The 224225-nt window shown below is 65.3% G+C and carries 227 protein-coding genes, 4 tRNA genes and 7 pseudogenes (2 of these 238 only partly in view); 107 read left to right on the top strand and 131 right to left on the bottom strand.

Features of this window, described 5'->3' with window-relative positions; translation table 11 throughout:
- From G6N15_RS17880 to G6N15_RS17850, 7 genes are all read right to left on the bottom strand, one after another.
- A protein-coding gene (locus G6N15_RS17880; protein ID WP_083085637.1) for a glycosyltransferase family 4 protein crosses the window boundary here: on the bottom strand, positions 1–1027 show its 5' portion. 98 nt of this gene lie to the left of the window's left edge; only the first 1027 of its 1125 coding nucleotides appear in the window; the start codon lies at positions 1025–1027; its stop codon lies off the left edge, out of view.
- The gene (locus tag G6N15_RS17875) at positions 1027–1914 is read right to left on the bottom strand and encodes a phosphatidylinositol mannoside acyltransferase (protein ID WP_139797724.1); all 888 of its coding nucleotides are present in this window, start codon (positions 1912–1914) and stop codon (positions 1027–1029) included. Before G6N15_RS17875 ends, G6N15_RS17880 begins: the two co-directional genes overlap by 1 nt.
- 59 nt (positions 1915–1973) lie before the next feature.
- Positions 1974–2639 (bottom strand): phosphatidylinositol phosphate synthase, encoded by a 666-nt coding sequence (gene pgsA / locus G6N15_RS17870; RefSeq protein WP_083085635.1) that lies wholly within the window; start codon positions 2637–2639, stop codon positions 1974–1976.
- Positions 2636–3208, bottom strand: a complete 573-nt coding sequence (locus tag G6N15_RS17865; RefSeq protein ID WP_083085634.1) for an HIT family protein — start codon at positions 3206–3208, stop codon at positions 2636–2638. Before G6N15_RS17865 ends, pgsA (G6N15_RS17870) begins: the two co-directional genes overlap by 4 nt.
- Complete coding sequence (gene thrS / locus G6N15_RS17860; protein WP_083085633.1) at positions 3201–5264, bottom strand: threonine--tRNA ligase; 2064 nt, start codon at positions 5262–5264, stop codon at positions 3201–3203. The genes G6N15_RS17865 and thrS overlap by 8 nt, the downstream gene beginning before the upstream one ends.
- Positions 5265–5345: 81 nt before the next feature.
- Entirely contained in the window at positions 5346–5960 is a 615-nt protein-coding gene (locus G6N15_RS17855; RefSeq protein WP_083085631.1) for a PaaI family thioesterase, read from the bottom strand.
- Positions 5961–5974: 14 nt separating this feature from the next.
- Complete coding sequence (locus G6N15_RS17850) at positions 5975–6856, bottom strand: aldo/keto reductase (RefSeq protein WP_083085629.1); 882 nt, start codon at positions 6854–6856, stop codon at positions 5975–5977.
- Between the two features lie 58 nt (positions 6857–6914).
- Here G6N15_RS17850 and G6N15_RS17845 point away from each other — a divergent pair, with 58 nt between their 5' ends.
- A complete protein-coding gene (locus G6N15_RS17845; protein WP_083085627.1) occupies positions 6915–7412 on the top strand; it encodes a DUF1990 domain-containing protein in 498 nt (165 codons plus the stop codon).
- 17 nt (positions 7413–7429) lie between these two features.
- Here G6N15_RS17845 and G6N15_RS17840 read toward each other — a convergent pair whose 3' ends face one another.
- Positions 7430–8206, bottom strand: a complete 777-nt coding sequence (locus G6N15_RS17840; RefSeq protein ID WP_163748138.1) for a TetR/AcrR family transcriptional regulator — start codon at positions 8204–8206, stop codon at positions 7430–7432.
- 136 nt (positions 8207–8342) lie between these two features.
- On the opposite strand from G6N15_RS17840, the gene G6N15_RS17835 reads away from it, so the two are divergent.
- Positions 8343–10187 carry a hypothetical protein gene (locus G6N15_RS17835; RefSeq protein WP_083085625.1) on the top strand — a complete coding sequence of 615 codons (1845 nt, stop codon included), beginning with the start codon at positions 8343–8345 and terminating at the stop codon, positions 10185–10187.
- Positions 10188–10212: 25 nt separating this feature from the next.
- Complete coding sequence (locus tag G6N15_RS17830; protein ID WP_083085623.1) at positions 10213–11817, top strand: adenylate/guanylate cyclase domain-containing protein; 1605 nt, start codon at positions 10213–10215, stop codon at positions 11815–11817.
- Here G6N15_RS17830 and G6N15_RS17825 read toward each other — a convergent pair.
- Positions 11801–12088: pseudogene (locus tag G6N15_RS17825) on the bottom strand (hypothetical protein); the annotation flags it as partial. The gene G6N15_RS17830 and the pseudogene G6N15_RS17825 sit on opposite strands and share 17 nt — an antisense overlap.
- A 171-nt stretch (positions 12089–12259) precedes the next feature.
- Here G6N15_RS17825 and G6N15_RS17820 point away from each other — a divergent pair.
- Positions 12260–12868, top strand: coding sequence for a helix-turn-helix transcriptional regulator (locus G6N15_RS17820; protein ID WP_372506504.1), 609 nt, complete (start codon positions 12260–12262; stop codon positions 12866–12868).
- Here G6N15_RS17820 and G6N15_RS17815 read toward each other — a convergent pair.
- Positions 12841–13954: pseudogene (locus tag G6N15_RS17815) on the bottom strand (IS3 family transposase). The gene G6N15_RS17820 and the pseudogene G6N15_RS17815 overlap by 28 nt on opposite strands.
- 82 nt (positions 13955–14036) lie before the next feature.
- On the opposite strand from G6N15_RS17815, the pseudogene G6N15_RS17810 reads away from it, so the two are divergent.
- A pseudogene (locus tag G6N15_RS17810) lies at positions 14037–14225 on the top strand (transcriptional regulator); the annotation flags it as partial.
- Positions 14226–14229: 4 nt separating this feature from the next.
- Here G6N15_RS17810 and G6N15_RS17805 read toward each other — a convergent pair.
- Genes G6N15_RS17805 through fdxA (G6N15_RS23330) form a run of 5 tightly spaced genes read right to left on the bottom strand, consistent with a single transcriptional unit; the run spans position 14230 to position 17004 of the window.
- Positions 14230–15171, bottom strand: a complete 942-nt coding sequence (locus G6N15_RS17805; RefSeq protein WP_083089704.1) for an NAD(P)H-dependent flavin oxidoreductase — start codon at positions 15169–15171, stop codon at positions 14230–14232.
- A gap of 3 nt (positions 15172–15174) precedes the next feature.
- Entirely contained in the window at positions 15175–15519 is a 345-nt protein-coding gene (locus tag G6N15_RS17800; protein ID WP_083089705.1) for a cupin domain-containing protein, read from the bottom strand.
- A gap of 35 nt (positions 15520–15554) precedes the next feature.
- On the bottom strand, positions 15555–15980 hold the full coding sequence (locus G6N15_RS17795; protein ID WP_083089706.1) for a hypothetical protein: 426 nt from the start codon (positions 15978–15980) through the stop codon (positions 15555–15557).
- Entirely contained in the window at positions 15977–16651 is a 675-nt protein-coding gene (locus G6N15_RS17790) for a helix-turn-helix transcriptional regulator (RefSeq protein WP_083089707.1), read from the bottom strand. Before G6N15_RS17790 ends, G6N15_RS17795 begins: the two co-directional genes overlap by 4 nt.
- Complete coding sequence (gene fdxA / locus G6N15_RS23330; protein WP_083089708.1) at positions 16648–17004, bottom strand: ferredoxin; 357 nt, start codon at positions 17002–17004, stop codon at positions 16648–16650. Before fdxA (G6N15_RS23330) ends, G6N15_RS17790 begins: the two co-directional genes overlap by 4 nt.
- Positions 17005–17060: 56 nt before the next feature.
- Here fdxA (G6N15_RS23330) and G6N15_RS17785 point away from each other — a divergent pair, with 56 nt between their 5' ends.
- From G6N15_RS17785 to G6N15_RS17775, 3 genes are read left to right on the top strand one after another with little or no spacing between them, the layout of a single operon-like run.
- A complete protein-coding gene (locus G6N15_RS17785) occupies positions 17061–17657 on the top strand; it encodes a DUF2249 domain-containing protein (protein ID WP_083089709.1) in 597 nt (198 codons plus the stop codon).
- Positions 17657–18541, top strand: a complete 885-nt coding sequence (locus G6N15_RS17780) for a class I SAM-dependent methyltransferase (protein WP_083089710.1) — start codon at positions 17657–17659, stop codon at positions 18539–18541. Before G6N15_RS17785 ends, G6N15_RS17780 begins: the two co-directional genes overlap by 1 nt.
- Positions 18538–18987 carry a group III truncated hemoglobin gene (locus tag G6N15_RS17775; protein ID WP_083089711.1) on the top strand — a complete coding sequence of 150 codons (450 nt, stop codon included), beginning with the start codon at positions 18538–18540 and terminating at the stop codon, positions 18985–18987. The genes G6N15_RS17780 and G6N15_RS17775 overlap by 4 nt, the downstream gene beginning before the upstream one ends.
- A 47-nt stretch (positions 18988–19034) precedes the next feature.
- Here G6N15_RS17775 and ppsA read toward each other — a convergent pair whose 3' ends face one another.
- Together ppsA and G6N15_RS17765 are read right to left on the bottom strand one after the other, a co-directional pair.
- Positions 19035–21422 carry a phosphoenolpyruvate synthase gene (ppsA, locus tag G6N15_RS17770; protein ID WP_083089712.1) on the bottom strand — a complete coding sequence of 796 codons (2388 nt, stop codon included), beginning with the start codon at positions 21420–21422 and terminating at the stop codon, positions 19035–19037.
- Positions 21419–22327, bottom strand: coding sequence for a hypothetical protein (locus tag G6N15_RS17765; protein ID WP_139798011.1), 909 nt, complete (start codon positions 22325–22327; stop codon positions 21419–21421). Before G6N15_RS17765 ends, ppsA begins: the two co-directional genes overlap by 4 nt.
- Positions 22328–22587: 260 nt before the next feature.
- Between G6N15_RS17765 and G6N15_RS17760 the strand changes: the two genes are divergently transcribed.
- Complete coding sequence (locus G6N15_RS17760) at positions 22588–22872, top strand: DUF1876 domain-containing protein (RefSeq protein ID WP_083089714.1); 285 nt, start codon at positions 22588–22590, stop codon at positions 22870–22872.
- Positions 22873–22945: 73 nt separating this feature from the next.
- Positions 22946–23794 (top strand): universal stress protein, encoded by an 849-nt coding sequence (locus G6N15_RS17755; RefSeq protein ID WP_163748135.1) that lies wholly within the window; start codon positions 22946–22948, stop codon positions 23792–23794.
- Between the two features lie 22 nt (positions 23795–23816).
- On the opposite strand, the gene G6N15_RS17750 is transcribed toward G6N15_RS17755, so the two are convergent.
- Entirely contained in the window at positions 23817–24707 is an 891-nt protein-coding gene (locus tag G6N15_RS17750; RefSeq protein WP_083089716.1) for a universal stress protein, read from the bottom strand.
- A 241-nt stretch (positions 24708–24948) separates the two neighbouring features.
- Between G6N15_RS17750 and G6N15_RS23325 the strand changes: the two genes are divergently transcribed.
- Positions 24949–25359: a universal stress protein gene (locus G6N15_RS23325; protein ID WP_232070272.1), complete on the top strand. Its 411-nt coding sequence runs from the start codon at positions 24949–24951 to the stop codon at positions 25357–25359.
- Positions 25360–25803: 444 nt separating this feature from the next.
- On the opposite strand, the gene G6N15_RS17740 is transcribed toward G6N15_RS23325, so the two are convergent.
- From G6N15_RS17740 to G6N15_RS17730, 3 genes are all read right to left on the bottom strand, one after another.
- A complete protein-coding gene (locus G6N15_RS17740) occupies positions 25804–26256 on the bottom strand; it encodes a hypothetical protein (RefSeq protein WP_083089717.1) in 453 nt (150 codons plus the stop codon).
- An 82-nt stretch (positions 26257–26338) separates the two neighbouring features.
- Complete coding sequence (locus G6N15_RS17735; protein WP_083089718.1) at positions 26339–27043, bottom strand: DUF1772 domain-containing protein; 705 nt, start codon at positions 27041–27043, stop codon at positions 26339–26341.
- A 506-nt stretch (positions 27044–27549) separates the two neighbouring features.
- Positions 27550–29049 carry a bifunctional aminoglycoside phosphotransferase/ATP-binding protein gene (locus G6N15_RS17730; protein ID WP_232070271.1) on the bottom strand — a complete coding sequence of 500 codons (1500 nt, stop codon included), beginning with the start codon at positions 29047–29049 and terminating at the stop codon, positions 27550–27552.
- A 214-nt stretch (positions 29050–29263) separates the two neighbouring features.
- Between G6N15_RS17730 and G6N15_RS17725 the strand changes: the two genes are divergently transcribed.
- Positions 29264–30229: an Acg family FMN-binding oxidoreductase gene (locus G6N15_RS17725; protein WP_139798014.1), complete on the top strand. Its 966-nt coding sequence runs from the start codon at positions 29264–29266 to the stop codon at positions 30227–30229.
- 24 nt (positions 30230–30253) lie between these two features.
- Complete coding sequence (gene otsB, locus G6N15_RS17720; protein ID WP_083089719.1) at positions 30254–33937, top strand: trehalose-phosphatase; 3684 nt, start codon at positions 30254–30256, stop codon at positions 33935–33937.
- Between the two features lies 1 nt (position 33938).
- Here the strand turns inward: otsB and G6N15_RS17715 are convergent, their stop codons facing one another.
- Complete coding sequence (locus G6N15_RS17715; RefSeq protein WP_083089723.1) at positions 33939–35345, bottom strand: WS/DGAT/MGAT family O-acyltransferase; 1407 nt, start codon at positions 35343–35345, stop codon at positions 33939–33941.
- 108 nt (positions 35346–35453) lie between these two features.
- Between G6N15_RS17715 and G6N15_RS17710 the strand changes: the two genes are divergently transcribed.
- On the top strand, positions 35454–36920 hold the full coding sequence (locus tag G6N15_RS17710; RefSeq protein WP_083089720.1) for an NAD(P)-binding protein: 1467 nt from the start codon (positions 35454–35456) through the stop codon (positions 36918–36920).
- Positions 36921–36956: 36 nt separating this feature from the next.
- A complete protein-coding gene (locus G6N15_RS17705) occupies positions 36957–37391 on the top strand; it encodes a pyridoxamine 5'-phosphate oxidase family protein (RefSeq protein ID WP_083089724.1) in 435 nt (144 codons plus the stop codon).
- A gap of 219 nt (positions 37392–37610) precedes the next feature.
- On the opposite strand, the gene G6N15_RS17700 is transcribed toward G6N15_RS17705, so the two are convergent.
- The 6 genes from G6N15_RS17700 to G6N15_RS17675 all read right to left on the bottom strand — a co-directional run bounded on the left by G6N15_RS17700 (position 37611) and on the right by G6N15_RS17675 (position 43054).
- Positions 37611–40448, bottom strand: coding sequence for an MMPL/RND family transporter (locus G6N15_RS17700; protein WP_269473747.1), 2838 nt, complete (start codon positions 40446–40448; stop codon positions 37611–37613).
- A gap of 29 nt (positions 40449–40477) precedes the next feature.
- Positions 40478–40909 (bottom strand): MmpS family transport accessory protein, encoded by a 432-nt coding sequence (locus tag G6N15_RS17695; RefSeq protein WP_083089765.1) that lies wholly within the window; start codon positions 40907–40909, stop codon positions 40478–40480.
- 164 nt (positions 40910–41073) lie between these two features.
- Entirely contained in the window at positions 41074–41688 is a 615-nt protein-coding gene (locus tag G6N15_RS17690) for a mycothiol-dependent nitroreductase Rv2466c family protein (protein ID WP_083089764.1), read from the bottom strand.
- Complete coding sequence (locus tag G6N15_RS17685) at positions 41685–41879, bottom strand: hypothetical protein (RefSeq protein ID WP_083089763.1); 195 nt, start codon at positions 41877–41879, stop codon at positions 41685–41687. Before G6N15_RS17685 ends, G6N15_RS17690 begins: the two co-directional genes overlap by 4 nt.
- A 433-nt stretch (positions 41880–42312) precedes the next feature.
- Positions 42313–42726, bottom strand: a complete 414-nt coding sequence (locus G6N15_RS17680) for a DUF302 domain-containing protein (RefSeq protein WP_083089762.1) — start codon at positions 42724–42726, stop codon at positions 42313–42315.
- Positions 42727–42781: 55 nt separating this feature from the next.
- A complete protein-coding gene (locus G6N15_RS17675; protein ID WP_083089770.1) occupies positions 42782–43054 on the bottom strand; it encodes a metal-sensitive transcriptional regulator in 273 nt (90 codons plus the stop codon).
- Positions 43055–43176: 122 nt separating this feature from the next.
- Between G6N15_RS17675 and G6N15_RS17670 the strand changes: the two genes are divergently transcribed.
- Positions 43177–43551 carry a carboxymuconolactone decarboxylase family protein gene (locus G6N15_RS17670; RefSeq protein WP_083089761.1) on the top strand — a complete coding sequence of 125 codons (375 nt, stop codon included), beginning with the start codon at positions 43177–43179 and terminating at the stop codon, positions 43549–43551.
- 6 nt (positions 43552–43557) lie between these two features.
- Here G6N15_RS17670 and G6N15_RS17665 read toward each other — a convergent pair whose 3' ends face one another.
- A complete protein-coding gene (locus tag G6N15_RS17665) occupies positions 43558–45969 on the bottom strand; it encodes a cation-translocating P-type ATPase (RefSeq protein ID WP_083089760.1) in 2412 nt (803 codons plus the stop codon).
- Positions 45970–46086: 117 nt separating this feature from the next.
- Between G6N15_RS17665 and G6N15_RS17660 the strand changes: the two genes are divergently transcribed.
- A complete protein-coding gene (locus G6N15_RS17660; RefSeq protein ID WP_083089759.1) occupies positions 46087–48882 on the top strand; it encodes a cation-translocating P-type ATPase in 2796 nt (931 codons plus the stop codon).
- A gap of 29 nt (positions 48883–48911) precedes the next feature.
- On the opposite strand, the gene G6N15_RS17655 is transcribed toward G6N15_RS17660, so the two are convergent.
- The 4 genes and pseudogenes from G6N15_RS17655 to G6N15_RS17640 all read right to left on the bottom strand — a co-directional run bounded on the left by G6N15_RS17655 (position 48912) and on the right by G6N15_RS17640 (position 52680).
- Positions 48912–49379 carry a hypothetical protein gene (locus G6N15_RS17655; protein WP_083089758.1) on the bottom strand — a complete coding sequence of 156 codons (468 nt, stop codon included), beginning with the start codon at positions 49377–49379 and terminating at the stop codon, positions 48912–48914.
- A 271-nt stretch (positions 49380–49650) separates the two neighbouring features.
- A complete protein-coding gene (locus tag G6N15_RS17650) occupies positions 49651–50568 on the bottom strand; it encodes a beta-ketoacyl-[acyl-carrier-protein] synthase family protein (RefSeq protein ID WP_083089757.1) in 918 nt (305 codons plus the stop codon).
- A pseudogene (locus G6N15_RS17645) lies at positions 50552–51655 on the bottom strand (3-oxoacyl-ACP synthase III family protein). Before G6N15_RS17645 ends, G6N15_RS17650 begins: the two are co-directional and overlap by 17 nt.
- A gap of 44 nt (positions 51656–51699) precedes the next feature.
- Positions 51700–52680, bottom strand: coding sequence for an Acg family FMN-binding oxidoreductase (locus G6N15_RS17640; protein ID WP_083089756.1), 981 nt, complete (start codon positions 52678–52680; stop codon positions 51700–51702).
- Between the two features lie 119 nt (positions 52681–52799).
- On the opposite strand from G6N15_RS17640, the gene fdxA (G6N15_RS17635) reads away from it, so the two are divergent.
- From fdxA (G6N15_RS17635) to G6N15_RS17625, 3 genes are read left to right on the top strand one after another with little or no spacing between them, the layout of a single operon-like run.
- Complete coding sequence (gene fdxA / locus G6N15_RS17635) at positions 52800–53168, top strand: ferredoxin (RefSeq protein WP_083089769.1); 369 nt, start codon at positions 52800–52802, stop codon at positions 53166–53168.
- An 11-nt stretch (positions 53169–53179) separates the two neighbouring features.
- Positions 53180–54073 (top strand): universal stress protein, encoded by an 894-nt coding sequence (locus tag G6N15_RS17630; protein ID WP_083089755.1) that lies wholly within the window; start codon positions 53180–53182, stop codon positions 54071–54073.
- A 1-nt stretch (position 54074) separates the two neighbouring features.
- Positions 54075–54962: a universal stress protein gene (locus G6N15_RS17625; protein ID WP_083089754.1), complete on the top strand. Its 888-nt coding sequence runs from the start codon at positions 54075–54077 to the stop codon at positions 54960–54962.
- A gap of 32 nt (positions 54963–54994) precedes the next feature.
- Here G6N15_RS17625 and G6N15_RS17620 read toward each other — a convergent pair whose 3' ends face one another.
- The gene (locus G6N15_RS17620) at positions 54995–56257 is read right to left on the bottom strand and encodes a S1C family serine protease (RefSeq protein WP_232070270.1); all 1263 of its coding nucleotides are present in this window, start codon (positions 56255–56257) and stop codon (positions 54995–54997) included.
- Positions 56258–56487: 230 nt separating this feature from the next.
- Between G6N15_RS17620 and G6N15_RS17615 the strand changes: the two genes are divergently transcribed.
- The gene (locus G6N15_RS17615; protein WP_083089753.1) at positions 56488–57456 is read left to right on the top strand and encodes a 1-phosphofructokinase family hexose kinase; all 969 of its coding nucleotides are present in this window, start codon (positions 56488–56490) and stop codon (positions 57454–57456) included.
- Positions 57457–57518: 62 nt separating this feature from the next.
- Positions 57519–57887, top strand: a complete 369-nt coding sequence (locus G6N15_RS17610) for a SpoIIAA family protein (protein ID WP_083089767.1) — start codon at positions 57519–57521, stop codon at positions 57885–57887.
- A gap of 12 nt (positions 57888–57899) precedes the next feature.
- Here G6N15_RS17610 and G6N15_RS17605 read toward each other — a convergent pair whose 3' ends face one another.
- The 5 genes from G6N15_RS17605 to G6N15_RS17585 are packed head-to-tail and all read right to left on the bottom strand — an operon-like array spanning position 57900 to position 62422.
- Positions 57900–58391 carry a hydrogenase maturation protease gene (locus tag G6N15_RS17605; RefSeq protein ID WP_083089752.1) on the bottom strand — a complete coding sequence of 164 codons (492 nt, stop codon included), beginning with the start codon at positions 58389–58391 and terminating at the stop codon, positions 57900–57902.
- Entirely contained in the window at positions 58388–59680 is a 1293-nt protein-coding gene (locus tag G6N15_RS17600) for a Ni/Fe hydrogenase subunit alpha (protein ID WP_083089751.1), read from the bottom strand. The genes G6N15_RS17605 and G6N15_RS17600 overlap by 4 nt, the downstream gene beginning before the upstream one ends.
- Complete coding sequence (locus tag G6N15_RS17595; protein ID WP_083089750.1) at positions 59677–60435, bottom strand: NADH-quinone oxidoreductase subunit B family protein; 759 nt, start codon at positions 60433–60435, stop codon at positions 59677–59679. The genes G6N15_RS17600 and G6N15_RS17595 overlap by 4 nt, the downstream gene beginning before the upstream one ends.
- Entirely contained in the window at positions 60436–61296 is an 861-nt protein-coding gene (locus G6N15_RS17590; RefSeq protein WP_083089749.1) for an FAD/NAD(P)-binding protein, read from the bottom strand.
- On the bottom strand, positions 61289–62422 hold the full coding sequence (locus G6N15_RS17585) for a 4Fe-4S dicluster domain-containing protein (protein ID WP_083089748.1): 1134 nt from the start codon (positions 62420–62422) through the stop codon (positions 61289–61291). Before G6N15_RS17585 ends, G6N15_RS17590 begins: the two co-directional genes overlap by 8 nt.
- 227 nt (positions 62423–62649) lie before the next feature.
- On the opposite strand from G6N15_RS17585, the gene G6N15_RS17580 reads away from it, so the two are divergent.
- From G6N15_RS17580 to G6N15_RS17570, 3 genes are all read left to right on the top strand, one after another.
- Positions 62650–63498 carry a universal stress protein gene (locus G6N15_RS17580; protein ID WP_083089766.1) on the top strand — a complete coding sequence of 283 codons (849 nt, stop codon included), beginning with the start codon at positions 62650–62652 and terminating at the stop codon, positions 63496–63498.
- Positions 63499–63571: 73 nt separating this feature from the next.
- Positions 63572–64243, top strand: a complete 672-nt coding sequence (dosR, locus tag G6N15_RS17575; RefSeq protein WP_083089747.1) for a hypoxia response regulator transcription factor DosR/DevR — start codon at positions 63572–63574, stop codon at positions 64241–64243.
- A 12-nt stretch (positions 64244–64255) separates the two neighbouring features.
- Positions 64256–65974 carry a sensor histidine kinase gene (locus G6N15_RS17570; protein WP_163748126.1) on the top strand — a complete coding sequence of 573 codons (1719 nt, stop codon included), beginning with the start codon at positions 64256–64258 and terminating at the stop codon, positions 65972–65974.
- Between the two features lie 21 nt (positions 65975–65995).
- Here G6N15_RS17570 and G6N15_RS17565 read toward each other — a convergent pair whose 3' ends face one another.
- Positions 65996–66889, bottom strand: a complete 894-nt coding sequence (locus G6N15_RS17565) for a universal stress protein (RefSeq protein ID WP_083086737.1) — start codon at positions 66887–66889, stop codon at positions 65996–65998.
- 257 nt (positions 66890–67146) lie between these two features.
- Here G6N15_RS17565 and G6N15_RS17560 point away from each other — a divergent pair, with 257 nt between their 5' ends.
- Positions 67147–68139 carry an Acg family FMN-binding oxidoreductase gene (locus G6N15_RS17560; RefSeq protein WP_083086734.1) on the top strand — a complete coding sequence of 331 codons (993 nt, stop codon included), beginning with the start codon at positions 67147–67149 and terminating at the stop codon, positions 68137–68139.
- Here the strand turns inward: G6N15_RS17560 and G6N15_RS17555 are convergent.
- Together G6N15_RS17555 and G6N15_RS17550 are read right to left on the bottom strand one after the other, a co-directional pair.
- The gene (locus G6N15_RS17555; RefSeq protein WP_232070269.1) at positions 68132–68665 is read right to left on the bottom strand and encodes a GNAT family N-acetyltransferase; all 534 of its coding nucleotides are present in this window, start codon (positions 68663–68665) and stop codon (positions 68132–68134) included. The two genes, G6N15_RS17560 and G6N15_RS17555, sit on opposite strands and share 8 nt — an antisense overlap.
- 21 nt (positions 68666–68686) lie before the next feature.
- The gene (locus G6N15_RS17550) at positions 68687–69484 is read right to left on the bottom strand and encodes a universal stress protein (protein ID WP_232070268.1); all 798 of its coding nucleotides are present in this window, start codon (positions 69482–69484) and stop codon (positions 68687–68689) included.
- Between the two features lie 249 nt (positions 69485–69733).
- Here G6N15_RS17550 and G6N15_RS17545 point away from each other — a divergent pair, with 249 nt between their 5' ends.
- The 4 genes from G6N15_RS17545 (at position 69734) to G6N15_RS17530 (ending at position 74598) form a co-directional block, all read left to right on the top strand.
- Positions 69734–72073 (top strand): nitric-oxide reductase large subunit, encoded by a 2340-nt coding sequence (locus G6N15_RS17545; protein ID WP_083086729.1) that lies wholly within the window; start codon positions 69734–69736, stop codon positions 72071–72073.
- 1 nt (position 72074) lies between these two features.
- Complete coding sequence (locus tag G6N15_RS17540) at positions 72075–72704, top strand: hypothetical protein (protein WP_083086727.1); 630 nt, start codon at positions 72075–72077, stop codon at positions 72702–72704.
- Positions 72701–73498 carry a slipin family protein gene (locus G6N15_RS17535; RefSeq protein ID WP_083086767.1) on the top strand — a complete coding sequence of 266 codons (798 nt, stop codon included), beginning with the start codon at positions 72701–72703 and terminating at the stop codon, positions 73496–73498. The genes G6N15_RS17540 and G6N15_RS17535 overlap by 4 nt, the downstream gene beginning before the upstream one ends.
- Before the next feature lie 110 nt (positions 73499–73608).
- A complete protein-coding gene (locus G6N15_RS17530; RefSeq protein WP_083086725.1) occupies positions 73609–74598 on the top strand; it encodes an Acg family FMN-binding oxidoreductase in 990 nt (329 codons plus the stop codon).
- Positions 74599–74626: 28 nt separating this feature from the next.
- Here the strand turns inward: G6N15_RS17530 and G6N15_RS17525 are convergent, their stop codons facing one another.
- The 6 genes from G6N15_RS17525 to pcaH are packed head-to-tail and all read right to left on the bottom strand — an operon-like array spanning position 74627 to position 79249.
- Positions 74627–75277 (bottom strand): 3-oxoacid CoA-transferase subunit B, encoded by a 651-nt coding sequence (locus tag G6N15_RS17525; protein WP_083086722.1) that lies wholly within the window; start codon positions 75275–75277, stop codon positions 74627–74629.
- A complete protein-coding gene (locus tag G6N15_RS17520; RefSeq protein WP_083086720.1) occupies positions 75274–75945 on the bottom strand; it encodes a 3-oxoacid CoA-transferase subunit A in 672 nt (223 codons plus the stop codon). The genes G6N15_RS17525 and G6N15_RS17520 overlap by 4 nt, the downstream gene beginning before the upstream one ends.
- Positions 75942–76724: an alpha/beta fold hydrolase gene (locus G6N15_RS17515; RefSeq protein ID WP_083086718.1), complete on the bottom strand. Its 783-nt coding sequence runs from the start codon at positions 76722–76724 to the stop codon at positions 75942–75944. Before G6N15_RS17515 ends, G6N15_RS17520 begins: the two co-directional genes overlap by 4 nt.
- Positions 76721–77950, bottom strand: coding sequence for a lyase family protein (locus G6N15_RS17510; RefSeq protein ID WP_083086717.1), 1230 nt, complete (start codon positions 77948–77950; stop codon positions 76721–76723). Before G6N15_RS17510 ends, G6N15_RS17515 begins: the two co-directional genes overlap by 4 nt.
- Positions 77947–78507, bottom strand: a complete 561-nt coding sequence (gene pcaG, locus G6N15_RS17505; protein ID WP_083086716.1) for a protocatechuate 3,4-dioxygenase subunit alpha — start codon at positions 78505–78507, stop codon at positions 77947–77949. The genes G6N15_RS17510 and pcaG overlap by 4 nt, the downstream gene beginning before the upstream one ends.
- Complete coding sequence (gene pcaH / locus G6N15_RS17500) at positions 78500–79249, bottom strand: protocatechuate 3,4-dioxygenase subunit beta (protein ID WP_083086715.1); 750 nt, start codon at positions 79247–79249, stop codon at positions 78500–78502. Before pcaH ends, pcaG begins: the two co-directional genes overlap by 8 nt.
- 64 nt (positions 79250–79313) lie before the next feature.
- On the opposite strand from pcaH, the gene G6N15_RS17495 reads away from it, so the two are divergent.
- Positions 79314–80075: a class I SAM-dependent methyltransferase gene (locus tag G6N15_RS17495; protein WP_232070267.1), complete on the top strand. Its 762-nt coding sequence runs from the start codon at positions 79314–79316 to the stop codon at positions 80073–80075.
- 12 nt (positions 80076–80087) lie between these two features.
- On the opposite strand, the gene G6N15_RS17490 is transcribed toward G6N15_RS17495, so the two are convergent.
- Positions 80088–80573, bottom strand: coding sequence for a hemerythrin domain-containing protein (locus G6N15_RS17490; RefSeq protein ID WP_083086714.1), 486 nt, complete (start codon positions 80571–80573; stop codon positions 80088–80090).
- Positions 80570–81532, bottom strand: coding sequence for a Rieske 2Fe-2S domain-containing protein (locus G6N15_RS17485; RefSeq protein ID WP_083086713.1), 963 nt, complete (start codon positions 81530–81532; stop codon positions 80570–80572). Before G6N15_RS17485 ends, G6N15_RS17490 begins: the two co-directional genes overlap by 4 nt.
- A 278-nt stretch (positions 81533–81810) precedes the next feature.
- Between G6N15_RS17485 and G6N15_RS17480 the strand changes: the two genes are divergently transcribed.
- From G6N15_RS17480 to G6N15_RS17460, 5 genes are read left to right on the top strand one after another with little or no spacing between them, the layout of a single operon-like run.
- A complete protein-coding gene (locus G6N15_RS17480) occupies positions 81811–83151 on the top strand; it encodes a Rieske 2Fe-2S domain-containing protein (RefSeq protein WP_083086711.1) in 1341 nt (446 codons plus the stop codon).
- Positions 83148–83672: a 3-phenylpropionate/cinnamic acid dioxygenase subunit beta gene (locus G6N15_RS17475; RefSeq protein ID WP_083086709.1), complete on the top strand. Its 525-nt coding sequence runs from the start codon at positions 83148–83150 to the stop codon at positions 83670–83672. Before G6N15_RS17480 ends, G6N15_RS17475 begins: the two co-directional genes overlap by 4 nt.
- Positions 83669–83899 (top strand): dihydrodiol dehydrogenase, encoded by a 231-nt coding sequence (locus tag G6N15_RS17470; protein ID WP_083086707.1) that lies wholly within the window; start codon positions 83669–83671, stop codon positions 83897–83899. Before G6N15_RS17475 ends, G6N15_RS17470 begins: the two co-directional genes overlap by 4 nt.
- On the top strand, positions 83896–84690 hold the full coding sequence (gene hcaB, locus G6N15_RS17465) for a 3-(cis-5,6-dihydroxycyclohexa-1,3-dien-1-yl)propanoate dehydrogenase (RefSeq protein ID WP_083086705.1): 795 nt from the start codon (positions 83896–83898) through the stop codon (positions 84688–84690). The genes G6N15_RS17470 and hcaB overlap by 4 nt, the downstream gene beginning before the upstream one ends.
- Positions 84687–85403: a class II aldolase/adducin family protein gene (locus tag G6N15_RS17460; RefSeq protein ID WP_083086703.1), complete on the top strand. Its 717-nt coding sequence runs from the start codon at positions 84687–84689 to the stop codon at positions 85401–85403. The genes hcaB and G6N15_RS17460 overlap by 4 nt, the downstream gene beginning before the upstream one ends.
- Before the next feature lie 4 nt (positions 85404–85407).
- Here G6N15_RS17460 and G6N15_RS17455 read toward each other — a convergent pair whose 3' ends face one another.
- The gene (locus G6N15_RS17455) at positions 85408–86196 is read right to left on the bottom strand and encodes an IclR family transcriptional regulator (RefSeq protein ID WP_083086701.1); all 789 of its coding nucleotides are present in this window, start codon (positions 86194–86196) and stop codon (positions 85408–85410) included.
- A 78-nt stretch (positions 86197–86274) separates the two neighbouring features.
- Here G6N15_RS17455 and G6N15_RS17450 point away from each other — a divergent pair, with 78 nt between their 5' ends.
- Together G6N15_RS17450 and G6N15_RS17445 are read left to right on the top strand one after the other, a co-directional pair.
- Entirely contained in the window at positions 86275–87063 is a 789-nt protein-coding gene (locus G6N15_RS17450; protein WP_083086698.1) for an SGNH/GDSL hydrolase family protein, read from the top strand.
- A gap of 50 nt (positions 87064–87113) precedes the next feature.
- The gene (locus tag G6N15_RS17445) at positions 87114–87770 is read left to right on the top strand and encodes a DedA family protein (protein WP_083086696.1); all 657 of its coding nucleotides are present in this window, start codon (positions 87114–87116) and stop codon (positions 87768–87770) included.
- Here G6N15_RS17445 and G6N15_RS17440 read toward each other — a convergent pair.
- Positions 87760–88362: a TetR/AcrR family transcriptional regulator gene (locus G6N15_RS17440; RefSeq protein WP_083086693.1), complete on the bottom strand. Its 603-nt coding sequence runs from the start codon at positions 88360–88362 to the stop codon at positions 87760–87762. The genes G6N15_RS17445 and G6N15_RS17440 overlap by 11 nt on opposite strands.
- A 153-nt stretch (positions 88363–88515) precedes the next feature.
- Here G6N15_RS17440 and G6N15_RS17435 point away from each other — a divergent pair, with 153 nt between their 5' ends.
- Entirely contained in the window at positions 88516–88962 is a 447-nt protein-coding gene (locus G6N15_RS17435; protein WP_083086690.1) for an anti-sigma factor antagonist, read from the top strand.
- Here G6N15_RS17435 and G6N15_RS17430 read toward each other — a convergent pair whose 3' ends face one another.
- From G6N15_RS17430 to G6N15_RS17420, 3 genes are read right to left on the bottom strand one after another with little or no spacing between them, the layout of a single operon-like run.
- Positions 88963–89577, bottom strand: a complete 615-nt coding sequence (locus G6N15_RS17430) for a maleylpyruvate isomerase family mycothiol-dependent enzyme (protein WP_083086762.1) — start codon at positions 89575–89577, stop codon at positions 88963–88965.
- Between the two features lie 17 nt (positions 89578–89594).
- A complete protein-coding gene (locus tag G6N15_RS17425) occupies positions 89595–90032 on the bottom strand; it encodes an SRPBCC family protein (RefSeq protein ID WP_083086687.1) in 438 nt (145 codons plus the stop codon).
- A gap of 9 nt (positions 90033–90041) precedes the next feature.
- Positions 90042–90413, bottom strand: a complete 372-nt coding sequence (locus G6N15_RS17420; protein ID WP_232070266.1) for an ArsR/SmtB family transcription factor — start codon at positions 90411–90413, stop codon at positions 90042–90044.
- A gap of 104 nt (positions 90414–90517) precedes the next feature.
- Here G6N15_RS17420 and G6N15_RS17415 point away from each other — a divergent pair, with 104 nt between their 5' ends.
- Together G6N15_RS17415 and G6N15_RS17410 are read left to right on the top strand one after the other, a co-directional pair.
- Positions 90518–91561, top strand: coding sequence for an SDR family oxidoreductase (locus G6N15_RS17415; RefSeq protein WP_083086682.1), 1044 nt, complete (start codon positions 90518–90520; stop codon positions 91559–91561).
- A gap of 113 nt (positions 91562–91674) precedes the next feature.
- On the top strand, positions 91675–93111 hold the full coding sequence (locus tag G6N15_RS17410) for an HNH endonuclease signature motif containing protein (RefSeq protein ID WP_083086680.1): 1437 nt from the start codon (positions 91675–91677) through the stop codon (positions 93109–93111).
- A 7-nt stretch (positions 93112–93118) separates the two neighbouring features.
- Here the strand turns inward: G6N15_RS17410 and G6N15_RS17405 are convergent, their stop codons facing one another.
- The 5 genes from G6N15_RS17405 to G6N15_RS17385 all read right to left on the bottom strand — a co-directional run bounded on the left by G6N15_RS17405 (position 93119) and on the right by G6N15_RS17385 (position 100459).
- Positions 93119–96259 carry an FAD-binding and (Fe-S)-binding domain-containing protein gene (locus tag G6N15_RS17405; RefSeq protein WP_083086677.1) on the bottom strand — a complete coding sequence of 1047 codons (3141 nt, stop codon included), beginning with the start codon at positions 96257–96259 and terminating at the stop codon, positions 93119–93121.
- Complete coding sequence (locus tag G6N15_RS17400; protein ID WP_083086676.1) at positions 96256–98064, bottom strand: thiamine pyrophosphate-requiring protein; 1809 nt, start codon at positions 98062–98064, stop codon at positions 96256–96258. Before G6N15_RS17400 ends, G6N15_RS17405 begins: the two co-directional genes overlap by 4 nt.
- A gap of 188 nt (positions 98065–98252) precedes the next feature.
- Complete coding sequence (locus tag G6N15_RS17395) at positions 98253–98924, bottom strand: UdgX family uracil-DNA binding protein (protein ID WP_083086674.1); 672 nt, start codon at positions 98922–98924, stop codon at positions 98253–98255.
- A 9-nt stretch (positions 98925–98933) separates the two neighbouring features.
- A complete protein-coding gene (locus G6N15_RS17390; RefSeq protein ID WP_083086672.1) occupies positions 98934–99893 on the bottom strand; it encodes a TIGR03557 family F420-dependent LLM class oxidoreductase in 960 nt (319 codons plus the stop codon).
- Between the two features lie 11 nt (positions 99894–99904).
- On the bottom strand, positions 99905–100459 hold the full coding sequence (locus G6N15_RS17385; protein WP_083086670.1) for a hemerythrin domain-containing protein: 555 nt from the start codon (positions 100457–100459) through the stop codon (positions 99905–99907).
- A 191-nt stretch (positions 100460–100650) separates the two neighbouring features.
- Here G6N15_RS17385 and G6N15_RS17380 point away from each other — a divergent pair, with 191 nt between their 5' ends.
- The 3 genes from G6N15_RS17380 to G6N15_RS17370 are packed head-to-tail and all read left to right on the top strand — an operon-like array spanning position 100651 to position 103366.
- The gene (locus tag G6N15_RS17380; RefSeq protein WP_083086668.1) at positions 100651–101874 is read left to right on the top strand and encodes a L,D-transpeptidase; all 1224 of its coding nucleotides are present in this window, start codon (positions 100651–100653) and stop codon (positions 101872–101874) included.
- Positions 101875–101926: 52 nt separating this feature from the next.
- Positions 101927–102961 carry a YncE family protein gene (locus G6N15_RS17375; protein WP_083086665.1) on the top strand — a complete coding sequence of 345 codons (1035 nt, stop codon included), beginning with the start codon at positions 101927–101929 and terminating at the stop codon, positions 102959–102961.
- 18 nt (positions 102962–102979) lie between these two features.
- Entirely contained in the window at positions 102980–103366 is a 387-nt protein-coding gene (locus G6N15_RS17370) for a hypothetical protein (RefSeq protein ID WP_083086663.1), read from the top strand.
- Here the strand turns inward: G6N15_RS17370 and G6N15_RS17365 are convergent.
- The 4 genes from G6N15_RS17365 to G6N15_RS17350 all read right to left on the bottom strand — a co-directional run bounded on the left by G6N15_RS17365 (position 103302) and on the right by G6N15_RS17350 (position 107468).
- Positions 103302–103619, bottom strand: coding sequence for a hypothetical protein (locus G6N15_RS17365; protein ID WP_083086661.1), 318 nt, complete (start codon positions 103617–103619; stop codon positions 103302–103304). The two genes, G6N15_RS17370 and G6N15_RS17365, sit on opposite strands and share 65 nt — an antisense overlap.
- Entirely contained in the window at positions 103619–105106 is a 1488-nt protein-coding gene (locus tag G6N15_RS17360; protein ID WP_083086658.1) for a molybdopterin-dependent oxidoreductase, read from the bottom strand. The genes G6N15_RS17365 and G6N15_RS17360 overlap by 1 nt, the downstream gene beginning before the upstream one ends.
- An 18-nt stretch (positions 105107–105124) precedes the next feature.
- Entirely contained in the window at positions 105125–105574 is a 450-nt protein-coding gene (locus G6N15_RS17355) for an oxidoreductase (RefSeq protein WP_083086760.1), read from the bottom strand.
- 109 nt (positions 105575–105683) lie between these two features.
- Positions 105684–107468 carry a glycoside hydrolase family 15 protein gene (locus G6N15_RS17350; RefSeq protein ID WP_083086655.1) on the bottom strand — a complete coding sequence of 595 codons (1785 nt, stop codon included), beginning with the start codon at positions 107466–107468 and terminating at the stop codon, positions 105684–105686.
- A 75-nt stretch (positions 107469–107543) separates the two neighbouring features.
- Here G6N15_RS17350 and G6N15_RS17345 point away from each other — a divergent pair, with 75 nt between their 5' ends.
- Both G6N15_RS17345 and G6N15_RS17340 read left to right on the top strand, forming a co-directional pair.
- Positions 107544–108653: an enolase C-terminal domain-like protein gene (locus G6N15_RS17345; protein ID WP_083086653.1), complete on the top strand. Its 1110-nt coding sequence runs from the start codon at positions 107544–107546 to the stop codon at positions 108651–108653.
- A 153-nt stretch (positions 108654–108806) separates the two neighbouring features.
- On the top strand, positions 108807–110645 hold the full coding sequence (locus G6N15_RS17340; RefSeq protein ID WP_139797754.1) for a DUF7159 family protein: 1839 nt from the start codon (positions 108807–108809) through the stop codon (positions 110643–110645).
- 52 nt (positions 110646–110697) lie between these two features.
- Here the strand turns inward: G6N15_RS17340 and G6N15_RS17335 are convergent.
- Positions 110698–110769 (bottom strand) — tRNA-Val (locus G6N15_RS17335).
- A 170-nt stretch (positions 110770–110939) separates the two neighbouring features.
- Between G6N15_RS17335 and G6N15_RS17330 the strand changes: the two genes are divergently transcribed.
- The 3 genes from G6N15_RS17330 to G6N15_RS17320 all read left to right on the top strand — a co-directional run bounded on the left by G6N15_RS17330 (position 110940) and on the right by G6N15_RS17320 (position 111200).
- A tRNA-Gly gene (locus G6N15_RS17330) sits at positions 110940–111012 on the top strand.
- Positions 111013–111041: 29 nt separating this feature from the next.
- Positions 111042–111112 (top strand) — tRNA-Cys (locus G6N15_RS17325).
- A 16-nt stretch (positions 111113–111128) separates the two neighbouring features.
- Positions 111129–111200 (top strand) — tRNA-Val (locus G6N15_RS17320).
- Positions 111201–111383: 183 nt separating this feature from the next.
- On the opposite strand, the gene G6N15_RS17315 is transcribed toward G6N15_RS17320, so the two are convergent.
- The gene (locus G6N15_RS17315; protein WP_139797753.1) at positions 111384–112208 is read right to left on the bottom strand and encodes a DUF4352 domain-containing protein; all 825 of its coding nucleotides are present in this window, start codon (positions 112206–112208) and stop codon (positions 111384–111386) included.
- 813 nt (positions 112209–113021) lie between these two features.
- Between G6N15_RS17315 and G6N15_RS17310 the strand changes: the two genes are divergently transcribed.
- Complete coding sequence (locus G6N15_RS17310; RefSeq protein WP_083086643.1) at positions 113022–113411, top strand: hypothetical protein; 390 nt, start codon at positions 113022–113024, stop codon at positions 113409–113411.
- Between the two features lie 657 nt (positions 113412–114068).
- Here the strand turns inward: G6N15_RS17310 and G6N15_RS17305 are convergent.
- The 10 genes from G6N15_RS17305 to G6N15_RS17260 all read right to left on the bottom strand — a co-directional run bounded on the left by G6N15_RS17305 (position 114069) and on the right by G6N15_RS17260 (position 120812).
- Positions 114069–114335, bottom strand: coding sequence for a hypothetical protein (locus tag G6N15_RS17305; protein ID WP_083086640.1), 267 nt, complete (start codon positions 114333–114335; stop codon positions 114069–114071).
- Positions 114336–114340: 5 nt separating this feature from the next.
- Entirely contained in the window at positions 114341–114661 is a 321-nt protein-coding gene (locus G6N15_RS17300) for a hypothetical protein (RefSeq protein WP_083086637.1), read from the bottom strand.
- On the bottom strand, positions 114658–116040 hold the full coding sequence (locus tag G6N15_RS17295) for a phage major capsid protein (RefSeq protein ID WP_083086634.1): 1383 nt from the start codon (positions 116038–116040) through the stop codon (positions 114658–114660). Before G6N15_RS17295 ends, G6N15_RS17300 begins: the two co-directional genes overlap by 4 nt.
- Positions 116041–116267: 227 nt before the next feature.
- On the bottom strand, positions 116268–116612 hold the full coding sequence (locus tag G6N15_RS17290; protein ID WP_139797752.1) for a hypothetical protein: 345 nt from the start codon (positions 116610–116612) through the stop codon (positions 116268–116270).
- A gap of 336 nt (positions 116613–116948) precedes the next feature.
- The gene (locus tag G6N15_RS23850; RefSeq protein ID WP_083086629.1) at positions 116949–117215 is read right to left on the bottom strand and encodes an NUMOD4 domain-containing protein; all 267 of its coding nucleotides are present in this window, start codon (positions 117213–117215) and stop codon (positions 116949–116951) included.
- Positions 117212–118297: an AAA family ATPase gene (locus G6N15_RS17280; protein ID WP_232070264.1), complete on the bottom strand. Its 1086-nt coding sequence runs from the start codon at positions 118295–118297 to the stop codon at positions 117212–117214. Before G6N15_RS17280 ends, G6N15_RS23850 begins: the two co-directional genes overlap by 4 nt.
- A complete protein-coding gene (locus tag G6N15_RS17275) occupies positions 118294–118464 on the bottom strand; it encodes a hypothetical protein (RefSeq protein WP_232070263.1) in 171 nt (56 codons plus the stop codon). The genes G6N15_RS17280 and G6N15_RS17275 overlap by 4 nt, the downstream gene beginning before the upstream one ends.
- A gap of 179 nt (positions 118465–118643) precedes the next feature.
- Positions 118644–118829 carry an excisionase family DNA-binding protein gene (locus tag G6N15_RS17270; protein ID WP_083086624.1) on the bottom strand — a complete coding sequence of 62 codons (186 nt, stop codon included), beginning with the start codon at positions 118827–118829 and terminating at the stop codon, positions 118644–118646.
- Between the two features lie 114 nt (positions 118830–118943).
- Complete coding sequence (locus G6N15_RS17265) at positions 118944–120071, bottom strand: tyrosine-type recombinase/integrase (protein ID WP_083086621.1); 1128 nt, start codon at positions 120069–120071, stop codon at positions 118944–118946.
- Positions 120072–120494: 423 nt separating this feature from the next.
- A complete protein-coding gene (locus tag G6N15_RS17260) occupies positions 120495–120812 on the bottom strand; it encodes a DUF732 domain-containing protein (protein WP_163748123.1) in 318 nt (105 codons plus the stop codon).
- 324 nt (positions 120813–121136) lie between these two features.
- On the opposite strand from G6N15_RS17260, the gene G6N15_RS17255 reads away from it, so the two are divergent.
- Positions 121137–121913, top strand: a complete 777-nt coding sequence (locus tag G6N15_RS17255) for a cutinase family protein (RefSeq protein ID WP_083086616.1) — start codon at positions 121137–121139, stop codon at positions 121911–121913.
- 454 nt (positions 121914–122367) lie between these two features.
- On the opposite strand, the gene G6N15_RS17250 is transcribed toward G6N15_RS17255, so the two are convergent.
- Entirely contained in the window at positions 122368–123375 is a 1008-nt protein-coding gene (locus G6N15_RS17250; protein ID WP_083086611.1) for an FkbM family methyltransferase, read from the bottom strand.
- A 751-nt stretch (positions 123376–124126) separates the two neighbouring features.
- On the opposite strand from G6N15_RS17250, the gene G6N15_RS17245 reads away from it, so the two are divergent.
- Positions 124127–125137, top strand: coding sequence for an alpha/beta hydrolase (locus G6N15_RS17245; RefSeq protein WP_083086606.1), 1011 nt, complete (start codon positions 124127–124129; stop codon positions 125135–125137).
- Between the two features lie 52 nt (positions 125138–125189).
- Positions 125190–125684 (top strand): hypothetical protein, encoded by a 495-nt coding sequence (locus tag G6N15_RS17240; protein ID WP_083086604.1) that lies wholly within the window; start codon positions 125190–125192, stop codon positions 125682–125684.
- 18 nt (positions 125685–125702) lie between these two features.
- Here the strand turns inward: G6N15_RS17240 and G6N15_RS17235 are convergent, their stop codons facing one another.
- Positions 125703–125981, bottom strand: coding sequence for a hypothetical protein (locus tag G6N15_RS17235; RefSeq protein ID WP_083086601.1), 279 nt, complete (start codon positions 125979–125981; stop codon positions 125703–125705).
- Between the two features lie 163 nt (positions 125982–126144).
- On the opposite strand from G6N15_RS17235, the gene G6N15_RS17230 reads away from it, so the two are divergent.
- Together G6N15_RS17230 and G6N15_RS17225 are read left to right on the top strand one after the other, a co-directional pair.
- Positions 126145–126372 (top strand): hypothetical protein, encoded by a 228-nt coding sequence (locus G6N15_RS17230; protein WP_083086598.1) that lies wholly within the window; start codon positions 126145–126147, stop codon positions 126370–126372.
- Positions 126369–126611 carry a hypothetical protein gene (locus G6N15_RS17225; RefSeq protein ID WP_232070262.1) on the top strand — a complete coding sequence of 81 codons (243 nt, stop codon included), beginning with the start codon at positions 126369–126371 and terminating at the stop codon, positions 126609–126611. The genes G6N15_RS17230 and G6N15_RS17225 overlap by 4 nt, the downstream gene beginning before the upstream one ends.
- 51 nt (positions 126612–126662) lie before the next feature.
- Here G6N15_RS17225 and G6N15_RS17220 read toward each other — a convergent pair whose 3' ends face one another.
- Positions 126663–126992, bottom strand: coding sequence for a DUF732 domain-containing protein (locus G6N15_RS17220; protein ID WP_083086596.1), 330 nt, complete (start codon positions 126990–126992; stop codon positions 126663–126665).
- Positions 126993–127140: 148 nt separating this feature from the next.
- Between G6N15_RS17220 and G6N15_RS17215 the strand changes: the two genes are divergently transcribed.
- The 5 genes and pseudogenes from G6N15_RS17215 to G6N15_RS17195 all read left to right on the top strand — a co-directional run.
- Entirely contained in the window at positions 127141–127884 is a 744-nt protein-coding gene (locus tag G6N15_RS17215; protein ID WP_083086594.1) for a Clp protease N-terminal domain-containing protein, read from the top strand.
- Positions 127885–127933: 49 nt separating this feature from the next.
- A complete protein-coding gene (locus G6N15_RS17210) occupies positions 127934–128410 on the top strand; it encodes an RNA polymerase sigma factor (protein ID WP_083086592.1) in 477 nt (158 codons plus the stop codon).
- Positions 128407–129000: a methylated-DNA--[protein]-cysteine S-methyltransferase gene (locus G6N15_RS17205; protein ID WP_083086590.1), complete on the top strand. Its 594-nt coding sequence runs from the start codon at positions 128407–128409 to the stop codon at positions 128998–129000. Before G6N15_RS17210 ends, G6N15_RS17205 begins: the two co-directional genes overlap by 4 nt.
- Before the next feature lie 78 nt (positions 129001–129078).
- A complete protein-coding gene (locus G6N15_RS17200; RefSeq protein ID WP_083086588.1) occupies positions 129079–129477 on the top strand; it encodes a hypothetical protein in 399 nt (132 codons plus the stop codon).
- Positions 129465–129995: pseudogene (locus tag G6N15_RS17195) on the top strand (N-acetyltransferase family protein); the annotation flags it as partial. The gene G6N15_RS17200 and the pseudogene G6N15_RS17195, both read left to right, overlap by 13 nt.
- Here the strand turns inward: G6N15_RS17195 and zapE are convergent.
- Positions 129985–131064 carry a cell division protein ZapE gene (gene zapE, locus G6N15_RS17190; RefSeq protein WP_083086584.1) on the bottom strand — a complete coding sequence of 360 codons (1080 nt, stop codon included), beginning with the start codon at positions 131062–131064 and terminating at the stop codon, positions 129985–129987. The pseudogene G6N15_RS17195 and the gene zapE overlap by 11 nt on opposite strands.
- On the opposite strand from zapE, the gene G6N15_RS17185 reads away from it, so the two are divergent.
- The 4 genes from G6N15_RS17185 to msrB all read left to right on the top strand — a co-directional run bounded on the left by G6N15_RS17185 (position 131063) and on the right by msrB (position 135311).
- Positions 131063–131857, top strand: coding sequence for a pyrimidine reductase family protein (locus tag G6N15_RS17185; protein ID WP_163748120.1), 795 nt, complete (start codon positions 131063–131065; stop codon positions 131855–131857). The two genes, zapE and G6N15_RS17185, sit on opposite strands and share 2 nt — an antisense overlap.
- Before the next feature lie 10 nt (positions 131858–131867).
- A complete protein-coding gene (locus tag G6N15_RS17180; RefSeq protein WP_083086753.1) occupies positions 131868–133457 on the top strand; it encodes an alpha/beta hydrolase in 1590 nt (529 codons plus the stop codon).
- Between the two features lie 23 nt (positions 133458–133480).
- Complete coding sequence (gene aftC, locus G6N15_RS17175; RefSeq protein ID WP_083086579.1) at positions 133481–134833, top strand: arabinofuranan 3-O-arabinosyltransferase; 1353 nt, start codon at positions 133481–133483, stop codon at positions 134831–134833.
- A 64-nt stretch (positions 134834–134897) separates the two neighbouring features.
- A complete protein-coding gene (msrB, locus tag G6N15_RS17170) occupies positions 134898–135311 on the top strand; it encodes a peptide-methionine (R)-S-oxide reductase MsrB (RefSeq protein WP_083086576.1) in 414 nt (137 codons plus the stop codon).
- A gap of 67 nt (positions 135312–135378) precedes the next feature.
- On the opposite strand, the gene G6N15_RS17165 is transcribed toward msrB, so the two are convergent.
- Genes G6N15_RS17165 through hemE form a run of 4 tightly spaced genes read right to left on the bottom strand, consistent with a single transcriptional unit; the run spans position 135379 to position 139246 of the window.
- Positions 135379–136086 carry a class I SAM-dependent methyltransferase gene (locus tag G6N15_RS17165; RefSeq protein ID WP_083086573.1) on the bottom strand — a complete coding sequence of 236 codons (708 nt, stop codon included), beginning with the start codon at positions 136084–136086 and terminating at the stop codon, positions 135379–135381.
- A gap of 46 nt (positions 136087–136132) precedes the next feature.
- Complete coding sequence (gene hemQ, locus G6N15_RS17160; protein ID WP_083086570.1) at positions 136133–136828, bottom strand: hydrogen peroxide-dependent heme synthase; 696 nt, start codon at positions 136826–136828, stop codon at positions 136133–136135.
- 4 nt (positions 136829–136832) lie between these two features.
- Positions 136833–138200, bottom strand: coding sequence for a protoporphyrinogen oxidase (locus G6N15_RS17155; RefSeq protein ID WP_083086568.1), 1368 nt, complete (start codon positions 138198–138200; stop codon positions 136833–136835).
- A complete protein-coding gene (gene hemE, locus G6N15_RS17150) occupies positions 138197–139246 on the bottom strand; it encodes a uroporphyrinogen decarboxylase (protein WP_083086565.1) in 1050 nt (349 codons plus the stop codon). The genes G6N15_RS17155 and hemE overlap by 4 nt, the downstream gene beginning before the upstream one ends.
- Positions 139247–139379: 133 nt before the next feature.
- Here hemE and G6N15_RS17145 point away from each other — a divergent pair, with 133 nt between their 5' ends.
- From G6N15_RS17145 to G6N15_RS17120, 6 genes are all read left to right on the top strand, one after another.
- Positions 139380–139859, top strand: coding sequence for a hypothetical protein (locus G6N15_RS17145; RefSeq protein ID WP_083086562.1), 480 nt, complete (start codon positions 139380–139382; stop codon positions 139857–139859).
- 6 nt (positions 139860–139865) lie between these two features.
- A complete protein-coding gene (locus G6N15_RS17140) occupies positions 139866–140612 on the top strand; it encodes a gluconate 2-dehydrogenase subunit 3 family protein (RefSeq protein WP_083086559.1) in 747 nt (248 codons plus the stop codon).
- Positions 140605–142311, top strand: coding sequence for a GMC family oxidoreductase (locus tag G6N15_RS17135; RefSeq protein ID WP_083086557.1), 1707 nt, complete (start codon positions 140605–140607; stop codon positions 142309–142311). Before G6N15_RS17140 ends, G6N15_RS17135 begins: the two co-directional genes overlap by 8 nt.
- 10 nt (positions 142312–142321) lie before the next feature.
- On the top strand, positions 142322–143158 hold the full coding sequence (locus G6N15_RS17130; RefSeq protein WP_083086554.1) for an enoyl-CoA hydratase/isomerase family protein: 837 nt from the start codon (positions 142322–142324) through the stop codon (positions 143156–143158).
- A 135-nt stretch (positions 143159–143293) separates the two neighbouring features.
- Complete coding sequence (locus G6N15_RS17125) at positions 143294–143830, top strand: DUF3000 domain-containing protein (protein ID WP_232070481.1); 537 nt, start codon at positions 143294–143296, stop codon at positions 143828–143830.
- A gap of 1 nt (position 143831) precedes the next feature.
- Positions 143832–145073, top strand: a complete 1242-nt coding sequence (locus G6N15_RS17120) for an HRDC domain-containing protein (protein ID WP_083086550.1) — start codon at positions 143832–143834, stop codon at positions 145071–145073.
- Positions 145074–145098: 25 nt separating this feature from the next.
- Here G6N15_RS17120 and dxs read toward each other — a convergent pair whose 3' ends face one another.
- Positions 145099–147030, bottom strand: coding sequence for a 1-deoxy-D-xylulose-5-phosphate synthase (gene dxs / locus G6N15_RS17115; RefSeq protein WP_083086548.1), 1932 nt, complete (start codon positions 147028–147030; stop codon positions 145099–145101).
- Between the two features lie 80 nt (positions 147031–147110).
- On the opposite strand from dxs, the gene G6N15_RS17110 reads away from it, so the two are divergent.
- Positions 147111–147554 carry a CBS domain-containing protein gene (locus G6N15_RS17110; RefSeq protein ID WP_083086546.1) on the top strand — a complete coding sequence of 148 codons (444 nt, stop codon included), beginning with the start codon at positions 147111–147113 and terminating at the stop codon, positions 147552–147554.
- Positions 147555–147570: 16 nt separating this feature from the next.
- Positions 147571–148860, top strand: a complete 1290-nt coding sequence (locus tag G6N15_RS17105) for an ArsB/NhaD family transporter (protein ID WP_083086544.1) — start codon at positions 147571–147573, stop codon at positions 148858–148860.
- Here the strand turns inward: G6N15_RS17105 and G6N15_RS17100 are convergent.
- Entirely contained in the window at positions 148857–150056 is a 1200-nt protein-coding gene (locus G6N15_RS17100) for a class I SAM-dependent RNA methyltransferase (protein ID WP_083086541.1), read from the bottom strand. The genes G6N15_RS17105 and G6N15_RS17100 overlap by 4 nt on opposite strands.
- On the bottom strand, positions 150053–152047 hold the full coding sequence (locus G6N15_RS17095) for an APC family permease (protein WP_083086539.1): 1995 nt from the start codon (positions 152045–152047) through the stop codon (positions 150053–150055). The genes G6N15_RS17100 and G6N15_RS17095 overlap by 4 nt, the downstream gene beginning before the upstream one ends.
- 131 nt (positions 152048–152178) lie before the next feature.
- Between G6N15_RS17095 and G6N15_RS17090 the strand changes: the two genes are divergently transcribed.
- Complete coding sequence (locus G6N15_RS17090) at positions 152179–152850, top strand: potassium channel family protein (RefSeq protein ID WP_163748117.1); 672 nt, start codon at positions 152179–152181, stop codon at positions 152848–152850.
- A gap of 1 nt (position 152851) precedes the next feature.
- On the top strand, positions 152852–153550 hold the full coding sequence (locus G6N15_RS17085) for a potassium channel family protein (RefSeq protein WP_083086534.1): 699 nt from the start codon (positions 152852–152854) through the stop codon (positions 153548–153550).
- On the opposite strand, the gene G6N15_RS17080 is transcribed toward G6N15_RS17085, so the two are convergent.
- Both G6N15_RS17080 and G6N15_RS17075 read right to left on the bottom strand, forming a co-directional pair.
- Positions 153465–154130: a DUF3159 domain-containing protein gene (locus tag G6N15_RS17080; RefSeq protein ID WP_083086532.1), complete on the bottom strand. Its 666-nt coding sequence runs from the start codon at positions 154128–154130 to the stop codon at positions 153465–153467. The genes G6N15_RS17085 and G6N15_RS17080 overlap by 86 nt on opposite strands.
- Positions 154131–154172: 42 nt before the next feature.
- Entirely contained in the window at positions 154173–154541 is a 369-nt protein-coding gene (locus G6N15_RS17075) for an OB-fold nucleic acid binding domain-containing protein (protein WP_083086530.1), read from the bottom strand.
- A gap of 143 nt (positions 154542–154684) precedes the next feature.
- On the opposite strand from G6N15_RS17075, the gene G6N15_RS17070 reads away from it, so the two are divergent.
- On the top strand, positions 154685–155383 hold the full coding sequence (locus tag G6N15_RS17070; RefSeq protein WP_083086528.1) for an alpha/beta fold hydrolase: 699 nt from the start codon (positions 154685–154687) through the stop codon (positions 155381–155383).
- 2 nt (positions 155384–155385) lie between these two features.
- Here G6N15_RS17070 and G6N15_RS17065 read toward each other — a convergent pair whose 3' ends face one another.
- Together G6N15_RS17065 and dut are read right to left on the bottom strand one after the other, a co-directional pair.
- Complete coding sequence (locus G6N15_RS17065; protein ID WP_083086526.1) at positions 155386–156135, bottom strand: DUF3710 domain-containing protein; 750 nt, start codon at positions 156133–156135, stop codon at positions 155386–155388.
- A gap of 54 nt (positions 156136–156189) precedes the next feature.
- Positions 156190–156654: a dUTP diphosphatase gene (gene dut, locus G6N15_RS17060; RefSeq protein ID WP_083086524.1), complete on the bottom strand. Its 465-nt coding sequence runs from the start codon at positions 156652–156654 to the stop codon at positions 156190–156192.
- A gap of 25 nt (positions 156655–156679) precedes the next feature.
- Between dut and G6N15_RS17055 the strand changes: the two genes are divergently transcribed.
- Complete coding sequence (locus tag G6N15_RS17055; protein WP_083086522.1) at positions 156680–157156, top strand: DUF3093 domain-containing protein; 477 nt, start codon at positions 156680–156682, stop codon at positions 157154–157156.
- Between the two features lie 12 nt (positions 157157–157168).
- Here the strand turns inward: G6N15_RS17055 and G6N15_RS17050 are convergent, their stop codons facing one another.
- The gene (locus G6N15_RS17050) at positions 157169–157471 is read right to left on the bottom strand and encodes a DUF4193 domain-containing protein (RefSeq protein ID WP_007774871.1); all 303 of its coding nucleotides are present in this window, start codon (positions 157469–157471) and stop codon (positions 157169–157171) included.
- A gap of 162 nt (positions 157472–157633) precedes the next feature.
- On the opposite strand from G6N15_RS17050, the gene cei reads away from it, so the two are divergent.
- Positions 157634–158284 carry an envelope integrity protein Cei gene (gene cei / locus G6N15_RS17045; RefSeq protein ID WP_083086520.1) on the top strand — a complete coding sequence of 217 codons (651 nt, stop codon included), beginning with the start codon at positions 157634–157636 and terminating at the stop codon, positions 158282–158284.
- A 5-nt stretch (positions 158285–158289) separates the two neighbouring features.
- Here cei and G6N15_RS17040 read toward each other — a convergent pair whose 3' ends face one another.
- Entirely contained in the window at positions 158290–159162 is an 873-nt protein-coding gene (locus tag G6N15_RS17040) for an inositol monophosphatase family protein (RefSeq protein ID WP_083086518.1), read from the bottom strand.
- Positions 159163–159285: 123 nt separating this feature from the next.
- Here G6N15_RS17040 and ppgK point away from each other — a divergent pair, with 123 nt between their 5' ends.
- The 4 genes from ppgK (at position 159286) to G6N15_RS17020 (ending at position 163233) form a co-directional block, all read left to right on the top strand.
- On the top strand, positions 159286–160095 hold the full coding sequence (ppgK, locus tag G6N15_RS17035) for a polyphosphate--glucose phosphotransferase (protein ID WP_083086515.1): 810 nt from the start codon (positions 159286–159288) through the stop codon (positions 160093–160095).
- Positions 160096–160260: 165 nt separating this feature from the next.
- A complete protein-coding gene (locus tag G6N15_RS17030; protein WP_083086751.1) occupies positions 160261–161823 on the top strand; it encodes an RNA polymerase sigma factor in 1563 nt (520 codons plus the stop codon).
- Between the two features lie 82 nt (positions 161824–161905).
- Positions 161906–162397: a tyrosine-type recombinase/integrase gene (locus tag G6N15_RS17025; RefSeq protein WP_083086513.1), complete on the top strand. Its 492-nt coding sequence runs from the start codon at positions 161906–161908 to the stop codon at positions 162395–162397.
- A 305-nt stretch (positions 162398–162702) separates the two neighbouring features.
- A complete protein-coding gene (locus tag G6N15_RS17020; protein ID WP_139797750.1) occupies positions 162703–163233 on the top strand; it encodes a hypothetical protein in 531 nt (176 codons plus the stop codon).
- A gap of 15 nt (positions 163234–163248) precedes the next feature.
- Here G6N15_RS17020 and G6N15_RS17015 read toward each other — a convergent pair whose 3' ends face one another.
- The 4 genes from G6N15_RS17015 to G6N15_RS17000 form a co-directional block, all read right to left on the bottom strand.
- Positions 163249–164073, bottom strand: coding sequence for a hypothetical protein (locus G6N15_RS17015; RefSeq protein ID WP_083086507.1), 825 nt, complete (start codon positions 164071–164073; stop codon positions 163249–163251).
- 124 nt (positions 164074–164197) lie between these two features.
- Positions 164198–164794, bottom strand: a complete 597-nt coding sequence (locus G6N15_RS17010) for a M50 family metallopeptidase (RefSeq protein WP_083086504.1) — start codon at positions 164792–164794, stop codon at positions 164198–164200.
- 6 nt (positions 164795–164800) lie between these two features.
- Entirely contained in the window at positions 164801–165103 is a 303-nt protein-coding gene (locus G6N15_RS17005; RefSeq protein WP_083086502.1) for a hypothetical protein, read from the bottom strand.
- A gap of 44 nt (positions 165104–165147) precedes the next feature.
- On the bottom strand, positions 165148–165639 hold the full coding sequence (locus tag G6N15_RS17000) for a hypothetical protein (RefSeq protein WP_139797749.1): 492 nt from the start codon (positions 165637–165639) through the stop codon (positions 165148–165150).
- Between the two features lie 190 nt (positions 165640–165829).
- On the opposite strand from G6N15_RS17000, the pseudogene G6N15_RS16995 reads away from it, so the two are divergent.
- Positions 165830–166252: pseudogene (locus tag G6N15_RS16995) on the top strand (RidA family protein).
- Here the strand turns inward: G6N15_RS16995 and G6N15_RS16990 are convergent.
- Entirely contained in the window at positions 166201–166566 is a 366-nt protein-coding gene (locus G6N15_RS16990) for a DUF952 domain-containing protein (RefSeq protein WP_083086497.1), read from the bottom strand. The pseudogene G6N15_RS16995 and the gene G6N15_RS16990 overlap by 52 nt on opposite strands.
- 126 nt (positions 166567–166692) lie before the next feature.
- Here G6N15_RS16990 and G6N15_RS16985 point away from each other — a divergent pair, with 126 nt between their 5' ends.
- Entirely contained in the window at positions 166693–166890 is a 198-nt protein-coding gene (locus tag G6N15_RS16985) for a DUF7455 domain-containing protein (RefSeq protein ID WP_083086495.1), read from the top strand.
- A gap of 13 nt (positions 166891–166903) precedes the next feature.
- Here G6N15_RS16985 and G6N15_RS16980 read toward each other — a convergent pair whose 3' ends face one another.
- A complete protein-coding gene (locus G6N15_RS16980) occupies positions 166904–167143 on the bottom strand; it encodes a DUF3039 domain-containing protein (RefSeq protein ID WP_083086493.1) in 240 nt (79 codons plus the stop codon).
- Positions 167144–167200: 57 nt separating this feature from the next.
- On the opposite strand from G6N15_RS16980, the gene G6N15_RS16975 reads away from it, so the two are divergent.
- From G6N15_RS16975 to ideR, 3 genes are all read left to right on the top strand, one after another.
- Complete coding sequence (locus tag G6N15_RS16975) at positions 167201–167623, top strand: DUF3099 domain-containing protein (protein WP_083086491.1); 423 nt, start codon at positions 167201–167203, stop codon at positions 167621–167623.
- Positions 167624–167741: 118 nt separating this feature from the next.
- On the top strand, positions 167742–168731 hold the full coding sequence (sigB, locus tag G6N15_RS16970) for a sigma-70 family RNA polymerase sigma factor SigB (protein ID WP_083086488.1): 990 nt from the start codon (positions 167742–167744) through the stop codon (positions 168729–168731).
- Positions 168732–168857: 126 nt separating this feature from the next.
- A complete protein-coding gene (gene ideR, locus G6N15_RS16965; RefSeq protein ID WP_083086486.1) occupies positions 168858–169550 on the top strand; it encodes an iron-dependent transcriptional regulator IdeR in 693 nt (230 codons plus the stop codon).
- Positions 169551–169552: 2 nt separating this feature from the next.
- Here ideR and G6N15_RS16960 read toward each other — a convergent pair whose 3' ends face one another.
- On the bottom strand, positions 169553–170611 hold the full coding sequence (locus tag G6N15_RS16960; RefSeq protein ID WP_083086484.1) for a DUF4192 domain-containing protein: 1059 nt from the start codon (positions 170609–170611) through the stop codon (positions 169553–169555).
- A 167-nt stretch (positions 170612–170778) separates the two neighbouring features.
- Here G6N15_RS16960 and G6N15_RS16955 point away from each other — a divergent pair.
- Positions 170779–171713: pseudogene (locus G6N15_RS16955) on the top strand (FAD-dependent oxidoreductase); the annotation flags it as partial.
- An 81-nt stretch (positions 171714–171794) separates the two neighbouring features.
- Here G6N15_RS16955 and G6N15_RS16950 read toward each other — a convergent pair.
- Entirely contained in the window at positions 171795–172592 is a 798-nt protein-coding gene (locus G6N15_RS16950) for a trypsin-like serine peptidase (protein WP_083086749.1), read from the bottom strand.
- Between the two features lie 214 nt (positions 172593–172806).
- On the opposite strand from G6N15_RS16950, the gene G6N15_RS16945 reads away from it, so the two are divergent.
- The 3 genes from G6N15_RS16945 to G6N15_RS16935 are packed head-to-tail and all read left to right on the top strand — an operon-like array spanning position 172807 to position 175551.
- Positions 172807–173772 (top strand): proteasome assembly chaperone family protein, encoded by a 966-nt coding sequence (locus tag G6N15_RS16945; protein ID WP_083086482.1) that lies wholly within the window; start codon positions 172807–172809, stop codon positions 173770–173772.
- 35 nt (positions 173773–173807) lie between these two features.
- Complete coding sequence (locus tag G6N15_RS16940; RefSeq protein WP_083086480.1) at positions 173808–174830, top strand: alpha/beta fold hydrolase; 1023 nt, start codon at positions 173808–173810, stop codon at positions 174828–174830.
- Between the two features lie 34 nt (positions 174831–174864).
- Complete coding sequence (locus G6N15_RS16935) at positions 174865–175551, top strand: PhzF family phenazine biosynthesis protein (RefSeq protein ID WP_083086478.1); 687 nt, start codon at positions 174865–174867, stop codon at positions 175549–175551.
- Between the two features lie 13 nt (positions 175552–175564).
- Here the strand turns inward: G6N15_RS16935 and G6N15_RS16930 are convergent, their stop codons facing one another.
- The 3 genes from G6N15_RS16930 to G6N15_RS16920 form a co-directional block, all read right to left on the bottom strand.
- Positions 175565–176050: a peroxynitrite isomerase gene (locus G6N15_RS16930; RefSeq protein WP_083086476.1), complete on the bottom strand. Its 486-nt coding sequence runs from the start codon at positions 176048–176050 to the stop codon at positions 175565–175567.
- Between the two features lie 46 nt (positions 176051–176096).
- Entirely contained in the window at positions 176097–176561 is a 465-nt protein-coding gene (gene nrdR / locus G6N15_RS16925) for a transcriptional regulator NrdR (protein ID WP_083086746.1), read from the bottom strand.
- A 154-nt stretch (positions 176562–176715) separates the two neighbouring features.
- Positions 176716–177180: a LysM peptidoglycan-binding domain-containing protein gene (locus G6N15_RS16920; protein WP_083086474.1), complete on the bottom strand. Its 465-nt coding sequence runs from the start codon at positions 177178–177180 to the stop codon at positions 176716–176718.
- A gap of 220 nt (positions 177181–177400) precedes the next feature.
- Here G6N15_RS16920 and lexA point away from each other — a divergent pair, with 220 nt between their 5' ends.
- Positions 177401–178096 (top strand): transcriptional repressor LexA, encoded by a 696-nt coding sequence (gene lexA / locus G6N15_RS16915; RefSeq protein WP_083086472.1) that lies wholly within the window; start codon positions 177401–177403, stop codon positions 178094–178096.
- A gap of 31 nt (positions 178097–178127) precedes the next feature.
- On the opposite strand, the gene G6N15_RS16910 is transcribed toward lexA, so the two are convergent.
- On the bottom strand, positions 178128–180182 hold the full coding sequence (locus tag G6N15_RS16910) for an LGFP repeat-containing protein (RefSeq protein ID WP_083086470.1): 2055 nt from the start codon (positions 180180–180182) through the stop codon (positions 178128–178130).
- A 351-nt stretch (positions 180183–180533) separates the two neighbouring features.
- On the opposite strand from G6N15_RS16910, the gene G6N15_RS16905 reads away from it, so the two are divergent.
- Positions 180534–181721: a TerC/Alx family metal homeostasis membrane protein gene (locus G6N15_RS16905; RefSeq protein WP_083086468.1), complete on the top strand. Its 1188-nt coding sequence runs from the start codon at positions 180534–180536 to the stop codon at positions 181719–181721.
- 6 nt (positions 181722–181727) lie between these two features.
- Here the strand turns inward: G6N15_RS16905 and G6N15_RS16900 are convergent, their stop codons facing one another.
- Positions 181728–182888, bottom strand: a complete 1161-nt coding sequence (locus G6N15_RS16900; protein WP_083086466.1) for an acyl-CoA dehydrogenase family protein — start codon at positions 182886–182888, stop codon at positions 181728–181730.
- An 89-nt stretch (positions 182889–182977) separates the two neighbouring features.
- Between G6N15_RS16900 and G6N15_RS16895 the strand changes: the two genes are divergently transcribed.
- Positions 182978–183481, top strand: a complete 504-nt coding sequence (locus tag G6N15_RS16895; protein WP_083086465.1) for a hypothetical protein — start codon at positions 182978–182980, stop codon at positions 183479–183481.
- On the opposite strand, the gene hflX is transcribed toward G6N15_RS16895, so the two are convergent.
- From hflX to G6N15_RS16860, 7 genes are all read right to left on the bottom strand, one after another.
- Positions 183466–184905 (bottom strand): GTPase HflX, encoded by a 1440-nt coding sequence (gene hflX / locus G6N15_RS16890; RefSeq protein ID WP_083086463.1) that lies wholly within the window; start codon positions 184903–184905, stop codon positions 183466–183468. The genes G6N15_RS16895 and hflX overlap by 16 nt on opposite strands.
- Positions 184906–184951: 46 nt before the next feature.
- Positions 184952–185824, bottom strand: a complete 873-nt coding sequence (gene dapF / locus G6N15_RS16885) for a diaminopimelate epimerase (RefSeq protein WP_083086462.1) — start codon at positions 185822–185824, stop codon at positions 184952–184954.
- A 4-nt stretch (positions 185825–185828) separates the two neighbouring features.
- Complete coding sequence (gene miaA / locus G6N15_RS16880) at positions 185829–186755, bottom strand: tRNA (adenosine(37)-N6)-dimethylallyltransferase MiaA (RefSeq protein ID WP_083086461.1); 927 nt, start codon at positions 186753–186755, stop codon at positions 185829–185831.
- The gene (locus G6N15_RS16875) at positions 186743–187429 is read right to left on the bottom strand and encodes a class III extradiol ring-cleavage dioxygenase family protein (RefSeq protein ID WP_083086460.1); all 687 of its coding nucleotides are present in this window, start codon (positions 187427–187429) and stop codon (positions 186743–186745) included. The genes miaA and G6N15_RS16875 overlap by 13 nt, the downstream gene beginning before the upstream one ends.
- 10 nt (positions 187430–187439) lie before the next feature.
- Positions 187440–188354 (bottom strand): DMT family transporter, encoded by a 915-nt coding sequence (locus tag G6N15_RS16870; protein WP_083086744.1) that lies wholly within the window; start codon positions 188352–188354, stop codon positions 187440–187442.
- 93 nt (positions 188355–188447) lie between these two features.
- Entirely contained in the window at positions 188448–189374 is a 927-nt protein-coding gene (locus G6N15_RS16865) for a DMT family transporter (RefSeq protein WP_083086459.1), read from the bottom strand.
- 53 nt (positions 189375–189427) lie between these two features.
- Complete coding sequence (locus G6N15_RS16860; RefSeq protein WP_139797756.1) at positions 189428–190417, bottom strand: DMT family transporter; 990 nt, start codon at positions 190415–190417, stop codon at positions 189428–189430.
- Between the two features lie 327 nt (positions 190418–190744).
- On the opposite strand from G6N15_RS16860, the gene G6N15_RS16855 reads away from it, so the two are divergent.
- Positions 190745–192073 carry a DUF349 domain-containing protein gene (locus G6N15_RS16855; protein ID WP_163748115.1) on the top strand — a complete coding sequence of 443 codons (1329 nt, stop codon included), beginning with the start codon at positions 190745–190747 and terminating at the stop codon, positions 192071–192073.
- On the opposite strand, the gene G6N15_RS16850 is transcribed toward G6N15_RS16855, so the two are convergent.
- The 6 genes from G6N15_RS16850 to G6N15_RS16825 form a co-directional block, all read right to left on the bottom strand.
- A complete protein-coding gene (locus G6N15_RS16850; protein ID WP_083090103.1) occupies positions 192070–192681 on the bottom strand; it encodes an Rv2732c family membrane protein in 612 nt (203 codons plus the stop codon). The genes G6N15_RS16855 and G6N15_RS16850 overlap by 4 nt on opposite strands.
- A complete protein-coding gene (miaB, locus tag G6N15_RS16845; protein WP_083090102.1) occupies positions 192678–194198 on the bottom strand; it encodes a tRNA (N6-isopentenyl adenosine(37)-C2)-methylthiotransferase MiaB in 1521 nt (506 codons plus the stop codon). Before miaB ends, G6N15_RS16850 begins: the two co-directional genes overlap by 4 nt.
- Before the next feature lie 35 nt (positions 194199–194233).
- Positions 194234–194755 (bottom strand): recombination regulator RecX, encoded by a 522-nt coding sequence (gene recX, locus G6N15_RS16840; protein ID WP_083090101.1) that lies wholly within the window; start codon positions 194753–194755, stop codon positions 194234–194236.
- Positions 194721–195761 carry a recombinase RecA gene (gene recA, locus G6N15_RS16835; RefSeq protein ID WP_083090100.1) on the bottom strand — a complete coding sequence of 347 codons (1041 nt, stop codon included), beginning with the start codon at positions 195759–195761 and terminating at the stop codon, positions 194721–194723. The genes recX and recA overlap by 35 nt, the downstream gene beginning before the upstream one ends.
- A gap of 295 nt (positions 195762–196056) precedes the next feature.
- Positions 196057–196251 (bottom strand): DUF3046 domain-containing protein, encoded by a 195-nt coding sequence (locus G6N15_RS16830; protein ID WP_083090099.1) that lies wholly within the window; start codon positions 196249–196251, stop codon positions 196057–196059.
- Positions 196252–196261: 10 nt separating this feature from the next.
- Positions 196262–197428 carry a glycosyltransferase gene (locus tag G6N15_RS16825; RefSeq protein ID WP_083090098.1) on the bottom strand — a complete coding sequence of 389 codons (1167 nt, stop codon included), beginning with the start codon at positions 197426–197428 and terminating at the stop codon, positions 196262–196264.
- Positions 197429–197470: 42 nt separating this feature from the next.
- Between G6N15_RS16825 and G6N15_RS16820 the strand changes: the two genes are divergently transcribed.
- The gene (locus G6N15_RS16820; protein WP_083090097.1) at positions 197471–197896 is read left to right on the top strand and encodes a limonene-1,2-epoxide hydrolase; all 426 of its coding nucleotides are present in this window, start codon (positions 197471–197473) and stop codon (positions 197894–197896) included.
- Between the two features lie 42 nt (positions 197897–197938).
- Complete coding sequence (locus tag G6N15_RS16815) at positions 197939–199024, top strand: IS630 family transposase (RefSeq protein ID WP_083090144.1); 1086 nt, start codon at positions 197939–197941, stop codon at positions 199022–199024.
- Between the two features lie 13 nt (positions 199025–199037).
- Here G6N15_RS16815 and pspM read toward each other — a convergent pair whose 3' ends face one another.
- The 4 genes from pspM to pgsA (G6N15_RS16795) all read right to left on the bottom strand — a co-directional run bounded on the left by pspM (position 199038) and on the right by pgsA (G6N15_RS16795) (position 201845).
- Entirely contained in the window at positions 199038–199868 is an 831-nt protein-coding gene (gene pspM / locus G6N15_RS16810; RefSeq protein WP_083087738.1) for a phage shock envelope stress response protein PspM, read from the bottom strand.
- Positions 199869–199884: 16 nt separating this feature from the next.
- The gene (pspA, locus tag G6N15_RS16805; protein WP_083087737.1) at positions 199885–200712 is read right to left on the bottom strand and encodes a phage shock protein PspA; all 828 of its coding nucleotides are present in this window, start codon (positions 200710–200712) and stop codon (positions 199885–199887) included.
- A gap of 119 nt (positions 200713–200831) precedes the next feature.
- A complete protein-coding gene (gene clgR / locus G6N15_RS16800; RefSeq protein ID WP_083087736.1) occupies positions 200832–201158 on the bottom strand; it encodes a transcriptional regulator ClgR in 327 nt (108 codons plus the stop codon).
- A 96-nt stretch (positions 201159–201254) separates the two neighbouring features.
- Positions 201255–201845: a CDP-diacylglycerol--glycerol-3-phosphate 3-phosphatidyltransferase gene (gene pgsA / locus G6N15_RS16795; RefSeq protein ID WP_197910670.1), complete on the bottom strand. Its 591-nt coding sequence runs from the start codon at positions 201843–201845 to the stop codon at positions 201255–201257.
- 57 nt (positions 201846–201902) lie between these two features.
- On the opposite strand from pgsA (G6N15_RS16795), the gene G6N15_RS16790 reads away from it, so the two are divergent.
- On the top strand, positions 201903–202424 hold the full coding sequence (locus tag G6N15_RS16790; RefSeq protein ID WP_139797837.1) for an amino-acid N-acetyltransferase: 522 nt from the start codon (positions 201903–201905) through the stop codon (positions 202422–202424).
- Between the two features lie 4 nt (positions 202425–202428).
- On the opposite strand, the gene G6N15_RS16785 is transcribed toward G6N15_RS16790, so the two are convergent.
- Positions 202429–203307, bottom strand: coding sequence for an oxidoreductase (locus tag G6N15_RS16785; protein WP_083087733.1), 879 nt, complete (start codon positions 203305–203307; stop codon positions 202429–202431).
- Positions 203308–203431: 124 nt separating this feature from the next.
- On the opposite strand from G6N15_RS16785, the gene G6N15_RS16780 reads away from it, so the two are divergent.
- Positions 203432–204478, top strand: a complete 1047-nt coding sequence (locus G6N15_RS16780; protein WP_083087732.1) for a diacylglycerol/lipid kinase family protein — start codon at positions 203432–203434, stop codon at positions 204476–204478.
- A 15-nt stretch (positions 204479–204493) separates the two neighbouring features.
- Here the strand turns inward: G6N15_RS16780 and G6N15_RS16775 are convergent, their stop codons facing one another.
- A complete protein-coding gene (locus G6N15_RS16775; RefSeq protein WP_083087731.1) occupies positions 204494–204793 on the bottom strand; it encodes a hypothetical protein in 300 nt (99 codons plus the stop codon).
- A 734-nt stretch (positions 204794–205527) separates the two neighbouring features.
- Between G6N15_RS16775 and G6N15_RS16770 the strand changes: the two genes are divergently transcribed.
- From G6N15_RS16770 to G6N15_RS16755, 4 genes are read left to right on the top strand one after another with little or no spacing between them, the layout of a single operon-like run.
- Positions 205528–208776: a thioester reductase domain-containing protein gene (locus G6N15_RS16770; RefSeq protein ID WP_083087750.1), complete on the top strand. Its 3249-nt coding sequence runs from the start codon at positions 205528–205530 to the stop codon at positions 208774–208776.
- A gap of 17 nt (positions 208777–208793) precedes the next feature.
- Positions 208794–209705 (top strand): metal-dependent hydrolase, encoded by a 912-nt coding sequence (locus G6N15_RS16765; protein WP_372506488.1) that lies wholly within the window; start codon positions 208794–208796, stop codon positions 209703–209705.
- A 6-nt stretch (positions 209706–209711) separates the two neighbouring features.
- Positions 209712–211520 (top strand): SDR family oxidoreductase, encoded by a 1809-nt coding sequence (locus tag G6N15_RS16760; protein WP_083087730.1) that lies wholly within the window; start codon positions 209712–209714, stop codon positions 211518–211520.
- Between the two features lie 13 nt (positions 211521–211533).
- On the top strand, positions 211534–212610 hold the full coding sequence (locus tag G6N15_RS16755; protein ID WP_083087729.1) for a PDR/VanB family oxidoreductase: 1077 nt from the start codon (positions 211534–211536) through the stop codon (positions 212608–212610).
- A 5-nt stretch (positions 212611–212615) separates the two neighbouring features.
- Here G6N15_RS16755 and G6N15_RS16750 read toward each other — a convergent pair whose 3' ends face one another.
- On the bottom strand, positions 212616–215108 hold the full coding sequence (locus G6N15_RS16750; RefSeq protein ID WP_083087728.1) for an FtsK/SpoIIIE family DNA translocase: 2493 nt from the start codon (positions 215106–215108) through the stop codon (positions 212616–212618).
- 86 nt (positions 215109–215194) lie between these two features.
- Here G6N15_RS16750 and G6N15_RS16745 point away from each other — a divergent pair, with 86 nt between their 5' ends.
- Genes G6N15_RS16745 through G6N15_RS16735 form a run of 3 tightly spaced genes read left to right on the top strand, consistent with a single transcriptional unit; the run spans position 215195 to position 217208 of the window.
- Positions 215195–215509, top strand: a complete 315-nt coding sequence (locus G6N15_RS16745) for a putative quinol monooxygenase (protein ID WP_083087727.1) — start codon at positions 215195–215197, stop codon at positions 215507–215509.
- Complete coding sequence (locus G6N15_RS16740; protein ID WP_083087726.1) at positions 215509–216333, top strand: mycofactocin-coupled SDR family oxidoreductase; 825 nt, start codon at positions 215509–215511, stop codon at positions 216331–216333. The genes G6N15_RS16745 and G6N15_RS16740 overlap by 1 nt, the downstream gene beginning before the upstream one ends.
- 2 nt (positions 216334–216335) lie before the next feature.
- Entirely contained in the window at positions 216336–217208 is an 873-nt protein-coding gene (locus tag G6N15_RS16735) for an SAM-dependent methyltransferase (protein ID WP_083087725.1), read from the top strand.
- Between the two features lie 50 nt (positions 217209–217258).
- Here G6N15_RS16735 and G6N15_RS16730 read toward each other — a convergent pair whose 3' ends face one another.
- Genes G6N15_RS16730 through G6N15_RS16710 form a run of 5 tightly spaced genes read right to left on the bottom strand, consistent with a single transcriptional unit; the run spans position 217259 to position 222402 of the window.
- Positions 217259–218935, bottom strand: a complete 1677-nt coding sequence (locus tag G6N15_RS16730; protein ID WP_083087724.1) for a ribonuclease J — start codon at positions 218933–218935, stop codon at positions 217259–217261.
- Between the two features lie 18 nt (positions 218936–218953).
- Complete coding sequence (gene dapA / locus G6N15_RS16725; protein ID WP_083087723.1) at positions 218954–219856, bottom strand: 4-hydroxy-tetrahydrodipicolinate synthase; 903 nt, start codon at positions 219854–219856, stop codon at positions 218954–218956.
- A 24-nt stretch (positions 219857–219880) separates the two neighbouring features.
- Positions 219881–220633, bottom strand: coding sequence for an FAD-dependent thymidylate synthase (gene thyX / locus G6N15_RS16720; protein WP_083087722.1), 753 nt, complete (start codon positions 220631–220633; stop codon positions 219881–219883).
- A 30-nt stretch (positions 220634–220663) separates the two neighbouring features.
- Positions 220664–221716: a polyprenyl synthetase family protein gene (locus tag G6N15_RS16715; protein WP_083087721.1), complete on the bottom strand. Its 1053-nt coding sequence runs from the start codon at positions 221714–221716 to the stop codon at positions 220664–220666.
- Positions 221713–222402, bottom strand: a complete 690-nt coding sequence (locus G6N15_RS16710) for a hypothetical protein (RefSeq protein ID WP_232070260.1) — start codon at positions 222400–222402, stop codon at positions 221713–221715. Before G6N15_RS16710 ends, G6N15_RS16715 begins: the two co-directional genes overlap by 4 nt.
- Positions 222403–222484: 82 nt before the next feature.
- On the opposite strand from G6N15_RS16710, the gene G6N15_RS16705 reads away from it, so the two are divergent.
- On the top strand, positions 222485–223840 hold the full coding sequence (locus G6N15_RS16705) for a hypothetical protein (protein ID WP_139797836.1): 1356 nt from the start codon (positions 222485–222487) through the stop codon (positions 223838–223840).
- On the top strand, positions 223837–224225 hold the 5' portion of the coding sequence (locus G6N15_RS16700; RefSeq protein ID WP_083087719.1) for a hypothetical protein. Its footprint extends 130 nt past the window's final position; the window shows 389 of its 519 coding nt (coding positions 1–389); it begins with the start codon at positions 223837–223839; its stop codon lies beyond the right edge, outside the window. The genes G6N15_RS16705 and G6N15_RS16700 overlap by 4 nt, the downstream gene beginning before the upstream one ends.

Here is a 224225-nt window from a genome sequence, read left to right as displayed (position 1 = left end):
CCTCTGCGCCGGCCGCGACGTAGCGTTCCCGCAAGACATCGTTGTGCAGCACCTGGGCCAGCGCGTCGGCCAGCGCGCCCGGATCGTCGACCGGCACCAGGCAGCCGGCCTCGCCATCGCGCAGCACCCTTCGGAACGCGTGCAGGTCACTGGCCACCACCGCGGTGCCGGCGGCCATCGCTTCGACCAAGACGATGCCGAAGCTCTCACCGCCGGTGTTGGGCGCGCAGTAGACGTCGGCGCTGCGCAACGCCGACGCCTTGTCGGCATCGTCGACCTGACCCAGGAAACGCAGGTATCCGGCGAATTCGCCTGCCTGGCTGCGTAATTCATCTTCGTCGCCGCGGCCGACGACTAGCAGCTGCACGTCCGGGAACTGCTGCACCAGCATCGGCAGTGCGCCGAGCAGCACGCTCATGCCCTTGCGGGGCTCGTCGTAGCGGCCCAAGAACAGCACGGTCTTGCCGGCCCGCGGATACCCGTCGAGCCGCGGCGCCGACGCGAAGGACGCCACGTCGACACCGTTGGGAATCTCCACCGCGTCAGAGCCGAGGGCTTCCATCTGCCAGCGCCGCGCCAGATCAGACACCGCGATGCGGCCCACGATCTTTTCATGCCAGGGCCGCAGCACCCCTTGGAACACCGACAGCGTCAGCGACTTGGTGGTCGAGGTGTGAAACGTCGCCACGATCGGGCCCTCGGCGACTCGCAGCGCCCACATCGACAGGCTGGGCGCGTTGGGCTCATGCAAGTGCAGCACGTCGAAGTTGCCGTCCGTCAGCCAGCGCCTGACCCTGCGGTGTACCGCCGGACTGAACTGCAGCCGGGCCACCGACCCGTTGTACGGAATCGGCACCGCCCTGCCCGCCGAGATCACGTAGTCGGGCAGCTTGACGTGCGATGACGACGGTGCCAGCACGCTCACCATGTGCCCGCGGGCGCGCATCACCTCGGCCAACTGCAACACATGCGACTGCACCCCGCCGGGAACGTCGAACGAGTACGGGCAAACCATGCCGATCCGCATCAGGCCGCCCCCAAACTGGCCCGACGCTCGTCGGACAGGTCGGCCAGCCACTGCGGCTGCAGCATGTGCCAGTCGGCGGGGTGGGCGGCGATGTTGTCCGCGAACCGGTCGGCCAGCGCCTGGGTGATGAGGTTGACGTCGCCGCCGGTGCAATCCAGCGCCGGATATATGTGGAAACCCCAGCCGTCGCGTTCGAACCAGCAGTGCACTGGCAGCAGGGCCGCACCGGTCTCGATCGCGAGCTTGGCCGGGCCCGCCGGCATCCGGGTCGGTTCGCCGAAGAAATCCACCTGGACCCCGGTGCGGGTGAGGTCGCGCTCGGCCATCAGGCACACCACCCTGTTGTCGGCCAGCCGTTCACAGAGCAGCTCGAATGGCGGGCGCCGGCCGCCGGACAAGGGCAGCACCTCGAAGCCGAGGCCTTCGCGGTAGTCGATGAACCGCCGGTACAGCGACTCGGGTTTGAGCCGCTCGGCGACGGTGGTGAAGGTGCCGTGGGTCTGCGCCAGCCACACCCCGGCCATATCCCAGTTCCCGCTGTGCGGCAGGGCGAGCACCGCTCCGCGGCCGGCAGCCAGCGCGGCACACAGATGCTCCTGGCCGCCGACCAATTCGTGAAGTTGGCCGGCCAGCGTGCGGTGGTCCATCGTCGGCAACCGAAACACCTCCCGCCAGTACCGGGCGTAGGAGGCCAGCGAGGCACGCATTAGCGTACCGGGCACGTCGGCCGGGGGCACCCCGATAACGCGGGCCAGGTTCTTGCGCAGCTGCTCCGGCCCGCCGTTGCGGGCCGCAACCAGCGCACCGGCGTCGAAGACGTTACGGGCGGCCAGTTCCGGCATGGCGCGCACCAGCCCCCAGCCCGCCGCATATCCCAGGTCCTTCATCCGGCCACCCAGCGGCAAGCGGCTGACGTCAGGCACTCTCAGACCCGCCGGGAGCGAGATCACGGTTCGCTCTTTTCCGGCTTCCCGTGCTCGTCCGGCGCGCCAAAGGGTTCCGCTGCGCCAGCGGAGTGCCGCACGGTGTGCAGCCGCTGGGCGCAGGTGATCATGCTGGCCACCGCCAGCACCCACATCGCCACCGGCAGGGCCCAATGCAGCGGGAACACAGGCAGATCCGACAGGCCGGCACCGACGAGCACAATGATCAGCCGCTCGGGTCGTTCGATGAAGCCGCCGTCACCGCGCAGCCCGCTGGCTTCGGCGCGGGCCTTGATGTAGGAGATCACCTGGGAGGTCACCAGGCAGATCATCGTGGCCACCACCAGCGACGGGCTCCGCATACCGAACGCCGCCCACCACAACAGCCCGCAGAACACCGCGCCGTCGCTGATGCGGTCGCAGGTGGCGTCCAGCACCGCGCCGAAGCGGCTGCCGCCGCCGCTTTCCCGGGCCATCGCCCCGTCGAGCATGTCGAACATGACGAAGAACCAGATCACGAGTGTGCCGACGAACAGCCGGCCGGTCGGAAACAGCGTCAGCGCGGCCAGCACCGCCGCTGCGGTGGCCATGATCGTGACGCTGTCCGCGGTGAGGCCGGCCCGCAGCATTGCCCGCGCCAGCGGTGTGGTGACGCGTGCGACGCCTTCCCGGGACAGCAGTTTGCTCACGGTTGTTTCGCCCACTCGGTGGCCAGCAGCCGGCGGGTGTCGCGCAACAGCTGCGGGATGACCTTGGAGTCGCCGATGATCGTGATGAAGTTCGCGTCGCCGCCCCAGCGCGGGACCACGTGCACGTGCAGGTGCTCGGCCAGCGACCCGCCCGCCGACGTCCCGAGGTTCACGCCGACGTTGAAGCCGTGCGGCCGCGACACCCCCTTGATGACGCGAATCGCCTTCTGGATGAAGGCCATCAGTTCAGCGCTTTCCTGCTCGGTGAGATCCTCCAGTTCGGATACCTGTCGATACGGCACCACCATCAAATGGCCGGGGTTGTACGGGTAGAGGTTCAACACCGCGTAGACCAGTTCGCCGCGCGCCACCACCAGCCCGTCTTCGTCGGGGAGCTGGGGGATGTCGGTGAACGGCTGGGCCGCGCTGGAATTGTCGCGCCGCAGCGGCGCCTCGGCCAGGTAGCTCATCCGGTAGGGGGTCCACAGTCGCTGCAGATGGTCGGCCTCGCCGACGCCCCGGTCGACGATCATGCGTTCCTCAGCAGCCGTGCGCTCCTCATCACTCACGGCCGCCCACTTTCACCAGATCAGCTGTGGGAGAAGCGTTCTCGCGGCTGGCGATCCATTCAACGATCGCGGCGACGGCCTCGTCGCGGGACACGCCGTTGATCTGGGTGCGGTCACCGAACCGGAAGCTCACCGCGCCGGCCTCGATGTCGCGGTCGCCCGCCAGCAACATGAACGGCGCCTTCTGGTTGGTGTGGTGGACGATCTTCTTGGCCATCCGGTCATCGCTGGTGTCGAGCTCGACCCGCACTCCGTGCGCCTTCAGTTGCGCGGCAACGTCTTCCAAGTAGGGCACATGGTGGTCGGCCACCGGGATGCCCACTACCTGCACCGGCGCCAGCCAAGCCGGGAACGCGCCGGCGTAGTGCTCGGTGAGGATTCCGAAGAACCGCTCGATCGACCCGAACAACGCACGGTGGATCATCACCGGCCGCTGCCGGGTGCCGTCGGCGGCGGTGTACTCCAGCTCGAAACGCTCCGGAAAGTTGAAGTCCAGCTGGATGGTCGACATCTGCCAACTGCGGCCCAGCGCGTCGCGGGCCTGCACCGAGATTTTCGGGCCGTAGAACGCCGCCCCGCCCGGGTCCGGCACCAGCTGCAGCTCCGACTCCCGGGCCACCTCGGCCAGCGTGGCGGTGGCTTCGTCCCAGACTTCCTCAGAGCCGACGAACTTCTCCGGGTCCTTCGTCGACAGCTCCAGGTAAAAGTCTTCTAGCCCATAGTCACCGAGCAGGTCGAGCACAAACCGCAACAGCGACGCCAGCTCGGCGCGCAGCTGCTCGCGGGTACAAAAGATGTGCGCGTCGTCCATGGTGAACCCGCGCGCCCTGGTCAACCCGTGCACGACCCCTGACTTCTCGTAGCGGTACACGGTGCCGAATTCGAAGAGCCGCAACGGAAGTTCGCGATAGGACCGCCCGCGCGACCGGTAGATCAGGCAGTGCATCGGGCAGTTCATCGGCTTGAGGTAGTAGTCCTGACCGGGCTTGCGCAGGCTGCCGTCGTCGTTGTATTCCGCGTCGAGCTGCATGGGCGGGAACATGCCGTCGGCGTACCAGTCCAGGTGACCTGAGGTGTGGAACAGCTGGGCCTTGGTGATGTGCGGGGTGTTGACGAATTCGTAGCCCGCCTCGATGTGTTTGCGCCGCGAATACTCCTCCAGCTCGCGCCGGATGATGCCCCCCTTGGGGTGGAAAACCACGAGGCCCGAACCGATTTCGTCGGGGAAGCTGAACAGGTCCAGCTCGGCGCCCAGCTTGCGGTGGTCGCGGCGTTGGGCCTCCTCGATGAGCTGCAGGTGACGGTCGAGCGCCTCCTGCGATTCCCACGCCGTGCCGTAGATGCGTTGCAGGCTGGGGTTGCTTTGATCGCCGCGCCAGTAGGCGGCCGAGCTGCGGGTGAGCTTGAACGCGGGGATGTACCGGGTGGTGGGAATGTGCGGGCCGCGACACAGGTCGCTCCAAACCTGTTCCCGGGTACGAGGATTGAGGTTGTCATAGGCGGTCAGCTCGTCGCCGCCCACTTCCATCACCGCCGGGTCGCCCGACTTGTCGTCGACGAGTTCCAGCTTGTACGGCTCGCCGGCTAGTTCGGCGCGGGCTTCTTCTTTGGATCGGTACACGCGCCGGGAAAACAGCTGCCCTTCCTTGACGATCTGGCGCATCCGCTTTTCCAGCGCCTCGAGGTCTTCCGGGGTGAACGGCTCCGGCACGTCGAAGTCGTAGTAGAAGCCGTCGGTGATCGGCGGCCCGATACCGAGTTTGGCTTGCGGGAACATGTCTTGCACGGCCTGGGCCAGCACGTGCGCACACGAGTGCCGGATGACGCTGCGCCCTTCGTCGGTGTTGGCCGCTATCGGGACGACGTCGGCGTCCTCGCCGGGCACCCAGCTCAAGTCGCGCAGCTTGCCGTCGGCGTCGCGCACCACCACGATTGCGTCGGGCGCACCGCGGCTCGGCAGCCCCGCGTCTCGGACCGCGGCGGCTGCACTGGTCCCAGCCGGAACCCGGATAGAGGCGCCATCGGCTCCCGGGGCGGGCTGTGCAGGGGCGCTCACGGCGTGTTCTCCAGAGGTTTTAGGGGTGTCGCAACGGTAGCGACCATGCTATCGGGGCGGCCGGCAGCGACGGCTCCAGCCTCACGGCTGGCCGGGCCTCAACAAGACGAACAATGCCTGCGCTTCGGTGAGTAATGTGTCGCCGTCGCGCAGGTTGCCCGACACAAAGATCTTGCGGCCGTCCACACGATCGATTCCGGCGTCGACCTGCAGCTGCTTCTCGATCGGCACGATGTTGCGGTAATCGATGTGCAGGTAGGCAGTGCGCTGATAGGGACCGCCGGTGAGCACCGCCGACGTCATACCCAGCACCGAGTCGAACAACAAGCCGAGGGCTCCACCGTGCACCGCGCCGTTGCGTCCCAAGTGGAATCGGCGAAACCGGGCCCAGCCGTGCAGCCTTCCGTCGTCGGTCTTGCTCATCGACAGCGGGACCGCCAACACGTTGCCGCGGTTGGGCAGATCCATCCGGCGGCCCGATGTCGATTGCCATTCGTCGGTGTCGAACGGGGCCAGCAGTTCGGACACCTTCTCGATCAGATCCGCGGCCTCGGTGATCACTTCGTCGGGTGCGTCGACCGCGCGGGCATGATCTTGCAGCGCGCGCACGGCGTCGATGAACCGGCCGTAGTCGGGCCCGCCCTTGGTCGTCGGTTCAGGCGGGTTGAATCCGCCGCCGGGATGGCGTGCCACCAGGACACCGTATTTCGTTACGCGTTCTGCTCGCCGATCGCGCCCAAAAACTCGACTTCCTCTTCGCTCAGCGAGATTTCGGCGGCGCGGACGTTCTCCTCCAGGTGCGCCACACTCGACGTCCCCGGAATCGGCAGCATCACCGGCGAGCGGTGCAGCAGCCAGGCCAACGCCATCTGCGCGGGCGTCGCGTCATGCTCGCCCGCCATCCGCGCCAGCGGGCCGTCGGGTGCGGCCAGCGGTCCAGCGGCCAGCGGGAACCACGGGATGAAGGCGATTCCCTGGTTGGTCGCCTCCTCCAGGACCGGTTCGGCGGCGCGGGCGGTGAGGTTGTACATGTTCTGCACCGACACGATCGGCATGACCTGTTGCGCGGCCGCCAGTTGGTCGACGGTGACCTCCGACAGGCCGACATGACGGATCTTGCCTTCCGTCTGCAGCTTGTTCAGCTCCACGATCTGGTCTTCGAGCGGAAACTTGTCGTCGATGCGGTGCAGCTGGAACAGGTCGATGGTTTCCACGCCGAGCCGTCGCAAGCTCATCTCACATTCCTGGCGCAGGTAAGCCGGAAATCCCATCGGGATCCACTCGTCGGGGCCGGTGCGCAGCAGGCCGGCCTTGGTGGCGATGACGAGACCGTCGTAGGGGTGCAGCGCCTCGCGGATGATCTCCTCGGAAAAGTAAGGGCCGTAGGAGTCGGCGGTGTCGATGAAGTTGACGCCGAGCTCCACGGCGCGACGCAGTACGCGGATGCATTCGTCGCGGTCGGCGGGCGGGCCCCACACGCCGGGACCAGTGAGGCGCATCGCGCCGAAACCGAGCCGGTTGACGGTTAACTCATCGCCCAAAGTGAGCGTGCCGGATGCTGCCGCCGGGTTTTTCGAGGTTTCTGTACTCACCTGGCCGACCGTACGCCTCCGCCGTTTGACCGCCAGCGCGGCATGGCAAGCTAGCGACGTGGACTTGCAAGCGCTGGCCGGCCTGCCGTTCACCTACCCCGAAGTGGGCGCGACGGCGGGCCCCATTCCCCCGGGATACGACCACCTCGGATTCGTCAGCCACATCGGCGCCGGCCAACAGCGGTTCGAGCAGGCCGCCGACGCTGTCATGCATTGGGGGATGCAGCGCGGTGCTGGTCTGCGGGTGCAAGCCAGCAGCGACGTGGTCACGGTCGGCGCCGTGGTCGTCGTCAAGCTCGCTTTACTGTCCGCGCCGTGCCGGGTTGTGTACGTGATCGAGGAACCGAACCTGCGCGGATTCGCATACGGCACGCTGCCCGGGCATCCCGAGTCGGGCGAGGAGCGGTTCGCCGTGCGCTACGACCCGGTGACCGCTGCGGTGTTCGCCGAGGTGTCGTCGTTCTCCCGGCCGGCGACGCAGTGGGGCAGAGCCCTCAAGCCATTGCTGGCGGTGGGCCAGCGGGTGATCGCCAAACGGTACCTGCGTGCGGTGTGACGAGCGGTCGAGCCCGCTCACGGTGCGACGGCGCGAACGAAAGCATCGGCGAAGATGTCGCAGCATTCCTCGACAGCGGGCAACGCGACCTGCGGCACGTTGGTCAGCCCTGGGCGCATCATGCAGTGCACCGAGATCGGACTGATCAGCTGTTGCACAAGCAGCGTGCGGGGCAGATCGCGAATGCGACCGGCGGCGACCTCGTCGTCGAGCCACCGGCCCAGATCGGCCAGCCTGCGCAGCGCACCGTGTTCAACCAGGACTTGTCCAGCCGATCCCGCTGGGCGGGCCAGTGCTTCGGCGAGCACCGCCGACAGCACCCGCGGTTCGCGAAGATAGACCGCTGCCAGCGAGCGGTAGACCCGGCGCACCCTGTCGTTCAGATCGGACGAGTCTCCCGAGATGACGTCGTCGAGATCAAGACTCGGGATGTAGCGCTCGTAGACGGCGTCCAGCAACGCGTCACGTCCTCCGAAAACGGCGTACAGACTGTGCACCGAGCAGTCGGCCTGTGCCGCTACCGCCTCGAACGTCGCGGCACTCACTCCCCGGGAACTGATGAGTGCGGCCGCGGCCTCGACGGCGCGCTGCCGTACTGGGGGCCGGCCGCCGGGATCCACGCCGAAGTCGCGCACCGCGTTGTCCAGTGCTCGCCGAGAACCGCCGAGCTGGCGCAGCAGCGTGCTGCGCGACACCCCGAGCGCATGCGCGATCACGGCAATCGGCACGTCGGCGACGTCTCTGCCGAGACGCTCGGCCGACGCGAGCGTGGCCTGGATGACGTCGGCCGGCACGGGCTGGCGATACCTACGGCGTGACACAGATATAGACCTACTTTGCAAACACGTTTCAAAAGTCACTAGACCGGTGACTCATTACTCCGTAAGGTTACCGCTGACCACGTTCACCGGCTCGCCATACGGGAGGCAAATGATGGCGTTGTCAATCGCCGCCGAAGCGCCCGCGCGCGGCGCCGGACTGGCTCAGGTCATCGGTCTGTCGATCGCCGCCATGGTGGTCGCCGCGGCGATGTTGTGGATCGGTTACGCGCACCGCAATCATCGGATCAGCTGGCTGACCCGCATCACCGACGCGTTCAGCCGCTGGTTCAAACGACCGCCGTGGGCCGCTGTGCAGATTCTGGTGTTCGTCAGCTCCATCATCTGCGCGCTGTTCGGATTTATCTGGGATGTCAGCTGGCACATCGGCAATGGCCGTGATCCCGGCCCCCTGGCCAACCCCGCGCACTACTTCATCGTCATCGGGTTGTTCGGCATTTTCCTGGCAGGCGTGTTGGCGATCGTGGTGCCGTTCGAAAAGCCCGGCCCGGCCGCCGTGCGCATCACGCGCACCTGGTACGCGCCTGTCGGCGGACTGCTTGTCGCCGGCTGCGGGCTCTACGCGCTGAGCGGTTTCCCGCTCGACGACATCTGGCACCGCATCTTCGGTCAAGACGTAACTCTTTGGGGCCCAACCCATTTAATGATGATCGGCGGTGCCTGCTTTTCGCTCTTCGCGTTGCTCCTGCTGGAGTACGAAGCTCGGCGAACCAGGCCCGACGACGCGCCAGCCGACGGGAAAGCGATCAAGTTCTGGCGGTACATGTCCTTCGCCGGATTGCTGATCGGGTTGTCGGTCTATCAGATTGAATACGACTTCGGCGTCGAGCAGTTCCGGCTGGTGCTGCAGCCCATGATGATCGCCGGGGCAGCAGCGCTGGCCCTGGTCGCCGCCCGCATCACGATGGGCCGCGGGGCGGCGATCGCCGCGGCCCTGTTGGCGGCCGCATTGCGGGGCGCCGTCGCCTTGCTTGTCGGTCCGATCTTCGGGCTGGTGGCACCCAAGTTCGGGGCGCCCACCAGCTGGTTCGCGCTGTATCTGGGCCCGGCGGTGGTGGTGGAGTTACTGGCTCTCACGTCGTTTTTCCGGCGTCCAATCCTGTTCGGCGCGATCGCCGGCCTCGGGGTGGGCACCGTCGGGCTGTGGCTGGAGTCGCTGTGGATCGACGCGGTGTACCACTACCCGTGGCCGGTGAGCATGTGGGGCGAAGCCCTGGCGATGGCGGTGCCGACGGCGGTGCTGACCGGCATCTGCGGGGCGCTGTTCGCCATGGTGCTCACCGGTCAGCGCCTGCCCGGCCGCGCGATCGGTATCGGTGTCGTGGCGGCCACGGTGCTGGTGATCGGCGCCGGCGTGGCGAACGGACTGCACATCCGGGTGCCGAGTCGAGACACCGCCACGATCAGTTTGACCGACTTGCCGAGCCCGCCCGGGCAGCGGCTGGTATCGGCCGACGTGCGGCTGAATCCCCGCAACATGATGAGCGGCGATCCAGAATGGGTGTCGATTCTGTCCTGGCAGGGCCGGATGGAGCATCATCGCGGGCTGGTGATCGATCGGCTCAAGCAGACCGGACCGGGGCACTATGTGTCGACGCAGCCTGTTCCGGTGTGGGGCTCGTGGAAAACCGTGCTGCGTGTCCAGGACGGCAGGACCATGACCGGGGTACCGATCTGGGCGCCTGCCGACGACGCGATTCCCGCGCCGGAGATTCCCGCCCAAGCGTCTAGCACCCGCCCCTTCGTGCTCGAGGTCAGCATCCTGCAGCGCGAACGCGACCCCAACGTGCCCGCCTGGTTGTTCACCGCCGGCAGCATCGTCGTGCTCACCTTCACCCTGATCGTCATCTCCGCACTTACCTGGGGCGCCGGCCGGATCAACGCCACCGAGAGCGCACCCACCCGGCCGGACCAGGTCGATGTACTGTCGAACTGATTGCTGATTCTCATGAGATGTCGTTTTGGTGACGCGTAAGACGCTCGCGCAGCGGTTGGGCCGCGTCCTGGAGATTGTCACCCGCCAAAGCGGCCACCTGTCCGAAAGACCCTACGGTTCTTGGATTTTGGGCAGCCCATCGGAGAGCCAACAACGCCGACGGGTGCGCCTCCAGGTGCTTTTGACCGTATTTGTGGTGTGCGCGAACCTGATTGGGATCGGCGTGGTGCTGCTGCTGGTCACCGTAGCCATCCCGGAGCCAGACGTGTTCGCGGCCCCGGTGCGCCGGATTTCTCTGGTGATCGCACCCAGCTATATCGCCGCAGCGATCGTGGTCGGGTGGGTTTGGGCTACCAAACGCATCATCGGTGATCTGCGCTGGGCCATCGAGGAACAGCCTCCGACTGCTGACGATCAGCGCAACACCTTCCTGGCGCCGTGGCGGCTGACCGTCATTCCCGTTGTGCTGTGGACGATCGGCACCGTCCTGTTCGCGACGCTGTACGGCCGGGTCAACACCGACTACATCCCGAAGTTCCTCTTTGGCATCAGCTTCAGCGGCATTGTCGTGTCGGCAAGCTGTTACTTCGCAGCGGAATTCGCGTTGCGGCCGGTGGCCGCTCAAGCCCTGGAAGCCGGACGGCCACCACGACGGCTGGCGCCGGGCGTCATGGGCCGCACTGTGGCGTCGTGGCTGTTGGGATCTGGCGTGCCGGTGATCGGCATCGCGCTGGCCGCGGTGGTCACCCTGTCTATGCGCAACATAACGCTGGCCCAGTTCGGCTTCGCCGTCTTGCTTTTGGCGGTTGCGGCGTTCGTGTTCGGGTTCTTCTTGATACTGGTCGCCGCGTGGCTGACGGCCACCGCGGTGCGGGTGGTTCGTGCGGCGCTGGAGCGCGTGGAGGGCGGCGACCTGGACTGTAAGTTGCAGGTCTTCGACGGCACCGAACTCGGCGAACTGCAGCGGGGCTTCAACGCCATGGTCGAGGGACTGCGCCAGCGTGAACGCATCCGCGACCTGTTCGGTCGCCACGTCGGACGCGATGTCGCCGCCGCTGCCGAAGAGCAGCAAATCGAGTTGGGTGGCGAAGAGCGCCATGTCGCAGTCCTTTTCGTCGATATCATGGGATCCACTGAACTGGTGTCGGACCGGCCCCCGGCCGAGGTGGTGGAGCTGCTCAACCGGTTCTTCACGGTCATCGTCGACGAGGTCAACGCCCGCAAGGGACTGGTGAACAAGTTCGAAGGCGACGCGCTGCTGGCGATTTTCGGCGCGCCTGTGCGGGCTCGTTCCCCGGAGACCGATGCTCTTGGGGCCGCACGTGCGATCGCGAAGCGACTCAGCGAGGAAGTGCCCGAATGCCCGGCCGGCATCGGCGTGGCCGCAGGAACCGTGGTGGCCGGCAACGTCGGTGCGTACGAACGGTTCGAATACACCGTCATCGGCGATCCGGTCAACGAAGCCGCCCGACTGTGTGAGTTGGCCAAGTCGACCCCGCAGCGCGTGCTGGCCTCGGCGCCGACGGTAGAAGCCAGCGATGCAAAAGAACAGTGCTGCTGGGAGCTCGGTGAGGACACGGTGTTGCGCGGGCGCAAAGAGCCGACGCGACTGGCTAACCCGAAGACTTAAGCGGTTCCCCCGTCCGCTCAGTGCGGGCACGGTGCACACCTTCAGCCAGCCGCGCGAGTGCGACGGCGGAGACCAGCAGACCGAAGTCACGCAGCGCGATGTCGTAGAAACCGGAAAGGGTGAGCAGGTCGACGATGATGCCGGCCAGCCATGCCGCCACCACCCATGCGCCGATGCGCGGAGCGATCGCGACCAGCACACCGGCGGCGATTTCGCTGACACCGACGACGTACATGCACTGGTCGGCGTTGCCCGGGACGATGCCGTCGATCCGCGTACGCCTGAAACGATGGATCTTTCAACTGACCGGCAGCAGCAGAGGTGGGGGCGGTTATGCGAGCGGTACTCAAGGCGGCTCCTCCTTCTAAGAGATCGTAAATTGAACGTTAGAACTTCACCTGAATGTATCGTCAAGGGTTTTGTCTGTTAGAAATGGACGGTGATGGATTCCTCGCGGGACCCCTTGCAACGCGATGCCGCCGGGATCGGCGCCCTCGCCGACCCGGTGCGCCACCAGCTCTACCGGTTCGTCTGCTCGCAACCGGAACCGGTGAGCCGTGACCAAGCGGCCGACGCGGTAGGCGTCGCACGCCACCAGGCGAAGTTCCACCTCGACCGGCTGCAGGACGAGGCGCTGCTGGAATGCGACTATGTGCGGCTGACGGGACGGTCCGGGCCGGGTGCGGGACGCCCGTCGAAGCTGTATCGGCGAGCCGACCGGGATATCGCGGTCAGCCTTCCCCCGCGCGACTACGAGTTGGCCGGCCGCCTGATGGCCAAGGCCATCGCCCAGTCGGCAGCCAGCGGTGCGTCGGTCGTGGACGTGCTCAATCAGGTTGCTCGGGACTTCGGCCGCGGCATCGGAACGTCCGCCGTAACCGACCGCGGGCGCGCACCCGCCAACGCGAAGTCAGCGCTCGAGGTGGCTGTGGCGATACTGCGCGAACACGGCTACGAGCCGCGGTATGGCGCCGGTGAGGTTGACCGGACCCCATGGATTGGTCCATGTTGGGTGAGAGTCGTTCATCGGTGGGTACAGCTGGCAGCGTAGCGAGCCGGGGGTTGGTAGCCGAGGGCGGAGTGGCGCCGGTGGTGGTTGTATTCGTGTTTCCAGTCGCTGATGACCACGCGGGCATGCGCCAGTGACCAGAAGCTGTTGATGTTGAGGCATTCGTCGCGGATCCGGGAGTGGAAGGATTCGACGTAGCCGTTGCGCCATGGTTCGCCGGGTGGGATGAAGTACAGGCCGATGTGGTTTGCGGCCCAGTTAGCCATTGCCGCGCAGGCGAATTCGGGTCCGTTGTCGCAGCGCAGGACTGCCGGATAGGTGCCTCGGTGGGCGGCGATCCGTTCGAGCTCGCAGATCAGGTCTTCGCCGGTGATGTTGCGTTCGACCATGTCGCCGAGGCATTCGCGGGTGTGTTCGTCGATGATCGACACGGTCTTGATTGGGCGCCCGTCGGTGGTGACGTCGAACTGGAAATCGGCGGCCCACACCTGATCGGGCGCATCTGCGCTGACTTGCGGGGCCGTTGAGGTGCCGTGGCGTTTGCGGCGTCGCCGCTGCGGCACCCGCAGCCCTCCTCGCGCCACAGGCGTTGGAATTTCTTGTGATTGACCGGCCAGCCTTCGTCGCGCGCATCGTGGTAGGCGGGCCGAAAGCCCCGGCGCGGATGCTCCTTGGCCCAAGCGCGCATCCAGGCCCGCAACGCGGCATCCGGATCAGCCGGCGTGGTCGACGCTGGTTCGTGTCGTTGAGTGGAGCGGTGTTGCCCGGCCACGCGGCAGGCGAAGCGCTCACTGACTCCCAGCACGTGCTGGAGATGGTCAACGGCCGCCCGCCGGCGTTCCGGGCCTAGAAGTTTCCCTTGGCGATCTCCTTGAGTGCGGCCTTCTCCAATTCGGCGTCGGCCAGCAGCCGTTTGAGGGTGGTGTTCTCGCGTTCGAGGTCCTTGAGCCGCTTGGCGTCCTCAGCCTTGAGCCCGCCGAATTGATTGCGCCAGCGGTGATACGTGGCCTCGGAGACACCCAGGTCGCGGCACACCGCCGCGGTGTCCTTGCCCTCGGCCAACAGCCGATCGGCCGTCATCAGCTTGCGCACAATCTGCTCGGGAGTGTGCCGCTTTCTTGTCGCCATGATCTTGTCGAGCCTTCCTGCCCAAAACCTGGGCCGCCAGACTCTCACACACCGTGGACCAACCAACCGGGGTCAGGCCAAGGTGTATCTCGCCAACTGCCCGTTTCACGCGCTGGCCGAGGAGCAGCGCGAGCTTGCCTGCACGATGAACCACGCGTTGATCAGCGGCATCGCCGATGCGCTGCGGCCGCATCGCCCGCACGCGCGGCTGGATCCGCGCCCTCCGGGCTGTTGCGTGGTGCTCACCGCAGGCCGCAAATCGTCAAAGTAACCGTCTACCACTGCGCCAGCAGGCGTTCCGCACCAGCGCACAGCCGCTCGATGACAACGCCCGCCGGTTCCACCGACGTGACCATCCCGACGCCCTGACCGGCGTCGACCGGAGCGATTCGCGGGTCGTCGGCCGCGGTCGCGGCGGCCAGCTCGGCGCGCGCGTCGGGATCGGCGGCCAGCTCATCCTCCCGGCCCGCCCACCGCGCAACGAAGTCGTTGGCCAGTACGCGCGACGGGAACCGGTCCGGCCAGGGCAATCCGCGGCCGACATCGAATACCCGGGTGGTCGTGGTGTCGGTCTCGCGCGCAGCGATGAGGGCCTGGCGGGCACCGTCGGTGGTCAGCGCCTCCGAGCAGGCCGTCAAGCATGTTCCCAACCACGCTCCGCTGGCACCGGCAGCCAATACGGCGGCGAGGCTTCGCGGTGACGCAATTCCACCGGCCGCCAGCACCGGCACCGAGACGACGGTCAAGACGGCGTCGAGCAGCGGCAGCGTGGCGATCTTGGCCTCTCCGTGGCCGCCGCCTTCTGCTCCCCGCGCCACCAGGACATCGACACCGGCGTCTTGCGCCCGGACAGCGCCAAGACTGTCGTATACCTGTGTGGCAGTTGCGACTCCCGCATAATGGGCGCGCTCAACCCACGACCATTCGTCGGCGAAGCTGACCGACAGCAGCGCCGGCCGGGCAGCAAGCGCAGCGTCGAGCAGCCCAGGTTCGTTGCGAATTACCCAGTGCACCAAGCCAATTCCGAAAGTGCCTCGCACGTGCGGCAACTCGGCGTGGAGCAGCTTCGTGGACCCGGTACTGCCCATCCCTAGCATGCCCAAGCCACCGGCCGCACTCACGGCGGCAGCGAGCCGGCCACCGGCCGCACCACCCATCGGCGCGTTGACGATCGGTACCCGCAGGCCGAAGCCGCGCGACCACGGTGTCGAGAGCACCCGCTATGTCGCCGAAGAAAGGCTCTTGAAGACGGTCAGCATGATCACCGAGTCCTCGATGGCCTGCAGGGAATGCCGCTGCGGCGGGATCACGACGTAGTCGCCGGCCGTGCCCTCCCACGAGTCGTCGCCCGCGGTCAGGTGCACATGGCCCTGCAGCACCTGCAGTGACGCCTGGCCGGGGCTGTCGTGCTCAGCCAGCTCACGTCCGGCAAGCAACGCCATCACGGTCTGCCGCAGTTCATGGGTGTGCCCGCCGTGAAGGGTATGGGCGGCTCGCCCACTTTTCGTCTCGCGCGCCTCGGCCAGCTTTTCGGCAGCGAGGTTGGTCAGCGAAATGGTCTCCATGATGTCCTTCGGTCGAGGGGTCGGTGATCTGGGCCTCAGCTGGATAGTAGAAGACCGCCCGCCGTCACCAATGCGATCACCTTGACCACCTCCAAACCGACATAGGCGTAATGACCGCGAGACCGGGGCGCGTCGAGGCCGGCCAGCACCTTGTCCGATCGCCGGTTCAGGAAGGGCCGCACCGCGCCCAGTTGCGCTACCAGCGTTGCCCACGCGACCACGAACGCCACGATCACCCCGAGCGGCGGCCGGCTCACGACGACCACGGCCAACGTGACGATCGCGAAAACCACTTCGACGGCGTTGAGTGCCCGGAAGACCAGCCGGCCGATGCCGAGCCCGATCTGCGTCGTCACGTTGGGCGCCCGGAATTTGAGCGGCGCTTCCAGAAACGAGATGGCCAGCACCATGCCGAGCCACACAAACGCGACGCCGACGGCGATCGCCGACCCGACGCTCACTTGGCCGCCCCGTCGAGACTGAGGTGGGCCACGCACAGGTCGGGTTCGACGAAGGCGTCCAGCCGGTCCACGGTCACCGGCGCGTCCACGGTTTCCATTGCTCCTTGCATGATTCCGAGGTGTATCGGGCAGACCACGCTGCGTCGGGCTTCGGCCAGTTCGAGAAACGGGCAGTGGCGCAGGCCGATCTGGTGTTGACCGTCGGACTGGCGGTGCTCAGGTGCAAAGCCGAGCTCATCGAGCAGACCGACCAGGTGGTCGATCGATTCCTGCGTCCCCGCACTGCCCGTGCCAGCCGAATTCGACTCCAGCCGCTGGCCCCACGCGCGACCAGCAGCCAGCGCCTTGGCGCTGGGATCGCGCTCGTCGTCGCCGAAACCCAGGGTGAGGATCTCGGCCAGCAACTCATAGCGGCGCTCGCCGCCGCGATCCATCTGCCGGACGGCCCGGAACATCAGCGGAGGCCGCCCCGGCCTTCGGTGGTCTGGTGCAACGCGTTCGACACGACCGTCACGGACCAGGCCGTCCAGATGGAAGCGGACCGTGTTGGGGTGCACCTCGAGTTGCTCGGCGATCGCGACGATGCTCATCGGAGCCTTCGCCGCCTTCAGCACCTGCAGCACGGCGCGGCGGCGATCGGCGGACTCCCCGGCTGGCCTGGCGATGCTCACTCTCCCTCGGAGTCTTCTGCTCTGGGCAGGCGAGCCACCAGCGGGGTGTCGATGCCGAGTGGGCCTACCTTGGCGGCTCCACCGGGTGAGCCGAGCGGCTGGTCGCGGCCCGGCAGGACTTCGGTGAAGAACGCCGCGTTGTCCGCAAGATAGGGCTGCAGTTCGTCTGGAAGGTCGTCCTCGTAGTAAATCGCCTCGACCGGGCAGACGGGCTCGCAGGCTCCGCAGTCCACGCATTCGTCGGGATGGATGTACAGCGCCCGCCCGCCTTCGTAGATGCAGTCGACAGGGCACTCGTCCACGCATGAGCGGTCCATCACATCGACACATGGCTTCCCGATTACGTACGTCATGCGCTAGAGTTTACACAAGCTGTGTTGTAAAAACTAGTGCGAGGTATGCAAACTCCATGGCCGACAAGGAACTTGACGTCCGGCAGCTGCGTAAGCCCGACAAGCACCCGACGATTTTCGCCACCTACGCCAAGCTGGCCGTCGGCGAGTCGTTCGTGCTAGTCAACAACCACGACCCCAAGCATCTGCGCCAAGAGTTCGAGGCCGACCACGCGGGCAGCTACGGCTGGGAGTACCTCGAGAAGGGCCCTGCCGTCTGGCATATCCGGATCACCAAACTGGCCACTACCCCACTGCCCCGGGTTCTGGCCAACACCGCAGAGTTGGCCGCCGAGCCCGACCACACCGGAGCGGTGTGGAAACTGGAAGTCGGCGAGCGCGACCTGGATTCGAACGTCATCGCGCTGGCGCCGGGCGGCGGCATCGACGCGCACGCCGGAGCCGACGTCGACGTCCTGATTCATGTGCTGGCCGGCAGCGGACGGCTCACCACCGAGCAGGGCGAGATCGAGCTGGCGCCCGGCGCGCTGCTGTGGCTGCCGAAGCGTTCCCGACGCCAATTCAGCGCCGGCCCGAACGGGTTGCGCTACCTGACCGTTCACAAGAAGCGGGAAATCCTGCCGCTGACACCCACTGTGCGACAGGCAGTTTGATGCCCGGCATCCGGCGCACAACGCTGCCGAAAGCCAACCGCGGCGACGACACGGCGGCGGGCCACTGGCTGCTGGCACGCCTGGGCAAGCGGGTGCTCCGCCCAGGGGGTGCGGAGCTCACCCGCGAGCTATTGGACCGCGCCGCGGTGACCGACGCCGATGTGCTGGAGTTGGCACCAGGGTTGGGCCGCACCGCAATTGAGATCCTTGCGCGGCGTCCGCGCTCGTATCTCGGTGCCGAGCAAGATCCCGACGCGGCCGCGCTGGTTCGCGACATCGTGCACAAAAGTGGCGCCGGGCGCGGCGACGTCCGGGTCGCCGACGCCGCCGATACGGGGTTGCCCGATGCCAGCAGCGACGTCGTGGTCGGTGAGGCGATGCTGACCATGCAGGGCAAGGCGACCAAGCATGCCATCGTCGCCGAGGCAGCCCGGCTGCTGCGACCGGGTGGGCGCTACGCGATCCACGAACTCGCGCTGACGCCGGACACCATCGCCGATGACGTCAAGACCGACGTCCGCCAATCCCTGGCCCGCGCAATCAAAGTCAACGCCCGCCCGCTCACCGTCGCCGAATGGCGGGACCTACTTGCTGAACACGGGTTGGTCGTCGATCACGTCGCGACCGCGCCCATGGCGCTGCTGCAGCCGCGACGTTTGATCGCTGACGAGGGGCTGCTCCGAGCGCTGAGGTTCACCATGAACGTGCTCACCCATCGCGACGCCCGCCGGCGCGTTCTTCAGATGCGGCGGACCTTTCGCCGGCACCGCGATCGGTTGACCGCCGTCGCGATCGTCGCTCGCAAATCGCCAACGGAACACGCGGATCAAAGCCATGTCTCCGCGCCGGGCGTTGTCGAGGCCCGACAGGGTGATCGGTCATGACTGATGTGCGGGGACCGCTCGAGGACACCGTCGTGGATTTGGCAAGCCGCGCAGACGTGGAGGCGCTGCTGCGCCGCTTCTACCGTCGAGTGCTCAACGACGATGTCCTCGGCGACCCGTTCACCGAGCTACGGGCGCGGGGCTTGGATTCACACATCCCAGTGATGTGCGACTTCTGGGAGACAGTGCTCTTTCGCGCCGGCCGCTACCGCGGCAGCGCGCTGAACGCTCACCGACCCGTCCACTGCCGAACTCTACTGTCCGCCCACCACTTCGTCCGCTGGCTGACCACATGGAACAACACCGTGGACCAAACGTATTGCGGACCAGTCGCTGAAGCCGCGAAAGTACAAGCCGCCCGAATCGCCTGGGCGATGCACCGCCGGCTCACCGGCGGCGACGCCTCTGAACTCGACGCGTTTGTCGGGCGCGCCAATGAAAACTGACCGCGAGATCGGATCTGCCCTAAACCTGCAAGCCCCTCACCAAATCGCTACCGATGGTGTCGCTCTAGTTCCAGCACCTGCTTTAGCGTCTTGAGCACAGTGTCCGGATTGAGGCTCATCGAGTCGATGCCGATCTCGACGAGGAACTTGGCCATATCCGGATAATCCGAAGGTGCCTGGCCACACAGCCCGGAATGAAGGCCGTTGCGGCGGCACCCGTCGACTGCCAATCGGATCATCTCCTTGACTCCGTCGTCGCGCTCGTCGAAGTCGAAAGCGACGATCTCACTGTCCCGATCTACACCCAGAGTGAGCTGAGTCAGATCGTTGGAGCCAATGGAAAAGCCGTCGAAGTGCTTGGAGAACTTGTCAATCAACACAACGTTATTCGGAATCTCACACATTGCATAGATCTTCAGGCCGTTCTCCCCGCGGCGCAGGCCGAGTTCGGACATCCGGTCCAGCACCAGCTCGGCCTCCGCGACTCGGCGGACGAATGGCAGCATCAGCACGACGTTGGTTAGCCCCATCTCCTCGCGCACCCGCTTCATCGCAGCACATTCCAGCGCGAAGCCCTCGGCATAGGCCGGATGGGCGTACCGGGACGCTCCCCGGAAGCCGAGCATCGGATTGTTCTCGCGCGGTTCGAAGTCCGAGCCGCCGATGAGACTGGCGTACTCGTTGGTCTTGAAGTCGGACATCCGCACCACGACAGGTTTGGGCCAGAAGGCCGCGGCGATGGTGCCGATCCCCTCGGAGAGCCGCTGCACGAAGAAGCTTGCCCCGTCGGGGTAACCGTGGGTGAGATGTGCCAGCTGCACGCGTATCTCGGGGTTGGTGACCCGGTCGGGATGCAGGAGAGCGAGTGGGTGGCACTTGATCGATTCGCTGATGATGAACTCCATGCGGGCCAGGCCCACGCCGTCATTCGGCAGAAACGAGGTCTTAAACGCCAGGTCAGGATTTCCCAGGTTGACCATGATTTGGGTGGCCGGCCGTGGCAGATCTGTCATTTGCGTGCACTCGACCGAAAACGGAACTTCTCCGCGATAGACGCGCCCGGTGTCACCTTCCGCGCACGATACGGTGACGGTCTGGCCGTCGGTGAGCCGAGTGGTCGCATTGCCCGAACCCACCACGGCGGGAATTCCGAGCTCGCGGGCAACGATTGCCGCATGGCACGTGCGCCCACCGCGATTCGTGACGAGCGCGGCCGCGATTTTCATCACCGGTTCCCAGTCCGGGGTGGTGGTATCGGCCACCAGCACCTCGCCGGGCCTGAATTCCTCGAGGTGGGTGAGATTTTCGATCAGATGGGCGTTGCCTGACGTGATTTTCTCGCCCACCGCACGGCCCTCGACGAGCACATCGCCAGCTCCGGCGAGCACGTAGCTCTCCAGCACGCTCACCCGGCGCTGGGAGGCCACGGTCTCCGGCCGGGCCTGCACGACGTAAATCCGCCCGTCGCTACCGTCTTTCGCCCACTCCATGTCCATCGGCCGGCCGTAGTGGCGCTCGATCTTGATGGCGTAGTCAGCAAGTTGGAGGACATCATCGTCACTGAGACAGAAGTGCCCTCGATCGGCCTTCGGTGTGGGGATATTGCGTGTGGTGTGTTTGGTCTCGCCCTCGACGAAGACCATCTTTACCGCCTTGTCTCCCAGCAGGCGGCGCAGCACGGCACGGTGACCCGCCGCGAAAGTCGGTTTGTGGACATAGAATTCGTCCGGGTCGACGGCGCCCTGTACAACGTTCTCCCCGAGGCCGTAGGCCCCGGAGATGAATACGACGTCGCGGAAACCCGATTCGGTGTCGAGCGAGAACATCACACCCGCCGAAGCGAGGTCTGAGCGCACCATCTTCTGCACACCGATCGACAGCGCAACGCGGAAGTGGTCGAACCCATTGTCGATGCGGTAGTGGATGGCCCGGTCGGTGAACAGGCTCGCGAAGCAGCGCTGGCACGCATCGAGCAGGCTTTCCTCACCTCGGATGTTCAGATAGGTGTCCTGCTGACCGGCGAAGCTCGCTGTGGGTAGGTCCTCCGCTGTCGCCGAACTGCGGACCGCCAGGCTCACTTCCTCCCCGTACTCCTCCTGCAGCCGCCGATAGCCGGCGAGGACTTCTGCGGTGACGTCTTCGGGCAGTGCGGCACCGTATACCACCTCCCGTGCGCGCTTGCCCCGGCGTGCCAGGTCGGTTACGTCACTTGGATCGAGCCCGTCGAGGGTGGCGCGCAGGCGCTCCCAGGCTCCCGCCGATTCAAGCGCGTGGCGGTAGGCGTCAGCGGTGATTGCGAACCCGTTCGGTATGAGCACTCCCTCGCTCGACAGCTTGCGATACATCTCACCGAGCGAGGCGTTCTTACCGCCGACGAGCGGGACATCCTCGATGCCGAACTCTTCGAAAAACCGTACGTACTTTGGATCGTTCATGATGGTCCCTTCTCTTCCGGCCCGTCGAGCAACCGTGCGGCCTGGAGCCCCCGCCAGGTGGCTTGCAGTGTCGAAATCGCGTGGTGGCGCGCGCCCAAACCGCCATCTGGGCGCTGCAGCAATGCAAGCTGCTGGCCGACAGCATCTGGGTAACGCACGCGCTGACCGAGCACCCGGCTAATCACGAGCCCGCCCCACAGCGCCCCAACGGACGTCGCTCGTGAGTTGGGCGCCAGCCCAAAGCCGAGCTGCTGATCCTCACACCGAGACACAAAGGACGTCAGCTGGGGATCGGGATGCCAGCGCTGGTTCAGCAGTTGGGCTAGCCGCACTGCGGTCGCCGTCGTCTCGAGATCCGCACCGGGGCGCGCCCACCCCTCGTTGGGCGCGCCGGCCGTATGCAGGAGCGCGGTCATGCTGGCGTGCTCCGGTCCGCTCAGCGTGCCGTGCCGCAGATGTAGCAGCTCAAGCACGTGCGACGCGTCGACGATGGCGGCGCGCCAGTCGCGGGATCGCCCTCGGCTACCGAGCACATGCACCCAGCCCCGCAGCCAGCGCTCGGACGAGCAGACCGGCTCAACGGCGAGCACATAGAGCGAGCGAAGGGTTGCCCAGCCGATGGTCAACGTGGGGTAGCCGCCGTCGTCTTCCTGCAGGCATCGCAGCCAGTCGCCGGTCTGCGCAGGCGCGGGAATGTCGATACCTAGAAGTCTGAGCGACTCCAGGGCTGCCAACGTGTCCGGCGCGTTAGGCTCCTCCACCGCCCACTCTGGTGTGCGGTAAAAGCTATAGCCGCCTTCAAGGGTGCGCCGCCCCAGCACGTACCACCCGACCGCCGCCCAATCCAGCCGGTCCGATCGCGTCCCGTCGCGGTGATCCATCAGCAGCGCTTCGGCGTTAGTCATCACCACCTCCACCGCCACAAAACTGCAAGGCCACCTCGTGCAGTAGGGTCGAAAGGCCTTAACGGATGGCCTAATTGGTAACAGTTGGCGTGCGAGCTTTCCGCGACATTGTGACTTTTGGCCATACAGGTCGTGACTTGATCCTCTGATCGGCCGCGACGTGGGCACGCATCATCGAGACGTGAATCGGCGAATGCAATTCGCAACGGTTCCGGGTTACGCACTCCGGACCGCGTCGCGACTACTCCGGAGGCCGGCAGATGCAACACAGCGACTCGACATCTCACACCAAGAACTGGACGGTCGAGGTTACGATCGATGAGCATCGCCAGCGCACCCGCGCCAGGGCCGGGCTACGCTGGCGCGGCAAGCGCCTCACCGGACTTGGTATCGCTCGTGTCAATCCCAGTGACCCCAACATCCCCGAGATCGGCGACGAACTGGCCGTCGCCCGCGCATTATCGAACTTGGCAGATGAGTTGTTCGCCGCCAAAGCATCCGATATTCACGCGTCCACCCACGAACCGGTGGTGCTTGTGCACTGAGCGGCGATTGGCCGGAGCAACTGAGCATCCCTGCAGCGAGCGCCTCGTCGGATGAGAAAATAAGGTGAACAATGTGATTGCCGATTACGCCCCGAAGTCGGTTGTGGTAGGAATCGACGGCTCGCCGGCCGCGGTGGCAGCAGCTCAGTGGGGCGCTGACGAGGCTCTTCGCCACCATGCCGCCTTGGAGTTGCTCTACGTCGTCGATCGCAATCGGGCATTCACGCCGAGCGTCGTCAAAGCCCAGTTCTCGGTAGCGCAAGCCGCCTTGCAAGACGCGCACGCGGCAGTGAAAGCAACACACGAATCGGTCAGAATCCAATTGGAAACCGTGGAAGGCGATCCTGGTACCACCTTGACCGAGGCGTCTCGGTCCGCAGCCCTGCTGTGTGTCGGGTCCCCGAAGGCCGCACCCCACGGGCCGTCTGATTCGTTGGCGGCGAACATGGCTACCTCGGCGCACTGCTCGGTGGCTGTCGTTCCCGCCACCGAGTTTGCGGTACGACCGCGGCGCGGCTGGTTAGTGGTACTCCTGCACAACTCCACTGACGAATACGAAGTCCTGCAGCAAGCCATGGAAGAAGCTCTTCTCCGAGAGCTTGGCCTGCGCGTGGTGATGACGGATCGGGACAGCTCGACGGATATGCGGTTCAATCCGACTAGCATTCAAAGTCGGTGCGCGCTGGCCGTACTGGATGAGCATCTGGTCAACTGGACTCGGCGCTATCCTGGCATCGACACGTGTTTTGTGCACACCGAACGGTCCGTCCATTACGTGGAACAACACGAAGGGTCAATTGAGTCAGTGGTTTTGGGCGCCGAGAACCGTGATGAAGTAGCGCAGCTGGTTGAACTCACCAGGTCGAAGACGTTGCACGATGCGAACTTCTCGGTTCTCGTCGTCCGCGGTCAGCACTTCTGAATGCCTCAGCAGCGCCAGATGTCTAGGAAGACGGGCGCGCAACAATTACCGGCACCCGGACAGCTTGAACGACAGCGTTGCTGACCGAACCCAAGAGCGCGCCGGTGAAGCCACCCCGTCCGCGATTGCCGAGGACGACAAGTTGAGCGGATTGGGACTTTTCCACTAATGCGCGAGCCGGTCGGTCACAAACGAGTAGCCGGTGCACGGTCACATCGGGATAGCGTTCTTGCCAACCCGCCAGTGCCTCGGCCAGACTCCGCTCTTCTTCCGCTTTTACCGCCGACCAGTCCAAGCCTGGGAGCTCGAAAATTTCGGTGTCACTCCATGCATGCACTGCAACCAAGTCGACACTGCGACGCGACGCTTCGTCGAAGGCGATCGCCGTAGCCTGCTTCGAGGCAGGCGAGCCATCGGTTCCCAGCAACACCGGGGCTTGTGTAAGGTGCGGCGTCGATGCATCTTCGTCGTGAAGGATCGCGACCGGACAATGCGCCCGCCGCACAAGGCTGGAACTGACTGAACCAAGCAAACCGCGTGCTATTTTTCCGTGTCCGTACCTGCCGACCGCGATCAACTCAGCAGCCTCTGACAGTTCGACGAGCGTCGGGATGGTTTCCGCGTAAATTATTTCGGTCTTGATTGGGATCGCCCGGTCGTTCGTTGTCGTGTCCTGAGCGATCTTCACTGCCTGGTCAAGGATTCTGCGCGCCTCGTTTTCCTGCCATGCCGCAATTCCCGCCGGCAACGGCACCGGTGACCACCCTGCGATAATGGGGCTCACCACATGGGCCAGGGTCAAGTGAATGTGGCGCATGGCCGCGTCACGCGCCGCCCAACAGACGGCGCTATGCGATGCGCTTGAGCCATCGACGCCGACGACGATGCCATATTTCTTGGTCCCTGCCGACATTTCGCTTCCTTCCGTCAACAACTGAAGGCTAGGCCGGGGACGAGTTGCCAGTCGTGAGGCATTAGTCCTCAATCCTGCGGTCGTAGGGCCCTTGCCGCGCCAACTTCTCTGGCGCTGATTGATGACGGGAGCCCATCACACAGCGAATCGAGGCCGAACGGCCCTACGGAACGTCCGAAGCATCCCACTACCTTCTGAAGTGAACGACCGATCGTCCTCGGTCTCTAATCAAGGAGGTGCTATGGGCCAAGCACCACTGGTAACACCGTCGATTGTGGTCGGGATCGGCGGTTCAATCGCGGCGATCAATACGGCCAAATGGGCCGTCGTCGAGGCCACGACCGCGGGGTTCCATTGCATCTGCTGGGCTGCCGGTCACAACGGTCATGCGGCCTCATGCACCGAAATCGTTGATATTGACTTGGAATACGCCGAGACTGCGCTGCGCGCCGCGGCCGCCGCTGTTCGTGACCGGGGAAGATCCATCACCATAGAAACAGCTGTTGTCCCTGGTTCGCCCGACAAAGCCCTAATCGACGAAACGCATGATGCAGAAATGATTTGCGTCGGGTCCGTTGGAATCGGACATCTCGCCGAGACGTCCTTGGATCGACAGCTGCTGCGCTGTCCCAAAAAGCCTGCTGCCCCGTAGCGGTGATCCGCACCGGCCAACACGCGGCAGTGTTAGATGACGGTTGGATTGCAGTTGTCGTCGGAGATTCATCCGACAACGACGAGCACGGCTTTCGAGAAGCGCACCTGCGCAATGCCCCCATATTGGCATTGGGAGTGGCGCTGGGGCTTGGGAGAAACACCGTACCGGCAAATGTATCGCCGTCTCGGCGCCTGGGTGAATCGTTACCCTGAGATGCATGTCCGACCTGCCGCCGCACGAGCGGGCGCTGCCAAGTTCTTAGCCGGTGTTGAGGAACCAGTTCAGCTGGCCGTTGTAGGCAGCGCTGAGTCAAGCGAGCTCGCCCGGATTGTCGGCCCGCCCAACCGCTCGTTGCTCGGCGCTATCGGGTGTTCAGTACTGGTAGTCCGGAGGCGATGGTAAGCGTCCTCTGCGGGAGAAGGAAGCACTGCGTGGACGCGTTTATTCACCCGTGGCCTGCCAGCGATCGTCGGTTGCGCTGATCCTGGCTTCGGGCGCAGGTGGCGCGGGCTTCCAGCCGACGTAAGTCAGGTACAACCCGGCCAGACCCAAGCCGATGCCCACCACCCAAATCCCCGCAGTCGCACCCGAACTATAGACGGCGTTGCCTGCTGCGTTGTAGGCCTGGGGAACGGCCAGCAGAATCACCCCACGCGCCGCCATAATCCAGCCCACCACCGACACGATGACCGCTGCGGGGGTGCGCCAGTACTGGTGAGACGCAATAATGACGAGGCCAAACATCAGAAGAATGGCCCCATATAGCCACGGCCACATGGGGTTGGCCTTGAACTCGGTAAACAGTGTCTGCATATACGAGCTGCGGACCGCGACAGTCGTGGGAACGATCGCGAAGAAGGGGCCCAGCGTTCGGGCGAACATGCGCGTGCGCATTTGGGACTGCTCTGAGCTGCTAATTGTCCTACCTCCATCTTCCCAAACAGACGGTAACCGAACAGTGGGGGGCCTCGCCCCGTTAAGTTGCACAGCTCGAACTGGTGATTTCCCTGAAGCTCTGCGACTTTTCATTAGCGGTGATCACCTGTACCCCAAGATATTTTGCGATTTCCTGACTCGCACGATCAGCGGCGAACAAAGCTGCGCCGACGGCAGCGATCCGCACAATGTTGAGGCGATACCAGACTCGGATGCGGGCGTCTCGCTCGGCCGGTGGTGGCGCCTTAGCAACGAACATCACCTTCAGGTTGACCGCTCGGACGAGGAAGGCGGTAAGAGCCAGCCCCGAGAGCAAGCAGCCGGCTGTGACGATCAGCCATCGCCTGGCGCTTTGCAACGCCCAGCAAGTGGCCACCGCGACAGACGTGCTTGCCAGTATGGCTGGTGCAACAGGAGTGTAGTAGCGGACTGGACTGCCGGGACCGAGAACGGATGTCGTGCCGCCGTTGAGGCGAGCATCTGCCTTAACGGTTTCGAGGGCGAGCCGTTCTGGCATCTTCACGACAGCTTCGTAGATATGGCCAAACAGCCACTGAGCATAGCCGAGCCGGGCGATAGACAGCAGCCAGGCCGTCAGAGCAACCCGACAGTCCGCCGATCGCAGATAAGATCTTGCATGACGATGTGATACGAAAGTGCCCATCGGCTGAGCCTCCATTTCGGTGACGGTGCGCTGCCGAGCTGCGGGTGCGGCATCGCCGAGGACAGCCCGTTCCGCTGCCACACCCTCACGACTATCGACACTTCTCGGCCACCAAATGTGACCGGTGGCATCTGGTAAACGGCGGATCACCTAATCCGCGGAGCTGCCGTACACGCGCCGCCCTCCGTCGATGCCAGGCCTGAACGGTTCAGAGACGGGTCCCGTCGGTGACATAGCCCTCCATGAAGATCCTGGTGCGGCCCAGCTGCATCCCACCGACGTGCAAGTGATTCTCCGCGTCTGCGGACTCGTTTGGGAAGGCAAGTTCTCACCGGAGCCACGCCCCGCACCCTGATACGGGAACCACCGAAACTGCCGGCGCCACCGCGTAGCATCACCCCACCGAGCCGGAACCTCTACCCGCCCATTCGCACCATACTCCGGGCGTCATCTGCCGTTGTGGGCGGCGAGGCAAGCGAACTCGCTCAGTTTGTCGGCCCACCAGCCAATCGCTGCTCACCCCATCGGGTGTTCGGTACTGGTAGTTCGCAGCTGACGGGTGAGCTTCTTCTGCCGGGAAGCAACGCTCAACGCGCGCTGAGCCAGAGCTTTGCAGCCTGGTCGGTGCAGTCCTCTAGCGCTTGGCTGGTGTCGATGGGGTGAGCGGTGGCCCAAGCGCCGTCGCGGACGGCGAGGTCTCGGGCGATCTTCGGGGTAGCGTCTGAGGTACCTGGCTCCCTGCGCTGGACTCGCTTGATGGCGGTGTCAAGCGATGTCCAGCAGACGATTTCGAGCAGTGTTGATGCCGTCTGGTCGGCGAGTGCGTGGGCCAGCCGACGGTGGCGAGGATCTCGCCAACTGCCGTCGAGGATGACCGACCGGCCGCTACTCAGCAACGAGTGTGCGCGACGAATGATCTCCTCGTACACCGCAGTGACCTGGCCGGGCTGATACAGGCCGGCGTCTAGGATGCCGACCTCGCCCTGGATCGTCCCATGTCGTTGCATCTCGCGTCGCACGTCATCCGTCGAGATGACCTCTGCCCCAACGCGGTCAGCGAGCGAATGGGCCAGAGTGGTCTTGCCGGTGCCCGGCGCGCCGCCGACCAGAACGAGCCGAACGGCGCCCGCCGACAGGTGCTCGGCCGCAAGCGATAGGTGATGCGATGCGTCAACTGACGCATCGGGGCTTCCCTGCGCGAAACGCACACAGTCGACCTTGGCTCGCACCACCGCGCGGTAAGCGATGTAGAAGTGCTTGAGCGAGGCTGGGGCGTCGTCGTCGGCTATGTGACTATACGTATCAAGGAAGTGGTCGGCGAGGTCTTTCCGCCCGAGGAACTCTAAATCCATCGCCAAAAACGCCGCATCGTCAATCCGGTCGATGTAGCGCAGCTTGTCGTCGAACTCCAGGCAATCCAGCAGCACCGGGCCCCCGGGCATGCAGAAGATGTCATCGGCCAGGAGGTCGCCGTGCCCGTCGACGATCCGTTGGTCGAGGATGCGCTCCGTGAACAGAGTTGCCCGGCCGGCGACGTATTTCCGAGCTAGCTTTTTGACTTCAGCGATCAGTCCGGCGGGTGCGGCGATCCCCTTGTAAGGATCAAGTTCGGCAAGGTTTTGTTGCCAACGCGCGCTTATGGCGTCGAGCTTGGCCTGCGAGTACATGGCCCTTCTCCGGTGAGTTCTACCGTGAAACTGTGCCAACACTTCCGCGATTCGATTTAGTTGGTTTTGCGCCGTTGTGCCGTGTTTGATTAGCGTGGACAGCCGGCATGAGTCGGGGTAGCGGCGCATCACGACAAGCGGTTCGGCTGGCCCGCCGGTGGGGTCGCTCAAGTACGCGACTCCGAGGTAACTGTCTGGTGCCAGCCGTCGGTTGAGTTTGACTTCTCGTCTGCAGGCTCGTTTTCGCCTGGCGGTGGTCGTGAAATCCAAGAATTCGGTAGCAATCGGTTTCTTCGCCTTGAAGGCCTTGTCGCCGACGAGCACAACGACACCCGTGTGGGTTTCACGGACCTCGGCGTATCGGCCTAGCGCCTCCGACAATCCCGTGGTCTGACCGGCAATCGCCGACGGTTTCTGCACGCGATAATTTTGCGCCGGTGAAGCGCACTCGGTGTAGCGGCGGATGGCCACAGTCGCCACGGTGAAAGTCACTCCTGTCAGAGCCGAAGGTCCTACACCACGACCCGTACCAAAGACAGTCTTCGGTGGGACCAATGGCTCTAGCGGCACACTCTGTCGTCGCTAGGGTCAATCTCAGGGCCGACACCCGGGGAGTGATATGCGCCGAACAATGATGGATATCGAGGTGGTCAAGAGCGCGGTACTTCTGGCGTGCCGTGCGCCGTCGATACACAACAGTCAGCCCTGGCGGTGGGTTTCCGAGGGCGCAGTGTTGCATCTGTTCGTCGACCGGCGGCGTTGGGTACGCAGCGCCGACCGTTCCGGACGAGAAGCGATCATCAGTTGCGGGGCAGTACTTGATCACCTTCGAATTGCGATGATCGCAGCGGGTTGGCAGTCCAGTATCGATCGGTTCCCCAATCCCGACGATCCAAACCATTTGGCTTCGGTCGAATTCCAGTCACTTGATTTCGTGACTGATGCCCAGTACCAGCGCGCGGAGGCAATCCTAAAACGTCGAACCGACCGGCTGCCGTTTGGCCGACCTACCTATTGGACGTCCTTCGAGCCGGTACTGCGCAGCAGCATCGACGATAACGTTGCGATGCTCGATGTTCTCTCTGACGAGGTGCGACCGGAACTGGCCGCCGCATCGCAGCTGACCGAGGCGCTGCGCCGCGACGACGCGTCATACCACGCCGAGATCCAATGGTGGACATCGCCGTTTGCACTTTCGGAAGGCGTACCTCCCGAGACGCTGGCATCCACTTCAGAAAGGCAGCGGGTCGACGTGTCGCGAGACTTCCCCGCACGCGGCTACAGCGATCGTCGGCCGGAAGTAGCGGTGGATTGGTCCAAGATCCTGGTGTTGTCCACCGCTGAGGACACCCGAGCTGACACCTTGCGTTGCGGGGAAGCCCTGTCCACCGTGCTGCTGGAATGCACCATGGCCGGCATGGCGACCTGCACGCTAACCCACCTGATCGAGTTGGACGAAAGCCGCGATATCGTCCGCGGACTGATCGGTGAACGCGGGGAACCGCAAGTGCTGATCCGCGTTGGTATAGCGCCACCCATGGAAGATCTGCCCGCACCAACTCCCCGACGGCCACTTGGCGATGTGCTTGAAATCCGCTAGCCAGGCGAATTCCCGGCGGTAGTCATGACGGTGACCATTGACCCGCGCTACTACGACGCGGTGATTATCGACCTCGACCGTGTGGTGCGGGATATGGGGCACCCCGATTCAGCGATCAATTCGACCGTTGCGCTGGTGCACCAGCTACACGATTCGGGACTACGCGCAAGCGTGTATGCGTCGAGTCGTACCGTCGAACAGGCTTTGGCTGCCGCAGGAATCGACGACGTGTTTCCCATTTTTGCCGACGGCAACAGCGGTCGTCAACCGGACAGGTCCGGAAGTCCGGGCTCGACCGCCTTGCTGGAAGCCGCTATGCGGCTCGGTGTGTGCCCGAATCGCTGTGTCGTCATCGAGGCCTCGGAAGCCGGGACGAGGGCTGCCCGTGAGAGCGGCTTCGCCCTGGTGGTCGGTGTAGATCGACTCGAGCACGCCGACAAGCTGCGTCGAAATGGTGCCGACACCGTGGTGGCCGAAGTCGCTGATATCACAGTGCACTTCGGGCAACGTCGGATGTCGGCGCTTCCCGATGCGTTGCAGTCATACGGTCAAATCTCCGCGGTGCTTGCCACCCGCCAGCTGGCAGTCCTTCTCGACTTCGACGGGACGTTGTCAGTCATCGTCGATGATCCCGACACCGCCACCCTGGTCGAAGGCGCAGCTGACGTCCTCAAGGCGCTCGCCGCACACTGCAACGTGGCCGTACTCAGCGGACGCGACTTGGCTGACATAATTCCTCGCGTCGGGCTGCCGAACATCTGGTACGCGGGCAGCCACGGTTTCGAGCTGAAAGCTCCCGATGGCACCTTCCACCACAACGAGAGCGCCGCATTCGCGGTCGGCGCACTCGACGATGTGGCGACCGAATTGCGCGGCCAATTCGCTTCACTCGACGGTGTTCGCGTCGAGCAGAAGAAATACGGCATTGCCGTGCACTACCGAAAGGCCATGCCACAAGCTGTCCGCGAAGTGACTGCCACCGTCTACACGATTGGACAACGCAGGGGCCTTCGGGTAACTAACGGACGCAAAGTCATCGAACTGCAACCGAACATCGCCTGGGACAAGGGCAAGATGCTGCAGTGGATACTGCATCGGATCGGGGAAACCGATCCGCCATTGCCGATATACATCGGCGACGATCTCACCGACGAAGATGCCTTCGACGCGGTGCGATATGACGGGATCGGAATCGTCGCGCGGCACAGCGAGGAGGGCGACCGCCCGTCGGCTGCGCGGTTCGCCCTTGACGGGCCCGACGCGGTCCGGGAATTCATCGCGCAGTTGGCTCGGCAAGTAGCAGGTCAGCGCGACCAATCCGACAACCCATGGTCGATCACTTTCGGCGGCTACGAGCCACGCGACGAACCGCTGCGCGAAGCGTTGTGCACAGCGGGCAACGGGTGCTTCGCCACCCGCGGCTGCGTACCAGAGTCCACCGCATCCGGCGTTCACTATCCGGGCACGTACGCTGCCGGCATCTACAACCGGCTCACCGACCGGGTCGGCGGCAACACCATCACCAACGAAAGCCTCGTGAATCTGCCTAACTGGCTGCCGTTGACGTTTCGTATCGACGGCGGACCGTGGTTCGACATCGATGCCACCGAGCTATTGTCCTATCTGCAAACTCTCGATCTGCGCCGTGCGGTGCTGAGCCGAGAGTTCCGGTTCCGCGACGCTACCGGCCGCACCACCGCGGTGACCCAGCGCAGGTTCGTGGCGATGCATCTACCCCATGTCGCCGGCCTGCAGACCACGGTGAAAGCCGAAAATTGGTCCGGCACAATCGAGTTGCGGTCTTCCCTACACGGCGACATCGAGAACCGTCAGGTTGAGCGATACCGCGAGCTATCCGGTAAACATCTCGCGGTGACGCAGGCACGGGAGCTATCCAGTGACTCAGTGCTTTTAGGCCTGTGCACGGTGGAATCCCGGATCCCAATTGCGATCGCGTCGCGCACAACGCTATGGAGGGACGGCACACTGGCGCAGGCAGGCTACCGGTTAGTGCAGGATGCAGCCCGCATCGGCCACAACATCTCGGTCGGCCTGACAGCCGGGCAATCAGTGACGCTGGAAAAGATCGCCACCCTCGTCACTGGGCGTGACCCAGCGGTCTCTGAACCGGCGGATGACGCTGAGCGCCACCTGCACCGTCTCGGCCGGTTCGACCAGCTTCTGCACGGCCACACGCTGACATGGGCACATCTATGGGAACGATTCAACATCCACATCGGCCACAACCCCGACGAGCTACGGATCGTGCGCCTACACCTGCTGCATCTGTTGCAAACCCTGTCCCCGAACACCGCCGAGTTGGACGCCGGAGCACCCGCGCGAGGACTGCACGGCGAGGCCTACCGCGGCCACATCTTCTGGGACGAGTTGTTCGTCTTTCCCGCCCTGAACATGCACCTGCCGACAGTGACCAGATCCTTGTTGCAGTACCGCTATCGGCGGCTGCCACAGGCACGCCGTGCTGCCGCGGAAGCCGGCTACGTCGGCGCCATGTTTCCCTGGCAATCCGGCAGCGACGGGCGTGAAGAAAGTCAGCAACTTCACCTGAACCCGCGATCGGGTAGGTGGAATCCCGACCCCAGCGCACGCGCCCACCACGTTGGAATCGCCGTGGCGTACAACGTTTGGCAGTACTACCAGGTGACCGGCGACGTCGACTACCTTGTTGACTACGGAGCGGAAATGCTGACCGAGATCGCTCGCTTCTGGGTGAGTTTGGCCAGCTTCGACAGTGCGCGTGGACGTTATGTGATCCGTGGGGTCATCGGTCCGGACGAGTTCCACTCCGGCTACCCCGGCCGTGTCTATGACGGCATCGACAACAACGCCTACACCAACGTCATGGCGGTCTGGGTGATCGTGCGCGCAATGGAAGCACTCGAACTGTTGCCATTGTGGGATCGGCTCGATCTGCTGGAAAGGCTTGGGGTCGACGGTCCGGAACTCGATGTGTGGGACGACGTTAGCCGGCGCATGTACGTGCCGTTTCATGATGGTGTGATCAGCCAGTTCGAGGGCTATGAGCAGCTCGCGGAACTGGATTGGCATGCCTATCGCCAGCGCTACGGCAACATTCAGCGTCTGGACCGCATCCTGGAGGCCGAGAACGACAACGTCAACCATTACAAAGCATCCAAGCAAGCCGATGCGCTGATGCTTTTCTACCTGCTTTCCTCCGACGAGCTTCGGGAACTGTTCGCCCGGCTCGGCTACCGATTCACCCCGGCGCAAATCCCGAAAACCATCGACTACTACCGCTCTCGGACTTCACACGGGTCTACGCTGAGCGCAATCGTGCATTCGTGGGTCTTGGCCCGCGGCGACCGTGACCGTGCCCTCAAGTATTTTCAGCAGGTCCTCCTATCCGACGTTGCAGACATCCAGGGAGGCACCGTCTTTGAGGGTATCCACTTGGCGGCCATGGCCGGCAGTGTCGACCTATTGCAGCGATGCTTCACTGGTGTGGAATTCCGCGCCGACCGCATTGTGCTCAACCCGCTGTGGCCCGAAGAGCTTGGAAAGCTCAGCTTCCCGCTGCGCTACCGCGGTCATCGCCTTTACCTGCAGGTCAGCGGACGCGAAGCAACAATCAGCTCAGATTCGGAACAAGCCAACTCGATCGATATCGAATACCGTGGTCGGGTGCAGGCTCTCATGCCCGGACAGACCATCGAGTTGTCGTCGTAGACTACGCGCTCTGGATTCCGTTGGCACGCCGGCGTGTACGTCGACGCGCACGGCTGGCGGCCATCAGTCGCGCCACTGCCTGCTCGATACCCGCAGCAAGCTGGTCGATATCGGGCGCGGTGTCGTGGTCGGCGGTGATACCGAAGATGAAACTGTCGGCGTAGCTCACCATCGCGATACCGGTGCGCAGACCAAGCGCAATCGGCGGCACCGGCAATACTTCCAGCACCTCACGACCCATCAGCTTCTGCCGGCCCCGAGGCCCGGGAACGTTAGTGGCCAAGGCTGATACTGCATGCTGTGGAAAGCGGGTCAGCAACCGAATCATCCACGCCGACAGGGTGAATGGCATGCTGGTGGCCGCCGCCATGAATACGGCACCGCCCTCCCGCTGACCACTGGCCTTGACCTTCGTCAACCGGGAGTGCACAAGTTCCAATTGTTTGACCGGGTCCGCCTCGTCGACCGGTAGTAATGGCAGCATCGCCGAGACACGGTTGTCGGGTTGATTGATGTCCTTCATCGACCGGATGGAAACTGGAACCAGTGTGCGCAGCGAATCTCGGTGAGGCTGCTCACCGCGGTGGAGCAGGAGGTTGCGGTAGCTGTCGGTGATCGCCGCCAGCGCCACGTCATTGAGTGTCACGTCGAAGGCGCGGCAAACCTTCTGCATATCGGCGAGCTTGACCCTGGCTGCGTTATAGCGCCGCAAGGTCGTTACCGTTCCGGTCAGCGACGATTCCGGCGGTGCGCTCAGCAGGCCCGCTGTCAGGCCGGCGACACCCACCGCGGCGTGTTCGGCAGCAGTGGTCGCTGCGACTGTGGTGCGCCACAAGCCGCCCAGCCAAGTCAAAGGGTTCATACTGATTGACGGCAAACGCAGCGTCGGCTCATCCGGCTCTTTGGATGCGCGAATTCTTTTTGCGAACGTGTCGCCGCCGCCGTAGTCACTGAACTTCGCCAGCATCTGGGTGGTGGCGATACCGTCAGCGATGCAGTGATGAAGCTTCAGCAGGACGGCCCACCTATCGTCTGTGAGCCCTTCAATAATCCAGCTCTCCCAGAGCGGACGCTCACGGTCAAGGCGAAATTGCATGAGAGTCGCGATCATGCGGAACAGCTCGGCATCGTCGCCCGGCTCGGCCAGCGCGACGCGATGCACGTGATGCGATATGTCAAAGTGAGGGTCCTCGACCCATCCAGGCGGGCCGAGATCGAGCGGATGGGTGCGCAGCACTTGGGTGCAACGCGGCACTTCGGCCGCCCGCTCGCCGAAGGCCGCGACAAGCTCCTCGTACGGCGGCACAGGCCCCGCGATGATCGATACACCCGCGATGGCCAGACTCACGTGGGGATCGGAGTCCTCGGCCTCCAGGAAACTCGCATCCAGTGCTGACAAGTGCTCCATGGCATAACTGTGCGCCGTCGCCTGCACTCATGGGCAGAGTCGGAAGTCCCGAAGGAAAGGGGCGAACGACGCTAACCACCTAGCCACACCCGGCATACCGTGTGCGATGTGAGGATCACGCGGCCGGAACGCGGCGGGGTGGCGCGCAGCGACCTGACGGCACTGCCGGACCTGCTGCATGACCAGGCCCGCGCGGGTGCCGAGCGCAGCCGCCGCCCGATGTATGTCGATCTGCTGCCGCCTTGCAACAATGCCTGTCCGGCGGGCGAGAACATCCAAGCATGGCTTGCCCACGCGAAGGGCGGACGGCATGAGCAGGCCTGGCGCCAACTGGTGGACGACAATCCGTTCGCATCGATCCATGGACGGGTCTGCTATCACCCATGCGAATCGGTTTGCAATCGCGCCAATCTCGACTCCGCGGTCTCGATCCACGCGGTGGAGCGCTTCCTCGGCGACCAAGCAACGGAACACGGGTGGCGGTTCGAGCGGCCGGCGCCGCCCTCCGGCAAGCGAGTGCTGATCGTCGGCGCCGGCCCCAGCGGGCTGTCGTCGGCCTATCATCTGAGCCGACGCGGCCACCATGTCGAAATTCGAGATGCCGGAGATCAACCCGGCGGGATGATGCGCTATGGCATCCCGAAATATCGACTTCCCCGCGAGGTGCTGGACGCCGAGATCGAGCGGATAGCCGCGCTCGGTGTGCAGTTCACGTGCGGGCATCAGGTCGAGGACCTTGCCGCTGAACGCCGAGCGGGAAACTTCGACGCGGTGTTCGTGGCGGTGGGCGCTCATCTGGCCAAACGGGTCGACGTCCCCGCCGCCGACGCCGGGACCATGCTGGACGCCGTGTCGTTCCTTTGCGACGTGGCCTCCGGCAAAAGACCCGCCATCGGCCGCCACGTTGCCGTCTACGGCGGCGGTGACACCGCGGTGGATGCCGCCCGGGTCGCGCGCCGCCTGGGCGCCGAGGACACCGTGATCATCTACCGGCGCTCGAAATCTTACATGCCGGCTCACCGGCAGGAGGTCCAGGAGGCCGAGCGGGAGGGGGTGCGAATCAATTGGCTACGCACGATCACCGCTTTCGACCGTCCCGAATTACAAGTGGAGGTAATGCAACTCGACGAATCGGGACGTCCGATGCCGACCGGACGATGTGAAACGCTCGCCGCCGACACCGTGATCATGGCGTTGGGCCAGCAGACCGAGTCGGCATTCATGGGCAGCATGCCCGGTGTGCAGTTCGATGACGACGGTTCGGTGCGGGTGTCGGCGTCGATGATGACCGGATGTCCCGGGGTGTTTGCCGGTGACATGGTGCCGTGTGAGCGCACCGTGACAGTCGCTGTCGGGCACGGCAATAAGGCGGCTCACCATATCGACGCCTGGCTGCGCGGAGACCTCGCCGAGCGCCCGTGGAAGCATCCCGTCGCCACCTTCGACGACCTGCATCTGTGGTACTTCGGCGATGCGGGCCGCCGCCAACAACCCGAACTCGCTCCCGCACAGCGGGTCATCGGGTCCGGCGCTACTGAAGCATGGTTGTATTGGAGCGCGATGTGTTTAGGTTAACGACGTGAATGCTGGCATGAGAAACCGGTGAGCGACATGCCCGAAAGCGGTGGACCCGTCACCATTCTCTCGGTGAGCCAATGCTGGAATCTGCTGGGAAGCGTGGCGTTAGGACGTCTCGTCACCAGCGTCGAAGGTCAGCCCGAGATCTTTCCGGTCAATTTCGCTGTCCAGCGCCACACGGTGCTCTTTCGCACCGCCGAGGGCACCAAGCTGGTCAGCACCGCAATCAACAATCGTGTTCTCTTCGAAGCCGACGACCACAATGTTGCCGAAGGCTGGAGCGTGATCGTGAAGGGCACGGCCCGCATGCTGCGTACTAGTGAGGAGATCGAGGAGGCCGAGCGGGCACAGCTGCTGCCGTGGACTGCGACGTTGAAGCAGCATTACGTTCGCGTCCTGCCGATCTCCGTCACCGGCCGGCGTTTCCGGTTCGGCCCGGAACCCAGCGCCGAATCGACCTTCGCCTGACAGCACAGGGCCGGGTACGCCTGGGCTGTGTATAACGTCGGCGGCTGTCGGCCTGTTGCCTCATGTCAAGATGCGCCAAGGCGGATTCGTCGTCTCACGTGAACGCGTGCGCTTGTTGACTTGAACTCTGGCGCCGGGTCCGGCTTCCTGGTGGTGATGGTGAGCAGCTTTCGATTGAGGCCCCACTGATAGCACGGCCCGCGAGCAGGATCAGCACCGTTAAGCATCGTCACCGAGCAGCAGCGTCCGAACCACCCGACGGGGCCCGAAGGGACGGAGCATCTCGCTGGCCGGGCGTGGCCGCACCCGGTGCGGCCACCAGAACCAGCGGCCGAGCAGCGCCGCGATCGACGGAGTCATCAGCGAGCGCACCACCAGGGTGTCGAACAGCAGGCCGAGGCCAATAGTGCTGCCGGCCTGGCCGATCGAGCGCAGGTCGCTGGCGACCATGGACATCATGGTGAAGGCGAACACCAGGCCGGCCGCGGTGACGACCTGCCCTGTTTCGCCCACCGAGCGGATAATGCCGGTCTTTAATCCCGCGCCTATTTCCTCCTGGAACCGCGAGACCAGCAGCAGGTTGTAGTCCGATCCGACGGCCAGCAGGATGATCAACCCGAACACGGGCGCAATCCAGTTGAGGTTCAGGCCGAAAATGTATTGCCAGACCAGAACCGACAGGCCGAAGGCAGCGCCCAGCGATAGCAGCACCGTGCCGACGATTGCCAGAGAGGCAACCAGAGCCCGGGTGATCATCACCATCACGACGAATATCAGTGTCAGGGCGGCTATTCCGACGATCAAGAGGTCGTAGTGTGAGCCCGACTGGATATCGCGGTAGATGGCGGCGGTCCCGGTGAGGTAGAACCTGGCGTCGGTTAGCCTTGTTCCCTTCACCGCTTGGTGCGCTGCCGTCAGTTCCGGCATGACCGCAGAAATACCGGCCGGGGTTGCCGGGTCGGTGTCGTGGGTGATGATGAAGCGCGCGGCCGTGCCGTCAGGTGACAGAAAAAGTTTCAGACCGCGCTGGAAGTCGGGGTTGTCGAACGCCTCCGGCGGCAGGTAAAAATAGTCGCCACTCCTGGCGGCGTCGAACGCCTCGCCCATCGCGCTTGCAGTGTCCGTCATTCGCGACATTTGGGTGACGAGGCCCGAGAAGCTGCTGTGCATGGTCAGCAAGCTCCCCTCCATGGATTTCGCGACGGCGATGATGGGCGGGAACTGTTGCATCATCTGCGGCAGTACGGTGTCGATGTTGTCCACGTCCTTCAGCAGCGCTTTCATGTCGTCGCTGAACTTGTCGACCCCATCGATCGCCTCGAACACCGATCGCGACGCCCAGCAGACCGGAATGTCATAGCAGTGCGGCTCCCAGTAGAGATAGCTCCGCAACGGCCGAGCGAAATCGTCGAAATCCGCCAGATGATCCCGCATCTCGTCAAGCGTGGCCTTCATCTCGTTCATGTCGCCGAGCATGTGATGCGTCGTATTGCTCACCTGGCCAAACAGGCTGTACATGCGTTCCATCGACGCGATCATCGCGCCGAGATCGTTGCTCATTGTGAGCATGTCGCTCATTCGGTCTCTCATGAACTGCAGGTTCTCTCGTATCGGAATAGATTGAGCACTGATTTGGAAAGGTATTGACGTGTGCTCGATGGGCCCACCCAACGGCCGGGTGATGCTTTGCACCATCGCGATTCCCGGCGCACGAAAGATATCCTTGGAAAGCCTGTCCAAGATGATCATGTCGCCGCTATTGCGCATGTCGTGATCGCTTTCGATCATGAGAATGTCGGGATTCATCGTGGCAGCGTTGAAATGACGTTCTGCAGCCCCATATCCGACAGCCGAGGGCAGATGCTTGGGGATGTAGAACCGATCGCTGTAGCTGACCTTCATGCTCGGCATGATGAGGATCCCGACGATGGCGACGGCCAGCGAGGCGGCAAACATCGGCTCGGGCCAGCGCACGGCAGCGGTGCCGATGCGCCGCCAGCCGCGAGTCTTGGTCAGCCGCTTGGGTTCCAGCAGACCGAAGCGGCTGGCCACGGTGACCACGGCGGGCGCCGCGGTCAGTGCGCCCGCGATAACCACGAGCAGGCCCAATGCCGACGGAATACCTAACATCCTGAAATACGACAGCCGCGCCAGGTACAGGCAAAAAGTGGCACCTGCGATCGTCAGTCCCGAGCCCAGGATGACGTGATAGGTGCCGCGAAACATGCTGTAGTAGGCCCTTTCCCGGTCTTCGCCGGCTTGGCGCGCCTCGTGGTAACGCCCGATCAGGAATATCGCGTAATCAGTTCCCGCCGCAATGGCCAACGACGAGAGCATCGCAACGACGAAGGTCGAAAATCCCAGGAGGTCGTAGTGTCCGAGAAGCGCGACGAGCCCCCTGGCCGTGCCCATCTCGAAGCCGACCATGACGAGAACGAGCAGCACCGTGCTGATGGAGCGGTAGGTGATGAAGAGCATGATCATGATGACCACGCCGGTGACGCCCATCATTTTGAACATGCTTTTGTCAGCAGCTTCGTTCATGTCCGTTGTCAGCGGCGCCGGGCCGGTGACGTAGGCTTTGAGGTCTTTCGGGGGTGCTGACCGATCGACGATGTCGCGTACCGCTTTGACGGACTCGTTACCCAGGGTGCTGCCTTGGTTGCCGGCCAAATTGAGTTGGACATAAGCGGCTTTGCCGTCTCGGCTCTGGACGCCGGCGGCAGTAAGTGGGTCTCCCCACACGTTGTGGACGTGCTGCACGTGTTTGTGGTCGGCCTGCAGCTCTTTTACCAAACCGTCGTAATAGCGGTGCGCCTGCTCGCCGAGTTCGTTGTCGCTTTCCAGGACAACCATCGCAATACTGTCGGAATCCGACTCGTGAAACTTCGCGCCGATGCGTCGCGCTGCAATCTCTGCCGGGGCATCTTTGGGCGACGCGCTCACCGCGTGCTTTCTCGCGACCGATTCGATCGGAGGCACAAGCACATTCAGAGCCACGGTCAGGAGCAGCCATGCGAGGATGATCGGCACTGCGAACGCGCGGACCGCTCGCATAAGTCTCGGTCGCGGATTCTCGTTGCCGCTCATGCGGCTTTCACCAGGCAGGAAGTTTGGGCGTGGTGTCCGGCCGACGATTGCTCTTCTTTGACCTCACCATCGACCGTGATGCGGCACCCGATGTTGTCGCTGTTGCCCTGGGCGACCACGTTGGCCATCACCGCCGGCACCGTCGTCGTCAGCGCGTAAATCCAGGGCAGGCCAGTGAAGTTCGCCTGCTCCGGCTGGGCATTTTTGTTCAAGTAGGTCACGGTGCCGGTTGTTTCGCTGGGCCCGTACACCTCGTACGTCAGCCGCTTGACATGAGACGGCACAAGCGGCTGGGCGCTGCTTTCGGTCGCCGAAAAAATTTTGTCTGAGCCGAAAACACCGCGGAGTCGCACGACGGCGACACCACCGAGGACAACCGCCACGATAACGACCAGCGGTACCCAAGCTCGCTTGAAAGATCCGGGCATTGAACGTATCCCTTCGCTGACGCCCCGGCCCCAGTCGCTTACTAGTTTCAGACCCCTACCGCTGCGGACAAAAGGGCCGTTCGGCCTAACCCGCTAGAAGTTGCAAGTTGCAAGTTGCAATTGGGCTTCTTAGGCCGCAGTCCGGCATCGCACGCCACGACACATCAGCGAGGCTGCGCACCAGCCGTCGACGGTGGCCCCTTGTGGGGGCGTTGCAAGGCGGCGAATTCGGGCGCCGACGCCACAGTCACCACGGCATCGAGCAGCGCCATCCCGTCGTCTCGAGCGGGAAGCGCCGTTAGCACCGGCCCGAAAAATCCCCTGCCCTCGACTGCCATGATCGGACTACCGCCACTGCCGCCAAGCGCATCCTGACTGCGTTGATGAGCCGCTTTCACAGCGTCATCCCACGTCGGGTCATCGAGCGCTCCGACCAGCGCCGGACTGCGGCCCGACGCCGTCAGCGCCTCCTTGACCACGGCGTCAGCCCAGTCCCCATCCCCGTGGTGAATGGGTGCACCCAACGCTTCGTAGAGCTTGCCGAATGCGCTGGCACCCCCTTCGTCGGTCGCGGCCGCGCAAACTCGGCCCACACGACGGGACCACTCGAGTTTGGCACGCTGGGCCGGCGCTACGTCGCGACCGTCGTTGAGCACCGCCAGGCTCATCTGACGCAGTGCGACACTGCGCCCGGTGACGCGGGCCGCATCCAGCAACCAGCGCGATGTCACCCAGGCAAATGGGCATATCGGATCGACGTAGAGATCGATCGACGTCATCGCAGTCCCTCGGCAAGTGTGCCCATCGCGGCCTGCGGTTCCATCGACTCCCCCGGCTTCTCTTTGAGGGTCGCTTGCACGTCAACTTGGCTCGGGGCTCCGAAACGGTTGCTCGTCAACACTTCCCGCGTTCTTTCGACAACTTTGCCGAAGCCGGTTGTGCGGGTGGACGCACTTGTAGCGATGACCATGATTACTTCCCTCTCCTGGTTTCGGTTGCATGCGGAACGTCAGTAAACGGCTTTGGCGAAGGCTGTCCCACGTTGCGGTCACCGCCACCTCCTCAATGGGCGTAGGCTCCTCTAATGCGGCCCTACGTACCCCCAGGGGTATCTTACTGATCGCGGCGCCACATCGGTAGCCCGGCGAACGTGCCGATATCGCCTGAGCTATCGCGGGCGCAAAAACTGACATAAGCGCCCGCGCGCCGCTTGGTTCGGCGGCTTTCAGGACAGGTCATAACTCAAGTGGCCCAGCAACTTTGACTAGTCGTCAAGACTCGCATTCGGTGCCCGTGCCGCGGCGCTCAATGGCTTATCCGCTCGCCTCCTGGAGTCCCCCCGAAGACCTGCGTCGCCTCAGCCGTACAGCTCATCGTCGACTGCGGTCTGAAGCCTGGACTCGCTATACCTTCGTTTTTTCACTCAGCGCGTTGATCGCGGCCTGCAGTTTGCCCGCGGCTTGGTCCGCAATGTCCTGAAGCCCGGGCTGGTCAGCCACCCGGACCATAATCTGCGGGTCCATCGCCTCGACCAGGACAGTGTCGCCCGCATCGGCGGCATCGGTTCGCACCACTACGTTGCACGGCAACAACTGTCCGATCTGGCGATCGAGATCCAGCGCGCGATGCGCGAGCGCCGGATTGCAGGCGCCGAGGATCAGGTAGTTCTCCATATCCTTCCCGAGCTTCTGTTTCAGCGTGGCTTTGACGTCGATCGTGGTCAGCACGCCGAAACCCTGATCGGCCAGAGCTTTAGTGGTTTGCTCGACCGCCTCCTCGAACGAGGTGTGCAGCGTGGTGGCTAGTCGTGTTTGCATTGCTTCTCCTTTTTCAGTTCCGAACACCCGTCGACTGCGATCCCGCACCAGGCATTCACGCCAGCGCCAGGAACAACTTCTCGAGTTCGGCCTCCGTCAGTGTTGGCGTGCCGGCTTTCCTGCTGCCGGCGATGCACTGCCGGAGACCAGATGCGACGATCTTGAACCCGGCCCGGTCGAGCGCGCGCGACACCGCCGCAAGCTGCGTCACGACCTCCTTGCAATCACGGCCCTGCTCGATCATCGCGATCACCCCGGCCAGTTGCCCATGAGCGCGTCGCAGCCGATTGAGCACCGCGGCGATGCTTTCCTCATCCCTATCGATCATTTTGTCCTCCATATCCAGTTGGCAGCGCCAATAGTACCCCTGGGGGTATGTCGACGTCACTGAGAACCCCTTGATCCGGCAACCAGTGGAATACCCCTATGGGTATTAGTATTGTACTGGTCATGAGCGAGCACACCCGTTACCACGACGTACTCAACGACCTCCATCCCCAACACCGCGCACTGCGCAAAATGATCCCTGACGTCTACAAGGGCTTCGCCGAGATGAGCAACGGCGCGCTGACTCCGGGAGCCTTGGACAGGAAAACCAAAGAACTCATCGCGATGGCCATCGGTGTCGTGGCCGGCTGCGACGGCTGCATCGCCTCACACGCCCAAGGGGCGGCACGCGCCGGAGCATCCAAGGAAGAAGCGGCCGAAGCCATCGGTGTCACGTTTCTCATGCACGGTGGCCCGGCCACCATTTACGGCGCCCGCGCCTACGACGCGTTCTGCGAATTCGCCGACGCGGAGAAGGGACCGCGCTCACCTGAATGAGCACCTTCAGCAAGACGGGCAATCTTCGGGCCGACGCCACAAGCGTGGGTGGGCTCCACTCGCTGAACCCTGCCACCACCACAGTGCTTCGACAACCGCGGCGCCAAGCACGCCGATCCCCAGCGCAATGGCGGTCAACGCGATGTTTGACGGATCCAGCATGAACTGTTCGCGGGCCAAGGGAATGCTGAAAATCACTACGTACGCGGCGCCGGAGAGGGCAACTAGCAGCGCCCGCCACCAGGTGTAGGGCCGGGCCACCACCGCCAGTACCCACACCGCGATCACCAGCAGGGTGATCAGCGCCGACGTCGATGCCTGCATCTGCTGCACCGGAGTCGCGGCCGCCCCTCGAAAAGCCAACAGATAACACACGAAGGTAGCGACACCGGCGACTGCACCGTTGGGCACGGCGGCCGTTACCACGCGGCGCACGAAACCGGGCTGTGCGCGCTCATTGTTCGGCGCAAGCGACAGGATGAACGCAGGGGCCCCGATCGTGAACCAGGCGGCGGTGGTCACTTGGATCGGCTGAAACGGAAACGCCAACACGTTAATCCCGAAGGCTCTGGCGCCCAGACCGCCAATGCCAATCAGCAGCGCCAATAGTACCGAGTACACGGTCTTGGTCAGGAACAGGTTGGAAACGCGTTCGATGTTGCCGATCACGCGGCGCCCTTCGCCGACGACATAGGGCAGTGTGGCGAACTTGTTGTCCAGCAGCACAATCTGGGCGACCGCGCGTGACGCCGGGCTTCCCGCTCCCATCGCGACGCCGATGTCCGCGTCTTTGAGGGCCAGCACGTCGTTGACGCCGTCACCGGTCATCGCGACGGTGTTGCCGCGGGATTGCAAGGCGTGCACTATCGCACGCTTCTGGTCGGGGCGCACCCGGCCGAAGGTGGAGTACTGCTCGAGGGTGTCGGCCAGTTCATCGGCATCGCTGGGCAACTTGCGCGCGTCCAGCGTCTGCCCGGAAAGTCCCAGCGCTGAAGCCACTGCCCCGACCGATATGGCGTTGTCACCCGAGATGACCTTAACCGAGACATTTTGTCGCGCAAAGTAATCCAATGTCGCCCGCGCGTCGGGTCGAACGCGCTGTTCCAGCATGAGTAAAGCGGCCGGCACGACGCGGCCGGGCGCGTCGGGATGGTCGACCGGCAGGTCGGTGCAGCCCAGCAGCAGCACCCGAAGCCCGCGCGATCCGGCTTCGTCGGCCCGCTCGGCGACCGCTGACGACGGGTCCAACAGCACGTCGGGCGCGCCCAGAACCCAGTTGCCGTGGTCGCGATAGGACACCCCGCTCCATTTCGTGGCGGACTTGAACGGGGCGGTCGCCGTGACCGTCCAACCCGGCGGATTGCGGTAGGCCTCGGCGATCGCCTCAATGCTGGCGTTGGGTCGGGGGTCGCCGGCGGCCATTGATGCCAGCGCATCGATGATCGTGCCGACGCCTGGTGCGGTGTCCAGCCGCTGTAAATCGGCTACCTGCATCCGGTTCTCGGTCAACGTGCCGGTCTTGTCGGCGCACACCACGTTGACGCGGGCAAGGCCCTCGATCGCAGGCAGCTCCTGTACCAGGCACCGGCGCCGGCCGAGACGAACCACGCCCACCGCGAACGCGATCGACGTCATCAGCACTAGACCTTCAGGAACCATCGGCACCAACGCCCCCACCATGCGCAGCACCGATTCCCGCCAGCCGACCCGGGTAGTGAAGAGCTGGGTGTAGATGATCAACAACCCAGCGGGAACCAGTAGATAGGTAATGAATTGGAGGATCTTGTTGATCCCGGTGCGCAATTCCGAGTGGACGAGGGTGAATTTACTGGCCTCCTCGGTCAGCCGGGCCGCGTAGGCGTCGCGCCCGACCTTCGTAGCTCGATAGGCACCAACTCCGGCAACGACGAAACCGCCAGACATCACCGCGTCGCCGACGTCTTTCAAAATCGGGTCTGCCTCGCCAGTGAGCATGGACTCGTCGACTTCCAGACCGGATTCCTCGACCACCACGCCGTCGACCACAATCTGATCGCCAGGCCCCAACTCGATGATGTCGTCGAGCACCACTTCATTCGGCAACAGTTCACGTGTCTGGCCTGCACGGCGCACCTGCGGCTTGGCCTGCCCGACGATCGCGAGTTTGTCCAGCGTCTGCTTGGCACGTAATTCCTGCACCATGCCGACGACGCTGTTGGCGATGATCAAAAAACCAAACAAGCCGTTTATGAGCGAGCCCGTCGCCAGCACGATGGCTAACAGCACGCCGAGGATCGCGTTGATTCGGGTGAAGACGTTGCCGCGCACGATGTCGGCCACGGTGCGCGTCGCGCGGCCGGGGACGTCGTTGATCTTGCCGTCGGCGACCCGACGGGCCACTTCAGCGTCGGTGAGGCCGGCGACGAGCGACGTCGACATGAATGACAACCCTATCGATCACGTCCCGCGAATCTGTTCATTCGTAAGGCCGAAAGTCACTCGAGACGCTGGCATCGGCCTCTGGCTGACGGGCTGCGCGGTTGCCAGGATGGCCAGGTGCGAAGCCAACACCACGAGTGGGTTTCCCCGTCGACGCTTGATCCGGAAGAGACCGCGGATCTCCTGCTGCGTGACCTGCACAGCACGCCCGAAGGGCTATCTGAAACCGAGGCCAAGCGACGCCTGTTGCAGTTCGGGCCGAACGAGTTGCAGCGACGGCGCGGCCGCGAATGGCCGCAGGCGTTGGTGCGTCAGCTGACCCATCCGCTGGCCTTACTGCTGTGGGTGGCCGCCGGACTGCTGCTGGTCGTGGGCTCTCATGTGGTGGCAGCCGCTGTGGTGTTGATCATCATGCTGAACGCCGCCTTCTCCTTCGTACAGGAAGTGCAGGCCGAGCGGGCGGTGGAGGCGCTCGCCAAATACCTTCCGCAACGGGCGAAGGTGGTCCGCAACGGTGCCATCGTCGAAATCGACGCGACGCAACTGGTTCCTGGCGACATCGTGGTGATTGAGGAGGGCGATCGGATTGCCGCCGACACCCGGTTGCTAACCGGCGCGATCGAGGTGGATATGTCTGCGCTGACCGGCGAATCGGTACCCACACTGCGCTCGGCGGCACTACTGGACGTGAATGTTCCACTGATGAGCGCACACGAGTTGGTGTTCAGCGGGACCAGCTGCACAGGGGGTCAGGCCCGTGGGGTCGCATTTGCCACGGGCATGGCGACCGAGATCGGCCGGATCGCGGCCCTGTCCGAGCGTGTCAAAAGCGATCCCAGCCCGCTGGAGCGTCAAGTCAGGCGGGCAGCATGGCTGATCGCGGCGGTATCAGTGATGCTCAGCTTGTCGTTTATCCCCGTGGCCACGCTTGCGGCCCACCTGACTGTGGTCAACTCGTTGGTGTTCGCCGCCGGCCTGCTGGCCGGCATGGTGCCCGAGGGATTGCTGCCGGTGATCACCCTGGCGTTAGCGGTGGCGGTGCGGGAGTTGGCGAATCGCGGTGCATTGGTGAAACGTCTTTCCGCGGTGGAGACGCTGGGCTCGACTGATGTGATCTGCACCGACAAGACTGGAACCCTCACCCAAAACCGCATGACCCCCGTGGCGGTATGGACGGCCGCCGGCCGAATCGAGCTCGACACCCATGAGCGCCAGGTAGACACTCGGTCGTCGCCCACACTTGAGTCGCTCGGTCTTATCGCAGCGAGCTGTAACAACGCTCGAATCGACGACGAAAACGGCCCGGTCGGCGATCCTACCGAGGTCGCGGTGCTCTCGGCGGCCCGCAGTCTCGGCGCCGTGAGCGATGTCGCGGTCCGAGAAGCGCACCGGCGCTGGCAATTTCACTTCGACCCCGAAGTGAAATTGATGTCGACCATTGACCGTTTGGATGCCGGGCCACCGGTCGTGCATACCAAAGGTGCGCCGGAGGCGCTTTTGCCGCGATGCAGCCACATACTCGACAGCGATGGAAAGCCGCAGCCGCTCGACGAGCTCCAACGAAGCCGTATCGAAGACGCGGTCAACTCCTTCGCGGCCGAGGGATTACGGGTTCTCGGTTTCGCGCAGCGTCAGCTGCCAGCGAAGCAGCGGGTGCCGCACCGCCGAGGCACTGCTGAACAGGATCTGTGCCTTACCGGTTTGATCGCCATGCTGGATCCCCCTAGGCCGGGCATCGTAGACGCCGTGGCGCAATGCCATACCGCAGGCATCCGGATTATCGTGATCACCGGCGATCACCCCTTGACCGCGGCCGCCATCGCGGAAAGGATCGGCATCACGGGCCCGCACCCCACCGTCGTCACCGCCGAACAATTCGAACAACTCGACGAGAACCAACTGGCCGCGCTGATCCGCGATCAGCCAGAGGTGATCTTCGCCCGCGCCTCACCGGAGGCCAAGCTGCACATCGCCGAGGCGCTGCGCGGCGAAGGCCATGTGGTCGCAATGACCGGCGATGGTGTCAACGACGCCCCCGCGCTGCGACGCGCCGATATCGGTGTGGCGATGGGACTTTCGGGCACCGACGTCGCCCGAGAAGCTGCGACGATGGTACTTACCGACGACGACTTCGGCTCGATTGTCACCGCGGTGCATGCCGGTCGGCGCATCTACGACAACGTGCGCAAGTTCATCGTCTACATATTTGCGCACGCGGTGCCGGAGGTGGTCCCTTTCCTGTTGTTTGCGCTCAGCGGCGGTGCCATCCCCCTGCCGCTGACGATCCTCCAGCTTCTGGCCTTCGACGTCGGAAGCGAAACCCTGCCGGCGCTATCGCTCAGCCGCGAACCAGCCGAGCCCGGCATCATGCAGCGGCCACCACGGCCCCGTAATGAAGGCGTGATCCGTATGCCAATGCTGCTGCGCGCCTGGTTGTTCCTTGGTGTGGTAGTCACCGGATTGTCGTTGGGCGGCTACTTCTACGTTCTGCTCAAAGCGGGCTGGCACCCCGGCGTGCCGGTCGATGTCGGTACACCGATGTATCACGTTTACCGGCAAGCGACGACCATGACGTTTCTCGGCATGATCACAGGGCAGATCGGCACGGCCTTTGCTGTGCGCACTCAGCGCGCCTCACTGCGGTCGGTAGGAATATTCAGCAACAAGTATCTGCTTGCCGGCATCGCCGCCGAAATCGTGCTGGCCGCGATCCTCGTCTACGGCCCGCCACTGCAGACCCTGTTGGGGACCGAGGCGCTGCCAGCGCCCGATCTGCTGGTGCTGTTGCCGTTCCCGTTCGTGGTGTGGGGCGCGGACGAACTCCGTCGCTACCTGCTACGCCGCTCACGAAACCGGCAACATCGCAAGCGGGAGCTAGCGCATGATGCTAGGGGTCAGGTCACGCCCGTTTAGCCCTCGTTGAAGGGGACGCGGCTGCTTGATCAGGCGGCGCGCGGAAGATCCGGCGCCGAACGCGTCGCCTGGGACGTGGGCCGACTCGCAGCGAGAGTCCAGCCAACATACGTCAGATACAGCCCGATCAGGCCCATAACCACGAACGCCGTCCACCACCACATAGTCGCGTCGAGCGCACGCACGGCGACCAAAATGAAGGTGCGGGGAAATGCCATGAGGAACAGTCCCTTTAACACCGTCAACCAGCCCAGGACCGACACGATAACCGCTGCGGCACCTCGCCAATACGGGTGAAGAGCGACCACGACCAGGCCGATCAGCAGAACGAATGCGCCAGTTACCCATGGCCACACGAAGTTTGCGCCGAACTCCGACAGGAGGGCTCGCATTTCCGAGGTGCGAGCGACGGCTGTGGCCGTGACGATAACGAGGAATGGACCGATCTCGCGGGCGAACATGAGCGTTCTGGCTTGGGATTGTGGTAAGGAGGTCATTGCTATTGCCTTTCCTCTGGCCGATCTTTGCAGCCGCCATTCGACCACCTGACGGGTTACCACCGATAGGGACCGAAGTCCCGCGATCTTGTGCCGTTCGCCCAACCTATGGATCTATTGGCATGTCGAATTGTGCAGCCGTAACGGATGAGAAAGCCACGGCCACATGGCCGATGCGATGATATACAGCTGCAAGCGCGTCAACTGCTTATGCTCCGGAATGCGGGGGTGTTTAGAGCGCATCGTGGTGCCTACCCGTTTCGAAAATCCATCAGGCACCGGACAGTTGCGGTGTCGTTCCTGTCGACCACACTCGGCTGGGCTGGCAATACAGTGCCGCGCCAGCCGTGATCCCTGCGCCGGCAGCGATGACCAGAACCGGCGCGCCCGTGGGAAGCAGACGAGCACCGCGGTGTAGCGCCGCTGCCAGCGAGCCGGTGTGGATCCTTTCATCGGCTGCGACGGTGATCTGTTCGACCGGCACGCCCAGTTCGGCCGCGAGCGCAGTGCGGTAGCCGCGCAGGCCTGGAGCGGCGACGATCGCATCGAGGTCCTCAATTCCAAGCGAGCACTTGGCGAGGCAGCCGCGAGCCGCCTCCGCGCCGGCAGCGGCCAACTCCCGTCCCTTCGTAGTCGATTCGCCGAATCGCAGCACGTTACGTGCGTCTCCGCGCCCCACTGTTGCGTGGAAGCTCTCTCCGTCGTCGGGGCAGTTCGCCCAGTGAAATGGCCCCAAGCCGTCGCCGTCGCCAGACCAACTGCACAACAGTGCGGCGCCGACCGGCGAGAATGGGAAGTGCTCGCTCATCCCGTGTCCGGGATCAGCATCGCTGGCCACGATCAGAGCGCAACCGATGGTGCGCGAACGCAAAAATCCGTCGACGATCTGCAAGGCGGTGAGTATGCCGCAGGTGCCGTTGGCGATGTCGAAGGAGAACGTCCCGTGCGCGTCGGCATGGGGATCCTCCACATTGGCGCCGATGTCCTCTTGGATGAGGGCGGCAAGCGCGGGTTCCCCCAGATTCCTGTCGCGGTAAACCCCGGCGTTGACCAAAAGGTCGACGTCGTCGGGGTCTCGCCCAGACAACTGCAGACATTTCTTGGCCGCCGCGACGGCCAGTCGCAGCGCGCTATGACGGGAGCGCCAACCGCCACTGGTGATCTCGATTCGCTCAATGACTGTGCCCATAACGCTTCACCAGATCTTCGTCCAAAGTGAGAAGAATGACGCCGATCTCCAGGCCTGATGCCAAAGCGATCAGCGCGACCGTCTCGCCCGGCTGGATGCGTCCTGCTTCGAGTTCTTCGACAAGGGCCACCGTATGGGTCGTCGAGGCGGTGTTACCGTACCGATCCACCGTGATTACCGCGTCATGGCGAGGGCTCTCACCGAAAGACGCCGCCATCGCCGCCATGCCTTTGCGGATGGCGCGCGCCGACGTTTGGTGGGTGATCACATGGTCGATGTCATGGATGGAAATGCCTGCCGTGTCTAAGACTTCGTGCAGCAACAGCGGGGTATTCGACATTGCAGCGCGGTGAATACCGCGAGAATCGGTGAACATCCGGGCACCCGGATCGCGGCCCTTGGGGTAGGCCAGGCACAGTCGGCTGTAGTCCGCGACGGTCGTGAACCCGGCCAGCCTGATGCCACCCGATCCAGAGGGCGCACGTTCGAGCAGCAGGGCCGCTCCCGCGTCACCGAGGGTCAGCGAGGCAAGCTCTTTGCTCATGATGTTGCGGATGTGCCGGGCTGCGTTTTTACCGAGCGGGGAAATGTATTCGCCGCTGACAACCAGCCCCCGCTCGACGGTTCACTGCCGGATCCAGTTGTTGAGCACCGTGACACCGGTCAGCATTCCGGCGCAAGCGTTGGAGACGTCGAAGGTCATCGCGTTCTCAGCGCCGATCCCATGGGCGACAGCAATACTCATCGAGGGTTCCAGCCACTGGGTAAGGCCACCGCGAAACTTCGTGATGCTGCAGTTGATCACGACGTCGATCGCCACCGGATCCTGCTGTGCCCGGGCCAGGCAGTCGAGCGCCGCCGAAGTCGCCAGGCTGTAGGAGTCCTCATCTCCGACTGAGACGCGACGCTCACGTATGCCGGTCAGCCGCTCCAAGTCAATATGGGTGTGATGGCGCGTGGTGGACATCAATTCGTCTGTGGTGAGGTGCGTGGCGGGCAAATGCCGGCCTGCCCCGGCCACTCGTGTGCTATACGCGGCTGCACCTCCATTGCCCGCGACGTCCATCACCAGCCAGTGGGTTCGCACCGCCAATCACCACCTCTCGTAACCAGGCAGGCCCAGCACCAACGTCAGCGGCGAAGCTCCAGGACGTCGCTCAGCGGGCGCCGGGGCGTGGCTGGAGGATGCGGCTCGACCCTCGGTATCCGGCCCACCCGAATCAATAAATGCGGCAGGCCGGGCTGTCCGGTCAGCCGCTGGATCAATTCCCGGGCCGGAGTCACTTCGGTCATGTGCGTGAGCGTGCACGTCGCCATCCCGGCAATCGTGCAGTCAAGCAACACAGCGGATAACGCCTCACCGCACCGCAAAACTTCCGGGCCGGTGTCGCCGTGCGTGGACAGCACCAGGATTTTGGAGTGGTCGGCACCGATGGCGGCACGCCGGTCTTCGTATCCCGTGGTCGGGAAGCCTCGTGCCACATCAACACGGCGCGCCTCCGAAGCAGACACTCGCGAGCTGGGCGGTACTCCGTGATCCAGATCGAATGGCGATGTCCACCAGCGTAGTTCGGATTGGTATGACGGATCGTTCTGGCGGATCGCTTCTGTGAGCCGCGACGCCTCAGCCAGCTGTTCACGAGCATCGTCGGATATCACGCTGAGCATCACCGCACCATCGTCCAAGCGGCCACGCAGGCGCTGTTCTAATGCATCCCAGCTCCTTGGCTCGGCGAACGGTAACCGATCGGTCCTTCGCCGCAGGATTGCCCCGGCCCGCTCCCGGTCCGCATCGGTTACCGCCTGCGGGGTGAACCGGAGGGCCGCCAGAAAATCGGCCTTACCAGGATCCGGGAACCGCTCGATGGTGGCCTCCCAGCCAACGGCTGCCATCGCCACGCGCAGGTGATCAAGTACCGCGCCACAGCTCAGTAGCAGCTCTCTGCCTGATGGGTCGATGGTCGGCAACAGCTCTTCGCGGTCGGCGAACAGCTGGAGTTGTTGGCACTCGGCGACCCAACGCCAGGGCTGGCTGTTATGTAGGGAAGGGGCACGGCAAGCCAACATCACCGCATCGCGGATCACATCCGTTTCAAGCACCTTATGCGTCATCTCAACCACTCCCCTTTCGACAGTAAGGATTCGGCAGCGGTACGCCAGGGCCGTTGGTCCTCGTGGAAACGGGCTTTTGGCCCCCTAGGACAGCGGCGCACCATGGGTACGCTTTTGCCATGACTTATGTGATCGGCAGGGCATGTATTGACGTGATGGACAAGTCGTGTGTGCAGGAGTGCCCGGTGGACTGCATCTACGAAGGAGCTCGTTCTCTCTACATCAACCCCGACGAGTGCGTGGATTGCGGTGCATGCAAGCTAATTTGCCGTATGGAGGCGATCTATTACGAAACTGATCTGCCGGCGGACCAGCAACAGCACCTTGCCGACAACGCCGCGTTCTTCAGCGAGGTCTTACCGGGCCGTAGTGCACCTCTTGGCGCCCCGGGTGGCGCTGCTGTCCTGGGTCGGGTTGGTGTTGATACACCATTGGTCGCCGCGCTGCCGCAACCGGAATCGTGCTCACATACCCATCCGGATGGTTGAGAACAAGCGAGATGGCAGAGTCGACAACGGAGTACGGGATACTGGTCGGCGTCGACGGCTCGGCGGAGTCGGATGCCGCGGTACGCTGGGCAAGTCGTGAAGCCGTCATGCGTGCCGAGCGAATCACGTTGATGCATGTGGTTGGCCTTATCCCCGACTGGCCCAGTCCGTCAAGGCAGGCACAAATTTCTGCGCAGCGAGAGCAGAACGCCGGCAACGTGATCGAGCAGGCACACAAGGCTGTGTTAGCGAGTGTGACTGAACCGCAATCGCTCGACCTGCGCACCGAGGTCATCCATTCCGATATCGTGCGTGCACTCGTCTCGGCATCCGCGCAGGCCACGATGACCGTTGCGGGTAGTCGTGGGATGGACGCGTTCGGCCGCTTCCTTCTCGGCTCGGTCAGCAACGGCCTGCTCCACCACGCTTACGGTGCGGTCGCCATCATCCGCGATGATGACGCCATGGAGGTCGACCAGAATGCGCCGGTGCTGGTGGGCATCGACGGGTCCGCCGCGTCAGAGGCGGCCACCGCCTTGGCCTTCGACGAAGCGTCGCTGCGGGGGGTGCCTCTTGTCGCGTTGCACGCGTGGAGCGATGTCGGTGTCTTCCCCATACTCGGGATGGACTGGCGCGATTACGAGGCCCAAGGCGAACGTGTCCTCGCGAAACGCCTGACGGGTTGGCAAGAACGATACCCCGACGTGAAAGTTCACCGCCGGCTGGTATGCGACAAGCCGGCCCGCTGGCTACTCGAAGAGTCCCGCCGCGCACAACTGGTCGTGGTCGGTAGCTGCGGCCGCGGCGGGTTCCCCGGCAAGCTGTTGGGCTCTGTGAGCTCGGCCGTCGCGCATTCCGCGGAAGTCCCTGTGATCGTTGTACGTCCGCGCTTGGGAGAAGCATGAAATGACTAGGCAGGACACCCATTCGGGGGTCGTGGTGGGCGTCGACGGGTCGTCGCCATCCAGAGTGGCGATACGCTGGGCGGCACATGAGGCGGCGATGCGCAACGCCCCGTTGACCCTGGTCCATGTCATCTTCGCGCAGGGATGGGGCCCAGCGGTGTTCGGCGGATCCGCCGAACCCAGCGAAGAGCTGCAGGCATTCGGTCGGAAGATCATCGACGATGCCGTAAAAGTGGTCGAAGACAGCCTCCAAAACGGAGCGCGCCCTCAGATCGATCGCGAAGTGGTGTCGGGGCCGCCCGTTGCGACGCTTGTTGATCTGTCCAAGGATGCGCAGCTGGCGGTGGTGGGGCGCCGGGGGCGGGGTTTATTAGATCGAGTTCTGCTGGGCTCGGTCAGCACCGGACTGGTCTACCACGCCCGCTGCCCGGTGGCGGTGGTCCACCAGGAGGATCCGTTCGCGCCGCAGCCCTCACAACTGCCGGTCTTGGTTGGCATCGACGGCTCGCCGGCCTCGGAGTTGGCCACCGCAATCGCCTTCGACGAGGCGTCCCGGCGTGACGTGGGATTGATTGCACTGCATGCCTGGAGTGATGCCGACGTGTACGAGATCGGCACGGCGGAATGGTCAGCGCAACAGGCGGGGGCGGTGGCGGCATTAGCTGAACGCCTGGCGGGCTGGCAGGAACGCTATCCCGACGTCAGCGTGGATCGCCGGATTGTGTCGGGCCACCCCGCCCTTCATCTGATCGATCAAGCCCAGTCATCCCAACTCGTCGTGGTTGGTAGCCGCGGCCGAGGCGGATTCGCGGGGATGCTGCTGGGCTCGGTGAGCACGGCGGTAGTGAACGCGGCCCGCATACCGGTCATCGTGGCCCGCCAGCACTAAACCGCAACATCGTGCTGCTGTCCAACATCTGGTCACGCAGAGGGAAAGCGTGAGCTGCCGGTCACGATGATTTCGTGGTCGGCGGGCCACTCACGGTCAGAGGCGAGCACCACCCGTGTGGTGCGCGGATTGCGCGCGGTATCGGTATAGGTGAGCGTCACAGTGTCGCCCGGAGCCTTCGACAGGATTGCCGCAACCGCCGCCGCCGAGGTCGCGATCACTCGGTTGTCCACCATGGTGATCACCGTCCCGGGTACCAAGCCGGCCGCCGCGGCGGGGCTACCAGGTTGCGTCTCAGTGACTTTGGCGCCATGAGTATCGTCTGCGATCATTCGCACACCCAGATAGGCATGCGACGCTTTGCCGGTGGTGATCAACTCGCGTGCGATTCGCTTGGCTTGATCGACCGGAACAGCGAACCCGAGCCCATTTGAACCACTCGGCCCAAAGAGCAAGTTGGCGCCGGTCGCGGCGATCACAGCAGTGACGCCAATGAGTTCGCCGTTGTTGTCGATCAGCGCGCCGCCCAAACTCCCCGGGTTGAGCGACGCGTCGGTTTGGATCGCGTCGAGCACGGTCTCCCGGCCGGAGGAGTCGACGATGGTGGGTACAGGGCGGTGCAACGCACTGATGACACCCGTCGTTACGGTGCTCTGCAGGCCCAATGGAGACCCGACCGCAGCCACTTTCTGACCCACGTGGAGATTGGCTGAAGAGCCGACCGTGATCGGTGTGAGCCCGGAAACTCCTTGTGCACGAACAACTGCCAGATCACTCGCTAAGTCCAGCCCCACCACGCTGAACGGTGCCGTACGGCCGTCTGCAAAAGTGGCCACCGTTTTCATGGAACCGTCGCCGCCGGTTTTGCCGCCGGAAGGCACGATCTCGCTGCTGTTGGTCAGGATCAGCCCGTCAGCGGCCCAGACGACACCCGATGCGCCTTGGAACAGCTGATCGGTGTCCGTCTCCAGTTTGACGACACTGGGCACTGCCTTGGCGACAGCGCGCTCAAGGGAGTAATCCGGTGACTCGAGCGTGGGCCACAGGGCCGAAGCGCTGCCATGAGCATGTTGATCACCGAATGGATCGACAGCCAGTACGGCAGTTGCCCCGATAATCCCGGAGATCACCGCCACTGCCATTGCGCCGGCAAAAAGTTTGATATCGCGCGAAAGGCTCTGGTGCCGGGCATTTGGCGCTTCGCGATGATCGGCCTTCATGATGCGCTGCGCATTGCCGGTGCCGGCCGTTGCAGCCGCCGAAGACAGCTGCTGCGCTGCTGGGAGTTGGGTCACCCTATTCCCTAACTGATTGGTTCGTATCGCGGTATATCGACTACATCTTCACCTCGCGATGCTCGTCCTAGTAGGGACCGAAGTCCCAATGCCTGCGGGCGTTTGTCGCTGCAATTCGCGACGTGCCGAGTTGCCCGACGAACGGCCCTAGCACACAGGACTTCCGTACCTACCGCGGAAACCCGTCACATGGTCGGATCGAGTTGCCGGTGAATGGAGTGTGACCAGAGATGAAGCCACCGATTCGGCCCGCGCGGAGTGGATCGCGGATTGTGACGTTGACGATGAATCCGGCTCTCGATATCACCACGACCGCCGACCGCGTCCGGCACACCGAGAAAGTCCGCTGTCACGGCGCGCGGTATGACGCCGGCGGCGGTGGCATCAACGTAGCCCGCATTGCTCATGCCCTTGGTGCATCGGCGTCTGCGGTATTTCCCGCCGGCGGTCAGACCGGACAGCTAGTCGCCGATTTGGTTGCCGAGTCTGATGTTCCATTTCGTCGGATCCCGATCGCCGACACGACGCGGGAGAGTTTCACGATCAATGATACCTGCAGCGGCCACCAGTATCGGTTTGTGCTACCCGGTCCGCGGTTGACTTTCGCAGAACAAGCTCAATGCCTCGACGAACTGCGGCTGGCGGCAAGATCGGCCGACTTTGTGGTGGCCAGCGGAAGCCTGCCGCCGGGCGCACCCGCCGATTATTATCAGCGCGTCGCCGACATCTGCGCGGAGCTGGGATCGTTACTTGTCCTCGACACATCCGGCAGCGGCTTGAGGCACATCACGTTCGGGGTGTTCCTACTGAAAGCCAGCGTGCGAGAACTCCGCGAGTGCATTGGTTCTGACCTCGGCACCGAATCAGAGCAAGTGGCAGCCGCGCTAAAGTTCATCCGGTGCGGCCGGGCCCAAGCCGTGGTGGTGTCACTCGGTTCGCATGGTGCGCTGCTCGCGACACCACATGGGTGCCAACGGTTTTTGTCGGTGCCGGTGCGCACCGTCAGCGGTGTCGGAGCTGGCGACGCGATGGTAGCCGCGATCACCGTCGGCTTCAGTCGAGGATGGCCGATCGACAAATCTGTTCGCTTCGGAATTGCTGCGGGGGCAGCGATGTTGATGACGCCTGGCACCGCCGCGTGTAACTGTGCTGACGCGGAACGCCTTTTCGAGATAGTACCGGAGCCAACCGAAGTGTGATCGACAAGCAACAGTACGAACCCAGCAAGCGAGACGTTCCTCTGACACTTAAGGAGAATTCGATGATCAAACTAGTGCCGAACATGCCAGAGGGAGTGACCGGTATTCGCGTTTCCGGCCGGCTGCTTGGTGACGAACTGCGCGAGTTGCAGCCGGCCATAGAGCAGCTGCTCAAAAAGGGCGAGATCAGGATCGTGGAGGTAATCGCGTCGGATTACGAGGGCTTCGGACACGGCGGGTTAGCCGCAGACCTAAAGCTGGGCTTCGGCACTGTGCTGCCGCATTATTCGGCCTTCAAACGAATCGCGATAGTGTCCGATAAGCAATGGGTCGCCCATACTATGCACGCGCTGGCCTGGATGCTCCCCGGCGAGGTCGCCGTGTTCGGCCTTGACGAGCTCGAGCGCGCCAAAGAGTGGGCGGCCCGCTGAGGGGCGACTTCGTTAATTCAGCTGATTCTCAGTCGGCCCCAGCAGTAGTTCCATTGAGATGCCAATGATTTCTGCTACTGCAGCGATCACATGCGGCATCGCGGCCGCCACCTGCGCCGTGAACCCGAAACCCTGCCCGGTGTCAGCGGCCTCGACGCCCAACACCACTAGCCGGTCGGGCATCCGGCCCAGCGCCTGCCCCAGTGCAAGTGCTTGGGTCACATTTAGACCGTGCGTGCTGACCCCGCCTCCGGCAATCAGATCACCGGCTGTGACGCGATGGATGCGACCGGGCGTCGACGGAGTGGTCATCGCCGCATCCACCAACACCGCCAGCTTTGCCCCAGACCACGCCTCCAGGAGGGTCATGGGATCCTCGATGCCGGTCACGACACGAACATGGGCGGGCTTGTGCTCGTCGATCGCCGCAGCGACGGCAGGGCCGACACCGTCGTCGCGACGATACGGGTTCCCGATCCCGATGACCACGACGTCAGCGTTCAACGCCGCTCCACTGTGAGCTTCAGAAAGTGCGCCGAGCAGGAGATGCATGGGTCATAGCTACGAATCACCCGCTCGCACATGGCTGTCAGCTCACCATCGTCCAGCGCGAGGTTCGCCGATACCACCTGCGCCAGATCGGATTCGATGGCAGCCTGGTTCTGTGAGGTGGGCGGAACGATGCACGCGTCGCCGATAAGTCCTTCCTCGGTGATCCGGTATCGGTGATACAGCAGCCCCCGCGGTGCCTCACTGACACCGTGGCCGATTCCGGCGTGGACGGGCACGTCGACGTACGGCCGCTGCGGAGGCTTGTAGTCATCGATGATTCGTAGCGCCTCTTCGATCGCGTATACCACCTCCACTGCCCGAACCACAATGCTGCGGAAGGGATTTCGACATTCAGCGGCCAACCACGCTTCGGCGGCAGCTTCCCGCGCGACCGGAGAGAGCACCGAGGAGTTCAGCGAATAGCGCGCCAGCGGCCCGGTGAGGTAGCGGCCACCGTCCAAGGTAGCGTGCAACGCAGTGGAGTACGGCACCTGCGACTCGAGCACATGCTCGGTGAATTCGGCTGCCGGGAACGACAGTCCGGCGCTGCGCGCAATCGTCCCGTTCTCGATCGGATAACGGTCAGGCTGCGTGAGCGCGAGGAACTCGTGGCCGAGTTCCAGGTCGGGGAATTCGAATTCGGACACCCAGCGCACGGTGGCGACCGCGTCGTCGAGCGCATGGCGCAACTGCTCGGCAACCGGTTGCAGGTCCGTCCGGGTGGGCACCGAATAGAACCCGCCCAGTCGTGCGTTGATCGGGTGGATTGCTCGCCCGCCGATGAATTCCATCAGCCGGTTGCCGGCCTTCTTCAGCCGCAAGCCCCGCTCGACGATATCGCGCTCATCTTTCGCTAACGCGATTGCGTCGGGATAGCCGAGAAAGTCCGGTGCATGCAGCAGGTAGATGTGCAAGACATGGCTGTGGATCCACTCCCCGCAGTACAGTAGTCGACGCAGTGCCACCACGTCCGGATCGACCTGGATGCCACACGCGTCTTCAATCGCATTGCACGCACTGACCTGGTAAGCCACCGGGCAGATGCCGCACACCCGCGCAGTGATGTCTGGCGGCTCGGTGTAGGCACGGCCACGCAGGAACGCCTCGAAGAACCGCGGCGGTTCATAGATGTTCAGCTCCACACGTTCCAATACCCCGTCGCGCAGCTTCACGTGCAAGGCGCCTTCGCCTTCGACACGGGTCAATGCGCCCACAGTCAGAGTGCGGCTACCCTCGCTCATCTGTCATTCCGTTCGGCGGCGAACTTTGCGACGTTGAAGGTCGAAAACACCCGGTCGACGTCACCCTCGGACATCCCGTCTCGGCGCAGCAGCGGGATCAACGCCGGCATGTTCGGTGTAGCCATCGGGCCGAAACATCCGTAGCAGCCGCGACGATGCCTGGGGCACAATGCTCCACACCCGGCATGGGTGACTGGGCCCAGACACGGGGTGCCATCGGCGACGAGGACACAAGTCACCCCACGCAGTTTGCACTCCATGCATACCGTCTTGGCCGGAATTCGAGGCTTGCGCCCGACCAGCAGCGCGGCCAGGGTATCGAGCAGCTGGCCGCGGTCGATGGGGCAGCCCTGTAGCTGGTAGTCCACCTTGACGTGCGCGGAGGCCGGCGTGGAAGTCGCCAGCGTGTCGATGTACTCCGGTTTGGCGTAGACGACGGCCGCGAACTCGGCGACGTCGGCGAAGTTCCGCAGTGCCTGGACGCCACCCGCGGTCGCACACGCACCGATGGTCACCAGAACCTTGGACTGCTCGCGGATTTCGTGGATACGCTCTTGGTCGTGGCTGGTGGTGATCGAGCCCTCGACCAGTGACACGTCGTAGGGTCCGCCGACGATCGCGCTGGAGGCTTCGAGGAACGTGCGGATCTGCACCTGCTCTGCGAGAGTGAGCAACTCGTCCTCACAGTCCAGTAGTGTCAGCTGGCAACCGTCACATGAGGCGAACTTCCAGACGGCCAATGTCGGTGGGGCCATCTATAGCTCCTGGACCTGTAGCAGTGGACCGGCGACGTCATAACCAACGACCGGTCCGTCGCGACAGAGCAGCAGCGGGCCCAGCTGACAGTGCCCGCACCAGCCGATCCCACATTGCATGTTCCGCTCCAGCGAGACTCGAATATCGTTGGCAGCGAGGCCCTTCTGCACCAGCTCGCGGGCGCAGAACCGGATCATGGGCTCGGGTCCGCAGATAAATGCAGTGGTACGTGCAGGATTCAGCGTCAACCGTCGCAGCGGCTCGGTGACCAATCCGACCTCCCACGGCCAGTCGGGCCCTGCTGCATCGACGATCAGTTCGGCCTCGAGCAGTGGGTTTCCTGCCCATTCTGCGACCTCCTGGCGAAACAGGAAGTGCTCCGGTGTCCGCGCGCCGACGATCACCATCACCCGTCCGAACCGTGACCGCTGGGCCAACGCCTCCAAAACCACCGGCCGCAGGGGGGCCGAACCACACCCGCCGGCCACGATCACCAGGTCGCGCCCGTTCGACGTGGCCAACCCCCAGTCGGTACCGAACGGCCCGCGAACCCCGACCACCGTACCCACGTCGGCATCGTGCAATGCCTGGCTGACCGCGCCGACCGCTCGGATGGTGTGACCGATGGCGTCATCGGCATTTCGGGGAACACCGCTGACCGACATGGCGATTTCACCAATGCCGAAGGCGTACAACATCATGAACTGGCCGGGCAGCGGCGGCGCCACTGATTGACCCACCGGTTCCAGCCAGATGCTTGCCGCCTCGAAACTCTCGACTACCCTGCTGCGGACGCGATACGGGACGGGAGCCATCGCCGAGGACGGTGACTTTGCGTTCTGGGTCGCCGTTTTAGCCATCGCCAGGCTCCTCGGCCTGCTGTTCGCGCGCGAGCACCTCCAGCGCGTTCATTTCCTCGGTGATGTCAATCCCGGTGGGGCACCAGGCGATACAGCGCCCGCAGCCGACGCAGCCGGTGCTGTCGAACTGGTCATGCCAAGTGCCGAGCTTGTGGGTGATCCAGTGGCGGTAGCGTGACTCACCCGATTGCCGCACGCTGCCGCCGTGGATATAAGTGAAGTCGAACTCGTAGCACGACGCCCAGCGCATCCAGCGTTCGGCGTGTTCGCCGGTGAGATCGGTGATGTCCTCAGTGCTGGTGCAGAAGCAAGTGGGACAGACCATGGTGCAGTTGCCACACGTCAGACATCGACTGGCGACGTCTTCCCAGCGCGGTGACTCGCGCGACTCGACGAGCAGTTGGCGGTGGTCGACCTGCGGCATCTGCCGGCCCATATGATTCGCAGCTTCGCTGACTTCGCTTCGCGCCGCGTCAATTTCGGACTGGCTAGCTTCCCAGTGCGGCAGCGCGGCCAACACTTGCGCGCCGTCGTCGCTGCCGACGTCGACCAGGTAGTGCCTTCCATCGGCGTCGATGCGCTCGGTGAGCGCGAGATCGTAGCCAGGACCCACGGCGGGTCCGGTTCCCATCGACGCGCAAAAGCACAAGCCGCCCGGTTCGGTGCAGTTGACGGCCACCACGAAGACCCGTCGCAACCGGCCCACGAAACCTTGGTCCGGATGTGCCCCAACACCGAGCACTCCGTTCAGGATTCTGATCGCCGACAGGTCGCATGCCCGCACCCCGATGAACGCATACTGCGGCGGCTCTTCCGGTTCGGTCCCGTCGGACGACCACACCCGCTGCCTAGGCGGGTGCAAGAACTGCTTCCACGACTGGGGGCCGGCCGAATGGCCGAACAGCGCATCGTCGTCACGGCGCCGCAACCGGTAATGCCCCGGACCCACGTCCACACCCCAACCGCGAGGCAGATCGTCGGCCGATTCGAGCTCAGCGAGCACTATTGCGTTGTCCCGTAACGTCGGGCCGACGACGCGATAGCCGCGCTCGATCAGCACACCGACAAGTGCCGCCAGGCCAGAGGCATCCAACGTGGCGATCGAGTGGGCAGAGCCCGTATCCATCCTGATGATCGTTATCGCCGACGCTCGAACTGCGCAAGAGTCGAAAGACCCAGCCCCATGGCCAGTTGTCATCCGACGACGGCCGGCAAGCGGCATCTGACGAGGCGGGGACCAATGGCCAGCAAACCAAGGACCAACGACCCTGAAGGTGCCGCTAGGTAATCGATACCGTTGCGCACGACTGTCGGCTTACCTTGCGCCGGCATGGCCAAGCCCCGGAGTTCATGATGAGTGGATCGCCCACCTCCCCGGCAGTGGTGGTTGGCGTCGACGGATCCAAAGTAGCCATCCGCACAGCACTGTGGGCCGCGGATGAGGCGGTTGATCGTAACGTTCCCCTGCGCTTGCTGTGTGCAGTCGATCAGGACAATACGAAGCCGGTCGACGAGAGGGACACTCCTCGCCTGGCTAACGCCGAAATGGCCGTGCATTGGGCGTCCGCGGCGGTTGAGGCCACCGACAAACCGGTGAAAATCGAAGCCGAGATCTCCCGCGACTCGCCAATTAGCGCACTCGTCAGTGCTTCTCGGTCGGCGGCGATGGTCTGCGTCGGTGCACTGGGGCTCAATCACTTCCAACCCGGCCGGGTGGGCTCCACCGCCGCTGCCCTTGCGGTCGCGGCGCATTGCCCCGTCGCCATCGTTCGCGGAGGTGGTCATCGGCCGCAACCAAGCTGTCAGTGGATTGTCGTCGAAGCCGACGAGTCACCTGACGTCGGGGTGGTACTGGAGGCCGCCGCAACTGAGGCGCGGCTACGTAACGCCCCATTGCGGGCGGTCACCTGCTGGAAAAGTTCCCCCGCGGATCAACCGGCCGCGGGCGATTGCCGGATACGCGCTCGTCTGGATCGCCGGATGGCCCGGTGGCGACGACGCTATCCCGATCTTTCCACCGAGGCGATCGCCTTGCATGGTTGCCTTCTCGACTATCTGGCCAAGCACGCAGCAAGCGTGCAGTTGCTCGTCGTGGGTGCCCGCCATCCCGATCATGTGCGCGAAATTCTTGGGGCTGCGGGCAATGCGGCGTTGGTCGACTTCAACGGTGTGCTTCTCGTCGTTGGTCACCAACATCTATGAGGGGATAGAGCATGATGGATGTCTACGCGTCGGTCTGCAGAACAGAACGGCGCCCGTCTGTGGAGGGCTCGCCATGGTGAGGGTCTTTTTGGTCGACGACCACGAGGTGGTCCGCCGAGGGATCGTCGACTTGCTCGAGTCGGACCTGGAGCTGGAAGTCGTGGGCGAAGCCGGTTCGGTCGCCGAAGCGCTGGCCCGGATACCGGCGGTGCGGCCCGACGTCGCGGTGCTCGACGTCCGGCTGCCCGATGGCAGCGGAATCGAACTGTGCCGGGATTTGCTGTCGGACCTGCCGGAGCTGCGCTGCCTGATGTTGACCTCATTCACCTCCGATGAGGCGATGCTTGACGCGGTTCTGGCCGGGGCCAGCGGCTACGTCGTCAAGGACATCAAGGGCATGGAGCTGGCGCAAGCCATCAAAGACGTAGGTGCCGGCAAATCGCTGCTGGACAACCGGGCTGCCGCGGCCTTGATGGCGAAGCTCCGCGGCACTGCCGAACGCACTGATCCGCTGCTTGGGCTCACCGACCAGGAGCGGACGCTGCTCGCGCTCCTCAGCGAGGGACTCACCAACAAGCAAATCGCCGCCCGCATGTTCTTAGCGGAAAAAACGGTGAAGAACTATGTATCACGTTTGCTGGCCAAGCTTGGGATGGAGCGGCGGACCCAAGCAGCGGTGTTCGCGTCCAAGTTGAACGCTGACCATCGCCCGTCGGATAGGGGAGACGGAGGTCTCGCCTGGTGACACCATGGTCGTGTGACTGACGCAGTCGAGGCCGGACGGGGCGCGCATCCGCTGCGCGACACGCTTTCCCAGCTGCGGCTGCGGGAGCTGCTGGTCGAAGTCCAGGATCGTATCGAACAGATCGTCAAAGGGCGCGACCGGCTCGACGGCTTGGTCGAGGCGATGCTGGTCGTCACATCGGAGCTCAACCTCGACGCTGCCCTGCGCACCATCGTGCACACCGCCATCGAGCTTGTCGACGCCCGATACGGGGCCTTAGGGGTACGCGGCAGCGGACACGATCTCGTGGAGTTCGTCTATGAAGGAATCGATGAAGAGCTGCGGGAGCGGATTGGGCACTTGCCCGAGGGCCGCGGTGTGCTTGGGGTCCTGATCGATGATCCGAAGCCGATCCGCTTGGACGACATCGCCCAACACCCCGCGTCGGTGGGGTTTCCCCCCCATCACCCGCCCATGCGCGCCTTCCTGGGTGTGCCCGTCCGCATACGCGACCAGGTGTTCGGCAACCTGTATCTGACGGAGAAAATCAACGGGCAGCCGTTCAGCGAAGACGATGAGGTGCTTGTCCAGGCCCTAGCCGCCGCGGCCGGAATCGCGATCGAGAACGCTCGCTTGTACGAACAATCGAAGGCCCGCCAATCCTGGATCGAAGCAACCCGCGATATCGCAACGAATCTGCTTTCCGGTGCCGACCCGGCAACCGTATTCCAACTCATCGCGGAGGAAGCACTCAAATTAGCGGAGGCGCAAGCAACCCTGGTTGCGGTGCCTCTCGACGAAGACACGCCGTCCGCTGACGTCAACGAACTGCTGGTGACAGAGACCGCCGGCGAGCTGTCCCTGCTCAGCGAAGCACCGACGATACCGGTCCGCGAGACACCGGTCGGACAAGCTTTTCACAACCGCACTCCGCTTCGGTTCGACCACATCGACCTTGAAATCGGCGTCGGCGCAATGGCCTCCGGCCCCGCGCTGGTATTGCCTCTCCGTACCACTGACCGGGTCGCCGGCATCCTGGTTGTGCTTCGCCCCGCTGGCGCAACGCCTTTCACCGAAGAACAAGAAGAAATGATGGCGGCCTTCGCTAACCAGGCTGCGCTGGCCTGGCAGCTAGCGACCTCGCAACGTCTGGCGCACGAGCTCGACGTATTGGCCGACCGCGATCGAATCGCTCGAGACCTTCATGACCATGTCATCCAGCGCCTGTTCGCCGTGGGGCTTGGGCTGCAGGGCACTATCCCGCTGGCGCGAATGCCCGAGGTACGGGAACGGCTTTCGCAGTACGTCGATGACCTTCAAACTGTCATCCAAGAAATCAGGACCACGATTTTCGATCTGCACACACCGGCTTCAGGCATGACCCGCCTGCGCCAACGGCTCGACGCGGCGATCGCTCAATTCTCGGAGGGAAAACTACACGTCACGACACAGTTCACTGGACCGCTCTCGGTGGTAGATTCCGCTCTGGCCGATCACGCCGAAGCTGTTGTGCGCGAGGCGGTCAGCAATGCCGTGCGACATGCCAACGCCACCACGCTCAGCGTCACCGTCAAGGTCGAAGACGATTTATCCATCGAAGTGGCGGATAACGGCCGGGGTATGCCTGAACACATCACCGGCAGCGGCCTGACGAACTTGCTTCAGCGCGCCCAACAGGTCTGCGGCACGTTCACAGTTGATAGCCCGCCAACCGGCGGCACGGTAGTGCGGTGGTCGGCTCCGTTGACCTAACGCTTGGCTTCTGTGCCGCACTCACGCGCGCGAGCCGCGTGCCACGACTACCGGCATTCGCGCCAGCTGCGCGACGGTTTCGCTGACCGAACCCACGCGCATTCCAGCGAACCCGCCCCGGCCTCGGCTGCCGACCACAGTCAGCTGGGCTTCCCCAGACCATTCGACGAGCTGACGCGCCGGTTGATCGCATACAACGATCCGGCGGACGGCCACGTCTGGGTACTGCTCTCGCCACCCCGCCAGGCGCTCTGCCAGTACCCGTTCTGCCGTCAATTCTATTGCCCTCCAATTCATGCCGGGCCACTCGGATACATCCGCGTCACTCCAGGCGTGCAGAGCCACCAACCCCACGTTGCGGTGCGAGGCTTCGTCGAAAGCGATCGCAGTTGCCAGCTCAGATGCCGGTGAGCCGTCAATTCCGAGCAATATCGGCGCATGCGCCGGGTGCGGCATCAGCGGGTCCTCGTCGTGGATGACTGCGACCGGGCAATGCGCGTGTCGGACTAACCCGGAACTAACCGAGCCGAGAAGCCGGGCACTCCACCTTCCGCTGCCGCGACTCCCCGCAACCAATAGCTCCGCGTCTTCAGACATGCCGACCAGTACGGAAACCGCCGGGGACGACAACAGTTCGGTGCGTACCTGAGCGGGTCCTTTGTCCTGACAAGCTTGTTCAACGACCTTAAGCGCCTCATCGAGCAGACGGCGTCCATGTTCTTTCTGCCATCGCGCCAAGCCCGGCGGCAATGGCGTATCCAGCCAAGTCGTCATGTTCGGAGAAATCGCGTGGACAAGCGTCAGCCCGACGTTTCGCAGTTCGGCGTCACGAGCGGCCCAATCCACGGCCACCTTAGCGGCTGGGGAGTCATCCACGCCGACAACAATTCCCAGATGTGGTTTGCCCGAGGACATGGCGTCTCCCCTAACGTTGGGTTGCCAAAGCGATTTGGCCACTGTCGACCTGACGGTAGGGGAAAGTGACGTGCTTAAGTCAGAGGCGTTGGTCACCAGCTGCATGGTCGTATGGCCACAGGGCTCGAAATACCAAACAACCCTGGTGCTACACCTCAGGAAGTCCTGCTGAACGGGGTCTTTTTGCCCTAGCAGGCATGGGTCTGGCCAGACGAACCTGGATGGATGACTTCGTCCTCATAGAAAGCGGTAACCCCATGAGCGCCCACTTCCCGGACCGAGAGACCATCCACACCGTGTTGTCGATGGCAACGCGTGCGCCGTCGGTGCACAACACACAGCCGTGGCGGTGGCGAGTGGGCCAGGAGAGTCTGCACCTCTACGCCGACCGTAGACTGAACCTGCCCAGCACGGATCCCGACGGCCGCGACCTCATTCTCAGCTGCGGTATCGCCTTGCATCACTGCGTGGTGGCATTGGCGGCGCTTGGGTGGCAGTCAAGAGTTCACCGGCTACCGAACCCAGACGAACCGGAACACCTTGCCGCCATTGAGGTTTACCGTCATCCTGCCAACGAAGTCGACATCACGCTGGCGGCGGCGATCCCGCGGCGGCGCACCGATCGGCGCCGCTACAGCTCGTGGGTTGTCCCCGCCAACTACATAGCGCTGATGGGTGCCCGCACGGCGCGCGCCGGAGTGATGCTGCGTCAAATCGAGTCGCTACCGCGGCTGCAGCACATCGTGGCAGAAGCTGTTTGGCGACACGCGACCGACCACAATTACTTGGCCGAGCTGACCACGTGGAGCGGACGTTACGCATCGTTGGCTGGTGTGCCGGCCCGCAATTCACCGGAGTCTGATCCGACCGCGCCCATCCCGCCGCGGCTGTTCGCCGGCCCCGCTCTTGCGCAGCCGCCCGAGACCGACCCCACGGAGGACAATGCCGCGGTATTGGCACTTGGCACCAAAGACGACAGCACGCTGGCTCGGCTGCGCGCCGGTGAGGCCACCAGCCTCGTACTGCTGAGCGCGACGGCACTCGGATTGGCGAGCTGCCCGGTCACCGAACCGCTGGAGCTGGTCGAAACCCGCGACGCAGTACAAATCGAGGTCTTCGGCATGAGTGGGTTCCCACAGATGCTGCTCCGCATCGGTTGGGCGCCGGTCAACGCTGAGCCCTTACCGTCGACGCCACGCCGCCCCCTGGGTGACGTCGTCGAATTTCTGGATGGGTCGGCGTTCAGCTAACGGCGTCTTGAATTTCGGATGCGATGTCATCCAGATCGAACTCGAGATGCACGACTCCGTCGCTGTATTCAGTTCTTCGCGGCTGAAGACCAGCATCACGGAAAACTCTGAACATCAGGTGATTTGTGGTCATGACATCGGCGACGAAGTGGCGAATTCCGCTAGCACAGGCAACTTTCGCAAGCCGCCGAAGCAATGCGGTTCCCACTCCGCGCAGATGATCCGCGTGGGCCACGACGACAGCAACCTCGGCGGTAGCTGGCTTGGCGCAGACCACGTAGTTAGCAACGCCGATCAGGTTTCCGGACTCGAATGCGCCCAGTGCGTAGTCTTCACCCGTACCTTCAGTAAGCCTCTGCGCCAAAGCTTTCAAGTACATCGGGTGCATCGTGAAAAACCTCAAGTAGCACTCACGCTCGGTCAGCGTGTCATGTAGTGCAATGACCGCGTCGATATCCGACGGCTCGAGGCGGCGCAACAGTACCGCGGCGCCATCCCGCATCGTCGCCGTGACTATCTTCTCCACAAGTTCTCCCGTGTCCGACGTCTAGCAGCGAACCACCAGCACCGAGCACTCGGCGTGACCGAGCAACGGCTGGCGGTGTGGCCCGATCAGCTGCACGACCTGGTCAACATCAGAGCTGCCGATCACAGCGAGCTGAACTCGTCTGCCGTTTACGCCAAGAAAGTCCGCGATGTTGGTATGCGTGGCCGCAGTATAGATTTGCACGCTGGGACAGCGCAGCCTCCAGGACTCTAGCCGTCTGTTCACGTCGTCCAGGGTCATGTCACCGAGGTCTTCTCGCCACCCGCCGAGGGCGAGCACTGGTGCATCGCGCAGCTGAGCCTCTTTCATCGCCTGCTGGACGACTGCTTCGTTCTCGGATGAGTTGTTGACCGCGACCACTATGCAGTCGCTGGCAAGCTTCAACTGCCTCGGCTTGGTGCGGATGATCGCGACCGAGCAGTGAGCGGCCTTAGCCAGTTCTGCCGCCGTGGAACCTAGCAATGCACGGGCGAAACGGCCGATTCCCACCGAACCGACGCACACCATGTCAGCCCGGCGGGATTCGGCGATGAGGACGGCCGCGGGATCGCCTCGCAGAATGTCGGTTTCGACCTTGACAGCTTTGCCGGTGGCTTCCATCGCAGCGCACGCTGTGCTCAGCGCAGTTTCGCCGTATTCGACTTCCATCTGCACATTTCCCACGGACGCGAACGCAGCCGGTTCTACCCGTTCATGGATCACATGGACCAGCCGCAGCGGAACCTCACGGCTGACGGCCTCATCGATTGCCCATTCCGCGGCCCGAATCGCCGCATCTGAGCCATCGATGCCAACCATGACTGATCGAGAGGTATGTGACGTGTTCATGGTTTTTCCCTTGTGCGCCGCGGCTTGACATCTGTGCCTCGACGCTATGCGTTCGTCCGTAGGGACCGGCAGGAGCCGTAAGTCCCTAGGCCGCGGCCATAGGTCCTCGGCTTGCCGAGGGACGTTGGTCCTCAATAGCCGCGTATTCGGCGTGTCGGTCCATTCCAGGGAGTTAAATACCAGCGATCGGTCCGCTGACTGGTAAAAGGATCGTCGACGATGGCAACCGAAGCAGCACAGTCCGGGCGCTCCGAACCGGCGACCGCACAACCATTGATCGGCAAGGGCTGGGTTCAGGGTGTGGCCCTGGTAATGATCTTTGGCTTCCTGGTCTTGGGCATCCTTGCCTACCGCACCTATACCACGTCAATGCCCTTGCCGGACAAGGTCGTCAGCGAATCCGGTCAGGTGTTGTTCACCAAGGACGACGTCACCCGCGGGCAGGAGCTGTATCAAGCACGCGGCTTGATGGAGTACGGCTCGGTGCTTGGCCATGGCGCCTACCTGGGGCCGGACTACACGGCCGAGTACCTGCGCATGTCCACCGACGACGTGGCCGACCAATGGCGGTCGGGGGGTGTGGCCGATCCGCGAGACCAGGTGGTCGCCGAGTTCCGCACCAACCGGTATAACCCGGGCACCAAGACGCTGGTGCTCACCGACCGGCAGGCACGGGCATTCGACGACATCCAGCGCCACTACGCGGCCTACTTTGGTGAGAACTCCACCAAGTACGGGCTGCGGCCGCGCATGATCACCGACCGGGCCGACATCCACGACCTGACCTCGTTCTTTGCCTGGACCGCGTGGGCGTCGGCGGCGCAGCGGCCCGGTCAGATCTACAGCTACACGAACAACTGGCCGCCCGAGAAGCGTGTCGACAACGGTCCGACCGCCTCAGTACTGGTGTGGTCGGCGCTGTCGCTGATCGCGCTATTGGGCGGCATCGGGATCTTGTTCGCCGTCTACGGGCGGTGGAGCCAGCAAGTCGGCTGGCACGGCGAACAAACGTCCACTCTGTCGTTCCGCGAACCCGGCGAGGTGAGCCTGACGCCAGCGCAACGGGCCACGATCTGGTTCTTCGCGATCGTGTCGGTGTTGTTCCTGGCGCAGACGCTGGTGGGCGCGGCCGCCGAACACTACCGGGCCGACCTCTCGAATTTCTTCGGCCTGGACCTGGCTCGGGTGTTGCCCTACAACCTGGCCCGCACCTGGCATGTGCAGCTGGCCTTGTTCTGGACCGCGGCGGCGTTTCTGGCCGGTGGCATCTTCCTGGTGCCGTTCATCAGCCGCCGGGAGCCGCGGCGGCAGAGCTGGCTGGCCTACGGCCTACTGGGCGCTGTCGCGGTGGTGGTGTTCGGATCGCTGATCACGGAGGCGCTATCCATTTACGGCGTGATTCGCCGCGGCGGCTTGTTATCTCAACAGTGGGAATACCTCGACCTGCCGCGGCTCTGGCAGATCCTGCTGATCGTCGGCATGTTCCTGTGGATCGTGATCATCTGGCGGGGAATGCGGGCCCGGCTGCGGAGCGAATCCAAACTGAACATGCCGTGGCTGTTCTTTTTTGCCGGACTTGCGATTCCGGTGTTCTACGCGGTTGGCCTGCTGGCCAGCAGCGGCACCCACTACACCGTCGCTGATTTCTGGCGGTTCTGGGTAGTGCACCTGTGGGTCGAGGATTTCCTCGAGCTCTTCACCACCGTGATGGTGGCCTACATCTTCGTACTGCTCGGAGTAGTGCGCGAACGGATCGCATTGGGCGTCATCTTCCTCGACATCATCTTGTATTCCGCCGGCGGCGTGATCGGCACCATGCACCACCTGTACTTCTCCGGTACCCCGGTCGAGCACATGGCCCTGGGTGCATTCTTCTCGGCCGCCGAGGTCATACCGCTGACCTTCCTCACCGTCGAAGCGTGGGCCTTCCTGCAGTTGGGGTCGCGGCAGCAATCCGGTGACGGCAGGCCGTTCCCCCACCGCTGGGCGGTGATGTTCCTGGTGGCGGTCGGATTCTGGAACTTCTTGGGCGCGGGCATCTTCGGGTTCCTGATCAACCTGCCGATCGTGTCCTACTACCAGATCGGCACCGCGCTGACGGCCAACCACGGTCATGCTGCGCTGATGGGTGTCTACGGCATGCTCGCCGTGGGCCTGGCGATGTTCGCTTTCCGCTACGTGATTCCCGCCGACAAATGGCCTGAGAAATGGGCCCGGATCTCGTTCTGGGGGATGAACATTGGGCTGGCGTGGATGGTGTTCGCCACGTTGCTGCCGCTCGGCGTGCTGCAGCTGTACCATTCGGTCAACAGCGGCTACTTCGAGGCTCGTTCGCTGGGCTACATCACCAAGCCGGGCAATTCGCTGATCGAATGGCTGCGGCTGCCGGGTGACGTGATCCTCATTGTCGGCGGTGTGCTGCCGTTCATCTACATCGCCTTGACGGCCTTGCGGTACTTCCGCTCCGGTTCCGCCGCTCAAGAGTTGCCCGAGCATCCGCTCTACACCGAGGTAGTCCCGGCAGTTGGGGCCGAGTCCCCAACGCCGCCGAAGGATTGAAATGACAGCACCCACGACATCGGTGTGGCTGGTCGCCGGCTATGCGCTGTTCTTAGTGGCCGCTGCGTGGGGCTTCGACGCCATGGCCAAGCGCGCATCGCGGCACGCCGCGCGGTGGCGCACCGGAAAATTCGTCTACCGGCCCGACCACGACGCCTGGGTGTGTCCTCAGGATCAGTGGCTGTGGCCGACCTCGTTCGATCCCCACCACCGGGTGATGCGGTATCGGGCATCGCCGGTGGTGTGCAACAGTTGTCCGGTGAAGTCGACGTGCACGACGTCGAACCACGGCCGGGAGATCAGCCGCGAGGTCGATCCGTGGCCCCACTCGGATGCCGGCCGGTTCCACCGCGGAATCGCCTGTGTGGTAGCCGGTTTGGGAGTGGTGATGCCGGTGGCGATGCTGATAGGCCAGCATTCTGGCGCCGATGTGCTGGTGCTTGGTGGCGCCGCGGTGTTCGTGGTGGCTGCCGGACTACCGCTGGCCCGGCACCTATGGAATACGCCGACGAATGCCCCTGAGTACCTCCCGCATCGCTCCGGTCTGCAGGATCAGGTCGCCGCCGCGATCGACCGATACTCCACCCAGTGGGGCGGCGGCTGGGCGCAGAAGGAGGACAGCCCGCAGTGAACGCAGTAGTGGTAGCCCTTGTTCTGGTAGTGGCAACCGGGCTCGTGGTGCTGGGGTTCGTTTCGCTGGCGGTGCTTCGCGAGTACGAACGTGGCGTGGTGTTTCGGATGGGACATGTCCGCCCGTTGTATCGGCCCGGGCTGCGGTTTTTAATTCCCTTAGTGGACCGTATGGTCAGAGTCGACCAACGGGTGGTGACCTTGACCATCCCGCCACAGGAGGTGATTACCCGCGACAATGTGCCGGCCCGGGTGAACGCGGTGGTGATGTTCCGGGTCGTCGATCCGCTGAAAGCGATTCTTGCGGTGGAGAACTACGCCGTGGCCACCTCTCAGATCGCGCAGACGACGCTGCGGTCGCTGCTGGGCCGAGCAGATCTCGACACCTTGCTGGCCCACCGCGATGACCTGAACCGCGACCTTCAGACGATCATCGAAAAGCAAACCGAGCCGTGGGGTGTTCAAGTGCGGGTGGTCGAGATCAAGGATGTCGAGATCCCTGAGTCGATGCAGCGGGCCATGGCTCGGGAGGCCGAGGCCGAACGGGAACGACGCGCAAAAGTCATCAACGCCCGCGGTGAGCTGCAAGCGTCCGAGGAACTGCGCGAAGCCGCGGATACGCTGTCGAAGAACCCGGCGTCGCTTCAGTTGCGTTATCTGCAAACGCTGTTGGAGCTCGGTGCCGATCAGAACTCGACCGTGGTCTTCCCTCTGCCGGTCGACATCATCACACCGTTCCTCAAGCACCCGGAATTAGTGGCAGACATCGCCGCCTCGATGAACGATCGTCGCTGACTCACAGGGGTAACCACAGCGCTGGGCCGAATGGCGACCAGGCCAGGGACCAATGACCCTGTCGAAGGGAGCGTTGTTCGAGCAGGCTTGATGGCAGATCGGAGGTCGATATGCCTGTGAAGACGATAGAAACCCCTGTCATCAAGGATGCGGTGCGAAACGCCTGCCGTGCACCATCGCTGCACAACAGCCAACCATGGCAGTGGGTGTTCGACGTCAACAACGGTCAACTCCGCTTCTTCCTAGATCCGAGCCGAGTGATGGACACCGACCGGATCGGGCGTGAAGCGCTCATCGGCTGCGGTGCTGCCCTCGACCACTTACGGGTGGCGGCTGCCGCAGCGGGATGGCAAGCGCACATCGAGCGGTTCCCCAACACGAGCAACCCCAACCATCTGGCATCGATCCACTTCACTCCGATGGACTACGTCGATGACGACCATCGCCTGCGCGCCAGAGCGATCTGGGCCCGCCACACTGACCGGTTGCCGTTCACGGCGCCGACAGATTGGGAATCGTTCGAACCGATACTGCGTGGTGCTGTCGACGGGACCGCGGTGCACCTCGACGTGCTGCCGGACGATGTGCGCCCACGACTGGCCGAGGCGTCCCGCCTCGCCGACTCGCTGCGGCTCTACGACTCTCCTTACCACAACGAACTCCGCTGGTGGACATCACCTTTCGAAGCATCAGAGGGCATCCCATACACCTCTTTGGTTTCTGCGGCGGAGAGCGCCCGGGTCGACGTCGAGCGGGCGTTCCCGATGACCCATCGGGGGGACCGGCGCGCTGAGATCCCTGAGGACCACTCGACGATCCTCGTGCTGTCTACTGACAGCGACACTCGCGTCGACGCGCTGGCCACCGGCGAGGCGCTTTCTGCCGTATTACTGGAATGCACGCTAGCCGGCTTGGCCACCTGCCCGGTGACTCACGTCACCGAGCTCCATGTCACCCGGGACATCATCGCGGGATTGCTGAACGACGACAACGTGCGACCGCAAGTACTGGTGCGTGTTGGACTAGCGCCGACCACGGAAACTCCGCCGCCTCCCACACCACGCCGACCGCTCGCTGAGGTGTTTCGGCTGCAGACTTGACACCGATCGCCCCGCACCAAACCCGGCACTAAGTGAGTTTCAGCCGCGCCGCGAGATCTGCGGCGCCGACGCCAAAGGTCTCGCGAACCGTCGGACCCGTCTTTGCGTCGACGTCGAAGGTGGCGAAGTCGGTGTAGAGCCGGCTTACACAGTGCACACCGGTCAGCGGATAGCTGCATTGCGCGACCAGCTTGGCAGCGCCGTCCTTCCCGAACAGCGACATCATGACGAACACCGCTTTCGCGCCGATGGCTAAATCCATTGCGCCGCCGACGGCCGGAATGGCGTCCGGGGCTCCGGTGCTCCAGTTGGCGAGGTCGCCCCGATAGGACACCTGGAAGGCCCCCATCACGGCGACGTCGAGATGCCCACCGCGCATCATCGCGAACGAGTCCGCGTGGTGAAAATATGCGGCACCGGGCAATTCGGTGACCGGAACCTTCCCGGCGTTGATCAGGTCCGGATCGATCTCTTCGCCGTGGGCCTGTGGCCCCATCCCCAGCATCCCGTTCTCGGTGTGCAACAGGACCTCGGCATCGGCGACAAGGTAGTCGGCCACTTTGGTGGGCAGGCCGATGCCGAGGTTCACGACCGACCCAGCTGGGATATCACGCGCCACCGTCGCAGCTAGCTCGTCGCGAGTGAGCGGGCCACGGTCGAGATGCTCGACAGTGGTCATGTCAGCGCCGTAGGGTGAAAGATCCGGTCAACGTAAATGCTTGGCGTCACGACGTTTTCGGGATCGATCATGCCGATGTCGACGACGTCGGCGACCTCAGCGATCGTCGTTGTGGCCGCTGTGGCCATGACCGGACCGAAGTTTCGGGCGGTCTTGCGGTAGACCAGGTTTCCCAGCCGATCGGCGCGGTGCGCACCGATCAGCGCGTAGTCACCATGGATCGGGTACTCCAGCACGTAGTCTCGCCCGTCGATAGTGCGGGTTTCCTTGCCCTCAGCCAACGGCGTGCCTACCCCGGTGGGGCAGAAGAATGCGCCGATACCCGCACCGGCAGCGCGCATCCGCTCCGCCAGATTGCCTTGGGGAACCAGCTCCAGTTCGATGCGCCCAGTTCGGTACAGCCGGTCGAATACCCACGAATCACGCTGGCGCGGAAAAGAACACATGATCTTGCGAACTCGCCCCGCGGCCAGCAGCGCAGCCAGATCTGTCTCACCGGTGCCGGCGTTGTTGCTCACCACCGTCAAATCGGTTGCGCCCTGCTCGATGAGGGCGTCGATGAGTGTTGCGGGGAGGCCGGCCATGCCGAATCCGCCGATCAGAATGGTGGAACCATCTTCGATACCGTCGACGGCGACTGCGGCTGAGTCGGTGATGACAACGGTCATGTTCGCCGCTTCGCCAGCTTGGCCAGCACATCGGCGATTCGGCCCGGTTGTTCGGCGGGCACCAGGTGCGCGGCGTTCGCCACTTCGACGAACCGGCCGCGCGCGACCTTGGCGGCGATGAAGCGCACCGAATCCGGTGGCGTCGCAATGTCGTTTGCACCAGCCACAGCGACGATCGGGGTATCGATTTCGCCGAGGCGGTCGCGGGCGTCGAATGCGGCGAGCGCCTCACAGGTACGGGCATAGCCGTCGTCGTCGACCTGCCGCAACGTCTCCAGCAGCGCCCGCGCCGACGCGGGATCGCGGTCGAAAAATCCCGGTGCGAACCACCGCCGAACCGACAAGGCCACCACCTCACCGGTACCGGCCGAGCGAACCACCTGCGCTCGGCTCTTCCAGTCATCGGGATCGCCGATTCGTGCCGCGGTGCAGATGAGCGCGGCGGCAGCGACACGTTCACGGTGTCCAAGCAAAAGCTGCAGCCCCACCGCGCCGGCGACCGAGACGCCCGCATAGATGAACCGGCGTGTGCCGATTGTCTGATCCACGAACTTGATGACGCCGGCGGCCAGCTCTTCGATGGTGAAGGCGCCACGCGGCGGCGGGCTGTAGCCATGGCCGGGAAGATCCCACCCGACGACGTGGTACATGTCCGCCATGTGGTCCACCGCTGCCGTCCACAACGCCTGCACCGACGTGCCCAGCGACGGTCCCACCACCAAGGTCGGTAGGTCGGATGCGCCGCCCAGGTGGGATCCGCGGATCGTGGGCGCGCTCACGAGTGGTCCTGCAAGATCAGCCGTCCACGTGCCAGGCTTTCGTCGACGACATGGTCGACGGCGCCGAAATAGGTTGGGGACGAGGATTTCCCGACGAAATCGACGATCGTCTGTTGCTCACCCGAAACATCGGTCGCGGCAAGGTTTTCAGCCATCCGATGCGAATTGATTTCCAGACCGGCCACCAGTTCGCTGCATTGTGAGCCCGCGGCGACGGTCCGGCGAGCCAAGGTGCGCAACGTGTCCCATTCGGCATGCCAGGAACCGTCTGGGCGTTCGTCGTTCGCCAACGCCGCCGCGGTGTGCAGCGTCGCAGCCAGTGGGGGTGCCGCAATGGCGGCGCGCCGGATAAGGATCGACAGCACCGGGTTGCGCTTGTGCGGCATCGTCGATGATCCGCCGCGGTTTGCGAGTGCGGGTTCGCTCAGCTCACCGATTTCCGGGCGGGCCAGGACAACGACGTCCGAGGCTATCCGACCCCAGGCGTCCGTGTAGGCGACCAGGGTGTCCGCGACGGCGGTCACCGGCGTCCTCGTGGTATGCCACGGCATCCGGGCGTCCAAACCCAGTGCCGTGGTTGCGGTTTGCGCTAGCCGGACCGACATCTCCGCAGGGTCGTCGGATCCGGTGGCAAGTGCCGCTAATTCCGTTGTGGCAGCCAATGTTCCGGCGGCGCCGCCGATCTGGGCGGGCGTGGCCAGCGCAGCCAGTTGCTGGTAGGCGTCGACGACACCGTTCAGCCACCCGGCGGCTTTCGCACCGAACGTCGTCGGTATCGCATGCTGGGTAAGGGTGCGGGCGACCATCGGCGTGCCGCGATGGGTGGCCGCCAACGCCGATAGTTGCGAAACTTGTTCCGCTACAATGGATATCAGATGATCGACTACCGTCCGGACGCCAAGCATCAGCGCGGTGTCGAGAACGTCCTGGCTGGTGAGGCCTCGGTGGACCCACCAGCTCACCGCCGGGGCTGCCCGTTCCCGAAGCAAAGCGACCAGGCCGATGACCGGATTGCCGCCACCCTCGGCCGCGTCGGCAAGCATGTCGCAATCCTGCTCTCCTACCAGCTGCGACAGGTCAACGCCGGCGCACTCGGCAGGGGCAAGTCCGGCGTCGACTAAGGCCTTCAGCCAAGCGGATTCCACCGCCACCATGGATTGCAGCAGCGCCTGGTCGGTCATGAGCTCGCCGGCGCGCTCATCTCCGGGCCACAGCAAGTTTGTCATCGGCGATCACCGCGATAGGCCAGAAATACCGTCTCCTTGCGGCCTTGCAGGTGGATGTCGAAGCGGTACTCCGAATTGGCTTCGGCGGTGCAGAGCAAGGTTTGGCGGCGGGCGGCGTCGAGACCGGTGAGCAGCGGATCGGCCGCCAGGTCACCGCCCGGCAGGTATGCGCGGGTGAACAACCGGTTCAACAGACCCCGCGCGAACACGGTGATCGCGAAGAACGCCGGTCGCCCAGGAGTTGTCGACCCGGGCGTCACGGTGCTGAAGCGGTAGCGTCCGCCCGGGTCGGTCGCCGACCTGCCCCACGCCGTGAACGTCCGGCCGTCGCGTCGCAACGAGCCTGGCTGCCGGACGACGTTTCCATCGGAGTCGGGCTGCCACAGTTCCACCAACCCGTCCGGGACTGGATCGCCGGCGCCGTCGTAAACGGTCCCGTGTAGCCGGACCGCACCCAGGTGGGCGTTGGTGACCAAGTCGCTGTCGCCGTCATATGGCAAGGCGCAGTGGAAGAACGGGCCGACCGTTTGCCCCGGGGTCTGGATCAGGCTAGCCATCGGTCTCGGTCCAGGTTGCACCCAGCACGATGTCCCAGCGGTAGCCGGTTGCGTATTCCGGCACCGTCACGTCATGGTCATAGGTGGCGATCAGCCGGCTGCGGGCAGCGGAGTCGACGATGGATTGAAAGATCGGGTCCAATTCGAACAGCGGATCGCCGGGGAAATACATCTGGGTGACCAGCCGCTGCGTGAAAGCCGTTCCGAAGACGGAAAAGTGGATGTGCGCCGGACGCCAGGCGTTGTGGTGGTTGCGCCAGGGGTACGGGCCGGGCTTGACGGTCAAAAACCGGTAGCTTCCGTCGGGTTCGGTCAGGCAGCGGCCCGCGCCGGTGAAATTCGGGTCGATTGGGGCGGGGTGCTGGTCGCGCTGGTGGTGGTAGCGGCCGCTGGCATTTGCCTGCCAAATCTCGATGAGCTGGCCCGCCACCGGTCTGCCCGTCACATCCAGCACCCGTCCGGTCACGACGATGCGCTCCCCGATCGGCTCTCCGGCATGGCCGGCGGTGAGGTCTGCATCGAGCGCCTCGACGTCGCGATCACCGAAGCACGGCGCCCAACGCTCCAGCTCCTCCGGGTCCACGCAAACCAACGGAGAGTGCGGATGGCGCAACGCGCTACTGCGATAGGGCGGGTAGTTCAACCGCGGCTGGGTTTCTCCCCCCTGGGAGCCGGCGGCGATGCGCGCGATCTCCGCGGTGATGTCACGTTGAGACGCGACGCGCTCCGCTGCGGTTTCCATCAAGCGTGACGGTAACCACCTAACCGGGCGGGCTCAACCCGATTGACCGCAATAGCCTTAGGCCGTGGCAAAAGAGTATGTCTACGACCAAGGCTTCGCCGAGGAGCGGGCGAGGATGGCCGGTATCGAACGCCTCTGGGATCCCGGCAGCCAAGCGTTGCTCGACGAGCTCGGTATCGGCGCCGGGCGGAGATGTCTCGAGGTCGGAGCTGGTGGTGGCTCGCTGGTGCAGTGGATGGCCGGCCGAGGCGCAACTGTCGTGGCGATCGACATCGACACGCGGTTCATCGAACCGCTCGCCGGCGACGCGGTCGAGATCCGGCGCGCCGACATTCGGACCGACGAGTTGCCACAGTGCGAATTCGACTTGGTGCATGCCCGGCTGGTGCTCGAGCACCTCACCGAGCGCCGGCAGATCCTCGCGCGGCTGGTCGCTGCGCTGCGCCCGGGCGGTTGGCTGGTTGTCGAGGACTACGACTGGACAGGGTTCGGACTCGACGACGCCGATCCGCAGTTCCAGCGGGTGTCTGAAGCGATCATCACCTTCATGCAGCAAGCCGGCTTCGAGCCGCGCTACGGCCGCCGTCTCTTCGACGACATGGCCGCCGCAGGGCTGTCCGACATTCGTGGTGAGGGCCGCGCTCGGGTGATCGACTCCAGCTCGCCGGGCTTCGACTTTTTCAGGTTGTCGTTCGAGAGCGTGCGGGACGCCGTCGTGGAAGCCGGCCTGCTGTCGGCCGAAGACGCCGACGCGGCCAGCGCCCGCCTGCGTGAGAACAGGCGCGTATTCACCCCGATGATGATGGCCGGGATCGGCCGGCGCTGAGCGGTAGTCGAGTTACATCGCCCGTAGCAGTGCCTTTCGGCCCTTGACCCGCAGTTTGTGAACAGTCGAGTCACGCAATTCCTTGATGCGACCAGCCATTTGGTTGCCGAGCGTGTCGAGCTCTTCGTCGCTGAGCTGCACCGGCGGCGGCGCGGGGATCATGTCGCGTTCCTCTTCGTCAGCATGCGCTTCGAGCACCATGGCGAAAGAATGCCATTCGTCGTCGTAGTTCGGCGCGCTCGGCGGCGTACGCAGGAGTACTGCCAATTGATCGATGACCTGGCGGTGCTCGGCGTGCGCAATCGCGATCAAGTCGCCGGCCGCCGACAGCGCCGGGTAGTACAGGTCGTCTTCGATGCGGAAGTGGATGTCCAACTCGACGAGCAACTCATCAAGATATTCTTGGCGCTGCGCGCTATCCGGCGGCGTGGCACTGATTTTCTTGACCAGCCCCTTGATCACTTTGTGGTGGTCTTGCAGCACGGTGTACGCGTTCACTTAGCCACTCCTTCCGCCGCTGCGAGGGCATGCTGGCCATCGCCGCGCAACTCGATCATCCCGTCGTTGATCCGTGTCTCATAGCCCGGCAGCGGAGCCGCCGCCGGGCCGCGCAACACCTCTCCGGATTCAGCATCGAATCGCGAACCGTGCCAAGGGCATACGATCCGGCCCCGATCGATCCAGCCGTCGGCCATCGGTGCGGCCAGATGCGGACACAATTCGCCGAACGCCGAAACCTGCCCGTTGCCGTTGCGGCACAACACCAATCCCACACCGTCGACCTCGACCCGCTGCGGCTTGCCGTCGTGCAGCGCATCCAGCGGCAGCACCGGCGTCCAGTCTGCGGTGCGCAGCCGTTTACCGGATTGGTCGATGCCGATACCCGATTCGAACACCAACGCACCGCCCATGTACCCGCTGCCGACAGTGATGCCGTAGCCGATCGCGCTGATCGCGATACCCCGCAGGTGCCGGCCGCGGCGACGCTCCCACCACGACACCATGTACAGAACCGTGGCCACGCCGTTCAACACCCCGTGCACCAGCCCGATGCGGCGCTCTTCCTCGTGTGTGTGCTGCCAGTCGGTCACGCCGGTAACCGCGGACCCGAGGTTCGCCAGGATGCCCAGACCGAGCGCCCGGGACGCGAATCGCGACGCGTCAAGCACCTCGGAGCGCGGCCGGCCCGGCAACATGCTGATCGCGTCCAGCGCCACCGTCGTCCCGATCGCCCCACTGGTCAGCGACGCCAACGGCGGATGAACCGGATGGCCGAGCCAGACGCCGTTCAATGCGTTGGTGACGCGATCGCGCGCACCGCCCAGCGCGTTGTAGGCGAAGCTGAGCGCGTGCTCGAACCGGTAACTCGGGCGATCCAGCCACTCCTGACGCCCGATGAACGCCAGGACTCGGGCCCCCAACTTCGGGAGCTGATGTTCGGGTGCGCGCTGAACCATGGGCACCGGTCCTTCCTCAGATACGGCGGCAGACGACGATACTGTACGCAAGCGCTCGGATATGCCCAAGTTTGGGCTGTCATATCTCCGCATTTGCGGTTTACCTGACTTAGCGCCGGTAGCCGGAAGCCCGCTGCTTTGCCGGTTCAGTTCGCGTTCATCGGTTTCCGCAGTCAACTCACAGGCAGCACCACCACCGCAACCGTTTGACCCTGCCGGCGGCCTGCGGCATGGTCTATATAGCGGAAATGTTTTCTGCATAGCAGACAGGGGATATCATGGCCGACTACCGTGTCTTCGACAGCGTCCGGCGCGGGATGATTCCGGCCCACATCTACAACGACCGTGAAATCTTCGAGCTCGAAAAGAGGCGGCTTTTCAGTCGGGCCTGGGTCTTCGTCGCCCACGACTCGGAGGTCCCCAACGAGGGCGACTACGTCGTACGTCGAGTGCTTGGCGACTCGTTCATCATCGCGCGCGATTCTGAGGGCGTCATCCGTGCCCTATTCAATATGTGCCTGCACCGTGGAATGCAGGTGTGCCGCGCCGAGATGGGCAATGCGTCGAACTTCCGCTGCCCCTACCACGGCTGGTCCTACCGCAACGACGGCCGGCTGATCGGGCTTCCGTTTCACCGCGAGGCCTACGGCGGCGACGACGGGTTGCCCAAACAAAGCCAAACCTTGGTTCCCGCACCGCGTTTGGGCACCTACAACGGCTTGATCTTCATCAGCATCGACCCGCACGCCCAACCGCTGGAAGACTTCCTCGGCGATTTCAGGTTCTATCTGGACTTCTACACCAAGCAGAGCCGCCACGGCCTCGAAGTACGCGGACCACAGCGCTGGCGGATCAAGGCCAACTGGAAGATCGGCGCCGAAAACTTCGCCGGCGACATGTACCACACGCCGCACACCCACACCTCGATCGTCGAAATCGGGCTGTTCCGCGAGCCGAAAGCACAGAAACGCAAAGACGGCGCCACCTACTGGGCCGGCCGCGGCGGCGGTACCACCTACAAACTCCCGCCGGGCAGCTTCGAAGAACGCCTGCGCTACGTCGGCTACCCCGACGAAATGATCAACCGGATCAAAGAGGTCTGGTCGCCACGACAGCAACGAGTCGTCGGCGACGACGGGTTCATGATCTCGGCCGCCTCGTGTTTCCCCAACCTCAGCTTCGTGCATAACTGGCCTAAGGTCGCCGACGGCCCCCAAATCGGAAGGGACCAGGTAGTGCCGTTCATTTCAATCCGCCTGTGGCAGCCGGTCAGCGAGAACGAGACAGAGGTGTGCTCGTGGTTCGCCGTGGACTCCGCGGCTCCCCCGGAATACAAGCACAAGTCCTATCAGGCGTACCTGATGTGTTTCGGCTCGACGGGGATGTTCGAGCAAGACGACGTCGAAAACTGGGTATCGCTGACCAACACTGCGGGCGGTTCGATGGCACGCCGGCTGCTGCTGAACAGCCGGATGGGACTGCTCGCCGACGACCGCCCGGTAGTGGAGGCGCTGGCCGCCGAATCGTTCCACGGCCCCGGGCGCGCGCAGGTCGGCTACAACGAGAACAACCAACGCCAGCTGCTCAAGCTGTGGGCCGATTGCCTGGAGGCGCCATGACGAGCCGAAAGCCACTGCCGTTCAATGATGTTCGGCATCTCCAGGCGCATCAGTTCCTGGTCGACGAGGCATATTTGCTCGACGCCCAGGACTATGACGCGTGGCTGGACACCCTGACCGACGACATCCGCTACGTCATGCCGGTGCGTGTCACCACCGCTCTCGGCGCTGGCTTCGATACGTTGCCAGGGATGGCGCACTTCGACGAGAACAAGTACTCGCTGAGCCGGCGCGCTGCCCGGTTTGCCACCGAGCACGCCTGGACTGAGGATCCGCCATCGCGGCTGCGCCACTTCGTCACCAATGTGCGCACCTTCACCGGCCACGACGACGCGCATCTGGTCGTGGAATCCGCCGAGCTGCTGTTCCGCAGTCGCGGCGACGTCAACGAGGCGGCGCTTGTGTCGTGCGGACGCGAAGACGTGCTGCGCCTCTGCGGCGCACAATGGAAACTGGCGCAGCGCACCGTTCTCGTCGACGAGTCGGTGCTGCGCATGCAGAACCTGGCGGTGTTTCTATGACTGATAAACCGCTCACGATCGCCAACGAATTCGCCGAAGTTGAGGTACGCCGAGTCGATACCCGCAACGGGTCACGACTGCTGATCACCGCCCCCAGATCCGGGCAGTCGATTAGCTTGGACGCACTGGAGCTGGAGGCATTGACGCGCCAGAACACGCGCACACTGGAGGCAATGGTCGGCAATATGCACGGCCCGCTACTTCCGGACGACGGGCCGATCTCATGAGCGACTGGCTGGACGGCAAGCGCGCCCTGGTGGTGGGCGGCGGATCTGGAATCGGCCGGGCCGTCGTCGAGGCATTCCGCGCCGAAGGCGCCAAAGTCGCCGTGCTGGAACGAGATGCGGATAAATGCGACGCACTGCGGCACGACTACAAAAAAGTGCCGGTAGTAGAAGGCGATGCGGTCACCCGCACAGCCAACGATCTGGCGGTCGCCACTGCGGTGGAGGCCTTCGGCGGACTCGACACCCTGGTCAACTGTGTCGGAATCTTCGACTTCTACAAGGGAATCAGCGACATCGACGCCGACGACCTCTCAACGGCGTTCGACGAGATGTTTCACAGCAACGTGCTCAGCCTGCTGCACTCGGTCAAAGCAGCCTTGCCCGCGCTACAGGCGGAATCCGGGTCGTCGATCGTCTTGACCGAATCGGCGTCGTCGTTCTACCCCGGACGCGGTGGAGTGCTCTACGTGTCCTCGAAGTTCGCGGTGCGCGGGCTGGTCACAACCCTCGCCCATGAGCTGGCGCCCGAGATTCGGGTCAACGGTGTGGCACCGGGCGGCACGCTCGGCACCGACCTGCGGGGGCTTGCCAGCCTCGGGCTCGACGAGATCCGCCTCGACGACGCCCCCAACCGCGCCCGCGACCTGGCCGCACGCAACCCGCTCAACGTCGCGCTGTCGGCGGAAGACCACGCCTGGAGTTTCGTGTTCTTCGCCTCGGACCGGTCGCGGGGCATCACTGGCGAAACCGCGCACCCCGACGGCGGGTTCGGCCTGGGCGCACAGTCATGACCGACCTACATGAGCAGCGCGGGTTGCTCGCCCGAGCCTGCCGGGTGGCGGCAGCCCGCGGGTTGGTCGACGGCATTCTCGGTCACCTCAGCATGCGCGTCGACGACGAACGGCTGCTCATCCGCTGCCGCAGCGACACCGACAGCGGTGTGGCATTCACCCAACCCAGCGACATCCGGCTCATCCGCTTCGACGGCACCGAGGCGGCCGCCGGCGAACTCGACGGCTACCGAGTGCCCAACGAGCTCGCCATCCACGTCGAAACCCTGCTCGCGCAACCACACCAGCGTGCTGTCGCGCATCTGCACCCGGCGGCCGTCGTCGCCGCCGACCTCGCCGGTATCACCCTGCGACCGATCTACGGGGCCTACGACATTGCGGGCGCGCGGCTCGCACGCGACGGAGTACCGGTGTACGAGCGCGCGGTGTTGATCCGAAACCCACTGCTGGGCAAGGAAATGGTGGCCGCGATGCGCGGCCAACCGATTGTCATCTGCCGCGGGCACGGAATCACCAGTGCCGCAACCAGTGTGCAGCAGGCCGTGTTGCAGGCGATCAGCCTCGACGCGCTTGCGAAAATGTCGTTGCGGGTCCGGGCGGCCGGCGGCAGCCTGCACGACATCGACGACCGGGACTGGGATGACCTCCCTGACTTAGGCCCGGGCTTCAACGTCGACGCCGCATGGCGCTACGAAGTCGCCCGAATCGAATAGCGGTTCAGCCGAGCTGGTCACCGATCTCCTTGGCCGCCTCGACGATAGCCGCCGCGACTGCCGAATACTGCGACTTGGGCAACCGATGTTGCGGTGCAGCGAGATTCAACGCCAGCGCAAGCCCGGGTGCCCGGGTCGGTATCGGCACCGCAACCGACGCCACGCCTTCCTCGCTTTCTTCGCGGTTGACGGCATAGCCGCGTTCGCGCACCCGCACAAGCTCGGCTTCCAGTGCGGTGCGCCTGCCGATCGAATGCGGCGTAATGCGTTCCAGCTCTTCGTTAGGCAGCAGCTGATGCAGTTCTTGTTCCGACAACTGCGCGAGCATGGCCTTGCCCGTCGAGGTGCAATGCGCGGGCATGGTGCGGCCCAGTCGCGACGCCACCCGGACAGCGGTGGGGCCTTCCACCGCGGCGATGAACCGTACGGAGGCGCCGTCGAGCATGCCGACATGAACGGTTTCACGCAGACGCTCGCTGAGCGCACGCATCACCGGTGTCGCGGTCCGTTGAATGTCGATGCGGCCGAAGATCGCAAACGCCACGCTGGTCAACGCCGGCCCCGGGCCGTAAGCCTTCGACACGGGGTCCTGGCGAACAAACCCCCGGTAGGCCAACATCGCCAGCAGCCGGTGCGCGGTCGACGATGCCACCCCCAGATAGCGAGTCGCCTCGCTCAACCGGATCTCGGGCTGCTCACCGAGTAGCAGCAGCAGCTTCAGCGCATTGTCGACCGACTCGATCGGATACTGCGGCGTCTGCGAGTCGGCGGCACGCTGCCTCTTTTCCGGCATGTCAGAAACGGTACCTGCGATAGCTTACGAACATCATGCTTGCGATTCGACTGCGCGGTTGCTCGTTAGCATGAGCCGATGTTTCGCCGATACGTTGCGATCGGAGACAGCCAAACCGAAGGGCTGTGGGACGGCGACGACTCAGCCGGGCTGATCGGATTCGCTGACCGGCTGGCCGCCGCCATTGACTTGCTCTATCCCGGGCTTCAGTACGCCAATCTGGCCGTCCGGGGCAGGCGGGTGCGCGAGGTGCTGGACGATCAACTGCCGCAGGCACTGGGCATGCACCCGGATTTGATCACCGTGTGCGTCGGCATGAACGACGTCACCCGCCCGGGACGGTTTTTCGATCAAGCCTTGGCCGACCTTGACCGGCTCTACGCGCGACTCCCCGAGTCTGGCGCGACCGTCGTAACGACAACGTTTCCCGACATCGCCAAACTTCTGCCGGTCGGACGGCTGCTGGCATCGCGGGTGGCTCGCATCAACGACGTAATCCGCGCAGCGGCGCAGCGCTACGGTTTCGGACTCGTCGATCTCTACACCGCGGCCTCGATGCGAGACCTCGACACCTGGAGCTTCGATCGCATTCACGCATCGACTAAAGGACACATGCTGTTTGCGGCGGCCGCCGCCGAAGCTTTGAACCTTCCTGGCAGCAACCATGATTGGGCGCTATCAAGTTGTGGGGCCACGCCGCCCTCTCCGGGTACGCGCGCCTACGCGCAGCTGCGCTGGACCCAGACGCTGTTGCTGCCATGGGTCTGGCGGCGACTTCGCGGGCGGTCCTCCGGTGACGGGCGAATACCCAAACGACCTCATTTGCAGAGCGTCACGTCCGACAGCGGCGCATCGCGCAACGGCTGACGCGGCGGCCCGGCGCGCGCTCTGCGGCCGGGTCAGGCATCCTGGTTGCCATGACCGTCGTCTCCCTGCTACAGGCGATCCCGCCTCTGACGGTCTATCTCGTGGTGGGCGCCGTGGTGGGAGTCGAAAGCCTGGGCGTCCCACTTCCCGGTGAGATCGTGCTGGTCACGGCGGCGCTGATGTCGTCGCACCACGAACTGGCGGTCAACCCGGTCGGTGTCGGTGCCGCCGGGGTGATCGGAGCGGCGGTCGGTGACTCGATCGGTTACGCGGTTGGCCGTCGGCTCGGGATGCCGCTTTTCGACTGGTTGGGGCGACGTTTCCCCAAGCACTTCGGTCCCGGGCACGTCGCCTTCGCCGAGCGGCTGTTCGACCGCTGGGGCGCGCGAGCGGTGTTTTTCGGGCGGTTCATCGCACTGCTGCGGATCTTCGCCGGCCCGCTGGCGGGCGCACTGAAGATGCGCTATCGGCGGTTTCTGGTGGCCAACGTATCCGGCGCCATCTGCTGGGCGGGCGGGACCACCGCGCTGATCTACTTCGCCGGGGTCGCCGCCGAGCGCTGGCTAACCCGCTTTTCCTGGATCGCCCTGGTAGTCGCCGTGGTGGCCGGCGCCATCGCTGCGGCCTTGCTGCGGGAACGCACCTCCCGCGCCATCGCCGAACTCGAAGCCGAGCACGCCGCCAAGTCCGGCAGTGCTACTGGCTGACCGGAGGTCGGTGGCGCTCAATGAGCATGCGCGCCATGGCTTTTGCCCGCTGCGCCGCTTCCACATCGCCTTCGGCAGCAGAGATGATCGAGCCCTTCATCAAGATGTGCCACGAGCGCGCAAAGTCCTCGACGTCGCGCAACCCGGCCGCCTGAGCGCGCTGACGGACAATGTCTCGAATGTTGTCCAGGTAGGCGACACAGGCCTGCCCGGCCGGATGATCGGCACCCATCTCGAGCAAGACGTTGATGAACGAGCAACCCTCGAAGCCGTCGCGCTTGGCAAACCAGTCGTGGAAGACGTCGAAAATCGCCAGTAATTGTTCTTCGGGGGTGTTGCCGCGCAGCCGCGACTGGCTCTCGACCAAACCGAGGGTCCACAGTTGCTCGCGGCGTTCGAGCACCGCCAGCACAAGGTCGTCCTTGCTGGGGAAATGACGGTAGAGCGTAGCTTTGGCAACACCCGCCCGCTCGACGACCTCGTCGGTCCCCACCCCGCGTATACCGCGCCGGGTGAATAGGTCGTACGCCGTGCTCAAGATGCGTTCCCGAGCGGACGCCGTCGCAATCGATGCGACATCTGCGCTCGTCATAGCTGCCTTACCATACTCTTACCCCCCCTCTATAGACAGACCGACCTGTCTCGTTATAGAAAAGAAACCTGCAAAGTTTCACAGTCTGTCTTAAGACGAGTAGGACGGACATCCATCGCCGGCGCTCAAGCGCCAGACGATTAGGAGTCCACGATGAATGTCTCCGCGGCAGAATTCCTTCCTAGCAGCCTGAACCATCTGACGCTGAGCACGCGTCTGGTCGCAGAGTTGGGCGACGCCCGCAGCACACTGCGGGCGACCACCCAGCGCAGCGGCTCGGCGGTGATGGTCTACGCCGGCGGTGAGGTCGACGCATGCAACGAGAACACCTGGCGGCGGTTATTGGACGAGGCGGCCGCTGCGGTCAGCCCACCGGGACCGCTCGTCGTTGACACCAACGGCCTGGATTTCATTGGCTGCTGCGCCTTCTCGGTGCTGGCCGAGCAGGCGAGGCGGTGCCGCGGTCGCGGTGTCGAGCTGCGCCTGGTCAGCCTGCAGCCGGTCGTCGCACGTACCGTCGCGGCCTGCGGGCTGACCGGTCTGCTGCCTGTCGACCAAAGTGTGGATGCTGCCTTGTCGGCGGTTGCCGTCCCCGAGTAACTAACCGCAGATGCGTTGGGCCAGAACATCTTTGCCGGGCCCAGACAGCTGGTTCAGTGCGTCCGGTCGTGCGGCCATCGCCATCAGCAGCGCTTCTGCGGGTCCGCTGACCTCGGGGCCGCTGCCGTAGGCCCAGTCGAGGTCGGTGGCGACCATCCGCACACCGCGGGTGCGGCGAGCACCACGTAGGGCTGGGGATTTCAGCGCGAAATTGAGCACGGTGCGCAGCCGCTGCGGCGGAATAGTGCGGGGAATCCCGAGCGGTCGGCGGATGTCTTGCTGATGAACCATCCCGTCGGTCAGCGCGATCATGCCGCCGAAACCCGACGGGAGACCGCGCGGCGGGATACATGCCCGCATCAGTTCTGTGAGCTGTTCGGGCGAGCGGGTGGCGCACTCGGCGACGCCGATCGCATTGATGCGGCTCGGCCATAATCCGCCTTTGACGAAGCGCCACACCAGCTTTCCACGGCTCAGCTCGTCATAGCTAAGCACATGGGCCACAACGTCTTTGACGCGCCAGCGCTCACATAAGCTTGGATGCTCCCACTGCTGCGGGGATAGTCCGGCGAGCAGGTCGGCGAAGTCTGCCCGCTCCTCGCAGGCCATCTGCATGGTGGCCGAGTCCTGCGTCATGATTTGCGGTGTGCGGTCTCGGCTGCCACCCCGGCGAAGCGAGCCAAGGTACCGGCCCAGCCGCTGGGATCGTCGAAGATCGCGCGCATCTGTTCAGCACTGTCACCGTAGCGTTCGAGGTTGCGGTGCCGCAGATCCACGCGGGTGCGACCCGCTCCGTCATCGGTGAACGTCACCTCGACCTCGGTCTCGAAGTTGGGGTCGAACTGCCAGTCCGCGCCGATCTGCCACAGCAGCACCACTTTTCGCGGTGGATCCCATGCTGCGACCCGACCCCAGAGGCATTCGCTGCCGTCCACACCACGCTCGAACCAGCGCCCGCCGCTGCGGGGTTCGACCACCACCTCGGCGAACAACTCGAACGTCTGCGCTTGGGGCAGTGGCACACTCACCGACCGGACGACTTCAACGGCGGCAGCGGATTCAGTACCCATCAGTGCTCCTCACTTCTTGGCAGGGCGGCCCTTGTCGGCCTTCTTGGAGGCCGATCGCTTGCGGTTGTCGGCCTCCGCTTCGGCGGCGGCAAGAATGGCGAAGTTGTCCAACGCGGACTCCCAGAACCTGTCGAGGTAGTCGCGCACAGCCTTCAACCCGGAGTGGTTGATGCGATACAGCCGTCGGGTGCCGGCGACCGATTCGACGACCAGATCGGCGTTTTTGAGCACCCGCAGATGCTGTGAAACCGCAGGCCGAGACACCGGCAGCTGGTCGGCCAGCACTCCCACCGCGATCGGACCGGCGGTCAGCTTCTCCAGGATGGCGCGCCGAGTGGGGTCTCCCAGAGCATCCAGCACGGCGTCGACCGAAGCAGCCACATCGGTAAGTATGGACGAACGGTTAGCCTGAGTCAACCGTTCGTCGCTGCTTACTGAGTTTGCGGCGATGTTTACGAGTCTGGTGCCGGGGTAGAGGCAACGCCATGGCATTCAACTTAATTCGACGACGCACCAAAAGCGGACAGGTCGTCGTGGTCACCGGAGCGAGCGCCGGCATCGGCCGTGCGACTGCGCAACTATTGGGCCAGCGCGGCGCCCATGTCGGTCTGTTGGCGCGCGGCGAAAAGGGACTGGAGGCGGCAGCCGCCGAAGTCAAGGAAGCCGGCGGTGAGGCCCTCACAATCCCGACCGACGTATCCGACTACGGGGCGGTCGACGAGGCGGCCAACCGTGTCGAGGAGCGATTCGGCCCGATCGACGCATGGATCAATGTCGCGTTCACGTCGGTGTTCGCGCCGTTCGCACAGATTGAGCCGGACGAATTCCGCAGAGTCACCGAGGTGACCTACCTCGGCTTCGTCTATGGCACGATGGCCGCGCTGAAGCGGATGCTGCCGCGAGATTCCGGAGTGATCGTGCAGGTGGGTTCGGCGCTGGGTAATCGCGCGATTCCGCTGCAGTCGGCGTACTGCGGCGCTAAGCATGCGGTCAACGGGTTCACCGAATCGCTGCGTACCGAGCTGTTGCACGACGGCAGCAAGGTTCGGGTGACCGTGGTACAGATGCCGGCGGTCAACACCCCGCAGTTCTCCTGGGTGCTGTCGCGGCTGGGCAAGCATCCGCAGCCGGTGCCGCCGATCTACCAACCGGAAGTCGCGGCCCGCGGCGTCATCCATGCCCTGGACCATCCGCGCCGCAAGCAGTATTGGGTCGGAGCCAGCACCGTTGCCACGATCTCAGGTCAGCGGGTCGCGCCGGCGCTGCTCGACCGCTACCTCGCCCGCAACGGTTACAGCTCCCAGCAGACCGATCAGCCGATCAGTTCTGGCCGGCCGGCCAATCTGTGGGAGCCACTTGACGGCCCGGGCGGTCGCGACTTCGGGGCCCACGGTGTCTTCGATGACCAAGCACACGGCCACAGTCCGCAGTTCTGGGCAGTCCGGCATCGATTGTCATTGGTGGGCGGGGCGCTGGCGGCAGGTGCGCTGGCAGCATCTGATTGGGGGCGCCGCCACTTGCAGCAGTGACCTGCAAGCGGCATATGCCCTTTTCAGGGGTGTTATCAACAGTTGCGCTTTGATCCCCAGCGACGGCTTCCGGCGTGGTTGCGTGTCACCCCCCTTCTACTACCATCGCAAGTATGTTCGAACCCATGGTGTTGTCGGCGACGGCGGAGTCGGTGGCGTTGATGGATGAGGTGTGTGCGGCGGCGCGCAGTGAGGCCCAGGCCACTGGCCGCCGGTTGAATGCGGTGGCGGACCTGATTGCGTTGCGGGATCGCCAGTATGGCGAGCAGCCCGAGTGGGCGGCGGATTTGTGGGATGAGATTGCCCGTGAGTTGGCCGCGGCGCTGCGGGTGGGGCCTAAGACGGCCTCGGGCTATATGACCGATGCGCTGATCCTGCGCGAACGCTTGCCCAAGGTGGGCGAGTGTTTGGCGTCCGGTGACATCAACTACCCGATGTTTAACACCATCGCCAATCGCACCGCGCTGATCACCGACGAAAAGGCGCTGGCCGCGGTCGACGCGCAGATTGCGGCGCGGGCACCGCGCTGGCCGTCGTTGAGCCGCTCCAGCCTGGCGATGCGGGTGGACGCCATTGTGGCCCGCCACGATCCGGACGCGGTGCGGCGCACCAGAAAAGAAGTCAAGGACCGCTATCTGGATGTGTCGGAATTGCAGTCCGGGATCGCCGAGGTGTACGGCAATGTGTTCGCCAGCACCGGGCGGGCGCTGGATCGGCGTTTGGATGAGCTGGCGGCCACGGTGTGTGCGGCTGATCCGCGCACCCGCGCGCAGCGGCGCGCCGATGCGCTCGATGCGCTGGTGGCCGGTGCGGATCGGCTGGCCTGCACCTGCGGGGATCCCGACTGCAGCCAAAGCCGGGGTGCTCGCCGGCCGCACACCACGGTGATTCACGTGGTGGCCCAGCACGACACCGTCGCCGGTACCGGGGCCACGCCGGGGTATATGGCCGGTGCGGACGGGTTGATTCCGGCCGAGGTGGTTGCCGAGTTGGCCAAATCGGCGCGGTTGTGCCCGGTAGTCCATCCGCTGGATGCCCCACCGGAACCGGGGTATGTGGCCTCGGCCAAGCTGGCAGAGTTTGTGCGCTGCCGCGATCTGACCTGTCGTGCTCCGGGTTGTAGTCAACCGGCGGTGTATTGCGACATCGACCACACCATCCCCTATGCCGATGGTGGCGCCACGCATCCCTCGAATTTGAAGGCGCTATGCCGAAAGCATCACTTGCTCAAGACTTTTTGGGGCTGGCGTGACAAACAGTTGGCTGACGGCACGCTGATCTGGACGCTTCCGGATGGGCGCACCTATGTCACCAGCCCGGGCAGCGCGATCCTGTTTCCCGCGCTGAGCGTGCCCACCGGCGAGCTGCCCGAACCGGCGCCACCGGTCAACGACCGCTGCGGTGAGCGCACGGCGATGATGCCCACCAGACGGCGCACCCGCGCCCAGCAACGATCACAACGAATCACCACCGAACGCAACCAAAACCGCGCCGACCGCCTCGCCCGAGCGGCACCATTCGGTGACCCAAACGAGCCACCGCCCTTCTAAGGTCCGGTCACCGCCGGGCTGACCACAGCGCCCATGACGCACCGGCCGCCGCAGCACCAATTGCGGCGATTGGCACCGCCACTCGGGTGGCGCGGACGCGCGTCTCGGGTTCCGGTCGGCTCGGCGGCCCGGCAGAACGGATGTCCGCGGATTCGCGTGCCATGGCCATTACCTGAGCCAGATGCAGTGGCGACGCCGCACCCGCGTCGGTGATCTGGGTCTGGCACGAGAATCCGTTGGCCACGACCACGGCGTCGGGGTTCTTCCGGATCGCCGGCAACAGCGCCTGCTCACCGCAGTCTAACGACAGCTGGTACTTGCCCTCCTCGAACCCCCACGATCCGGCCAGCCCGCAGCAGCCACCGGAGATCGGTTCGACGTCAACGCCCATCCGCTCCAAAATCTGCTGATCGGCATCGACCCCACCGGTGGCACGTTGGTGGCAGTGACCCCACAGCAGAGCGCGTGCACCCGATGCCGACGGAAGCTCGACGTCGAATTTGTCCAGAAACTCCGCGAAGTGATAGCTGTTGCGCGCCAGCCGATCCGCGTCGTCGTCGTGCGGCAGGAGTTTGCCCAGCTCGTCTTTGAACACGGCCAGACAGCTGGGCTCCATCCCGACAATCGGGGTGCCGGCCCGGATTTCGCTGCGCAGCCGCGACATCACATGGTGCAGGTAGCGCTCAGCGACATCGAGGAACCCGTAGTCGTAGAGCGGTCGTCCGCAACAGATATGCCCTTGCGGCATGACGACCTGCCAGCCGGCAGCCTCCAGTGCCTCCACGCAGGCGACGCCGACGTCGGTGTGCAACCGGTTGTTGAACGTGTCGGGCAAAAGCACCACCCGCGGCCCACCGGCATTGACCACCGGACGGTTGGCGAACCATTGCTGCAGCGTCATCGGGGCAAACGTCGGAAGCGGCCGGCGTCGGTCAATCCCGCCCAGCGCCTTCGCTATCCGGGAAACCACGGGCGTCTGCGTCGCGAAGTTCGCCAGCTCGGGCATCGCGCTGGCAAGCCGCGCGGCCTGGTCGATAAACCCGAACGCGTAGGCGTAACGCGGACGCCACCGCCGCAGTGACCGGAAGTGGTGGTACAGGAATTCCGCCTTGTAGGTGGGGATGTCGACGTTGACCGGGCAATCGCTGGTGCAGCCTTTGCATGCCAGACACAGATCCAGCGCGTCGGCCACTTCATTCGACTGCCAGCCGTCGGTGATCACCTCGCCGCGCAGCATCTCGAACAGCAGCCGCGCGCGTCCGCGCGTCGAGTGCTTCTCCTCCCGAGTCACCTGATAACTCGGGCACATGGTCATCTCAGCCTGCGGCACCCGGCATTTGCCCACACCGACGCACCGCAGCGCCGCATGAGCAAAATCGCCGTCGTCCTCCTCGTAAGCAAACTTCACCTTGGGGCGCGGCGGGTTGTAGTTCGGGCCGAGCTTGAGGTTCTCGTCGAACCGGTAGGCGTCGATGACCTTGCCCGGGTTCATCTTCCACTCGGGATCCCAAATCAGCTTGAACCGCCGCATCGCTTCCAGCAGCCGCGGGCCGTACTGCTTGCCGAGCAGCTCGGCGCGCTGCTGCCCGTCACCGTGCTCGCCCGACATCGACCCGCCGTAGGACGCCACCAGGTCGCCGGCGGCTTCCATGAACCGCCGATACGTCACCAGCCCGTCGTGGTGGCGCAAGTCGAAGTTGATCCGGGAGTGGATGCAGCCCTCCCCCAGGTGCCCGTACATGGCGCCCCGTAGACCGTGGTCGGCGTACAACCTCTGCAGATCGCGCACATAGTCGCCAACCCGGTGCGGCGGCACCGCGGAGTCCTCCCACCCCGGCCAGTGGTCACCGCTGTCTTTCGGGAACGCGGTCGACCCCAACCCCGCTTCGCGGATCGACCACAGCTCGTCGCTGTTCCCACCGTCTTGTTTACTGCGGGCCAACACGATGCGGTCGTCGTCGTATTTCTTCTTCTTCCGCAGCCAGCCGACGAAATCCCCTGCACGCCCGTATGATTCGCCAGGCTCATCGGATCCGAATTGCACGAACAACCAGGCGCCGGTGGATTTGGGCCGCGGCAACGCTGCTCGTCCGGCGGCGTTGCTGCCGGTCAACTCCTGGTCGTGCACCAGCATGTGGTCGACCGCTTCCAGACCGATCGGCTTCCACGCCATGATGTCCGGCACCGCGTCGCCCGCCTCGCCCAACGTGTCGTACTGGATGACGACCAGGGTGCGGTGGGCCATCGCCGGTGTCAGCATCACGGTGGCGGTTAGCGCCACCGCGCAGGTGCTTTCCGTCCCGACCAGCGCGCGTGCGACGTTGAAACCCTTCTCGGGAAGCAGCTCATCGAGATTGTACCCCGACACCCGCCGCGGCAGTTCATCGACGCTGGGGAACCCACCGCGGATGTCGTCGGCATACTCGTCGCGCAGATCCCGAAGCGCCGCATAGATTTCTCCTTTGCGGCCGCCCTCGGCGATGATCGCGTCCAGCCGCTCCTCTTCGTTGTTACCGACCCAGAACCGGGCGCCGTCGTAGGTAATGACTTCCAGGGCGTGGGTATTGTCCGACGTACGCGGTCCCGGTCCGTACAGGTGCGACTGGATCGAATGCACCCCACACGAGTTGTTGCCGATGTTTCCGCCCAGTGTGCACCGCGAGTGCGACGACGGGTCGGGACCGAACACCAACCCGTATTCGCCGGTGGCCCTGTTGAGTTGCTCGTTGATCACACCGGTCTGCACAGTGGCCAGGCGGCGGTCGGCGTCGATGTCGACGATCTCGGTGAGGTACTTCGAGAAGTCGATAACCACAGCGACGTTCACCGTTTCGCCGGACAGGCTGGTTCCCCCGCCACGGCACAACACCGGTGCGTGATAGGCGTGGCAGGCCCGCACAGTTTCGACGATGTCGTCGAGCGTCTTCGGGACGACGACCCCGATGGGCACCTGACGGAAATTCGAGGCATCGTTGGCGTACATCGCCTTGGTGGCCGTGTCGAACCGCACCTCGCCGCTGACATTTCGACGCAGCTGGCCTTCCAGGCCGGCGACGTTGACCTTGTCGATCGTCGCCATCCCGGCGGTGAACCGGGTGTCCGGGCGCGCCGGGATGGTTTGTGTTCGGCCGTTGACGCGCAGGCTCATTCGTCGGACTTCCGGGAGGATGGCTTGAGCGACTCGGTGAACTCGTGCATCTTCTGCTTGGCGCCCTTGGTGGCGATGCTGACCCGATCGGGGTCTTTCATGACCGCCTTGGCGGTCTTCTTCGCGATTTCCTTCTTGATGTGCGGCGGCACCGGCGGGATATCCGCGTCGACAACCACCTCCAAAACCACCGGGCGGTTGGCCGACAGCGCCTGCTCCCAGGCCTCAGCGATCGTCTTCGGGCTGTCGCAGCGGATACCGGTCAAGCCGAGGAGGTTGGCGAATTCGGCGTAAGGAACATCCGGAATGTATTGCGAGCCTTCGAACTTGGGTTCACCGCCCATTGCCCGCTGTTCCCAGGTCACCTGGTTGAGGTCTTGGTTGTTGAACACGCAGAAGATCAGCGGACCGTCGGAGAGCCGATCCCTGTACCGCTTGACGGTGATCATCTCCGCCAGCCCGTTCATCTGGAACACACCGTCGCCGACGAGCGCGATCACCGGGCGGCCGGGCTGGGCCAGTTTGGCGCTGATGGCATATGGTGTGCCCGGACCCATGGTGGCCAAATTCCCCGCCAAAGACGCTGCCATGCCTGGGCGCATCTTCAAATGCCGGGCCCACCAGTTGGCCACCGACCCGGCGTCGGTGGTCAAGATCGCGTTGTCGGGCAACCGCTTGGAGAGCTCGTGCACTACCAGCTCGGGGTTGAGCGGATCGGCCTTGTCATGTGCCCGCTTGTCGAGCACCCGCCACCATTCGGCGACCTCTTTCTCGATCTTCGACCGCCACGACCTGTCATCCTTGCGCTTCAGCAGCGGAATGAGTTGGTGCAGAGTCTCTTTCGAGTCGCCGACCAGGTTGGCCTCCATCGGATAGCGGGTGCCGATCATCCGGCCGTCGCGATTGATCTCCACGCCGCGACATTGGCCTTCCTTCGGCAGCCACTCCGCGTACGGGAAGCTGGTGCCGATGAAAAACAGGGTGTCAGCGCCGGACATCATGGCCTGGCTGGCGGTGGACCCCAGCAACCCGATCGGGCCGGTGACGTAGGGCAGGTCGTCGGGCAGGACAGCGCGACCCAGTGAGGACTTCGCTACGCCCGCGCCGAGCAGCTCGGCCACCTGGACCACCTCGTCGGACGCCTCGGCCGCACCCTGCCCGACCAGGATCGCCACCTTCTTGCCGGCGTTGAGGATGTCGGCTGCCTTTTTCACCTCCGAATCCGGCGGAATCATCGTCGGCCTCGTCCAGCCCACGCTGGAAAACACCGCGCCGTGCATCCGCGGGGGCGACGGCTCGGCCTCGGCCATCGCCACGTCCTCCGGCAAGATGATCGTCGCCACCGTGCGGTTGTTCAGCGCCACCTTGCACGCCCGGTCGACGAGGTGGCGGGCTTGCACCGGCGCCATACAGGTCTGGACGAAGTCCGAAGACACATCCTTGTACAGCGTGTTGGGGTCGATCTCCTGCTGGAAGGCCGCGCCCAGCGACATCCTTTTCTGCTGACCCACAATGGCCACCACCGGGTAGTGGTCGAGCTTGGCGTCATAGAGACCGTTGAGCAAGTGGATGGTGCCCCCGCCCGAGGTCGCCAGGCAGCAGCCGATCTCCCCGGTGAATTTAGCATGGCCGGTGGCCATGAACGCCGCCATCTCCTCATGCCGCGGCTGAATCAGTTCGGGATCGCCCCCGGCCCGGTCGAGCGCCCCGAGCATCGACAGGATGCCGTCGCCGGGATAGCCGAAGATTCGATGAATCCCCCACTGCCGCAAGCGTTCCAGGATGAAGTCTGCGGTATTGGGCATCATTGCTCCTTGGTCAGACAGTGCCGCACGCGAGTGCGTGCGTTGGATTTATGGGCGTGGAGGTGGACCACCGGCGCGCCACCGCCGGCCGCTTTGGGGACGTGCGGCGGTGGGTGTTTTGCCATGGCGGCGGTGGCGGTGCCGATGGCCACACTTGGGGTGTACCCGTCGCTATACAGGCCAAACAGCTAGGCGCGTTTGCGCTTGGCCATAGCGCTGCGCGCGCTGCGAAGGTCGTCGACGAATAACCCGTAGGCCTCGTCGCGACGCTCGCTGCGGTCGCGCAGCACAGCCGACGGGTGAACGGTCGCCAGCACCTGGGGTTCCGGCGTGACGTGGATGTCCGCCTCTGCGGGCAGATGCATCACCTCGCCCCGGTGCGCGGAGATCCGAAACGCGGTGCCCAAAAGAGATTGCGCCGCTGTGGCGCCCAGGCACACGAGCACTTGCGGTCGCACCGCCTCGATTTCGGCGATCAGCCAGGGTCGGCACGCAACCACTTCGGTGCGGCTGGGTTTCTGGTGTATGCGGCGCTTGCCGTTCTTGCGGGTGAACTTGAAGTGCTTGACGGCGTTGGTCTGGTACGTCAGTTCCGGATCGATGCCCGCCTGGTCGAGCGCGCGGGCGAGCAGCCGGCCGGCCGGACCCACGAACGGCAGACCCTCGATGTCCTCGCGGTCACCGGGCTGCTCACCCACCAGCATGATGGGCGCGCGCGAGTCGCCGTGACCGAAAACCGTTTGCGAGGCGTTTTCGTACAGCGAGCAGCCCCGGCACACGCCCGCCGCGGCCTCGAGTGATTCGAGGTCGCGGTCCTCCGGCAAGTAGCTCGCCGCGCTGGTCTTCTGTGCTGTCGCCATGACGGCTCCTCACGCCGCGGCGAGCTCGGGCGCGATTTCCGACTCCCAGAAGTCGAAGAAGCGGTCCTGCTCCGGCCCGATTTGCTGGACGTAGACCTCGTCGAACCCAGCATCGGCGAATTGGCGGATGCGGTCGATGTAGGGCTTGGCGTCGGGCCCGCACGGCACCGTTTGCGCTACCGCAGACTCCGGAACCAGGCTGGATGCCTGCTCGAAGTCCGCTGGGGTAGGCAGGATTTGGCTGAGCTGCCCCGGCAACTGCTCATTGGCCCACAGGGCATGTGCGCTGCGTAGGCCTTCCGCTTTCGTCATCGAGTGGCAGACCTTGAAACCCGCTTGAGTGGGTTTTCCGGCGCCTCCGGAATCTCGGAATACATTGAGCAGCTCCGCTGACGGCATGGTGCATTGGAAGCCGTCAGCGATGCGGCCCGCCAGTTGGGCAGCCTTCGGGCCGAAGCCCGACATGTAGATGGGCGGCGGCTCATCCGGCAGCGTGTAGATGCGGGCATTCTCGACGGTGTAATAAGGCCCGTGGTGGCTGATCTGCTTGCCGGAGAACAGCTTGCGGATCACCGTCACCGCCTCCTCAAGCATGTCCCGCCGGATGGCCGAGGTGGGCCAGTGCTCGCCGGTGATGTGTTCGTTCAGCGCTTCGCCGGTTCCCACGCCCAGCGCGAATCGCCCGTCGAGTTGGACGGCACAGGTCGCTGCGGCCTGCGCGATCACCGCGGGGTGAATCCGCATGATCGGGCACGTGACGGCCGTGGTGACCGGCAGCGAGCAGGCCTGCGAAACGGCGCCGATCACCGACCACACGAATGGACTCTGGCCCTGCTTGTCGTTCCATGGATGGAAGTGGTCGGAAATCCAAAGCCGTTCGAACCCAGCGGCCTGGGCTCGAACGGCTTGGCGCACCAACTCTTTGGGATCGAATTCCTCGCACGTGAGCAGGTATCCCAATGTCGTCATGCTGGGCCCGCTCAGCCCTTCCCGAGGATGGCATCCCGGGCGCGGTCAATCATCGCCGCGAAGGGACCGGCCATCAGATTGGAAATCTGTGACTCCACCCCGGCGTGCGGACGGGTCGGCGCGATCGCTTCGGCGAGTTCGGCGGCGCGGCCCATCCGCTTGAGCTCGTCTTGGTCCAGCTCCTCCTCGAGCTTGGAGAACTCCTCGTGTTCCTCGTGCTCTGCGTGGTCGACGACGGCATCGCGGAGCTTGGTCAGTTTGTCGGTGAACTCCTCGGAATCGACGTCGAGCTTCTCCAACTCGGTGAGTACCTTCTTGGCTTCGTTTTCCTCCTCCAGCCGTGCAGCCACTACCTTGTCGCCGTCGGCGATCTTCCGCTTGGCCCGCGGGTGGACGATCTCCTCCTCCGCGGCTTCGTGCACCGCGAGCAACCGCCGCAGTTCGATGAATGACTTCTCGCGCTCCTTGCCGCTGGCGTTCAACGTCTCTTCGAACAAAGACTTGATCCGCTCATGCTGGCTCACGAGGAACTGCGTCACATCGGTCGCTGATTTAACACTCGCCATGATCTCCTCCTGATAGTTCGGATTGCACGCCTGGGCTGTTGGCGCGCCCTTGCCGACTACCCGGCGGTTTGGACCACGAAACGCGGCGGACAGCCAGCCCTAGCAGCCGTGGCCGGAGGAGAATCGGTTTATCAAAATGCCCTGCGCGGGTATGTGAACGACCTCATGCGACAACTTAAACGGGCGGTGTGATGGCACGATCGTCATGGCTGCGTCGGCGGCGTGTGGTCCTTTGCGGCGCGGTGGCGGGACTGGTCGTTTTGGCGGGGTGTGCACACGACCGAAAGCTGTCGCCCGCGGCCACCGAGAGCAAGCCTGCGGCGGTGAAGATCACTCCAGGGCCGGGCGCACACGACGTCGACCCGATTGCCAAGGTGTCGGTGGTCGCCGACACCGGCACGCTGACCGATGTGCGGATGGTCAACGACAGCGGTAAGCCAGTGCAGGGCGTCATGACCCCCGACAACACCTATTGGAAGCCGGTGGTGCCGCTTGGGTATGGCCGCACCTACACCATCACCGTCGACAGCCGCGGGCCCAGCGGAGTGCCCGGCCACAACGTCGCCACCTTCTCTACCTTGACTCCCCCGAACCAAACCAAGGTCACGTTCACCAACACCTCTGAGCAACCCCTGCAAGACGGCGGCACTTACGGGATAGGACAGGTCATCGTCGCGCACTTCGACGAAGAGATCGCCGACCGGGCCGCTGCCGAACGCGCACTGTCGGTGACCACGTCCCCACCGGTGCAGGGCTCGTGGTACTGGGTCGACGGCCAGAATGTGCACTGGCGTCCCGAGCACTACTACGCACCCGGTACGACGGTCACCGTGGACGCACGCATCTACGGAATCCCGGTGGGCAAAGGGATATTCGGGCAAGAAGACAGCCACGTCTCGATCAAAATCGGCGACTCGCACATATCCATCGCCGATGACACCACCAAGCAGATCAGCGTTTTCGACAACGGAAAACTGGTGCGCACCATGCCCACGTCGATGGGAATGGGCGGCACCCAGGAGATCGCCGGGCGGACCATGTCGTTTTGGACGCCGCCGGGCATCTACACGGTGCTCGACAAGGGCAATCCGGTCGTGATGGATTCTTCGACGTACGGTCTGCCGAAGAACTCACGGCTGGGCTACCGCGAAACTATCAACTACGCCGTGCGGATCAGTGTCGACGGCATCTATGTCCATGAGCTGGACAGCACCGTGTGGGCTCAGGGCAACACCGACACCTCGCACGGCTGCCTGAATATCAACGGAGAGAATGCGCAGTGGTTCTTCGGCTTCTCGCAGCCGGGCGATGTCTTCGAGGTGCGCAACACCGGTGGCCCGCCACTGCAGCTGGAGCAGAACGGCGATTGGACCATGCCATGGGATCAGTGGCGCAAAGGCAGCGCGCTGCACTGAATCGCCGCGCCAACCAGGTGTAACGGGGCATAAGCCGGGGTACAGCACCGACGTGACATGGCGTTGGTGCGGGGCAGTGGCCGCCGCCGCGATCGTGGCGGCGGGCTGTTCGAGCCCCACGCAACCGGAGAGCACGCCCGAAGTGACGGTCCGGTCGATCGGTGCAACGCTGCACGACCCGATATGGTCCTATGGCACTCAATCGCTGCTCGGGATGACCGACGACGGTCGCCTCGCCGAGATCAGCGATCTCATGAGCCCGGAAAACGCCAAGACACGACTGACCCAGCCGATGCCGCTCGGGCGCAACCTCCAAATCAGCCAAATGGACGACAGGCACGTGTTCGTGCCGCAGCCGAGCCGGAACAAGGTGGCGGTTGTCGACCTCGGAACTCTGCGCCAGGTCGACGAGTTCGACGCCGGCCCTGCCCCGGCGTACCTGGCTGAAGACGCCGGCATGCGCATCCTGCTGGCGCTGTCGGCCGACGGGTCCTCGGTGACACCGGTGGATCAGTACGGCTACCGAAAGTTGCCGACTGCGAAGGTCACCGGAGATCGCGCGGACTCGATCGACGGCTCCAACCGCGGACGCGAGATCAGCTACCACCTCTTCGGCCCGTCCGGAATCCGCTACTACAAAGGACCCTCGTCGCCTCCGGAGGAGCGTGGCGCAATGGCCACGGACGTCGCCGCGTGGGCGGGCAACAACACGAAGGTGACCCGCATCTATGTCGCCGACCACGACCACCCTGTGCTCAACTCGGTGGACTCCGAGCGGCGCGGCGAAGGATTGGGCGTCGCCGGTCGTGCGCAACTGCCGTCGTTTCCGGTGCGCTATATCGGCACCGACGACACCCGGGTCTACGTCGCCACCGACCAGCAACTGGTGACGCTCGAGATCAACAGCTACGGCGGCTACCCGAACGACACCATGCACATCATCCACGTGGTTGATTACCGCTCGAGTCTGCGCCCGGGCCAGGTGAAGTCGGCGCAGCTGTCGGGGATGGCGATTGGACCACACCGAGTCTTCCTCACTTTGCGTGGCACCGACTATGTGGTCAGCGTCGCCAAGCCACACTTGTGACGAGATACGGAGAAGCCGATGACCGCGACACCGCAGAGCCGCACACCGATCGGCGTCGACGACGACTTCGAGTTGCTCAACGAGCAAATCCAGGCGCTGAAGCAGCTCGGTGCGAAAAAAGAACTGGCGGAAGGCGAGAGCTACGACTTTTCGATCAGATGGGGCGCGGCGCTGGCCGGACGGCTGCGGCGGTTAGTGCATTACAGTGCGCAGGGAATCCTCAGCGAGGCCGACGAACGCCGATTCCAGGCGCTGTGCGATGAACTGCGCGGACTGTCGGATCTGATCAACCGATTCGACCTGGCTCACCCGGTGTTCACCGATTCGCCACCGGCAAAGGCTAAGCGCCACGCGGGAGCTCAACGGTCCAGCTCGCGGCGCGCGCGGCGTTTGCGTCGCGGCTGAGGAAGTCCTTCTCCCGCAATTTGATTCCGGTGCGCGGCTTGGGGCAGTCCGGGTTGCGACACGTCAGCGCCACCATGTAAGCGTCGTCCTCCTCGTCGAGGAACAGGAACCCCAGGTAGAGCGCATCACCGACGTCGAATTCCGTTGCTCCACAAGCCTGGCACTGTCCGCCTTTGGCGCTGACCTGCTCGAGAACGCATTCGCGCTCAGCCTCATTCAGGCTGACCAGTTCAGGACGAACCCAGTCGGACATCAGATCTCCACGTCCTTGTCGTAGTGGATGTTGTCTTCACGCCAGCCGCCGAAACCCATGCCGATGCCGCGGTGGTCGTCGACGAACTCGATTTGGTTGATCCACTTGACCATCTTGAACCCGACTTGAGTTTCGACCCGTAACCTCAGCGGCGCGCCGTGCTTGATCGGCAACGGCTTGCCATTCATCTCGTAGGCCAGAATGGTCTGCGGCTTGTAGGCCAGTTCGAGATCCATGACTTCGTAGAACTGCCCCAGGCCGTCGGAGCTGGGCTCGTCGCGACTGTTGTCCTGCATACTCAGAAAGCAGATGTAGCGCGCCTGCGGCAGCGGTTTGACATACTCCACCAGGCTGCTCAGGTGCAGACCGCTCCACTGACCGATGCTGGTCCAGCCTTGCACGCAGTTGTGCAGCACCCGCTGAGTTTCCGGTTCGCCCAGAGCACGCAATGCGGCCAGATCGAGGGTCACCGGCTTTTCCACCAATCCGCCGACCCGCAGCCGCCAGTCGACGAAGTTGTGCACCGCCATGATCTTGTACTCGGGCGAGCATGGTGGTTTGCCGTTGACGCGGTGTTCTTTAGACAGTTTGCTCACCGGGTAGTTCTGCCGAGAATTCAACGGCCGCAACAACATCAGCTTGACCCGCGTGTTGATGGCGCCCAGGATGCGGTGAACCTGGTCCGGTCGGCGCAGGCTCCATTTGGTCGCGGCGACGTGGACGGCGACGATCGTGCCGATCAGCACGAACGACCAGAACGTCGCCCAGTTGATGTTGCGGACGGCGCCGAAAATCATCGCGGCGTTCAGCTGGCCCCAGCCCCAGAAGAACACCATCGACAGGTGGATCACGATGAAGATCAGGAAGGCGACCAGCCCGAAGAAATGTAGGCTGCGGGCCCATTGCCGTCCGCCCCACATTTGGACGTACCACGGGAAACGTGCCTCGACTGCCGGCGACTGCGCAGCGCCGGTGAGGATTTGGAACGGGGCGAGCAGAAAGATGACAGCGGCGTATGTCAGCTTTTGGATGGCATCAAGCGGTTCGCCAGGCAACAGCGGCGGCAGGTTGAACGTCATATAGGCGACGATGTCGTTCCAAGCGTCGGCGAAGATCGACCACGAGTAGGGCCAGTAGCGATGCCATTGGCCGGTGGCGAACAACAGGACGTAGTAGGACGCTCCGACGAGAATCCAGCCGATCACCGCGAAAAAGTGCCAGTGCCGACCCATCCCCAGCTTCTTATGGCCGGGCAACGCGATGATCGAGCTGTAGGACTCTTCCTCGTCGAGGGTGTCGTACAACTTGTCGGTCGGCATTTCCTTCGTGGTGAACCGTGCCCACTCGGTGCCGGGCTTGCTGTCCTCGTGCCAATACAACTTGGGGTGGGTGCCCAGAATCTCGAACCCGCTGCGCAATAGCAACGTCAGGAAGAGGACGTTGAGCCAGTGGTCGATCCGCAGCCACAGCGGGTAGTCGAACGTCATCCTCGGTGCCTTCTCCCGTTAGTCGTGCCAGTTCTGTCGTTGCGGGTAGGCGACGTTGATGCCCAGAAGCACCGACATGTGCACCGCGATGAAGCCCAGCGCGAACGCGCCCGCAAACGAGCCGGGTGCGACGTCCCAGCGGCCGGTCAGCGCTACCAGCCCCGGCAGGGCGACGGGCCGACTGCCCAGATACAGGCCGAGGAAAACCACCGATACCAGGTCGCCCAGTAACCAACCCAGTTGTGGAATACGAGGATTCACGGCAAGCCACATGGTGCCCGCGGCCAGCACGCACCCGGCGATCAGCAGGGTGGCGTAGACGACGAAATACACCGGCAGCGCTGTCTCCCTGGCCAGGACGTAGAGGTGTGCCACGACGATGCCCAGCAGCAGCCCTCCACCGAGCGCCGTGACGGTCCGGGGCACGTTGAAGGCGACGTAGCCGCCCAACCGCAACATCCGGTACATCTTGCTGCGCTTCCAGAGTTCGACGAGCTTTCTGTCGACCGGCTCCACGGCGGCTACGTACCCCGCGACGCTGTCTGGCAAACGCTTCCTTGGCAGGTCCGCCGTGGTTTCATGCGGTCCCGGCGCCGACCGAAGGGCCGCATCCGTCGGCGAGTCGATGCGCCGTTTCGAACAGCAGCGCATGCACGAAGGCCTGCGGTAAGTTGCCGCGCAGCTGCCGCTGCCGCACGTCGAATTCCTCGGTGAACAATCCGGGTGGTCCGCAGGCGGTGCGGTTGCGTTCAAACCATCGGACGGCCGCAAGATCGTTGCCGCACTGATGATCGGCCAGTGCCATGAGGAAACCGCACAGCAGAAAAGCACCTTCGGCATCACCCAGTGGCCGCTCGTCCGGTCGGAACCGATACACGAAGCCGTCGTAGCCCAGCTCGTTGCGCACCGCCTCGAGCGTGGCGACCGTGCGTGGATCGTTGACCGGGATCGCTCCGCGGATCGACGGCATCAACAGCGCAGCGTCGATGCGCGGATCGTCGGGTCCGCGTTGCCATCTGCCGCTCGGGTGCAAACAATCCGAATCGGCGTCGGCGACCAGGCGGTCGGCCAGGTGTTGCCACTCGGCCCCCTGCCGCGCGGGCGCCTGCCGGCCGATGCTTCGCAGCCCTGCCGCGCAGATGAGCCGCGAATGGGCCCAGCGGCGATCGTCTATTTCCCAGATGCCGGCATCGGGCTGGCGCCACCGGTCCTCGATCGCCCGGACCAACGTCTCGACGGCGCGCCACGTGGTGCGGTCAAGGCGGTCGAGCCGTGCGGCTGCCGCCAGCAGCAGCAGCGCCTCGCCGAACGCGTCGAGCTGAAACTGGTCGGTCACCCAATTGCCGGTCTTGACGTCAGCACCGGGATAGCCGGGCAGGTCTAGGTCCTGTTCTTCGGGAGGTGGCTTGCCCAGCACCGAGTACGCGGGCTTGAGTCCCGGACCGTCGGCGAGCACACGTTCGCTCACGAATTGGACGGCGTCGTCGAGCAGCGGGTAAGCGCCGGCGGCGGCGACGGCTTGCCCGGCGTAGCACTGGTCGCGGATCCAGCAATAGCGGTAGTCGTAGTTGCGGCCTTGTTCGGCGCGTTCCGGCAGCGACATCGTCGCCGCCGCCACCATGCCGCCCCCGCTGCTGGTCAGCCCGCGCAGGACCGCGTACGCGGTCTGGGTGTCGAGGTCGGCCAAGGTGCCGGAGAAGCCGGGAACCGCGTTGCCCCAAGCCTGTTCGGTGTCGCGCCAGGCGTCGTTGGGTCGCACCGGTTCTTTGGGGAGTTCTTGATCGGAGACTTCCAACACCAAGTCGTGGTCGTGGCCGGGCGTGACATCTACGACCGCTTGCAGCGCCCCGTCGTCGCGGCGGCGTGCTTCGCCGGCCCCGCTCCAGCGGAATCGGTGCGGGCCCGATCGGCCCGTCCACACGCCGTTGTTTTTGGCAAGGTCGCGCATTTTGTCGGCGCCGAAGTTCGCGCGCAGGTCTAGCGTGATCCGGACGCGCGCGGGCCCGTCCAGCGCGCGGATGCGACGCAGCACTACCGCGGTGTCCGGGTCACCCGGAAAGGCCAGTGCCTCACGGCATTCCACGATCCCATCGGTGGTCACCCAGCGAGACCGCCAGATCAACGACCGCTCTTCGTATCGGCCGCCCCAGACGAACCGCGGGTGGTCCGGTGACACGGCGTAGATGCCGTTACCGCCCAGCAGAGCGCTGAACACTGCTGGACTGTCCCAGCGGGGCACGCACATCCAACAGCAGTCACCGCGTGGTCCGACGACAATTCCCCGTTCACCGTCGGCCAGCAACGCGTATTCCCGAAGTACATGCGGCGCAAGCTCTTCGGCGAGTGCTGATTTCTGCTGCATCTTGACCCTTCGCCCGCGCCACATACCTGGTCGATGCAGGGCATACCCCGTTTGTGTTGCGGGTAGTCACCGAACATGACCGTGCATGCCGACGCCGTACCCGTCGAATCCGTCGAAGCCTCCGCTTACACGATTCCCACCGATGCTCCCGAGTCCGATGGCACGTTGTCGTGGGATTCGACGACCTTCGTGCTGGTTACCGCACGCGCCGGCGGCAAAACCGGCACCGGCTACACCTATGCGGGGACCCCTGTCGTGACCGTGGTGGAGTCGAAGTTGGCGGAGGTGGTCAAGGGTAAAGACGCCCTGCAGCCCCCGGCCCGGTGGGCGGAGATGCAGCACGCGGTGCGCAACCTGGGCAAGCCCGGGGTGGTGGCCGAGGCGATCTCCGCGGTAGACATCGCGTTGTGGGACCTGCGGGCACGGTTGCTGGACGAACCACTCGTGGTCGCGCTCGGCGCGGTGCACGACGCCACCCCGCTCTACGGCAGCGGCGGGTTCACCTCCTATGACAACGACACACTGCAGGCCCAACTGTCCGGCTGGGTCGAAGCCGGCATACCGCGGGCCAAGATGAAGGTGGGCCGCGACCCTTCGGTTGACGTCGACAGGGTGGCCGCCGCCCGATCCGCGATCGGCGATACGGCCGAGCTGTTCGTCGACGCCAACGGCGCATACAACCGCAAACAAGCGCTGCTGTGGGCCGAACGCTTCGCCGAGTACGACGTGCGGTGGTTCGAAGAACCCGTGACCTCTGACGATCTCGACGGGCTACATCAGCTGTGCGAGCAAGGACCGCCGGGGATGGACATCGCCGCGGGCGAATACGGCTACGACTTACCGTATTTCCACCACATGCTCGACGCGGGCGCGGTGGACTGCTTACAGGCCGACGTCACCCGCGCACTGGGGATCACGGGGGTTCTCAAGGTCGCCGCGCTGTGTGACGCCCGCGGCATGGATCTGTCGTTGCATTGCGCGCCTCAGATCAGCGGCCAGGTCGGCACGGCGATCTGGCATCTGCGGCATCTGGAGTACTTCCACGACCACGTGCGAATCGAAGGTATGGCCTTCGACGGGGTTTTGGACCCTCAGCCGGAGGGCGTGCTGCGTCCGGACCGGACCGCGCCAGGTCACGGGCTGACCGTCAAGCAGGCTGACCTCGACAAGTTCCGGGTGGGCTAGTTCCGTCCACGGACCCGCGGTAACTCACAGCTCCGACTTAATTAGCCGGTGTAACGTTTTGCTTCGCTGCGACGACTTTCGTTGTAGACCGCGGCCCGCCCGGTGTTCTCCTCCGACCAGACCGTGGCGAGCTCAAGGGGTTTTGGAGGGCCGATGGACGTCGTACTTGGGGTCTCGATGGCTCCCGAGACGGTCCGCTTGGTGCTGGTCGAGGGCCAAGACGGCGACGGCGTGACGGTCGAGGAAGACCGCTTCGACACCTCTACTTCCCCGGCCTTGCCGGCGTGCAGCGCGTCCGAACAAGTGGTGGCGGCCATCCTCGGCACGCTTGAAGGCGCCGCCGAAGCCGGTCATCACCTGCTGTCGACCGGGGTCACCTGGACCGACCAAGCCGAGGCCGCCGCGCTGCGCGACGCGCTGGCCGCCCACAAGGTCGAGAACGTCATGCTTGTCTCGGCTTTTCTGGCCGCGGCCGCGCTGACTCAGACGGTCGGCAATGCGATCGGCTACGAGCACATCGCGATGCTGTTCGTCGAGCCTGACACTGCGACGTTGGCTGTGGTGGACTCCGCCGACGGTTCGATCACCGACGTGCGCCGCCAGTCGCTGCCTCGGGTTCAGGCCGGCGCCGACCCAGTGCTGTGGTTGATTTCGATGGTCGCCGGCCTGGCAGCGCTGGAATCGCGGCCGGAGGGTTTGTTCCTGGTCGGCTCCGGTGTCGACATCGCGGCGATCAAGCCGCGGCTGGAAGCTGCCACGCCGCTTGCGGTGAGCGCACCCGAAGAGCCCGAGACGGCGTTGGCTCGTGGTGCCGCGCTGGCTTCGGCCAACGCGCCGCTGTTCGCGTCGTCGACTGCTGCTTTGGCCTACGCGCAGGATCCGGGCACCGGCGAGGTCAACTCGTTCGCTTATGCAGATGTCGTCGACGATGCGTCTGGTGATTCGGCGGCCGATTTGGCCTATAGCGCCGCCGAAGATGACGAGCCCGTCGGCGGTGTGGGCAGCGATGCCCGGCCGTGGCGCAGCCCGACGCTGCTGGTCGGTAGCACGTTGGCCACGATCGTTGTGGGTGGCGTTGTGGCGCTGGCGATTTCGTTGGCCATCGGTATCCGCCCGACGGTCGCCCTGCGGCCCGAGCCGGGCCAAAACCTCATCGTGCCGACGCAACAGGCACCGACGCCGCCGGCCGCACAAGCCCCTGCTCCGGAAGCGCAGGCGATGCACCAGTCGGCTCCAGTGGTGGCCGCGGCCGCGCCAGCTCCGGCAGTGAGCCCGCCGGTTGCGGCCGCGGCCCCGCCTGTTCCTGTTCCGGCCGCCGCGCCGGCGCCTGTGCCGATTCCGGCTCCTGCGCCCATGGCTGCCCCGGCGCCCGCAGCAGTGCCGATACCTGTTCCCGTGCCGCTTCCTGCGGCGCCGGTTCGCATCCCAGCACCGCAACCGCCGGTACAGTTGCCGGCCCCTCAGCCTCCGATCCAGGTTCCGCCAGTGCAGGTTCCGCAGCCGCCGGTTCAGGTTCCGCAGCCACCGGTTCAGGTTCGGCAGCCGCCGGTGCATGTGCCCAGTCCGCCCGTGCGCCAGCCGAATCCGCCGGTACACCTGCCCAGCCCGCCCGTGCAGGCTCCACAGCCGCCAGTGAATTTCCCGTCGCCCGAGCCGCCGGTGCATGTGCCGTCGCCGCAACCCCCAGTGCACCTTCCGGCGCCGCAGCCACCGGTGCAGATGCCGGCGCCGCAGCCACCCTTAAACCTGGGGTCGCCGGAGCCGCCGGTGCACCTGGCCACACCGCAGGCTCCTGCATTCCCGGTCATGCCCGCACCCCAGGCTCCGGCGTTCCCGGCCATGCCGGCCCCTGCGGCTCCTGCGTTTCCGGCCATGCCTGCTCCCGCGGCTCCGCGAATTCCCGCCATGCCCGCGCCGGCGATCCCTGCTCCGGCGATGCCTGCTCCGGCTATGCCGCATTTCAACATGCCTGCGCCGGCATTCCGGTTCTGAGAACGGGTCGGCAGGCAGATCAGCGTCGTGAAGGCAGCCCGACGTTTTGAAGTGGTCCCGACTGGGATCGAACCAGCGACCTTCCGCGTGTGAGGCGGACGCTCTCCCGCTGAGCTACAGGACCGGTGCCGAGGGGCGGACGAGGTCGAAGGTTAGCACGCGGCGCCCACCTTGTGAGAAAGCGCTGCATGAGTGGTCCTGCGGTATACCGGAAGGCGTCAAGAGATTTGTGCGGGCCCGCTTAGGTGGACTATCGTCGTGCTTCGCACCGGGCGACGATCTCGTCCGCTGCGCGCGGATGTAGCGCAGTTGGTAGCGCATCACCTTGCCAAGGTGAGGGTCGCGGGTTCGAATCCCGTCATCCGCTCGAAGGTGGCTTGTGGCATCAAACCCCGCGGTGGAGTGGCCGAGTGGTGAGGCAACGGCCTGCAAAGCCGTGCACACGGGTTCGATTCCCGTCTCCACCTCAAATCCTTGACCCGGGCGCGGTTAGCTCAGCGGGAGAGCGCTTCCCTGACACGGAAGAGGTCGCTGGTTCAATCCCAGTACCGCGCACTAGTGTTTATGCAGATAAATCGGCATATATAGAGCTGCTAAACAGCGTCCGTGACCTAGATATGACCTGACGGTCGGCGCGCTAGCAACGCCGTTACGAAAGGTTGCTGCGCTGCCGCGCGCACCTTTGCTCTCGGGCCGGTAGCGGCTGCCTTCGATGCCCTCCACCGCCCGACAACACCGCTACTTCGCGGTGAAGAAAGCAGGATTGCCGAAGCCGGTGGTTAGCGTCCAGAGCCCGTCGGCTCCGGCGGGAACCTCCACGCATACGTTTCCCTCGGCGGATCCGCCCTTGTAGAGATCGCCAACATCGCTCAACGGGTTGGGAATGACTCCGCAGGATTCGTCGTAGGTCCGGTTGTCCGATCCGACGAACTTGACTGTGATGTCAGACCCGGCATTACCGGTGCGGTCGCCTGTGTAAGTGGCTGTGACGGGCACGATCCAGTACTCCATGCCCGGTTTGGGCGGATCATTGAACTCGTTTTCTGCGGCGATCTGAGCCCAAGCTTCGTGGGGAGCACCGAGAGTCACTTGCCAATCGCGACTTTGTACCGGCTCGCCGATGGGCAATGGATTCTCTCTGCTGCCGGGCTTATTGCTAGAGCTGGTCGGCGTCTCATCGTTGTTGCCGGGCGCTGGTGCGCCTGATGCCGCTGAAGGTGCCGGCGACAGGTCTGATTTGTGGAACGCATTGCTGAAGGCATTGCTAACCACCGTCAGGAAAACCACTACTCCGACCACGATCCCGACGATCGAGGTAATGACCGCGGCGATACTCGTGCCCTTGGACATACCCGATAGACACACTCCGACGATGCCAAGGATGAGTGCGATCGGGAGTAGCACCCAGCCGATGATGAGTGCTCCTGGGATGCAAGCGAAGACGAATCCGATGATGCTGGCAATCAGCGCGATCAGCCCGACGGTGTTCCGTTTCGCCGGCACCGACGGAATTGGGTAAGGCGCGTATGGATAGTTTGGCATGCCGCCGGGTGGCTGGTTCAATGTATCCCCCTTTGACCCAATGTTGACCGGTCCATCTGGTCAACGCTTTCACACGGGAAGAATGTTGATTTTTGACACCCTTATCCGCATTTCACAACCCGGAGGCACGGATGTGACAAGGGATCATCCGGTGATGCCCGATCCCACGGGGGCGGGGTGATCGCCGCCGCGGTCACGGCGCTTGCCGCGACCGCGGTGGCCGTCCAGGCCCGCTTCGGGCACTCGGCTTCCAGCACCAGGCGCCGTCGCCATCGCCCGCTGACCCGTGGACATGCTGCGGCGCGCGCACGGATTCGCCGAAGACGGCGCCGGTGAAGCGCCGGGCTGGCACACTCACCCTCCTCGGGATGCGCTGCCGCAACACCGACAAAGGTGCCGTTCGCGCAGCGCGCCGGGCGGTTTCGGCGCACCCTGCGCCTGCCCGGAACCGGCATCTAACGACACCAAGGTCATCGGCGGCGGTCAGACCAGCTCCTACGGCGCGCAACCCTCGGCGTCGCTGACGGCGAAGCGGTTCTTCCCGACCAGTTCGCCCTGACTCCCACCTGCACGCCGTCAGGCGCCGGTGTGCAAGCCGACAACCTGAGTGAGACGCAAGCCTTGCGCTACGTGCAGCGCCTAATCGCGCGGCGAACTACTTCAAAGACGGGCCGGTAAAACGCGGCGCTGCGCGCCGCCAGCCCGAGGCGGCTGGCGCATTTGTCTGCTCGGTCGCCGCGCTCCGGCGGCGAACTAGCCGCAGGATGGCGCCCGTGTGCCTAACCTCTCCCATGTGGGCTGGCTGATCGAGTAGCGGACGAGGAGCGTGGGTTAATGGGCGGCACAACCATCGTCACTGGTGGGTTGCTAATCTGCGGTGCCATCGCCGCGGTAATCGGCTCCGCGAAGAACCGCAGTGTCCTGGGATCGTTTCTGCTCGGAGCATTCCTCGGGCTGATCGGCGTCCTCATTGTCGCGGTGGTTCCGAAATTGCCGCCCGAGCCGCCGCCGGGGATGCGAGCTGTTCAGTGCCCCAGATGCAACGCGGTGCAAAACCTCCCGCTTGGCCTGTCCAATTTTGAGTGCTGGCAGTGCAAACTCGTGAGCAACGTGGCTGGCGCGGAGTATGTGGCAGGCGGTGGGTTGATCGGCAGACGGGCTCCTGACGAGCAGGAGGATCTCCGCGAATGGTTGAACCGTGTGAAGAAGCGGCAGGAACGGTAGCCAGAGCTAAAGCAAAACGAGTCGCCTGTCGTGCCTGCGGCGTAAGACCGACCATCAGGACTTCACCAAATCCTCAGCGGTTCTGATACCGGGCTGGCCCCGTCTGTAGCGATGGCCCGACAACAATACCTCGCTCGTAACTCTCACCCGTGGGCTCGCTAAAAGCGTGTCACCCTGTCTTGAGCCGTGCAGAGTGCCGACAATGCCCCGAGCCAATATGGCGAATCAGAAAGGCACTTCGAGGTAAGGCATCCCGTCGCCGCGGCCCGCTGCGGGCCCGGTCAGCCTGCTGCCACAACCGGCCGAATGAGAACCGCGCCGAATCGAAGTCGTCGTCGTCGAGTGCCGCACAGCATGTGCTGACATTCGTCCAGTTCTTTTTTGGTGTCCCCAAATTTCAGTTCAGCAAACGCCTTGTCGCGGAGTTTGCTGTTTCGCGCTCAGCCTGCCGATCATCGAGCCTCGGCGACAATGTCGATCTCGATGACGTTCGTCGTCATCGGCCATTGCTGCTCACCACCTTCCGCGGTGTTTGGGGTGCGCCCCCGCCCGGTGGTTGAAAGGCCATAAAAAGCCCCACCGGGCGGGGGCGCCGGCCTCGGTGCAAACCCCGCCCGGCTTCCAATCGACACGGAGTTGCAGGCACCGAGGAGGTCATCATCCGGGGAATGCGTAGGAGACGGTCGCGGTGCCCGAGCTGACGACCCCATAGACGGCGACGGGCTCGGCACCCGTCGTCGGGAACATGATCGGCGTATTAGCGGCAACCGGGAAACCGGTCGTCGCCGTGACTCCCGGACCGCCGATGAACGCCGCGGCCGAGCTGTTAATCAGCACACCATCGCTGTCGGGCACCGAGCCCACGCTGCACACCAGAGTAGCGGTGGTGCCCACCGAAACCTGGCCGGTCTGCAAGCCTGACATGGTTTTTATTTCTCCTTCTTAGCCGGCACCGGGGTCACGCACCCGGACCGAATCAATAGTTTCGTTTCCTCGCTGTCGGGCACGTCGAGCACATCGCCGCCGGTGTGCGGCTTACCGTCATGTACGACGCGATAAGGCGCGTTGACCTTCACTTTGATTGTGCTGCTTGGCGTTTCTGGCACGTCGATTCCTTCCTCGTCCGATTCCATGAAGACCAGTTCTGGTTTGACCTTGACCTCAGGATCGTCGGGCAGCGGAAGACCGCGGTCGTCGAACGGCCACGGACCAGTGCAGGACTGCACCCGATCCCAGGTCAACGGCCTCACGACGCAGGCAACCCGGTGACGATATTCAGAGCCGACGGCCGCGGAACGCTAAGCGCCACACGTTCTTCCACCCGCCAGCTGAAGGTGTTGGTCGTCCACTCGGCGTCACCCCACGGGTTGAACTGCAACAGGATTCCGAGGCGTGTCCAGAAGATGCCACCACCGGCCTTGACGCTCATCACGATTGCCGTGCCCGCCGGGCATTGGGTGGTGGCGGCCACCTTCACACCCCACAGACTCCCGTACACCGCCGGGGTGCCCTGCTTGATGATCGAAAACGGGTTGGGCTCGGCCGCGGGCCCAGCCGACGCCGGGGAACCGTCAGCCGTCAGCCCCAGCGGACCGGTCTCCTGATCCAAGATGTAGGTGCCGAAACTCGACTTCTCGCGGCGCAACGCACCCCAGGTCGCCGGGTGCATGATCACCAAATCCGGCTCCGCGTAAGCACTCCCGGTGCGCACGTCGATGTAAGCCTTGTTCATCGCGTCCAGCGGGGTGTCGGAACCCACCGCTCTGGACAATGTTCCCGATTGCATCAGAAGGCCGTTGAACGTGGCGTTCGTCGGACCGCCGTAGGAGTTCGAGCTGCCCGTAGTGGCGGTCAACAGGAACGCGGACTCTGAGTTGATCAACGACCTTGTAAGCTCTTGCGGCAACCACGAACTCAGCGCCGCCTCACCGTATGCTGAAGTGTCTTGCCACGCTTCCAGGCTGGTGCTCACAAGCCCGGCGATCTTCTGGGGCTTGACCTGGTTCTCGGTAATTGTCGGCCCGATATCCCCTTTGGTGCCACCCTCGGCGACCCCGGCAGCCTCAGCCGTATTCGCGGTGTGAGACAACCACGCCGCACTCGGCCCCGGCATGGACGCACCCGGCAACAGCGCCGCAATTCGCGTCGGCTCATACCCAAGCCCAACAGCGTACGGCGTTTGGATGGCGGGCAAGTTGCCCGAGAGACCACCCGAGATATTCGACTCGAAAACGGCCGACTTGGTGGTGATTCCGGCCATCCAGGCCTGCTCCACACCGCCGCCCTTGGCGCCGATTTCCAGCTGGAACGGCATCCGGGCGTTGGCCGCCATCTCCAGCGCCTGCAGCTGCACCGGCGTGATATCCATCGGTGTGGGCGGCTTGGGTTCACCACGGAACGCCTTGGTTTCCAACTCGCCACCGAACGCCGCTTCCTGGGCGCCCATTACCTGGCCGGCCTTCTGGAACCTGTATTGCAAGGACTCAAGCTGCTGGCTCTCCGCGTAGGCGGAATCGATGAAGTCTCCGAATGACTTCGCGCTGATCCGGCCGGCGTCCAGGTCAGCCCTTTTGCTTTTCAGCTCGGCCTTAATCTCCGCTTGCCGTCGACGTACGTCGTCTAGATTCACGACACAGTCCGTTTCTCAGAGGCGTAACGCGCCTCAGCTACGTGGCTGTGCTGTTGAAATGTGCAGGTAAACGCGGGTTTTCCGCGCAGGACAAAATGGAGGTGCCCAAAACTGGGCGATCAGCAGCGGTTTTCTAGCGGCGGTCGGCGGCCGAGTTGTTAACCCAGCGGTCGGCGGCGGCTAGCCAGCGGCGGCTACTGCAAACTTACCATTGACATCGACTGTTGTCATTCCAACGCGCCTCGGTTGTCGCGCCATTCGGCGTACGCCTGACGCCACGTGCGAACGATGTCGCGGTCCTCGGCGGTGCGGCTGAACGCTGTTGACAACAAGTCGAGGGAGGCCATCGCCAGCCGGCGAAGAAGCATCTGCTCCGGCGTGTGCTCGGCAGCCATGCCGCGCTTCACCAGCTCTGCCAATGAGGCCACGACGTCGATCAGTTCGACACTGTGGCCGGGCGCGAGGCCGTCGTCCTGAACCTCCAGCTGGTCAAGCGCGTACGTGAACACGCCGGGAAGGCGATCGGGGGGCACTTGGAGCAAGTCCAGGCCATCCGGAAACGGGTCTGTCACTATTCGTTCCTTTCACTTTTGCCGGAACATTTGCTGAAACTACGCCAGGCTTTACAATTAGCCCCTTTTTCGTAAACGTGTCGCGTCATGCGTCTGGCTGGCCGGGTCGGCTGATCTTGATGACGGTAGGGATTTCTGTACCCCCTGTAACCACGATATGTATTTGACCAGCGGAAATGTGATGGTTGCCGTGGTTCGCAGTGACCATCTGTGTGTGCTTGGGTGTGGGGTGAGTTCCGCGGCAATCCCCGTTATTTCGGTGCTGTGGTTCGTTTGCTGGAGGTTGACGTGGGTTTGCTGACCATTCTGTGTTTGCTGGACCGATGGTTGGATTACTCATCGGAGGCCACCGGGACCGAATGCATCAGCCATGAGCAAGTGGACGAAGCACCAGCGTCCTGTCCCACGTGGTGGCCGGCTGAGTTTGACGACGGGCAAGCCGCTTGGCCGGTGCGCGGCGGTCTTGAGTATGCGGGGTGGTACCGGGTACTTGGCGCCATCGGATCGGACGACGACGCGCTCGATGCCGCGTACGCGGCCGCGGTCAGATATCTCGTATCCAGGCCAGTCTGGGATCGGTCGCCAGCGTTCGTCGGCGGTCACGGCTGACCCTCCAGAACCGTGTCCGAAGTGTCCGTTGTGTCCGAACTAGGTCTCTCGGACAGTTCGGACACTTCGGACACCCTTTCGTAGAGACCACGTTTCGCCCGCTTGATGAGGCCATCGTCGGCGAGTCTTCGCAGGTAGCGGCCAACGGTGTCGTTATCGATGCCCAACTTTTCGGACACTTCGGCCGGTGAGACAGGTTTCGGACACTGCATTACGGTCGACAGAATCTCCAGGCTCTGGGCGCTGCGAGTGTCCGAAACTCGCCGAGTCTGTGCGGTTTCGGACGCCGCGCTGAGTGTTGGTCCGTCGAGCTGCCACAGCCCGTCGGTGACGGTCAGCGCGTATTCAGCCTCAGTGATATCGCGGCCTGTGACAGAAAGCAGTGCTTCGTCACAGTGACGTTTGCGAGACAGGACGAGCACGAAGTCGGCGCTGCCGGCGACGCCTTGGCTTCCCGACACCGAGTCAACGAAGTCGGATGACTCGGCTTTGCGGGTGTGATGTACGACGAGCAGAGTCGCGCCGGGCGCAGTGTCGATTGTCTCCTTTAACTGGGTGCCGATGGCGTAGTCCCACGCATACAGATCGGCGCCCGCAGGCCTGGGTGGTCGGGCTCTGCCGAGTGTGTCGAGGATGATCAGCGGCCCGTCGTCGCTGTGTCGGCGCAGAAACTCGGCGATCATCGGGATCACTTCGGCCGGTTTGGCTTTGGTGATGAAGTGAAGGCCCGCGGGTAGGGGCTGGCCGCGCATGATGCTTCTGGATCGTGATTGCAGCCGGCGCTGGCCGTCTTCCAGGGCCAGGTACAAGACCGCCCGCTTATCAACGTGGATGGCGCCGAGCGCCAATCCACCGGCTGCACAAGCTAACCCAACTCCACACACTAACCAGCTCTTGCCGGCTTTCGGTGGTGACACCAGCAGGCCGAAGCCTTCGGGGATGATGCCGGGAACCGCATAAGACAGCGGCGGGAACTCTTGGGTGTCCAGCCAGGCGCCGGTGAACATCTCCGCGAGCGGATCGCCCTCGTCGGCGTGCCACTCGCGCAGCTCGTCGGAGCGGTCGATCTGTGTCACGCGACCGCCCCCCCGCAGCCCCGATGAAGCAGCTCGGCGAGCCGGCGGTCAGTGCCCTCGCGTCTCCACAGTGCGCGCCGAACCTCCAGCGGCACCAGCGGCATGTAACCCTCATCGAGAACATGCTGCGCCGCGTCGCGCCAGCCGTCGAGCTGGCAGTCCGTCAACGGTGGTTGGGTACAACGGCACGGCCACGGATCACGGCAACCGCAGTCGAGCGGCACCAGCCGCCACGACGCCGCGCGCCGTCGCCGCAGTTGTCGAGCGACGCTGGTACAATGGGCTTTACTGGTGTAGTCAGGAGAAAGCGCCTCTGTCGGGGGGCGCTTTTCTCGTTCCGGGGGGCTCATGCCGCACCGCCGAAGGGCTGCATAGCAGCGTCAATCTCGTTTAGCCGCAATCGAACTAAGCGAGAACCGGACCTGTACCCGCGCAGGCGGCCGTCCGCGATCATCTGGCGGATAGTGCGGGTGGTGACGCCTAGATATTGTGCGGCGTCAGAGATGGAGACATAAGCCCGTTGTTCGGGCATAGCAGCAACAGCCTTTCGGTCAATTGGCTGTACTGACACCCCGAAAGTAGGTGGGCACCTGTGACATTACCCCAAGGTGCGCCTAAGTCAACTTGGCTCACGGGTTGCCGCCCTCTATTTGTTCTCAGCGAGCTTCGAGAGCAGCGCCGCAATCTGCTTGTCGCGGCCTTGTGCGGCGTGCTGGTATCTCATCGCAGCGGCCGGCGTTGAATGTCCCAGGCGTGCCATCAGTTCGGCCAAGCTGGCTCCGGTAGCAGCGGCCAGCACAGCGCCGGAGTGGCGTAAATCGTGGAAACGCAAATCAGGCCGCTTGGCCTTAGCACGGGCCTTGTAGAAGTGCCGTTGCAGCGTTGCCGGCGCCAGATGGCCGCCGTTCTGCGCGGGAAATAGCAGCGACTCACGTTCATCGCCAACGTGTTTCGATAGGTGATCCTCGAGCGCGGGCAGCAGGTGCGGCGGGATCGCTACGTCGCGCACGCCAGCGTCGGACTTGGGGGCGGTGACCTGGAAACCACCGCCGGCTCGAACCACCGCGCGGCGCACGCGGATTACTTCATCGCTGAGGTCGAGGTCCATGCGGCGCAGCTCGGCCAGCTCCCCGAACCGCAGCGCGCACCATGACGCGAGCAAGATCATTGCCCGGTACCGTTCGGGTATCTCATTTGTGATGATCACCAACTCGTCGAGTGTGGCCGGCCGGATGCGGTGAACGCGCCGCGCGCTACCGGCGCCGCGGATGACGCACGGGTTCACCGTGATCTTGCCGTCGCTGGCCGCGGTGCCCATGATCGTGCGCAGCAACCCGTAGCAGTGTGCGCGCAGCGTCGGTGTCTTGCGGTCCCCCATCTTGGCGTGCCAGCCCCGCACATCCTCCGACGTGATCGACGCCAGCGGCAGCGCGCCGAACTCGACGAGCAGATGATCGTCGAGCAGCTTGCGATAGTGCTCTCGCGTCCGCTGCTTCAGGTCACGCTGGGCCATCCATTGCTCGGCATATTCAGCGAACGTCAGCTTGGGCGTCGGTGGCCGCTGGGCGTCCGGCGGTTCCCACGCCTTACGCACGATCTCGGCGTGCCGCAGCGACAGCCACGCGCGGGCCTCCCGCTTGGTCAGAAACAGCGTCGGAGCCTTGTAGCGCCGGCCGTCCGGTCCGAAGTAACGCGCGCGGTAGCCCGTGGCCAGCTTGTCCACGGACCCAAAGGTGCCCGTTTGGCGGTCCTTACGACCGGCTCCCCGCGTCACGGGCCAGCGCTCCCGACGCTTCTCAGGTCACGTGACCTGACCCCATCCTGCGTCACTGTGCGCCTCCCAGTTCTCAGGTCATCTCAGGTCATGACCTGCACATGACCTGACCATAGCACACTCGGTTCCGCTTGCTTCCGCTTGACTCACGCTGTACTGATCGTTGTCAGCGCAGGTAATTCAGGATTTGCGCTGGACAAGTACACAGAGCTAGCAAACCGATTGGACTGGTTCAATCCCAGTACCGCGCACCATAGTTTTGCAGCCGGCGTCGTTTGTTGAATGGCGTAGCCGTCGCCGTGTTAGATACGTGCCAAATGGGTCGACCGCCCGCAACATGAGGTGCAAGTTCTGCGCCGGCAAAAGAAATTCGCGGTGTGCCGATGCGTTGACCATGGCCACGGCCAGCGACTAGCACACCCACTATCCCGGTGCGTCGGGGCACAGGTCTTGGTGGGCTGCGTCGACAAACGCCTGAGCCTGAGTAGTCGTGGGTGCGGTAGGAAATTCCTTGGCCTGGAAGCGGTTCACCTCGTCCGGTATAGAAACGCCATTCGCCAGATCGTCGCAGATGCCTCGTCCGAAGTTCACCAATACAGCTGGATCACGGACGGTGAAAATGCCATGCTGCCCCAAGTTGGCGAGGAAGCTGTTTTCGTCCGCCTTCGCACACGGAGCCAACGTGATTACATTGGCCGCCACGATGAGACCGATGGCGACCTTGCCCAAGATTTGCGCCACTTCTCCTGCCTTTTTCAATTCGACGCCCCTCGCTCTGTGCGGGCAGATTCCCGAAAGAGATATCCGGCAAACCGGCACCTCGGGTAGGAAACTAACGGCTTGCACGCTTCGGCTCGAGGCTTTGGCACCATGGGCGGCACTGAGGGCCATCGACAGGCACCGCGCCGAGCCGGAAGCGACGACTATGCGGACAAGACTGCGGCGGCCGATTGATACATCAGCCTTCGGTGCAGCGGACCAGCTCACCGTCTGGCGGTGCTATTCCATCGCGGTCAGTGTCCGAAAAGTCGCGTTTGGGAATGGCCTGGGTGGCACCATTGCGGGATGATCGCACGTCGCGTCCCCCGTTTGCTTGCTGCTGCGGCAGTCGCGGCGTGGGTGGTTAGCGTTTCCGTTCTCGTGTGTGCAATTCCCTCCGGCGCCGCCGATCCATGTCCGGACGTTCAGGTGGTGTTCGCCCGCGGCACCGACGACCCTCCTGGGGTCGGCCCGACCGGACAGGCATTCATCGACTCAGTGCGCCCGCGGGTTGGCGCGAAATCGCTCGACGTATATCCGGTCAACTACCCCGCCACATATGACTTTACGAACGCGGGCAAGGAGGGGATCAGAGACGCGAGCTCGCATGTTGTTTCGATGGCGCACGACTGCCCCAACACCAATATGGTGCTCGGCGGTTTTTCCTCGGGCGCGGCCGTAATGGGTTTCGTCACCTCGGCTGCCGTACCGGCTGGGATTGATCCGGAGAGTGTACCCAAACCGATGGACCCCGAGGTGGCCAACCACGTCTCCTCGGTCGTGCTCTACGCACTGCCAAGCGACAAGATGATGAACTTTTTCGGCGCGCCGCCGGTCGTCATCGGGCCGCTCTATCAGGCCAAGACCATTACGGTATGCGCTCCCGACGACCCCATCTGTTCCGGCGGGGGAAGCTTCGAGGTACATAAGACCTACTCGACCAATAACCCGATAATTGACCAGGGCGCGGCCTTCGCGGCCAGTCGTCTGAGCGGGGGACCTGGTGCGCCAGCGGGTGCGGGTCCTGGCGCGCCGCCCACCGGCGCCGAGTCTTCGGCTCCCGGCGGAAACTTTGGCACTTAATCCCTGGTGACAGTTCGATCACCCGTTATTGCACGAAGAATGCGGTGCCTGCGGACCAGGTGCCCAACGAGCGCCTGGCGAACTGAGGCGCGACCGGCCAGGAAACAGTAAGCGATCTGTAGCGGCGCATCGCGTCCCCTATCCCCGCCTCACCGCGCTGGCCGCCGAGCAGAAGTATGACCGCGTACCCGATGATCCAGAGGTTAAGGAAGCCGGCCTCGACGGTGCAGAAGACCAGGTAAACGTTCACACTGTCGAGTACCCGCTCAAGCGGAACTGCGAACGCATGCCCCGCCCTACTGATGCGTAACGAGTCCGGTTTCCACGTCGACGCGAAAGGCCTCAGCGGATTAGCCGCCCTACATAAGTTGCGAATTGGCAAAGCAGGGCTTATAGCCTGCTCAACCTCTTCAAGCGGCGTCGCGGTTGCAGCGACAGCTGTCCGTTTACCGCGTCACAGCGCATCGGCATCGATGCGCGACAGTACGATGTCGAGCCGCGCTACGCGTCGCTTCAGTATCGCGAGGTCGCGGAGCCGCTGCGCCGCGCCGACGTCGCCAGGCCACAGGTAGCGCCATAATGCGTATTCGTTTGGCGGCATGCGGACATAGAAAAACCGCTCAAGGACCGGCCGCAGCAGGTAGATGTGGAAGCCGCGCTCAAGGAATGGCCCCAGCACGTCGATCGGTAGCAGCTGTGGATCACTCCACCACGTCGGCGACAGTTCGACCACGAGCTCCGCATCCGCGGCGAGCGCGTCGATGCATGCGACCATGCCGGCGAGCACTCGATCCTCGGCGCCCTCAACGTCGACCTTGACGAGGCGCGCAGAGGCGAGTTCCTCTGCGGTCACGAGCGAACCAAGCGGCGCCGCCCGCACCCGGCCCTGCTCCCGGAGGCCGCGGCGGCCAACGGTCGTAGTGAGACCGATATTGTGGTTCGGGCCTGCGAAGAGCGTGAGTTCATGATCACGGTCGGACACCGCGGCAGCGACCAAGCGGACATTCGTGAGGTCGTTACTCGCCAGCGTGTCCTGCAAGGAGGCAACCACGGAGGGGCACGGTTCGATCGCCACTACGGTGCCGCGCGGTCCGACCAATTTGGCGGCCAGTGCGGTCATGCAGCCGATGTTGGCGCCGATGTCGATGAAGGTGTCGTCCGGCTGCAGCCGGCGGCGTAAAAACGCTGTGACATCGGGTTCCCACGTCCCGAATAGATATACATACATCTGAATCAGGTCGGGCAGCCGGCATCGAAAACGAATGCCGTCTTCGGTGGTTCCGTCGACGGTCAGCGGTCCCCAAAGCGCGAGGCGTAGGCGGAGCAGTCCGAGCAATCCGCCGTAGGGCAGCAGCAGGATGACCGCCCGCACAAAGCGCTCGATCGCGCCGACGTGCTCCTTGTCTGTTCGCAGAAACCGCAGGCACGCGCGGCACAGCGGCAGGATTAGCGCCTTGATCATCGACGAGGACCCCGTACATCACGAATTCGGGGCACACCGTGTCGACGACCATGCGCACAAAGTCGCCGAGAGACCGACGACGCGCATTCGTACAAAGCAGTGGCGTCACCCGGCGATGCGTGCTTGACCGAATCTCTGATGCGTTCCCCGCAACGTCTCGATTTCCCGGTCGCTGTCGACCACAGATCATTAGAGCGCAAAGGGGAGGATAGGGCAGAGAAATCGGCTCCTTGCACCATGGCGGCCATTACAGCGAGACCTGAGAAAATCTCCATTCGATCGCGACCTGACCGCGGCCAGCTTCCGGAGCACGCGGCGAACGCTCTGACAACTGGTTCAGGATCGAGGGCGGCTGGTTGGCCTCCGCCGGCCGCACCGACTGCGCTCGCGGGTTGTCCAAAACCCTGGCCAGCGCGGACGCGATCGCAACCAAGGGCCGAGCCTTCCGCGAGCTACGGCGAACCCGCAAGCTCAGCCCCAACAGCGGACTCGACCCGCGCCAGGGCCGGGAAGCTGCGTCTCCGTCATATGTGGGAGAAGTGCCACACAGGGAATCTCGCCGGTGCTGCGCCGCTGGTGCTGGTCCGCGCTTCTCGGCGTTCTTCACCAAGGTCACCGATGCGGCGATCGCAACGCTCGTCGAGGCCTCCACCACCGATCTTTCGAGCGACAGGGCAATCCAAGTATTTCGAGAGAAAACAGTGTTCACGCCGTTTCTTCGCTGTTACGACGAGACGACTATCGTGCCTCAATGAAAAAGCAGCTGGCGGCAACAACTTATGCTGTCTTGCTCGGCACAAGCACGGTCGTTGGCATGTCCGCTGCAAAGGCCACCATCCAAATTCCCGACATCATTTGCTCAACGGTTCATCCGGACACGGCCACCGCGAGCGGCCCACGTATCCAGCACATCGCCGTCGACGAAAATCCTGTGTCGGTCCTGCTGCCGCCGCAGTATGACACCTCGATGCGGCGTTATCCCGTGCTCTACCTCCTGTATGGGGCGGATTCGAACGTGGACTCGTTTCTGGTCCGCACCAATCTCATCTCGGTGACAAGCACGTTCCCCGACAACCAACAGTTCATCGTCGTTACGCCGCCCGGCGGGCTGACCGGCTTCTACGTCGACTGGAAAGACGGCAGCCACAATTACGAAACGGAGATCATTAACCGGGTCATCCCAGCGATCGACACGCAGTTTCGCACACTCCCTGACAAAGGACACCGCGCCGTGGCCGGCGTCTCGATGGGCGGCTTTGGCGCCGCACATTATGGCGTGAAGCATCCGGAACTGTTCCGTGCCGTTGGAACATTGTCAGGCGGCGATAACAACCAGGCCCCCGACGAGAGTGCCGTCATCATCGGGGCGACCGTGGAACAGCGCAAGTGCGCCGACGGTCTATCAGCTGGCCAGTATGACCCCTTCGGAATGTTTGGCGACCCAGCGCTGGACGCCGGTCGATGGCGCGCAGCCAACCCAGTCGCTAATGCATCCCAACTGCGGGGCATGGACATCTATCTCACCGCGGCAGATGGCTCGCCGTGTGATGCCGCCGACGCCGAAACGCTCGTCACAAACCCCGCCGCGGGCGCTCTGGAGGCAGGCACCGGCCAAACGACCCTCGGTCTGCATGTCGCGTTGAGATTCGCTGGCATACAGCACACCTACGACCCAAAACCGTGTGGCATCCACACGTACAAATACTTCACGCCGGAGGTCGCTACCTACGTCAACCGATTGGCGAGGATTTTCTCTAGCTGAAGGGTTGTGACTGCAGGGCGGCCCTCGATCTGCCGCACTACGGTGGATCGCCATGCAGGCCTTGACCGCTCCCGCGTTCGGTCACTCGGACTGCGAGCGCGTCGTCGTGGGTGCCGCGCTGGCGCAGCCGGTCCTCGCGATCACGAGCCTGGCCTACATTGCCGCCGGGGTGGCCGTGTTGTCCTGGGCGGCGCGGGTCAGGGCGCCGTTGGCCGTGGCCGCGGGGCTTGCGCTGGTGGCCGTCGGGGTCGGCAGCTTCGCCTACCACGGACCCCAGCCGTCGTGGGCCAAGCCCGCTCACGACTGGCCCATCGTGGCGACCGGAGCGGTGTACGCCGTCGGCCTGGTCCGAAGCCGGCGCCGGTGGTCGGCCTGGGCGGCACCGGCCGGCGTCTTCGCGCTGGGAATTGCCGCCTACGCGGCCGGACGCTCCGGGTCGCCGCTGTGCCGGCCGGACAGCCTCTGGCAGTACCACGGCGCCTGGCACGTCCTGTCTGCCGCTGCCGCCGGATGGGCCGTCCGGGCCATGGCCCCGGACCACCGCTGACGTGCACTCGTTGTTCGGTCAGCCGTGCGGCGCCTCGGAGATCTTGCTGTCTGGCTTGCCGATTGTTTGGCAGTAGGTCATCGCCGACATGCGGGTTGCGGAAATCTGCAGATTATTTGGCTCAGCACCACTCTGGTCCTTGAGCATTTTGCTGACCTCGTCGTTTTGCTTCTTCTCGTCCTGCGTCGTGAAGTCCTTGCATTTAGTGTCGCCACCGGTGTTGATGACCTGTGAGGCAGAGCATCCGCTGAACAGCAGCATGGCGATCGCGATCGTGGCAGGTGCAATTAGCTTCATCGTCGGCCTTCCTTAATCGGAGTGGTAGCTACCTGTACACCGCAATAGCGCACTTCAAACGCACCCAATTGGTTTGTGCGGGAAGATCGCCGACCGCCGTTGTCGAATTCGACCACGTTGTCAGTGGCGGCTCGTAGCATCCTGCGAATCGGAAGGGAAACGGATGGCTAAACACACGAGTGCGCGCTGCGGCCTGGAAACCCGTTGCCTGCAAGGCAGCTGGCTCCTCGACCGTGAGCACTGGCGGCGGGCGGCTCTGGCGGCGCGGGCCGACGACGAACATCTCGTGCTGACAGCCGGGCCAGTGCACCGCCAGACGCATTCGCTGCCGTGGCAAATGGTCAGCCTCTTGGGTACCGAGCCGATTCGCACAAAAAGGAATTCGACATGAAGACAGCTGTCGTCACTATTTCGATGTTCGCCGGCGTGGCACTCGGCGTCCTGATTGGCGCTCCTCCCGCCGCCCACGCCGACCCACCTGCACCCTGCGGCGGCCCCGACGTGCCGTGCGCCGGCCCAGGCCCGCTCACACCAGAGCAACAGTGCGCGTTCATTGCGTGGCGCACATGGATGCCCTGCAACTGGCTCGGCATGCAGGTGCCGGCCGGGACGCCGGGAAGCTTGGATTAGCTCGGGTAGCCGCTTCGGGTCGCCGTTATCCGCTGCTCTGAGGCCGCGCAGTTAGCTCTTGTTGCTGCCACCGCCACCATTGAGCTGCGTCGGGCAGTAGGCGGCAGCCGCCAGCATCGTGAAGTTAGCCGCGTCGTGCGCACTGAAGCCCGGGTTGGCATCCCTCAGCTGCTTGACGATGTCCATGCCGTTCTTGCCGTCATCGAGCATCTGGCACACCCCTTTACCGGCCGCGATAGCACTGTCGCGGTTTTGGTAGGTGATGCCCGCCTTATTCAGGCCGTCCAGGAAGCCCGCATCGTCGCCGGACGGGTCGGCGTGTGCAAAACCGGCGCAGCTGATCACAACCGCAGCACTGGTCAGCGCGAGTAGAAGTCTCATCGGCCGCTGATTCTTCCACAGCGTCGGTGTTGCCGCTCGGCGAGCAATTCGCCGTCGACAACCGAATCGCCGCCGCGGCAAGCCCGCCGCGCGGGCCGCGTCAACCAATGGTTGACAACACGCGGATCGTCAACCTAAGGTTGACGCTATGCCTGGGCCCGGCCCGACGTCCGTCACCCATCCGATCCGGCTCGACGACTTGATCAACGCCATCAAACAAGCGCACGCCGACGTGCTGGATCAGCTCAGCGACGCCGTCTTGGCGGCCGAGCATCTCGGCGAGGTCGCCGACCATCTGATCGGGCACTTCGTCGACCAGGCGCGGCGCTCCGGTGCCTCATGGACCGATATCGGCAAGAGCATGGGTGTCAGCAAGCAGGCCGCCCAGAAGCGGTTCGTCCCCAGGGCTGACATGGCTGCCCTCGACCCCGACCAGGGCTTCGGGCGCTTTACCCCGCGGGCGCGCAACGTGGTGGTCGCCGCCCAGAACGCCGCACAGGAAGCCCGGAACCGCGAGATCACTCCCGATCACCTGGTGCTCGGTCTCCTCAGCGATCCCGATGCGCTGGCCACCAAGTTGCTAAGTGAGCAGCGGGTGGACCCCGACGCCGTTCGCGCGGCGGTGACGCTGCCGCCAGCCTGCGACGAGCCGCCGCAGCTGACCCCGTTCAGCGGACCGGCCCGCAAGGCGCTCGAACTGACCTTCCGCGAAGCTCTTCGGCTGGGGCACAACTACATCGGCACCGAACATCTGCTACTCGCGCTGCTCGAACTCGAAGACGGTGACGGGCCGCTGCACCGGGCCGGTGTCGACAAGGAACGCGCCGAGGCCGATCTGACTTCGGTGCTGGAATCGATCGTGGCCGGCGCCGGCGGCGACGCTGCCGACTGAACGCATCTCACATCCCGACGGCCCGCAGCGTCTACACAATGTGGGAGCAATGAGACCGTTCGAGGATGTGGTGGCCCAACACGGCGCAACCGTGCTGCGGGTATGCCGCGCCGTGGCCGGCCCCGACGACGCCGAAGATGCGTGGTCGGAAACGTTTCTGTCGGCGTTGCGCGCCTACCCGCGCTTAGCTCCTGGCACCAACGTGGAGGCGTGGCTGGTCACGATCGCCCACCGTCGCGCCGTGGACGCCGGCCGCGCCCGATCTCGGCGGCCCGTCCCGACCGACGACATCGCCGACGGGCCCGCCATCCACAGCGATCCCGCTTCCCGCGACCAGGGCCTGTGGGCCGCGCTGAGCCGGCTTCCCGACAAACAACGCCTGGCCGTGGCCTACCACCACATCGCCGGGTTGCCGTTCGCCGAGATCGCCGAGTTGCTCGGCAACTCCCCCGACGCCGCCCGCCGCGCCGCTGCCGACGGCATCAAGACGCTTCGCAAAACCTACGAGAGAGATGAAATCGCATGAGCACCAAGGTTTTTAGCTATGACGCCGACGAGCCCGCCACGTTGGCCCGGCTGCACACCCGACTCGAGCGCAGCGCCGACGAAAACGGGTTGCTCGACGTGGCCTACCGCACTATCGACACGCCGGTGGGCGCGCTGCTGTTGGCCGCCACTGATAGCGGTTTGGTGCGGGTGGCCTACGACGTGCAGGACCACGCCCTGGTGCTGGACGCACTGGCCCGCTCGGTGAGTCCGCGGATTCTGCGGGCACCGGCTCGGTTGGACGCCGCTGCCCGCCAGATCGACGACTATTTTGCCAAGCGCCGCAAGCACTTTGAGCTTCCACTGGATCTGCGGCTGGCCAACGGCTTCCGCCGCGCCGTCATCGAAGAGCTGCGCCGCATCGACTACGGGCAACGGGAAAGCTACGCCAGCGTGGCCGCCGCCGTGGGTAGCCCCCGCGCCGTCCGCGCTGTGGGAACCGCGTGTGCACGCAATCCGCTGCCGATCGTGATCGGATGCCACCGCGTCGTACGGTCCGATGGCTCGATCGGCCAGTACGCCGGCGGAGAACAGGCCAAGTCCGCGCTGCTGCGTCTGGAAGCCGGCTGACCGGACGGCGATGTGGTGCAACCTGCTCGTACGCGTAATGGCGGTATGCGATCATTCCAACGTCGCTGAGGAGGGAAAGTGCGCCGCTGGCTGCTTGTCTTGGTCACGTTCGTCGCCGGGGCGGTCATCGCCGCTCCGCGCGCCTCGGCCGGAGCTGCGCCCATCGGCCGACTGGGTGACACCTTGAGGGTCGACACCGGCAAGATCGTCGCCGACGTCACCGTCAGCCCCGTCGAACCGCCCACCCCGGTCCGAATGGCGTCCGACTTCACCTTCGACGGGGTGACCCCCTTCGCCGACGCCTACACGTCGCGGGCATCCGATGCTCCCGATGCCTTGGACACCGCGCTGCTGAACGCGCCCCCCGGCGCCACGGTGCACGGCGGCGTGTATTGGGACGCCTACCGCGATCCGGTTTCCAATGTGGTGCTGCTGGACCGCAAGACGGTTGTGCACCTGGCCCAGTGGAACCTGTAGAGGTTCGCGTCGCCGCCGCGGAGTCGGTCGACATCGACCAGCTGGCCGCGCTCGCCGCATGCACTTTTCCGCTGGCCTGCCCGCCGTCGGTGACGGCCGAAAACATCGCGTCGTTCGTCGACGCCCACCTGTCGGTGGCGCGCTTCGCCGAGTATCTCGCCGATCCGCAACGAGTGATCCTCGTTGCGGCGCACGGCAATCGACTCGTGGGCTACGCGATGCTGGTGTCGGGCGTCGGCGACGATGCCGACGTCCAGCGGGCTGTCAGCATCCGCCCCGCAGTCGAACTCTCGAAGATGTATGTGCTGCCGGACAGTCACGGTATGGGCGTGTCCACGGCGTTGATAGCCGCCGCCATAGACGCCGCCGCCGAATCCGGCGCCGACTGCATATGGCTGGGTGTGAATCAGCAAAACCAACGCGCGCAACGCTTTTACCGCAAACATGGCTTTAGCGTCACCGGTACAAGGACGTTCCAGTTGGGTACGCGCCGCGAGAACGACTACGTCATGGTTCGCCAGTTTCCACGCGGGCCGCGGCGCTCAGCGCCAGCAGCCGTGACGTGGCCCGCAAATACTTCTTCCGGAAACCGCCGGCCAGCATCTCCTGACTGAATATGCCGTCCAGTCGGATGCCCGAGGCCAGCACCGGGATGCCGGCGTCGTAGAGCCGGTCGGTCAGCGCCACCAGCCGCAGCGCGACGTTCTGGTCGTCGATGCCGTGCACGCCGGTGAGAAACACCGCGGCCACGTCTTCGATCAACGACAGGTACCGCGTCGGGTGCATGGTGGCCAAGTGCGCACACAACGCGTCGAAGTCATCGAGGGTCGCGCCGTCGATGCGCGCCGCACGCGCCGAGACCTGCTCGTCGGAGAGCGGCGCGGGCGCCGGCGGCAGATCTCGGTGCCGGTAGTCGGGCCCCTCGATGCGGGCAACAGTGAAAATCGCTGCCAGCGTGTGGATTTCGCGTAAAAAGTCCTGGGCGGCGAAGCGGCCCTCGCCGAGCTGCTCGGGCAACGTGTTCGACGTGGCCGCCACCGACACTCCCCGCTGCACCAGCTGGGAAAGCAGTCGCGAGATCAACGTCGTGTTGCCGGGATCGTCGAGCTCGAACTCGTCGATGCACACCACCGTGTAGTCGGCGAGCAACTCCACGCACTCGGCGAAACCGAACACGCCGGCCAGATGGGTCAGCTCCATGAACGTCGCGTACGCGGCGCGACGTGCCACCATATCGGTCAGGTGGTGATAGATCGACGCCAAGAGGTGGGTTTTGCCGACGCCGAATCCGCCGTCCAGATACAGCCCGACCCCGGGCAGCGTCACCCGCTTGCCGAGCAAAGTGCGCCGGCCCGCCCGACGGTGCACGGCCTGCTGGCAGAACTCCACGCAGGCCTCCACCGCCGTCGCCTGCGTCGGCTCGCCCGGGTCCGGTTGGTAGGTGCCGAAGCTCACGTCGGCGAACGTGGGCGGAGGTTTCAGCTGGGCGATCAGCCGCTGCGGGCAGACACTCGGATTCCGATCCACCAGCCGACCGACGGGGCCGTGCATGCAGGCACTGTAGTGACGTGCTGCAATCAAGCTCATGTCCGACCTGGTAGCCGACCAAGGCCCCGGCGTGCATCTGACACTGTTGGGGTCGGTCCGCGAGGTCGCGGACGGGGTCGCGGACGGGGAACTGCCGGAGCTCTACGGCTATCCCGCCGAACACCGCGGTATCTGGGTGCGGGCCAATTTCATCGCGACTGTCGACGGCGCCGCCACGCTCGAGGGCACCACCGGCGGGCTCGGCGGTCCCGGCGACCGGGCGCTGTTCAACCTGCTGCGCGCACTGGCCGACGTCATCGTGGTGGGCGCGGGAACCGTGCGGATCGAGGGCTACAGCGGCGCCCGGCTGACCGTGGCGCAGCGCCAACAGCGCCAGGGCCGCGGGCAAAGCGAAGTCCCGCAGTTGGCGATCGTCACCCGATCGGGCCGGCTGGACCGCGATATGCCGGTGTTCACCCGCACCGAGGTGCCGCCGCTGGTGCTGACCTGCACCGCGGCCGTCGACGAGACGCGGCAGCGCCTGGCCGGGGTCGCCGGGGTCGCCGACTGTTCGGGCGATGACCCTGGCCGCGTCGACGAGGCCGCGGTGCTGGCTGCGCTCGCGGATCGTGAGCTGTACCGGGTGTTGACAGAGGGCGGTCCGACACTGCTCAGTTCGTTCGTCGAGCGCGACCTGCTCGATGAGCTGTGTCTGACGATCGCGCCCTGTGTGGTCGGAGGTGAGGCGCCCCGCATTACGACAGGACCGGGACAGGTGCTCACCCGGATGCGCTGCGCGCACGTGCTGGCCGATGACTCCGGCTACCTCTACACCCGCTACGTGCGAGCTTGACTGGTACGGGCTGGCTACTGTGGTCGGCATGAGTCGGCACGGCATGCGCGCCACAGTCCTGGTCGCGGTGACCTTCTCGACGACCGTGGTGCTGGCCGGTTGTGTTCCGGGCGTGGCCGCCAACCCGCGCTTTGCCACCAACTCCGGCGCCCGCCCGCAGGGCGCGGCCACCACCACCGCGCGACCGGGCGGTCCGCCTCCCATTGCAGCGCCCAAGAACGACTTGTCGTGGCACGACTGCACCGCGCGGGTGTTCGCCGACGCCGCGGTTCCCGCCGCACCTGGCGTCAAGCTCGACTGCGCCAACTATGACGCCGACCTCGACCCGGTCAACGGGGCCGCCGGAACGCTGAGCATCGGCGCAGTGCGGGCCCGCTCGGTGCAGACCCCGCAGGACGCCGGCCCGCTGGTGTTCACCACCGGATCCGACCTTCCGTCGTCGGTGCAGCTGCCGGTCTGGCTCTCCCGCGCGGGCGCCGACGTCCTGCGCAGCCACCCCATCGTCGCCGTCGACCGTCGGGGCATGGGCATGTCGAGCGCGGTCGACTGCCGTGACCAGTACGACCGCCAGCAGATGCGCGACCAGGCCCAGTTCGAGCCCGGCGACGACCCGGTGGCCAACCTCAGCGACATCTCCGACAAGGCGACCACGAGCTGCACCGACACGATCGCGCCGGGCGACTCGTCCTACGACAACGCGCACGCAGCCACCGACATCGAACGGCTGCGCAGCATTTGGGACGTTCCCACGCTGGCTTTGGTCGGGATCGGCAACGGCGCCCAGGTGGCGCTGACCTACGCCGGATCGCACTCCGACAAGGTGGCCCGGTTGGTCCTCGACTCCCCGGTTGCGTTGGGCGTGAGCGCCGAAGCGGCCGCCGAGCAGCAAGTGAAGGGCCAGCAGGCGGCTTTGGACGCGTTTGCCGCGCAGTGCGCCGCGGTGAACTGCGCGTTGGGGCCAGACCCGAAAGGGGCGGTCAGCTCGCTGCTGGCGGCGGCCCGCGGTGGGCATGGCCCGGGAGGGGCGTCGGTGGCTTCTGTGGCCAACGCCATCGCCACCGCGCTGGGCTACCCCACCGGCGACCGCGTCGGCAACACCACCGACCTGGCCAACGCGATCGCGGCCGCCAACTCCGGCGACACCAACCTGCTGACCAATCTGATCAACCGGGCCGAGGCCACCCGCGACACGGACGGCCAGTTCATCAACACGTGCGGCGACTCGCTGAACCGTCCGACGCCCGACCGGGTTCGCCAGCTGGTGGTCGAGTGGGGCAAGCTCTACCCGCAGTTCGGCCCGGTGGGAGCGCTCAACATGGTCAAGTGCATCCACTGGCCGAGCGGATCGCCGCCACAGCCGCCCAAAAAGCTCAAGATCGACGTCATGTTGATGGGTGTGCAGAACGACCCGATCACCGGCTCGGAGGGCGTCGCCGCGACGGCTGCCACGATCATCAACGCGCGCGCGGCGAGCAAGCGGGTGATGTGGCAGGGCATCGGCCACGGCGCGAGCATCTACTCCTCTTGCGCGGTGCCACCACTGATCGGTTATCTCGACAGCGGCAAGCTGCCCGACACCGACACCTACTGTCCGGCCTGATTTATCGCCGCGAATGAGCGGCGGTGTACGGTTCGCTCGTGACGGCAGCTGACTCCATCCGTACCGGCTGGCGCGACTCCGTGCTGGCCGCCTTTCGTCCCCGCACCGGCACAGCCAGCGCGGCAGTCGTGCTGAGGTCGGCGTTGTGGCCGGTGGCCATTCTCGCGGTGATCCACCGCAGCGTCGTGGTGACCACCAACGGCAACATCACCGACGACTTCAAACCGGTCTACCGCGCGGTGCTCAACTTCCGGCGCGGCTGGGACATCTACAACGAACACTTCGACTACGTCGACCCGCACTTTTTGTATCCGCCCGGCGGCACCCTGCTGATGGCCCCGTTCGGGTATCTGCCGTTCACGCCGTCGCGGTATCTGTTCATCTTGTGCAACACCGTGGCCATCCTGATTGCCTGGTATCTGCTGCTGCGGTTGTTCAACTACACGCTGGCCTCGGTGGCCGCCCCAGCCTTGCTGCTGGCGATGTTTTGCACCGAAAGCGTCACCAACACACTGGTTTTCACGAACATCAACGGCTGCGTCCTGCTGGCAGAAGTGCTGTTCTTCCGGTGGCTGCTCGACGGCAAGACAAGCCATCAGTGGTGGGCAGGTATCGCAATCGGGTTGACGCTGGTGACCAAACCATTGTTGGCACCGCTGTTGGTCCTGCCGCTGCTGAACCGCCAGTGGCGGGCCGTGGTAGCGGCCGTCGTGGTGCCGCTGGTGTTGAACGCGGCCGCGTGGCCGTTGGTCAGCGACCCGCAGGACTTCGTCACCCGCACAGTCCCTTACATCTTGGGCGTGCGTGACTACTTCAACAGCTCGATCGAGGGCAACGGCGTGTACTTCGGTCTGCCGACGTGGCTGATCCTGTCCCTGCGGATTGGGTTCACGCTGATCGCGATTGCCAGTCTGTGGCTACTGTATCGCTATTACCGCACCCGCGACCAACTGTTCTGGATGGCGACGTCGTCGGGCGTGCTGCTGCTGTGGTCGTGGCTGGTGTTGTCGTTGGCTCAGGGCTACTACTCGATGATGCTGTTCCCGTTCCTGATGACGGTGGTGCTGCCCAATTCGGTGATCCGCAACTGGCCGGCGTGGCTTGGGGTGTACGGGTTCATGACGATGGACCGCTGGCTGCTGTTCAACTGGATGGGCGTCGGGCGGCCGCTGGAATACCTGAAGATCACTTACGGTTGGTCGCTGCTGCTGATCGTGGTGTTCTGCGTGCTGTACTTCCGCTACCTGGACGCCAAGGCCGAGAACCGGCTGGAGTCCGGGATCGATCCGGCGTGGATGACGCCAGATCGGCCGCGTGCCGCGGTGATCGCAAGCGCGGCGCAGCCGAGCGCAGCGGGTCACCGCCATGGGGACTAGCGTGATCGCAAGCGCGGCGCAGCCGAGCGCAGCGGGTCACCGCCATGGGGACTAGCGTGAATGCATGACCTCTTCCCAGCCGAAAGTCCAGCTGAGCGACGACGAATGGCGGCAGAAGCTCACGCCCGAGGAGTTCGCCGTCCTGCGCCGCGCCGGCACCGAGCCGCCGTTCACCGGTGAGTACACCGACACCAAGACTGAAGGCGTCTACCAGTGCCGGGCCTGCGGCGCCGAACTGTTCCGCAGCAGCGAAAAATTCGAATCCCATTGCGGCTGGCCGTCGTTCTTCGATCCGGCGGACTCCGACGCGGTGATACTGCGGTCCGATGATTCGCTGGGGATGCGGCGCACCGAGGTGTTGTGCGCCAACTGCCACAGCCACTTGGGCCACGTGTTCACCGGGGAGGGCTATCCAACGCCGACGGACCAGCGCTACTGCATCAACTCGATCTGCCTGCGCCTGGTGCCAGCCGGCTGAACGTTGAGATTGCCGTCATGGTCGTGGATCGGTCGCAGCCACAGCCATAGCGGCAAGCTTGACGAGGTCAGTCCAGCCGGGTGGCGTGACATTCCCAGAACGGGGCGTGCGCGCGACCACCTTCCAACCACGGCTCGATGATCCGGAACCGCTCCATGAACGGCTCGATCTGGTCGGCCATCTCGGGGTTGCGCGCGCGCATCATCTCGAAGGATTGCACGCTGAGATTGACCTGGTAGGTGGTAGGCCCCAGGTAGGTGATCTCCCACCCGTTGGGAGGCAGCACCTGTCGAAAGTCGCCCTCCGAAAGCGACCGCGGCATACGGAAGCCGTTGACGTTGTGGGCGCCGAATTCGAACATGTACAGCCGCGCGCCCGGTTTGGTCGCCCGATGCAATGCACGCGCATAGGACTGCTGTAACTCTTTGTCCTCGCTGAAAACGTGGTAGAACGCGCAGTCGACGACGGTGTCGAAGCGGCCCTCCAACCCCTCCAGCTTTGTCGCGTCGGCCAGCTGGAAATCCACGTCCACGCCTGCTTTGCGGGCGTTTTCCCGCGCCCGCTCCAAGCCGGCGGGCGAGGCGTCGATCCCGGTGGCCTTCAAGCCCTTCGACGCGTAGTAGATCGCGTGATGTCCGGGACCGGTGCCGGGGTCGAGCACTTCGCCCTTGACGGCGCCCAACGCCACCAGCTGCTGCACGACCGGCTGCGGGCCGCCGATATCCCACGGCGTGGCCGCAGGCAATCCATGCACGGTCCGCTCGTCGCGGTACATCTCTTCGAAACGGCTGGGATCTGCGGAAGCTGTCACGCTACCGACCCTAGGGCAGCGACGCGACCAGCTGCTCGACGGGCACCCTCGGTCCGGTGAAAAACGGTGTCTCGGCACGGGTATGCCGCCGCGCGTCGGTGGCCCGCAGATCACGCATGAGGTCCACGATGCGGTGCAGCTCAGGCGATTCGAAGGCCAGGATCCACTCGTAGTCACCGAGCGCGAAGGCCGGCACGGTGTTCGCGCGCACCTCCTTGTAGCCCCGGGCGGCCATGCCGTGCTCGGCGAGCATGCGCCGACGCTCCTCGTCGGGCAGCAGATACCACTCGTAGGACCGCACGAATGGATAGACGCAGATGTAGGCTCCTGGCTCCTCGCCGGCCAGAAACGCCGGGATGTGGCTCTTGTTGAACTCCGCCGGGCGATGCAGCGCTACGCTGCTCCACACCGGTGTGGACGCGCGCCCCAAGGTGGTGGTGCGCCGGAAGTCGGAGTAGGTGGCCTGCAGCGCTTCGACGTGTTCGGCATGCGTCCAGATCATGAAGTCGGCGTCCGCCCGCATTCCGGCGATGTCGTAGAGGCCGCGCACCACGACGCCGCGTTCCTCCTGCTGCTTGAGGAAGGTGGCGGTCTCGTCGACGACCTTGTCGCGGTCGTCGCCGAGCGCGCCCGGCCGCACCGAGAACACCGAAAACATCAGGTAGCGAACGGTGGCGTTGAGGGCGTCGTAGTCCAGGCGGGCCATGGGTCTATCGTGCCACGCCGGCAGTCAGCAGCTCGAAGACCGCTCGACCGGCCGCGGCGATACACGCCGGCACCCCAATCCCGTCGAGGTAGTTGCCCGCCACGGCCAGCGTCGGCGGCAACCCGGCGCGAATCTCGACCACGATGTCGGCGTGGCCGGGCCCGTACTGCGGCATCGCGTCGGCCCAGCGCTGGACCCGGACGTCGACCGGCTCGACCGTCAGCCCGAACACGGTCGCCAGATCCGCCAGCGCCCAAGCGAGCAACTCGTCGTCGGAAGCGTGAAGGCTCGCGTCGTCACCGAACCGCCCGAACGAGAGCCGGACCAAATCGACGTCACCGCTGAGTCCTTTTGGGGGGCCCCACTTTCGCGAAGACAGCGTGATTGCCTTGGCGTGCAACGCTTCCCCACTGGCGACCACCACACCGGAGTGCTGCGGAAACTCGGTGTCGGGCGGCACCGCCAACGCCACCAGTACCGACGATGCGCTGGCGATTCGGCCCGCGGCCGCCGCCGTTCGTGGGGCGATCCCCCCGACGAGGTTGCGCAGCTGCGGCGCCGGGACCGCCAAAATAACGGCGTCGGCCGGCCATGTGCCGCCGGTGTCGTCGCTCAGCATCCAGCCGGGACCCGCCGGCTCGATGCGGTTGATCGCGGTTTGCACCCAGCGCAGCCCGCTGCGGCGGACCAGCTCGTCGACCAACACCGCGTAGCCACCGTCGACGGCGCCGAACACCGGGCCGCTGGTGGCGCTTGGCAGCACTGCCCGGACCGCGTCGGACAGGGTGGCGGCGCCGCCGTCGAGAGCCGTCGCCAGTCCGGGCGCGGCCGAGCGCAGCCCGATGGTGGCCGCCGAACCGGCGTACACACCGCCCAGCAGCGGATCCACCGACCGGGCCACCACCTGCTCGCCGAACCGGTCGGCGACCAAGGCCGCCGTTGCCGGGTCGTCGCCGGGACGCCAGTCCAGTGGGCGGCCCGGTTCCTCGGCGATGTGGGCAACGGTCGCCTCGTCGACCAGTCCCGCCATCGATGTCGCCGACGACGGGATCCCCGCGACGGTGCCCGGCGGCAGCGGGTGCAGCCGACCCTGGCTGTAGATCAGCGGTCGGGCCCCGGTGGTGCCCAGTTGCCGATCCGCAAGGCCCAGCTCCGCCAGCAACGCCGGCACTTCCGGGCGGCGCACGACGAACGCCTCGGCGCCGACGTCCATCGGCTGCCCGGCCACCCGCTCGGTGCGCAGCACGCCACCGAGGCGATCGGCCGGATCGAACACTGTGATGCTCGCGTCATCGGCTAAAGCCCGCAGCCGATAAGCCGCCGCCAGCCCCGAAATGCCCCCGCCGACAATGCAATACGAGCGGGAAGTCATAGCGAGTGCACCAGCGACACCAGCTCGGTGAGCACGCCTGGATCGGTTTCGGGCAGCACCCCGTGTCCCAGGTTGAAGATGTGGCCGGCCACGCCTGCGTCAACAGCGCGCCGCCCGTCGTCGACCACGGCGCGCGCCGCGCGCTCCACCACCGGCCAGCCTGCCAGCAGCACCGCGGGGTCGAGGTTGCCCTGCAGCGCGGTGCCTGGCTGGATCCGCGCCGCCGCGTCAGTCAACGAGGTCCGCCAGTCGACGCCGACCACCGTCGCACCGGCGGCCGACATCGCGCCCAATAACTCGGCGGTGCCGACCCCGAAGTGCGTCATCGGCACGCCGTAGTCAGCCAGCGCACCGAACACGCGCGCGCTGTGCGGCAGGACGTGCTGGCGGTAGTCGGCCAACGACAGCGTCCCCGCCCACGAATCGAACACCTGAATCGCATCGACCCCGGCGTCGAGTTGGACTCGCAGGAACGCGATGGTCAGGTCGGCCAGCTTGCCCATCAACGCATGCCAGGCGTCGGGGTCGGCCAGCATCATCGCCTTGGTGCGGGCATGGTGGCGGCTCGGGCCGCCCTCGACCAGATAGGACGCCAGCGTGAACGGCGCCCCGGCGAAACCGATCAGCACGACATCCCCAAGCGCGCCCACAAGCAGCGAAACCGCCTCCGCTACCGGTTGAACCGCTTGCGGCTCAAGGGGTTTCAATGAAGCGACGTCTGCAGCGCTGCGCACCGGCGCCGCGATCACCGGTCCGACATCGGGCACGATGTCCAGCTCGATGCCAGCACCGCGCAGCGGCACCACGATGTCGGAGAACAGGATCGCGGCGTCGACGCCATGGCGGCGGATCGGTTGCAGGGTGATCTCGCAGATCAGCTCGGCGTCAAAGCACGCCGCCAGCATGCTGTGCTGTTCGCGCAGCGCCCGATATTCCGGCAGCGAACGGCCGGCCTGCCGCATGAACCACACCGGGACCCGCGGCGGTTTACGGCCAGTGGCCGCGGCCAGATACGGCGACCCGGGAAGGTCGCGACGAATAGTCATCGCGCTCAATGCTGCCACGACGCGGCAATGACCCACTCCCGCCGACAGGGAAGTGTGCGCGCCGCCGTTTTGGGGAATGTGGCGTACGGCGGCCGGAGGGCTCCGCTGGTGATGGCAGGAAAGGAAGCGGTCGATGTTGCTGAAGGAGAAATCAGGAACTGCCGGAGAGGTGGTCGGCGAAGTCGAGTACTTCATCGATCGGGCATTGCGCAACGTCGCTCATGGCCGCTTCGAACGGTCGTTGTCCGGACTGACGGCGTTCGCGGCGGTGATCACAACTGCCGAGATCTACCTCGAGCACTACAAAGCCAGCTTCGGCAACAAATGGATGTGGAGCCCGATCGTGGTGACTCCGCCGGTGGTTGTCGCCGGAATAGCGGGGGTGTTCTCGAAGCGCTGGGCCAAGCGGTGGCTGCCGATCACTGCCGGGGTGTACGCGGCCAACGGGCTAATGGGCCAGTACCTGCATATGCGAGGGGTGTCCCGGCGGCCCGGCGGCTGGCGGCTGGCCAGCTACAACGTGCCGATGGGCCCGCCTATCGCCGCACCCGGGCTGATGAGCATCGTCGGCGGGATGGGCTTGCTGGCCGCGATCTTGCGCCGCGAGAAGTGAGCTCCCATGTCTGACCGGCCTGACATCTCGAAAGGCGAACACCTGCCGAACCTGCGACCCGGCGGCAAGCCGCTGCACCCGTCGTGGTTACCGCGCCAGCGCCGCGGCACTACACCACAGATGATCGGCCGCTACCCCGATTTCGACGTACTGTCCACCGTCGACAGTTGGGACGAGGCCACCAAGCGCGTGGTTTTGGCGCGACTGGAAAAGCCGGGACCATTGCGGTTTTTCGATTCCCTCGAGGCGTTGACCCTGCGCGCGTTCTGCGACACTGTGCTGGCCCAGGACGCCGAACCGCGCATACCGGTCGCCGAGTTCGTCGACGCCAAGCTCGCCGACGGAGAGCTGGACGGCTACCAGTACGCCGACATGCCCGACGACCGGGACACGTGGCGGCTGGTGTTGGCCGGTTTGGACGAGGCGGCCCGCGACGCGGGCGCGGAGTCATTTGCGGAGGCGGTGCCGGAAACCCGCCAGTCCGTCGTCGAGCGGTTCGCGCATCAACAGTTGTACGGAGGCAGCTGGGAGAAGTTGAATATTTCGCGCGCCTGGTCGGTGGTGATGCGGATGGCGTTGAGCGCTTTCTATAGCCATCCGTGGGCGTGGAATGAGATCGGGTTTGGCGGGCCGGCCTACCCTCGCGGATTCATGCGGCTCGGGGGTGTCGGGTCACGTGAGCCTTTCGAGACGCCGGGCGCCACCTCCGAGGACCCGGTCAAGATAATCGACCGAGGAGAGCTCGATGCGTGACTTTTGGCGCACCCTGCTCAAAGGCGCGGTCGGACCGGCTGACAACGATTCCCGCTTCCTGCTCGACGTGCACTCCCGTGACCTGCCCGGCGAATCCACGATGCGCCGCTATCACGACGACGAGGAGGTGGACCTGGTGGTCGTAGGCGCCGGGGCAGGCGGGTCGGTTCTGGCCCAGCGGCTGGCCCGCGCCGGCTGGCGGATCGTGATCCTGGAGGCCGGCCCGTTCTGGCACCCTGATGAGGACTGGGTTTCCGACGAGGCCGGCTCGCACAAGCTGTACTGGACGCAGAAGCGGATCATCGGCGGCGACGACCCACAGGAGCTGGGCAAGAACAACTCTGGCCGCGGCGTGGGTGGATCGATGGTGCACTACGCCGGATACACACCGCGGTTTCACCCCAGCGACTTCGAAACCTTCAGCCGTGACCGGGTCGGCGCCGACTGGCCGATCACCTACGCCGACCTGCTACCCCACTACGAGCGTGTTGAGCGAGAGCTGCCGGTCGCTGGCCAGGACTGGCCATGGGGACACCCGCACCGCTATCCGTTCTCGCCGCATCCGGTGACGGGTGCGGCGTTGAAGCTGTGGGAAGGCGCCATCAAGCTGGGCATCGAGATGCGGGTCGGCCCGGTCGGCATCGTCAACGGGACCTTCGGCAACCGGCCGCACTGCATTTATCGTGGCTATTGCCTGCAGGGCTGCAAGGTCAACGCGAAGGCCAGCCCGTTCGTCACCCATCTGCCCGACGCGCTCGCCCACGGGGTGGAAATCCGGGCGAACTGTATGGCGGCCCGCATCGAACTAGACGAACGCGGACATGCCAGCGGCGTCACGTATTTCGCCGAAGGCAGCGACCAAGAGCGGCGTCAGCGCGCCAAAGTCGTTGCAGTAGCAGGCTATTCGATCGAGACGCCGCGGCTGCTGCTCAACTCGCAGAGTCCTCAATTCCCTAACGGGTTGTGCAACAACAACGATCAGGTCGGGCGCTACATCATGGTTCAGGGCGCTACTCAAAGCGCGGGCCGGTGGCCCGAGGAACTGCGGATGTACAAGGCGCCGCCGCCGGAGGTCTCCTCGGAGCAGTTCTACGAAACCGATCCCGATCGCGGCTTCGCCCGCGGGTTCTCCATCCAGACCGTCTCCCCGATGCCGATCGCGTGGGCCGAACACGTGCTGGCCGACGGACATTGGGGCGCATCGCTGCGTGAATACATGCGCGACTACAACCACTGGGCCACTGTCGGGGTGCTCAACGAGCTGCTCCCGCTGCCGGAGAACCGGGTCACCCTCGCCGGCGAGACCGACCAATACGGATTGCCGGTTGCCCGATTCGACTACTCGCTGTGCGACAACGACAAGGCCAACATGGAGTACTCCAAGGAGCTGATCGCAAATATTCTGCATGCCGCCGACGCCCAAGACGTGCTGACCATTAAACGCTTCGCCCACCTCATCGGCGGCGCGCGGATGGGCAGCGACCCCGACAGCAGCGTCTGCGACTCCAACCAGCGGACTTGGGCGGTGCCTAACCTTTTCCTCGCCGACGGTTCGGTGTGCCCGACGCAAGGCAGCGCCAACCCGGCGCTGACGATCATGGCGCTCGCCTCGCGGCTGGCCGAACGGATCATCCGCGGCGACATAAAAGCAGATGCCGCCCCGGAGGGCGGGGCAAGCGCGCGAACCGTGCGTGCGTAACCTCGTCGGTATGCCAGTCAGCCATCCCCCCGTCAGGTACGACGAGTTCCCAAGTCTGCGTATCGAACCGGCCACCGACGGTGTGTTGCACGTGATTCTCGATGCGCCCGGGCTCAATTCGGTGGGGCCGCAGATGCACCGGGACCTCGCCGACATCTGGCCGGAGATCGAGCGTGACCCCGAGGTGCGTGCGGTGCTCGTGCGCGGCGAAGGAAAAGCGTTCTCCTCCGGCGGCAGCTTCGACTTGATCGAAGAGACGATGGGCGACTTCGCCGACCGGATCCGCATCATGCGCGAGGCCCGCGACCTGGTGCTCAACATGGTCAACTTCGACAAGCCGGTGGTTTCGGCGATTCGCGGGCCGGCGGTCGGCGCCGGTCTGGTGGTGGCCCTGCTGGCCGACATCTCGGTGGCCGGGCGCAGCGCCAAGATCATCGACGGGCACACCAAGCTGGGGGTGGCCGCGGGGGATCATGCTGCGATCTGCTGGCCGCTCTTGGTCGGCATGGCCAAGGCCAAGTACTACCTGCTGACCTGCCAGCCGCTCACCGGTGAGGAAGCCGAGCGCATCGGGCTGGTGTCCACCTGTGTCGACGACGACGACGTACTGTCCACGGCAACCCGCATCGCCGAAGACCTCGCGCGCGGAGCGCAAACGGCGATCCGGTGGACCAAACACAGCCTCAACCACTGGTATCGCATGTTCGCGCCCGCGTTCGAAACAGCCCTGGGCCTGGAGTTCATCGGGTTCAGCGGCCCCGACGTGCACGAAGGACTGGCCGCCAACCGCGAGAAGCGCGCGCCGCGTTTCGGCGCCGATCCCGAGGCCCGCCAGCTGCAGCCGTAGGCCGCGATGACGGCTTTGCTCTCCCCGGCCGCGCGACCAACCGGCGAGCCTGTTCCCGCGTGTCGGCGGATAGGTCTAGCGTCAAGGGACGTGACCTCTCTCGAACCGGTCGCGTTCCGCGAGGCGGTGGCCGCCATGAACGGTGCCTCCGTACGCGCCGAAATCGAGCTCGGCCCCATCCGGCCCCCACAGCGCCTCGCGCCGTTCAGCTACGCGCTGGGCGCCGAGGTCAAGCACCCCGAGCTCGACATCGTCCCGGAGCGATCCGAAGGCGACGCCTTCGGGCGGTTGATCCTGCTGTACGACCCCGAGGGATCCGACGCCTGGGACGGCACCATGCGGCTGGTCGCCTACATACAGGCCGACCTGGACGCCAGCGAGGCAGTCGACCCGCTGCTGCCCGAAGTGGCATGGAGTTGGCTGGTCGATGCGCTGGACACCCGCGCCGACCACGTCACCGCACTCGGCGGTACGGTCACCGCCACCACGTCCGTGCGTTACGGCGACATCTCCGGCCCACCGCGCGCCCACCAACTGGAGCTGCGGGCGTCGTGGACGGCGACCACCCCCGAGATCGGCACCCACGTCGAGGCGTTCTGTGAGGTGCTCGAGCACGCCGCGGGACTACCGCCGGTGGGGGTGACCGACCTGGGCTCGCGGTCCCGCGCCTGACATGTCCGAAGCGGCAACCGATCAGCCCAGCATCGAGGCCGAGCCCACACCACTGCTGCACCCGGCCGACGGAGTGCCGGATCTATCGGTGACGGTGGCGCAGATCGCCGCGGCGGCCGACCAGTTGGCCAGCGGTCGCGGGCCGTTCGCCGTCGACGCCGAGCGAGCGTCGGGTTTCCGCTACTCGAACCGGGCCTATCTGATCCAACTCCGCCGCGCCGGTGCTGGCACGGTGCTCATCGATCCGGTCAGCCACGGAACCGACCCGCTGGCCGCGCTGCGGCCCGTCGCGCAAGTGCTGGCCGAGGACGAATGGATACTGCACGCCGCCGACCAGGACTTGCCGTGCCTGGCCGAAGTCGGCATGCGTCCGCCGGCGGTCTATGACACCGAACTGGCGGGCCGGCTGGCCGGCTTCGACCGGGTCAACCTGGCGGCCATGGTGCAGCGCCTTCTCGGGCTGGGGCTAGCGAAGGGACACGGCGCGGCCGACTGGTCGAAGCGTCCGCTGCCGCCGGCGTGGTTGAACTATGCCGCGCTTGACGTCGAGCTGCTCATCGAATTGCGGGACGCCGTCGCGGCGGTGCTGGCGGAACAAGGCAAAACACATTGGGCTGCAGAGGAATTCGAGTACCTGCGGACTTCAGCGGCGCTGGGCACGCCGACCACACGGCGCGACCACTGGCAACGCACGTCCGGTATCCATCGGGTCCGCGACCGACGCGGCCTGGCCGCGGTGCGCGAGTTGTGGACCGCGCGCGACCGTATCGCGCAGCGCCGCGACATCGCGCCCGGGCGCATCTTGCCCGATTCGGCGATCATCGACGCGGCCGTCGCCGACCCGAAGACGACCGAGGAGCTGTTGGCGCTGCCGGTGTTCGGCGGGCCCAAGCAGCGCCGCAGCGCTGCGACGTGGCTGGCGGCCCTGGAAGCGGCCCGGGAAAATCCAGAGCCCGCCGAGGACTTGGAACCACCCAACGGGCCGCCGCCTGCGGCGCGGTGGGCCAAGCGCAGGCCGGAGGCCGCCGTGCGGCTCGATGCGGCCCGGGCAGCGTTGGCGGAGTTGTCGCAGCAGGTATCGGTTCCGGTGGAGAACCTGGTCTCCCCCGACCTGGTGCGACGGCTGTGCTGGGACTGGGACGGCGGTGACGAGCGGGTGGTCGATGAGTTCCTGGCCGCCGGACAGGCCCGGTCCTGGCAGCGTCAGCTCGTGGTCCCGGTATTGGCCGCAGCGCTCGGTTAACGGTGGCGAGCAGACGCAAAAGCCCCTAAACGGGCGGTAATTTCGGTGCTTTTGCGTCTGCTGGGCCGGGGTCCGGGACGTTATTCTCCAGGGCCGCGACCCAGCCGGTGATCTGGCGGGCGACGTCTTGTTCGGTGAGCCCCACGTCGGCGAAGATCTCACTTCGCGAGCCGTGGTCGTAGAACTGCTGCGGTAGACCCACATCGCGGCAGGGTATGTCGATCTCCGCGCGTCGCAGCGCCGCCGAAACCGCGCTGCCCACACCGCCGTTCACGCCGTTGTCTTCCAGCGTGACGACCAGTTTGTGGGCGACCGCCAAGTCGCGCAGCGCGTCCGGCACCGGCAACGCCCAGCGCGGGTCGATCACCGTCACGCCGATGCCCTGATTGCGCAGCCGCTTGGCCACCGCCAACGCCATCGATGCGAACGCCCCAACCGCCACCAGCAACACGTCGGCGCTCAACCCGTCGGCCGGGACCGCGAGCAGGTCGACACCGGAGCGCCGCTCCAGCGCCGGAATGTCTTCGCCCACATCGTCTTTCGGGAACCTCAGGGCGGTCGGCCCATCGTTGATGTCGAGCGCTTCGCCGAGTTCCTCGCGCAGCCGGGTGGCGTCGCGGGGTGCGGCCACCCGCATGCCGGGGACGATGCCCAGCATCGACAGGTCCCAGATGCCGTTGTGGCTGGCGCCGTCGGGGCCGGTGATGCCGGCCCGGTCGAGCACCAGCGTGACCGGCAGCTTGTGCAGGGCGACGTCCATCATGATCTGGTCGAACGCCCGGTTCAGGAACGTCGAGTAGATCGCCACCACCGGGTGCAGCCCGCCCATCGCCAAACCGGCCGCCGAGGTCAGCGCATGCTGCTCGGCGATGCCGACGTCAAACAACCGGTCTTTGAACCGCTGCCCGAACGCGGTCAGCCCGGTGGGTCCGGGCATGGCGGCGGTAATCGCGACGATATCGCGGCGTTGGGCGCCGTAGGCGACGAGCGCGTCGGCGAACGTCGCCGTCCAGCCCGGCCCGGGCACCTTGGTAGCCGCCCCGGTGGCCGGGTCGATCACCCCGCAGGAATGCATCTGCTCGGCCTCGTCGGCTTCGGCCGGCGGATAACCCATCCCCTTTCGGGTGGCGACGTGCACTATCACCGGACCGCCGAAGCCGCGGGCGTGGCGCAGCGCGGACTCCACAGCGTGCTCGTCGTGGCCGTCGACCGGTCCCACGTATTTCAGCCCGAGGTCGGTGAACAGCAGCTGCGGCGACAACGCGTCTTTGATGCCGGCCTTGGCGCTGTGCATGAGGTGGTAGACCAGCTCGCCGATGACCGGCATGCCCCGCACCGCGCCGCGGCCCTTCTCCAACAGGTGCTCATAGGCGGGCTGAAGCCGCAGCGCGGCCAGGCGGTCGGCGAAAGCACCGATGGTCGGGGCGTAGCTGCGGCCATTGTCGTTGACGACGATCACCACCGGACGGCGGGCCGCGGCGATGTTGTTCAGCGCCTCCCAGCACATGCCGCCGGTCAGCGCACCGTCGCCGACCACCGCCACCACATGACGGTTGCGGTGCCCGGTGAGCTCGAAGGCTTTGGCCAGCCCGTCGGCGTAGGACAGCGCGGCACTGGCGTGGCTGGACTCGACCCAGTCGTGCTCGCTTTCGGCACGGCTCGGATACCCCGACAGGCCGCCCTTCTTGCGCAGCGTCTCGAAATCGCCGCAGCGCCCGGTCAGCATCTTGTGCACGTATGCCTGGTGGCCGGTGTCGAAGATGATCGGATCGTGGGGCGAGTCGAACACCCGGTGCAACGCCAGCGTCAGCTCGACGACCCCGAGGTTGGGCCCCAAGTGTCCCCCGGTGGCAGCGACTTTGTGGATCAGAAACTGCCGTATCTCGTGCGCCAGATCCTTGAGCTCAGCTTGCGAAAGGGGCTGCAGATCAGCTGGCCCGCGGATCTGTTCAAGCATTTCGCCAGTGTACGCAGGCGCGCGGGAGTCCCGGCAAGCCAAACGCGCGGCGGGGGCGCACACCGACGTATCGTCGCGGTATGCGCGCGCAGGAGATCGCCGAAGATTTCCCGGTCGTGAGCATCGACTCCGGCGCCCTGGATGCCGCCCGCTTGCTTGCCGAGCATCGCCTGCCCGGGATTGTCGTCACCGACCAGTCCGGCAAGCCGTACGCGGTGCTGCCGGCTTCTCAGGTCGTCCGCTTCATCTTGCCCCGCTATGTGCAAGACGACCCGTCGCTGGCCGGTGTGCTCAACGAGTCGATGGCCGACCGCGCCGCGGAAAAGCTGGGCGGCAAGAAAGTCCGCGACGTGCTGCCCGAGCACTTGGTCGAGATACCAGCAGCCGACGCCGACGACACGATCATCGAGGTGGCGACGCTGATGGCGCGGCTGCGCAGTCCGCTGATCGCAGTGGTCAAAGAAGGCACGCTGCTCGGCGTGATCACCGCGTCGCGCCTGCTCGCCGCGGCGCTGAAGCATTGATCCGGGCGGAGCGCCGATGAGCGCCGTCGCGGTCACCGTATTCGTGATCGCCTACGCGTTAATCGCCCACGACCGCCTCAACAGGACAATGGTGGCGCTGACCGGCGCCGCGATCGTGGTCACCTTGCCGGTGATCAGGTCCCACGACGTCTTCTACTCCCACGCTACCGGGATCGATTGGGACGTCCTCTTTTTGCTGCTCGGCATGATGATCATCGTCAGCGTGCTGCGCCAGACCGGTGTCTTCGAATACGTCGCGATCTGGGCTACCAAACGCGCAAAAGGCTCCCCGCTGCGCATCATGATCCTGCTGGTGCTGGTGACCTCGTTGGGCTCAGCGCTGCTGGACAACGTCACCACGGTGTTGCTGATCGCGCCGGTGACGCTGCTGGTGTGTGACCGGCTGGAGATCAATGCGGCGCCGTTCTTGATGGCCGAGGCATTCGCCTCCAACATCGGCGGCAACGCGACGTTGGTCGGTGACCCGCCCAACATCATCATCGCGAGCCGAGCGGGGCTGTCGTTCAACGACTTCCTGATCCACCTGACCCCGCTGGTCGTCATCGTCACCGCCGTGTTCATCGCGCTGCTGCCCCGGCTGTTCCCGGGTGCGTTCGCGGTCGACCCGGAGCGCGTCGCCGACGTCATGGCGCTGGAAGAACGCGAAGCCATCCGGGATCCGGGGCTGCTGGTCAAGTGCGGGGTCGTGCTGGTACTGGTGTTCGCGGGATTCGTCGCGCACTCGGCGCTGCGCATGGACCCCTCGGTCGTGGCGCTGCTGGGCGCGGGCATCCTGATCGTGATTTCCGGGCTGGAACGCGCGGATTACCTGTCCAGCGTCGAGTGGGACACGCTGCTGTTCTTCGCCGGGCTGTTCGTCATGGTCGGCGCTTTGGTCAAGACCGGTGTCGTCAACTCGTTGGCGCGATCGGCGATGACGGCGACCGGCGGCAATGCGTTGCTGACGACGATGCTGCTGCTGGCCGCGTCGTTGGTGTTCGGCGGCGTCATCAACAACGTTCCGTATGCCGCGACGATGGCACCGATCGTCGGTGAACTGGTCCCGTCCATGGTCGGCCACGCCAATCCCGACGTGTTGTGGTGGGCGCTTGCGCTGGGTACCGGCTTCGGCGGGAACCTCACCGCGGTCGGGGCCAGCGCCAACGTGGTCATCATCGGGATCGCAAGGCGCGCAGACAGTCCCATCTCGTTTTGGGAATTCACCCGCAAGGGCGCGGTGGTCACGGCGATGTCGCTTGCGCTGACCGCCCTTTACCTGTGGGTGCGCTACTTCGTGCTGGCCTAGCGGGTCAGCAGCGCCACGCACTCGACGTGGTGGGTCAGCGGGAAGGCGTCGAACACCCGCAGCTTCTCGACGGTGTAGCCGCGCTCGCGGTAAAGCCCGATATCGCGGGCGAATGATGCTGCCTCGCAACCGATGTGCACCAACCGCGGCACGCCCGCAGCGGCCAACAGGTCGATGACATCGCGTCCGGCGCCCGAGCGCGGCGGATCAAGCACCGCCACGTCGGCCGCGACGGACTGCGTCGTCAGCGCACGGCGCACCGAATCGGTGACCACCTGCACTCGAGGCAGATCAGCCAACGCGGCCTTGGCAGCTCGTGACGCTGCTCGAGCCGTGTCGACGCTCAGCACCCGCCCCGACGTTCCAACCGCCTCGGCCAGCACCGCGGCGAACAGGCCCGCGCCGCCGTAGAGGTCCCAGGCCGTCATCCCCGCAGCGGGCTGCGTCCAGTCGCGCACCATGTCGCTGTAGACCTGCGCCGCGTCGCGGTGTGCCTGCCAGAATGCCGTCACCGGGATCCGCCAGCTGCGCCCGCCCGCCTGCTGCACCGCCTGATAGCTGCCATCGACCACCTCGGCCACGGTTTTGCTGCCCTGCTTCACCGTTTGCACCACATGCCGTTGACCGTCGTCGTCGACAGCGATGTGCAGCTGCGCGGCCGGCGGCCACTTGGCCGCTGCCAGACCGTCGACCATCGCCTCGGGCAGCTGACCGCAACGCAAGTCGGTGACCAGCTCGTCACTGTGGTAGCGATGAAAGCCGGCCCGCCCGTCGGCGCCCACGTCGAGGCGCACTCGCGTTCGCCAACCCGTCGGGCCCGCCGTGCCGAGCGGTTCCGCCTCGCCGTGCCAGCGGTAACCACCCAGGCGCGCAAGCTGATTGGTGACCACTTGCGCCTTGAGCGCACGGGCCGCGTTCGGGTCGACGAATGCCAGATCGCAGCACCCGGCGCCGTCGACTCCGGCGATCGGGCACAGCGGCGCGATGCGATCCGGTGACGGCTCGATCACCTCGAGGGCCTCGGCGTGCCAATAGGACCCGCGGTCGGCGGTGACTCGGGCCCGGACCTGCTCACCGGGCAGCGCGTAGCGCACGAACACCACCCGACCCTCGTGGCGTGCCACGCAGCTGCCGCCGTTGGCGGGGACGCCAACGGTCAACGTCAGCTCGGGGGCATCAGTAGACGCGCCGGTCAATCGAAGATGCCCCGTCGGGCGTCGCCGGGAGCGGCGTGCGGCTGCAGCGCCTTGACCCGCTCCGACGAACTGAGTTGCCAGGGAACCGAAGTCACCATCACCCCGGGCATGAACAGCAGCCGGCCTTTGAGGCGAAGCGCACTCTGGTTGTGCAGCAGCTGTTCCCACCAGTGACCCACCACATACTCGGGGATGAACACCGTCACGACGGTGCGCGGCGACTCTTTGCTGACCCGCTTAACGTAGTCCAGCACCGGGCGGGTGACTTCGCGATACGGCGACGCGATCACCTTGAGCGGCACGCTGATATCGCTGTCCTCCCATTTGCGCACCAGCTCACGGGTTTCGGCGTCGTCGACACTGACCGTGACGGCTTCGAGCACATCAGGGCGGGTGGCCCGCGCGTAGGCCAGCGCACGCAGTGTCGGCAGATGCAACTTCGACACCAGCACCATGGCGTGGTTGCGGCTGGGCAACACCACGCCTTTGTGGGCTGCCGCCTGCTCCTCCAGTTCCTGGCTCACGGTGTTGTAGTGGCGGCGGATCAGCTTCATGATCGCGAACAGTGAGCCCATCGCGACGACCGCGATCCAGGCTCCGGCAAGGAACTTGGTGATCAGCACGACGAACAGCACCGTGCCGGTGGCCAGGAAGCCGATCGTGTTGACCATCCGCGAGCGCATCATCTTGCGCCGCAGCGACGGATCGGTTTCGGTGCGCAACAGCCGGGCCCAGTGCCGGACCATGCCGATCTGGCTCAGCGTGAACGAAATGAACACTCCGACGATGTAGAGCTGGATCAGCGCGGTCACCTGAGCGCGGAACGCGATGATCGCCGCGAGCGCGGCCGCCGACAAAAACAGGATGCCGTTGGAGAACGCCAGCCGGTCTCCGCGGGTATGCAGCTGGCGCGGCAGATAGCTGTGCTGCGCGAGAACCGAACCCAGCACCGGGAAACCGTTGAACGCGGTGTTGGCCGCCAGCACCAGGATGAGCGCCGTCACCGTGGCGATGAGCAACAACCCGATGTGGAAGCTGCCGAACACCGCCCCGGCCAGCTGGGTGACCAGCGTCTTCTGGTGATAGTCCGCAGGCGTACCCACCAGCTGCTTCTCGGGGTCGTCGACGACCTGGACGCCGGTCTTCTCAGCCAGCACGATGATGCCCATGAACAACGTCACCGCGATGGTGCCCAGCATCAGCAATGTCGTTGCGGCGTTGCGCGACTTGGGCTTTCGGAACGCCGGCACGCCGTTGCTGATCGCCTCCACACCGGTCAGCGCCGCACAGCCCGACGAAAACGACCGCGCCACCAGAAACATCAGCGCCAAACCGGCGATCTTGCCGCGTTCGGCGCGCATCACGAAACCGGCGGACTCGGCGCGCAGCGGATCCCCCAGCACGTATATGCGAAACAGTCCCCACGCGAGCATGATGAGGACCCCGATGATGAATGCGTAGGTGGGAATCGCGAACGCCACGCCGGATTCGCGCACGCCGCGCAGGTTCATCGCCATCACCAGAAGGATCGCGCTGACCGAGAACAGCACCTTGTGATCGGCCACGAACGGGATCGCCGAGCCGATGTTCGACATCGCCGAAGCTGTCGAAACAGCAACGGTCAGAACGTAATCCACCATCAGGGCACTGGCGACCAGCAGGCCGGCGTTGGCGCCCAGGTTGGTGGTCACGACTTCGTAGTCCCCGCCTCCGGAGGGGTAGGCGTGCACATTCTGCCGGTAGCTGGCCACCACCACCAACAACACGACGGCCACCGCCAGCCCGATCCACGGTGTCATCGCGTAGGCGGCCAACCCGGCCACCGACAGCATCAGGAAGATCTCCTCGGGGGCGTACGCCACCGACGACAACGCGTCGGAGGCGAATACCGGCAGCGCGATGCGCTTGGGCAGCAGGGTGTGGCTCAGTCGATCGCTGCGGAACGGCCGACCCAAAACCAATCGGCGCGCCGCGGTCGAGAGTTTGGACACGAGAGCCAAGGGTAAGCCCACGCGACGCTGGCGGTAGCGTTCCCTAGAGGGGAACGCTCCGGGTAGAAATCGGCGGGCCAACGGGGCTGCCGACCGGGCCCCGACGACAGGCTGCTGCCGAAAGGACCTCAGTGCGGGTAGTAGTGATGGGGTGCGGCCGGGTGGGCGCCGCCGTGGCCGACGGGCTGTCCCGGATCGGACACGATGTCGCGGTCATCGACCGCGACAGCACCGCCTTCAACCGGCTCAGCCCCGACTTTGCGGGCGAACGGGTGCTGGGCCTGGGATTCGACCGCGACGTGTTGCTGCGAGCGGGTATCGAGCAAGCCGGCGCGTTCGCCGCGGTGTCGTCCGGCGACAACTCCAATATCATCTCGGCCCGGCTGGCCCGCGAAACGTGGGGTGTGCAGCGGGTCGTCGCGCGCATCTACGACGCCAAACGCGCCGCGGTCTACGAGCGGCTCGGCATCCCCACGATCGCCACGGTGCCATGGACCACCGACCGGCTGCTCAACGCCCTGCTGCGGGAAAGCGAGACGACCAAGTGGCGCGACCCTACCGGTACCGTCGCCGTCGTCGAGCTGGTCGTACATGAAGACTGGGTGGGTCACCGCATCACCGATCTGGAAGAAGCCACCGGCGCCCGGGTCGCGTTCATGGTCCGGTTCGGTAGCGGGGTGCTGCCCGAACCCAAAACAGTGATCCAGGCCGGCGACCAGGTGTACGTCGCCGCGGTCGCCGGGCGCGCCACCGAGGCGCAGGCCATCGCCGCCCAGCCGCCGAGTGAGGACCTTGGAGCATGAAATGAAAGTCGCGATCTCCGGGGCCGGTGCTGTCGGCCGTTCGATCGCCCGCGAGCTCACCGAAAGCGGTCACGAGGTGACGCTGATCGAACGCAACATCGACCACGTCGACGTCGACGCCATCCCGTCCGCGCACTGGCGGTTAGGCGACGCCTGCGAGTTGAGCTTGCTGGAGTCCGTGCACCTCGAGGACTTCGACGTCGTGGTCGCCGCCACCGGCGACGACAAGGCCAACGTGGTGCTGAGCTTGCTGGCCAAGACCGAGTTCGCGGTGCCGCGCGTGGTGGCCCGGGTCAACGATCCGCGCAACGAATGGCTTTTCACCGACGCCTGGGGCGTGGACGTGGCGGTGTCGACTCCGCGGATCCTGGCGTCGTTGGTCGAGGAGGCCGTCGCGGTCGGCGACCTGGTGCGGCTGATGGAGTTCCGCAAAGGCCAGGCCAACCTGGTCGAGATCACGCTGCCCGACGACACCCCGTGGGGCGGCAAACCCGTGCGCAGGCTGCAGCTGCCGCGCGACGCTGCGCTGGTGACGATTTTGCGCGGCCCGCGGGTGATCGTGCCGGCGGCGGACGAGCCGCTGGAAGGCGGCGACGAACTGCTGTTCGTGGCCGTTACCGAGGTGGAGGAGGAGCTGCGTCAGCTGCTGCTGCCGGAGCATCAGCCTGCGCCGAACGCATCGCACGTTGCGCAGACTTGATCGCCAGGTAGGTCAGCGCCGCAGCCGCCGCAGTCAGCGGCCAGCCCATCCCGATCCGGGCTGCGGCCAGCCAGCCGGTGTGGTCGGCGTCGTAGAGCAGCCGTTGCACCACGAACCGCGCGCCGAATACCAGCACCCAGGCCAGCGTCGCGGCGTCGAACGCCAACACCGCGCGGCGCACGTGTCGCCAACTGCGGTCATGTCCGCCGGCCCAGCTCCACACGTAGCCGACCAGCGGGCGCCGGATCACCACCGACAGCGCGAAGATCACCGCCCAGACCAGCGACATCCAGATGCCCAGCAGGAAGTAGCCCTTCGACTGCCCGACGGCGTAGGCGACCAACGCGCAGCAGGCGACGCCGAAGAAGCCGGACACCGCGGGCTGCGTCGACTCCCGCCGGACAAGGCGCAGCAGCAGAATCGCCGCGGCGGCGACCAACGCCGCGCCGATAGCGGCCAGTAAACCGAATACGCCGGAGACGCCGACGAAGACCACCACGGGCACCGACGAGTAGATGAGCCCGCTCACCCCGCCCAGCTGCGCCAGCAAGCGCTGGTCGCCACTGCGATCAGCAGCCATGACTCACACCGATGGGCGCGACGCCGTCACCGTCCTGCGCCGTCACCGCTGAATTTCGTAATGCGGGTTGTAGATCGCTTTGGCACCGTTTTCCAGCGTGCCCAACCGACCCCGCACCCGCAGCGTGCGACCCGACTCGATGCCGGGTATGCGCCGCTGCCCCAACCACACCAGCGTCACGGTGTCGGTGCCGTCGAACAATTCCGCGCGGACCCCGCCGGCGCACCCCTTGGCGTTGGCTTCGACGCTGCGCAACGTGCCCACCATCGTGACCTCTTGGCCGCGCTGGCAGTCGATTGCCCGCTGGGCTCCGGTGTTGAGCGCCTCGTCGGACAACTCCTCGACGTCGAGTTGTTCCGGGTCTTCTGTCAACCGACGCGTGAGCCGGCGCAGATAGTTTGCGGCCGTCATGGCCTCTCCTGACGCTTCTGCCAGTCCATCATGGACGCCATCTAGTTATGCCAACGGACACCGTAGACCTGTTGGTTCCCCGATGCCACACAGCCCTCGGGGTGCCGTGGGAGTACCCACAAACGGCAGGCAATATCAGGGGCGTGGCTGTGAATTTGCGCGGTGTCACCACCGTCTTGTTGCCCGGCACCGGCTCCGACGACCATTACGTGGCGCGGGCTTTCGCCAGCCCGCTGCACCAGGCCGGTGCGGTGGTGGTCGCGCATCGGCCGCGGCCCGGACAGCTGATCGACGGCTACCGCGCCGCCATGGACACCGCCGCTGGTGCCGGTCCTATCGCGGTCGGGGGTGTGTCGATCGGCGCAGCGGTGGCGGCCGCGTGGGCGCTGAACCATCCCGATCGCGCGGTCGCGGTGCTCGCGGCGTTGCCGGCGTGGACCGGGGCGCCGGCGGCGGCCCCCGCCGCCGACGCCGCACGGCACTCGGCGCATCAGCTTCGACGTGACGGTCTCGCGGCGACGACGACCCAGATGCGGGCGTCCAGCCCGCGCTGGCTGGGCGACGAACTGGCCCGGTCGTGGCAGCGCCAGTGGCCGCAACTGCCCGACGCCATGGAGGAAGCGGCCAGCTACGTGGCACCGAGCTGCGCAGAGCTTGCGCGGCTTGTCGCACCGTTGGCGGTGGCGGCGGCCACCGATGACCCGATTCATCCCCTGCAGGTGGCTGTCGAGTGGGTCAGCGCGGCGCCGCGCGCAGCGCTGCGGACTGTGACGCTGGACCAAATCGGTGCCGAGCCCGCGACTTTGGGCGCGGCGTGCCTGGACGCGCTGGGCGATCTCTAGGGTCAGCTGCTGCTGCGCAGCTGTTGCATGGCCGAGCCGCCGGCGCTGCGGCGCGCCGCCTGCTCGGAGCCACCGGGCTGCTGTGCCGCGGCCTGCTGGGCGGCCGCGGCCTCACGCAGCTGGGCCGCCATCGGCTCGGGCAGCTGCACCGGCAGCGGCGTCCTGACCGGCAGCGGCGTATCGCCGCGGCGAACCACGGTGTCTGCCAACGCTTCTCGCGCTTCCTGGGTCAGCGCGTCGATGGTCTCGTGCGAACCGTTGACCACGCAGCGGATCATCCAGCGGTAGCCGTCGACCCCGACGAACCGCACCGCACCGGCCGCGACGCCGACCACTTCCCGGCCCCACGGGCCGTCTTGAATGCTGACGTTGACCGAGTCTTTGCGCAGCGACTCGGCGAGCTCAGCGGCCACCTCACGCCACAAACCGCCTGTCTTGGGCGCCGCGTAGGCGGCGATGGTGTAGCGGCCGTTGGCTGTGACAACCCACACCGCGCTCGGAATGCCGGCCTCGGTGACCTCCACTTGCACCTGGCCTGCGGCGGGCATCGGTATCAGCACCGAGCCCAGGTCGAGCCGGGCCAGCTCTGCCGCGGCCGGGTCGTCGAAGTCCTCGATGTCGAACGGGCCGGCCAGCTCTTCGGATGGCTCGTTGTCGATCGCAGCCTCGCTTTCCGGCGGAGTGGTGGTCGCCTCGGGTTCGCGCGTGGTGTCGCCTTTGGCGCCTTTGGGTTTGCGTCTACCGAATGCCATAGCCCGCGCCGCTCCTCCTCGTCGCATCACTTAAGCATCGTCGCCCGCGCGAAATCACAAACTCGCATGCCCGCCAGAGGAACCGTGGCCGCCGTCGCCACGGGATGTCTCGGCCAAACCGGCCTCGTCGAACGACGACACCTCAACCAGCTCGACCAGCTCGACCCGCTGCACCAGCAACTGGGCGATGCGGTCGCCGCGATGCACGACGATCGGCGTGACGGGGTCGAGGTTGATCAGCGCTACCTTGAGCTCGCCGCGATAGCCGGCGTCGATGGTGCCCGGGCTGTTCACGATCGAAAGCCCAACGCGCGCAGCCAATCCCGAGCGCGGGTGCACTAAGCCGACCATTCCGTACGGGACGGCCACCGCGATGCCGGTGCGGACCAGCGCACGCTCTCCCGGCGCCAGCTCCACGTCTTCGGCGCTGTAGAGATCTACGCCGGCATCACCGTCGTGGGCGCGGCTGGGCAGCGGAAGTCCGCGGTCCAAGCGGACAACCGCCAGACTGGTCGACACGGGGCCACAGACTACCCTTGGCCGGGTGTCCGGGACGCGCGTCGCGCCGCAAAGCGTGCGGTATCGCGAACGACTCTGGGTGCCGTGGTGGTGGTGGCCGCTGGGCTTCGGGCTGGCCGCACTGATCGCCTTCGAGGTCAATCTCGGCATCCGCAGCCTGCCGGACTGGCTGCCGTTCGTCGTGTTGTTCGCGGTGGCCGCCGCGGCGCTGCTGTGGTTGGGGCGCTTCGAAATCCGGGTCACGGTCGGCGACAGTGGTGTCGAGTTATGGGCCGGCCAAGCACATTTGCCGGTCACCGTGATCGCTCGCTCGGCAGAGGTCCCGCGTTCGGCGAAGTCCGCGGCGCTCGGCCGCCAGCTGGATCCCGCGGCGTACGTCTTGCATCGCGGCTGGGTCGGGCCGATGGTTCTGGTCGTTCTCGATGACCCCGATGATCCGACGCCGTACTGGCTGGTGAGCTGCCGTCACCCAGACCGGGTGCTGTCGGCATTGCGCAACTGACTCGCGGCCCGGTCAGGCCGCGCAGTCGGTACAGATCATCACGCCGTTTTTCTCGCTGGCGAGCCGGCTGCGGTGTTGCACCAAAAAGCAGCTCGAGCAGGTGAACTCGTCGGCCTGCTTGGGAATAACGCGAACGGACAGCTCTTCGCCGGACAAGTCGGCGCCGGGCAGTTCGAAGTTTTCAGCGGTTTCCGATTCGTCGACGTCGACCACGGCCGACGCGGCTTCGTTCCGCCGCGCTTTGAGTTCCTCTAGCGAATCCTCGGAAACGTCATCAGTCTCGGTGCGCCGTGGGGCGTCATAGTCGGTAGGCATCTTGCATCCCCTCGTTACCTTGCAAGCAACGCTTTGTACCAGCGTCGAACGCATCCACCAAATGATTCGTGCCCGTATCTGGGTTCCTTCAAGTGTGATTTACATCACATACCACATTTGCCCTCCGTGTGCCGCTTTAAACATTCCGTTTAGAGTGCGTACGTGGTCGCGCAAATCACAGAAGGCACCGCTTTCGACAAGCACGGCCGGCCCTTTCGGCGACGCAATCCCCGGCCGGCTCTCGGTCTTATGTTGGTGCTGCTTCTGATAACGGGTGTGGTGTGGGCGATGGCGCTGACCCGCTCGACTGACGTGCACGAGACCGCTGTCTGTAACCCGCCGCCGTCGGGGCCGAACGGCGAGCAGCCACGACTGGGTGAGCAAGTGCCGCGAAGCACGATGGTGAACGTCACCCCCGCCAAACTCGCCGAAACCAAAGTTCATGTGCTCAACGCCAGCGGGCGCGGCGGTCAGGCCGCCGATATCGCCGACGCCTTGCGCGACTTGGGCTTTGCCCAACCGAGCGCTGCCAATGACCCCGTTTACGCCAACACCAGGCTGAACTGCCAGGGCCAAATCCGTTTCGGTGAAGCCGGCCAAGCCTCGGCGGCCGCCGTGTGGTTGGTGGCACCCTGCACCGAATTGTTCCGCGACGACCGCGCCGACGACTCCGTCGACCTCGCGCTCGGCACCGACTTCACCGCGCTGGCGCACAGTGACGACATCGAGACCGTACTGGCCACCCTGCGCCCCGATGCCACCGAGGAGTCCGATCCCGCTCTGGTGGCGAAGATCCACTCCAATAGCTGCTGAGACTTCTAGTCGCGGATCGGTTGTAGGCCGTCGAACTGCTCGAGCGCGGCCAACAGTTGGTCCGCGATTCCCGGTGCGGCAGCGACGACCAGGCCGGCCGTGCCGCCCGCCCCGTCCCGCGGAGGCAGCAGCACCCGCGCGCCGGCCTCGGCAGCGATCAATGCCCCAGCCGCGCAATCCCACAGATGCAAACCGTGCTCGTAGTAAGCATCCAGCCGGCCTGCGGCCACCATGCACAAGTCCAGGGCCGCCGACCCGATGCGGCGCACATCACGGACCACCGGCAGCATCCGCGCCAGCAGCGCCGCCTGCACAGCGCGGCGCTGCCTGGAGTACCCGAACCCGGTGCCGAGCAACGCCATCGACAAATCGTCGACGGCGGTACACCGTAACGGCCGTGTCCCCTTCTCGTCGCTGACATGTGCCCCGAGCCCTGCCCCGGCCGAGTACACCCGACCCGCTGCGACGTCGGCGACGGCACCGGCCACCGAGACACCGTGTACCTGGGCGGCAACCGACACCGCGTAGGCGGGAATGCCGTAGACGAAGTTCACTGTGCCGTCGATGGGATCGAGCACCCAGGTGACTGATCCGTCGCCGGCGCTCGCATCGGCGGGCCCACCGCCCTCCTCGCCCAGAATCGGGTCGCCCGAACGCAGCTGCGCTAAGCGGTCCCGCAGTAGCCGCTCGGTATCGGTGTCGACGATGGTCACCGGATCGGTGGGGGTGCTCTTGGACCGCACCGCCGCGTCGTCTGCATCACGGGCGTCGACGCCGAACACCTCGCTGCGGCGACGCCGCACGAACGCAGCGGCCTCGGCGGCCAGCGTTTCGGCCACCGAACGCAGGTGCGCCGGCCGGTTGTCAGCTGTCGTCACCGGTCTATCGCATCACAGCGGCCGCGAGCGGGTGGTCACGCGCCGCCTGACCAGCGGTTCTACCCAGACCTGCATCGTCGTCGGGCTAAGGTGTGGGCAGCCACCCCTCGTCGAGGAGATCCGATGAGCAGCACCGAGCCAAGCACGGACGCAGTCGGTACCGATGCGGCCGGAATCACACCGCAGCCACGCGGGTTCGGCGTCGACGTCGGCGGCAGCGGCATCAAGGGTGGCATCGTCGACCTGGCCACCGGGCAGCTCGTCGGCGACCGATTCAAACTGCCGACCCCGCAGCCGGCCACCCCGGCAGCGGTCGCCAAGACCATCGCGGCGGTCGTCAACGAGTTCGGTTGGACCGGTCCGCTGGGGGTGACCTACCCCGGCGTCGTCACTGAAGGTGTCGTGCAGACCGCCGCCAATGTGGACAAGTCGTGGATCGGCATCAGTGCGCGTGACGTCATCAGCGCCGAACTCGTGGGTCAAGAAGTCGTTGTCCTTAACGACGCCGACGCTGCGGGGCTGGCCGAAGAGCGGTATGGAGCCGGCAAAGACCAATCCGGGGTCGTCGTGCTGCTGACCTTCGGGACCGGGATCGGGTCGGCGGTCATCCACAACGGGAAATTGCTACCCAATACGGAGTTCGGCCACCTCGAGGTGGGTGGCAAGGAGGCCGAGCACCGGGCGGCGTCGTCGGTCAAAGAAAGGCGCGGCTGGAGTTACAAAAAGTGGACGCGCCACGTGACGAAGGTGCTGGTCGCGATCGAGAACGCGATGTGGCCCGATCTGTTCATCGTCGGCGGCGGCATTAGCCGAAAAGCCGACAAATGGGTGCCGCTGCTCACAAATCGGACCCGGGTAGTGCCAGCGGCTTTACAAAACAGTGCCGGCATTGTGGGCGCGGCAATGGCGGCTACGACAGACGTGACACATTGAAATTTGCCCGCTCAGCCAGGCTGTACCCCGTCTGTCGTTACAATGGTCAGCGGCGGCCGCCCGAACCGATAGCGGCGAGTATCCACGCCGACATTCGACATAACCGAAACTTTCGGTCAAGTACGCCCAAGCGCACCGGAAGTGAGTCCGACCGAAGGGGTGTACGTGGCAGCGACCAAAGCAAGCCCGTCAACCGATGAGCCGGTGAAACGCACCGCCACCAAGGCCCCCGCCAAGGCCGGTGCAAAGCGATCGGCGGCAAAGTCCACCAACGGGTCCGCCTCTTCCAAGAAGGCCACCAAGAGCACCACCCGCGCAAGCAAAACCTCCCCAGGTGCCACGAAGGCGACCAGCGCCAAACGCGCCGAGACCGCGAAGAAGGACCACGCTCCGGCCAAAAGTGCCCCCGCGAAGCCGTCGCGGAGCCGAGCGAAGAAAGCCACGGCGCCAAAGGATGTCGAGGTCGTCGCCGACGCCCTGGTCGAGGACGTCGACGCCGAGGCGGATCTCGGCGGTGAGCCGGACGCCGATATCGAACCGGACGACATCGATATCGACCCCGCCGACCTGAGTCTCGATGACCTCGAGGACGTAGCGCCCGAGAGCGATGATGCCGAGCTTGAGCAAGCCGACCCCGACCTCGAGCAAGCCGACGCCGCCGCGCCCGCCGTGGCCGTCGAGGAAACCGTCGAGGACGACGAAGAGATCGCTGAGCCGAGCGAAAAAGACAAGGCCTCAGGCGATTTCGTATGGGACGAAGACGAGTCTGAGGCCTTGCGCCAAGCGCGCAAAGACGCCGAACTCACCGCATCGGCGGACTCGGTTCGCGCGTACCTCAAGCAGATCGGCAAGGTCGCGCTGCTCAACGCCGAGGAAGAGGTCGAGCTGGCCAAGCGGATCGAGGCCGGCCTGTACGCCAGCCAGCTGCTGGCCGAAATGGCCGAGCGCGGCGAGAAGCTCCCAGCCGCCCAGCGCCGCGACATGATGTGGATCTGCCGCGACGGCGACCGCGCGAAAAACCATCTGCTGGAAGCAAATTTGCGTCTGGTGGTGTCGTTGGCCAAGCGCTACACCGGCCGCGGGATGGCGTTTTTGGACCTAATCCAGGAAGGCAACCTGGGTTTGATCCGTGCGGTCGAAAAGTTCGACTACACCAAGGGTTACAAGTTCTCTACGTACGCGACTTGGTGGATCCGGCAGGCCATTACTCGGGCCATGGCCGACCAGGCACGCACCATCCGCATCCCGGTGCACATGGTCGAGGTGATCAACAAGCTGGGCCGCATCCAGCGTGAGCTGCTGCAGGATCTGGGCCGCGAGCCCACTCCTGAGGAGCTGGCCAAGGAGATGGACATCACGCCGGAAAAGGTGCTGGAGATCCAGCAGTATGCGCGTGAGCCGATCTCGTTGGATCAGACGATCGGCGACGAGGGCGACAGCCAGCTGGGCGACTTCATCGAAGACAGCGAAGCGGTGGTTGCGGTCGACGCGGTGTCGTTCACGCTGTTGCAGGACCAGCTGCAGTCGGTGTTGGAGACGCTCTCCGAACGCGAGGCCGGCGTGGTACGGCTGCGCTTCGGGCTCACCGATGGCCAACCGCGAACGCTTGACGAGATCGGTCAGGTCTACGGCGTCACGCGGGAACGCATCCGCCAGATCGAGTCCAAGACGATGTCAAAGCTGCGTCACCCCAGCCGTTCCCAGGTGCTGCGCGACTACCTGGACTGAGGACCCGCCTGAAAACAGTTTCTGATCAGCTGTTATGCGCTGACGTGGGATAAGCAACAAGGTTCTAGTTAAGGTATCGGTCATGACGACCGCCCGTTCCCGCCGACGCCCCAACACCCTCGACCTGGCCGCGCTGCTGCCGTCCTGGGAGGTATCGCTGCGCGCCGACCACAAGTCCCGCGAGACCCGCAAGAGCTACACGACCGGGGTCTACCAGTTCATCGACTGGTGCGAGGTCAACGGCCATACGCCCGCGTTCGACCGCGACCTGGTGCGCGCCTGGGTGGCCGACCTGCTGGCAGGCGGGGCCGAACCGGCGACCGCGCGTGCCCGCCAGCTGGGGGTGCGCCGCTTCAGCGCCTGGTGCGAGGAGGAGGCCGAGGTCGACCGCGATCCGCTGCTGGGCCTGAAAGCGCCCAAGCTCGACGTCAAGGTGGTCGACTCGCTGACCGACGACCAGGTGCGCGCGCTCGTCAAGGCCTGCGCCGGGAAGGAGTTCCGCGACCGCCGCGACGAGGCCATCGTGCGGCTGATGGTCGAGACCGGGATGCGCGCCGGGGAGGTCCTGGGCTGACGGTCGACGACCTCGACCTGGTGCGCGGCCAGGTGCGCGTCGCCCTGGCCGAGCGATACAAAGGGGGCACAAAGTCCAGACGAGGGATGGTCCGCCGGAGGTCGCCCGGTGCGTATGTGTACCCCCGCGCCACGTAGGCAGAAATTTTCGGCCGATTTCGGCCCTGATCTGCCCGGAATCGCCTGTGTTTCAACGGGTTCCTGCCCAGCCCCCAAAGTAGGCAGAGGGTAGGCCGCCTACATCGGCGGGCGACCCGCGGCGCGCGGTGCCTACTTTCGTCGGGCGGTCGATCTACCGTGGTCGTCATGCCACGGGTGAGTGCCGAGCAGCGCCGGGCGCGTGACGCGCTGATCTGGCAGCTGTTCCTGGCCGGGACCCCGTATCGGACGATCGCCGGGCACCCGCAGGTCCGGTTGTCGTGCCGCGGTGTCGAGTTGGCAATCCGCCGCCAGCTGGCCGCGACGGACGGTCAGCGGTCGCTGATGTCGAACCAGGCCGACGCCGTCGCCGTCGAGCGGTACGAGGCGCTGTACCGGGTGGCCTACGCCAAGGCGGTCAAGGGCGATCTGCGGGCGCTCGACCAGGCCCGTCGTTTGCAGAACGAGATCAGCCGCTTGCAGGGACTGACCGCGGCAGCTGCGGCGGTACCGCTGCCGCCGCCTGTGTCTGGGTCCGACGACGACAACGTTGCCGACGAGCCGTATGACGAGTTGGAGCAATGGCGGTTGCGTCGGGTGGGGATCGGTGTGGACGACGGCGACTTCACCGACACGTCGGGTCGGGGGCGTTCACGGGCCGAGTTGATCCGCGACGCTGATGAGGCTATGAGTGGGTGAATCGCTGTGCTGCCCTCAGGCGTCAACCCATTGGAAGCCAGCGTCTTCCAGTATCCCCTTCATGCCCTCATAGGCCTCGCGCACTTCCTTTGCGATCGGCGAAATGGGATGAGTGGTAAAGAGCCAAACGAGCCGTTGCACTTCGTGAATCGGCAAAGCTGGTAGGGACCGTACGCTCGGCATCTCCTTAGCCGTAGGCAGTACCTCCAAGACTTCGATGCCGCGCCAGCGGTTGTACTGCTTGAAATTTTTGAGGCAACCGTGTGATGACTCGTTGAGGAGCTGCGACAGTTCGTCATCTCCGGTAACGACCCTCAGCGCAGTCACCAAGCTGTTGCCAAGCGTCCACGAGACCTGCGTGATTCCATACAATCTTCCGCCATCTGGCCGGAGCGGGCCTACCCCGCAGAATGAATGACGGTGTTCCGGACGTTGAGTGCGGCCGATGAACACATGCCACTCCGCTATTTCCTCACCGGCGTAAATCTTTGCCGGGTCGGCAGGCTCGACAGCAAGCGGACTCTCGTAATACGAGCGCAGTAGCGCAACCTTAATTGCCCAGCGCCGAAACTCCGTGGGATCGCATCGATTGTCGTCGTTGACGGGATCGAAAACCCACGGCTCCACCTCCGAATCGAGGTCGTTCATCCAGGTGTTGTTGCATGGGGCGCACACGCGTTTGACGATGACGGAAAAGAGGTCTTCGGACTTCGTCTGTTTCGGGGAACCGTCCAGCCCATATCTGGTGAAGGTCCGGTCAAAAAACGGCAAGTTGACGAGATGCTCATTGGTATCGATTTTGTGTTTCCACGACGATCTGAAGATGTGTTCCTTCGTCATCGGCGCATCACTTCCGCAGAACATGCACGTCGGACGTGGGCGTCGCGGGCGGGTGCGCTTGCTCACGATGTAGCTACCGTTTCGCTACTCATGCGGCTCAATGCTACGCAAGGGCCGCAGCGCGCTACGCCGAATCGGTTGCGCCGCTGTGCATCCGCTTGATCGCGGCCTGGACCGTGTCGTGGTCAACGGCCTGGCCGTCGACCAGCAGCGCCGCAACCTCACAGATCGCGGGCCAGACCCGCTCCAACTCGGCGGTCCATACTTGCTCGGGGTGGGCCATATCGATGCCCAGCTGCGCCGCCTGCTGGCGCAGGAAATCGGCCAAGCTGTCGCGGTCGGCTGACCCGGCGGATGGCAGCATTTGGCCGATCGTGTGCTGGAACGGGTCGCCGCCGCCGCCCGCCTCCTTATAGGCGGCACGGTCGTCAGGGTTGCGGAGGAACGCCGTCATCAGGTGGTCGTTGAAGTCGAGGCCGTCCTCGTCGAAGTCGTCGAGCGTCGGCCCGTTCCAACGGACGCGGGCCTCGGCCCACGGACCGGCGTAGACGATGAACGCGCGATCCACCGCCTTCGAGCGGGACCAGGTACAGCCCGCGTAGTCGGCGGTCGGCTCGATCGTCATCGACTTCAACTCGCCACCGCCGCGCAGTAGCGCCGCGACCGCATGGCCCGCTTCGTGGTGGGCGGTCAGTAGCCGCTCATCGTCGGCTTCGGTCATGGGCGCTTAAGCAGGCGGATTGTGGGTGACCATGTACCTCAACCACTTCCCCAGCTGCACGATCTGGCGGAAATCCTCCTCCGCCGCCGCCTTCGCCGCATCAGCGGTGGGGTGCCGGTAGCTGATGACCGAGCCAAGCAGCAGAGGCCCGACCGACAAGCCCTCGTTCCGCTTGAAGTGCCAAGTGCCCGTGTGGTCCGCGCCGGACTCCGCGACCTCGTAGAGTTGCCGCTCGTCTTGATTTTGAAGCGTGAATCGGCTGTAGGCCTGTAACCAGGACCACTGGGTGAGATCGTCGAAATTGGTCACCAGGCTGACGGTACCCGGAACGGCGGAGGCGAAAAACCGTGCGGCTACTCGCCGGGCCTACACGGACGCCAGTTGCCAATCGCCGGTGGGGCCTCAGCGTGAATGGGCAATACGGTGATTGCCTCCATGTCGACCGTCCGAAGGTAGAAATCTTGCCCGGTGCGTGTGTCGGTGATGACCGTGAAGACGCCCTCGGTCTCGGTCACGACGCGGGCGGTGGAGTTGCCCACCAGATCGAGGCACCACCGCGGCAGCTCAGCGAGGCGTTGCAACTGCGCCTCCACCTCAGCCACCGACGAGTACGACGGCACGTCATCAGCGTCGATCCGTTGTTTCTCGTCGAAGCGCCACAGCCGAAAAGTGATTTCAACCTCGTTCTTGGGGTTCCCTCCCTCAACCCCAACGGTCGGCACCACGTTGTAGCCGAGCACGATGGACTTCACCTGAAGTTGGTTGGCCTGCTGCTGCGCGATCCCGGCGGCACGCCCCATCGCGAGAATCTGTTCCTGGGTCGGAATCTGCCACTGCTCAACCAACGCTTAACCTTCTAGCCCAACCAAGCCGTCAGGCCCACGCTACCCTGCGGTCCCGACCTCGTCAGTCACGGATATTGGACGCATCTAGGCCCTTCGGGACCAGCGTTTATGCAGCTCAAGCACCCGGTGGAAGCCCGTACAGTGCGCGACTACCTCGACTGAGCGCGTCGGCGCTGACTACGGTGACCGCATGTCAGCCAGCCGCATTCTGGTGTCGTCCGGCTCGGCTTTCGAAGCAACCGTCGGCTATTCCCGGGCGGTGCGCGTGGGCCCATACGTCGCCGTCGCCGGCACAACCGGCGCCGGACCGGCCGACGACATTTCCGCTCAGACCCGAGACGCCTTGCGCCGCATCGAAATTGCACTCAGGGAGGCCCGCGCGGCGTTGACCGACGTCTGCGGACCCGCATCTACGTGACCGACATTTCGCGTTGGCGGGATGTCGCCGCGGTACACGCCGAGGTTTTCGGCAAGATCCGGCCAGCGGCCAACCATGGTCGAAGTCTCGGCGCTCATCGCCCCAGGGTTGCTGGTGGAAATAGAAGCCCGTGAAGGGGAGCGCTACGTCGGGTCTTCGAGCGGCGGAAAGGTGCCGTCCGGACCGGGCCGGTAGGCGGCGACCTGGGTCACAGCGGTGACCGGCAGCGGACCATACAGGTGCGGGAACAACATCGACTCCGGATCCGTTGGCACCCCCGGTTCCCATACCAGCGGTGAGTCAAGCCGGGCGGGATCGATGTGCAGCAACACCAGATCGTCACGTCCGCGGTAGAGCCGGTTGGCCGGCAGGTGAACCTGCGGCGGCGTCGACAAATGGACGAACCCGACGCTCGATAGCGAGTCGGAGCGAACATAGCCGCAGTCCTGGGCGCGCGACCACGCCCCCGCCGAGCACAGGTGAACCAGCACCTCGGAGACGAACGTCACACCTCAGCCTGCCTCGCGAGACAACTCGAGCGCGCGTGAGAAACGACACACCGGGTACCCCCTGGGGAACAAGGCCGAAAGCCGCAACGTCTGAGACAGTGGAGATACGTCACGAATGGAGAAGCTATGAACGCCACATTGACCAGTCCCGAACTCACCAGGGCTGATCGGTGCGATCGGTGCGGTGCCGCCGCCCGTGTGCGTGCCACGCTGCCGTCTGGCGCTGAGCTTCTCTTCTGCCAGCATCACGCCAATGAGCACGAGGCCAAGCTGATCGAGTTGTCAGCGGTGCTGGAATCGAGCGCCGTGCCGCTGGACGCCTAAGGACTCGAGCGCGTCAGTCCTTCTTGAGCCTCTCGTAGATTCGCTTGCATTCCGGGCAGACCGGAGACCCCGGCTTCGCCGACCGTGTTACCGGAAATACCTCGCCGCACAGGGCGACGACATGGGTGCCCATCACGGCGCTTTCGGCGATCTTGTCCTTCTTGACGTAGTGGAAGTACTTGGGGATGTCGCTGCCGGTCCCGTCGTCGACCCGTTCTTCGGTATCGGTGCGCTCGATCGTCTCGGTCTGCATAGCCCATATTCTGCCGCAGACCGGTCCGTTAAAACTGTTTGAGCCGACGTCGACCAATTGTGGGACAGTGGAGAAATGAAGCGCGGCACGGAGCTGGGTTTCGACGACGACGGTCGACCAGTCCTCATCACCGCCGCCGCACCGTCGTATGAGGTGCAGCACCGCGAGCGGGTGCGCAAGTACCTGACTCTGATGGCCTTCCGTGTCCCGGCGCTGGTGCTGGCGGCACTCGCCTACGGCGCCTGGCACAACGGCCTCATCTCGCTCCTGATCGTGGCCGCCTCGGTGCCCTTGCCGTGGATGGCGGTGCTGATCGCCAACGACCGGCCGCCGCGGCGCGCCGACGAACCCCGGCGCTTCGACAGCGTCCCTCGCCGCACGCCTTTGTTCCCGACCGCCGAACGCCCGGCGCTCGAACCGCGCAGACCGGTGCCGCCGCAACCGGACTCGCCGCACTCGGCGGGTGACGGTTCCCCGTAACGGGCCACTCGCCCCAGTTCTCAGGACATTCTCAGGTCCCCGGCACATTCGCGCACGTCAACGGGTGTGAGATAGCCGCCCGGTGGGAACTCATGGCCTGGGTTGGTCGTTGGATCACATGACAGTTCGAGCCGATCGGGAGGGCGCTATGGCAAATGCCACCACAAGCCGGGTTGACAGCGATCTGGACGCTCAGAGCCCAGCCGCCGACCTGGTGCGCGTGTATCTGAACGGCATCGGCAAGACCGCGTTGCTCAATGCCGCCGACGAGGTCGAGCTCGCCAAGCGCATCGAGGCCGGGCTTTATGCCCAGTATCTGCTGGAAACCCGGAAGCGCCTCGGGGAGAACCGCAAACGGGAGCTGGCGATGGTGGTCCGCGACGGTGAGGCGGCGCGGCGTCATCTGCTGGAAGCCAACCTGCGGCTGGTGGTGTCGCTGGCAAAGCGCTACACCGGGCGCGGCATGCCGCTGCTCGACCTCATCCAGGAGGGCAACCTCGGTCTGATCCGCGCGATGGAGAAGTTCGACTACACCAAGGGATTCAAGTTCTCCACCTATGCCACGTGGTGGATCCGCCAGGCCATCACGCGGGGTATGGCCGACCAAAGCCGCACGATCCGGTTGCCGGTCCATCTCGTCGAGCAGGTCAATAAGCTGGCGCGGATCAAGCGCGAGATGCACCAGAATCTGGGCCGCGAGGCCACCGACGAGGAGCTGGCCGCCGAGTCCGGCATTCCGATCGACAAGATCAACGACCTGCTGGAGCACAGCCGTGACCCGGTGAGCCTGGACATGCCGGTCGGCTCCGACGAGGAAGCTCCCCTGGGCGATTTCATCGAGGACGCCGAGGCGATGTCCGCGGAGAACGCGGTGATCGCCGAGCTGCTGCACACCGACATCCGCAGCGTGCTGGCCACCCTCGACGAGCGCGAGCACCAGGTGATCCGGCTGCGGTTCGGGCTGGACGACGGCCAGCCGCGCACGCTGGATCAAATCGGCAAGCTGTTCGGTTTGTCGCGTGAGCGGGTCCGCCAGATAGAGCGCGAAGTCATGGCCAAGCTGCGCCACGGCGAGCGCGCCGACCGGCTGCGCTCCTACGCCAGCTAAGGGCCGCCGGCTGACACCAGCGACAGACGCCCGCCGCAACCGCGGCGGGCGTCGTGCTGCCTTGGAGTGTTAGGGAACCATTCTCGCAGCTAGGCAAGTAGACTCGGCGGCGATGGAGGGTGCGGAATGAACGAGCTGGTTGACACCACCGAGATGTACCTGCGGACGATTTACGACCTCGAGGAAGAGGGCGTGACGCCGTTGCGCGCGCGGATCGCCGAGCGGCTCGAGCAGAGCGGTCCCACCGTCAGCCAGACCGTGTCACGGATGGAGCGCGACGGGTTACTGCGGGTCGCCGGCGACCGCCATTTGGAGCTCACCGACAAGGGCAGGGCGCTGGCGATAGCGGTGATGCGCAAGCACCGGCTCGCTGAGCGGCTGCTGGTCGACGTGATCGGGTTGCCTTGGGAAGAAGTGCATGCCGAAGCCTGCCGGTGGGAGCACGTGATGAGCGAGGATGTCGAGCGGCGGCTGGTGCAGGTGCTCAACAACCCGACCACTTCCCCGTTCGGCAACCCGATTCCGGGGCTGAAGGACCTCGGCGTGGGACCGGGATTCGGCTCCGAAGACGCCAACCTGGTGCGGCTGACCGAGCTGCCGTCGGGCTCACCGGTGGCCGTGGTCGTCCGCCAACTCACCGAGCACGTCCAGGGTGACATCGACCTGATCACTCGGCTCAAGGACGCCGGCGTCGTGCCCAACGCGCGGGTGACCGTCGAGACCAACCCGGCCGGCGGGGTGACCATCGTGATACCGGGCCACGAGAACGTGACCCTCCCGCACGAGATGGCCCACGCCGTCAAGGTGGAAAAGGTCTAGCGCTACACCGCGCGCTGACCGAATGCTCGCCGCGGCGGTAGCCGCACCCCGAGCCGCCTCGCCAGTCGATAACCGGTCAGACCAAGTTCACGGATTCGCTCAGGCCGCAGGCCCGACTGCAGCGCCCGGTCGAGCATGCCCGCCATCCGGTGCCCGGGCTCGCAGCGCAGCGCCGCCTCCAGCGACACGCCGGCCAGCGGCCCGTCGCCGCGGGCGTAGGCACTGAACGCCAACAGGACCAGCGCCTCCACCCGCCACGGCTCCGGTAGCCGGCGCGACAGCACCGCCCACAACGACTCGGCCTCACCGGCGTTGACGCCGACCGCAAGCGCATACATCGTGTCGCGGACCTGAACATCGGTCAGCGCGCAGGCCAGCCTGGCCAGCTCGGTCGTGCACAGCTGTCGATTGTCGGCGACACGAGCAGCGGCGGCCATCATTTCCTCGACGTCGTGGCGCGCTGTGCCATCGGGGTCGAGGCGATACGCCTCCTCCCGTGCCGCCGCTACCTCGGCGATCGCAGCGGCCAACTCAGCGCTGCCGGCCGTGTCGTCGACCGCGATCACGGCCTGGAGATCGGCGCGCCGGGCGTAGAGCCGTCGCCCATCCAGCACCGCCGCCACTGCCAGCGGCGACGCCGAGGGATCCTCGACTGCACCACCGGCACCGCAACCGTCGACGCAGTGCCAGCGGCCGTCGGTCGCCACCCGATCCACCACGTGCGCCGCCCACAACACAATGTCGTGCTGCGACAACGCGTCAGCGAGCGCCGTGCACAGTTGGCGGTACTGCTCGCCGCACACCGGGCAGCGCGCACCGTCGGCGTCGATGATTACCGCAATCGCGGCCTCGGGCTCGGCGGCGGCGGCGACCTCGGCGAGGTGGGTGAGCCGCTCGGTCAGGTCGTCAGAAAGGTCCACCCGCATCACCGCACCCATTTCGCCGCCGTCGATCGACACCAGCACCAGCGACTTTTCCGGCACGAAACCGAGGACGGCCGGTAACGCGGCAATCAGCGCACCGGGGCGGTCGAGTTCAAAGTCGGATCGATGTTTTGTCATGAGCCACACGCTGGCAACCATCACCGTCAACCGGCACGCCGGCGACCTCACCCAGCGGCGCGGTTGTGGACGAAATCGCGACTGTGTGTCGTGCGGTCGCGCGGCGCTGATGACTGTTCGGGCTGCAGGAAATGCCGAACCGGCGTAGATGTCTACTCATGGGTTCGATGCTGGAATACGACGTCGTCGTCCTCGGGTCGGGACCGGGCGGGCAGAAGGCCGCAATCGCCGCTGCCAAGCTCGGCAAGACGGTGGCGGTCGTCGAACGCGGCCGAGTGCTCGGCGGGGTCTGCGTCAACACCGGCACGATTCCGTCAAAGACGTTGCGCGAGGCGGTGCTCTACCTCACCGGCATGAGCCGACGCGAACTGTACGGCGCGAGCTACCGGGTCAAGGACAAAATCACGCCGGCCGACTTGCTCGACCGCACCCAGCATGTCATCGGCAAGCAAGCCGATGTGATCCGAACCAGTTGATGCGCAACCGGATTGATCTATTCATCGGCCACGCCCGGTTCGTCGACCCGCAGACCGTGCTGGTCGAAGACCAGTCTCGCGGAGAGCGAACCACGGTCAGCGGCAACTACATCATCGTCGCCACCGGCACCCGGCCGGCGCGGCCCGCCGGCGTGGAGTTCGACGAGGAACGGGTGCTGGACTCCGACGGCATCCTCGATCTCAAATCGATCCCCTCGTCGATGGTCGTCGTGGGCGCCGGCGTGATCGGCGTCGAGTACGCGTCGATGTTCGCCGCGCTGGGCACCAAGGTGACCATCGTCGAAAAGCGGGAAACAATGCTGGAATTCTGCGATCCCGAAATCGTCGAGGCCCCGCGGTTCCACTTGCGCGACCTCGCCGTGACGTTCCGGTTCGGCGAAGAGGTGACGGCTGTGGATGTGGGTTCGGTCGGCACGGTCACGACATTGGCCAGCGGCAAACAAATTCCCGCCGAGACGGTGATGTATTCGGCGGGACGCGAAGGCCAGACCGACGACCTCGACCTGGCCAACGCCGGCCTGGAAGCCGACAGCCGCGGACGCATCTTCGTCGACGACCAGTTTCGGACCAAGGTCGACCACATCTACGCCGTCGGCGACGTTCTCCGAGGCCTACAAGGTCGCCACGCTGGACGTGCGCAACAAAATCCGGGCGCTCAACCAGTTCCGCCGCTAGCCGGGCGTGATCTAGCAGCCATCGTCGAAGTCTGGTGCCGCGGCATCACCGGGGCCGCCCGCCTCCGCCCTCGCAAGCAACTGCGCGACGTGCTGATCGAACGGCGCCGAGTAGGACAGCTCCTCCCCGCATCCGCCGCCATCGAGACCGCCGATCACCCCGATGACCGTCGAACCGCTGATCCACGGCGCACCGCTGGTGCCGTCGACCAGCCCGGAGCATGGCAACGACGGGTAACCGTCGGCGGTGACCCCGGTGCCGGCCTGGCAGCCGATCGGCGTGCCGCCCACACCGGCGGGGTACGCCATGACGCGGACTTGGCTGCCGCGGGCCGGTGCGTTGCCCAACGACAGCCCGGAGCCGGCCTGGGCTTCGACCGAACCGCCGGCGGGCCGGCTCACCCGGGCAATCGCATAGTCGGCGTGTGGATCTCGCCCCGCGACCCAGCGCGGGTCGAGATAGACAGCGTCGACGGTCCAGATGTCGTCTGGTGCGGCTTGGCCGGCGAAGCCCGGAACGAACGTGGGCGGGGTATTGCCGCCAAGGCAATGCGCAGCGGTCAACACCAAATCGCCCCCGCTCGAGTGCAGCACCGAGCCCGTGCAGGTATGCAGGTCGCCGCCGCCGAGGAACACTGCGCCCACCCGCGGGTCGGGAGCTACCGGACCGGCGACGACCTGCGGCACGGTGTGGCTGGCGCGCTGCTCGTGCGCACGGGAGGTGCCTGCAGGACGGGCCGGCTGACCGCAAGCCGACACCAGCAACGCCAAGCCGACCGGAACACCCAGCACCGCCGCCATCACTCGCATCGATATTCATCATGCACGAGCCCGGCGCTAGGGCGCCCGGGCTACGCCTGACGGTCGGGCCGGTGACCGCGAGCGGAATGCGGTCCCCCGGCTCCCGTGTTTCGAAACGTACAGGCGGGCTAACTAGTGAGCCGGATCAACTTTTTGGCACCTGTCGCTGTGAGGGAAACTAGTGACGTGGCGCGGCATAGGGTCGTGACGAGGAGGCACAACGATGGCCGACGAACGAAAGCAGCCCTACCACCCTGAGCAGGCGGGGATGTACGAGCTTGAGTTCCCCGCGCCGCAGTTGTCGTCGCCTGACGGCCGAGGCCCGGTCTTGGTGCACGCGTTGGAGGGCTTCTCCGACGCCGGTCATGCAATCCGGCTGGCTGCGGCCCACCTCAAGAATTCGCTGGACTTCGAATTGGTGGCGTCGTTCGCGATCGACGAGCTTTTGGACTATCGCTCGCGCCGACCGTTGATGACGTTCAAGACCGACCACTTCACCCACTACGAGGACCCGGAGCTGAGCCTGTATGCGCTGCACGACAGCGTCGGGACGCCGTTTCTGCTGCTGGCCGGCATGGAGCCGGACCTGAAGTGGGAGCGTTTCGTCACCGCGGTGCGCCTGCTCGCCGAGCGGCTCGGCGTACGTCAGACCATCGGTTTGGGCACGATCCCGATGGCTGTTCCGCACACCCGACCGATCACGATGACCGCACATTCCAACAACCGCGAGCTCATCGCCGACTTCACCCCGTGGATCGCCGAAGTCCAAGTGCCCGGCAGCGCGTCCAACCTGCTCGAGTACCGGATGGCCCAGCACGGCCACGAGGTCGTCGGGTTCACCGTGCACGTCCCGCACTATCTGGCCCAAACCGACTATCCGGCCGCCGCGCAGGCGCTGCTGGAGCAGATGGCCAAGGCGGCTGCACTGGACTTTCCGCTGACAGCGCTGACCGAAGCAGCAGCCGACATCCGGGCAAAGATCGACGAACAGGTCGAGGCCAGCCCGGAGGTGGCTCAAGTGGTGGCGGCCCTGGAGCGCCAGTACGATGCGTTCATTGCCGCCCAGGAGAACCGGTCACTGCTGACGCGCGACGGGGATCTGCCTAGCGGCGAGGAGCTCGGCGCGGAGTTCGAGCGGTTTTTGGCCCAGCAGGCGGAAAAGAAGCGCAAGGACGACAATCCGAGCTGAAGCGTTCAGACCGGCCCGACAGTGGAGTTGGCGACATGAGCAAGCGAAAGCCCAACCTGCGGCCGGTGCGCGAGGTGACGCCGACACTGCAGTTTCGCACCATCCACGGCTATCGACGCGCTTTCCGGATCGCCGGCTCGGGGCCGGCGATCTTGCTGATTCACGGCATCGCGGACAACTCCACCACATGGGAAACCGTGCAAGCCAAGCTCGCACAACGTTTCACCGTGATTGCGCCCGATCTGCTCGGCCACGGCCAGTCGGACAAACCGCGGGCCGACTACTCGGTGGCGGCGTATGCCAACGGGATGCGCGATCTGCTGAGCGTGCTGGACATCGACCGGGTCACGGTGGTGGGCCATTCGCTCGGCGGCGGGGTGGCGATGCAATTCGCTTACCAGTTCCCGCAATTGGTCGACCGGCTCGTCCTGGTCGCCACCGGCGGCGTCACCAAAGACGTCAACATCGTGTTGCGCTGCGCGTCGTTGCCGCTGGGCGGCGAAGCTCTGGCGTTGCTGCGGTTGCCGCTGGTGCTGCCGACGCTGCAGATTGCCGGACGCGCCACGGGCCGGCTGTTGGGATCGACCGCCCTGGGCCGCGACCTTCCGGACGTGCTGCGGATACTGGCTGACCTGCCCGAGCCGATGGCGTCATCGGCGTTCACCCGGACGTTGCGCGCGGTGGTGGACTGGCGCGGCCAGATGGTGACCATGCTGGACCGATGTTATTTGACGAAATCCGTTCCCGTACAACTTATTTGGGGCACAGGCGACGTGGTTGTGCCGGTCAGTCATGCGTGGATGGCGCATGCGGCGATGCCTGGCTCCCAGCTCGAGATTTTCGAAAACTCCGGACACTTCCCATTTCACGACGATCCCGACCGCTTCATCGAAGTTGTCGAACGCTTCATCGACACCACCGAACCGGCCGAATACGACCAGGAGTTGCTTCGCGAATTGCTGCGAACCGGCGGCGGTGAGCGTTCGGTCTCCGGCTCGGTCGACACCCGCGTGGCGGTGCTTAGCGCCATGGGTTCCGACGAGCGAAGCGCCACCTGATCTTCCGCGAGCACTGCGTCGTACAGTCGGGCGCATGGCCATCGACATCACGGTGCTCCGCGTTTTCCCCGACGCCCAGGGCAACTTCGGCAATCCGCTGGGCGTCATCGCTGCCAGCAGCGTAGCGCCGCCACGTCGGCAAAGCCTGGCACGGCAATTGGGTTACAGCGAAACAATTTTCGTCGACCCACCGGCGCCAGGCGCGACTACGGCGCACGCGCGCATCTACACGCCGCAGACGGAGGTTCCCTTCGCCGGCCACCCGACCGTGGGCGCATCCTGGTGGCTGCGCGAGCAGGGCACGCCGATTCGCACCCTGCAGGTGCCGGCCGGCATCGTGCAGGTCAGCTATCACGGGGAACTCACCGCGATCAGCGCCCGCTCCGAATGGGCGCCGGAATTCGCGATCTACGAGCTGGATTCGCTCGACGAGCTGGCCGCCGCCGACCCCGCTGACTATCCCGACGATGTCGCGCACTACCTGTGGACCTGGACCGACCGGTCGGCGGGACTGCTGCGGGCCCGGATGTTCGCCGGCAATCTGGGTGTGCCCGAAGACGAAGCGACCGGTTCGGCGGCTGTGCGGATCACCGATTACCTCAGCCGCGACCTCACCATCACCCAGGGCAAGGGCTCGGTCATCCAGACCACCTGGAATCCGGAAGGCTGGGTTCAGGTTTTCGGCCGGGTCGTCAGCGACGGCGTCATGTACATCGTGTGAACGCGGCGCCGGTTCAGCTCGTCCGGCGCAACACCGCGGCCAAGTGATCCTGCACCGGCTGTCCGACCGCGCCCATCCGCAACGAATACGACAGCTCGTCGCCGCTGATACGGAACCGGCGGTCAAGGGCGGTGACCTCTTTGGCGCTCGGGGTCAGCCCGATCGCTGACGACGCCAGCTCGATGTCGATGCGGTCACCGCTCGTCGAGTATGTGCCCACCTCGATTTCGGTGATACCACTCGGATGGGCCAGCACCAGCTCGACCCGACCCGGCTGCGGCACCCGCAGATAACCGGTTTCGGCATGCAGCGGCTTGCCGTCGGCAGGCGCCTTGGTCTTCTGCCCGTAGATCAGGAAAGGCTTGCCGACATGGGAGAACACGACCTCTTCGAGATACTCGAACGGTTCGATGGTCGGGTACTTGCCAGAGCCTCGACCCGCCCAGGTACCCAGCAGCGGCGCCAACGCTTCAAGATCAGGGTGCAGTTCGGCAGGCATGCCGCAAGCCTAACGGCGACCGTGCGACGGCCTTTTCAACGCCCGCTCAATTCGGTGCGGACACCTTGCGGTGCGCCCGCAGCGCCTCGATCTCCCGCTCGAAATCATCTGCCGAAGAGAACGACCGGTACACCGACGCGAAACGCAGGTATGCCACCTCGTCGAGTTCTCGCAGTGGCCCGAGGATCGCCAGCCCGACTTCGTGACTGGGCACCTCGGGCGACCCCTTCGCGCGCACAGTGTCTTCGACCTGCTGGGCCAACAGGTTCAGCGCGTCGTCGTCGACCTGGCGGCCCTGGCAGGCCCGACGCACCCCGCTGATGACCTTTTCCCGGCTGAAGGGTTCGGTGACGCCGCTGCGCTTGACTACGGCCAGCACCGCCGTCTCCACGGTGGTGAATCGCCGCCCGCATTCCGGGCACGACCTACGGCGGCGAATCGCTTGGCCTTCGTCGGTTTCGCGGGAATCGACCACCCGGGAATCGGGATGGCGGCAGAACGGACAGTGCATGACCGCTCCTTCGTCCCGCCGGCGTACCTCGGACCACTCCGAGAGTACCTGTGTGCACGTCGGAAGCGCGAATGCCGGGGCGGACGGGCGTTCAGCGCTGCCTGCGGCGAGGGTCGTTGGGCAGGCAGCGTTTTCGCGCTGCACGGCGGTGCCGTCAGCCGACCGGCGCGATCAGCGTTTGGCCTGCGGTCAGCATCGGTGACTGCAGGTCGTTGAGCTCGCGGATGCGCTGCGCGACTTCGCCGACCGGTGCGTCGGGCGCCACCCGGGCGGCCAGGTGCGGCAGGGTCTCGCCGGCGTCGACTCTGACCACGGCAAGCCGATCAGGCATCGGCCCGTGCTCGCCGGCGGGTCCGCCGGCCATGTCGCCGACGTGCGCAATCAGCCCGAGCCAGACGGTGATCAGCGCGGCCAGCAGGGCCAGGCCCACCGTCGTGGCCGGTGTGATGGGACGCCTGCGGTGCGGGGCCGTGGACATCCACACACCGGTGCCGCGATAACGCGGCGGCGCAACACGCGGCCGTGACGGGCCAGGTCGCCGCTCGCCGCCCCAGCAGCGGGCGCGAAGGGGCTGCCCGCGATGCACGGCGTGCGGTCCCGTTGTCTGCATGAGCGTCATAGGTGCCTCCCATCAAGCCGGCGGTCGATCGCATGTTCGACTATATTCGATAGTGCGTTCGATTTCCGAACATGTGATCGAAATGTTGTCGAGCGGTTGAAACGGTAGGCGATGCCACCGACAAAACCGCCCGTCGCTGCTCCGCCCAGGAACGACTCGCCGCGACACGCCTCGAACAAACGTTTGAGTATCGAACGATTTGGGGCTACATTCGAACGCTATGAGCGATAGCAGCGACACCCCCACCGGCCAAGGCCGCCGCATGCAAACTGTGGACTCGGCGCTGACAGAGCGGCAGCGCACCATCCTGGAAGTCATCCGCGCCTCGGTCACCAGCCGCGGCTATCCACCGAGCATCCGCGAGATCGGTGACGCAGTCGGGCTCACGTCGACGTCGTCGGTGGCTCATCAGCTGCGCACGCTCGAGCGCAAAGGCTATCTGCGGCGTGACCCCAACCGCCCGCGCGCGGTCGACGTCCGCGGAGCCGACGACGCCGCGCCACCGGTTCTCACCGACGTGTCGGGGTCGGATGCCCTGCCCGAGCCGACGTTCGTTCCGGTGCTCGGGCGCATCGCCGCCGGCGGTCCGATCCTCGCCGAGGAAGCGGTCGAGGACGTCTTCCCGTTACCCCGCGAGCTTGTGGGTGAGGGTGCGTTGTTCTTGCTGCGAGTCGTTGGTGACTCGATGGTCGACGCCGCCATCTGCGACGGCGACTGGGTGGTGGTGCGCCAGCAGAACGTGGCTGACAACGGCGACATCGTCGCGGCCATGATCGACGGCGAGGCCACCGTCAAGACGTTCAAGCGCACTGGCAGTCAGGTTTGGCTGATGCCGCACAACCCGGCATTCGATCCCATCCCGGGCAACGATGCCGCGATCCTCGGCAAGGTGGTCACCGTCATCCGCAAAATCTGACAGGGGTCGCTGCGACCGCCTAATCGGCCTTCTAATCGGCCTTCGTGAAGCCGTTCGCGCGCGCGATTTCCTCACTGGCGAACCAGATTTCGGCGAACGCGTCGTCGTAGAGGGCGCTGTCCGGTGTGTAGTACAGGCCGAAGCTGGCGTTGCCTTTGACCGGGTAGCCCTCCGGCGCCTCGCGGGGGTCCTCGAGGGGAAGGTGGATGGCCGGCGTCACGGCGCTGACTGCTGCCGGCACCGCCAGCACGTCCTCGTCCTCTGCGGTCTCCACCGCCGCATGCCGCCCGGTTCTCACCGCGGGTTGTGGTGTGACCTCGGGTTCTGGTCTGACCTCAGGTTCTGGTCCGGGCTCGGGTTCTGGTCCGGCCTCGGGTTCTGGGATGACCGCGGGTTGCGCGCTGAGCTCGGCTTCCGACGGGATGCGGGTCGGGGCGGTGTCGACCTTGTCCGGGTCCTCGACGCCGATATCCTCGTCGAGGTCGGACGGCTCAGCGCCCGCATGCTCGGCGCCAACCAAGCCAGCCTCCGCCTGCTCTGCCGTCGGCCTCCAGCTCTCGGGCGCCGCGTGTTCATCCGGTGGGGCCGTCGCCGGCCTGCGCTCCGGCGCCTCCGGATAGCCGGCGGCAAACTCCGACGAGCCGACGTCGCGGTCGGCGTCGGCTGACCAGCGGTCGTCGGTGCTCGCAACGGGCTCGTAGGCCCTCGCGGCCCGGGCGTCGCGATGTCTGCGGGCGGCAGCGCGGCGAGCCTCCATGCGGCGTCGCCGCGCCCACAGCGTCGCCAAGGCCAGCAGACCAACCAGGAGCAGCACGGGGATGGCCACCAAAAGCCACCACCAATGCCACGTCCGTGCGGCGCCCGCGGGCGCCGCCGGTCGGCTCGGCTGCGTCTGGCCCGGCACGTGCAGCCCGGCCAGCGACGACGCCAAGTTGGGCGGCTCGGTGGTAAAGACGTTCTTGGCCCGGTTCCAGGAGACCTTGCCGCCCGTGAATTTCTGGGACACCACGTCGCCGTCGACCGCTTGGTCACCCACCGGTGCGCCGAGCGTGCCTTTCGCGCCGCCCAGCTTGTCCCACGCCGCCTTCATGGCCCCGCGGACCACGAATGCACCGTGAGCAGGCGTCCAGAAAATAACCGGCTTGTCGGACGCGGAAAATGTGCTGACGCGACTTGTCGGCTTGATGGCGCCGTCGGTTTCGTTGGCCGTCGGAAGACCCAGGTCGCTGCCGGCCCCGCCGAGTGATTCGTATTTGGCCAGGATGTCGCTCTCCACCGCGTTAGCTCCGGTGGCCGGGCTGAAGAAGACCTTGCCGCCCGCGAACTTCTGCGCAATTGCGTTGTTGCCGACGGGGTATTGGCCGCCCTGTTTGGCGCCGAGGGGACCGGCGGCGCCGCCGGCCGAGCGCCAGGCCGTGTTGATCGCCGCGGTGGGGTCGATGGGCACCTGGAGGCCGGTCAGCTGCTGCACCAAGTCAGGCGGGACCGTGGAGAACACCTTCGTCAGCCGGTTCCACGACACCTGTCCGCCGGTGAACGACTGGGTGGAAACCTCACCGTTGTACGTCTCGTCGCTGACCGGAACGCCCAGCACCCCGCCGGAGCTGCCCAGCTTGTCCCAAGCGGCGTTCATCGCGCCGCGTACCACGAACGCGCCATGAGCGGCCGACCAGAAGATCACCGGCTTGTCGCTGGCGGCGAACGTGCTCACCAACGTGTCCGGTCCAGCCAGGCCCGGTACCTCGCTGATGGTGGGGAAACCCAAGTCGCTGCCGACAGGGCCGCCTAGCGATTCGTATTTGTCGAGGATCGGCCCGTAAAGCGATCTGGCCCCGGTCGCTGCGGTGAAAAACATTTTGCCACCGGCAAAGTCCTGAACGAAGCCGTCGCCGACGGCGTAGACGTCGCCTTGTTTGGGGCCAAGCCGCGAATCCGCGCCGCCGGCAGCTCGCCATGCCGCGGTGATCGCATCGTTGGCGTCGCTTTCCGGAGATGCCGCCGCACACGGCGCCAACGCCACCACAACTCCTGCGGCCGCCAGCACGAGCGCCGCACGCCTCAACATCCGACCTCGCCGCCCGGTCACCAACCCTCCCTGGCCGCCGCTATCGCTACTCGTGGATTGCATTCATCGTCGGGCTCTGACCCATTACGGACCTCGGCAGGGCCCGCGCTCGGCCGACACCACTTTGCTCCAGCCGGCCGCAATTGCGAAGTCACATCGCAGAGATTACGGAAAGAGATACCCAGCCGATGTCGAAATGATGCAGCGACGGCGCGTCGCGGGCGTGGCCCCGTACAGCTTGCACACGGATTGCGTTACCGTCCGGATTGAGTTTTGCCTGCGCAAGGATTGGGTTCTCCAACTGATGGGGACGACCCCATCCGATTGCCGGGGACCGCGCACGACGCATGCCGTGGGAGGACACACAGCTACATGGGTGTTTCCGGGCTGGTCTGGGCCCTGACCATCGCGATCATCGTCGGTTTGGCGTTATTCGACTATTTCTTCCACGTCCGCAGGCCACACATACCGACCGTGCGCGACGCAGCGATCTGGTCGACGGCCTATATCGGAGCGGCGTTTGTGTTCGGTGCAGCCGTAGTAATGCTCGGCGGCACGACAATGGGCATTGAATATTTCGCCTGCTATCTCAGCAACCAAGCTTTATCGGTCGACAATTTGTTCGTTTTCCTGGTGATCATGGCCAGCTTCGGAGTGCCCCGTGTTGCTCAGCAAAAGGTGCTGTTGTTCGGCATTGTTTTCGCGCTCATCGCGCGCACCGGCTTCATCGTTCTGGGCGCGGCGTTAGTCCGGATTTTCGACTGGGCGTTTTACCTCTTTGCGGTGCTCTTGCTGGTCACCGCAGTGTTGCTGGCCAAACCGGAGGCCACTGAGCGCCGCACGGCCGACACCTTGGCGATCCGCGTCGCCAAGCGGTTCTTGCGCACCTCGGACAACTACGACCACGACCGGTTGTTCATCGTCGAAAGCGGCAGGCGGGTGATGACCCCGATGTTGCTGGTGATGACGGCGCTCGGCGGCACGGATCTGCTGTTCGCGTTCGACTCGGTTCCGGCGCTCTTCGGTCTTACCCGAAACGTGTATCTGATATTCGCTGCTACCTCGCTTTCGCTGTTGGGGCTGCGCCAGCTGTACTTCTTGATCGACGGACTGCTTTATCGGCTGGTGTACCTGTCCTACGGGCTGGCGCTGATCCTCGCCTTTATCGGCGTGAAACTGATGCTGCAAGCGCTGCGTGAAAACAACGTTCCGTTCGTCAACGGTGGGAAATCGGTTCCGGGGGTGGAATTGAGCACCACCGTGTCGCTGACGGTGATCATCGCGATTCTGGTCGTCACGACAGTGCTGTCGTTGCTGTCAGCGCGGGGCCGGGCGCAAAACGCCGTCGCACGCGCCCGCCGCCACGCCATCGAATACCTCGACCAGCGTTACGAATCCGATCCGGTCGAACGGCAGAAGATCTTCGACCGGCTGCTCGACGAGGAAAACCAAATACACGCGCTGCCAAGTAAATATCGAGAGAAGGTCAGCAACGACGACGACCTGATGCAGCTGTTGCGCCAAGCTCACCAGGCGCACGACGCGCACAATGCGCGCTAGCGGACGCTAGACGCCGAGGCTGCGGCCGATGATCTCCTTCATGATCTCGGTGGTGCCGCCGTAGATCGTCTGAACCCGGGCGTCGAGATACGCCCGCGCAACCGGGTATTCGCGCATGTAGCCGTAGCCGCCGTGCAACTGCAGGCAGCGGTCGATCAGGTGCACCTGCTTTTCGCTTGCGTACCACTTGGCCATCGCGGCCTGCTCAGCGGTGAGCTTGCCGTCGAGGTGCAGCCGGATGAACTCGTCGACCATGATCCGCACGACGGTGGCCTCGGTCGCCAACTCGGCCAGCAGAAACCGGCTGTTCTGAAAACTGCCGATCGGACGACCAAATGCCTTGCGCTCCTTGGTGTATTGCACAGTCTGCTCCAGCATCGTCTCCATCGCCGCGGCGGCCATGATCGCGATCGAGATCCGCTCCTGGGGCAGGTTCTGCATGAGGTAGATGAACCCCTTGCCTTCCTCGCCGAGCAGGTTCTCGACCGGAACCTTGACGTCGGTGAACGACAGCTCAGCAGTGTCCTGGGCATCCAAGCCGATCTTGTCCAGGTGACGGCCGCGCTCGAAACCCTCCATGCCGCGTTCCACGACGAGCAGTGAAAAGCCTTGCGCGCCTTTGTCCGGATCGGTCTGCGCGACGACGATCACCAAGTCGGAATTGATTCCGTTGGTGATGAACGTCTTTGCCCCGTTGAGCACGTAGTGATCGTCCTGCTTGACGGCGCGGGTTTTGATGCCCTGCAAGTCGCTGCCGGTGCCTGGTTCGGTCATGGCGATCGCGGTGATCAGCTCGCCGGTGCAGAATTTCGGCAACCACCGTTGTTTCTGTTCGTCGGTGGCCAGCCGCAGCAAGTACGGCGCCACGACGTCGTTGTGCAGCCCGAACCCGATTCCGCTGTAGCGTCCCCTAGTCGTCTCTTCAGTGATGATCGTGTTGTAGCGGAAGTCGGGGTTGCCGCCCCCGCCGTACTCCTCGGGCACGGCCATGCCCAGGAAGCCCTGCTTACCGGCCTCCAGCCACACTCCGCGGTCAACGATCTTGGCCTTTTCCCAGTCGTCGTGGTACGGCGCGACGTGGCGATCCAGGAATGCCCGGTACGACTCACGGAACAGTTCGTGCTCGGCCTCGAACAGCGTGCGCTCGTACTTGACAGCAGTATCCATCAGGGACCTCCGGCGGCTCGGACTCTGCCGCCCAAGATATACCAACCGGATGGTTGGGCGGACCCTCGGTAGCGCCTATCCTCGGCGCCATGGCCGACGTGATCCGCGTACAAGAGCGCGGGCAGATCCTCGAGTTCTCGTTCGCCGACATGCTGCGTTATGCCGGGCCATATTCGCCTGCCGGCGTGGCCACCGCGTTCAAAGCCATGCAGCGCGCGTTTGGGCTGCTATCTGCGAGCGAACCGCCACAGCGGCGTTCGGTGAGGGTGCGCACCGCGTTCCAGGGGCCCGGGGCGCGCGACGGGTTCGAAGCCGTCACCCGCGCGGTCACCGACGGCCGCTACACGGTCGATCTCAGCTTGGCGCGTCCGGACCATGGCCGCCTGCGGCAAAGCTTCGTGTTCGAGCTTGGGATCGGCGACCGCTCTGCGACCTTGCTGCTGCGGGACGGCTTCGTCACCGACGAATTCATCGACCTCGCAACCAAAACCGGCCGCAGCCCCGACGAGGAAGCCCGCCTCGACGACCTGAAGACCGACCTGGCCGAGCGGCTGATGGCCGCGGCCGCCGAGGACGTTTACGAAGTGGACTGACTTCCCGCCGCCGCGAACTCCCGCAGACTGGCGGCCAGCGCCACCGGAACCCGGGCCTTGATCCGGGTGCCGTCGCTGTTGTGCTCGGCCTGCTGCACCCGCCCATCGGTGTGCAGCCGGGCCACCAGGTCGCCGCGGTGATACGGGATCACCACATCGACGGCGGTGTCAGTCGGTGCGGCCAACTCGGCCATCCTCCGACGCAGCGCGTCGATGCCTTCCCCGGTGCGCGCGGAGACGAGCACCGCGCCGGGCAGCGCACGCCGCAACTTGGCCAGCGCGAGATCGCCGGCCGCGTCAACCTTGTTGACTACCAGCAGTTCTGGCGCGGGATCGCCGTGATGGTCGGCGATCACCTCGGAAAGCACCTGACGCACCGCGCTGATCTGGGCGAGCGGGTTGACGTCGGCGCCGTCGACCACATGGACAAGCAGATCCGCGTCGACGACTTCCTCCAGCGTGGAGCGGAACGCTTCGACCAGCTGGGTGGGCAGGTGGCGCACGAAACCGACCGTGTCGCTGACCACGAACGGGCGGCCATCATCGAACTGCCCGCGGCGGGTGGTCGGTTCCAGGGTCGCGAACAAGGCGTCTTGCACCAGCACCCCGGCGCCGGTGAGCGCGTTGAGCAGGCTCGACTTGCCAGCATTGGTGTAGCCGACGATCGCGATCGACGGCATGTCGCTGTCCAGTCGGCGGCTGCGCTGGGTGTCGCGGACCTGCTTCATGCCCTTGATGTCGCGGCGCAGCTTGGCCATCCGCTCGCGAATGCGCCGCCGGTCGGTCTCGATCTTGGTCTCACCGGGACCGCGCAGACCCACGCCGCCGGTGCTGCCGCCGGCACGACCACCGGCCTGCCGGGACATCGATTCACCCCAGCCTCGCAGGCGCGGCAGCATGTATTCCATTTGGGCAAGCGAGACTTGGGCTTTACCTTCTCGGCTGGTGGCGTGCTGAGCGAAGATGTCGAGGATCAGCGCGGTGCGGTCGATGACTTTGACCTTGACCGCCTTTTCCAGCGCGGTCAGCTGTGCCGGGGACAGCTCGCCGTCGCAGATGACGGTGTCGGCGCCGGTGGCAAGCACGACCTCGCGAAGCTCCTGCGCCTTGCCGGAGCCGATGTAGGTCGACGGGTCGGGCTTGTCGCGGCGCTGGATGAGTCCTTCGAGGACCTGCGAGCCGGCGGTTTCAGCCAGTGCCGCCAACTCGGCCAGGCTGGCCTGGGCGTCGGCGGCGCTGCCCTCGGTCCACACGCCGACGAGCACGACGCGTTCCAGCCGTAGCTGCCGGTATTCGACCTCGGAGATGTCGGCAAGTTCGGTCGACAGTCCGGCGACCCGGCGCAGCGCCGAGCGGTCGTCGAGCGCCAACTCGCCCGTGCTGGGCTCAGCAGGGGGGTGACGGGGAGCTTCGGGATATGTCATAGGCAATTAGAGATGGTGCACGCCGAATCGGCGACGCGCATCCGAATTAACGCTGCTGCCCGCGCCACCATTCCTCACTCAGTTCGCCGTGAGCGACCAACTCCGACGGCCCGCGCAGGTAGCTGGTGGCCTCGGTGAGCGTGACCACGACCTCGCCGCCGGGCACCCGCACGGTCAGCGTGCCGGTGGCGGCACCGTTGTGGGCCAGCGCCGCGACCGCGGCGGCGACGGTTCCGGTGCCGCAGGAGCGGGTCTCGCCCACACCCCGCTCGTGGACCCGCATCCAGACCGCGCCGTCGTCCGGTGCGGTGAGGACTTCGACGTTGACCCCATCCGGAAACTGCGCGCGGTCGAAGCTGACCGGGGCGCCGACGTCCAGAGCCGCCAACGTCTCGGCCGTGAACTCGTCATCCACGCACGCCAGATGCGGGTTGCCGACATCGACCGCTAGGCCGGCGAACCGCCGCCCACCAACCACCGCCTCCCCCGCGCCGAGCCGGTTGGCCTTGCCCATGTCGACGGTGATGTCGGCGGTGACGGGGCTGACGTGATGCAGGACGACCGGTCGAGCCCCGGCCAGCGACCCGACGACGAACTCATCGCGATGCTCGAGCCCGCTGGCCCGCAGGTAGTGCGTGAACACCCGCGCGCCGTTGCCGCACATCTGCGCCATGGAGCCGTCGGCGTTGCGGTAGTCCATGTACCAGTCGCCGGCGTCGACACCGTCGGGCAGGCGGTCGAGCACACCGGCGCTCTGCGCGGCTGCCGCGGTCGTGACCCGCAGCACCCCGTCGGCGCCCAACCCGCGGCGCCGGTCGCACAGTGCGGACACCGCAGCGGGGGTCAGCGTCAGCTTCGCGTCCAGGTCGGGCAGCAGCACGAAGTCGTTTTGCGTGCCGTGGCCTTTGGCGAAGATCACTTGCTCAGGATACGTCTCGGTACACCTCCAACACTGCGTCGACGAGGCGGGGCGCGGCAGCGTCGAGCCAGTGGATGCGGTGGTCGCGGCGAAACCACGAGCGCTGTCGCCGCACGTAGCGGCGGGTGCCGATGAAGGTCTGCCGGCGGGCGTCGTCGAGCAACTCCGGTGTTCCGCCGGCATCCAGGGCGGCGATCACCTGTGCGTAGCCCAGCGCACGCGACGCGGTGACACCGTCGCGCAGGCCTTGCTCCAGCAAGCCGATCACTTCGTCGACGAGACCCTGCTCGAACATGGTGTCGGTGCGCCGGGCCAGCCGCTCATCGAGAACCGAACTGTCGCAATCCAATCCGATGATGGCGGTGTCCCAGTGGGGCGCGCCGATGGCCGGTGCGGATGCACTGAACGGTTGGCCGGTGAGCTCGACGACTTCCAGCGCCCGCACGATGCGCCGACCGTCGGTGGGCAGAATCGACTCCGCGGCGGCCGGGTCGTGGCTGGCCAGCTCGGCGTGCAGCCTGGCCGCGCCGACCTCCGCAAGCCGCTGCTCCCATTTGGCGCGCACCGCAGCGTCGGTCGCCGGGAACGCCCAGTCGTCGAGCAGCGACTGGATGTAAAGCATCGACCCACCGACCACGACCGGCACCGCGCCGCGGGCCATGATGGCTTCCACGTCGGCCGCCGCGGCCTGCTGGTAGCGGGCGACGGTGGCGGTCTCGGTGACGTCCAGGACGTCGAGCTGGTGATGCGGGATGCCGCGGCGCTCGGCGACGGGCAGTTTGGCGGTGCCGACGTCCATGCCGCGGTAGAGCTGCATGGCGTCGGCGTTGACGATTTCGCCGCCGAGCCGCTCGGCGACATCGAGCCCCAGCTGCGACTTGCCGGTGCCGGTCGGCCCGACGATCGCGAGCGGTCGGGTCACGGCTGCCAGATGCCGGCGAAGTAGCCCACCCCGTAGGGCGCTCCGCGGTAGAGCTCCTTGGCCGATCGCGGCGCCGGCTCGGCGAGCCCGGCCAGCACCTGCAACGGCAGGCGCCCGACGACCTGGTCCGGCAGCCGGGCCAAGGCAGCCAGATCACCGCACGCCAGCGCGTCGTCCAAGGCGCGTTGAACGTCGACGTCGCTCGGCTGGTAGCCACCGGGCGCGGCGGCGGTCAGGGTGTTCGCGCCGTCGGCCACGATCAGCACCCCGATGGGCTCGGCGATTTGGTCGATCTCGGCGCGCAGTTGCCGGCCTCGGTCCAACGCAGCGTCGACGTGGTGGCCGGCGGCGTAGACCCGCACCTCGGCCGACGCCTCGGGCTGGGCCTGCTCACGCACCCACGCGGTCATCAGGGCACACAGCGGCAGGTTCCCGGGTTGTCGGTCAGCTTTGGGCGCCAGCCGCACGGGCAGCTCGACGCCGAAGCCCCCAAAAGTACCGATGTTGTCGGGCCCGACCACGCGGTCAATCGGCCCGGCACCCACAGCAATCCAACGCGGCGGCAGCGAGGCGGCAGCGGCCATCACCGCCTCGCGCAAGTCGGCTATCTCGGCGGCGGCTGCTCCGGCCAGTTGCGGGACCAGCACAGGCGCGGACGGAATGATCGCAATGGCGCCCAGCACGCCACCAAAACTAACGTCCTGGCGACATTGCGGGTTGGCGGGTGGCCGCCATGTCGTCGCTGCGGTCGAGTGCCACCGTGGCCGCCTCGTCGCGGGCCAGGGCCACCGTCGCGGCAAGCATCACCACCACCGCGACTGCCAAGGTCGACCAGCCCGCCTGGCCCGGACGCAGCACTTCGCCGAGCATCGCGATGCCGAGCACCGAACCCAGCAGCGGCTGGCAGACGGTCAATGTCGGCAGCGATGCGGTCAGCGCGCCAGCGCGAAACGACGACTGCTGCCACACCGTCGCACCCAACCCGGCCAACAGCCAGCCGTAGAACTCCGGCGCCCGTAGCAGCGCTCCCACGCCACCGCCCAGCGCCCCCATGACCCCTTTGGTCAGCACCGCAAACAGCGCCCACGATAAAGCGGAGGCGATTGCCAGGAGCACCGCGACTATCGGACCGGAGCGCCTGCGCGCAGCCACCAAGCACGCCACCAACGCCGGGCCGATGATCAAAAGGGTGATCGCCCAGGTAGCTATCGAGGCCCGCGCGTGACCGGCCGACGGATGCCCGATGGTTACGACGATCGCGACCGCACCGGCCAACAACGCCGCCCATATCCACTCACGTTTGGTCATCCTGCGGTGATTCACTCGGGCGTTGATCGGCAAGGCGAACAGCAGCGCCGTCACCAGCAATGCCTGCACCAACAGCACCGATCCCAAGCCCAAAGCCGCGGCCTGCAAGCCGAAGCCGACGGCGCCGACCAGACTTCCCACCCACCACCATGGGTAGCGCAGCAGCCTTGCGAACAACCCCACATGACCGACCGGTTTGTCGGTGACCTGTCGCGCGGCGCGCTGATGGATCACGTTGCCGATCGCGATGAACACCGCAGCGCTCAAGGCCAGTAGCGCCGCAATATCCGCCTTCGGCATGCTGACCTCCCCACCGACAATCTCTCGGCATACCAACTGTGGCATGAACATGCTGCGGCGCTGGGCAACGACGTGCGGCGCGCCGGGAAACCGTCAGCCGCTCAGGTGTTCCGGCGAGGCCTTTGGCTCGTCTCCGGCTAGCACGTCGCGCCCCGCGCCCGCCGCCATAGTGGCAGCCTCACCGCGAGCCAGAGCCACCGTCGCGACCAACACCAGAACCGCGGCCGCGATGAGCACCACCCACTCGACGCCGTCGGCGCGCAACGTCTCGCCCAGCACGGTGACTCCGAGCACCGTGGCCACTATGGGCTTTGCCACGGTAATCGTCGGCAGTGACGCAGTCAGGGCACCGGCGCGAAACGCCGACTGCTGAAAGATCATTGCGACCAGCGCCGCGAGCACCCAGGCGTACAGCTCCGGTGTTCGCAGCAGCTCACCAGCGCCGTGTTCAAGCCGATCGACGATGCCCTTGGTCAGCACCGCGAACAACGCCAACGATGAACCCGACACCACCGCAAGCAGTACCGCGGAGGCCGGGCGATCCGACCAGATCTGTGCGCCCACCACACACAACGCCAACGCCGGCCCCATCACAAGTGCGACCACGAGCCAGGCTGCCGCCGAGCCGTGGGAGTAGCCGGCCGTCGGATCCCCGACCGCGACGACTACCGCCAACGCCGCCGCCAGCAATACCGCCCACATCCACTCCCGGCCGGTTATCCGGTGACCGGTCACCCACGCATAGATCGGTAGCGCGAACAGAATGACTGTCACCTGCAGGGCCGTGACCAGCATGACCGAGCCTTTGTCCAGCGCCGCGGCAATTAGGCAGTAGCTGGCGATGTCCCCCAATCCGCCCAGCCACCAACGGATGTCGCGAACCAACATGCCGAACAACGTCAAGTGGCCCACGGGTTTGTCGGTGATCACCTGCGCGCACCGCTGACGCACCACACTGCCGATCGCGGCTGCCAACGCAGCGCATAAGGCGAGCAGCGTCGCAATATCGGTGTTCGACATGGGTGACCTCCTCGCCGACGTCCGGCCCGGAAGCCGTCACGCTTACTGACTGTTCATCTACTGTTCCCCGACCGGCCCAGAAACACTCTATTGCGCTCGCCACTCTCGGCAACTGCCGTCGCGAGGCCGAAACGAGCCGCTGTCAACCCGCCGTCCCACGACGGCGCCGGATGCACTTCGGCGCCGGCGGCCATCGTGGCGGCCTCGCCGCGGGCCAGGGCCGTGGTCGCCGCGATTATCACGAGCACCGCCGCTATCAGCACCACCATCTCAGGTCCGGGGGTCTGCAAGGTTTCGCCGAGCACAACGACGCCGAGGACAGAGGCCACGACCGGCTCCGTCACCGTCATCGTCGGCAACGAGGCGGTCAGTGCGCTGGCCCGGAAGGACGACTGCTGAAACACCGTGCCGACCAGGGCCGCCAGCAGCCAGGCATACAGCTCCGGCGCGCGCAGCACCGCTCCCAAACCCCGTTCGAGCACCTCGACGATGCCCTTGGTCAACACCGCGAACAGCGCCCACGCCGACGCCGAGACCACGGCCAGCAATACCGCGGCCACCGCTCCCGAGCAGATCCGCGCCCCCAGCACACACAGCACCAAGACCGGCGCCATCACCGCGGCCACCACGGTCCACGTATCGGCCGACCCCCGCTGCACACCGGCGGTCGGATCACCGACGATGACGAAGACCGCGACCGCACCGGCCACCAACGCCGCCCACAGCCACTCCCAGCGGGTGACCCGGTAGCCGGTCAGCCGAGCATTGATCGGCAATGCGAACAGCAGCGCGGTCACCTGCAGCGCCTGCACTAACACCACCGAACCCAGCCCTAACGCCACAGCTTGCAAGCCGAAACTGGCCACTGCCGCCACGCCGCCCAACCACCAGCGACCGTCGCGCAGCGACATGCGGAACAGCTCCCAATGCCCCACCGGTTCGTCGGTGATCTCCCGCGCAGACCGCTGGCGAACCACATCCCCCGCCCCGGATATCAGGGCCGCGATCAGGGCAAGCAGCGCCGCGATATCCACCTTCGCGATGGGTGACCCCCTTAACTTGTCGCGGCTCGAGGCCGCCCGCGTTTCCTTGCCGTTCACCTACCGATTCGCGAAGACTCCATTGTGCGCGCGACGCCGCTGCAGCGGAACGACATCGATATCGCGTGTCACATCTGTCCCACAACAGCCGGCTGGACTGGACACCACACCGGCGGACGGGCAACCAATCGTGCGCGCGCGCTGCGCGTCAAGCTGCTTCAATAAAGTTGGGACCGGTCAGCAGTACCCTTCCCGAGGTTGTAGCTGATGGCGCCGCGATGCGCGGCAAGTGCGCGGAGGACTCCGCGCGAAGGGTGGTGACGGTAGCGCATGACGGCTGAAGAGCCCCGCAGCAACGAATCGCCCCGTCCGGTTCCTCGCCCGGGCCCGCGTCCCGGCCCCCGACCGACACCCCGACCCTCCCCGCACCCCGCCCCGGTAACGCCCGTCAGCGATCCACGCCGGTTCGGCCGTGTCGACGACGACGGCACCGTGTGGCTGGTCACCGCCAGGGGCGAGCGCATCATCGGTTCCTGGCAGGCCGGCGACACCGAAGCCGCGTTCGCTCATTTCGGCCGGCGCTTCGACGACCTGAGCACCGAAGTCGCATTGCTGGAGGAACGGCTGGCATCCGGCACCGGTGATGCCCGCAAGATCAAAGCCACGGCGGCGGCCCTCGCCGAGTCGTTGCCCACAGCGAATGTGCTCGGCGACGTCGACGCGCTGGCGGCCCGGCTGTCGACCATCCGCGAGCAAGCCGAGGCCACCGCCGCCGCCGAGCGCGTGCGCCGCGAGGAGCATCGCGCCGCGCAGACTGCGCGCAAAGAGGCGCTGGCGGCGGAAGCCGAAGAGCTGGCCGCCAACTCGACGCAGTGGAAAGCCGCGGGCGACCGGCTGCGGGCGATCCTCGAGGAATGGAAGACGATCACCGGGCTGGACCGTAAAACCGACGACGCGCTGTGGAAGCGGTATGCCGCCGCACGCGAGACGTTCAACCGCCGGCGCGGAGCCCACTTCGCTGAGCTGGACCGAGAACGGTCCGCGGCCCGCGAGGCCAAGGAGCGGCTCTGCCAGCGCGCCGAAGAACTCGCCGAGTCGACGGATTGGGGCGCCACCAGCGCCGAATTCCGCAAGCTGCTGACGGAATGGAAGGCGGCGGGACGAGCCGCGCGCGATGTCGACGATACGCTGTGGCGCCGCTTCAAAGCCGCCCAGGACACGTTCTTCAAGGCGCGCAACGCCGCCACCGCCGAGCGGGACGCCGAACTGCGCGCCAACGCCGACGCCAAAGAATCGCTGCTGGCCGAGGCCGAAAAGGTGGACACCAGCAACCCCGACGCCGCCAGGGCCGCGCTGCGGTCGATCACCGAGCGGTGGGATGCGATCGGCAGGGTGCCGCGGGAGCGGTCCGCCGAGTTGGAGCGGCGGCTGCGGGCGGTGGAGAAGAAGGTGCGCGACGCTGCCGATTCGGGCTGGGCCGATCCCCAGGCGCAGGCGCGCGCTGAGCAATTCCGCGCCCGCGCTGAGCAATTGGAACGCCAGGCCCAAAAGGCCGAGGCCGCAGGGCGCACCAAGGAAGCCGACGAGGCGAAAGCGAGCGCCGAACAGTGGCGGCAGTGGGCTGAGGCAGCCGCCGACGCGCTGACCCGCAAGCCTTAGGGTTGCTCGCGACCGGCGTCCGGCGGTTTGTTCTCGTCGTGGTTGTCCAGGCTGTCCAGCAGCGTTTTGGATTGCTGGCGCGCAGCGGCGCGGCGGCGCTGTTCCTCGGCGGCGAGCTGAACGATGGTGCGCGACCACACCACGCGTGCCCAGTGGAACGTCAAAACGATTACGGTGATCCACGAAATGATCAGTCCCACACCAGGTCCCGGGTGACCTGCTGCCACGGTTTGCCGCGACCAGACCGCCAGCAGACCGACCGCGCTGGCGACCGCCGAGCCCGCCAGCGCTACCCAAGCCAACGCCCATCGCCGGGTCACCAACGCCAGCATCGAGAAACCGACACCGAACACCAGTGTGAGCCAGCCGAATACCCGCGACGGCAACGCCAGGGCGGCAGCCGCCGCGCCGTGGCTGGCGAAGAGCACATCCCATCCGCGGACGTTACCGGTGTGCGGCAGCATGAACGAGCCCAGCAGCACGAACACCAGGATCGCGACGATGAAACCTCTTACGCCGGGGTCGATCTCACGCGCAATGCGGCGCTCGGCGTCTTCGATATCGGAGCGGAAGGCGTCGAACTCACCTGAGTGCTCGTCGTCGGTCATCGGCTGCACCCGACGGGTTCGACGGAAGGCGCCGGCCGTCCGATGGCGGGCATACCGAGACCCACGCCGCTGGGGCGCTGCTCGTACATGTCACCGGCGCGGGTGCGGCGATGCGAGATGATGCCCGCGTCTGCGATGAGGTGGTGCGGCGCAGCGCCGGTGACCACGGTCGTGACGATGTCGCCGGGACGCACCCGCTGACCGCCGGGTGCGAAGTGCACGAGCCGGCCGTCGCGGGCCCGCCCGCTCATCCGTTCGGTGCGACTGTCCTTGCGGCCTTCGCCGGAGGCGACGAGCAGTTCGACGGTGTTGCCGATCTGGGCGCGGTTTTCCTCCAGCGCGATCCGCTCCTGTAAGGCCACCAGCCGTTGGTAGCGCGCTTGCACAACGTCTTTCGGCAGCTGCCCGTCGAGGTCGGCGGCCGGTGTGCCGGGGCGCTTGGAGTACTGGAAGGTGAAGGCGCCGGCGAAGCGGACCCGCTGCAGCACCTCCAGGGTGGCGGCGAAATCCTCCTCGGTTTCACCGGGAAAGCCGACGATCACGTCAGTGGTGATGGCGGCGTGCGGCATCGCCGCACGAACCCGGTCGATGATGCCGAGGTAACGCTCGGCGCGATACGAGCGCCGCATCGCGCGCAAAATACGGTCGGAGCCCGACTGCAGCGGCATGTGCAGAGCCGGGCAGACGTTAGGGGTTTCGGCCATCGCGTCGATGACGTCGTCGGTGAACTCCGCGGGGTGCGGTGATGTGAAGCGGACCCGTTCGAGCCCGTCGATGCGTCCGCAGGCCCGCAGCAGCTCGGCGAACGCGCCGCGGTTGCGGGGCAACCGCGGGTCGGCGAACGAGACCCCGTAGGCGTTGACGTTCTGGCCCAACAGCGTGATTTCGAGCACGCCCGCGTCGACCAACGACTGCACCTCGGCGAGGATGTCGTCCGGGCTGCGGTCGACCTCCTTGCCGCGAAGCGACGGCACGATGCAGAACGTGCAGCTGTTGTTGCAGCCGACGGAGATGGAAACCCAAGCCGCATAAGCCGATTCGCGTGCCGCCGGCAAGGTGGACGGGAAAACCTGCAACGCCTCCGCGATTTCGACTTGGGCCACCTTGTTGTGACGCGCCCGCTCCAGCAGGGTGGGCAGCGACCCGATGTTGTGGGTGCCGAAGACCACATCGACCCACGGCGCCTTATGCACCAGCGCGTCTCGGTCCTTCTGCGCCAGGCACCCGCCGACCGCGATCTGCATGTCGGGGTTGTCCCGCTTGCGGGGCGCCAGGTGGCTTAGGTTGCCGTAGAGCTTGTTGTCGGCGTTCTCCCGGACGGCGCACGTGTTGAACACCACCACGTCGGCGTCGGCGCCCTCGGGGGCCCGCAGGTAGCCGGCGGCTTCCAGCAAACCCGCTAACCGCTCGGAATCGTGCACGTTCATCTGACAGCCGTAAGTGCGTACTTGGTAGGTACGCGCCAACCCCGACACGGGCCCGGTCAGGCCCGCCGCGTCCGCCGCCGTCGAAGTCACGGGCCCATGGTACGGCGGCTGGAGCCGGAGCTCGGCTACACCCGTCGACGCTCCCGCTCGGCGGCCAGCTCAGCGCTGACCACGTCAAAGGCCAAGGTTTGGTCGTAGCCGCGACGCACCAGCATGGCCGCCAACCGCCGACTCACCCGCGCATCGTCGTCGCCCAAGGTCTCGCGTCGCAACCTGGACCGCACCAGCTGCTCAGCCCGCTCCCGCTCCACACCGGCGTCGATTCCGCCCAGGACCGCAGTGATCACGTCGTTGTCGACGCCCTTGGTGTGCAGCTCAGCAGCCAGCGCCCGCTTGCCTTTTCCGGCGTTGGCTCGCCGGGAATGCACCCAGTTTTCGGCGAAGCCGGTGTCGTCGACCAGTCCGACGGCGGTCAGCCGGTCCAGTACCCGCTCGCTGATATCGGCCGGGTATCCCCGTTTGGCGAGCTGGCCGGCCAGCTCAGCGCGGGTACGGGACCGCGCGGTGAGCAGACGCAGACACAATGCCCGCGCCTGCTCCTCGCGAGACGGCTCAGAAATCGACGGGTGCGGGCAAGACGTCGTCATCGGTCACCACTGCGCCAATGCCGAGCTTTTCCTTGATTTTCTTCTCGATCTCGTTGGCCACGTCGGTGTTCTCCACCAGAAACGCGCGGGCATTCTCCTTGCCCTGCCCGAGCTGCTCGCCCTCATAGGTGAACCAGGAGCCGGACTTGCGGATGAAGCCCTGGTCCACGCCCATGTCGATCAGCGAGCCTTCCCGGCTGATGCCTTTGCCGTAGAGGATGTCGAACTCGGCCTGCTTGAACGGTGGCGACACCTTGTTCTTGACGACCTTGACCCGGGTGCGGTTACCGACCGCTTCGGTGCCGTCCTTGAGCGTCTCGATCCGCCTGACATCCAGGCGCACTGAAGAGTAGAACTTCAACGCCTTTCCGCCCGTAGTCGTTTCGGGAGAACCGAACATCACGCCGACCTTCTCCCGAAGCTGGTTGATGAATATCGCCGTGGTGCCCGAATTACTAAGCGCGCCAGTCATTTTCCGCATCGCCTGGCTCATCAGCCGGGCCTGCAGGCCGACGTGGCTGTCACCCATCTCGCCTTCGATTTCGGCGCGTGGCACCAGTGCGGCCACCGAATCGACAACCAGGATGTCCAGCGCGCCGGAGCGGATCAGCATGTCGGCGATCTCGAGCGCCTGTTCACCGGTGTCGGGCTGGCTGACCAGGAGCGAGTCGGTGTCCACCCCCAGCCTCTTGGCGTACTCGGGATCCAGTGCGTGCTCGGCGTCGATGAACGCCGCGATGCCACCCGCGGCCTGGGCGTTGGCCACCGCATGCAGCGCGACGGTGGTCTTACCCGAGGACTCCGGGCCGTAGATCTCCACGATCCGTCCGCGCGGCAGACCGCCGATGCCCAGCGCCACGTCCAGTGCGATGGATCCAGTCGGGATGACCGAGATCGGTTGACGCACCTCGTCGCCGAGGCGCATCACCGAACCTTTGCCGTAACTCTTCTCGATCTGGGCCATCGCCAGCTCGAGAGCTTTCTCCCGGTCCGGGGCTTGCGTCATGATGATGCCTCTCCTGTAGTCGGTGTTCGGTTGACCGGTGTTGGTCAGTGGCCGTGACGCTAGAACAGCCCACCGACAAGTCGACGTCTTCGTACGCTCACCACAGTAACGAACGTGTGTTCGACAGCAAGTAGGCGCGCCGAAGGAGAGATGCAAGCAGATGTCGAGCCTGCGGTCTTCGCATCGAGTCTGCGGTGACAGCGGCATTTCGCCGAGCCGACCGCTATTACGTGCAGTCTCGACGCCGTGGACGCAGACTCGATTCAACGAAGCGCCGGAGACACCGATGCCAGCCTCACCACTGCTCGCGCGGGACGTCGAAGTCGATGCACAGCGCCCGCCATACATCCCGCGGATCCACGCCGTCCTCGATCGCCTGGGCGGCGGTGCGCCCATCCAGGGCGGCAAGCACGTGGTCGACCAGCACCGAGGCCCCGTAGGCAGCGCCGAAGCGCACCGTGACCAACTCGTGGAACTCCGTCAACCGCACATTCGTCAAACTACCCAGCCAGCGCTTGATGACACACCTGCACCGGATCGGCGACGTCAGCCACGCCGGCCGCAGCCTGTCGCGCCGCCTCACGGAAACGCGGCGAGGACAGCACCTCACCTACCGCTGCGACCAACCCCTCGGCGGTCAGCGGCCGAACCAAGAGCCCGCTGCCCTGGCGCACGACGCGATTAGCGATCTCCCACTGGTCGCCGCCGCCGGGCACCGTGACTAGCGGCACGCCCGCCAGCAGCGTCTTGGCCACCATCCCATGCCCGCCACCGCACACCACCACGTCGGCATGCGCGAGCAATTCGTCTTGGCGTCCCAGGCCGACCACGGCCCACGGCGGCACCGTCAGATCCGGACCGTTGAGCCGCGACACCACGATCCGCGCGCCGGCAGGCAACCCCGTGCCAGGGACCAGGCAGTCCAACGCGACCTGTGCCATTCCCCGCGTACCGGTCAGCGCCGTCGACGGCGCTATCACCACAACCGGTCCGGAGCCGGGCGGGATCGGCAGCACGTGGTCGGTCGGCTCGAAGTGCAACGGGCCCACCACGACGGCCTCGGCCGGCCAGTCCGGGCGCGGCACCTCCAACGCGGGCAGCGTGGCGATCAGTCGGCGCAACGGTCCGAGGTCACGCGCCGGCAGGCCGATGCCTACCCGGGCCGCCGCTCGCTGGCGCAACCCGGCGCGCCACGATCGCGCCGTGAGCGACCGCAATACGGCATCGCGAAGCCGCCCCTGCAGGCCGGTCCCGGCCGCCAGCCCGCTGCCGACCGGCGGCAGCCCTTTGGACGGCAGGTACAGCGGATGGGGATTGAGTTCGATCCACGGGACTGCCAGCAGTTCGGCCGCCATACCGCCGCAGGCGGTGATGACGTCGGATACCACCAAATCGACGGCCAGCTCCCGCAACTGCGGAACGTTGAGCACCGCCATCCGCGCCGCCCGCTGGTGAATCTTGGCCCCGGCATCACGGTCGTCGTCTGCCGCGGTGGGCTCAAGCCCCTCCAGCTCGGCGGCGTCGACGCCGGCTGCCCGGGCGGTGCCGAGCCATTCGGTTCCGGTCAGCAAGATCGGCGTGTCACCCGCGGCCAGGAAGCGTTGGCACAGCGCAATCGCGGGAAACGAGTGCCCGGGATCCGGGCCGGCGACCACGGCGACTCGCACTTCCCTACCCTGCCACAGCGGCGAAGCTCTAGGCTGACGTCCATGACTGAACCGACCACTGTCGACAACACCCGCACGGTCGAAGTGTTCCTCTACGCGCTGCAAGACGAAGACTTCGACACCGCAGGCGCAGTGTTGGACGACGACTTGGTCTACCAGAACGTCGGACTGCCCACCATCTACGGCCGTGACAGGACGATGAAGCTGTTCCGAAGCATGCAGGGCCGCGCCCGGTTCGAAGTCAAGATCCACCGGATCGCATCCGACGGCGCCGCGGTGCTCACCGAACGCACCGACGCGCTGATCTTCGGCCCACTGCGGCTGCAGTTCTGGGTGTGCGGCGTCTTCGAGGTCCACAATGGGCGAATCACATTGTGGCGCGACTACTTCGACCTCTACGACATGCTCAAGGCGACGGTGCGCGGGCTGGCAGCCACCGTGTTCCCGTCGCTGCGTCCGTCGTTCTAGTGTCCTGAGTCATTAATTCGTGGGTTCTTGTTAGTATGGGTGATGCCGTCACCGCATGCCGCGCAGATCGTGTTGACCAAGGATGAACGCGCCGAGTTGGAGAGCTGGGTGCGGCGGCGCAAGAGTGCCGCCGGGTTGGCCCTTCGAGCCAGGATCGTGCTGGCTGCCGCCGATGGTGGATCCAATGTCGAGCTTGCAGACAGGTTGGAATTGGATCGGAACACGATCCGCAAGTGGCGCAATCGGTTCGCAGAGAAGCGGTGCGACGGACTGCTCGACGAACCTCGACCGGGCCGGCCCCGGGTGGTGGGTGACGAGCAAATCGAGGTGCTGATCACCGCGACGTTGGAGTCCAGTCCAGCTGATGCCACGCACTGGTCGACCCGATCGATGGCCGAGCACCTGGGCCTGTCGCAGTCGATGGTCTCTCGGGTGTGGCGGGCCTTCGGATTGGCTCCGCACAAACAGGATTCGTGGAAGCTGTCCAAGGACCCGCTCTTCGTCGCCAAGGTCCGCGACATCGTCGGGCTGTACCTCGATCCGCCGGAACGAGCGATGGTCTTGTGTGTGGACGAGAAGACCCAGATCCAGGCACTCAACCGCACCGCACCGGTTTTCCCGATGCTGCCGGGCACCCCGGCACGCGCCACCCACGACTACGTCCGTCACGGCACCTCGAGCCTTTATGCAGCCCTGGACCTCGCCACCGGCAAGATCATCGGCTCACTGCACGCCCGCCACCGCTCCCAGGAGTTCCTGGCGTTCCTCAAGAAGATCGACGCCGAGGTGCCCGCCGATCTGGACTGCCACGTCGTGCTCGACAACGCATCCACCCACAAGACGCCCGCGGTGAAGCGTTGGCTGACAAACCATCCGCGCTTTGTGCTGCACTTCACCCCAACCAGCTCATCGTGGCTCAACCTGGTCGAGCGCTGGTTCGCCGAACTGACCACCAAGAAACTGCGCCGCGGTGCCCACACCTCGGTGCGGCAACTCAATGCCGACATCCGCGCGTGGATCGAGAACTGGAACGACGACCCCAAGCCCTACGTCTGGACCAAGACCGCCGACCAAATCCTTGAATCCGTTGCCAACTACTGCAAACGAATTAATGACTCAGGACACTAGGCGCGCGAAGCCGCTAGACCCGCGGCACCCCACCCAGTTCGTCGAACGCCTGCGCCCAGCCGATCAAGCGATCGGTCGCCTCGGTGAGCTCATCGCGATAGCGTTGCTGCGACGCCGGAGACGCGGCCGTCGTCCCTCCGTTCGCCGACGACACCAATTGCGCTGCAGCAGTAACCATTTCGTTGTACTGACGCACACCGGCGCTCAACTGCGCGGTGAACGCGTTGATCGTGGGCACCAGATACGACCGCGACTGCGGGCTGAAGTTCGCGGTTCGCTCCATCGCCACCACCTCGGCCGCGGTAGCCGACATGGCAGCGGAAGTCTGCTTGCCCGCAACGGCCAGCTCACGAATCTCGTTGGCAGGCAGTATATTGCCACGCTCCATGACACCCAGTAAAGAAAGGAAGCCGCGCTCGGATGCACCAAGCGCATGCATCGCGGGTCGCGCCGCCGAGCCCGGTGGCGGCAGCCGCCGCGCGCTGGCGGGCCGCTGTGTCGGCAACGGCAACGAGCGCAGCCAGCGGTAGCGCAACAGCAGAAGCGTCGCCGGTATCGCCGAACCCGCCGCGACCGAGCCGGTGACCACCAGCAGCGCCACGAACCAACCCCAGGCAGCCAGCAACACCGTCACCACTGCCCAAAACACCGATGCGACACCGAATATCACGGCCCAGCGCAGTGCACGGCGGCGCCGCCGCAGCAGCCGCGCACGCGGATCGGTCACCGCGCTGATCTTCTGCGCAACCAAATCAGAAAGCTCGTTGGCGGTGTCGAAACCACGCTGCAACAGCGTGCGCCACTGTCCGCTGCCCGCGACCCGCTGACCCGACTTCACCGCCATGGTGCCGACCTTCCGCTTAATTCTGGCCGATGGGCTTTTCCGCGGTCGGTTCCGAAGCTGCGGCAGAGGTGGCAGGGCTGCCTGCAGCAGCGCCGCCGGACGCCCCGCCAGCGGGCAAGGCCTCACCACGCATCGACGCCCGAATCTGTTCGAGGCGCTGGTGACCGGCCATCTGCACGCTGGCCTGCTCGACTTCGAGCATGCGGCCCGTAACCGTGCTCTGCGCCAATTCGGCTGCACCGACCGCGTTGGCGTACCGACGTTCAATCTTGTCGCGCACCTCGTCGAGGTTCGGTGTATTGCCAGGCGCGGCAAGCTCGCTCATCGACCGCAGCGACGCGCTGACCTGTTCTTGCATCTTGGCCTGCTCGAGCTGACTGAGCAGCTTGGTGCGCTCGGCGATCTTCTGCTGTAGCACCATCGCGTTCTGCTCGACCGCCTTCTTGGCCTGGGCGGCGGCTTGCAGCGCCTGGTCGTGCAACGCCTTGAGGTCCTCGACACTCTGCTCTGCCGTGACCAGCTGCGCCGCAAACGCTTCGGCAGCGTTGTTGTACTCGGTGGCCTTGGCGGTGTCGCCGGCGGCCGTGGCCTGGTCGGCCAGAGCCAGCGCTTGGCGCACGTTGACCTGAAGCTTCTCCACGTCGGCGAGCTGGCGGTTGAGCCGCATCTCGAGTTGACGCTGGTTGCCGATCACCTGCGCCGCCTGCTGCGTCAGTGCCTGGTGCTGGCGCTGGGCTTCCTCTATGGCCTGCTGGATCTGCACCTTGGGATCGGCGTACTCATCGATCCTGGCGTTGAACAGCGCCATGAGGTACTTCCACGCTTTGACGAACGGATTGGCCATGGGTTAGCTCCGCCTTCGTGTCGAGGTGCGCCGAGGATTGCCGGCCTACCTGCTGCTCAATTTATCGGTTCAGCACCGATTGCCCCACCCGTGTTGCGCATAAGCCAAACACCGACGGGTCAGGCCACCGCCAACGACACCGGTGGGATGACAACCTTGGTGCTCGCATCGATGTTGGCGGCGCTGGCAGTGTTCGGAACAGCCGCACGCTCGTGGGCTGCCATCCGCTCACCGGCGTCGATGAGCACCTCCGACAACGGAACGTCCAGCGCGTCACAGATCGCGTTCAGCAGTTCACTTGAGGGCTCCTTGCGGCCGCGCTCGACCTCGGACAGATATCCCAGACTCACCCGCGCAGATTCGGATACTTGCCGCAGCGTACGACCTTGCGAAGTCCGCGCCCGGCGCAGCACGTCGCCGATGACCTCTCGTAGCAGTGACGCCATCGCGCTCTCCTTCGTCCGGGTGGTCGGTGATTCGCAGCGGTCACTAACCTCAACGCCGACCGCCGCAGCGTGGTTCCCCGCCGGCGTCACCCGTGGTCAGCGGGTCGTGTAACGAACTTCCCTGGCGGCCGACGCGATATAGTCCACGCCGGTGACCACGGTCAGCACGACCGCGACGCCCATCACTGCCGTCGCCGCCACCAACCATGAACCCGAAAGCGGTAGGACGAACAAGCCGATCGCCACCGCCTGAACGAGCGTCTTGAGTTTGCCGCCCCAGCTGGCCGGAATAACACCTCGCCGCAGCACGGCGAAGCGCAGCACTGTCACCGCGACCTCGCGCACCAGGATCACCACGGTCACCCACCACGGCAGGTCACCAAGCGTCGAAAGGCCGATCAGCGCTGCGCCGATGAGCGCCTTGTCTGCGATCGGATCGGCCAGCGTGCCCAATTCGGTCACCATGCCGTAGGTGCGGGCCAGCGCACCGTCGAACCGGTCAGTGATGACAGCTACGGCGAAGATGACAAAAGCTGCGACGCGGCTGGTGGTGTCATGACCGTCGCCGGCGAGCAGGGCGAGCACGAAGATGGGAACCAGGACCAGCCGCAAACCGGTCAGCATGTTGGCGACGTTGGTGACACGGACCCGCCGTACCGTGGGACCGGTTTGAGGCTGTCCCGTCACCGCATCAGAATAACGGGTGCCCAGCTGGCACGTCCCAAATGTCGATACTGTGCACCCGTGGAGCCAGCGGGAAGTTCACCCGACGATCGAGTCGTGGTCCGGCGCGCGCGAACCTCGGACGTTCCGGCGATCAAGCAGCTGGTCGACACGTATGCCGGGAAAATCTTGCTGGAAAAGAACCTCGTGACGCTGTACGAGGCGATCCAGGAGTTCTGGGTGGCCGAACACGACGGCGAGGTGATCGGCTGCGGCGCACTGCATGTCTTGTGGTCCGATCTGGGCGAAATACGCACTGTCGCAGTGCATCCCGATATGACTGGTCGCGGTATCGGCCACGCGATCGTGGACCGTCTCATCGCGGTGGCGCGCGAGTTGGAACTGAAGCGGCTGTTCGTGCTGACTTTCGAAACCGAGTTCTTCAGCCGGCACGGTTTCACCGAGATCGAGGGCACGCCGGTGACCGCCGAGGTGTACGAGGAGATGTGCCGCTCCTACGACTTGGGCGTGGCGGAGTTTCTGGACCTGAGCTATGTCAAGCCGAACATCCTGGGCAACTCGCGGATGCTGTTGATTCTCTGAGGGCTCAGAGCGGAAATTTGGTATCGGTGAGCCGCTCGGACAGCTCCCAAAGTGCGGCGGCGGTGCTTGCTCGCTTGGCCGGCCAGCTGCGCCAGGTCGGCTGGGTGCGGCCGTAGAGTCCGAATTGCGGGCCGACGTAGGTGTCGCCCGGCAGATCCTGCGAGACCGCGTACAACGTTTGGCGGGCGCCGAAGTCGGCGTCGGTGGACACCACGCGGTCGACCGTCAGGACCACCGCGTCGCTCACCTTGCGCCCGGACCGGCCCTGCAGGTTGGTGTGCGACCACCCCGGGTGGGCGGCCAGCGCGCGCACCGAGGAGCCGACGCTGTCCAGGCGCCGCTGCAGCTCGCTGGTGAACAACAGGTTCGCGAGTTTCGACTGGCTGTACGCCAGCCACCTCGAATACGGCCGGGACCGCCAGTTCAGGTCTTTCAGGCTGATGTAGCCGAACATGTGCATCAGCGACGACACGGTCACCGCCCGGTCGGTGAGCTTGGGCAGCAGCAAGTTGGTCAACGCGAAATGACCGAGGTGATTGGTTCCGATATGGCGCTCGAAGCCGTCGGCGGTCAGCGCGTAGTCGACGGCCATGACGCCGGCGTTGTTGATCAAGACGTCGGCGTGATCGATGTCGTCGGCGAAGCGACGCACCGACGACAGGTCCTGCAAGTCGAGTTGACGGACCTCGGCTTTTCCGGTGGCGCCGGCCATCTTCTGTGCAGCGGCTTCACCCTTTCGCACGTCACGCACCGCCAGGATGACGTGGGCGCCGACCCTGGCCAGCTCGCGGGCAGTCACCTCGCCAAGGCCGCTGTTGGCGCCGGTGATGATGGCGGTGCACCCGGCGAACGAGGGCAGCTCTGCTGCGGTCCAATCAGCCATGGCAGACACCATAATCCGGCGTTGCGAGGGGTTCAGACCGGGATTAACGCCTCGAGCCAGCCCGCGTGAAGCGGTCCCAGACGTCTCCCTGGCCAACATGAGCCGCCCGGTATCGTCGCTGGCAATGTATCTAGGCGTCGTCGTCAATCCGCTGGCACGAAAGAATCGTGCGGCGGCTGGTCGCAGTGCCGAGCTGCGTCGCATCGTCGGCCGGTGGGGCGAAGTGCATGAAACCGCCTCCGTCGAGGACCTCCGCGAGGTCATCGAACAGCTCTATCCGCGGGTCACCCACCTGGTCGGCGACGGAGGCGATGGGGCGCTGCACTGGTTGATCAACGAGGTGCAACGATGCGAGGCCGATCCGCAACGCTGGCCGACATTTGTGCCGACCAACAACGGCAGCGTCAACGCTGTCGCACGCAAGGCGCGAGTGCGCGGGCGAGCCGATGCGATTATTCGCGCACTGGCGACGGCTGCCGAGACCGATCAGCCGCTGCCCGAAATGTGGCTCGACACACTGCAACTGGACGGTGAAACCGCGGACGGCGCAAGCTTCCACCGCATCTGCTTCGGGCTCGCCGCCGGCGGCGTCGGCAACCGGTTCTACGACAAGTACTACGCCAACCCCGAGCATGGCCGCGCGGCCGTCGCCCGAGTGATCGGTCGCTTGTTCGGCGACTACATCACCGGCAAGGTCGCTCCCCGGCGCATGAACAGAGAGAACTGGGCATCTGAACTGTTCGTGCCGACCCACGCCCGTGTCGCCATCGACGGCGAGGAGCTCCCGACGCGCGCACACAGGCTGCTGCATGCCGGCGCGATCGACCTCAGGATCGGCGGTCCATTCCGGCTCTTCCCGAAGGCCTCCGCACCTGGTGCGCTGCATTTCCAAGCCGGAGAGTTGCGACCATCGCTGATCGCTGTTCAGCTTCCCGCGGCGCTCACCAACGGTACGGTCCACGGGTCTGGGGTGCGCGACGTCAACGGCCGCGAGATGAGCGTCGAGGCCGAGGACGAGCCGCTGTCGCCGATCATCGACGGTGAGCGTTTCGCCGGAATCGTCAAGCTCACGGCGCGGGCGGGGCCGCGGATCCGCGTTGCTCAGGTCACCGCATCAACGGCCCGGCTTCGGCCCGGGGCAACCCGGACGTCCCGCGCCACCGAACCGTAGCGACGCGCCGTGAGCTCAGCGCCGATCCCGGATGCTGCGGGTGATCTGGGCGGACAGTTTGGGATCGCTCAGTAGTTGGTCGACGAGCGCGGAGAGCACCTCTTGTCCGGTGACGCGGGCGACTCCGAGCCGGTCGGCGGCGTCGCGCTGCCAGATATCGAGGGCGCGGTGCTGGGCAGGTGAAAGGTCGACGGTTCGGCGTGTTTTCGTGACACGTGTTCGGCCGAGGATGACGGGTTCGGTTGGCGCCGCGGCAACGGCGGGAGTCAGTGGTCTGGCAGCGTGGGTTCGCGACCGGTCGGCGTCGGCGTTCATGTGGTGACCTCCCCTGAGCGACAGTGACATCAGTATGTCAGTATATCAGTTCAGTGTGTCCGTAGATCATGAATGATAGGAAGAGCCCGATGGGCCCGGCTCGCTGGATGGGCGACAGGCCGGCCTTCCGCGTGCGGCGACCCTTCCGCGACGGAGCCGGGGGCCGCAGGGCTGCGTCCCAGCGCAGTGATGCCGCCTACTTCAGCGGATGCGAGCACTGGATTTAGCCAATAGTTTGCGCAGTAGCGTAAACGATTGCTAAAGCACCGGAATTGTGATGATATAAATCACAGAATAAGTCCAGATTGAATTTGCGCAGCTTTTCATGGCAGCCACCGGGGACTTGCCTACAGCGTCGCTTCCGAGGAATTGTCATTAAATACTGGCATTAGTAGCTCCGTACCTCAGTATTCCCGTATCTACGACCGCTGGCAACAGATGACCAGCTGATATTGGTACTGATCTACTGAACCCAGTAGCTACGGATCGCATCTCCAAGGCCGGCATCGCCACTCCATACCCTGCCGAAGCGTAACGCGGAACCGCCGTCGAATTCTTCTCTCTTGAGCAATTAGCCTGGGAGAATGTTGTGAGCTCGATGTATAGTACCTAAATAGGCTCTTTAGCTTTGCTTGAAGTTCGTCGACAGCGGTAACATTGATATTGCTGATGTGGTGAGCGAAGTAGTTCTGTTGATCTCGGTCGAGACCGACCTGGAAGGGGATACTCCTACGATGGAGACGCTGATCGATTACCTGCGGACGTGGGAAGAGCGTAGGCCGGACCAGATCCTCTACCGGTTCGTCGACGCCGACGGCCGCGAGATCGAGCACTACACCTACCAAAGCTTCGCGGAGCGGACCCGTGAGCTGGCAGCCTACTTGTTCGCAGAGGCCGGCCTGCGGCCCGGCGATCGGGCGCTCCTGGTCTACCCGCCCGGCCTGGAGATGGTGGCAGCGTTCATCGCCTGCGCACGCATCGGGGTGATCGCCGTACCGGTCAGTCCCCCGCTACCCATGGCTTTCGAAGCCGGGCTGGCCAAGCTCAGCTTCATCGCCCGGGACTGCCGGGCCAAGGCGGTGCTGTCGACCAAGCAGTTCGAGTACGACTACCGCCAGCTGCTCGGCTACCGGTCAGGCGGGCTGCCCTGGCCGGACGCCGAGCGGCCCCCGGAGCTGCCCTGGTTCGCCACGGACGGCACCCAGGACTTTGGCGGTGGCCCTGTGCCCGACACACCTAGCCGGGTGCTCTTCCTGCAGTACACCTCCGGGTCCACGAGCGATCCCAAGGGCGTGATCGTCAGCCACGACAACATCATCGCCAACGCCGCTGCCTTCACCGGCAGCGAAGTGGCGGTCAGCTGGCTGCCGCAGCACCACGACATGGGGCTGATTTCCGCCTATTTGTTCGTGCTGGTGGTCGGCGGTACCACGCACGCAATGTCGCCGCTCGACTTTCTGGCGCGGCCGTCGGCCTGGCTCCGGCTCATCAGCGAGGTGCGCGCTACCCACAGCCCGGCACCGAACTTTGCGCTCGACTACTGCCTGCGCGAGGACAAGCTGCCTGAGTCCGAGCTGGCCGGAATAGACCTGAGCAGCCTGGAAAGCTTGGTCATCGGAGCCGAGCCGCTGCGGGCCAAGAGTTTCGCGCGCTTTCGGGAGCGATTCGCACCCTACGGTCTGCGGCCAGATGCGCTGACCGGCGCTTACGGGTTGGCCGAAAACACGCTAATCGTGTCTCTGCAGGGGCGCCAGACGCTGTCATTGAACAAGCGCGGGCTGGAGCGAAACCTGGTCCGGGTGGAAAAGGCTTTGCCCGAGAACAAGAATCAGGCCCCGGTTGTCAGCTGCGGCAAACCCCTTGCCGGGAACACGGTCCGCGTCGTCGATCCTGAAACGCGACAAGACCTCGGCGAGGGCCGGATCGGCGAGATCTGGGTGGCCGGGACATCCAAGGGCGGCGGCTACTGGCACCGCCCCGAGAAAACCGCGGAGACGTTCGAAGCTCGCATCGCGGGCGACGATGAGCACACGTACCTGCGCACCGGCGATATCGGCTTCCTCTACGAAGGCGAGCTGTTCGTTTGCGGCCGCACCAAGGACCTGATCATCGTGCGCGGCGTCAACTGCTACCCGTCCGACATCGAGGCCGTCGTGGAGCGGTCGGCGGCCCAAGTGCGCGACGGCTGCGTCGCCGCTTTCTCGGTCGAGCGCGACGAGCAGGAAATGCTGGTCGTGGCCGCCGAGGTGCGCGACGAGCAGGCGCTTCCGGACGCCAAAGTCCTGACCCGCGCCATCCGCAGGCATGCCCACATCGATCCGCACACCATCGTGTTCCTGCCGGCGCGCAGCATTCCCAAGACCACGTCGGGCAAGATCAGGCGCGCCCAGACCCGTCAGCTCTGGCTGGATGGCAAACTGCCCGTGGTGGCGAGCTATACCCCCCAGACGCATGAGGCGCTCGACGCCACAGCGGGTCCGTTGGAACGCTTCCGCAACCTCATCGAGAGCTATGACCTCACCGGTGAAGAGGACTGCTCCTTCGCCGATCTGGGTATCGACTCGCTCGCTCTGGCCGAGCTCCGCTCGGATCTGCAGGCGTTGCTGGAGGAGCATGGCGCGGGAGAGCTGGCCGAGGAGGTCAACACACGCCTGCTCCAGCGCCTGACCGTCGCCGAGTTCTTCCGGCTCATGGGGCAATTCGGCGAAGGCTCCGGGCAGCCGCTGTCCGAGCTGCGTCAGGCGCTGGATCAGATTTCCGTCGAGTACGAGGAATACGAGACCACGCGGATGCGCGCCGACGCACAGCTGCCCCTGCCGGAGCTGCCGCCCGCGCGAGAAGGTGCGCCACGCGACGTCCTGCTGACTGGCGCGACGGGTTTCCTGGGACCGTTCCTGTTGAGCAGCCTGCTCGCCCAGACCTCCTACACTGTCCACGCGCTGGTGCGCGCCAGCGATGCGGCACACGGCCTGGACCGGATCGTCGCCGCGCTGCACCGAGCGAAGCTATGGTCGCCGGCTCTGGAAGCCGAGATCCAGGCGCGGGTGCGCGTGATCTGCGGAGACCTGGCCGAGCCTCACTTGGGAATCGGCGAGGCGGCATTCCAGCAACTGGCAGAAGATGTCGACGCCATCGTCCACAACGGCGCGCTGGTCAACTACGTGCGGACCTGCGACGCCCTGCGGCCCACCAACGTGGCGGGCACGCACGAGCTGTTGCGGCTGGCCATGACCGGGCATCGGAAGGCCTTCCACCTGGTCTCCAGCACCTTCATCTACGGCTGGAGCACCCTGCCGGTGGTCGGGGAAGACTATGCGAACGAGGAGATGAGCGGTCTGGACTTCGGCTACTCGCAGACCAAGTGGGTCGCCGAGCAGCTGACGTTCGCCGCGCAGCGAAAAGGACTCGACGTGCGCATCTACCGGCCGTCGCTGATCTCCCCCACCAGCGCCGGCTACGGCAGCCAGGACGACATCTATGTGCGCCTCACCGCGTTTATGATCGAGCACGGCCTGGCCGTCAACGCCCTCAACCAGATCAGTCTGCTGCCGGCAGACCTGATCGCGGATCACATCGTCGGGCTGATGGGCCTTCCGGCGGAGGCGGGCACGGTCTTCAATATGACCGCGGATGACTACTACAACCTCACGGATGTCACCCGGCTGTTGTCCGAACGCTACGGCTACCGCTTCACCTACCTCGACATCCCGTCCTTCACCGAGCAGGTGAACCGCCGGTGCACGCCGCGCGACCCCCTGTATCCGCTGGTCGATTTCCTCACCCGTTCGGCCAGCAAGATCGAGGCGATGCGGGACAAGCGCTACGACAACACCCAGTACCGGCACGCCCGCGCGCTGGCGAAGGTCCGCCGACGCGAGCCGGCGCTGGCCGAGACGGTGGACGACCTGATGCGGTTCCTGCGGCAGGAGCGTCTGATCACCGAGGACGAGAGGGGGGTCCTCGACGGCGACGCAGTAGCCTAGGTAGGACAAGGGAGGCCATGATGTTCACTGTCGATGATCAGGCAGCGGGTCCTCACGACGCGTCACTGGATCACGAGCGCATCGTCCTGCAGGCGCGTGACGTCGAATTCGACTGGGCGACGCTGCCGTTCTACTACGTGCCCAACGAGCCCTTCACCACCCACTTCTGCAACGTCCTGCACCTGCTGCTGCCGGCGGGCGAGGAGTGGATCGTCGACGTGTTCAAGAAGGCGTTGCCGCTGATCCAGGACGACCAGCTGCGGCTGGACGTGCAGGGATTCATCAGCCAGGAGGCCATGCACTCCCAGGCGCACGCCGGTGTGCTCGAGCACTTCGCCGCCAAGGGCATCGACGTGTCGCCGTTCACCGACCAGATCCGCTGGCTGTTCACCAAGCTCATCGGCGACCGGCCACGGTGGAGCCCGCGACGGCGGCACAGCTGGTTGGCCGAGCAGGTGTCGATCGTGGCGGCCATCGAGCACTACACCGCGATCTTGGGTGAATGGATCCTCGACACCCCGCAACTCGACGCGTTCGGCGCCGACCCGGTGATGCTGGACCTGCTGCGCTGGCATGGCGCAGAAGAAGTCGAGCACAAAGCCGTCGCCTTCGACACGATGAAGCATCTGCGCGCCGGCTACTGGCGGCAGGTGCGCACCCAGCTGCTGGTGACACCGGCGATGTTGTGGCTGTTCGTCCGCGGCGTGCGGTTCATGTACTCGGTCGACCCTCACTTGCCGCCGGGAACCAAACCCCGCTGGCGCGACTACTTCCGTGCGGCGCGCCGGGGTTTGGTGCCCGGGCCGTTCGAGTTCCTGCGGGTCATCGCCGCGTACTACAAGCCGAGTTTCCATCCGTCCCAGCTGGGCGGTGTGGGACGTGCGGTGGAGTACCTGGCCCGCTCGCCCGCTGCTCGCGCGTCGTACTGAGCACTGATGGCGACCACGACCACCGTCACCGCGTCCGACGGCGTCACCCTCGCCGTGCACCGGTACGGCGAGATGGACCCCAAGCGCCCGACCATCCTGGCCGTCCACGGCTACCCCGATAACCACCACGTATGGGACGGCGTCGCGGCGAAACTGGTCGACCGGTACAACGTGGTGGCCTACGACGTACGTGGGGCCGGTGAGTCTTCAGAACCGGCAGATCGCGCGGGATACCGGTTCCCGCAACTGGTTTCGGACATCGGTGCGGTGATCGACAGCCTCGGGGTGGACGAGGTCCATCTGCTGGGCCACGACTGGGGCTCCATCCAGTGCTGGGCGGCGGTCACCGACGCCTCGGTCAGCCCCAAAATCGCGTCGTTCACGTCGATCTCAGGGCCGCACCTCAACTACGCGGGCAAGTTCCTGCGGTCACCGCGCACGCCGCGCGCGGTCGCCGACGTCGCCAAACAGATCCTGGCCTCCAGCTACATCTGGTTCTTCCTGTGCCCGGGCGCCCCGGAGCTCGCGATCCGGACCCGGGTGACCCAGAAAGTCTTCGCGGCGGTTGAGCGTATCGGCCGATCGAGCACCCGCAGCCAGCGTCATCCGACGTACCGGTCCATCCGTGACTACCTCAACGGGCTCAATCTGTACCGCGCCAACATGCCCGCGCCGATGCTGGCGCCGCCGCCGCAGCTCCCGCAGACGACGGTGCCGGTGCAGGTGCTGGTGGCCCGCCAGGACTATTTCGTGTCGCCGCCGCTTCAGCGGTTCACCGGCAGGATTCCCGCCGGCAGCAGGGTCGTCCCGATCGAAGGCGGGCACTGGGTGGTGACCTCGCGTCCCGACGTCATCGCCCGGCTCACCAGCGAGTGGGTCGACCGGGTCACCGAGGGCGCAGCTGGCGCGGGCGAGTCCGTCGTGCACAGCGGGCCGCGTGACATGAAGGGCAAACTCGCGCTGGTCACCGGCGCTGGTGCGGGAATCGGCCGGGCCACCGCGGTGGAGTTGGCCCGCCACGGCGCGCGCGCCGTCGTGATCGTCGACCGTGACCTGGCTGCGGCGGAAGAAACCGCGGAAGCCGTGCGGGCACTGGGCGCCGAGGCCGCGGTCTACCAGGCCGACGTCAGCGACGACACGGCGATGAATAATCTTGCCGCACAAGTCCTTAGCAAGCACGGCGTGGTCGACATCCTGGTGAACAACGCGGGCATCGGGATGGCGGGCCGGTTCTTGGAGACGACGCCGGAGCACTGGGACACCATCATCGCGGTCAATGTCCGCGGGGTGATTAACGGCTGCCGGGCGTTCGGCGCCCAGATGGTCGAGCGCGGCCAGGGCGGCACGATCATCAACGTGGCGTCGGCGGCGGCGTTTCTGCCCTCGAAATCCATGGTCGCCTACGGCACCACGAAGGCGGCGGTGCTGGCGCTGAGCGAATCACTGCGAGCCGACCTTGCCGACGAGGGCATCAGGGTGACCGCGGTTTGCCCCGGCTTCGTCAACACCAACATCGCCAAGAACACCGTCTACGCGGGGATGACGGCTGAGCAGCAGGAGCGGGCCCGGGAGAAGGCCGACGCCGCATATCGGCGCCGCAACTACACTCCCGAAGCCGTTGCCAAGGCGATCGTCAAGGCGATCAAGACCGGCCCACCCGTAGCGCCGATCGCCGCCGAGGCCAGGGTCGGCTACGCGCTGCGCCGAATCAGCCCGTCACTGCTTCGGGCATTCGCGCGCTTCGACATTCGACAGACCGCGGCGATCGCAAGCGCGGCGGAGCCGGGCGCAGCGGGTCGCCGCCCTACAACCTAGCGAGAGAGTACCTGTGCCACAGACTGTTTGGAACAGTAGACCCGCCGACCTCTACGGTCGGCGCAGGCGGGACCGAATCCTCACCGCGCTATATGGCGTGGGTGTCCTCTTCGGCGGCTTGGCGTCGGCATCGCGGTGGACGCCATCGCGGGTCGCGCCGGTGCAGCGCACCATCGCCGCGGTCGTCACCAAACGCGAACTGCTCTGCCCCGACGCGGTCGCGTTGACGCTCGCCGACCCCAACGGTGGCTTGCTGCCGTCCTGGACACCGGGCGCGCACATCGACGTCCGGCTGCCCTCTGGCCGCAAACGCCAGTATTCGCTGTGCGGGCCACCCGGGCGGCGCACCGACTACCGCATCGCCGTGCGCCGGATCGCCGACGGCGGCGGCGGGTCGGTCGAGATGCACGACACCTTCGACGTGGGCGACACGCTGGTGTTCGAAGGCCCGCGCAACGCGTTCTACCTCGTGACCGACGAGCAGGACGTGCTGTTTGTGATCGGCGGCATCGGGGTCACCCCGATCCTGCCCATGATCCAGCTGGCGCAGCAGCACGGAATCAATTGGCGCGCAGTCTATGCCGGTCGCAGCCGGGAGTACATGCCGCTGCTGGACGAGGTGGTGGCGGTGGCGCCGGACCGGGTCACCGTGTGGGCCGACGACGAGCGGGGCCGACTGCCCACCGCCGAGGACGTGCTCACCGACGCCGGGCCCACGACGGCGGTCTATGTCTGCGGGCCAAGCGGGATGCTCGAGTCGGTGCGGAGTGCGCGCGACGAACACGCCGACGCGCCGCTGCACTACGAGCGGTTCAGCCCGCCGCCGGTAGTCAACGGGATCCCCTTCGAGCTGGAACTCGCGCGCTCGCAACGCGTGCTGTCCGTGCCGTCGAACCGCTCGGCGCTGGCCGTCATGCTCGACCGTGACCCGGCGACCCCGTATTCGTGCCAGCAAGGGTTCTGCGGGACCTGCAAGGTCAAGGTGCTCGCCGGGGAGGTCGACCGCCGGGGCCGCGCCGCCGAGGGCGACGACGAGATGCTGGTGTGCGTGTCGCGGGCCAAAAGCGGCCGCGTCGTCATCGACGCCTGAGCGGCCTAGTCGGCTTCGTCTCCCCCGACGCCGCGGATAGACGCCAGCGTGGCCGCCAGCTCGTCGGGTTTGACCAGCACCTCGCGCGCTTTCGAGCCCTCGGACGGGCCGACGATCCCGCGGGTCTCCATCAGGTCCATCAGCCGACCGGCTTTGGCGAAACCGACGCGGAGTTTGCGCTGCAGCATCGAGGTCGAGCCGAACTGGCTGGACACCACCAGCTCGACCGCCTGCAGGAACACGTCCATGTCGTCGCCGATGTCGGGGTCGACGTCCTTGCGCTCGCCGGTGGGTTTGGCGGTGGTGACGCCCTCGGTGTACTCGGGCTCGGCCTGGTCCTTGCAGGCGGTGACTACCGCATGGATCTCCTGGTCGGTGATGTATGCGCCCTGCAGCCGGATCGGTTTGCCTGCGCCCATCGGCAGGAATAAGCCGTCACCCATGCCGATCAGCTTCTCCGCGCCGGCTTGGTCCAAGATCACCCGGCTGTCGGTGAGCGACGAAGTCGCGAACGCCAACCGCGACGGCACATTGGTCTTGATCAAGCCGGTGACCACATCGACTGACGGGCGCTGGGTGGCCAGCACCAGGTGGATACCGGCGGCGCGGGCCTTCTGGGTGATCCGCACGACGGCGTCCTCGACGTCGCGCGGCGCGGTCATCATCAGGTCGGCCAGTTCGTCGACGATCGCGACTACATACGGATAGGGCCGATATTCGCGTTGGCTGCCCAGGGGCGCGGTGATCTCACCGGAGCGCACCTTGTCGTTGAAGTCGTCGATGTGACGCACGCGGGAAGCCTGCATGTCCTGATAACGCTGCTCCATCTCGTCGACCAGCCACGCCAGCGCCGCGGCGGCCTTCTTGGGCTCGGTGATGATCGGGGTGATCAGATGCGGAATGCCTTCATACGGCGTCAGTTCCACCATCTTCGGGTCGATCAGGATCATCCGGACCTCTTCGGGCGTGGCCCGCGCCAGCAGCGACACCAACATGGAGTTGACGAAACTCGATTTGCCGGAGCCAGTAGAACCCGCGACCAGCAGGTGCGGCATCCTGGCCAGGTTCCACGAGATGTATTCGCCCTCAATGTCTTTGCCCAGTGCGATCACCAGCGGATGGTGGTCGCGCCGCGTCGACGGCGCGGTGAGGACGTCGGCCAGCCTCACCATTTCGCGGTCGGTGTTGGGCACTTCGATGCCCACGGCGGACTTGCCGGGGATCGGGGCCAGCATCCGCACGCTCTCAGTGGCCACCGCGTAGGCGATGTTGCGTTGCAGCGCAGTGATTTTCTCCACCTTGACGCCCGGCCCGAGCTCGACCTCGTAGCGGGTGACGGTGGGCCCCCGGGTGCAGCCGGTGACCGCCGCGTCGACTTTGAACTGTTGCAGCACCGACGTGATTGCCTCGACCATGCGGTCGTTGGCCGAACTGCGCCGTTTCGGCGGGTCACCTTTGACGAGCAGGTCCATTGACGGCAGCGTGTACGGGCCCTCGACCACCCGATCCAGCGGCAGGGTTTCGTGCTTGGGAGCCGCTTTGGCGGCGCGACGCCGGGTGCGGGCGGTGGGCTCGGGGATTGTGGGCGTGTCGTCCGGGGGAATCGGATCATCGCTTGGGAGCCACACCTGCGCTTCGTCGTCGCCGTCGTAGTCGTCGGAAAACGGCTCGGCCACAGCATCGTCGGCGTCGTCGTATTCAGCTTCGGGCAAGATTCGAGTGCCGAACATGTCCCGCAGTGTCTCGGGAACCTCGCGGATCGTGGTCCCGGTCAGCAACAGCACACCGAACAACGCGCCGATGAACAGCAGCGGCGCGGCAATCCACGCGGTCACGCCGTCCGACAGCGGCCCGCCGATCGCGAATCCGATGAAACCCGCCGCGTGCCGGCGTGCGTCGGGGCTCTGCGGAGAGCCGGCCCACAGATGCCACAGTCCGAGCACCGAGAGCCCGACCAGCGCAGCCCCGAGGACCAGCCGGGGCCGAACCTCCGGGTTGGGTTCAGTCCGCATCAGCGCTACCGCGGCCGCAACTGTGACCACGGGCAGCAGCACGACAGCTGAACCGATGAACAGCCGCAGCGCCGCGTCGACCCATGCCCCGACCGGCCGGGCGGCGTCGAACCATGAGCTCGCCGCGATCACGACCGCGACACCCAGCAGCATCAGCGCGATCCCGTCGCGGCGGTGGCCGGGGTCGATGTCGTGGGCGCGGCCCACCGAGCGCGCCGTGGTGCCGGCACCTCTGGCCACCATCAGCCAGCCGGCACGCACCGCATGGCCGCAGCGCAGCCCCGCGGTGACGAGCAGCGACCGATTGTGGCGTTTCTTCGCTCTTTTGCGGGGCGCGGCCGGCCGTGCCGGCCGGACACTACCCCGCGGCGCAGCCTTTGACCTGCTCGTTCGGCTGCCGGATCGGGCGGCGGTCCTACTGGGCATGACCGCAAGCCTAATCGCAAATGCACCATCGGCACCATAAGCCACACTGGTTACGGCCATCCGGGCAGCTGGCCTGCGCCTGCGCCTGGGTAGGGTGACAGCGGTCACGCTACAGCTGTCCCCGCTACTACCTCAGGAGGCCCCGCATGCCAGTCGTCGTCGTCGCCACCATGACCGTCAAACCGGAGTCGGTCGACACCGTTCGGGAGATACTGACCCGCGCCGTCAAGGACGTGCACGAGGAGCCGGGCTGTCAGCTCTACGCCCTGCACGAGTCGGGCGACACCTTCGTCTTCGTCGAACAGTGGGCCGACGCCGACGCGCTCAAGGCTCACAGCACGGCACCCGCGGTCACGACGATGTTCAAAGACGCCGGCGAGCACCTGGCTGGGGCGCCCGATATCAAGATGCTGCAACCCGTTGTCGCCGGCGACCCGTCCAAAGGACAACTGCGGCCCTGATGAGCCCGCGCCCTCTGGACGGAAAGGTCGCGTTCGTCACCGGTGCCGCGCGCGGCCAAGGCCGCGCACATGCGCTGCGGCTGGCCTCCGACGGCGCCGACATCATCGCCGTCGACCTGTGCGAGCAGATCCCGAGCGTGCCCTATCCGATGGCCAGGCCCGACGATCTGGCCCAGACCGTCAAGCTCGTCGAGGACACCGGCGCTCGCATCGTGGCGCGCCAAGGCGATGTCCGTGATCGCGACTCGCTGGCCGCCGCCGTGCAGGCCGGTCTGGAGGAGCTGGGGCGGCTGGACATCGTGGTGGCCAACGCCGGGATCGCGCCGATGCAGTCGGGCGCCGACGGCTGGCGCGACGTGATCGACGTCAACCTCACCGGTGTGCACAACACGGTCGAGGTGGCGATCCCGACGATGATCGAGCAAGGCGACGGCGGCTCGATTGTGCTGATCAGCTCGGCGGCTGGACTGGCCGGCATCGGCAGCGCCGATGCCGGCTCGATCGGCTACACCGCCGCCAAGCACGGCATGGTGGGCTTGATGCGGGTCTATGCCAACCTGCTTGCGCCGCACAGTATTCGGGTCAACTCGATACACCCGGCAGGCGTCGACACACCGATGATCAACAACGAGTTCACCCAAGCCTGGATGGCCCAGCTGCTCACTGAATCGGATTCGCCGCCGGACATGGGTAACGCTCTGCCGGTGCAGGTGATGCAACCCGAGGACATCGCCAACGCGGTGGCGTGGCTGGTCTCCGACCAGGCGCGCTATGTCACCGGCATCGCGATGCCGGTCGATGCGGGCTTTCTGAACAAGCGGTAGCCGTGGCTCGAAATCCTGCGGCCCAGACCGCTTTCGGCCCGATGGTGCTGGCAGCTGTCGAACGACACGAGCCACCCGGGCGGCGGCTGGTCGACGACGATCTGGCTGCCGCATTTTTGCCGGCAAGGGCTCGGTGGCTGGTGGCGGCGACTCGACCGGCGCTGGTGCGACGGTTGTTCATTGCCGGGATGGAGCGCGGCGGGCCCGGGCTGTGGGCCAACCTCGCGTGCCGTAAGCGCTACATCGTCGAGAAACTTGATGAAACACTCGAAACCATTGACGCGGTAGTAGTTTTAGGCGCCGGATTGGACACGCGGGCTTACCATTTGGCCCGGACCAGCCAGATGCCGATCTTCGAAGTCGACCAACGGGTGAACGTCGCCCGCAAAGCAGCGACCGTGCGCCGGGCACTTGGCGAGCAGCCGCGATCGGTTCGTTTGGTGGCGTTGGATTTCGAGCGTGACGACCTGCTCACCACGTTGGCCGAGTACGGCTATCGCATCGACTACCGCACCTTCTTCATCTGGGAAGGGGTGACCCAATATCTCACGGCCGACGCGGTGCGGGCGACGTTGGAAGGACTGCGGCCCGTGGCGCCTGGAAGCCGGCTGGTGTTCACGTACGTCCGGCGCGATTTCATCGACGGCGTCAATCGCTACGGCGCGAAGTCGTTGTATCGCAGGGTCAGACAACGACAGCAACTGTGGCACTTCGGGATCCAGCCAGAGGAAGTCGAAAAGTTTTTAGCCGACTTCGGCTGGCGGCTGATCGAGCAGGTCGGACCGGAGCAGTTGATCCAGCGCTACGTCAGGCCAGCGGCCCGCGATCTCACCGCATCTGAGATCGAATGGTCGGCATATGCCGAGAAGACGTAAAAGCCCCCGATTACAGGCTATTTCGGGTACCTTTGCGTCTGCTCGCCAGGCTAAATCTCCAGCACGGTTGGCACGATCATCGGCTGGCGCCGGTAGGTTTCGCCCACCCATTTACCGACGGTGCGCCGCACCGCCTGAGCGATCCGAATGGGGTCGGTGACGTTTTCTTGGGCGAGCAATTCCAGTTCGTCTTCGACCTTGCGCACCGCGGGCTCCAGTGCTTTGGGATCTTCGGAAAAACCGCGGGAATGCAGGTGTGGTGGCGCAGCGGCTCGACCGGTGCCACGGCGCACCACGACGGTCACCGCAACGAACCCCGACGAGAGAATCAGCCTTTCGCCCAACGTGATGTCGCCGACGTCGCCCATGATGAGCCCGTCGACGAACATCTTGCCGACGGGCACCGCTCCGGCGATGCGGGCCTGCCCGGCGATCAGGTCGACGCTGACGCCGTTCTCCGCCAACAGGATTGACTCCTGCGGCACTCCGGTACGGGCGGCGAGGCCGGCGTTGGCGCGCAACATCCGCCAGGTGCCGTGGACCGGCATGACGTTGCGCGGCCGCACGCCGTTGTAGAGGAACAGCAGCTCACCGGCATACGCGTGACCCGAAACATGCACGCGCGCTTGGGCATTGGTGACAACGCGGGCGCCGATCTTAGCGAGCTCGTCGATCACACCGTACACCGCCTCCTCGTTGCCCGGTATCAGCGACGACGACAACACGATGAGGTCGCCAGCGGTCAGCGTGATGCTGCGGTGCTCGCCGCGCGACATCCGCGCAAGCGCCGACATCGGCTCGCCCTGGGTGCCCGTCGTGATCAGCACCACCTGCTCAGGCCGCATGGTTTCGGCCACGCTGATGTCGATCAGATCGGAGTCGGCCACCCGCAGATAACCCAGGTCGCGGGCGATTCCCATGTTGCGCATCATCGAGCGGCCGACGAACGACACGCGGCGGCCCAACGCCACTGCGGCGTCGATGATCTGCTGCACCCGGTCCACGTTGGAGGCGAAGCACGCCACGATGACGCGGCCGTCGGCGCCCCGGATCAGCCGGTGCAGGGTCGGGCCGACCTCGCTTTCGGATGGCCCGACGCCGGGGATCTCGGCGTTGGTCGAGTCACACAGGAACAGGTCCACGCCGGCATCCCCGAGCCGCGACATGCCGGGCAGGTCGGTGGGGCGTCCGTCGAGTGGGAGCTGGTCGAGCTTGATGTCGCCGGTGTGCAGCACGGTGCCGGCCCCGGTATGCACCGCAATGGCCAGCGAGTCGGGGATGGAGTGGTTGACGGCGAAGTATTCGCACTCGAACACCCCGTGCGTGGTGCGCTGGCCCTCGCTGACCTCGCGGAACACCGGCTTGAGCTGGTGTTCGCGGCATTTCGCGGCCACCAGCGCCAAGGTGAACTTCGAGCCGACGACCGGGATGTCGGGTCGCAGCTTCAGCAGGAACGGGATCGCTCCGATGTGGTCCTCGTGCGCGTGGGTCAACACCAACGCCTCGACGTCGTCGAGCCTGTCTTCGATATGCCGCAGATCGGGCAGGATCAGGTCGACGCCGGGTTCGTCATGGGTGGGGAACATCACCCCGCAGTCGATGATCAGCAGCCGGCCCAGATGCTCGAAAACCGTCATGTTGCGGCCGATTTCGCTGATGCCGCCGAGCGCGGTGACCCGCAGCCCGCCAGGGGCCAGAGGACCTGGCGGGGCGAGCTCTTCGTTCACCTGCGGCTCACCTGTGGCTCACCGCAGCACTGAGGCCGCGCGCATGTCGGCGGCCAACTGGTCCACCTGCTGCGGGGTCGCCGGCATCTGGGGTAGCCGCGGCTCGCCGACGTCGATGCCTTGCAGCCGCAGGCCCGCCTTGCTCATCGTCACCCCGCCCAGGCGGCTCATGGCGTCGCACAGCGGGCTGATCTCGACGTTGACCTTGCGGGCGGTGGCCACGTCGCCGGATTGGAACGCCGACAGCATCTCGCGCAGCTGAGCGGCGGCCAGGTGAGAGATGACGCTGATGAAGCCGGTGGCTCCCATGGCCAGCCAGGGCAGGTTCAGTGCGTCGTCGCCGGAATAGTAGGCCAGCCCGGTTTCGGCCATGAGCTGGCCGCCGCGGTGCAGATCGCCCTTGGCGTCTTTGACGCCGACGATGTTGGGGTGCGCCGCCAGTGTGCGCAGCGTGTCGGGATCGATGGGGATCACCGAGCGGGGCGGGATGTCGTAGAGCAGCACCGGCAGCTCGGTGGCATCGGCGACCGCGGTGAAGTGTGCGATCAGCCCGGACTGCGGAGGCTTCGAGTAGTACGGGGTGACGACAAGCAGGCCGTGTGCCCCCTCGGCCGCGCAGGCCTTGGCCATATGAACACTGTGCGCAGTGTCGTAGGTGCCGGCGCCGGCGACGACGCGGGCGCGGTCGCCGACCGCTTCCAGCACGGTGCGCAGCAGCGTGAGTTTCTCGTCGTCGGTCGTGGTCGGCGACTCGCCGGTGGTGCCGGATATCACAAAGCCGTCACACCCGGCGTCGACGAGGTGGTTGGCCAGTCGCGCTGCGGCGGCGGTGTCGAGTGAGCCGTCCGAGCTGAACGGCGTGACCATCGCGGTCAACAAAGTACCCAGGCGGGCGTGGACGTCGAATCCGCCGGTGCTCACGGTCCCCAGGCTACCTGCCCGGGTTCAAGCCTCCGTCGCTAACGGACTCGTCGCGACCTCGGTGCCGTCGGCCAGGGTGGTGATCTCGAAGTCGGCGAACACCGCCGGCGCGACGTCAACCAGCTGGCGCAGGCAGGCGATGGCCAGCCGCCGGATTTCCACATCGGCGTGCTCGCTGGCCCGCATGGCGATGAAATGCCGCCACGCGCGGTAGTTGCCAGTGACGACAATCCGGGTTTCCGTCGCATTGGGCAGCACCGCCCGGGCCGCCTGACGAGCCTGCTTGCGCCGCAAAACGGCGTTGGGCTGATCGACGAATTTCGCTTCGAGCCTGGCCAGCAGTTCGGTGTAGGTGGCACGGCTGGCGTCGGCCGCTGCGCTCAGGATCTCCTGCAGTTCCGCGTCGTCTCCCATTCCCGGCGGCACAACGATCTGCGAGTCGCGTTCCGGCACGTAGCGCTGCGAGAGCTGTGAGTACGAGAAATGCCGGTGCCGGATCAACTCGTGCGTACAGGACCGCGAGACGCCGGTGATGTAGAACGACACGCTGGCGTGCTCGAGCACCGAGAAATGCCCGACGTCGATGATGTGCTTGATGTAGGAGGCGTTGGTCGCAGTTCTCGGGTTCGGCTTAGACCAGCTCTGGTAGCAGGCCCGGCCGGCGAACTCGGTAAGCGCCGGCCCGCCGTCGGCGTCGGTACCCCACGGCACGTCGGGCGGCGCCACGAACTCGGTCTTGGCGATCAACTGCACCCGCAGCGGAGCGGTCTCGGCCACGGCGCTCACGATAACGGAAGCGGCCCGCCCTCACCGCCAGCGCGCCCACACGTAGGGCACCAGTGCCCGCAGGAACTCCAGGTCCGGGCCGGGCCGGGCGTGGGCGAAGGCCTGCTCGAAATATTCCTCGGCGACCAGCAGAATGCCCTCGGCGAATTCGCTGGCGAACGCGATGCTGCCGTAGCGGTCCATCAGCGCGCGCACTTCGCACACCAACTCGCTCGACCGCTCCGCTCGGGTGCGCCGCAGATAGTCGCGGACCATATCCCGGTCGCGGCCCTGCGCGGCGGACAGCAGGTGGATCAGCGGCAGCGTCCGCTTGCCCTCGTAGAGGTCACCGAGAATCTCCTTGCCGTAAAGCCGTTCGTCACCCACCAGGTTCAACAGGTCGTCACGGATCTGAAAGGCGGCGCCGAAATGGAAGCCGAATCGCACCAACGGGCCCAGTTCGGCGGTGCCGCGCGAGCCCACGATTGCTCCGACCCGCAGTGGATGGATGGTGGTGTACCAGCACGTCTTGTGCATGATCAGGTTCAGATAGTCCTCGGGCCCCAGATTCTCGATGTTGTCGAGGAGCCAGCCCACTTCGGTTGCCTGGCCCTCGAGGGTGCGCATCGCCATCGTGTCGAATTCAGCCCACACCAGCTCGGCCAGGTCGCGATCGAACCGACGGGTCGCCCGCCGCAACACTTGGCCGGCCACCACCGCCAACGCATCACCGGCGTTGAGTGCTGCAGCGATTCCGTGCGTTGCCGCCAAAGTTGGCCTGCCGCGGCGCATTTCGCTGCCGTCGGCGATGTCGTCGTGAACCAGGAATGCGTTGTGCAGCATCTCGATCGCCACAGCCGCGCCCAGCAGCTCGTCCGCGTCCGCTCCGAATGCGCGGCCGGCCGACAGGCACAGTGCGGGTCGCAACGCCTTGCCCGGCCGCGACGGATACGCGCGCATCGGTGCATATAGCCACTGGTTGGGTTCGCCGTCGGGCAGTGCGTCGAGCATCGATCGGCGCACCAGCTTGGCGACCTCGCGCAGGCGTTCATCGACCACGGATACCAGCGCGGCGCGCTCAGCGGTACTGGTCATGTGCTTGGCAGGCGGACGGTGAGTTGCACGGAAAGCCACAGATCGGGGTGACTGCTTGCCAGCACGGTGCCGCGATAGACGCCGGGCCGCGTCTGCGGTGCAACATCGATTCTGATCGTCACCCCACGGCTGGATCGTCGCGGCATTGGCACGACGGGGGTGTCGATAAGCACCGCGTCGGTGCCAATCACGTCACCGTCGTGGCTGAGCAGATCACTGCAGCGCAGCCGAACATCCGGCCGGTCTTCGGGTCCCCGGTTGTGCAGCCACACCTCGGCACTGGCAGCACCGCCCACCGGAGCCTCGAGGTTCAGGGCGCCCGTCGCGTCGGGCTTGTTGAGATCGAGCGTCACCGTTCCGCTGCCTTGTCGGGCGGCGAAAGGCATTGAGCCAAGCAGAAATTGGCCATAGAGCGACCACCACGCCCGAGTCAGCCGTTCCCATTCGGGCATCTCCGCCTGACCGTCGTCGGTGGCGTTCACCGCGCCGTTGGCTGCCTGTCGCTCTGGCGTCCCCACTGCTCGCACGAATCGGTCGACGATCCGGCTGGCGGCCCGAAAGCCTTCGGCCTGAATAGCGCTCAGCGCGCGGGCGTTTGCGGCAGGATCGAAAACCGAGGCCCACGGCAGATCGCTGATTGTTCCCTGGTCGCTGCTGTTGCGATTGCCGTCCATCTCGCGATCCACGCCGTGCTGCCCTTCGACGAATTGCCACCGGCTAATCCCGCATCTGGGTATGCTAGCTGCGCAGACGGCCCCAGGAGGAGCAATGGCGGCTCTGCCTTCCCTGATGGCGCTTTACGGTGCGCTGGATCCCGCGACATCCGAATTTGACAGCCGTGCCGTCGCCCACGCCGCCGGACGGTATTTGCCTATCACCGCCCGCAGCCCCGGCTGGTTCGGCAACCTCATGGAGAGGTTCGGCCGCCGCACCGAAGACGCGATTCCGGACCCCGAACGGGCGCTGGCCGACATCGTGCAGGGTGAGGATCGGCTGACTGTTCCGGAGCTGTCTCGGCTCGTTTACGTCATCGGAGCCCTTTGCCACACACCGCGATTCGAGGAGATGACTCTTCGACCCGAGTCTATGTTGGGGCGCGCACTTGCTCTGGCCGGCCCGGATTACGAAGAGGAAACCGGCGGGAACCTCGAGACCGGGGACGCCTTGCTGCGGCTTCTCTATGCCGAATTCGAGGCCGCCAGGGACTTCGACCGTGTGGTCCGCAGAGCCGTCGTGCAGGGCTTGCTGTCGGCTGACGTGGCTGCCGTGCCCCGCTGCATCCCCTCCACGCAGTGGGTCGACGGGTACGAGTGCGTGGTGATCGACACCAGCTTCGGGCGGTCGGACATATACCTGCAAAACCTCAAAGATGTGGTCGATCCGCTGAACTGGCACCGAAACTATCCGCACGCATTCTGTGAGATGGACCAGCAGGTTCCTGACCTGCTTCCCAACGGCTGGAGCCGGGTGCTGGAAACGGTCAGCCTGGACTGTCAGCACGGCTGGCCCCGCATGGTCACCCCGCTGAAGTACTACAAGAGCGACCCTGCTGGCGACCAGGCGGTCTTGCAGTATGACCTCGATAAGTCCGGGCTGCCGGAACCCGGTGACGGCTGGATCACGGTCGACCGGGGCTTCATCAAGATGTGGGCGACCGGCAACCCCGGGGTGTGGGTGCGCACGCGCAAGATCGTCCATATCAACGGTCTGTGGCCGGCCGCACAAGCGATGTTCGTCTGCCCAGCCGGATATGCGTCGCAGGCCGCGGAGATGATCTTCGGTAACGCCGCGAACCCACCGGCGGACACGGTGCCCTGGCAGCAGTCGCCGGCATCGGCTACAACGACGGCGTCCACCGGTACCGAACCGTCTACGGGACCGCAGAAGCCGACGACAGGCGGCTCCGTGGCGTCAACGACAACCCAAACGTGGATCGACTGCCTCAAGGACCTCGCCGACAAGAACCTGCAACTGTCCACCAAGTGGTGGAAAAACCAACTTACCGTTGACGATTTGGTCACCTACACCCAAGACGTGGGCGCAGAGATAGCAAGTGCGCCATGGCGACTCATCCAGGCACTCAGCCAACCGCCAGACGACGGCACGCCCGGCGGTGACGCATGACCGAACAGCCGTCCCAAAAGCCGCTCACCGTCGCGCAGGAAGTGCTGGATCAGATTGCGGCCACCGCAAAGGCGGCGGCCAAGGAGATCGACGCCGGAGCATACAATCTCGACGATCGCATCAAGGCGATGCACCGCCTGTGGGCTCTGTCGGTGCAGGGCTGGGCGGCGTGGGTTCAAGCCGCCGTATCGGGACCGGGCTTCAGCGTGAAATGGGATGCGGCACCGGCACCGTCGGAACCGATCCCGGTGGCAGCCGATCCGAAATACCGGCGCAATATCGAGGTCACCACGTCATTCACGCAGGTGGGTGATCCATCGACGGTGATCCCGAACAACCAGATCAAGTTCATCCCCCCGGTATTGGACGCGGGGGCCACGCAGTT

It is taken from the genome of Mycobacterium noviomagense, from assembly GCF_010731635.1.
GTDB lineage: Bacteria > Actinomycetota > Actinomycetes > Mycobacteriales > Mycobacteriaceae > Mycobacterium > Mycobacterium noviomagense.
Note: the sequence above shows the minus strand (reverse complement) of the source record. Positions and strands in the feature narration are given on the sequence as shown.

Coding starts and splice junctions, on each gene's coding strand:
- G6N15_RS16850 (WP_083090103.1), bottom strand. CDS start 192,681: ATGACCGACGACGAGCACTCAGGTGAGTTCGACGCCTTCCGCTCCGAT.
- G6N15_RS17545 (WP_083086729.1), top strand. CDS start 69,734: ATGGCAACCGAAGCAGCACAGTCCGGGCGCTCCGAACCGGCGACCGCA.
- msrB (WP_083086576.1), top strand. CDS start 134,898: ATGACCTCTTCCCAGCCGAAAGTCCAGCTGAGCGACGACGAATGGCGG.
- G6N15_RS17065 (WP_083086526.1), bottom strand. CDS start 156,135: ATGGCATTCGGTAGACGCAAACCCAAAGGCGCCAAAGGCGACACCACG.
- G6N15_RS17135 (WP_083086557.1), top strand. CDS start 140,605: ATGCGTGACTTTTGGCGCACCCTGCTCAAAGGCGCGGTCGGACCGGCT.
- G6N15_RS17210 (WP_083086592.1), top strand. CDS start 127,934: ATGAGACCGTTCGAGGATGTGGTGGCCCAACACGGCGCAACCGTGCTG.
- G6N15_RS17250 (WP_083086611.1), bottom strand. CDS start 123,375: ATGATCAAGGCGCTAATCCTGCCGCTGTGCCGCGCGTGCCTGCGGTTT.
- G6N15_RS16855 (WP_163748115.1), top strand. CDS start 190,745: ATGACGGCTGAAGAGCCCCGCAGCAACGAATCGCCCCGTCCGGTTCCT.
- G6N15_RS17590 (WP_083089749.1), bottom strand. CDS start 61,296: ATGGCTAAAACGGCGACCCAGAACGCAAAGTCACCGTCCTCGGCGATG.
- G6N15_RS17565 (WP_083086737.1), bottom strand. CDS start 66,889: ATGTCCTCGGGCAAACCACATCTGGGAATTGTTGTCGGCGTGGATGAC.
- G6N15_RS17550 (WP_232070268.1), bottom strand. CDS start 69,484: ATGGTTGGCATCGATGGCTCAGATGCGGCGATTCGGGCCGCGGAATGG.
- G6N15_RS16940 (WP_083086480.1), top strand. CDS start 173,808: ATGAGCAAGCGAAAGCCCAACCTGCGGCCGGTGCGCGAGGTGACGCCG.
- G6N15_RS17205 (WP_083086590.1), top strand. CDS start 128,407: ATGAGCACCAAGGTTTTTAGCTATGACGCCGACGAGCCCGCCACGTTG.
- G6N15_RS17510 (WP_083086717.1), bottom strand. CDS start 77,950: ATGACAAACTTGCTGTGGCCCGGAGATGAGCGCGCCGGCGAGCTCATG.
- G6N15_RS17615 (WP_083089753.1), top strand. CDS start 56,488: ATGAAGCCACCGATTCGGCCCGCGCGGAGTGGATCGCGGATTGTGACG.
- dosR (WP_083089747.1), top strand. CDS start 63,572: ATGGTGAGGGTCTTTTTGGTCGACGACCACGAGGTGGTCCGCCGAGGG.
- G6N15_RS17820 (WP_372506504.1), top strand. CDS start 12,260: ATGGATTCCTCGCGGGACCCCTTGCAACGCGATGCCGCCGGGATCGGC.
- lexA (WP_083086472.1), top strand. CDS start 177,401: ATGAGCGATAGCAGCGACACCCCCACCGGCCAAGGCCGCCGCATGCAA.
- G6N15_RS17110 (WP_083086546.1), top strand. CDS start 147,111: ATGCGCGCGCAGGAGATCGCCGAAGATTTCCCGGTCGTGAGCATCGAC.
- G6N15_RS17445 (WP_083086696.1), top strand. CDS start 87,114: ATGACCGTCGTCTCCCTGCTACAGGCGATCCCGCCTCTGACGGTCTAT.
- G6N15_RS17225 (WP_232070262.1), top strand. CDS start 126,369: ATGAAGACAGCTGTCGTCACTATTTCGATGTTCGCCGGCGTGGCACTC.
- G6N15_RS17485 (WP_083086713.1), bottom strand. CDS start 81,532: ATGGTTCAGCGCGCACCCGAACATCAGCTCCCGAAGTTGGGGGCCCGA.
- G6N15_RS17270 (WP_083086624.1), bottom strand. CDS start 118,829: ATGCCCGAACAACGGGCTTATGTCTCCATCTCTGACGCCGCACAATAT.
- G6N15_RS17750 (WP_083089716.1), bottom strand. CDS start 24,707: ATGTCGGCAGGGACCAAGAAATATGGCATCGTCGTCGGCGTCGATGGC.
- G6N15_RS16950 (WP_083086749.1), bottom strand. CDS start 172,592: ATGCGAGTGATGGCGGCGGTGCTGGGTGTTCCGGTCGGCTTGGCGTTG.
- G6N15_RS17740 (WP_083089717.1), bottom strand. CDS start 26,256: ATGCGCACGCGCATGTTCGCCCGAACGCTGGGCCCCTTCTTCGCGATC.
- G6N15_RS17595 (WP_083089750.1), bottom strand. CDS start 60,435: ATGGCCCCACCGACATTGGCCGTCTGGAAGTTCGCCTCATGTGACGGT.
- G6N15_RS17460 (WP_083086703.1), top strand. CDS start 84,687: ATGACCGACCTACATGAGCAGCGCGGGTTGCTCGCCCGAGCCTGCCGG.
- G6N15_RS17625 (WP_083089754.1), top strand. CDS start 54,075: ATGACTAGGCAGGACACCCATTCGGGGGTCGTGGTGGGCGTCGACGGG.
- G6N15_RS16920 (WP_083086474.1), bottom strand. CDS start 177,180: ATGACGCTCATGCAGACAACGGGACCGCACGCCGTGCATCGCGGGCAG.
- G6N15_RS17125 (WP_232070481.1), top strand. CDS start 143,294: ATGAACGGTGCCTCCGTACGCGCCGAAATCGAGCTCGGCCCCATCCGG.
- G6N15_RS16780 (WP_083087732.1), top strand. CDS start 203,432: ATGTATCTAGGCGTCGTCGTCAATCCGCTGGCACGAAAGAATCGTGCG.
- G6N15_RS17240 (WP_083086604.1), top strand. CDS start 125,190: ATGCAGGCCTTGACCGCTCCCGCGTTCGGTCACTCGGACTGCGAGCGC.
- G6N15_RS17415 (WP_083086682.1), top strand. CDS start 90,518: ATGGCATTCAACTTAATTCGACGACGCACCAAAAGCGGACAGGTCGTC.
- G6N15_RS17215 (WP_083086594.1), top strand. CDS start 127,141: ATGCCTGGGCCCGGCCCGACGTCCGTCACCCATCCGATCCGGCTCGAC.
- G6N15_RS17610 (WP_083089767.1), top strand. CDS start 57,519: ATGATCAAACTAGTGCCGAACATGCCAGAGGGAGTGACCGGTATTCGC.
- G6N15_RS17675 (WP_083089770.1), bottom strand. CDS start 43,054: ATGATCGATAGGGATGAGGAAAGCATCGCCGCGGTGCTCAATCGGCTG.
- G6N15_RS17800 (WP_083089705.1), bottom strand. CDS start 15,519: ATGGAGACCATTTCGCTGACCAACCTCGCTGCCGAAAAGCTGGCCGAG.
- G6N15_RS17050 (WP_007774871.1), bottom strand. CDS start 157,471: ATGCCTACCGACTATGACGCCCCACGGCGCACCGAGACTGATGACGTT.
- G6N15_RS17390 (WP_083086672.1), bottom strand. CDS start 99,893: ATGACGACATTGGGATACCTGCTCACGTGCGAGGAATTCGATCCCAAA.
- G6N15_RS17310 (WP_083086643.1), top strand. CDS start 113,022: ATGGGCGGCACAACCATCGTCACTGGTGGGTTGCTAATCTGCGGTGCC.
- nrdR (WP_083086746.1), bottom strand. CDS start 176,561: ATGCACTGTCCGTTCTGCCGCCATCCCGATTCCCGGGTGGTCGATTCC.
- G6N15_RS17705 (WP_083089724.1), top strand. CDS start 36,957: ATGCCCGAAAGCGGTGGACCCGTCACCATTCTCTCGGTGAGCCAATGC.
- G6N15_RS17360 (WP_083086658.1), bottom strand. CDS start 105,106: ATGACGTTCGACTACCCGCTGTGGCTGCGGATCGACCACTGGCTCAAC.
- G6N15_RS17455 (WP_083086701.1), bottom strand. CDS start 86,196: ATGCCGGAAAAGAGGCAGCGTGCCGCCGACTCGCAGACGCCGCAGTAT.
- G6N15_RS17015 (WP_083086507.1), bottom strand. CDS start 164,073: ATGACGAAGGAACACATCTTCAGATCGTCGTGGAAACACAAAATCGAT.
- G6N15_RS17450 (WP_083086698.1), top strand. CDS start 86,275: ATGTTTCGCCGATACGTTGCGATCGGAGACAGCCAAACCGAAGGGCTG.
- G6N15_RS17650 (WP_083089757.1), bottom strand. CDS start 50,568: ATGGGCACAGTCATTGAGCGAATCGAGATCACCAGTGGCGGTTGGCGC.
- G6N15_RS17230 (WP_083086598.1), top strand. CDS start 126,145: ATGGCTAAACACACGAGTGCGCGCTGCGGCCTGGAAACCCGTTGCCTG.
- recA (WP_083090100.1), bottom strand. CDS start 195,761: ATGACGCAAGCCCCGGACCGGGAGAAAGCTCTCGAGCTGGCGATGGCC.
- G6N15_RS17780 (WP_083089710.1), top strand. CDS start 17,657: ATGCCCGGCATCCGGCGCACAACGCTGCCGAAAGCCAACCGCGGCGAC.
- G6N15_RS16905 (WP_083086468.1), top strand. CDS start 180,534: ATGGGTGTTTCCGGGCTGGTCTGGGCCCTGACCATCGCGATCATCGTC.
- G6N15_RS17665 (WP_083089760.1), bottom strand. CDS start 45,969: ATGTCGACGTCGCTCGTCGCCGGCCTCACCGACGCTGAAGTGGCCCGT.
- G6N15_RS17350 (WP_083086655.1), bottom strand. CDS start 107,468: ATGCAGCAGAAATCAGCACTCGCCGAAGAGCTTGCGCCGCATGTACTT.
- G6N15_RS17425 (WP_083086687.1), bottom strand. CDS start 90,032: ATGGGTACTGAATCCGCTGCCGCCGTTGAAGTCGTCCGGTCGGTGAGT.
- G6N15_RS17385 (WP_083086670.1), bottom strand. CDS start 100,459: ATGGCGAGTGTTAAATCAGCGACCGATGTGACGCAGTTCCTCGTGAGC.
- G6N15_RS17155 (WP_083086568.1), bottom strand. CDS start 138,200: ATGACTTCCCGCTCGTATTGCATTGTCGGCGGGGGCATTTCGGGGCTG.
- G6N15_RS16750 (WP_083087728.1), bottom strand. CDS start 215,108: ATGGCCGTAACCAGTGTGGCTTATGGTGCCGATGGTGCATTTGCGATT.
- G6N15_RS23325 (WP_232070272.1), top strand. CDS start 24,949: ATGGGCCAAGCACCACTGGTAACACCGTCGATTGTGGTCGGGATCGGC.
- G6N15_RS17530 (WP_083086725.1), top strand. CDS start 73,609: ATGCCTGTGAAGACGATAGAAACCCCTGTCATCAAGGATGCGGTGCGA.
- G6N15_RS17600 (WP_083089751.1), bottom strand. CDS start 59,680: ATGAGCGAGGGTAGCCGCACTCTGACTGTGGGCGCATTGACCCGTGTC.
- G6N15_RS17785 (WP_083089709.1), top strand. CDS start 17,061: ATGGCCGACAAGGAACTTGACGTCCGGCAGCTGCGTAAGCCCGACAAG.
- G6N15_RS17400 (WP_083086676.1), bottom strand. CDS start 98,064: ATGCCCAATACCGCAGACTTCATCCTGGAACGCTTGCGGCAGTGGGGG.
- G6N15_RS16870 (WP_083086744.1), bottom strand. CDS start 188,354: ATGCCGAAGGCGGATATTGCGGCGCTACTGGCCTTGAGCGCTGCGGTG.
- hcaB (WP_083086705.1), top strand. CDS start 83,896: ATGAGCGACTGGCTGGACGGCAAGCGCGCCCTGGTGGTGGGCGGCGGA.
- ppgK (WP_083086515.1), top strand. CDS start 159,286: ATGAGCAGCACCGAGCCAAGCACGGACGCAGTCGGTACCGATGCGGCC.
- pspM (WP_083087738.1), bottom strand. CDS start 199,868: ATGGCGGTGAAGTCGGGTCAGCGGGTCGCGGGCAGCGGACAGTGGCGC.
- G6N15_RS17405 (WP_083086677.1), bottom strand. CDS start 96,259: ATGAGCCTGCGCGTCAACGGCCGAACACAAACCATCCCGGCGCGCCCG.
- G6N15_RS17435 (WP_083086690.1), top strand. CDS start 88,516: ATGAATGTCTCCGCGGCAGAATTCCTTCCTAGCAGCCTGAACCATCTG.
- G6N15_RS17775 (WP_083089711.1), top strand. CDS start 18,538: ATGACTGATGTGCGGGGACCGCTCGAGGACACCGTCGTGGATTTGGCA.
- G6N15_RS17520 (WP_083086720.1), bottom strand. CDS start 75,945: ATGACCGTTGTCATCACCGACTCAGCCGCAGTCGCCGTCGACGGTATC.
- G6N15_RS17140 (WP_083086559.1), top strand. CDS start 139,866: ATGTCTGACCGGCCTGACATCTCGAAAGGCGAACACCTGCCGAACCTG.
- otsB (WP_083089719.1), top strand. CDS start 30,254: ATGACGGTGACCATTGACCCGCGCTACTACGACGCGGTGATTATCGAC.
- G6N15_RS17655 (WP_083089758.1), bottom strand. CDS start 49,379: ATGACCTCCTTACCACAATCCCAAGCCAGAACGCTCATGTTCGCCCGC.
- sigB (WP_083086488.1), top strand. CDS start 167,742: ATGACAGTTCGAGCCGATCGGGAGGGCGCTATGGCAAATGCCACCACA.
- G6N15_RS17410 (WP_083086680.1), top strand. CDS start 91,675: ATGTTCGAACCCATGGTGTTGTCGGCGACGGCGGAGTCGGTGGCGTTG.
- G6N15_RS16765 (WP_372506488.1), top strand. CDS start 208,794: ATGATGTTCACTGTCGATGATCAGGCAGCGGGTCCTCACGACGCGTCA.
- hemQ (WP_083086570.1), bottom strand. CDS start 136,828: ATGGCCCGCCTGGACTACGACGCCCTCAACGCCACCGTTCGCTACCTG.
- G6N15_RS17700 (WP_269473747.1), bottom strand. CDS start 40,448: ATGCGAGCGGTCCGCGCGTTCGCAGTGCCGATCATCCTCGCATGGCTG.
- G6N15_RS17165 (WP_083086573.1), bottom strand. CDS start 136,086: ATGTACCGCGACGAGCGGACCGTGCATGGATTGCCTGCGGCCACGCCG.
- G6N15_RS17715 (WP_083089723.1), bottom strand. CDS start 35,345: ATGGAGCACTTGTCAGCACTGGATGCGAGTTTCCTGGAGGCCGAGGAC.
- G6N15_RS17255 (WP_083086616.1), top strand. CDS start 121,137: ATGATCGCACGTCGCGTCCCCCGTTTGCTTGCTGCTGCGGCAGTCGCG.
- G6N15_RS16820 (WP_083090097.1), top strand. CDS start 197,471: ATGACTGAACCGACCACTGTCGACAACACCCGCACGGTCGAAGTGTTC.
- G6N15_RS16740 (WP_083087726.1), top strand. CDS start 215,509: ATGAGCCCGCGCCCTCTGGACGGAAAGGTCGCGTTCGTCACCGGTGCC.
- G6N15_RS16705 (WP_139797836.1), top strand. CDS start 222,485: ATGGCGGCTCTGCCTTCCCTGATGGCGCTTTACGGTGCGCTGGATCCC.
- G6N15_RS17010 (WP_083086504.1), bottom strand. CDS start 164,794: ATGACCGAAGCCGACGATGAGCGGCTACTGACCGCCCACCACGAAGCG.
- G6N15_RS17835 (WP_083085625.1), top strand. CDS start 8,343: ATGATGGCGTTGTCAATCGCCGCCGAAGCGCCCGCGCGCGGCGCCGGA.
- G6N15_RS17670 (WP_083089761.1), top strand. CDS start 43,177: ATGAGCGAGCACACCCGTTACCACGACGTACTCAACGACCTCCATCCC.
- G6N15_RS16745 (WP_083087727.1), top strand. CDS start 215,195: ATGCCAGTCGTCGTCGTCGCCACCATGACCGTCAAACCGGAGTCGGTC.
- G6N15_RS17765 (WP_139798011.1), bottom strand. CDS start 22,327: ATGACTAACGCCGAAGCGCTGCTGATGGATCACCGCGACGGGACGCGA.
- G6N15_RS16895 (WP_083086465.1), top strand. CDS start 182,978: ATGGCCGACGTGATCCGCGTACAAGAGCGCGGGCAGATCCTCGAGTTC.
- G6N15_RS17020 (WP_139797750.1), top strand. CDS start 162,703: ATGCCACGGGTGAGTGCCGAGCAGCGCCGGGCGCGTGACGCGCTGATC.
- G6N15_RS16770 (WP_083087750.1), top strand. CDS start 205,528: ATGGAGACGCTGATCGATTACCTGCGGACGTGGGAAGAGCGTAGGCCG.
- G6N15_RS17185 (WP_163748120.1), top strand. CDS start 131,063: ATGTCCGACCTGGTAGCCGACCAAGGCCCCGGCGTGCATCTGACACTG.
- G6N15_RS16785 (WP_083087733.1), bottom strand. CDS start 203,307: ATGGCTGATTGGACCGCAGCAGAGCTGCCCTCGTTCGCCGGGTGCACC.
- G6N15_RS16935 (WP_083086478.1), top strand. CDS start 174,865: ATGGCCATCGACATCACGGTGCTCCGCGTTTTCCCCGACGCCCAGGGC.
- G6N15_RS17440 (WP_083086693.1), bottom strand. CDS start 88,362: ATGACGAGCGCAGATGTCGCATCGATTGCGACGGCGTCCGCTCGGGAA.
- G6N15_RS17475 (WP_083086709.1), top strand. CDS start 83,148: ATGACGAGCCGAAAGCCACTGCCGTTCAATGATGTTCGGCATCTCCAG.
- G6N15_RS17245 (WP_083086606.1), top strand. CDS start 124,127: ATGAAAAAGCAGCTGGCGGCAACAACTTATGCTGTCTTGCTCGGCACA.
- G6N15_RS17345 (WP_083086653.1), top strand. CDS start 107,544: ATGACCGTGCATGCCGACGCCGTACCCGTCGAATCCGTCGAAGCCTCC.
- G6N15_RS17105 (WP_083086544.1), top strand. CDS start 147,571: ATGAGCGCCGTCGCGGTCACCGTATTCGTGATCGCCTACGCGTTAATC.
- G6N15_RS16945 (WP_083086482.1), top strand. CDS start 172,807: ATGGCCGACGAACGAAAGCAGCCCTACCACCCTGAGCAGGCGGGGATG.
- clgR (WP_083087736.1), bottom strand. CDS start 201,158: ATGGCGTCACTGCTACGAGAGGTCATCGGCGACGTGCTGCGCCGGGCG.
- G6N15_RS17340 (WP_139797754.1), top strand. CDS start 108,807: ATGGACGTCGTACTTGGGGTCTCGATGGCTCCCGAGACGGTCCGCTTG.
- G6N15_RS17540 (WP_083086727.1), top strand. CDS start 72,075: ATGACAGCACCCACGACATCGGTGTGGCTGGTCGCCGGCTATGCGCTG.
- G6N15_RS17525 (WP_083086722.1), bottom strand. CDS start 75,277: ATGACCACTGTCGAGCATCTCGACCGTGGCCCGCTCACTCGCGACGAG.
- recX (WP_083090101.1), bottom strand. CDS start 194,755: ATGACGACGTCTTGCCCGCACCCGTCGATTTCTGAGCCGTCTCGCGAG.
- G6N15_RS16775 (WP_083087731.1), bottom strand. CDS start 204,793: ATGAACGCCGACGCCGACCGGTCGCGAACCCACGCTGCCAGACCACTG.
- G6N15_RS17145 (WP_083086562.1), top strand. CDS start 139,380: ATGTTGCTGAAGGAGAAATCAGGAACTGCCGGAGAGGTGGTCGGCGAA.
- G6N15_RS16760 (WP_083087730.1), top strand. CDS start 209,712: ATGGCGACCACGACCACCGTCACCGCGTCCGACGGCGTCACCCTCGCC.
- G6N15_RS17075 (WP_083086530.1), bottom strand. CDS start 154,541: ATGACGGCCGCAAACTATCTGCGCCGGCTCACGCGTCGGTTGACAGAA.
- fdxA (WP_083089769.1), top strand. CDS start 52,800: ATGACTTATGTGATCGGCAGGGCATGTATTGACGTGATGGACAAGTCG.
- G6N15_RS16980 (WP_083086493.1), bottom strand. CDS start 167,143: ATGCAGACCGAGACGATCGAGCGCACCGATACCGAAGAACGGGTCGAC.
- G6N15_RS16960 (WP_083086484.1), bottom strand. CDS start 170,611: ATGACAAAACATCGATCCGACTTTGAACTCGACCGCCCCGGTGCGCTG.
- pspA (WP_083087737.1), bottom strand. CDS start 200,712: ATGGCCAATCCGTTCGTCAAAGCGTGGAAGTACCTCATGGCGCTGTTC.
- G6N15_RS16930 (WP_083086476.1), bottom strand. CDS start 176,050: ATGCCTGCCGAACTGCACCCTGATCTTGAAGCGTTGGCGCCGCTGCTG.
- G6N15_RS16900 (WP_083086466.1), bottom strand. CDS start 182,888: ATGGATACTGCTGTCAAGTACGAGCGCACGCTGTTCGAGGCCGAGCAC.
- pcaH (WP_083086715.1), bottom strand. CDS start 79,249: ATGGAAACCGCAGCGGAGCGCGTCGCGTCTCAACGTGACATCACCGCG.
- G6N15_RS17585 (WP_083089748.1), bottom strand. CDS start 62,422: ATGGATACGGGCTCTGCCCACTCGATCGCCACGTTGGATGCCTCTGGC.
- G6N15_RS17220 (WP_083086596.1), bottom strand. CDS start 126,992: ATGAGACTTCTACTCGCGCTGACCAGTGCTGCGGTTGTGATCAGCTGC.
- G6N15_RS17760 (WP_083089714.1), top strand. CDS start 22,588: ATGCAACACAGCGACTCGACATCTCACACCAAGAACTGGACGGTCGAG.
- G6N15_RS17025 (WP_083086513.1), top strand. CDS start 161,906: ATGACGACCGCCCGTTCCCGCCGACGCCCCAACACCCTCGACCTGGCC.
- G6N15_RS17470 (WP_083086707.1), top strand. CDS start 83,669: ATGACTGATAAACCGCTCACGATCGCCAACGAATTCGCCGAAGTTGAG.
- dxs (WP_083086548.1), bottom strand. CDS start 147,030: ATGCTTGAACAGATCCGCGGGCCAGCTGATCTGCAGCCCCTTTCGCAA.
- G6N15_RS16865 (WP_083086459.1), bottom strand. CDS start 189,374: ATGTCGAACACCGATATTGCGACGCTGCTCGCCTTATGCGCTGCGTTG.
- zapE (WP_083086584.1), bottom strand. CDS start 131,064: ATGAGCTTGATTGCAGCACGTCACTACAGTGCCTGCATGCACGGCCCC.
- G6N15_RS17365 (WP_083086661.1), bottom strand. CDS start 103,619: ATGTCCGACTGGGTTCGTCCTGAACTGGTCAGCCTGAATGAGGCTGAG.
- G6N15_RS17080 (WP_083086532.1), bottom strand. CDS start 154,130: ATGGCTGCTGATCGCAGTGGCGACCAGCGCTTGCTGGCGCAGCTGGGC.
- G6N15_RS16985 (WP_083086495.1), top strand. CDS start 166,693: ATGAACGCCACATTGACCAGTCCCGAACTCACCAGGGCTGATCGGTGC.
- fdxA (WP_083089708.1), bottom strand. CDS start 17,004: ATGACGTACGTAATCGGGAAGCCATGTGTCGATGTGATGGACCGCTCA.
- G6N15_RS17680 (WP_083089762.1), bottom strand. CDS start 42,726: ATGCAAACACGACTAGCCACCACGCTGCACACCTCGTTCGAGGAGGCG.
- G6N15_RS17685 (WP_083089763.1), bottom strand. CDS start 41,879: ATGGTCATCGCTACAAGTGCGTCCACCCGCACAACCGGCTTCGGCAAA.
- G6N15_RS17690 (WP_083089764.1), bottom strand. CDS start 41,688: ATGACGTCGATCGATCTCTACGTCGATCCGATATGCCCATTTGCCTGG.
- G6N15_RS17085 (WP_083086534.1), top strand. CDS start 152,852: ATGAAAGTCGCGATCTCCGGGGCCGGTGCTGTCGGCCGTTCGATCGCC.
- G6N15_RS17380 (WP_083086668.1), top strand. CDS start 100,651: ATGGCACGATCGTCATGGCTGCGTCGGCGGCGTGTGGTCCTTTGCGGC.
- hemE (WP_083086565.1), bottom strand. CDS start 139,246: ATGACTATTCGTCGCGACCTTCCCGGGTCGCCGTATCTGGCCGCGGCC.
- G6N15_RS16715 (WP_083087721.1), bottom strand. CDS start 221,716: ATGACCAGTACCGCTGAGCGCGCCGCGCTGGTATCCGTGGTCGATGAA.
- G6N15_RS17355 (WP_083086760.1), bottom strand. CDS start 105,574: ATGTACCGGATGTTGCGGTTGGGCGGCTACGTCGCCTTCAACGTGCCC.
- G6N15_RS17480 (WP_083086711.1), top strand. CDS start 81,811: ATGGCCGACTACCGTGTCTTCGACAGCGTCCGGCGCGGGATGATTCCG.
- G6N15_RS17630 (WP_083089755.1), top strand. CDS start 53,180: ATGGCAGAGTCGACAACGGAGTACGGGATACTGGTCGGCGTCGACGGC.
- G6N15_RS17305 (WP_083086640.1), bottom strand. CDS start 114,335: ATGTCAGGCTTGCAGACCGGCCAGGTTTCGGTGGGCACCACCGCTACT.
- G6N15_RS17120 (WP_083086550.1), top strand. CDS start 143,832: ATGTCCGAAGCGGCAACCGATCAGCCCAGCATCGAGGCCGAGCCCACA.
- G6N15_RS16815 (WP_083090144.1), top strand. CDS start 197,939: ATGCCGTCACCGCATGCCGCGCAGATCGTGTTGACCAAGGATGAACGC.
- G6N15_RS17235 (WP_083086601.1), bottom strand. CDS start 125,981: ATGAAGCTAATTGCACCTGCCACGATCGCGATCGCCATGCTGCTGTTC.
- ideR (WP_083086486.1), top strand. CDS start 168,858: ATGAACGAGCTGGTTGACACCACCGAGATGTACCTGCGGACGATTTAC.
- pcaG (WP_083086716.1), bottom strand. CDS start 78,507: ATGGCTAGCCTGATCCAGACCCCGGGGCAAACGGTCGGCCCGTTCTTC.
- G6N15_RS17560 (WP_083086734.1), top strand. CDS start 67,147: ATGAGCGCCCACTTCCCGGACCGAGAGACCATCCACACCGTGTTGTCG.
- hflX (WP_083086463.1), bottom strand. CDS start 184,905: ATGACATATCCCGAAGCTCCCCGTCACCCCCCTGCTGAGCCCAGCACG.
- G6N15_RS17130 (WP_083086554.1), top strand. CDS start 142,322: ATGCCAGTCAGCCATCCCCCCGTCAGGTACGACGAGTTCCCAAGTCTG.
- G6N15_RS17370 (WP_083086663.1), top strand. CDS start 102,980: ATGACCGCGACACCGCAGAGCCGCACACCGATCGGCGTCGACGACGAC.
- G6N15_RS17430 (WP_083086762.1), bottom strand. CDS start 89,577: ATGCAGATGGCCTGCGAGGAGCGGGCAGACTTCGCCGACCTGCTCGCC.
- G6N15_RS17580 (WP_083089766.1), top strand. CDS start 62,650: ATGAGTGGATCGCCCACCTCCCCGGCAGTGGTGGTTGGCGTCGACGGA.
- G6N15_RS17875 (WP_139797724.1), bottom strand. CDS start 1,914: ATGAAGGACCTGGGATATGCGGCGGGCTGGGGGCTGGTGCGCGCCATG.
- G6N15_RS17640 (WP_083089756.1), bottom strand. CDS start 52,680: ATGACGCATAAGGTGCTTGAAACGGATGTGATCCGCGATGCGGTGATG.
- G6N15_RS17695 (WP_083089765.1), bottom strand. CDS start 40,909: ATGCCCGGATCTTTCAAGCGAGCTTGGGTACCGCTGGTCGTTATCGTG.
- ppsA (WP_083089712.1), bottom strand. CDS start 21,422: ATGAACGATCCAAAGTACGTACGGTTTTTCGAAGAGTTCGGCATCGAG.
- G6N15_RS17725 (WP_139798014.1), top strand. CDS start 29,264: ATGGATATCGAGGTGGTCAAGAGCGCGGTACTTCTGGCGTGCCGTGCG.
- G6N15_RS17395 (WP_083086674.1), bottom strand. CDS start 98,924: ATGGCGACAGCACAGAAGACCAGCGCGGCGAGCTACTTGCCGGAGGAC.